The sequence below is a fragment of the Kosakonia sp. PSU_27 genome (genome assembly GCF_039409795.1).
Lineage (GTDB): Bacteria > Pseudomonadota > Gammaproteobacteria > Enterobacterales > Enterobacteriaceae > Kosakonia.
The window spans coordinates 1-230,686 of record NZ_JBCIVK010000008.1 but is presented as its reverse complement, the minus strand read 5'-3'; the positions used below and the strand labels follow the sequence as shown (position 1 = coordinate 230,686).

Annotated in this window: 212 protein-coding genes, 3 tRNA genes, 1 pseudogene, 1 riboswitch and 1 other annotated feature (1 of these 218 cut by a window edge); of the genes and pseudogenes, 98 read left to right on the top strand and 118 right to left on the bottom strand. The window is 54.3% G+C overall.

What is annotated here, in order from left to right; translation table 11 throughout:
- Positions 1 to 614 carry the 5' end (the start) of a pyruvate dehydrogenase (acetyl-transferring), homodimeric type gene (gene aceE, locus AAIG26_RS20470; protein WP_020456568.1) on the bottom strand. The gene continues 2,050 nt to the left of window position 1, outside the view, so the window shows 614 of its 2,664 coding nt (coding positions 1-614); it begins with the start codon at positions 612 to 614; its stop codon lies beyond the left edge, outside the window.
- A 179-nt stretch (positions 615 to 793) separates the two neighbouring features.
- Positions 794 to 1,558 carry a pyruvate dehydrogenase complex transcriptional repressor PdhR gene (gene pdhR, locus AAIG26_RS20465; RefSeq protein WP_017457950.1) on the bottom strand — a complete coding sequence of 255 codons (765 nt, stop codon included), beginning with the start codon at positions 1,556 to 1,558 and terminating at the stop codon, positions 794 to 796.
- Between the two features lie 534 nt (positions 1,559 to 2,092).
- Here pdhR and aroP point away from each other — a divergent pair.
- The 3 genes from aroP to AAIG26_RS20450 all read left to right on the top strand — a co-directional run bounded on the left by aroP (position 2,093) and on the right by AAIG26_RS20450 (position 5,991).
- Positions 2,093 to 3,466: an aromatic amino acid transporter AroP gene (gene aroP, locus AAIG26_RS20460; RefSeq protein ID WP_343181380.1), complete on the top strand. Its 1,374-nt coding sequence runs from the start codon at positions 2,093 to 2,095 to the stop codon at positions 3,464 to 3,466.
- Between the two features lie 171 nt (positions 3,467 to 3,637).
- Positions 3,638 to 5,041, top strand: a complete 1,404-nt coding sequence (locus AAIG26_RS20455; RefSeq protein WP_343181357.1) for an MFS transporter — start codon at positions 3,638 to 3,640, stop codon at positions 5,039 to 5,041.
- The gene (locus AAIG26_RS20450; protein WP_343181356.1) at positions 5,041 to 5,991 is read left to right on the top strand and encodes a family 43 glycosylhydrolase; all 951 of its coding nucleotides are present in this window, start codon (positions 5,041 to 5,043) and stop codon (positions 5,989 to 5,991) included. Before AAIG26_RS20455 ends, AAIG26_RS20450 begins: the two co-directional genes overlap by 1 nt.
- Positions 5,992 to 6,006: 15 nt before the next feature.
- On the opposite strand, the gene ampE is transcribed toward AAIG26_RS20450, so the two are convergent.
- Entirely contained in the window at positions 6,007 to 6,861 is an 855-nt protein-coding gene (gene ampE / locus AAIG26_RS20445) for a beta-lactamase regulator AmpE (protein WP_020456563.1), read from the bottom strand.
- The gene (ampD, locus tag AAIG26_RS20440) at positions 6,858 to 7,421 is read right to left on the bottom strand and encodes a 1,6-anhydro-N-acetylmuramyl-L-alanine amidase AmpD (protein WP_020456562.1); all 564 of its coding nucleotides are present in this window, start codon (positions 7,419 to 7,421) and stop codon (positions 6,858 to 6,860) included. The genes ampE and ampD overlap by 4 nt, the downstream gene beginning before the upstream one ends.
- 129 nt (positions 7,422 to 7,550) lie before the next feature.
- On the opposite strand from ampD, the gene nadC reads away from it, so the two are divergent.
- The 4 genes from nadC (at position 7,551) to hofC (ending at position 11,651) form a co-directional block, all read left to right on the top strand.
- Entirely contained in the window at positions 7,551 to 8,444 is an 894-nt protein-coding gene (gene nadC / locus AAIG26_RS20435) for a carboxylating nicotinate-nucleotide diphosphorylase (protein ID WP_044489563.1), read from the top strand.
- 176 nt (positions 8,445 to 8,620) lie between these two features.
- Complete coding sequence (gene ppdD, locus AAIG26_RS20430) at positions 8,621 to 9,055, top strand: prepilin peptidase-dependent pilin (RefSeq protein ID WP_020456560.1); 435 nt, start codon at positions 8,621 to 8,623, stop codon at positions 9,053 to 9,055.
- A gap of 9 nt (positions 9,056 to 9,064) precedes the next feature.
- Positions 9,065 to 10,459 carry a type II secretion system protein GspE gene (gene gspE, locus AAIG26_RS20425; protein ID WP_045511944.1) on the top strand — a complete coding sequence of 465 codons (1,395 nt, stop codon included), beginning with the start codon at positions 9,065 to 9,067 and terminating at the stop codon, positions 10,457 to 10,459.
- The gene (hofC, locus tag AAIG26_RS20420) at positions 10,449 to 11,651 is read left to right on the top strand and encodes a protein transport protein HofC (RefSeq protein WP_343181355.1); all 1,203 of its coding nucleotides are present in this window, start codon (positions 10,449 to 10,451) and stop codon (positions 11,649 to 11,651) included. Before gspE ends, hofC begins: the two co-directional genes overlap by 11 nt.
- Positions 11,652 to 11,683: 32 nt before the next feature.
- On the opposite strand, the gene AAIG26_RS20415 is transcribed toward hofC, so the two are convergent.
- Complete coding sequence (locus tag AAIG26_RS20415; protein WP_020456557.1) at positions 11,684 to 12,727, bottom strand: GMP reductase; 1,044 nt, start codon at positions 12,725 to 12,727, stop codon at positions 11,684 to 11,686.
- A gap of 319 nt (positions 12,728 to 13,046) precedes the next feature.
- Here AAIG26_RS20415 and coaE point away from each other — a divergent pair, with 319 nt between their 5' ends.
- The 3 genes from coaE to yacG are packed head-to-tail and all read left to right on the top strand — an operon-like array spanning position 13,047 to position 14,616.
- A complete protein-coding gene (gene coaE / locus AAIG26_RS20410) occupies positions 13,047 to 13,667 on the top strand; it encodes a dephospho-CoA kinase (RefSeq protein WP_269232232.1) in 621 nt (206 codons plus the stop codon).
- Positions 13,667 to 14,410 (top strand): cell division protein ZapD, encoded by a 744-nt coding sequence (zapD, locus tag AAIG26_RS20405; protein ID WP_097406981.1) that lies wholly within the window; start codon positions 13,667 to 13,669, stop codon positions 14,408 to 14,410. The genes coaE and zapD overlap by 1 nt, the downstream gene beginning before the upstream one ends.
- An 11-nt stretch (positions 14,411 to 14,421) precedes the next feature.
- Positions 14,422 to 14,616 (top strand): DNA gyrase inhibitor YacG, encoded by a 195-nt coding sequence (gene yacG, locus AAIG26_RS20400; protein ID WP_160271175.1) that lies wholly within the window; start codon positions 14,422 to 14,424, stop codon positions 14,614 to 14,616.
- A 27-nt stretch (positions 14,617 to 14,643) separates the two neighbouring features.
- On the opposite strand, the gene mutT is transcribed toward yacG, so the two are convergent.
- From mutT to leuO, 23 genes are all read right to left on the bottom strand, one after another.
- Entirely contained in the window at positions 14,644 to 15,033 is a 390-nt protein-coding gene (gene mutT / locus AAIG26_RS20395) for an 8-oxo-dGTP diphosphatase MutT (RefSeq protein ID WP_343181354.1), read from the bottom strand.
- Positions 15,034 to 15,092: 59 nt separating this feature from the next.
- Complete coding sequence (secA, locus tag AAIG26_RS20390) at positions 15,093 to 17,798, bottom strand: preprotein translocase subunit SecA (protein WP_020456553.1); 2,706 nt, start codon at positions 17,796 to 17,798, stop codon at positions 15,093 to 15,095.
- Positions 17,799 to 17,858: 60 nt separating this feature from the next.
- On the bottom strand, positions 17,859 to 18,365 hold the full coding sequence (gene secM / locus AAIG26_RS20385) for a secA translation cis-regulator SecM (protein ID WP_249880753.1): 507 nt from the start codon (positions 18,363 to 18,365) through the stop codon (positions 17,859 to 17,861).
- 278 nt (positions 18,366 to 18,643) lie between these two features.
- Positions 18,644 to 19,561 (bottom strand): UDP-3-O-acyl-N-acetylglucosamine deacetylase, encoded by a 918-nt coding sequence (gene lpxC, locus AAIG26_RS20380; protein ID WP_020456551.1) that lies wholly within the window; start codon positions 19,559 to 19,561, stop codon positions 18,644 to 18,646.
- Positions 19,562 to 19,661: 100 nt separating this feature from the next.
- The gene (ftsZ, locus tag AAIG26_RS20375; RefSeq protein ID WP_007373153.1) at positions 19,662 to 20,810 is read right to left on the bottom strand and encodes a cell division protein FtsZ; all 1,149 of its coding nucleotides are present in this window, start codon (positions 20,808 to 20,810) and stop codon (positions 19,662 to 19,664) included.
- A gap of 61 nt (positions 20,811 to 20,871) precedes the next feature.
- Entirely contained in the window at positions 20,872 to 22,128 is a 1,257-nt protein-coding gene (ftsA, locus tag AAIG26_RS20370) for a cell division protein FtsA (protein WP_017457932.1), read from the bottom strand.
- Entirely contained in the window at positions 22,125 to 22,973 is an 849-nt protein-coding gene (gene ftsQ, locus AAIG26_RS20365; RefSeq protein ID WP_045511930.1) for a cell division protein FtsQ, read from the bottom strand. Before ftsQ ends, ftsA begins: the two co-directional genes overlap by 4 nt.
- 1 nt (position 22,974) lies before the next feature.
- Positions 22,975 to 23,895 (bottom strand): D-alanine--D-alanine ligase, encoded by a 921-nt coding sequence (locus AAIG26_RS20360; RefSeq protein WP_160271178.1) that lies wholly within the window; start codon positions 23,893 to 23,895, stop codon positions 22,975 to 22,977.
- Positions 23,888 to 25,363, bottom strand: coding sequence for a UDP-N-acetylmuramate--L-alanine ligase (gene murC, locus AAIG26_RS20355; RefSeq protein ID WP_269232236.1), 1,476 nt, complete (start codon positions 25,361 to 25,363; stop codon positions 23,888 to 23,890). Before murC ends, AAIG26_RS20360 begins: the two co-directional genes overlap by 8 nt.
- Positions 25,364 to 25,419: 56 nt before the next feature.
- Positions 25,420 to 26,487 (bottom strand): undecaprenyldiphospho-muramoylpentapeptide beta-N-acetylglucosaminyltransferase, encoded by a 1,068-nt coding sequence (murG, locus tag AAIG26_RS20350; RefSeq protein ID WP_017457928.1) that lies wholly within the window; start codon positions 26,485 to 26,487, stop codon positions 25,420 to 25,422.
- Positions 26,487 to 27,728, bottom strand: a complete 1,242-nt coding sequence (ftsW, locus tag AAIG26_RS20345; protein ID WP_020456546.1) for a cell division protein FtsW — start codon at positions 27,726 to 27,728, stop codon at positions 26,487 to 26,489. Before ftsW ends, murG begins: the two co-directional genes overlap by 1 nt.
- Positions 27,728 to 29,044, bottom strand: a complete 1,317-nt coding sequence (murD, locus tag AAIG26_RS20340) for a UDP-N-acetylmuramoyl-L-alanine--D-glutamate ligase (RefSeq protein ID WP_343181352.1) — start codon at positions 29,042 to 29,044, stop codon at positions 27,728 to 27,730. The genes ftsW and murD overlap by 1 nt, the downstream gene beginning before the upstream one ends.
- Positions 29,045 to 29,046: 2 nt before the next feature.
- Positions 29,047 to 30,129, bottom strand: coding sequence for a phospho-N-acetylmuramoyl-pentapeptide-transferase (gene mraY, locus AAIG26_RS20335; RefSeq protein ID WP_020456544.1), 1,083 nt, complete (start codon positions 30,127 to 30,129; stop codon positions 29,047 to 29,049).
- On the bottom strand, positions 30,123 to 31,481 hold the full coding sequence (murF, locus tag AAIG26_RS20330) for a UDP-N-acetylmuramoyl-tripeptide--D-alanyl-D-alanine ligase (protein ID WP_343181351.1): 1,359 nt from the start codon (positions 31,479 to 31,481) through the stop codon (positions 30,123 to 30,125). Before murF ends, mraY begins: the two co-directional genes overlap by 7 nt.
- On the bottom strand, positions 31,478 to 32,965 hold the full coding sequence (gene murE, locus AAIG26_RS20325) for a UDP-N-acetylmuramoyl-L-alanyl-D-glutamate--2,6-diaminopimelate ligase (protein WP_343181350.1): 1,488 nt from the start codon (positions 32,963 to 32,965) through the stop codon (positions 31,478 to 31,480). The genes murF and murE overlap by 4 nt, the downstream gene beginning before the upstream one ends.
- On the bottom strand, positions 32,952 to 34,718 hold the full coding sequence (locus AAIG26_RS20320) for a peptidoglycan glycosyltransferase FtsI (protein ID WP_020456541.1): 1,767 nt from the start codon (positions 34,716 to 34,718) through the stop codon (positions 32,952 to 32,954). The genes murE and AAIG26_RS20320 overlap by 14 nt, the downstream gene beginning before the upstream one ends.
- Before the next feature lie 25 nt (positions 34,719 to 34,743).
- Positions 34,744 to 35,109 carry a cell division protein FtsL gene (gene ftsL, locus AAIG26_RS20315; protein ID WP_017457921.1) on the bottom strand — a complete coding sequence of 122 codons (366 nt, stop codon included), beginning with the start codon at positions 35,107 to 35,109 and terminating at the stop codon, positions 34,744 to 34,746.
- The gene (gene rsmH, locus AAIG26_RS20310; protein WP_044489787.1) at positions 35,106 to 36,047 is read right to left on the bottom strand and encodes a 16S rRNA (cytosine(1402)-N(4))-methyltransferase RsmH; all 942 of its coding nucleotides are present in this window, start codon (positions 36,045 to 36,047) and stop codon (positions 35,106 to 35,108) included. The genes ftsL and rsmH overlap by 4 nt, the downstream gene beginning before the upstream one ends.
- Positions 36,048 to 36,049: 2 nt before the next feature.
- Positions 36,050 to 36,508, bottom strand: a complete 459-nt coding sequence (gene mraZ, locus AAIG26_RS20305) for a division/cell wall cluster transcriptional repressor MraZ (protein ID WP_017457919.1) — start codon at positions 36,506 to 36,508, stop codon at positions 36,050 to 36,052.
- Between the two features lie 620 nt (positions 36,509 to 37,128).
- Positions 37,129 to 38,133 carry a catabolite repressor/activator gene (gene cra / locus AAIG26_RS20300; protein ID WP_017457918.1) on the bottom strand — a complete coding sequence of 335 codons (1,005 nt, stop codon included), beginning with the start codon at positions 38,131 to 38,133 and terminating at the stop codon, positions 37,129 to 37,131.
- A 177-nt stretch (positions 38,134 to 38,310) separates the two neighbouring features.
- Positions 38,311 to 38,802 (bottom strand): acetolactate synthase small subunit, encoded by a 492-nt coding sequence (ilvN, locus tag AAIG26_RS20295; protein WP_007373137.1) that lies wholly within the window; start codon positions 38,800 to 38,802, stop codon positions 38,311 to 38,313.
- A gap of 2 nt (positions 38,803 to 38,804) precedes the next feature.
- Positions 38,805 to 40,529: an acetolactate synthase 3 large subunit gene (gene ilvI / locus AAIG26_RS20290; RefSeq protein WP_343181348.1), complete on the bottom strand. Its 1,725-nt coding sequence runs from the start codon at positions 40,527 to 40,529 to the stop codon at positions 38,805 to 38,807.
- A 387-nt stretch (positions 40,530 to 40,916) separates the two neighbouring features.
- Positions 40,917 to 41,879, bottom strand: a complete 963-nt coding sequence (gene leuO / locus AAIG26_RS20285) for a transcriptional regulator LeuO (RefSeq protein ID WP_020456536.1) — start codon at positions 41,877 to 41,879, stop codon at positions 40,917 to 40,919.
- A gap of 653 nt (positions 41,880 to 42,532) precedes the next feature.
- Between leuO and leuA the strand changes: the two genes are divergently transcribed.
- Genes leuA through leuD form a run of 4 tightly spaced genes read left to right on the top strand, consistent with a single transcriptional unit; the run spans position 42,533 to position 47,212 of the window.
- Entirely contained in the window at positions 42,533 to 44,104 is a 1,572-nt protein-coding gene (leuA, locus tag AAIG26_RS20280) for a 2-isopropylmalate synthase (protein ID WP_343181347.1), read from the top strand.
- A complete protein-coding gene (gene leuB / locus AAIG26_RS20275) occupies positions 44,104 to 45,195 on the top strand; it encodes a 3-isopropylmalate dehydrogenase (RefSeq protein ID WP_020456534.1) in 1,092 nt (363 codons plus the stop codon). The genes leuA and leuB overlap by 1 nt, the downstream gene beginning before the upstream one ends.
- 2 nt (positions 45,196 to 45,197) lie before the next feature.
- Complete coding sequence (leuC, locus tag AAIG26_RS20270) at positions 45,198 to 46,595, top strand: 3-isopropylmalate dehydratase large subunit (protein WP_020456533.1); 1,398 nt, start codon at positions 45,198 to 45,200, stop codon at positions 46,593 to 46,595.
- Between the two features lie 11 nt (positions 46,596 to 46,606).
- A complete protein-coding gene (leuD, locus tag AAIG26_RS20265) occupies positions 46,607 to 47,212 on the top strand; it encodes a 3-isopropylmalate dehydratase small subunit (protein ID WP_020456532.1) in 606 nt (201 codons plus the stop codon).
- A 35-nt stretch (positions 47,213 to 47,247) separates the two neighbouring features.
- Here the strand turns inward: leuD and AAIG26_RS20260 are convergent, their stop codons facing one another.
- Complete coding sequence (locus AAIG26_RS20260) at positions 47,248 to 48,426, bottom strand: sugar efflux transporter (RefSeq protein ID WP_020456531.1); 1,179 nt, start codon at positions 48,424 to 48,426, stop codon at positions 47,248 to 47,250.
- A 137-nt stretch (positions 48,427 to 48,563) separates the two neighbouring features.
- Positions 48,564 to 48,716, bottom strand: a complete 153-nt coding sequence (gene sgrT / locus AAIG26_RS20255; RefSeq protein ID WP_020456530.1) for a glucose uptake inhibitor SgrT — start codon at positions 48,714 to 48,716, stop codon at positions 48,564 to 48,566.
- 87 nt (positions 48,717 to 48,803) lie between these two features.
- On the opposite strand from sgrT, the gene sgrR reads away from it, so the two are divergent.
- The 4 genes from sgrR (at position 48,804) to thiQ (ending at position 53,881) form a co-directional block, all read left to right on the top strand.
- Positions 48,804 to 50,459, top strand: coding sequence for an HTH-type transcriptional regulator SgrR (gene sgrR, locus AAIG26_RS20250; RefSeq protein WP_020456529.1), 1,656 nt, complete (start codon positions 48,804 to 48,806; stop codon positions 50,457 to 50,459).
- 36 nt (positions 50,460 to 50,495) lie between these two features.
- Positions 50,496 to 50,596, top strand: a riboswitch (TPP riboswitch).
- A 30-nt stretch (positions 50,597 to 50,626) separates the two neighbouring features.
- Entirely contained in the window at positions 50,627 to 51,610 is a 984-nt protein-coding gene (thiB, locus tag AAIG26_RS20245) for a thiamine ABC transporter substrate binding subunit (protein WP_343181346.1), read from the top strand.
- The gene (gene thiP / locus AAIG26_RS20240; protein WP_343181345.1) at positions 51,586 to 53,196 is read left to right on the top strand and encodes a thiamine/thiamine pyrophosphate ABC transporter permease ThiP; all 1,611 of its coding nucleotides are present in this window, start codon (positions 51,586 to 51,588) and stop codon (positions 53,194 to 53,196) included. The genes thiB and thiP overlap by 25 nt, the downstream gene beginning before the upstream one ends.
- The gene (gene thiQ, locus AAIG26_RS20235) at positions 53,180 to 53,881 is read left to right on the top strand and encodes a thiamine ABC transporter ATP-binding protein ThiQ (protein WP_020456526.1); all 702 of its coding nucleotides are present in this window, start codon (positions 53,180 to 53,182) and stop codon (positions 53,879 to 53,881) included. Before thiP ends, thiQ begins: the two co-directional genes overlap by 17 nt.
- On the opposite strand, the gene AAIG26_RS20230 is transcribed toward thiQ, so the two are convergent.
- Together AAIG26_RS20230 and araC are read right to left on the bottom strand one after the other, a co-directional pair.
- Positions 53,875 to 54,645: a DedA family protein gene (locus tag AAIG26_RS20230; RefSeq protein WP_343181344.1), complete on the bottom strand. Its 771-nt coding sequence runs from the start codon at positions 54,643 to 54,645 to the stop codon at positions 53,875 to 53,877. The two genes, thiQ and AAIG26_RS20230, sit on opposite strands and share 7 nt — an antisense overlap.
- Positions 54,646 to 54,772: 127 nt before the next feature.
- The gene (gene araC / locus AAIG26_RS20225) at positions 54,773 to 55,618 is read right to left on the bottom strand and encodes an arabinose operon transcriptional regulator AraC (protein ID WP_045509955.1); all 846 of its coding nucleotides are present in this window, start codon (positions 55,616 to 55,618) and stop codon (positions 54,773 to 54,775) included.
- A gap of 337 nt (positions 55,619 to 55,955) precedes the next feature.
- Between araC and araB the strand changes: the two genes are divergently transcribed.
- The 6 genes from araB (at position 55,956) to rluA (ending at position 66,138) form a co-directional block, all read left to right on the top strand.
- Complete coding sequence (gene araB / locus AAIG26_RS20220) at positions 55,956 to 57,647, top strand: ribulokinase (protein WP_045509957.1); 1,692 nt, start codon at positions 55,956 to 55,958, stop codon at positions 57,645 to 57,647.
- 10 nt (positions 57,648 to 57,657) lie between these two features.
- The gene (araA, locus tag AAIG26_RS20215; protein ID WP_045509960.1) at positions 57,658 to 59,160 is read left to right on the top strand and encodes an L-arabinose isomerase; all 1,503 of its coding nucleotides are present in this window, start codon (positions 57,658 to 57,660) and stop codon (positions 59,158 to 59,160) included.
- 49 nt (positions 59,161 to 59,209) lie between these two features.
- Positions 59,210 to 59,905: an L-ribulose-5-phosphate 4-epimerase gene (gene araD / locus AAIG26_RS20210; protein ID WP_097406964.1), complete on the top strand. Its 696-nt coding sequence runs from the start codon at positions 59,210 to 59,212 to the stop codon at positions 59,903 to 59,905.
- 73 nt (positions 59,906 to 59,978) lie between these two features.
- Entirely contained in the window at positions 59,979 to 62,336 is a 2,358-nt protein-coding gene (gene polB / locus AAIG26_RS20205) for a DNA polymerase II (RefSeq protein WP_343181343.1), read from the top strand.
- Between the two features lie 225 nt (positions 62,337 to 62,561).
- Positions 62,562 to 65,468: an RNA polymerase-associated protein RapA gene (gene rapA, locus AAIG26_RS20200; protein ID WP_343181342.1), complete on the top strand. Its 2,907-nt coding sequence runs from the start codon at positions 62,562 to 62,564 to the stop codon at positions 65,466 to 65,468.
- Positions 65,469 to 65,478: 10 nt separating this feature from the next.
- On the top strand, positions 65,479 to 66,138 hold the full coding sequence (gene rluA, locus AAIG26_RS20195; RefSeq protein ID WP_343181341.1) for a bifunctional tRNA pseudouridine(32) synthase/23S rRNA pseudouridine(746) synthase RluA: 660 nt from the start codon (positions 65,479 to 65,481) through the stop codon (positions 66,136 to 66,138).
- A 40-nt stretch (positions 66,139 to 66,178) separates the two neighbouring features.
- On the opposite strand, the gene djlA is transcribed toward rluA, so the two are convergent.
- Positions 66,179 to 67,000, bottom strand: a complete 822-nt coding sequence (gene djlA / locus AAIG26_RS20190; RefSeq protein WP_020456517.1) for a co-chaperone DjlA — start codon at positions 66,998 to 67,000, stop codon at positions 66,179 to 66,181.
- A gap of 196 nt (positions 67,001 to 67,196) precedes the next feature.
- Here djlA and lptD point away from each other — a divergent pair, with 196 nt between their 5' ends.
- Genes lptD through apaH form a run of 6 tightly spaced genes read left to right on the top strand, consistent with a single transcriptional unit; the run spans position 67,197 to position 73,971 of the window.
- A complete protein-coding gene (gene lptD, locus AAIG26_RS20185) occupies positions 67,197 to 69,593 on the top strand; it encodes an LPS assembly protein LptD (RefSeq protein ID WP_343181340.1) in 2,397 nt (798 codons plus the stop codon).
- A gap of 53 nt (positions 69,594 to 69,646) precedes the next feature.
- A complete protein-coding gene (surA, locus tag AAIG26_RS20180) occupies positions 69,647 to 70,933 on the top strand; it encodes a peptidylprolyl isomerase SurA (RefSeq protein WP_020456514.1) in 1,287 nt (428 codons plus the stop codon).
- Positions 70,933 to 71,919, top strand: a complete 987-nt coding sequence (gene pdxA, locus AAIG26_RS20175; RefSeq protein WP_269232249.1) for a 4-hydroxythreonine-4-phosphate dehydrogenase PdxA — start codon at positions 70,933 to 70,935, stop codon at positions 71,917 to 71,919. The genes surA and pdxA overlap by 1 nt, the downstream gene beginning before the upstream one ends.
- Positions 71,916 to 72,737, top strand: a complete 822-nt coding sequence (rsmA, locus tag AAIG26_RS20170; protein ID WP_020456512.1) for a 16S rRNA (adenine(1518)-N(6)/adenine(1519)-N(6))-dimethyltransferase RsmA — start codon at positions 71,916 to 71,918, stop codon at positions 72,735 to 72,737. The genes pdxA and rsmA overlap by 4 nt, the downstream gene beginning before the upstream one ends.
- Positions 72,738 to 72,740: 3 nt before the next feature.
- Positions 72,741 to 73,118 (top strand): Co2+/Mg2+ efflux protein ApaG, encoded by a 378-nt coding sequence (apaG, locus tag AAIG26_RS20165; RefSeq protein ID WP_017457892.1) that lies wholly within the window; start codon positions 72,741 to 72,743, stop codon positions 73,116 to 73,118.
- Between the two features lie 4 nt (positions 73,119 to 73,122).
- Positions 73,123 to 73,971, top strand: a complete 849-nt coding sequence (gene apaH, locus AAIG26_RS20160; protein WP_020456511.1) for a bis(5'-nucleosyl)-tetraphosphatase (symmetrical) ApaH — start codon at positions 73,123 to 73,125, stop codon at positions 73,969 to 73,971.
- 78 nt (positions 73,972 to 74,049) lie between these two features.
- Here the strand turns inward: apaH and folA are convergent, their stop codons facing one another.
- The 13 genes from folA to ribF form a co-directional block, all read right to left on the bottom strand.
- Positions 74,050 to 74,529 (bottom strand): type 3 dihydrofolate reductase, encoded by a 480-nt coding sequence (gene folA / locus AAIG26_RS20155; protein WP_020456510.1) that lies wholly within the window; start codon positions 74,527 to 74,529, stop codon positions 74,050 to 74,052.
- A gap of 179 nt (positions 74,530 to 74,708) precedes the next feature.
- A complete protein-coding gene (kefC, locus tag AAIG26_RS20150; RefSeq protein ID WP_343181339.1) occupies positions 74,709 to 76,571 on the bottom strand; it encodes a glutathione-regulated potassium-efflux system protein KefC in 1,863 nt (620 codons plus the stop codon).
- Complete coding sequence (gene kefF, locus AAIG26_RS20145) at positions 76,564 to 77,094, bottom strand: glutathione-regulated potassium-efflux system oxidoreductase KefF (RefSeq protein ID WP_343181338.1); 531 nt, start codon at positions 77,092 to 77,094, stop codon at positions 76,564 to 76,566. The genes kefC and kefF overlap by 8 nt, the downstream gene beginning before the upstream one ends.
- 132 nt (positions 77,095 to 77,226) lie before the next feature.
- Positions 77,227 to 77,460, bottom strand: coding sequence for a YgdI/YgdR family lipoprotein (locus AAIG26_RS20140; protein WP_343181337.1), 234 nt, complete (start codon positions 77,458 to 77,460; stop codon positions 77,227 to 77,229).
- Positions 77,461 to 77,601: 141 nt separating this feature from the next.
- On the bottom strand, positions 77,602 to 80,826 hold the full coding sequence (gene carB / locus AAIG26_RS20135) for a carbamoyl-phosphate synthase large subunit (protein ID WP_020456506.1): 3,225 nt from the start codon (positions 80,824 to 80,826) through the stop codon (positions 77,602 to 77,604).
- Positions 80,827 to 80,842: 16 nt separating this feature from the next.
- Entirely contained in the window at positions 80,843 to 81,991 is a 1,149-nt protein-coding gene (gene carA, locus AAIG26_RS20130; protein ID WP_343181336.1) for a glutamine-hydrolyzing carbamoyl-phosphate synthase small subunit, read from the bottom strand.
- 454 nt (positions 81,992 to 82,445) lie between these two features.
- Entirely contained in the window at positions 82,446 to 83,267 is an 822-nt protein-coding gene (gene dapB, locus AAIG26_RS20125) for a 4-hydroxy-tetrahydrodipicolinate reductase (RefSeq protein ID WP_020456503.1), read from the bottom strand.
- Positions 83,268 to 83,403: 136 nt separating this feature from the next.
- On the bottom strand, positions 83,404 to 84,318 hold the full coding sequence (gene rihC, locus AAIG26_RS20120) for a ribonucleoside hydrolase RihC (protein ID WP_343181379.1): 915 nt from the start codon (positions 84,316 to 84,318) through the stop codon (positions 83,404 to 83,406).
- Between the two features lie 73 nt (positions 84,319 to 84,391).
- A complete protein-coding gene (gene ispH, locus AAIG26_RS20115) occupies positions 84,392 to 85,342 on the bottom strand; it encodes a 4-hydroxy-3-methylbut-2-enyl diphosphate reductase (protein ID WP_045509993.1) in 951 nt (316 codons plus the stop codon).
- The gene (fkpB, locus tag AAIG26_RS20110; RefSeq protein ID WP_343181335.1) at positions 85,323 to 85,793 is read right to left on the bottom strand and encodes an FKBP-type peptidyl-prolyl cis-trans isomerase; all 471 of its coding nucleotides are present in this window, start codon (positions 85,791 to 85,793) and stop codon (positions 85,323 to 85,325) included. The genes ispH and fkpB overlap by 20 nt, the downstream gene beginning before the upstream one ends.
- Positions 85,794 to 85,866: 73 nt before the next feature.
- Entirely contained in the window at positions 85,867 to 86,367 is a 501-nt protein-coding gene (gene lspA, locus AAIG26_RS20105) for a signal peptidase II (RefSeq protein WP_020456499.1), read from the bottom strand.
- Positions 86,367 to 89,183: an isoleucine--tRNA ligase gene (gene ileS, locus AAIG26_RS20100; RefSeq protein ID WP_343181334.1), complete on the bottom strand. Its 2,817-nt coding sequence runs from the start codon at positions 89,181 to 89,183 to the stop codon at positions 86,367 to 86,369. Before ileS ends, lspA begins: the two co-directional genes overlap by 1 nt.
- 45 nt (positions 89,184 to 89,228) lie before the next feature.
- Entirely contained in the window at positions 89,229 to 90,170 is a 942-nt protein-coding gene (gene ribF / locus AAIG26_RS20095) for a bifunctional riboflavin kinase/FAD synthetase (RefSeq protein WP_020456497.1), read from the bottom strand.
- Between the two features lie 326 nt (positions 90,171 to 90,496).
- Between ribF and rpsT the strand changes: the two genes are divergently transcribed.
- A complete protein-coding gene (gene rpsT, locus AAIG26_RS20090; protein WP_003856458.1) occupies positions 90,497 to 90,760 on the top strand; it encodes a 30S ribosomal protein S20 in 264 nt (87 codons plus the stop codon).
- A 47-nt stretch (positions 90,761 to 90,807) separates the two neighbouring features.
- On the opposite strand, the gene nhaR is transcribed toward rpsT, so the two are convergent.
- The 4 genes from nhaR to dnaK form a co-directional block, all read right to left on the bottom strand.
- Positions 90,808 to 91,707: a transcriptional activator NhaR gene (nhaR, locus tag AAIG26_RS20085; protein ID WP_313627954.1), complete on the bottom strand. Its 900-nt coding sequence runs from the start codon at positions 91,705 to 91,707 to the stop codon at positions 90,808 to 90,810.
- A gap of 21 nt (positions 91,708 to 91,728) precedes the next feature.
- Positions 91,729 to 92,892, bottom strand: a complete 1,164-nt coding sequence (gene nhaA / locus AAIG26_RS20080) for a Na+/H+ antiporter NhaA (RefSeq protein WP_020456495.1) — start codon at positions 92,890 to 92,892, stop codon at positions 91,729 to 91,731.
- Positions 92,893 to 93,057: 165 nt separating this feature from the next.
- Positions 93,058 to 94,203 carry a molecular chaperone DnaJ gene (gene dnaJ, locus AAIG26_RS20075; protein ID WP_017457872.1) on the bottom strand — a complete coding sequence of 382 codons (1,146 nt, stop codon included), beginning with the start codon at positions 94,201 to 94,203 and terminating at the stop codon, positions 93,058 to 93,060.
- Positions 94,204 to 94,288: 85 nt separating this feature from the next.
- Complete coding sequence (gene dnaK, locus AAIG26_RS20070; protein ID WP_343181333.1) at positions 94,289 to 96,202, bottom strand: molecular chaperone DnaK; 1,914 nt, start codon at positions 96,200 to 96,202, stop codon at positions 94,289 to 94,291.
- 295 nt (positions 96,203 to 96,497) lie between these two features.
- Between dnaK and satP the strand changes: the two genes are divergently transcribed.
- The gene (gene satP, locus AAIG26_RS20065) at positions 96,498 to 97,064 is read left to right on the top strand and encodes an acetate uptake transporter (RefSeq protein ID WP_020456493.1); all 567 of its coding nucleotides are present in this window, start codon (positions 96,498 to 96,500) and stop codon (positions 97,062 to 97,064) included.
- Positions 97,065 to 97,107: 43 nt separating this feature from the next.
- Here satP and AAIG26_RS20060 read toward each other — a convergent pair whose 3' ends face one another.
- The 3 genes from AAIG26_RS20060 to tal form a co-directional block, all read right to left on the bottom strand.
- Positions 97,108 to 98,415 (bottom strand): MFS transporter, encoded by a 1,308-nt coding sequence (locus tag AAIG26_RS20060; protein WP_313627951.1) that lies wholly within the window; start codon positions 98,413 to 98,415, stop codon positions 97,108 to 97,110.
- A 126-nt stretch (positions 98,416 to 98,541) separates the two neighbouring features.
- Positions 98,542 to 99,129 (bottom strand): molybdopterin adenylyltransferase, encoded by a 588-nt coding sequence (mog, locus tag AAIG26_RS20055; RefSeq protein WP_097406956.1) that lies wholly within the window; start codon positions 99,127 to 99,129, stop codon positions 98,542 to 98,544.
- A 107-nt stretch (positions 99,130 to 99,236) separates the two neighbouring features.
- Positions 99,237 to 100,190, bottom strand: coding sequence for a transaldolase (gene tal / locus AAIG26_RS20050; protein WP_017457867.1), 954 nt, complete (start codon positions 100,188 to 100,190; stop codon positions 99,237 to 99,239).
- A 295-nt stretch (positions 100,191 to 100,485) separates the two neighbouring features.
- On the opposite strand from tal, the gene AAIG26_RS20045 reads away from it, so the two are divergent.
- Positions 100,486 to 101,916, top strand: coding sequence for a sodium:alanine symporter family protein (locus tag AAIG26_RS20045; protein ID WP_343181332.1), 1,431 nt, complete (start codon positions 100,486 to 100,488; stop codon positions 101,914 to 101,916).
- A gap of 80 nt (positions 101,917 to 101,996) precedes the next feature.
- Complete coding sequence (gene yaaA, locus AAIG26_RS20040; protein ID WP_343181331.1) at positions 101,997 to 102,770, top strand: peroxide stress protein YaaA; 774 nt, start codon at positions 101,997 to 101,999, stop codon at positions 102,768 to 102,770.
- 42 nt (positions 102,771 to 102,812) lie between these two features.
- Here the strand turns inward: yaaA and thrC are convergent, their stop codons facing one another.
- From thrC to yjjY, 6 genes are all read right to left on the bottom strand, one after another.
- Complete coding sequence (thrC, locus tag AAIG26_RS20035) at positions 102,813 to 104,099, bottom strand: threonine synthase (RefSeq protein ID WP_020456488.1); 1,287 nt, start codon at positions 104,097 to 104,099, stop codon at positions 102,813 to 102,815.
- A 3-nt stretch (positions 104,100 to 104,102) separates the two neighbouring features.
- Positions 104,103 to 105,032, bottom strand: a complete 930-nt coding sequence (gene thrB, locus AAIG26_RS20030) for a homoserine kinase (protein WP_343181330.1) — start codon at positions 105,030 to 105,032, stop codon at positions 104,103 to 104,105.
- 1 nt (position 105,033) lies between these two features.
- Positions 105,034 to 107,496, bottom strand: a complete 2,463-nt coding sequence (gene thrA, locus AAIG26_RS20025; RefSeq protein ID WP_020456486.1) for a bifunctional aspartate kinase/homoserine dehydrogenase I — start codon at positions 107,494 to 107,496, stop codon at positions 105,034 to 105,036.
- Positions 107,497 to 107,519: 23 nt separating this feature from the next.
- Positions 107,520 to 107,637: a sequence feature (Thr leader region), on the bottom strand.
- A complete protein-coding gene (gene thrL, locus AAIG26_RS20020; protein ID WP_110093700.1) occupies positions 107,576 to 107,644 on the bottom strand; it encodes a thr operon leader peptide in 69 nt (22 codons plus the stop codon). (Overlaps the previous feature by 62 nt.)
- 211 nt (positions 107,645 to 107,855) lie before the next feature.
- Entirely contained in the window at positions 107,856 to 108,542 is a 687-nt protein-coding gene (locus AAIG26_RS20015; protein WP_343181329.1) for a tRNA/rRNA methyltransferase, read from the bottom strand.
- Between the two features lie 398 nt (positions 108,543 to 108,940).
- Positions 108,941 to 109,081 carry a protein YjjY gene (gene yjjY / locus AAIG26_RS20010; protein WP_086870418.1) on the bottom strand — a complete coding sequence of 47 codons (141 nt, stop codon included), beginning with the start codon at positions 109,079 to 109,081 and terminating at the stop codon, positions 108,941 to 108,943.
- Positions 109,082 to 109,175: 94 nt separating this feature from the next.
- Between yjjY and arcA the strand changes: the two genes are divergently transcribed.
- Positions 109,176 to 109,892, top strand: a complete 717-nt coding sequence (arcA, locus tag AAIG26_RS20005) for a two-component system response regulator ArcA (RefSeq protein ID WP_003856501.1) — start codon at positions 109,176 to 109,178, stop codon at positions 109,890 to 109,892.
- 41 nt (positions 109,893 to 109,933) lie between these two features.
- Here arcA and creD read toward each other — a convergent pair whose 3' ends face one another.
- The 4 genes from creD to creA are packed head-to-tail and all read right to left on the bottom strand — an operon-like array spanning position 109,934 to position 113,963.
- A complete protein-coding gene (creD, locus tag AAIG26_RS20000; RefSeq protein ID WP_343181328.1) occupies positions 109,934 to 111,307 on the bottom strand; it encodes a cell envelope integrity protein CreD in 1,374 nt (457 codons plus the stop codon).
- Between the two features lie 57 nt (positions 111,308 to 111,364).
- Positions 111,365 to 112,789, bottom strand: a complete 1,425-nt coding sequence (creC, locus tag AAIG26_RS19995) for a two-component system sensor histidine kinase CreC (RefSeq protein ID WP_343181327.1) — start codon at positions 112,787 to 112,789, stop codon at positions 111,365 to 111,367.
- Positions 112,789 to 113,484 (bottom strand): two-component system response regulator CreB, encoded by a 696-nt coding sequence (gene creB / locus AAIG26_RS19990; protein WP_020456482.1) that lies wholly within the window; start codon positions 113,482 to 113,484, stop codon positions 112,789 to 112,791. Before creB ends, creC begins: the two co-directional genes overlap by 1 nt.
- Positions 113,485 to 113,489: 5 nt before the next feature.
- Positions 113,490 to 113,963 carry a protein CreA gene (creA, locus tag AAIG26_RS19985; protein WP_020456481.1) on the bottom strand — a complete coding sequence of 158 codons (474 nt, stop codon included), beginning with the start codon at positions 113,961 to 113,963 and terminating at the stop codon, positions 113,490 to 113,492.
- Positions 113,964 to 114,177: 214 nt separating this feature from the next.
- Between creA and robA the strand changes: the two genes are divergently transcribed.
- On the top strand, positions 114,178 to 115,053 hold the full coding sequence (robA, locus tag AAIG26_RS19980) for an MDR efflux pump AcrAB transcriptional activator RobA (protein ID WP_097406950.1): 876 nt from the start codon (positions 114,178 to 114,180) through the stop codon (positions 115,051 to 115,053).
- Here robA and gpmB read toward each other — a convergent pair.
- Positions 115,050 to 115,697, bottom strand: coding sequence for a 2,3-diphosphoglycerate-dependent phosphoglycerate mutase GpmB (gene gpmB / locus AAIG26_RS19975; RefSeq protein WP_020456479.1), 648 nt, complete (start codon positions 115,695 to 115,697; stop codon positions 115,050 to 115,052). The genes robA and gpmB overlap by 4 nt on opposite strands.
- Positions 115,698 to 115,795: 98 nt before the next feature.
- On the opposite strand from gpmB, the gene yjjX reads away from it, so the two are divergent.
- Positions 115,796 to 116,311, top strand: a complete 516-nt coding sequence (yjjX, locus tag AAIG26_RS19970) for an inosine/xanthosine triphosphatase (protein WP_160271202.1) — start codon at positions 115,796 to 115,798, stop codon at positions 116,309 to 116,311.
- On the opposite strand, the gene trpR is transcribed toward yjjX, so the two are convergent.
- Together trpR and sltY are read right to left on the bottom strand one after the other, a co-directional pair.
- Positions 116,302 to 116,631 (bottom strand): trp operon repressor, encoded by a 330-nt coding sequence (trpR, locus tag AAIG26_RS19965; protein WP_017457853.1) that lies wholly within the window; start codon positions 116,629 to 116,631, stop codon positions 116,302 to 116,304. The two genes, yjjX and trpR, sit on opposite strands and share 10 nt — an antisense overlap.
- A gap of 74 nt (positions 116,632 to 116,705) precedes the next feature.
- Positions 116,706 to 118,646: a murein transglycosylase gene (sltY, locus tag AAIG26_RS19960; protein WP_160271203.1), complete on the bottom strand. Its 1,941-nt coding sequence runs from the start codon at positions 118,644 to 118,646 to the stop codon at positions 116,706 to 116,708.
- A 214-nt stretch (positions 118,647 to 118,860) separates the two neighbouring features.
- On the opposite strand from sltY, the gene ettA reads away from it, so the two are divergent.
- A complete protein-coding gene (gene ettA, locus AAIG26_RS19955) occupies positions 118,861 to 120,528 on the top strand; it encodes an energy-dependent translational throttle protein EttA (RefSeq protein ID WP_071925297.1) in 1,668 nt (555 codons plus the stop codon).
- Between the two features lie 325 nt (positions 120,529 to 120,853).
- Positions 120,854 to 121,348 carry a hypothetical protein gene (locus AAIG26_RS19950; protein WP_097406946.1) on the top strand — a complete coding sequence of 165 codons (495 nt, stop codon included), beginning with the start codon at positions 120,854 to 120,856 and terminating at the stop codon, positions 121,346 to 121,348.
- A gap of 47 nt (positions 121,349 to 121,395) precedes the next feature.
- Here the strand turns inward: AAIG26_RS19950 and nadR are convergent, their stop codons facing one another.
- The 3 genes from nadR to serB are packed head-to-tail and all read right to left on the bottom strand — an operon-like array spanning position 121,396 to position 125,015.
- The gene (gene nadR, locus AAIG26_RS19945; RefSeq protein ID WP_343181326.1) at positions 121,396 to 122,622 is read right to left on the bottom strand and encodes a multifunctional transcriptional regulator/nicotinamide-nucleotide adenylyltransferase/ribosylnicotinamide kinase NadR; all 1,227 of its coding nucleotides are present in this window, start codon (positions 122,620 to 122,622) and stop codon (positions 121,396 to 121,398) included.
- 30 nt (positions 122,623 to 122,652) lie between these two features.
- On the bottom strand, positions 122,653 to 124,035 hold the full coding sequence (gene radA / locus AAIG26_RS19940) for a DNA repair protein RadA (RefSeq protein ID WP_020456473.1): 1,383 nt from the start codon (positions 124,033 to 124,035) through the stop codon (positions 122,653 to 122,655).
- 8 nt (positions 124,036 to 124,043) lie between these two features.
- Positions 124,044 to 125,015, bottom strand: a complete 972-nt coding sequence (serB, locus tag AAIG26_RS19935) for a phosphoserine phosphatase (protein ID WP_017457847.1) — start codon at positions 125,013 to 125,015, stop codon at positions 124,044 to 124,046.
- A 118-nt stretch (positions 125,016 to 125,133) separates the two neighbouring features.
- Here serB and AAIG26_RS19930 point away from each other — a divergent pair, with 118 nt between their 5' ends.
- Together AAIG26_RS19930 and lplA are read left to right on the top strand one after the other, a co-directional pair.
- Positions 125,134 to 125,784, top strand: coding sequence for a YtjB family periplasmic protein (locus tag AAIG26_RS19930; protein WP_020456472.1), 651 nt, complete (start codon positions 125,134 to 125,136; stop codon positions 125,782 to 125,784).
- A 43-nt stretch (positions 125,785 to 125,827) separates the two neighbouring features.
- The gene (lplA, locus tag AAIG26_RS19925; RefSeq protein WP_020456471.1) at positions 125,828 to 126,844 is read left to right on the top strand and encodes a lipoate--protein ligase LplA; all 1,017 of its coding nucleotides are present in this window, start codon (positions 125,828 to 125,830) and stop codon (positions 126,842 to 126,844) included.
- A gap of 29 nt (positions 126,845 to 126,873) precedes the next feature.
- On the opposite strand, the gene AAIG26_RS19920 is transcribed toward lplA, so the two are convergent.
- From AAIG26_RS19920 to deoC, 5 genes are all read right to left on the bottom strand, one after another.
- Positions 126,874 to 127,044: a hypothetical protein gene (locus AAIG26_RS19920; RefSeq protein WP_343181325.1), complete on the bottom strand. Its 171-nt coding sequence runs from the start codon at positions 127,042 to 127,044 to the stop codon at positions 126,874 to 126,876.
- Between the two features lie 573 nt (positions 127,045 to 127,617).
- Complete coding sequence (gene deoD / locus AAIG26_RS19915) at positions 127,618 to 128,337, bottom strand: purine-nucleoside phosphorylase (protein WP_017457844.1); 720 nt, start codon at positions 128,335 to 128,337, stop codon at positions 127,618 to 127,620.
- Positions 128,338 to 128,400: 63 nt separating this feature from the next.
- Positions 128,401 to 129,624, bottom strand: a complete 1,224-nt coding sequence (deoB, locus tag AAIG26_RS19910) for a phosphopentomutase (RefSeq protein ID WP_020456469.1) — start codon at positions 129,622 to 129,624, stop codon at positions 128,401 to 128,403.
- 51 nt (positions 129,625 to 129,675) lie between these two features.
- Entirely contained in the window at positions 129,676 to 130,998 is a 1,323-nt protein-coding gene (gene deoA, locus AAIG26_RS19905) for a thymidine phosphorylase (protein WP_343181323.1), read from the bottom strand.
- Between the two features lie 73 nt (positions 130,999 to 131,071).
- Complete coding sequence (gene deoC, locus AAIG26_RS19900; protein ID WP_343181322.1) at positions 131,072 to 131,851, bottom strand: deoxyribose-phosphate aldolase; 780 nt, start codon at positions 131,849 to 131,851, stop codon at positions 131,072 to 131,074.
- 255 nt (positions 131,852 to 132,106) lie between these two features.
- Here deoC and AAIG26_RS19895 point away from each other — a divergent pair, with 255 nt between their 5' ends.
- On the top strand, positions 132,107 to 133,657 hold the full coding sequence (locus AAIG26_RS19895; RefSeq protein WP_343181378.1) for a YjjI family glycine radical enzyme: 1,551 nt from the start codon (positions 132,107 to 132,109) through the stop codon (positions 133,655 to 133,657).
- On the top strand, positions 133,629 to 134,492 hold the full coding sequence (locus AAIG26_RS19890; protein WP_343181321.1) for a YjjW family glycine radical enzyme activase: 864 nt from the start codon (positions 133,629 to 133,631) through the stop codon (positions 134,490 to 134,492). Before AAIG26_RS19895 ends, AAIG26_RS19890 begins: the two co-directional genes overlap by 29 nt.
- Here the strand turns inward: AAIG26_RS19890 and AAIG26_RS19885 are convergent.
- The 8 genes from AAIG26_RS19885 to AAIG26_RS19850 form a co-directional block, all read right to left on the bottom strand.
- Positions 134,481 to 135,263 carry a TatD family hydrolase gene (locus AAIG26_RS19885; protein WP_343181320.1) on the bottom strand — a complete coding sequence of 261 codons (783 nt, stop codon included), beginning with the start codon at positions 135,261 to 135,263 and terminating at the stop codon, positions 134,481 to 134,483. The two genes, AAIG26_RS19890 and AAIG26_RS19885, sit on opposite strands and share 12 nt — an antisense overlap.
- Entirely contained in the window at positions 135,260 to 136,330 is a 1,071-nt protein-coding gene (locus AAIG26_RS19880; protein ID WP_097406938.1) for a patatin family protein, read from the bottom strand. The genes AAIG26_RS19885 and AAIG26_RS19880 overlap by 4 nt, the downstream gene beginning before the upstream one ends.
- 121 nt (positions 136,331 to 136,451) lie before the next feature.
- On the bottom strand, positions 136,452 to 136,613 hold the full coding sequence (locus AAIG26_RS19875; protein WP_007373037.1) for a DUF1328 family protein: 162 nt from the start codon (positions 136,611 to 136,613) through the stop codon (positions 136,452 to 136,454).
- Between the two features lie 130 nt (positions 136,614 to 136,743).
- A complete protein-coding gene (gene osmY / locus AAIG26_RS19870; RefSeq protein ID WP_020456462.1) occupies positions 136,744 to 137,361 on the bottom strand; it encodes a molecular chaperone OsmY in 618 nt (205 codons plus the stop codon).
- Between the two features lie 384 nt (positions 137,362 to 137,745).
- Positions 137,746 to 139,335, bottom strand: coding sequence for a peptide chain release factor 3 (gene prfC / locus AAIG26_RS19865; RefSeq protein ID WP_020456461.1), 1,590 nt, complete (start codon positions 139,333 to 139,335; stop codon positions 137,746 to 137,748).
- 91 nt (positions 139,336 to 139,426) lie between these two features.
- The gene (yjjG, locus tag AAIG26_RS19860) at positions 139,427 to 140,104 is read right to left on the bottom strand and encodes a pyrimidine 5'-nucleotidase (protein ID WP_045510062.1); all 678 of its coding nucleotides are present in this window, start codon (positions 140,102 to 140,104) and stop codon (positions 139,427 to 139,429) included.
- Positions 140,105 to 140,116: 12 nt separating this feature from the next.
- Positions 140,117 to 140,557 (bottom strand): ribosomal protein S18-alanine N-acetyltransferase, encoded by a 441-nt coding sequence (gene rimI, locus AAIG26_RS19855; RefSeq protein WP_020456459.1) that lies wholly within the window; start codon positions 140,555 to 140,557, stop codon positions 140,117 to 140,119.
- Positions 140,526 to 140,939, bottom strand: coding sequence for a DNA polymerase III subunit psi (locus AAIG26_RS19850; protein WP_343181317.1), 414 nt, complete (start codon positions 140,937 to 140,939; stop codon positions 140,526 to 140,528). Before AAIG26_RS19850 ends, rimI begins: the two co-directional genes overlap by 32 nt.
- A gap of 245 nt (positions 140,940 to 141,184) precedes the next feature.
- On the opposite strand from AAIG26_RS19850, the gene rsmC reads away from it, so the two are divergent.
- From rsmC to AAIG26_RS19830, 4 genes are all read left to right on the top strand, one after another.
- A complete protein-coding gene (gene rsmC, locus AAIG26_RS19845) occupies positions 141,185 to 142,213 on the top strand; it encodes a 16S rRNA (guanine(1207)-N(2))-methyltransferase RsmC (protein ID WP_097406935.1) in 1,029 nt (342 codons plus the stop codon).
- Between the two features lie 168 nt (positions 142,214 to 142,381).
- Positions 142,382 to 142,468: transfer RNA gene (locus tag AAIG26_RS19840), tRNA-Leu, on the top strand.
- A 28-nt stretch (positions 142,469 to 142,496) separates the two neighbouring features.
- A tRNA-Leu gene (locus AAIG26_RS19835) sits at positions 142,497 to 142,583 on the top strand.
- Positions 142,584 to 142,614: 31 nt separating this feature from the next.
- A tRNA-Leu gene (locus AAIG26_RS19830) sits at positions 142,615 to 142,701 on the top strand.
- 33 nt (positions 142,702 to 142,734) lie between these two features.
- On the opposite strand, the gene AAIG26_RS19825 is transcribed toward AAIG26_RS19830, so the two are convergent.
- On the bottom strand, positions 142,735 to 143,013 hold the full coding sequence (locus tag AAIG26_RS19825) for a DUF1435 domain-containing protein (protein WP_045510071.1): 279 nt from the start codon (positions 143,011 to 143,013) through the stop codon (positions 142,735 to 142,737).
- A gap of 217 nt (positions 143,014 to 143,230) precedes the next feature.
- Between AAIG26_RS19825 and AAIG26_RS19820 the strand changes: the two genes are divergently transcribed.
- Together AAIG26_RS19820 and fhuF are read left to right on the top strand one after the other, a co-directional pair.
- Positions 143,231 to 144,295, top strand: coding sequence for a GGDEF domain-containing protein (locus tag AAIG26_RS19820; protein WP_097407453.1), 1,065 nt, complete (start codon positions 143,231 to 143,233; stop codon positions 144,293 to 144,295).
- Between the two features lie 102 nt (positions 144,296 to 144,397).
- Positions 144,398 to 145,186 (top strand): siderophore-iron reductase FhuF, encoded by a 789-nt coding sequence (gene fhuF / locus AAIG26_RS19815; protein WP_343181316.1) that lies wholly within the window; start codon positions 144,398 to 144,400, stop codon positions 145,184 to 145,186.
- A 43-nt stretch (positions 145,187 to 145,229) separates the two neighbouring features.
- Here fhuF and AAIG26_RS19810 read toward each other — a convergent pair whose 3' ends face one another.
- The gene (locus AAIG26_RS19810; protein WP_020456453.1) at positions 145,230 to 146,570 is read right to left on the bottom strand and encodes a PTS cellobiose transporter subunit IIC; all 1,341 of its coding nucleotides are present in this window, start codon (positions 146,568 to 146,570) and stop codon (positions 145,230 to 145,232) included.
- A 339-nt stretch (positions 146,571 to 146,909) separates the two neighbouring features.
- Between AAIG26_RS19810 and AAIG26_RS19805 the strand changes: the two genes are divergently transcribed.
- A complete protein-coding gene (locus tag AAIG26_RS19805) occupies positions 146,910 to 147,368 on the top strand; it encodes a YbaK/EbsC family protein (protein ID WP_045510080.1) in 459 nt (152 codons plus the stop codon).
- Between the two features lie 50 nt (positions 147,369 to 147,418).
- Here the strand turns inward: AAIG26_RS19805 and bglJ are convergent, their stop codons facing one another.
- Complete coding sequence (bglJ, locus tag AAIG26_RS19800) at positions 147,419 to 148,039, bottom strand: DNA-binding transcriptional activator BglJ (protein WP_097407451.1); 621 nt, start codon at positions 148,037 to 148,039, stop codon at positions 147,419 to 147,421.
- Positions 148,040 to 148,050: 11 nt separating this feature from the next.
- Entirely contained in the window at positions 148,051 to 148,773 is a 723-nt protein-coding gene (locus tag AAIG26_RS19795; protein WP_020456449.1) for a response regulator transcription factor, read from the bottom strand.
- A 533-nt stretch (positions 148,774 to 149,306) separates the two neighbouring features.
- On the opposite strand from AAIG26_RS19795, the gene AAIG26_RS19790 reads away from it, so the two are divergent.
- From AAIG26_RS19790 to opgB, 8 genes are all read left to right on the top strand, one after another.
- Positions 149,307 to 150,083 (top strand): threonine/serine exporter ThrE family protein, encoded by a 777-nt coding sequence (locus AAIG26_RS19790; protein WP_020456448.1) that lies wholly within the window; start codon positions 149,307 to 149,309, stop codon positions 150,081 to 150,083.
- Positions 150,074 to 150,547 carry a threonine/serine exporter gene (locus AAIG26_RS19785; RefSeq protein ID WP_017457822.1) on the top strand — a complete coding sequence of 158 codons (474 nt, stop codon included), beginning with the start codon at positions 150,074 to 150,076 and terminating at the stop codon, positions 150,545 to 150,547. The genes AAIG26_RS19790 and AAIG26_RS19785 overlap by 10 nt, the downstream gene beginning before the upstream one ends.
- A gap of 331 nt (positions 150,548 to 150,878) precedes the next feature.
- Positions 150,879 to 151,334 carry a MarR family transcriptional regulator gene (locus AAIG26_RS19780; RefSeq protein WP_343181314.1) on the top strand — a complete coding sequence of 152 codons (456 nt, stop codon included), beginning with the start codon at positions 150,879 to 150,881 and terminating at the stop codon, positions 151,332 to 151,334.
- A gap of 82 nt (positions 151,335 to 151,416) precedes the next feature.
- The gene (locus AAIG26_RS19775; protein ID WP_020456446.1) at positions 151,417 to 151,845 is read left to right on the top strand and encodes an organic hydroperoxide resistance protein; all 429 of its coding nucleotides are present in this window, start codon (positions 151,417 to 151,419) and stop codon (positions 151,843 to 151,845) included.
- Positions 151,846 to 152,004: 159 nt separating this feature from the next.
- A complete protein-coding gene (gene dnaT, locus AAIG26_RS19770; RefSeq protein WP_097407449.1) occupies positions 152,005 to 152,544 on the top strand; it encodes a primosomal protein DnaT in 540 nt (179 codons plus the stop codon).
- A 2-nt stretch (positions 152,545 to 152,546) separates the two neighbouring features.
- On the top strand, positions 152,547 to 153,284 hold the full coding sequence (gene dnaC, locus AAIG26_RS19765; RefSeq protein ID WP_020456444.1) for a DNA replication protein DnaC: 738 nt from the start codon (positions 152,547 to 152,549) through the stop codon (positions 153,282 to 153,284).
- 75 nt (positions 153,285 to 153,359) lie between these two features.
- Positions 153,360 to 153,857: a DUF2501 domain-containing protein gene (locus tag AAIG26_RS19760; RefSeq protein WP_020456443.1), complete on the top strand. Its 498-nt coding sequence runs from the start codon at positions 153,360 to 153,362 to the stop codon at positions 153,855 to 153,857.
- A gap of 223 nt (positions 153,858 to 154,080) precedes the next feature.
- Positions 154,081 to 156,369: a phosphatidylglycerol--membrane-oligosaccharide glycerophosphotransferase gene (gene opgB / locus AAIG26_RS19755; RefSeq protein WP_343181313.1), complete on the top strand. Its 2,289-nt coding sequence runs from the start codon at positions 154,081 to 154,083 to the stop codon at positions 156,367 to 156,369.
- A 3-nt stretch (positions 156,370 to 156,372) separates the two neighbouring features.
- On the opposite strand, the gene AAIG26_RS19750 is transcribed toward opgB, so the two are convergent.
- Positions 156,373 to 157,185 carry a GNAT family N-acetyltransferase gene (locus AAIG26_RS19750; RefSeq protein ID WP_343181312.1) on the bottom strand — a complete coding sequence of 271 codons (813 nt, stop codon included), beginning with the start codon at positions 157,183 to 157,185 and terminating at the stop codon, positions 156,373 to 156,375.
- Between the two features lie 85 nt (positions 157,186 to 157,270).
- Positions 157,271 to 158,941 (bottom strand): methyl-accepting chemotaxis protein, encoded by a 1,671-nt coding sequence (tsr, locus tag AAIG26_RS19745; protein ID WP_097407445.1) that lies wholly within the window; start codon positions 158,939 to 158,941, stop codon positions 157,271 to 157,273.
- Positions 158,942 to 159,290: 349 nt separating this feature from the next.
- On the opposite strand from tsr, the gene btsT reads away from it, so the two are divergent.
- The 3 genes from btsT to yjiA all read left to right on the top strand — a co-directional run bounded on the left by btsT (position 159,291) and on the right by yjiA (position 162,794).
- Positions 159,291 to 161,444, top strand: coding sequence for a pyruvate/proton symporter BtsT (gene btsT, locus AAIG26_RS19740; protein ID WP_020456439.1), 2,154 nt, complete (start codon positions 159,291 to 159,293; stop codon positions 161,442 to 161,444).
- Positions 161,445 to 161,623: 179 nt separating this feature from the next.
- The gene (locus AAIG26_RS19735; RefSeq protein ID WP_007373011.1) at positions 161,624 to 161,827 is read left to right on the top strand and encodes a YbdD/YjiX family protein; all 204 of its coding nucleotides are present in this window, start codon (positions 161,624 to 161,626) and stop codon (positions 161,825 to 161,827) included.
- Between the two features lie 10 nt (positions 161,828 to 161,837).
- The gene (gene yjiA, locus AAIG26_RS19730) at positions 161,838 to 162,794 is read left to right on the top strand and encodes a GTPase (RefSeq protein WP_343181310.1); all 957 of its coding nucleotides are present in this window, start codon (positions 161,838 to 161,840) and stop codon (positions 162,792 to 162,794) included.
- Positions 162,795 to 162,839: 45 nt separating this feature from the next.
- Here yjiA and AAIG26_RS19725 read toward each other — a convergent pair whose 3' ends face one another.
- On the bottom strand, positions 162,840 to 164,210 hold the full coding sequence (locus AAIG26_RS19725; protein WP_343181309.1) for an NAD-dependent succinate-semialdehyde dehydrogenase: 1,371 nt from the start codon (positions 164,208 to 164,210) through the stop codon (positions 162,840 to 162,842).
- Positions 164,211 to 164,660: 450 nt separating this feature from the next.
- Between AAIG26_RS19725 and AAIG26_RS19720 the strand changes: the two genes are divergently transcribed.
- Both AAIG26_RS19720 and AAIG26_RS19715 read left to right on the top strand, forming a co-directional pair.
- Positions 164,661 to 164,762, top strand: a complete 102-nt coding sequence (locus AAIG26_RS19720) for a SymE family type I addiction module toxin (protein ID WP_160271541.1) — start codon at positions 164,661 to 164,663, stop codon at positions 164,760 to 164,762.
- Positions 164,763 to 164,983: 221 nt separating this feature from the next.
- The gene (locus AAIG26_RS19715; protein WP_343181308.1) at positions 164,984 to 165,499 is read left to right on the top strand and encodes a VOC family protein; all 516 of its coding nucleotides are present in this window, start codon (positions 164,984 to 164,986) and stop codon (positions 165,497 to 165,499) included.
- Positions 165,500 to 165,501: 2 nt separating this feature from the next.
- Here the strand turns inward: AAIG26_RS19715 and AAIG26_RS19710 are convergent, their stop codons facing one another.
- The 3 genes from AAIG26_RS19710 to AAIG26_RS19700 are packed head-to-tail and all read right to left on the bottom strand — an operon-like array spanning position 165,502 to position 167,766.
- On the bottom strand, positions 165,502 to 166,605 hold the full coding sequence (locus AAIG26_RS19710) for a M20 peptidase aminoacylase family protein (RefSeq protein ID WP_343181307.1): 1,104 nt from the start codon (positions 166,603 to 166,605) through the stop codon (positions 165,502 to 165,504).
- Positions 166,606 to 166,622: 17 nt separating this feature from the next.
- Entirely contained in the window at positions 166,623 to 167,090 is a 468-nt protein-coding gene (locus tag AAIG26_RS19705; RefSeq protein WP_020456432.1) for a YjiG family protein, read from the bottom strand.
- Complete coding sequence (locus AAIG26_RS19700; RefSeq protein ID WP_020456431.1) at positions 167,083 to 167,766, bottom strand: nucleoside recognition domain-containing protein; 684 nt, start codon at positions 167,764 to 167,766, stop codon at positions 167,083 to 167,085. Before AAIG26_RS19700 ends, AAIG26_RS19705 begins: the two co-directional genes overlap by 8 nt.
- Before the next feature lie 377 nt (positions 167,767 to 168,143).
- Here AAIG26_RS19700 and AAIG26_RS19695 point away from each other — a divergent pair, with 377 nt between their 5' ends.
- The 8 genes from AAIG26_RS19695 to AAIG26_RS19660 all read left to right on the top strand — a co-directional run bounded on the left by AAIG26_RS19695 (position 168,144) and on the right by AAIG26_RS19660 (position 174,400).
- On the top strand, positions 168,144 to 169,040 hold the full coding sequence (locus AAIG26_RS19695; RefSeq protein ID WP_343181305.1) for a LysR family transcriptional regulator: 897 nt from the start codon (positions 168,144 to 168,146) through the stop codon (positions 169,038 to 169,040).
- 42 nt (positions 169,041 to 169,082) lie between these two features.
- Positions 169,083 to 169,853 carry an AraC family transcriptional regulator gene (locus AAIG26_RS19690; RefSeq protein WP_343181304.1) on the top strand — a complete coding sequence of 257 codons (771 nt, stop codon included), beginning with the start codon at positions 169,083 to 169,085 and terminating at the stop codon, positions 169,851 to 169,853.
- 47 nt (positions 169,854 to 169,900) lie between these two features.
- Positions 169,901 to 170,542, top strand: coding sequence for a LysE family translocator (locus AAIG26_RS19685; protein ID WP_343181303.1), 642 nt, complete (start codon positions 169,901 to 169,903; stop codon positions 170,540 to 170,542).
- A 40-nt stretch (positions 170,543 to 170,582) separates the two neighbouring features.
- Positions 170,583 to 171,863 carry a DUF445 domain-containing protein gene (locus tag AAIG26_RS19680; protein ID WP_017457801.1) on the top strand — a complete coding sequence of 427 codons (1,281 nt, stop codon included), beginning with the start codon at positions 170,583 to 170,585 and terminating at the stop codon, positions 171,861 to 171,863.
- 16 nt (positions 171,864 to 171,879) lie between these two features.
- A complete protein-coding gene (locus tag AAIG26_RS19675) occupies positions 171,880 to 172,119 on the top strand; it encodes a DUF2164 domain-containing protein (protein ID WP_020456426.1) in 240 nt (79 codons plus the stop codon).
- Between the two features lie 119 nt (positions 172,120 to 172,238).
- Positions 172,239 to 173,390 carry a putative 2-hydroxyacyl-CoA dehydratase YjiM gene (locus AAIG26_RS19670; protein ID WP_343181302.1) on the top strand — a complete coding sequence of 384 codons (1,152 nt, stop codon included), beginning with the start codon at positions 172,239 to 172,241 and terminating at the stop codon, positions 173,388 to 173,390.
- Between the two features lie 9 nt (positions 173,391 to 173,399).
- Complete coding sequence (yjiL, locus tag AAIG26_RS19665) at positions 173,400 to 174,164, top strand: putative 2-hydroxyacyl-CoA dehydratase activator YjiL (protein ID WP_020456424.1); 765 nt, start codon at positions 173,400 to 173,402, stop codon at positions 174,162 to 174,164.
- A complete protein-coding gene (locus AAIG26_RS19660; protein WP_045510128.1) occupies positions 174,164 to 174,400 on the top strand; it encodes a DUF3343 domain-containing protein in 237 nt (78 codons plus the stop codon). The genes yjiL and AAIG26_RS19660 overlap by 1 nt, the downstream gene beginning before the upstream one ends.
- A gap of 87 nt (positions 174,401 to 174,487) precedes the next feature.
- Here the strand turns inward: AAIG26_RS19660 and AAIG26_RS19655 are convergent, their stop codons facing one another.
- From AAIG26_RS19655 to AAIG26_RS19625, 7 genes are all read right to left on the bottom strand, one after another.
- Entirely contained in the window at positions 174,488 to 175,555 is a 1,068-nt protein-coding gene (locus tag AAIG26_RS19655; RefSeq protein ID WP_313627612.1) for a DUF2955 domain-containing protein, read from the bottom strand.
- On the bottom strand, positions 175,545 to 176,612 hold the full coding sequence (locus tag AAIG26_RS19650; RefSeq protein WP_160271542.1) for an HlyD family secretion protein: 1,068 nt from the start codon (positions 176,610 to 176,612) through the stop codon (positions 175,545 to 175,547). Before AAIG26_RS19650 ends, AAIG26_RS19655 begins: the two co-directional genes overlap by 11 nt.
- A gap of 4 nt (positions 176,613 to 176,616) precedes the next feature.
- Positions 176,617 to 177,084 carry a MarR family transcriptional regulator gene (locus AAIG26_RS19645; RefSeq protein ID WP_020456420.1) on the bottom strand — a complete coding sequence of 156 codons (468 nt, stop codon included), beginning with the start codon at positions 177,082 to 177,084 and terminating at the stop codon, positions 176,617 to 176,619.
- A gap of 93 nt (positions 177,085 to 177,177) precedes the next feature.
- Positions 177,178 to 177,594 (bottom strand): FosA family fosfomycin resistance glutathione transferase, encoded by a 417-nt coding sequence (locus AAIG26_RS19640; RefSeq protein ID WP_343181300.1) that lies wholly within the window; start codon positions 177,592 to 177,594, stop codon positions 177,178 to 177,180.
- Positions 177,595 to 177,671: 77 nt separating this feature from the next.
- Positions 177,672 to 178,721, bottom strand: a complete 1,050-nt coding sequence (locus AAIG26_RS19635; RefSeq protein ID WP_020456417.1) for a DUF1176 domain-containing protein — start codon at positions 178,719 to 178,721, stop codon at positions 177,672 to 177,674.
- 126 nt (positions 178,722 to 178,847) lie between these two features.
- Positions 178,848 to 179,450 carry an ATP-dependent Clp protease proteolytic subunit gene (locus tag AAIG26_RS19630; RefSeq protein WP_020456416.1) on the bottom strand — a complete coding sequence of 201 codons (603 nt, stop codon included), beginning with the start codon at positions 179,448 to 179,450 and terminating at the stop codon, positions 178,848 to 178,850.
- 94 nt (positions 179,451 to 179,544) lie between these two features.
- Positions 179,545 to 179,706, bottom strand: coding sequence for a DUF1127 domain-containing protein (locus tag AAIG26_RS19625; RefSeq protein ID WP_020456415.1), 162 nt, complete (start codon positions 179,704 to 179,706; stop codon positions 179,545 to 179,547).
- 175 nt (positions 179,707 to 179,881) lie between these two features.
- Here AAIG26_RS19625 and AAIG26_RS19620 point away from each other — a divergent pair, with 175 nt between their 5' ends.
- A complete protein-coding gene (locus AAIG26_RS19620; protein WP_020456414.1) occupies positions 179,882 to 181,297 on the top strand; it encodes a PLP-dependent aminotransferase family protein in 1,416 nt (471 codons plus the stop codon).
- Positions 181,298 to 181,299: 2 nt separating this feature from the next.
- Here AAIG26_RS19620 and AAIG26_RS19615 read toward each other — a convergent pair whose 3' ends face one another.
- Both AAIG26_RS19615 and AAIG26_RS19610 read right to left on the bottom strand, forming a co-directional pair.
- A complete protein-coding gene (locus AAIG26_RS19615; protein WP_020456413.1) occupies positions 181,300 to 181,758 on the bottom strand; it encodes a C40 family peptidase in 459 nt (152 codons plus the stop codon).
- 223 nt (positions 181,759 to 181,981) lie between these two features.
- Positions 181,982 to 182,665, bottom strand: coding sequence for a FliA/WhiG family RNA polymerase sigma factor (locus AAIG26_RS19610; RefSeq protein WP_343181299.1), 684 nt, complete (start codon positions 182,663 to 182,665; stop codon positions 181,982 to 181,984).
- Between the two features lie 402 nt (positions 182,666 to 183,067).
- Here AAIG26_RS19610 and AAIG26_RS19605 point away from each other — a divergent pair, with 402 nt between their 5' ends.
- Both AAIG26_RS19605 and AAIG26_RS19600 read left to right on the top strand, forming a co-directional pair.
- Entirely contained in the window at positions 183,068 to 183,952 is an 885-nt protein-coding gene (locus tag AAIG26_RS19605; RefSeq protein WP_045510149.1) for a winged helix-turn-helix domain-containing protein, read from the top strand.
- Positions 183,900 to 184,394 carry a hypothetical protein gene (locus tag AAIG26_RS19600; protein ID WP_343182140.1) on the top strand — a complete coding sequence of 165 codons (495 nt, stop codon included), beginning with the start codon at positions 183,900 to 183,902 and terminating at the stop codon, positions 184,392 to 184,394. Before AAIG26_RS19605 ends, AAIG26_RS19600 begins: the two co-directional genes overlap by 53 nt.
- Here the strand turns inward: AAIG26_RS19600 and AAIG26_RS19595 are convergent.
- Positions 184,348 to 185,037 carry a hypothetical protein gene (locus AAIG26_RS19595; RefSeq protein WP_343181297.1) on the bottom strand — a complete coding sequence of 230 codons (690 nt, stop codon included), beginning with the start codon at positions 185,035 to 185,037 and terminating at the stop codon, positions 184,348 to 184,350. The two genes, AAIG26_RS19600 and AAIG26_RS19595, sit on opposite strands and share 47 nt — an antisense overlap.
- Positions 185,038 to 185,363: 326 nt before the next feature.
- Between AAIG26_RS19595 and murQ the strand changes: the two genes are divergently transcribed.
- Entirely contained in the window at positions 185,364 to 186,275 is a 912-nt protein-coding gene (gene murQ, locus AAIG26_RS19590; protein WP_045510249.1) for an N-acetylmuramic acid 6-phosphate etherase, read from the top strand.
- A complete protein-coding gene (murP, locus tag AAIG26_RS19585; protein WP_343181296.1) occupies positions 186,275 to 187,714 on the top strand; it encodes a PTS N-acetylmuramic acid transporter subunit IIBC in 1,440 nt (479 codons plus the stop codon). Before murQ ends, murP begins: the two co-directional genes overlap by 1 nt.
- A gap of 42 nt (positions 187,715 to 187,756) precedes the next feature.
- On the opposite strand, the gene AAIG26_RS19580 is transcribed toward murP, so the two are convergent.
- From AAIG26_RS19580 to AAIG26_RS19570, 3 genes are all read right to left on the bottom strand, one after another.
- A complete protein-coding gene (locus tag AAIG26_RS19580; protein ID WP_097407427.1) occupies positions 187,757 to 189,850 on the bottom strand; it encodes a TonB-dependent siderophore receptor in 2,094 nt (697 codons plus the stop codon).
- A gap of 143 nt (positions 189,851 to 189,993) precedes the next feature.
- Complete coding sequence (locus AAIG26_RS19575; RefSeq protein ID WP_097407426.1) at positions 189,994 to 190,944, bottom strand: helix-turn-helix domain-containing protein; 951 nt, start codon at positions 190,942 to 190,944, stop codon at positions 189,994 to 189,996.
- Between the two features lie 117 nt (positions 190,945 to 191,061).
- The gene (locus AAIG26_RS19570; protein WP_343181295.1) at positions 191,062 to 191,982 is read right to left on the bottom strand and encodes a LysR family transcriptional regulator; all 921 of its coding nucleotides are present in this window, start codon (positions 191,980 to 191,982) and stop codon (positions 191,062 to 191,064) included.
- Between the two features lie 87 nt (positions 191,983 to 192,069).
- Between AAIG26_RS19570 and AAIG26_RS19565 the strand changes: the two genes are divergently transcribed.
- The 5 genes from AAIG26_RS19565 to AAIG26_RS19545 all read left to right on the top strand — a co-directional run bounded on the left by AAIG26_RS19565 (position 192,070) and on the right by AAIG26_RS19545 (position 199,410).
- Positions 192,070 to 192,855 (top strand): NAD(P)H-dependent oxidoreductase, encoded by a 786-nt coding sequence (locus AAIG26_RS19565; RefSeq protein ID WP_343181294.1) that lies wholly within the window; start codon positions 192,070 to 192,072, stop codon positions 192,853 to 192,855.
- A gap of 266 nt (positions 192,856 to 193,121) precedes the next feature.
- Complete coding sequence (locus AAIG26_RS19560) at positions 193,122 to 193,700, top strand: helix-turn-helix domain-containing protein (protein ID WP_020456402.1); 579 nt, start codon at positions 193,122 to 193,124, stop codon at positions 193,698 to 193,700.
- A gap of 114 nt (positions 193,701 to 193,814) precedes the next feature.
- Positions 193,815 to 194,936, top strand: a complete 1,122-nt coding sequence (locus tag AAIG26_RS19555) for an efflux RND transporter periplasmic adaptor subunit (protein WP_072051637.1) — start codon at positions 193,815 to 193,817, stop codon at positions 194,934 to 194,936.
- Entirely contained in the window at positions 194,936 to 198,043 is a 3,108-nt protein-coding gene (locus tag AAIG26_RS19550; RefSeq protein ID WP_343181292.1) for an efflux RND transporter permease subunit, read from the top strand. Before AAIG26_RS19555 ends, AAIG26_RS19550 begins: the two co-directional genes overlap by 1 nt.
- A gap of 2 nt (positions 198,044 to 198,045) precedes the next feature.
- Positions 198,046 to 199,410: an efflux transporter outer membrane subunit gene (locus AAIG26_RS19545; RefSeq protein ID WP_343181290.1), complete on the top strand. Its 1,365-nt coding sequence runs from the start codon at positions 198,046 to 198,048 to the stop codon at positions 199,408 to 199,410.
- Between the two features lie 271 nt (positions 199,411 to 199,681).
- Here the strand turns inward: AAIG26_RS19545 and AAIG26_RS19540 are convergent, their stop codons facing one another.
- Genes AAIG26_RS19540 through AAIG26_RS19520 form a run of 5 tightly spaced genes read right to left on the bottom strand, consistent with a single transcriptional unit; the run spans position 199,682 to position 204,447 of the window.
- Complete coding sequence (locus AAIG26_RS19540; protein ID WP_343181289.1) at positions 199,682 to 200,575, bottom strand: MurR/RpiR family transcriptional regulator; 894 nt, start codon at positions 200,573 to 200,575, stop codon at positions 199,682 to 199,684.
- A 9-nt stretch (positions 200,576 to 200,584) separates the two neighbouring features.
- A complete protein-coding gene (locus AAIG26_RS19535; RefSeq protein WP_343181288.1) occupies positions 200,585 to 201,532 on the bottom strand; it encodes an iron-siderophore ABC transporter substrate-binding protein in 948 nt (315 codons plus the stop codon).
- 16 nt (positions 201,533 to 201,548) lie between these two features.
- Positions 201,549 to 202,601: an iron ABC transporter permease gene (locus AAIG26_RS19530; protein WP_343181287.1), complete on the bottom strand. Its 1,053-nt coding sequence runs from the start codon at positions 202,599 to 202,601 to the stop codon at positions 201,549 to 201,551.
- The gene (locus tag AAIG26_RS19525) at positions 202,598 to 203,623 is read right to left on the bottom strand and encodes an iron ABC transporter permease (RefSeq protein ID WP_343181286.1); all 1,026 of its coding nucleotides are present in this window, start codon (positions 203,621 to 203,623) and stop codon (positions 202,598 to 202,600) included. The genes AAIG26_RS19530 and AAIG26_RS19525 overlap by 4 nt, the downstream gene beginning before the upstream one ends.
- A complete protein-coding gene (locus AAIG26_RS19520; protein ID WP_343181285.1) occupies positions 203,620 to 204,447 on the bottom strand; it encodes an ABC transporter ATP-binding protein in 828 nt (275 codons plus the stop codon). The genes AAIG26_RS19525 and AAIG26_RS19520 overlap by 4 nt, the downstream gene beginning before the upstream one ends.
- A 433-nt stretch (positions 204,448 to 204,880) precedes the next feature.
- Here AAIG26_RS19520 and AAIG26_RS19515 point away from each other — a divergent pair, with 433 nt between their 5' ends.
- The 8 genes from AAIG26_RS19515 (at position 204,881) to AAIG26_RS19480 (ending at position 213,577) form a co-directional block, all read left to right on the top strand.
- Complete coding sequence (locus tag AAIG26_RS19515; RefSeq protein WP_343181284.1) at positions 204,881 to 207,040, top strand: TonB-dependent siderophore receptor; 2,160 nt, start codon at positions 204,881 to 204,883, stop codon at positions 207,038 to 207,040.
- 193 nt (positions 207,041 to 207,233) lie between these two features.
- Positions 207,234 to 208,106, top strand: coding sequence for a sugar ABC transporter permease (locus AAIG26_RS19510; protein ID WP_045510194.1), 873 nt, complete (start codon positions 207,234 to 207,236; stop codon positions 208,104 to 208,106).
- Positions 208,096 to 208,983, top strand: a complete 888-nt coding sequence (locus AAIG26_RS19505; RefSeq protein WP_343181283.1) for a carbohydrate ABC transporter permease — start codon at positions 208,096 to 208,098, stop codon at positions 208,981 to 208,983. Before AAIG26_RS19510 ends, AAIG26_RS19505 begins: the two co-directional genes overlap by 11 nt.
- A gap of 11 nt (positions 208,984 to 208,994) precedes the next feature.
- Complete coding sequence (locus AAIG26_RS19500; RefSeq protein WP_343181282.1) at positions 208,995 to 209,819, top strand: phosphodiesterase; 825 nt, start codon at positions 208,995 to 208,997, stop codon at positions 209,817 to 209,819.
- Between the two features lie 4 nt (positions 209,820 to 209,823).
- Complete coding sequence (locus AAIG26_RS19495) at positions 209,824 to 210,897, top strand: ABC transporter ATP-binding protein (protein WP_045510204.1); 1,074 nt, start codon at positions 209,824 to 209,826, stop codon at positions 210,895 to 210,897.
- Positions 210,890 to 212,212 carry an ABC transporter substrate-binding protein gene (locus AAIG26_RS19490; protein ID WP_045510207.1) on the top strand — a complete coding sequence of 441 codons (1,323 nt, stop codon included), beginning with the start codon at positions 210,890 to 210,892 and terminating at the stop codon, positions 212,210 to 212,212. Before AAIG26_RS19495 ends, AAIG26_RS19490 begins: the two co-directional genes overlap by 8 nt.
- Before the next feature lie 142 nt (positions 212,213 to 212,354).
- A complete protein-coding gene (locus AAIG26_RS19485; RefSeq protein ID WP_343181281.1) occupies positions 212,355 to 213,305 on the top strand; it encodes a hypothetical protein in 951 nt (316 codons plus the stop codon).
- Positions 213,302 to 213,577 carry a hypothetical protein gene (locus AAIG26_RS19480; protein WP_343181280.1) on the top strand — a complete coding sequence of 92 codons (276 nt, stop codon included), beginning with the start codon at positions 213,302 to 213,304 and terminating at the stop codon, positions 213,575 to 213,577. The genes AAIG26_RS19485 and AAIG26_RS19480 overlap by 4 nt, the downstream gene beginning before the upstream one ends.
- A 66-nt stretch (positions 213,578 to 213,643) precedes the next feature.
- On the opposite strand, the gene AAIG26_RS19475 is transcribed toward AAIG26_RS19480, so the two are convergent.
- Complete coding sequence (locus AAIG26_RS19475) at positions 213,644 to 214,681, bottom strand: hypothetical protein (RefSeq protein WP_343181279.1); 1,038 nt, start codon at positions 214,679 to 214,681, stop codon at positions 213,644 to 213,646.
- A gap of 150 nt (positions 214,682 to 214,831) precedes the next feature.
- Here AAIG26_RS19475 and AAIG26_RS19470 point away from each other — a divergent pair, with 150 nt between their 5' ends.
- Positions 214,832 to 215,077, top strand: coding sequence for a zinc ribbon domain-containing protein (locus AAIG26_RS19470; RefSeq protein ID WP_020456384.1), 246 nt, complete (start codon positions 214,832 to 214,834; stop codon positions 215,075 to 215,077).
- Positions 215,078 to 215,087: 10 nt separating this feature from the next.
- Here AAIG26_RS19470 and AAIG26_RS19465 read toward each other — a convergent pair whose 3' ends face one another.
- From AAIG26_RS19465 to AAIG26_RS19455, 3 genes are read right to left on the bottom strand one after another with little or no spacing between them, the layout of a single operon-like run.
- The gene (locus tag AAIG26_RS19465; RefSeq protein WP_343181278.1) at positions 215,088 to 217,802 is read right to left on the bottom strand and encodes a DEAD/DEAH box helicase; all 2,715 of its coding nucleotides are present in this window, start codon (positions 217,800 to 217,802) and stop codon (positions 215,088 to 215,090) included.
- Positions 217,792 to 219,681, bottom strand: coding sequence for a hypothetical protein (locus tag AAIG26_RS19460; protein WP_343181277.1), 1,890 nt, complete (start codon positions 219,679 to 219,681; stop codon positions 217,792 to 217,794). The genes AAIG26_RS19465 and AAIG26_RS19460 overlap by 11 nt, the downstream gene beginning before the upstream one ends.
- On the bottom strand, positions 219,678 to 221,036 hold the full coding sequence (locus tag AAIG26_RS19455; protein ID WP_343181276.1) for a hypothetical protein: 1,359 nt from the start codon (positions 221,034 to 221,036) through the stop codon (positions 219,678 to 219,680). The genes AAIG26_RS19460 and AAIG26_RS19455 overlap by 4 nt, the downstream gene beginning before the upstream one ends.
- Positions 221,037 to 221,328: 292 nt before the next feature.
- Between AAIG26_RS19455 and AAIG26_RS19450 the strand changes: the two genes are divergently transcribed.
- A complete protein-coding gene (locus tag AAIG26_RS19450) occupies positions 221,329 to 222,339 on the top strand; it encodes an alpha/beta hydrolase (protein ID WP_269232321.1) in 1,011 nt (336 codons plus the stop codon).
- 16 nt (positions 222,340 to 222,355) lie between these two features.
- Here AAIG26_RS19450 and AAIG26_RS19445 read toward each other — a convergent pair whose 3' ends face one another.
- The gene (locus AAIG26_RS19445; RefSeq protein ID WP_097407404.1) at positions 222,356 to 222,754 is read right to left on the bottom strand and encodes a helix-turn-helix domain-containing protein; all 399 of its coding nucleotides are present in this window, start codon (positions 222,752 to 222,754) and stop codon (positions 222,356 to 222,358) included.
- A gap of 167 nt (positions 222,755 to 222,921) precedes the next feature.
- On the opposite strand from AAIG26_RS19445, the gene AAIG26_RS19440 reads away from it, so the two are divergent.
- The 5 genes from AAIG26_RS19440 to AAIG26_RS19420 all read left to right on the top strand — a co-directional run bounded on the left by AAIG26_RS19440 (position 222,922) and on the right by AAIG26_RS19420 (position 226,156).
- The gene (locus tag AAIG26_RS19440) at positions 222,922 to 223,353 is read left to right on the top strand and encodes a DoxX family protein (RefSeq protein WP_020456378.1); all 432 of its coding nucleotides are present in this window, start codon (positions 222,922 to 222,924) and stop codon (positions 223,351 to 223,353) included.
- A 50-nt stretch (positions 223,354 to 223,403) separates the two neighbouring features.
- Positions 223,404 to 223,955 carry a flavodoxin family protein gene (locus AAIG26_RS19435; RefSeq protein ID WP_025263740.1) on the top strand — a complete coding sequence of 184 codons (552 nt, stop codon included), beginning with the start codon at positions 223,404 to 223,406 and terminating at the stop codon, positions 223,953 to 223,955.
- Positions 223,956 to 224,196: 241 nt separating this feature from the next.
- Positions 224,197 to 224,721 carry a hypothetical protein gene (locus tag AAIG26_RS19430; RefSeq protein WP_045510229.1) on the top strand — a complete coding sequence of 175 codons (525 nt, stop codon included), beginning with the start codon at positions 224,197 to 224,199 and terminating at the stop codon, positions 224,719 to 224,721.
- A 2-nt stretch (positions 224,722 to 224,723) separates the two neighbouring features.
- Positions 224,724 to 225,155: a putative T6SS immunity periplasmic lipoprotein gene (locus tag AAIG26_RS19425; protein ID WP_343181274.1), complete on the top strand. Its 432-nt coding sequence runs from the start codon at positions 224,724 to 224,726 to the stop codon at positions 225,153 to 225,155.
- A gap of 179 nt (positions 225,156 to 225,334) precedes the next feature.
- On the top strand, positions 225,335 to 226,156 hold the full coding sequence (locus AAIG26_RS19420; RefSeq protein WP_160271255.1) for an HNH endonuclease: 822 nt from the start codon (positions 225,335 to 225,337) through the stop codon (positions 226,154 to 226,156).
- A 43-nt stretch (positions 226,157 to 226,199) separates the two neighbouring features.
- Here AAIG26_RS19420 and AAIG26_RS19415 read toward each other — a convergent pair whose 3' ends face one another.
- The gene (locus tag AAIG26_RS19415; RefSeq protein WP_343181273.1) at positions 226,200 to 227,096 is read right to left on the bottom strand and encodes a LysR substrate-binding domain-containing protein; all 897 of its coding nucleotides are present in this window, start codon (positions 227,094 to 227,096) and stop codon (positions 226,200 to 226,202) included.
- A gap of 129 nt (positions 227,097 to 227,225) precedes the next feature.
- On the opposite strand from AAIG26_RS19415, the gene AAIG26_RS19410 reads away from it, so the two are divergent.
- A complete protein-coding gene (locus tag AAIG26_RS19410; RefSeq protein ID WP_343181272.1) occupies positions 227,226 to 228,578 on the top strand; it encodes an MFS transporter in 1,353 nt (450 codons plus the stop codon).
- 5 nt (positions 228,579 to 228,583) lie between these two features.
- Here AAIG26_RS19410 and AAIG26_RS19405 read toward each other — a convergent pair whose 3' ends face one another.
- Both AAIG26_RS19405 and AAIG26_RS19400 read right to left on the bottom strand, forming a co-directional pair.
- Entirely contained in the window at positions 228,584 to 229,204 is a 621-nt protein-coding gene (locus AAIG26_RS19405) for a DapH/DapD/GlmU-related protein (protein ID WP_343181271.1), read from the bottom strand.
- Between the two features lie 322 nt (positions 229,205 to 229,526).
- Positions 229,527 to 229,781 carry a hypothetical protein gene (locus AAIG26_RS19400; RefSeq protein WP_233500392.1) on the bottom strand — a complete coding sequence of 85 codons (255 nt, stop codon included), beginning with the start codon at positions 229,779 to 229,781 and terminating at the stop codon, positions 229,527 to 229,529.
- Positions 229,782 to 230,131: 350 nt separating this feature from the next.
- Between AAIG26_RS19400 and AAIG26_RS19395 the strand changes: the two are divergent.
- Positions 230,132 to 230,686: pseudogene (locus AAIG26_RS19395) on the top strand (transposase); the annotation flags it as partial.

Sequence of the window (230,686 nt, the reverse complement as noted above, 5' to 3'; positions counted from 1 at the left end):
TGATAGATCGCACCAATCGGGCCCAGGCCCATGGATACGGTCGGGAACTGCCAGAATTCCGGCATCAGTTTCGGGTGCGGGTAAGAGGAGAGGCCTTTACCGTGAACTTCCTGACGGAAGTTGTTCATCTGCTCTTCAGTCAGACGACCTTCCAGGAATGCACGTGCGTAGATGCCCGGAGAGATGTGGCCCTGGAAGTACACCAGGTCGCCGCCGTCTTTCTCGTTACGCGCGCGGAAGAAGTGGTTGAAGCAAACTTCATAAACGGTCGCGGAAGACTGGAAGGACGCCATGTGGCCGCCCAGCTCAAGGTCTTTTTTGGACGCGCGCAGAACCGTCATGATGGCGTTCCAGCGGATAGCTGAACGAATGCGGCGTTCCAGTTCCAGATTGCCCGGGTATTCCGGTTCATCTTCAACGGCAATAGTGTTTACATAGTTGCTCGCCCCTGTGCCAGCTGCCACTTTCACACCGCCTTTGCGGGCTTCAGAAAGGAGCTGGTCAATCAGATACTGAGCACGCTCAACACCTTCTTCACGGATGACCGATTCGATCGCCTGTTGCCAGTCGCGAGTTTCGATCGGATCCACGTCATTTTGGAAACGTTCTGACATGGGGGGTATTCCTTATCTATCTAATACGTTGATTTGTCTGGAACCTGTCCCATTGCATTCTCATGCCTTTTCGTTCAAACCACAAAAGTGCAATAAGACAGGTTCTGCGTTTAGTTGCCGCGCTCTAAAGTTTGGCGCTGGTGTTACAACTCTTCCGGTACAACCTGCACCAGAAAATCTTAATTCTTTCTCTGCTCTAACCGGCGAAGCGAGCGTTCACGACGGCTCTGCTCACGGCTACGATCCAGCAAAATCTCTTCAATAAACGCCAGGTGGCGGTGCGACGCTTCACGCGCCTCTTCCGGCTTTCCGGCCATGATCGCCGCGAAAATACTCGAGCGATGGTTGCTGACAAGCGGCAGCATTTCGCGGCGCGCGTACAGCAATTCAAAGTTCTGACGAACGTTTTGCGCCAACATGGGCTCCATGCAGCGTAGCAGATGAAGCAGCACAACATTATGTGCCGCCTCGGTTACGGCTATTTGATACTGCACAACGGCACTGGATTCCGCGTCCAAATCCCCGGACTGCTGCGCCCGCTCAATGGCCTGGTGCAGCTCGCTGATCCGCGCTTTGTCTTCATCGGTGCTGCGCAACGCCGCGTAATATGCAGCAATGCCTTCCAGCGCGTGGCGGGTTTCAAGCAGGTCAAACTGGGATTCGGGATGATCGGCCAGAAGCTCAACCAGCGGATCGCTGAAGCTTTGCCACAGACTGCTTTGGACAAAAGTACCGCCACCCTGGCGACGAAGGAGCAGGCCTTTCGCTTCGAGGCGCTGAATGGCCTCGCGCAGTGAAGGACGAGAAACATCGAACTGTTTGGCCAGTTCGCGCTCTGGAGGCAGTTTCTCGCCGGGACGCAACGTACCTTCGAGAATCAAAAACTCCAGTTGCTGCTCAATCACATCGGAAAGTTTTGGTTGGCGGATTTTGCTGTAGGCCATTGTTCCCTGTCTCTACCACTCGCCCGGAGTAAATTGGTCTTACCAATTTCATGTTCTTGACGCTAAAGTAACAAAGTATTCACCTTCTGTCCATACAGGTTTTGATTGAAATCAGGAAACCACGCACATTTTAACAATGTTACAGAAATAGCGTTTCAAAGATGTAACCTTGCACAAATGCCTCGTTTACCACGAAAGAGGCAGTTTTAACTTTCCTGAAACGCCAATTAAGGCATATGAACCGATTCAGTTCGCCAATATATGAATAAATATTCTTTTAATGCGCATAAAACAAAGAAATAAGGCCATTGAGGGAGTAGATGGGGTACGCAGAAACGGTTTCTTTTTTATCCGCTCGTCATCAGAGTTTCATAAAGCAGATGCATTCCCGCGCACTTATCACTATTCTGAGCCCTATGAAAGGGATTGACGAAAAAACACGTCGACATTTCGTAAACAAAAAAATACAAAAAACGGAATTTATTTATTACACGCAAACCGCAGCGTACAAATAACAACCACACACGAGGTTTCATAATGGAAGGTCAACAGCACGGCGATCAGCTAAAGCGCGGCCTTAAGAACCGCCACATTCAGCTTATCGCGCTGGGTGGCGCTATTGGGACTGGCCTGTTTCTGGGCAGCGCATCCGTCATTCAATCTGCCGGTCCGGGGATAATCCTGGGTTATGCCATTGCCGGTTTTATCGCGTTTCTCATCATGCGCCAGCTTGGCGAAATGGTGGTTGAAGAGCCGGTAGCAGGCTCATTCAGCCACTTCGCTTACAAATATTGGGGCAACTTTGCAGGCTTTGCTTCCGGCTGGAACTACTGGGTGCTGTACGTGCTGGTGGCGATGGCGGAGCTTACTGCCGTCGGGAAATATGTGCAGTTCTGGTGGCCAGAAATTCCAACATGGGTTTCCGCCGCCGTATTCTTTGTCATTATCAACGCCATCAACCTGACCAACGTGAAAGTGTTTGGTGAGATGGAGTTCTGGTTCGCCATTATTAAGGTTTTCGCGGTTGTCGCGATGATCGTATTTGGCGGCTGGTTGCTGTTTAGCGGCAGCGCTGGCCCCCAAGCCACCGTGCGTAACCTGTGGGAACAGGGCGGTTTCCTGCCGCACGGCATCGGTGGGCTGGTGATGATGATGGCGATCATCATGTTCTCCTTCGGTGGTCTGGAACTGGTGGGGATCACCGCCGCAGAAGCCGATAACCCGGAACAAAGCATTCCGAAAGCCACCAACCAGGTTATCTACCGCATTCTGATTTTCTATGTGGGTTCGCTGGCTGTGCTGCTCTCCCTGCTGCCGTGGACGCGTGTTACGGCTGACACCAGCCCGTTTGTGCTGATCTTCCATGAACTGGGTGACTCGTTTGTGGCCAACGCGTTGAACATTGTGGTGCTGACTGCCGCGCTCTCTGTTTATAACAGCTGCGTGTACTGCAACAGCCGTATGCTGTTCGGTCTGGCGAAACAGGGCAACGCGCCGAAAATACTGCAACACGTGGATAAACGCGGCGTGCCGGTGAACACCATCATCACCTCTGCGCTGTTTACCGCGCTGTGTGTGCTGATCAACTACTTCGCCCCGGAATCCGCGTTTGGTCTGCTGATGGCGCTGGTGGTTTCCGCTCTGGTGATCAACTGGGCAATGATTAGCCTGGCGCACATGCGTTTTCGCCGCGCCAAGCAGCAGCAAAGGGTTACGCCGCGTTTCCCGGCGCTGTTCTACCCGCTGGGGAACTGGATCTGCCTGATCTTTATGGCAGCGGTACTGGTGATCATGCTGATGACAGACGGCATGGCGATCTCCGTCTATCTGATCCCGGTGTGGATTGCCATCCTCGGCGTCGGCTACCTGCTGAAGCAGAAAAACGCCAATGCCGTGAAAGCGCATTAATCCTTACCCACTCCCCCCTCTCCCGCCCGGGAGAGGGGGTTATCACTGTGTTACCTTCCTCACACTTTCCTTCCCATAGCCATTTTGTCCATCTCTGCGGCCTGATCCTGCTACGCAAACAAAAATTTACAGACAAATACTTCATGCCATATCTCAAAGGGAGAACCGGCAATGGACAACAAACTGTCTGTTAAAGAAAAGATTGGCTATGGCATGGGCGACGCCGGATGCAACATTATCTTTGGCGCTATCATGCTGTTTGTTAACTATTTCTATACTGATATCTTCGGCCTCGCACCTGCGCTGGTTGGGGTATTACTGCTGTCGATTCGCGTGATTGATGCGGTGACTGACCCGCTAATGGGGGCGCTCGCTGACCGGACACAAAGTAAATATGGCCGTTTTCGCCCGTGGCTATTGTGGATAGCCGTACCTTACGCCGTCTTCAGCGTGCTGATGTTCACCACGCCGGAATGGTCTTATAACAGCAAAGTTATCTATGCCTTTGTCACCTATTTCCTGTTGTCGCTGACCTATACCGCAATCAATATCCCCTACTGCTCGCTGGGCGGTGTTATCACTAACGACCCGAAAGAGCGTGTTGCCTGCCAGTCGTATCGCTTTGTGATGGTCGGCATTGCCACCCTGCTGTTGTCGCTCACGCTGCTGCCGATGGCCGAGTGGTTCGGCGGTGCGGATAAAGCCAAAGGCTACCAGATGGCGATGACGGTGCTGGCGTTTATCGGCATGTGTATGTTCCTGTTCTGCTTTGCCACCGTGCGCGAACGTATCCGCCCGGCGGTGCCAACCAATGATGATCTGAAAAAAGATTTCAAAGACGTGTGGAAAAACGATCAGTGGGTGCGCATCCTCCTGCTGACGCTCTGCAATGTTTGCCCTGGTTTTATCCGCATGGCGGCCACCATGTATTACGTCACCTGGGTGATGGGGGAAAGCACCCATTTCGCGACGATGTTTATTAGCCTTGGCGTGGTCGGCATGATGCTCGGCAGTATGCTGGCAAAAGTGCTGACCGACCGCTGGTGTAAACTGAAAGTCTTCTTCTGGACCAATATCGTGCTGGCGTTCTTCTCCTGCGCCTTTTACTTCTTTGACCCGCACGCCACGGTGCTGATTGTGGTGCTCTACTTCCTGCTGAACATTCTGCATCAGATCCCTTCCCCGCTGCACTGGTCGCTGATGGCGGATGTCGATGATTACGGCGAGTGGAAAACCGGCAAACGCATTACCGGTATGAGCTTCTCCGGCAACCTGTTCTTCCTGAAAGTGGGGCTGGCAGTTGCCGGGGCGATGGTCGGTTTCCTGCTCTCCTGGTATGGCTATGACGCAGGCGCCAAACAGCAAAGCGCCAGCGCCATTAACGGCATCATGCTGCTGTTTACCATTATTCCGGGCGTCGGCTACCTGATCACCGCAGGCGTGGTGCGCTTGCTGAAAGTCGACCGTGAACTGATGAAACAGATCCAGGCGGATCTGGAAAAACGCCGCGTCAACTACCATGAACTGACCGAAAATCAGCATTTACCGGCGGGCGATAACGTAAGGAATGCATAATGAAAAACTGGCCGAACCCGTTTATTGAACAGCGCGCTGACCCGTTTATCCTGCGCCATCAAGGCGAGTACTATTTCGTTGCCTCGGTGCCGGAATATGACCGGCTGGAGATCCGCCGCGCCAGTACGCTGGAAGGCCTGCGGGATGCCGAGGGCGTGGTAGTCTGGCGCAAACCGCAAAGCGGCCCAATGAGCGAGCTTATCTGGGCACCGGAGCTGCATCACATTGATAGCAAATGGTATCTCTACTTTGCCGCGACCTGGACCAAAGCGCTGGATGCGCTGAATATGTTCCAGCACCGCATGTTCGTACTGGAGTGCGCGGATGCCGATCCGCTCAGTGGTCGCTGGGTCGAAAAAGGCCAGGTAAAAACGCCTTTCGATACCTTTGCGCTCGATGCCACGACCTTTGAGCATCAGGGGAAACGCTGGTATTTATGGGCGCAAAAAGCGCCGCATATTGCCGGGAACTCCAACCTCTACCTGGCGGAAATGGAAAACCCGTGGACGCTGAAAGGCGAACCGGTAATGTTAAGCAAACCGGAATTTGACTGGGAGTGTCGTGGTTTTCTGGTCAATGAAGGCCCGGCGGTATTGTTCCACGGCGATAAACTCTTTGTGAGTTATTCCGCCAGCGCTACTGACGAAAATTACTGTATGGGCTTGTTGTGGATCGATATCACCGCCAACCCGCAGGATCCCAAAAACTGGCATAAATCGCCGCAGCCGGTGTTTAAAACCAGTTATGAAAACCGCCAGTACGGCCCGGGGCACAACAGTTTTACGCAAACGCCGGAAGGGGAAGATGTGCTGGTCTATCACGCACGGAATTACACCGAAATTGAAGGCGATCCGCTTTACGATCCCAATCGCCATACCCGCCTGAAAACAATTCGCTGGCAAGAAAACGGGATGCCCGATTTCGGCATCCCGGCAGCGGATAATCAGTGATACTGCGGCACGCGGTTAAATCAGCGTGCCGTAAATCGTTAACAGCGCCACCACGACCACCAGCACCAGCGACGTTTTTTTCGCCATTGAGACAGCGGCTTTCGGCGTTTCGACTTTATCGGTGTGCGGCTCGCGCGCCAGCGAGAACTGCGCAAGACGCGTCAGCACCTGGTATTGTGAAGTATGGCGATCGCCCAACGACGCAAACCAGGCCGGGAGCGCTTTTTCACCGTGTCCGACCAGCGCGTAGACCACACCCGCGAGGCGCACCGGTATCCAATCCAGCAGATGCAAAATGGCGTCAATGCCAGACTGCTGACGCTCGTTTGGCGTTTTGTAACGCGCCAGCCAGTATTGCCACGCACGCAATGAGGCGTAACCGACCAGCAACACGGGTCCCCACGACGCTCCCACGATAAACCAGAACATTGGCGCGAGATAAAAACGGAAGTTGATCCATACCAGCGCGTTTTGCAGCTCGCGCAGAAACTCGCGCTCGTCGCAGCCTGGCGGCACGCCGTGGATCAGCGTCAGCTCATTCGCCATTGCCGTGTGGGCATGTGCGTCATTGCGCGCTGCCGCTTTCAGATAGGCGTGATAGTGCAGCCGCACTTTACCCGCGCCGATACACAACACGCCGAGCAAAATCCACACTACCAGCAGCGGAACATTGAAAAACAGCCCATACAATGCGCGCAAAATCAGGAAGGTGACCAGCATCGCCAGCGCGGTCATCAGCAACGTTCTGAACATCGAGTAGTGTTTTACCCGCCGGAACAGCACTTCCATCCGATGATCCAGTTGCCAGTGCTCGCCCAGTTTAAACAGCCGTTCTGCTGCTAATACCAGCAACAGGGTGAATAACGTCATGGCATCTCCTTTTCTGACATACCGGCAACCAGCGCACGAAATCTCGCCCAATCAAAAGCCGGCCCGGGATCGGTCTTGCGTTCGGGGGCGATATCGCTATGCCCGGTCATATTGTCGGCAATCGACGGGTAAAGCTCAATCACCGTTCGTGTCACTGCCGCCAGCTGGCGGTATTGCGCATCGGTATAAGGCAGATGATCGGTGCCCTCAAGCTCGATACCAATGGAAAAGTCGTTACAGCGTTCCCGCCCATGATACGAAGAGACGCCTGCATGCCAGGCGCGTTTATCAAAAGGCACATACTGCACAATCTCGCCATCACGGCGAATCAGGCAGTGTGCGGAAACGCGCAGATGAACAATCTCTTCGAAGAACGGATCGGCGCTGGCATCCAGCGTGCCGGTGAACAGCGCGTCTATCCACGGGCCGCCAAATTTACCGGGGGGCAAGCTAATATTATGTACCACCAGTAATGAAGGCTGTTCATCGTCCGGGCGGCAATCAAAATGGGGAGACGGCACATGCCGCGCCTCAACCAGCCAGCCCTTGCGTAACTGCATAAGGAACTCCTTATAGAGGATGGTGCTGAAACACGCTTCAGAGTAGCATGTTTGCACTGTGTCCCGTAATGGCGTTGCCAGCAGGACATCACCTAACTTTGTGATTCGTTACCCTTTTTGGAGTTTATCATGCCGCCTCGCCGCTATAACCCCGATCACCGACGTGACGCGCTGCTCGAACGCATCGAGCTGGATATCCCCGCCGCCGTGGCTCAGGCCCTGCGTGAAGACCTGGGTGGAGAAGTCGATGCAAATAACGACATTACCGCGCAATTGTTACCGCCAGAGAACCGCTCTCATGCGGTGATCATCACCCGTGAAGACGGTGTATTCTGCGGCAAACGCTGGGTTGAAGAGGTCTTTATTCAACTGGCGGGCGATGATGTCGCCATCACCTGGCATGTCGCGGATGGCGACGTGATTCACGCTAACCAGCCGCTATTTGAGCTTGAAGGCCCTTCGCGCGTGTTGTTGACCGGCGAGCGTACCGCGCTCAATTTTGTCCAGACACTTTCCGGTGTCGCCAGCGAAGTACGCCGCTATGTGGATCTACTCAGCGGTACTAAAACACAGCTGCTGGATACCCGCAAAACGCTGCCGGGGCTGCGCACCGCCCTGAAATACGCGGTGCTATGCGGTGGCGGCGCGAACCACCGGCTGGGTCTATCCGATGCATTCCTCATCAAAGAGAACCACATTATCGCTGCGGGTTCTGTACGTAAGGCTGTTGAGCAAGCCTTCTGGATGCATCCGGATGTGCCGGTTGAAGTCGAGGTGGAATCGCTGGAAGAGCTGGATGACGCCCTGAAAGCCGGCGCGGACATCATCATGCTGGATAACTTCGCCACTGAACAAATGCGCGAAGCCGTGAAGCGTACCCATGGTCAGGCACGGCTGGAAGTTTCCGGCAACGTGACGCAGGAAACCCTGCGCGAATACGCCGAAACCGGTGTTGATTACATCTCGGTCGGGGCACTCACCAAACATGTTCGCGCGCTCGACCTGTCAATGCGCTTTCGTTAGTCCTCACTTTTGAACGGGCCACAGGCCCGTTTATTTTGCGTGCTAACTCGCACCTTTTTTGTTGTGAACTGCAATTTCATCAACAACGCTGGAAGCCTCTTTCCCACTCTTCTTTTTGCGTCTCGCCAGCCAGTCCAGGGGCTGACAGAGTAGCGGCTCAAAACAAGGAGCCGTTTATGAACAGACAGCAAGGATTCACCTTAATTGAGCTGATGGTGGTTATTGGCATCATTGCCATTTTGAGCGCTATCGGTATACCTGCCTACCAAAACTACCTGCGTAAAGCCGCGCTAACCGACATGCTGCAAGCCTATGTTCCCTATCGCACCGCAATCGAGTTATGCGCGCTGGAGCGCGGTGGCTTAGATACCTGCGATGCCAGCAGTAATGGCATCCCCGCGCCAACAACCACGCGATATGTTTCTGCCATGAGCGTTGCAAAAGGCATCGTCACGCTGACCGGGCAAGAGAGTCTGAACGGGCTGAGTGTGGTCATGACGCCACAGTGGAATAGTGCCGAGGGTATGCAGGGTTGGACGCGCACATGCAATACGCAAGCGGATAGCGCACTGCAACAGGCTTGCGAAGATGTTTTCCGTACCGGACGCTAAGGAGCAGCGATGAAAGAGGACAAACTTATCGCGCTCTGCCAGCGCCACAATGCGGTTGTGCTCAATAACGAAATCGATGTGCTCACTATTGCCGTTGTGGATAGCCCCAGCACAGAGCTGATGGAATCGCTGCAATTCGCGGTGCAAAAACGCATCGACATCCGCTGCTGGACACCGGAACAGATGGATAAGCACCAGCAGGTAACCGCGCAGCCCCCAGTACCGGTAATACAAGAGCCCAAAGAAGAGAGCGGCTCTGCGGTAGAAATTTTAAACCACACGCTGCAACAGGCACTGATGCTACGCGCTTCCGACATCCATTTTGAGCCCGGCGAAACCCAGTATGTCATTCGCCTGCGTGTTGACGGGGTACTGCATGCTTTAACGCCGCTCCCCGGCACACTTGCCAGCACCCTGACAGCAAGGCTAAAAGTGCTCGGTAATCTTGATATCGCCGAACGACGTCTCCCGCAGGATGGACAGTTCAATGTCGAGTTGTCAGGGCAGTCTGTTTCGTTTCGTATCGCAACCCTGCCCTGCCGCCACGGCGAAAAAGTCGTCTTACGGCTTTTGCACCAGGTTAACCAGGCGCTGGAGATCGCCGCCCTTGGTATGACGGAAACGCAAATGGCGCTCTTTAATAACGCGCTGGCGCAACCACAGGGGCTATTGCTGGTCACCGGGCCTACCGGCAGTGGTAAAACAGTAACGCTATACAGCGCACTTCAGGCGCGTAACAAGCAGGAGGTCAACATCTGTAGCGTTGAAGATCCGGTCGAGATCCCGCTGAACGGTTTGAATCAGACGCAGATTAACCCGCGTGCCGGGTTGACCTTTCAAAGTGTGCTGCGCGCCTTACTGCGCCAGGATCCCGATATCATTATGGTCGGCGAAATCCGCGATGGCGAAACGGCGGAAATCGCCATCAAAGCCGCACAAACCGGCCACCTGGTGCTGTCGACATTACACACCAACTCGACCAGCGAAACGCTGGTGCGCATTCAGCAAATGGGGGTTGCGCGCTGGATGATCTCTTCCGCGCTTTCGTTGGTTGTCGCGCAGCGGCTGGTGAGAAAACTGTGCCCGCATTGCCGCAAGCTGGGAGTGGAAAATAACCATTTGCCCGACAATCTGTGGCCGCGCCCGCTGCCTCGCTGGCGCGCCGAAGGTTGTGAGCAGTGCTATCACGGTTTCTATGGACGCGTCGCGTTATTCGAAGTACTCGCCATCACCCCGGACGTTCGCCAGGCCATCGCCAGCGATCTCAGCGCGGATGAGATCGAACAGCGGGCACGCGCAGGGGGGATGACCACGCTTTTTCAGCATGGCTGCCTCGCCGTTGAACAAGGGCTGACCACGTTCGAGGAGCTGGTACGCATATTGGGTTTCCCTGATGGCAAGTAAACAACTCTGGCAATGGTCCGGGCTCGAAAAAAGCGGTGAACTGCAAAGTGGGTTGTTCTGGAGCGAAAACCGCACCAGCACACTGTTGCTGTTGAACCAACAGCAAATTCATCCGCTTGCGATAAAGCGCTGCGTCATACGGCGCGCACTCTGGAAGCCGGAACACAGCAGCCAGTTACTTCATCAACTGGCAACCTTACTGCGGGCAGGACTCACGCTGCCGGAAGGGTTACAACTTCTGGCTGAACAGCATCCTGCAAAACAGTGGCGCGCATTGTTACATCATCTGGCACAAGCGCTGGAGCAGGGTGAAACCTTCTCCGCTGCACTGCGCCAATGGCCAGAAGTGTTTCCACCGCTCTGGCTGGCAATGATTCGCACCGGTGAATTAACCGGCAAGCTGGATGAGTGCTGCTTTAAACTCGCCAGCCAGCAAAAAGCGCAGCGAGAGTTAACACTGAAAGTGAAAAAAGCGCTGCGCTATCCGTTAATCATCCTCGCACTGACTGCCGTCGTGGTGCTGGCCATGATCTATCTGGTACTACCGGAATTCACCGCCATTTACCGGACATTCAATACCCCGCTGCCGATGCTGACGCGAGGTGTCATTGCGGGTGCTGCGATCATGCAGCAAGCGGCACTGCCCTTAATGGTGTGCGCATTATTAACAAGCGGTGTTTTACGGATGCTGCGCAACCATACAGGCTGGCAACGCCATCGGCAGCGGTTACTACTGGCAAGCCCGATCATTGGCCCGCTGGTTCGGGGTCAGCGCCTGAGCCAGATATTTACCGTCCTGGCACTGACGCAGCGTGCGGGGATCGCGTTTTTGCAAGGGCTGGAGAGCGTACGGGAAACTCTCTCCTGCCCTTACTGGCAGGCGGTGCTGCAACGCGCGCATCAGGAAATTACTCAGGGTGCGGCTATTTCGGCAGCGTTACAACAGAGTGGTGAATTCCCACCATTGTGCATTCAGTTGGTTCGCACAGGGGAAGTTTCTGGCGCGCTGGACAGCATGCTGGAGAATCTGGCCCGGCATCATAGCGAACAAACCCAGCGTCAGGCTGATGGTCTGGCCGCAGTGCTGGAACCGCTCTTACTGGTGGTTACTGGGCTTATTATCGGGGTATTAGTTGTGGCAATGTATTTGCCCATCTTTCATCTGGGAGATGCGATGAGTGGTGGCGGATAATGCAGGCGCAACGCTGTGCGCCTGCAAACTCGTCAGAGGCTATTGAAAACGCGGTTTTCCTGCTCCTGAACGCGGATAAAGGTGGTGCGTTTGGTCAGCTCTTTCAGGCGGGAAGCGCCAACATAAGTACAGGCTGAACGCAAACCACCGAGGATATCGCGCGCAGTATTTTCCACCGGGCCACGCAGCGTCAGCTTCACGGTTTTGCCTTCCGCCGCGCGGTAACCTGCAACACCACCAACGTGGCGATTCATGGCGGATTCGGAGCTCATGCCATAGAAAAGCATGTATTTCTCACCGTTTTCTTCAACGATGGTGCCACCACTCTCTTCATGGCCCGCCAGCATACCGCCGAGCATAACGAAATCCGCGCCGCCGCCGAAAGCTTTCGCCACATCGCCAGGTACGGTACAGCCACCGTCACTGACAATCTGCCCCCCGAGGCCGTGAGCCGCATCGGCACACTCGATCACCGCAGACAACTGAGGGTAACCGACGCCGGTTTTTACGCGAGTGGTGCACACAGAACCCGGGCCGATACCCACTTTCACGATGTCGGCGCCGGAAAGAATCAGCTCCTCACACATTTCACCCGTGACGACGTTACCGGCACAGATAGTTTTATTCGGCCAGGCTTCACGTGCTTTAGCAACGAACTGCACGAAATGTTCTGAGTAACCGTTCGCCACATCGATGCAGACAAAATTCAGATCTGCATGTAACGCGAGGATCTGTTTGGTTTTTTCGAAATCAGCATCGGATGTGCCAGTAGAAACCATCACATGACGCAGCACATCAGCTGACTCACGCTGAATAAAGGCTTTCCAGTCTTCAACAGAGTAGTGTTTGTGTACAGCGGTAAGAATATCGAAGGACGCCAACGCTTTCGCCATCGCAAACGTGCCAACGGTATCCATATTGGCAGCGATAACGGGTACGCCGGACCAGTTCATCCCGGAATGTTTAAATGTGAATTTGCGCTCCAGCTCGACATCGGAACGGCTTTTGAGGGTTGAACGTTTAGGGCGGATAAGAACGTCTTTGAAACCTAATTTCAGATCTTCTTCAATACGCATGTGTGCAGATTCCTGGGGTTAATGGCGACATGACAAACTCACAACTCCAGTGACGCTATCATACGCGCTAATAAGGACCGTGCAAGACTGCGAAATTCTCTTTTTTTACGCTACAATCCTATAAATTTACCTGGTGAACAGGCAAGTTTGGGTTAATTGATTTCATTGTCGCTTGCTTTAATCACAACCAACTGAATAATTTAATAATTATATTAGCACTTTTGCGTTTTTCTCTTATCAGAGACGGCAAAATACCGTTACGAAAGCAGGAAAAAAGACGCAGAGTGGTGAATGGCAGGCTATTTTAGGACTAAGCGTTATGGGGTATACGGTCGCGTTAACTGGCGGCATCGGCAGCGGTAAAAGCACCGTGGCAAATGCCTTTGCTGAATTGGGTGTTAATGTTATCGACGCGGATATTATCGCACGTCAGGTTGTGGAACCCGGAACCGAAGCATTACGCGCCATTGTCGGACATTTCGGCGCTGAAATGCTGCTTAAGGACGGATCACTGAATCGTCGTTTGTTGCGCGAACATATTTTTGCATCCCCAGCCGATAAAGCATGGCTAAACGGTTTGCTCCACCCGCTTATTCAAAAACTGACCCGGCACCAGATTGCGCAAGCGACGTCACCTTATGTACTGTGGGTTGTTCCGTTGCTGGTGGAAAACCAGCTTTATGATAAAGCCGATCGCGTTTTAGTCGTCGACGTCCCGGTTGAGACACAAATTTTACGCACCATGCAGCGCGATGGCGTCAGCCGGGAACATGCAGAAAAAATTCTCACGGCTCAGGCCACGCGTGAAGCGCGACTTGCCATCGCGGATGATGTTATTGACAATAATGGCGCACCAGATGCGATAGCATCGGATGTTGCCCGCCTGCATGCAGCCTATCTACGTTATGCTTCGCAGGCCGTATCACAGGAAAAACCGTAATGCACACCCACATCCTTTTTGAACATCCGCTTAATGAAAAGATGCGTACCTGGCTGCGCGTTGAGTTTTTACTGCAACAACTTTCGGTTCATTTACCGGTGAGCGATCACGCAGGCGCGCTGCACTTTTTCCGCAACGTAGGTGAATTGCTGGATGTGTTTGAGCGGGGCGATACCCGCACTGAATTACTGAAAGAGCTGGAACGTCAGCAACGTAAACTGCGCGCCTGGAGCGAAGTGCCCGGCGTTGATCTCAATCGTATTGAGGCTATCCGCCAGCAGCTGAAAGAGAGCGGCGCTGTACTGATGACCGCACCACGCATCGGTCAGTTATTACGTGAAGATCGCCTGATTGGGCTGGTGCGACAGCGCCTGAGTATCCCCGGCGGATGTTGTAGTTTCGATTTGCCCACGTTGCATATGTGGCTGCACTTACCCCAAGAACAGCGCGATGCGCAAATCGAAATATGGCTTGCAAGCCTTGAACCGCTGCGCGCAACGCTATCGCTGATCCTTGATCTTATTCGCAACGCTGCACCATTTCGTCGCCAGACCAGCCTGAATGGTTTTTACCAGGATAATGGCGAAGATGCCGACCTGCTGCGCCTGCAATTGCCTTTGAAAGAGCGTTTATATCCACAAATTTCCGGCCATAAGAGCCGCTTTGCTATACGTTTTATGCCCCTCGACAGCGAAAACGGCCTGGTACCGGAGCGGCTAGATTTTGAACTGGCCTGCTGTTAAGGAGTTCCGTAATGACTGAAGCTACGATGGTTAACTGCCCAACCTGCGGCAAAACTGTGGTCTGGGGTGAAGAAAGCCCGTTTCGCCCCTTCTGCTCCAAACGCTGCCAGCTTATTGACTTAGGCGAATGGGCTGCAGAAGAGAAGCGTATTCCAAGTTCAGGCGATCTCTCCGACAGCGATGACTGGAGTGAAGAGCAGCCGTAATCGCCAACAAACCAGCTGGCGTGTTGCTTAGCGCTGCGCCAGCCTGGTGATAACGGGTTCATTCGCCGGCGGGAAATCTTCCGCATTCAGCTTATCCTGCGCTATCCACTCGCCTGGTTGTCCCTCTTTACCCCAGGGCAGCCCTTCCCAGCGCTCTACCAGCCAGAACCACAACGTGATATAGCGATCCGGGAACTGATATTCCAGCTTATCAAACAGTACCGCTTCAACAGGTGTTATACCCACTTCTTCCTGTAATTCGCGGATCATAGCCTGCTCAGGGGTTTCACCGGCTTCAATCTTGCCGCCGGGGAATTCCAGTTTATTTGCCATATGCGCATCGGCGGCTCGCCGGGTAATAAAGATTTCTCCTTGCGGATTACGGATGATCCCTACGGCGATGTTGAGTATTTTCATTCTGCAGATCCCATAAAAAAGGCGCAGATATCTGCGCCTTCGTAATTATTATTAACGCGTTATGCCAGACGCCCGTGGCACTGTTTGTATTTTTTACCGGAACCACACGGGCACGGATCGTTGCGCCCTACTTTGCGTTCGCCAGTTTGTGCGGCAAGTTCTGCCGCAGCGGCGGATTCGTCATCCTGGTGGCTCAGCTGCTGCATCTGCGCCAGACGTTCAGCTTCCTGACGGCGCTGCTGCTCCATCTCTTCCACTTCTTCCGGCATACGCACCTGTACCTTACTCAGCGTGCTGATGACTTCGTATTTCAGCGACTCCAGCATCGCAGCAAACATGGCGAAAGATTCACGCTTATATTCCTGCTTCGGATCTTTTTGCGCATAGCCACGCAGGTGGATACCCTGACGCAGATAATCCATCGCCGCCAGGTGCTCTTTCCACAAGGAATCAAGCGTTTGCAGCATTACGCCTTTTTCGAAGTGACGCATCATCTCTGCGCCAACAACTTCCTCTTTGCGCTGATAGGTTTCAACCGCGCTTTGCAGAATACGTTCACGCAGCGTTTCTTCATGCAGATCCGGCTCTTTATCCAGCCATTCTGCGATCGGCAGGTCGAGGTCGAAGTCGTTTTTCAGACGTTCCTGCAGACCAGGAACATCCCACATCTCTTCCAGAGACTGCGGTGGAATATGGCCATCAATAGTCGCTTTAAAGACATCTTCACGAATGCTGGTAATCGTTTCGCTAACATCAGACACGTCCAGTAATTCGTTACGCTGGGTGTAAATCGCGCGGCGCTGATCGTTGGCCACATCATCGTATTCCAGCAGTTGCTTACGAATGTCAAAGTTGCGGCTTTCCACTTTACGCTGGGCGTTGGCAATGGCTTTGGTGACCCACGGGTGTTCAATCGCTTCACCCGGCTTCATCCCCAGCTTACGCATCATGCCGGAAACACGGTCGGAGGCAAAAATACGCATCAGCGCATCTTCCATGGAGAGGTAGAAACGGGAGGAACCCGCATCACCCTGACGACCAGAACGACCACGCAACTGGTTATCGATACGGCGTGATTCGTGACGCTCAGTACCGATAATGTGCAGGCCGCCAGCCGCCAGCACCGCGTCGTGACGCACCTGCCAGTCGGCTTTCACTTTGGCGATTTGCTCAGGCGTTGGATCTTCGATCTCAGCCAGCTCAGCCTGCCAGCTCCCGCCCAGCACGATATCCGTACCACGACCGGCCATGTTCGTCGCAATGGTCACCGCACCGGTGTATCCCGCTTGCGCCACGATATCTGCTTCTTTGGCGTGGAATTTGGCGTTCAGAACGTTGTGCTTGATGCCCGCTTTTGTCAGCTCATTGGACACAACTTCTGATTTTTCGATGGAGATAGTCCCCACCAGCACTGGCTGACCTTTAGCTGTACGCTCTTTAATGTCTTCGATAATCGCCTGAATTTTTTCCGCTTCAGTCATATAGACCAGATCCGGCATATCTTTACGGATCATTGGGCGGTTAGTCGGAACGACAACGGTATCCAGTTTATAGATTGAACTGAATTCGAACGCTTCGGTATCCGCAGTACCGGTCATCCCGGCGAGTTTTTCATACAGGCGGAAATAGTTCTGGAAGGTGATCGAGGCCAGAGTCTGGTTTTCATTCTGGATTTCCACGCCTTCTTTGGCTTCAACGGCCTGGTGCAGACCATCGGACCAGCGACGCCCCTGCATGGTACGCCCGGTATGTTCATCAACGATAATGACTTCGCCATCTTTCACGATGTAGTCAACATCGCGGGTAAACAGCGCGTGGGCACGCAAAGCAGCAGTGACGTGGTGCATCAGCATGATATTCGCAGGAGAGTAGAGCGACTCGCCCTCTTCCATGATGCCTTCTTTTACCAGCAGCTCTTCAATCAGCACCAGACCACGCTCGGTCAGGGTAACCTGACGCGCTTTCTCGTCTACGGAGAAGTGGCCTTCACCCTGGAAAGTGTCAGAATCTTCTTTCTCCTGACGAATCAGATGCGGGATGATTTTGTTCACTTTTTTATACAGATCGGAGCTGTCTTCCGCCGGACCAGAGATGATCAGCGGAGTACGCGCTTCATCGATCAGGATGGAGTCGACCTCATCCACCAGTGCGTAGTGCAGTTTACGTTGCACGCGTTCTTCAGGGCTGAACGCCATGTTATCGCGCAGGTAATCGAAGCCGTATTCGTTGTTTGTACCGTAAGTAATGTCAGCGGCGTAGGCTTCGCGTTTAGCAACAGACGGCATGCCCGGCAGGTTGATGCCAACGCTCAAGCCGAGGAATTCAAACAGTGGACGGTTATTTTCGGCGTCACGTTGCGCCAGATAGTCGTTCACCGTTACGACGTGCACGCCTTTACCACTCAGGGCGTTCAGGTAGGCCGGCAATGTTGCGGTTAACGTTTTCCCTTCACCGGTACGCATCTCTGCGATACAGCGATCGTTAAGCACCATACCGCCCAGCAGCTGCACGTCGAAATGGCGCATGCCGAACACGCGTTTACTCGCTTCTCGCACGACAGCGAACGCTTCTGGTAGCAGGCTATCTACGCTTTCGCCTTTTTCCAGACGCGCGCGAAACTCAGCAGTTTTACCTTTCAGCTCGTCATCGCTGAGCTGCTCCATGGCCGGTTCCATGGCGTTAATCTGGGCAACAGTTTTACGCATGCGACGCAGCGTACGATCGTTACGACTACCGAATACTTTAGTTAACAAATTGGTAAGCATAATAAAAATCTCAAGCGCCCCGTTTTACGGAGCTAAAAAATGGATAAAAAGACTCGTTTTTTAGCTGAGACGCTGAGGCCCGGCGCGGATACCTTGTACCTGGCTTATCCAGGTGGAAACGCGAAACGCGGTATGCGGTACGAAGGTGGTTTGGGCTGCAAGACGAACAATTGCTGGCGGCTTACTTTCCAGCGTCAGCAGCGCGCTGAGCGTGTCCAGCAAAGCAAGATGGTGTGCCTGAATCGGCAACGGCTCTTCCGTTGCCACCGGCAGCGCTTGCGGTGCCATGGCGAACGAAAGGTGGCGAATAACGGTGCGAATGGCATGTTGGTGCCAGTAGTCGACGGTGAAATTCGGACGACGTTTGGCTTCCAGCAAGGCAAAGCTGCTGAAATTGACCGCGCTGGCGTTATCGTGATTGCGGGTCGTTTCGCGTGCTGGCTGAGCGGTTTCTGTATTACAGGCAAGTGCAGGCAAACCAAAACTCGCCGCGACCATCCCTAATAAGAGATGCGGCCAGAAATAGCGTCTGCCAAATTGTCGCCAGCGCGTCAGTATTCCGCTCACTTGCTCCACCCTAAAATCACACCTGTCTCAAAATGCGTCAGTGTATGTCGTTTTGCGCCCCAAATCTTACCACTAAAGCCATCACGCCACAGCAGTATTCGGGCATAGCAAGGCAGAAAACTGGACAGGAAAGCAGCAGTCGCGCTAAAAAAAGCGGGAGAAAGGTTTTGAATTTAATCCGCGCACCGGCGTTTTTGATGAAATGCCCAAATAAAAACGACTGGTTTCCCTGACCGGAGAGAGTGCCAGGTTAACCAGTCGATTTTGAAGTTATGGCGTTACGCCAGAACCATTGACGGGGCTTTGAATGCCAGCGGCAGTTCTGCTTCGTCTTCGAAAGTCACATATTCCCAGGCTTCCTGTTTCGCCAGAACAGCCTGCAACAGTTTATTATTCAGCGCATGACCAGATTTATAAGCGGTAAATGCACCAATAATATTGTGACCACACATGAACAGATCGCCAATTGCATCCAGCATTTTGTGGCGAACAAATTCATCTTCGAAACGCAGGCCGTCTTCGTTCAGTACGCGATAATCATCAACTACGATGGCACAATCGAAGCTACCGCCCAGGCACAGTCCACGAGACTGGAGGTATTCGATATCACGCATGAAACCGAAAGTACGCGCGCGACTAATCTGGCGCATAAACGCGTCGGCAGAGAAGTTCATTGCGTAACGTTGCGTACTGGCATCAATTGCCGGGTGGTTAAAGTCGATGGTGAAGTCGAGTGTGAAACCGTTATGCGGTTTGAACTCAGCCCACTTGTCACCGTCTTCAACGCGCACCGTTTCTTTGATGCGAACAAATTTTTTGGCGCTGTTCAGCTCTTCGAGCCCTGCATCCAGCAGCAGGTAAACGAATGGTGCTGCACTGCCATCCATAATCGGAATTTCCGGCGCGTCAACTTCGACAATAATGTTGTCGATGCCTAAACCCGCCAGAGCAGCATTCAAGTGCTCAACGGTTGAAATCCGCACGTCATGCTCGTTGACCAGACAAGTACAGAGCATTGTATCACGCACAGATTTAGCATCAGCCGGGAAGTCTACCGGTGGATTTAAGTCAGTGCGACGATAGATGACCCCGGTATTTGCCGGCGCAGGGCGCAACGTCAGTGTGACTTTTTTGCCGGTATGTAAACCGACACCAGTCGCCTGAACGATACGTTTAAGTGTCCTTTGTTTGATCATCGTATAATCTCGCCTAATTACCAATCCATCCAAATTGTATAACACAATCGGACGGCCAGTTTAGCACAAAGAGCGACGAAGCCCAACTTCCAGCAAATTCTTAATCTGCTTGTTTACGCAAAAACGCTGGAATATCCAGATAATCAGGCTCTTTGGTGGTCTGCGGCGTATTGTCGTTAACCACTTTCGCTGGTTTCTGCTCCTGCTGCATCGGCTGCATGCCGTGCTGCTGATAGCGATCCATTACCGGCTGCTGCGCTTGTTTATTGGTGACCAGGGTAATTTCCGGACGCTTGTCCATACCGATACCGGTCGCAACAACAGTGACACGCAGTTCATCGTTCATATCCGGGTCAAGGGAAGTACCGATAACCACGGTTGCGTTATCCGATGCAAACGCACGGATAGTGTTACCCACAGTCTCGAACTCATCCAGACGCAGGTCAAAGCCCGCCGTAATGTTAACCAGCACGCCTCGCGCACCAGACAGATCGATATCTTCCAGCAGCGGGCTGGAAATCGCCATTTCGGCCGCTTCTTCCGCGCGATCTTCGCCGCTGGCAACGCCAGAACCCATCATCGCGTAGCCCATTTCGGACATCACGGTGCGCACGTCAGCAAAGTCGACGTTCATCAGACCCGGGCGCGTAATCAGCTCGGCAATCCCCTGCACTGCGCCTTTAAGAACATCGTTAGCCGCGCCAAATGCGTCCAGCAAAGAAATACCACGACCCAGCACTTTCAGCAATTTGTCGTTAGGGATGGTAATCAGCGAGTCCACATGCTTGGACAGCTCAGTAATCCCCTGCTCCGCAAATGCCATACGCTTCTTGCCTTCAAAATTGAAAGGCTTGGTCACGACAGCAACGGTCAGGATACCCAGATCTTTTGCAACTTCAGCCACTACAGGTGCCGCACCGGTACCGGTACCGCCGCCCATTCCCGCTGCGATAAAGACCATGTCAGCACCTTCCAGCGCAGCGCGTAGCGCTTCACGATCCTCTTCCGCCGCGTTACGGCCAACTTCAGGGTTTGCCCCAGCGCCCAGACCTTTGGTGATACCACCACCGATCTGAATGGTTTGCCCCACCGCTGTTTTACGCAACGCCTGCGCGTCGGTATTCACCGCGAAGAACTCAACCCCTTCGATGCGCTCGCGCACCATATGCTCTACGGCGTTACCGCCGCCGCCGCCGACGCCGATGACTTTAATCACCGCGTCGTTGGTTAATTCCATCGGTTCAAACATAATCTCTCTCCGTTGTGCCTGTCGCCTGAAACCGCTAATTCTCTACGGTCTCTGAAAAAAATTAAAACTCTTTTCGCAGCCAGCTGTTGATTCTTTTGAACCACGAACCCACTGACACGCGTTTTTCAACTTCTGCTTCACCACTTAAATGGGTCTCTTTCCCGTAGTGCAGCAGCCCCACCGCCGTTGAATAATACGGCTCCTGGGCGTAATCCGTTAAGCCAGTAATATTGAGCGGCGCACCAATACGCACCTGCGTATGGAACACGCGCTGCGCGCAGGCCGCCAGGCCTTCCATTTGCGCAGCACCGCCAGTCAACACAATCCCCGCCGCCAGATGATGCTTCACACCTTGTTGGCGAAGCTGTTCTTGTAACTGCAAAATTTCGTCGTTCACCAGGTTGAGCAGCTCGGTGTAGCGCGGCTCGATAACGTCTGCCAGCGTCTGACGCTGCAGGCTACGCGGCGGACGGCCGCCGACACTCGGCACCTCAACGCTCTCGTCTTTGCCAACCAGCGACCCCAGCGCACAACCATGGCGAACTTTAATCGCCTCTGCATCGCTCGGCGGTGTACCAAAGGCATAGGCAATGTCGCTGGTTACCACGTTCCCGGCATAAGGGATAACTTTGGTATGACGCAGCGCACCGCCGGTATAAACCGCCATATCCATTGTACCACCGCCGATGTCGACAACGCAGACACCCAGCTCACGTTCATCTTCAGTCAGCACGGAGTAGCTGGAAGCCAGTCCGGCAAAAATAAGTTGGTCAACTTTCAAACCACATCGTTCAACGGCTTTAACGATGTTTTTCGCCATGTCGTTATGGCAAGTAATCAAATGCACTTTCGCCTGCATGCGTACGCCAGACAGACCTACCGGGTTTTTGATCCCTTCCTGGTAGTCGATAGCGTACTCCTGCGGAATCACATGTAAAACACGGTGTTCATCGCGCACGCGTACCGATTTAGCCGTATGCACCACGTTTTCCACATCTTCCTGCGTAACTTCTTCTTCCGAAATCGGCACCATACCAATTTCGTTCTGGCAGCTAATATGTTTCCCCGAGAGCGCAAGGTAGACCGATGAAATCTGGCAATCGGCCATCAATTCAGCCTGATCGATAGCGCGCTGAACGCATTTCACCACCGATTCCAGATCGTTCACTCCGCCTTTATCCATCCCACGAGACGGACAACTGCCTACGCCAATGATATTCACAATACCGTCGGGCAGAACTTCCCCTACTAAAGCGGCGACCTTCGCGGTGCCAATCTCCAGTCCTACTACCAGTTTTCTGTCCGTCGCCTTGATCATTGTTGCTCTGCCTGTGCCTGATTCTGTTGTGCCTGATTTTGCTGCTGATTCGGTTCCTGAACAGGGGCCGCTTTCCAGCCTACGGCCGCACCTGAGTCATAGCGTAAATCCACGTAGCTAATCTCTTTGCCATCCGTTTGCGCCTGTTGCTGGAGCACCGGGTAGAGTTCCACAAAGCGCGCCAGACGTTTCATCGTATCGCCACGGCCCAGATTAAGCTTGATGTCATTGCTGAGCGTTACTTGCCATGAACGCCGCGCGGTCATCGCCGCCTCTTTTAACGTGAATTTATCCTTTGCCAGCACTTGCCCCATGTCACGGTAGCCCTGTAATACTTCGCTTTCGCTCCCTTCAGGGCCGTACAACATCGGTAAAACCTGTTTACTGGTACGTTCGGCCGGCACGCTAAATGCGTTGCCGTCCACATCGACCATATGTTGATCATTCCACCGTGCAATGGGCACATATTCAACCAGATGAATCTTCAATTCGTCTGGCCACTGTTTTCTGACGCTCGCCTGCTTGATCCAGGGCAGACGTTCTATCTGGCTTTGAATGATATTAACGTCCTGCGTCATAAACGTGCCGGGCGCGCCCAACGCCAAAATAGACTGGCGAATATCATCGTTGCGGGTGTAATGGCGATCGCCTGTCAACACCAGCTTTGATAACGGCAAACGCTGCGCGTCGTCCATCCAGCCCAGTACCACCCAGCCACTCACCAACACAGTGCACAGCACCGTCAGCAGGAATACGATACCTGCAAGACGCGTTCCATTGTTGCGGCGGGAGATTTTAACAGCCTCCGCTTCGCGGTTTCGCGTGTTCAGCGCAGCCTGTGACATATCACTCCGCCAATTCCAGAATGCGAACAACTAATTGGGAGAAACTCAGCCCCGCCTGACGTGCCGCCATCGGCACCAGACTATGGCTGGTCATTCCTGGTGACGTGTTCGCTTCCAGCAAATAAAACTGTCCATCGCTGTCCAGCATGACATCAATACGGCCCCAGCCACGACAGCCTAAAATTTGCCAGGCTTCACGTGCCAGGGCTTGTAATGCTGCTTCATTGTCCGCTTCCAGACCTGATGGGCAAAAATACTTCGTCTCATCAGAGAGATATTTCGCCTCATAATCATAGAAGATTCCCGCCGGTTGAATACGAATCGACGGTAAAATTTCATTTCCAAGCAATGCGACGGTAAATTCCGGCCCACAGAGCCATTTTTCGATCAGAACTTCATCATCATGTTGAAATGCAAGCGCTAATGCTGCATGCAGTTCTTCTTTTTTATCGACCTTTGACATCCCGACGCTTGAGCCTTCGCGGCTGGGCTTGACAATAACAGGTAACCCCAGCACCTCAATCCGTTGAATATCAATAGTTTTCAGGCCTGATTCAAATTCGCCGCGCGTCAGTGCTACCCACGGCGCGACGGGCAACCCTGCCCCCTGCCACAACAGCTTGCTGCGCCATTTATCCATCGAAATCGCCGAGGCCATCACACCGCTTCCGGTGTAGGGAATATCGGTTAATTCCAGCAGCCCCTGCAGAGTACCATCTTCGCCGCCGCGGCCATGCAGGGCGATAAACGCTTTACTGAACCCCATCTCTTTCAGGCGGGTGACATCCACATCGCGCGGATCCACACCATGCGCATCAACACCGCCTTCACGCAAACCTGCCAGCACCGCTGCACCGGAATTAAGCGAAACGTCACGCTCGGCGGAGGTTCCGCCCAGCAGAACCGCTACTTTCTCAGCCACGGCGCTCTTCCTCCACAGTCTGCGGTTTCAGTTTGCTCTCGGCCAGGCTGCGCGCAATCTTCCCGACGTTACCGGCACCCTGGATCAGGATCAGATCGTTACCGGTCAGCACCGGTGCCAGCATCGCGGCAACCTGCGCCGGATCGGACACCAGGATCGGATCGATCTTGCCGCGCCCGCGAATAGTGCGGCACAGAGAACGGCTATCTGCGCCTGGGATCGCTGCTTCGCCCGCCGGATAAACTTCCAGCATCAACAGCGAATCCACCTGGGTCAGCACATTGGCAAAATCGTCATACAGATCGCGAGTACGCGTGTAACGGTGCGGCTGAAACAGCATCACCAGGTTTTTATCCGGCCAGCCTGCACGCGCCGCTTTGATAGTGGCGTCCACTTCTGTCGGATGGTGACCATAATCGTCAACCAGCATCGCGGTACCGGCTTTACCGTTTACATCTTGCAGCGGATATTCACCGAGGAAGTCGAAACGGCGGCCTGTACCCTGGAAGCTTTCCAGCGCGCGCAGGATCGCGTCATCTTCGATCCCCTCTTCCGTCGCTACCGCAACAGCCGCCGCCGCGTTTAACGCGTTATGGCGACCAGGCGCATTCAGCGTCACGCGCAGTTCCGGTTTATCCTGGCGCACCAGCGTAAAGTGCCCTTGCGGACCAACCTGGCGGTAGTTTTCCACGCGAACATCCGCATCATCGCTAAAGCCGTAGGTCGTAATCTGGCGACCTACACGCGGCAACAGCTCCCGAATCACCGGATCGTCGACGCACATCACCGCACGGCCATAGAACGGCAGGTTGTGCAGGAAGTTGATAAAGGTCGTTTTTAAATTCTCGAAGTCGCCCTGGTAGGTATCCATGTGGTCAGCTTCGATATTGGTGACGATCGCCACCATCGGTTGCAGATGCAGGAACGAGGCATCGCTCTCGTCCGCTTCAGCAATCAGGTAACGGCTGTGCCCCAGGCGCGCATGCACGCCAGCGGCTTTAACCAGGCCACCATTAACAAAAGTCGGGTCCAGCCCGGCTTCTGCATAAATACTTGCCACCATCGCGGTGGTGGTCGTTTTGCCGTGCGTACCGGCAATGGCGATGCCGTGGCGAAAACGCATTAATTCCGCCAGCATCTCTGCACGGCGAATCACCGGAATGCGCGCTTCATGTGCCGCGACGATTTCCGGGTTATCGGCAGAGATCGCGCTGGAAACTACCACTACGCTCGCATCGCTTACGTTTTCCGGGCGGTGGTTGAAATAAATCGTGGCGCCAAGCGACGTCAATTGCTGCGTAACCGGATTGGGCGCCAAATCGGAGCCGCTAATCTGGTAGCCTTCGTTGGCCAGCACTTCGGCAATACCGCCCATGCCAGCACCGCCAATGCCGACAAAGTGAATGTGCCGGACGCGACGCATCTCGGGCACGATTGAACGCAGTTTCGCCAGTTCTTGTGTATTCATTCTCTAAACGCCATCGACTACTTAAATTTGCGCGACGCAAAAGGCGTCGCCAGTATTTATGCCTGAGCTGCCAGGCTCACTTCGTTTGCCACCCGTTCGGTAGCATCCGGGATCGCTGCCGCGCGCGCGCGTTCGGCCATCTCCAGTAATGCTTCGCGGTTCCAGCCCGCGAGCGTTGCAGCCACCGCATCTACGGTAAATTGCGGTTGCTCCAGAATCTTCGCCGCGCCCGCTTTTTCCAGCGGCAAGGCATTCCAGTACTGCTGCCGGTCTTTGTGCTGGAACGGTACAAACAGCGCCGGTAAACCTGCTGCGGCGATCTCGCTAACCGTCAACGCCCCAGAACGGCACACCACCACATCCGCCCACGCATAGGCTTGTGCCATATCGTCAATAAACTCAGTAACTTTATGCTGAGGTTCGCCAGCGCTTGCATAAGCTCGCTCAACCTCCTGCTGGGCACCTTTCCCGCTCTGATGCCAGATAGTGACCGCGGCCCCTAACTTCGCCGCAACCTGCGGCATCGTCTGGTTAAGTACGCGCGCGCCTTGCGAACCACCAACAACCAACACCCGCACCGGGCCTTCGCGACCGGGCAAGCGTTGCTGCGGCAGCGGCAGCGCCAACACATCGACACGCACCGGGTTCCCCACCACTTCCGCTGTCGGGAAAGCACCCGGAAATGCCTGCATCACTTTGGTGGCGATTTTCGCCAGCCATTTGTTGGTCAAACCGGCAATGCCGTTTTGCTCATGCAGCACCACCGGAATACCAAGCGACCAGGCCGCTAGCCCGCCAGGACCGGAAACATAGCCGCCCATCCCCAGCACCACATCAGGCTTAAAGCGTTGCATAATGGCGCGCGCCTGACGCCAGGCATTGAAGATACGCACCGGCGCCAGCAACTGCGCCTTAATACCTTTGCCGCGCAGACCAGAGATGCGGATGAAATCGATCTCAATGCCGTGTTTCGGCACCAGATCAGCCTCCATGCGATCGGCGGTTCCGAGCCAGCGCACTTGCCAGCCCTGATCCATTAAATGGTGCGCGACCGCAAGACCGGGGAATACATGCCCGCCGGTACCGCCCGCCATCACCATTAACCGCTTTGGTTGACCACTCATCACACACCTCGAGTAAACGCCTGGGCTTTCTCCAGACGCGTTTCATAATCTATGCGTAGCAGCAGCGTAATCGCCACTGACATAATTAATAAACTGGAACCACCGTAACTGATAAGCGGCAGCGTTAACCCTTTGGTCGGCAACATACCCGCCGCCGCACCAACGTTAACCAGCGCCTGGAAGCTAAACCAGATACCTATTGAGCAGGCCAGAAAACCAGAAAAACGATGATCGATTTCCAGCGCTTTACGCCCGATAGACATGGCGCGGAAAGCGACGAAGAATACCATTAAAAGTGCCACTACCACACCGATATAACCGAGTTCTTCGCCGATAATGGAGAAGATAAAGTCGGTGTGCGCTTCCGGCAGATACTCAAGTTTCTGAATCGAATTACCTAAGCCCTGGCCCCACAATTCACCGCGGCCAAACGCCATTAACGACTGGGTAAGCTGATAACCGCTACCAAAGGGATCTTCCCACGGGTTCCAGAACGACGTTACGCGGCGAATACGATAAGGTTCGGCAAGGATCAGCAGTACCACTGCGGAAATACCCATCCCGATAATGGCGATAAACTGCCACAGTTTCGCCCCCGCCAGGAACAGCATCGCCAGCGTGGTGATAAACAGTACAACCACCGTACCAAGGTCCGGCTGCGCCAGCAGCAACACCGCCAGCACCAGGATCACGCCCATCGGTTTTAAGAAGCCGCGCAGGTTGTTTCGCACTTCGTCTACTTTGCGCACCAGGTAGTTCGCCAGATAGCAGAACAGCGACAACTTGGTGAACTCCGCTGGCTGGAAACGCATCAGCCCGAGGTCAATCCAGCGCGATGCCCCGTTGATCGAACTCCCCACAACCAGCACCACCAGCAGCATGATGATCGCGGCGATCAGCATTGCTGAGCTGTATTTTTGCCAGAAATCCATTGGCAGCCGCAATGTCACCATCGACATACAAAACGCCAGGAACAGATACAGCGCGTGACGCTTGGCAAAGAAGAAGGGATCGTCCGTCAGACGCTGTCCAACTGGCATCGACGCCGACGTCACCATGATAAAGCCGATTGCCGCAAGGCCCAACGTCAGCCACAGCAGCGTGCGGTCATACATGACCAGGCTATCAGTGTCCTTCTGTCGCGAGCCCATGACCCAGCCTTTTAACGCCGTAAACAACCAGGCCAGGATACTCAATCCTGGCAGGCGCGGCATTCTTGGGCGGGGGAGCGTTAAACGCATCAGCCTAACTCCTGCGCCAGACGGGTAAAGACATCACCCCGTTGTTCGAAATTTTTAAACTGATCGAGGCTGGCGCAAGCGGGTGACAACAGCACCATATCGCCCGGCTGTACACGTGTCGCGATGAGCCGCATGGCCTGATCCATTGTCTCGGTTTGATCCGCGATGTCCGGGCGCAGCGCCGCCAGCTCCGCGCCGTCACGGCCGAAGCAGTAAAGACGAATACGATCGCCGCTCAGGTAACGCTTCAACGGGGAGAAATCTGCCGATTTCCCGTCACCGCCGAGCAGCAAATGCAGCGTACCGTCGACATGCAGGCCATTCAGCGCCGCTTCGGTGCTACCGACGTTCGTTGCTTTCGAGTCGTTGATCCAGCGCACGCCGTTATGCTCCAGCGCCAGCTGGAAGCGGTGCGCCAGCCCGGTAAATGTCGTCAGCGCTTTCAGACTGCTGGCGCGCGGTAAAGCGACGGCATCCGCCAACGCCAGCGCTGCCAGCGCGTTGGTGTAGTTGTGCTGGCCGCTCAGTTTCATCTCAGCCACATTCAGCACTTTCTCACCTTTCACGCGCAGCCAGGTTTCACCCTGTTGGCGGTTTAAGTGGTAATCGCCGACATCAACGCCAAAACTGACACAACGTTCATCCGCGCCGCGTACCGGCATCGTCAATGCGTCATCAGCATTCACGACACACACTTTCGCGTTTTCATAGACGCGCAGCTTGGCAGCACGATATTGCTGCAACCCAAACGGATAGCGATCCATATGATCTTCCGTGACGTTCAGGATGGTGGCCGCCGCCGCGTGCAGGCTGGAGGTGGTTTCCAGCTGGAAGCTGGAAAGCTCCAGCACATAAAGTTCGCGCGCATCGTCGAGGAGCATCAACGCTGGCAGACCGATATTACCGCCGACCCCGACGTTCACCCCGGCAGCTTCGGCCATCTCCCCGACCAGCTTGGTCACGGTACTTTTGCCGTTGGAACCGGTAATCGCGATAACCGGTGCCTGCGCTTCACGGCAAAACAGCTCGATATCGCCAACAATCTCAACGCCAGCGTCTGCCGCCGCGCTCAAAGAAGGATGCGCCAGCGCGATGCCTGGGCTCGCAACAACCAGATCGGCGGCCAGCAACCAGTCATCGTTAAGACTACCAAGATGGCGCTCCACCGCCTCCGGCAGCTTGTCCAGCCCCGGCGGAGAAACGCGCGTATCCATCACACGCGGTGTGACACCGCGTGCGAGGAAAAAGTCCACGCAGGAAAGGCCTGTGAGACCCAAACCGATGATGACGACTTTTTTACCCTGGTAATCAGCCATGATTAACGTACCTTCAGCGTTGCCAGGCCAATCAGCACCAGCATCAGCGAAATAATCCAGAAGCGCACGATCACGCGCGGTTCCGGCCAGCCTTTCAGTTCATAGTGGTGATGAATCGGTGCCATACGGAAAATACGTTGGCCGCGCAGTTTGAATGAACCAACCTGCAAAATGACCGACAGTGTTTCCACCACAAACACCCCGCCCATGATCACCAGCAGGAACTCCTGGCGCAGCAGCACGGCAATAATGCCCAGCGCGCCGCCCAGCGCCAGTGAACCGACATCGCCCATAAAAACCTGTGCCGGATAGGTGTTAAACCACAAGAACCCTAACCCAGCGCCGACAATCGCCGTACAGACAATCACCAGTTCCCCTGCATGACGCAGATAAGGAATGTGCAGATAGTTAGCAAAGTTCATGTTGCCGGTCGCCCATGCCACCAGCGCAAAACCGCCGGCAACGAAGACCGTCGGCATAATCGCCAGGCCATCCAGGCCATCCGTCAGGTTGACCGCGTTACCGGTGCCAACAATCACGAAATAAGCCAGCAGAATGTAAAACATGCCCAGTTGCGGCATCACATCTTTAAAGAACGGCACCACCAGCTCGGTCGCGGGGGTATCTTTGCCCGCCAGATAGAGCGCAAACGCTACGCCCAGCGCGATAACCGACATCCAGAAATACTTCCAGCGTGCAATCAGGCCTTTGGTATCTTTGCGCACCACTTTGCGGTAGTCATCGACAAAGCCAATCGCACCGTAACCCACCAACACGACAAGAACACACCAGACGTAGGGGTTGGATGGGTACGCCCATAGCACAACGGAAACCACAATCGCGGTCAGGATCATGATCCCGCCCATCGTCGGCGTACCGCGTTTGCTGAAGTGCGATTCCGGGCCGTCGTTACGTACAACCTGACCAAAAGAGAGTTTTTGCAAGCGGGCAATCATGCGCGGCCCCATCCACAAGGAGATGAAGAGCGCGGTCAGCAGGCTGACAATGGCGCGAAACGTCAAATAGGAAAAGACGTTAAAGCCGGAATAATATTTGACCAAATGTTCGGCCAGCCACACTAACATGTCCCGTTCTCCTGTAATTCGCGTACCACCTCTTCCATGGCGGAGCTACGTGAACCTTTCACCAAAATAGTAATAATTTTCTGCTCAGCGATGAGCGCCTTTAAGCGCGCTGTTACTGCCGCTTTATCGTTAAAATGCTCGCCTACGCCGCTGGCTTTGCTCAACGCTTTGCTCAACGTGCCGACGCTCAGAACTTTATCAATGCCGACGGCTTTCGCCGCTTCACCGACCTGGATATGACACGCTTCGCTCTCATCACCCAGTTCGGCCATATCGCCAACCACCATCACCCGGTAACCCGGCATTTCGGACAACACATGGGCAGCCGCGGTCATAGAACCAACGTTGGCGTTATAGGTGTCATCCAGCAGCAGTTGGTTTTCACCCAACTGCACCGGGAATAAGCGCCCCGGTACGGCTTTCAGGTTTGCCAGCCCGCGTTTTACCGCGTCCAGGCTTGCGCCAACCGCCATTGCCAGCGCCGTTGCTGCCAGCGAATTGGCGATGTTGTGGCGACCCGGCAGTGGCAGAGTGACATCCACATTGCCGGTTGGGGTTTGCAGCGTGAACTCGGTGCCATGTGAAGTCACATGTACATTCGTCGCGGTAAAATCGCTGTTCGCTGCGTTGGGGGAGAAGCGCCAGACTTTGCGATCGCCAATGATGCTCTGCCAGTTCAGCCAGTCATTATTGTCGGCATTCATAATGGCGATACCGTTAGCGGGCAGACCGGTGTAGATTTCGCCTTTCGCTTTCGCCACACCGGCAAGCGAGCCAAAGCCTTCCAGATGCGCTGCCGCCAGGTTATTGACCAGCGCCGCTTCCGGGCGCGTCAAGCTAACAGTCCAGGCGATTTCGCCCTGGTGGTTCGCCCCCAGTTCAATCACCGCAAACTGGTGCTCTTTGGTCAGGCGCAACAAGGTCATTGGCACGCCGATATCATTGTTAAGATTGCCGGCGGTGTAGAGCGTATTGCCGCATTCACTCAGAATGGCAGCAGTCATCTCTTTCACTGACGTCTTGCCGGAAGAACCGGTCAGCGCCACCACGCGCGTTGGTACTTGCTGGCGAACCCAGGCAGCCAGTTCGCCAAAGGCCTGGCGGGTGTCCTGCACCACTAACTGCGGCAGGTCGATATCCAGTTTTCGGCTCACCAGCAGCGCGCCCGCGCCCCCTTCTTTCGCTTTGTCAGCGAAGTCGTGAGCATCAAAACGCTCGCCTTTCAGCGCAACAAACAGGCAGCCCGGCGTCAGTTTACGTGTGTCGCTGGTTACCGCCTCAATCACCACATCCTGGCCGTGCAGTTCTGCGTGCAGCGTGCTGGTAAGTTGACTCAGCGTTACGCTAATCATGCTACTACCCCCAGCAAACGCGCCGCGGTGACGCGGTCGGAGTAATCCAGACGGCGTGTACCCACAATCTGATAATCTTCGTGGCCTTTACCGGCCAGCAGCACGACATCGTTCTCTTTGGCTTGCATGATGGCATTGGTCACCGCTTCTGCCCGGCCTTCCACCACGCGAGCCTGACCCGCATCCAGCATGCCCGCGAGGATGTCATTAATAATGGCGCGCGGCTCCTCGGTACGCGGATTGTCGTCCGTCACCACCGGTACATCAGAGAGCTGCTCAGCAATCGCGCCCATTAACGGACGTTTGCCTTTATCGCGATCGCCGCCGCAGCCAAACACGCACCACAGCTTGCCAGTGCAGTGCAGACGCGCCGCCTGCAGCGCTTTTTCCAGCGCATCCGGCGTATGGGCATAATCCACCACCACGGTCGGTTTACCCGGCGCGCTGAACACTTCCATACGACCGCAAACTGGTTGCAGACGTGATGCGGTTTTCAGCAGTTCACTCAGCGGGTAACCCAGCGCCAGCAACGTCGCCAGCGCCAGCAGCAGGTTGCTGACGTTAAACGCCCCCATCAGGCGGCTTTCAATTTCACCTTCGCCCCATGAGGAGTCGAAATGGATCGTCGCACCGCTGTCGTGATAATCAACGCTTACGGCTTTCAACCAGCGACCATGACAGTCCGGATTGATATTGTCTTCCATCGATACCGCAACGGCGTCCGGTAATTTGGCCAGCCAGCGACGGCCAACTTCGTCGTCGGCATTAATGATCGCCTGACCATAATGATGAGAAGAGAACAACAGCCATTTCGCGGCTTCGTAGTTCGCCATATCACCGTGATAATCCAGGTGATCGCGACTTAAATTGGTGAACACGCTGGCGGCAAATTTCAGTGCCGCCACGCGATGCTGTACCAGACCATGGGAAGAGACTTCCATCGCCGCAAAGGTCGCGTTTTGCGCCGCCAGTCCGGCAATGACATGCTGAACGTCGACAGCAGATCCGGTGGTATTTTCCGTCGGTACGACGTTACCCAACAGACCGTTGCCCACTGTGCCCATCACCGCGCTGGTTTCGCCAAGCAGTTGGCTCCACTGCGCCAGTAACTGTGTGGTGGTGGTCTTACCGTTAGTACCGGTTACGCCGATAAGACGTAATTGCCCGGAAGGCTCACCATAAAAACGGCCTGCCAGCGCGGAAAGGCGCTCATTCAACTGGCTGAGGTAAATGACCGGAACGCCGTGCATTTCACGAACTTCACCGTCATTCGCTTCATCTTTCGCTTCAGCAATAATGGCAGCAACACCTTGCGCAATCGCCTGCGGGATATATCGACGCCCGTCCGCCTGATGACCGACCACTGCCACAAAAAGATCGCCCGAGGCAGCCACACGGCTGTCGAGTGTCATCTCTCGTAGCGCTCGCGCAGGTAGCATTGGCACCCACGGAGCGAGAAGGTCGCGCAAATTACGATCTGCCACCTGATCCCTCGCCTTGATTAATTACAAATTCACTTTTTTCGCCCGTGGTCAGCGCATCCGGCTCAATGTTCATGGTGCGCAGAACGCCACCCATGATGGCACCAAAGACCGGCGCGGACACGGCGCCACCGTAGTATTTACCCGCTTGCGGATCGTTGATGACCACCACCAGCGCAAAGCGCGGGCGGCTGGCAGGCGCGACGCCAGCGGTGTAAGCAATGTATTTATTGATATAGCGGCCATCGGGGCCGACTTTTTTCGCCGTACCGGTTTTAATCGCGATGCGATAACCCTTGATGGCGGCTTTCACACCGCCACCGCCTGGCAGCGCCACGCTCTCCATCATGTGCACCACGGTACGGACAATGGATTCGTTGAAGATGCGTTCGCCCGGAACTGGCGGATCAACTTTGGTGATCGACAGCGGACGGTAGATGCCGTAGCTGCCAATGGTTGCGTAGACTCGCGCTAACTGTAACGGCGTTACCATTAGCCCGTAGCCGAAAGAGAAGGTGGCCCTCTCTATGTCAGACCACCGTTGTTTTTGAGGAAATAAGCCACTGCGTTCCCCGACCATCCCCAAATTGGTCGTTTTTCCCAGGCCAAAACGTGAGTAAGTATCTACTAACGCTGAGGAGGGCATCGCTAACGCCAGCTTAGAAACACCGACGTTACTCGACTTCTGTAAGACCCCGGTGAGGGTTAATTCGCTGTATCGCGCCACGTCTTTGATTTCATGGCCGTTAATACGATAAGGCACCGTGTTCAGCACCGTATTTGGCGTCACCACGCCGCGCTGTAACGCGGTCATAACCACCATCGGTTTCACGGTGGAACCCGGCTCAAATACGTCGGTAATAGCGCGGTTACGCATCGCGTCTTTCGATGTGCCGGTGAAGTTGTTTGGGTTATAGGAAGGACTGTTGGCCATTGCCAGCACTTCGCCGGTGTTCACATCCACCAGCACGGCGCTGCCCGACTCTGCTTTGTTAAACGCTACGGCGTTATTTAGCTCACGATAGACCAGCGCCTGCAAACGTTCATCAATACTTAATGCGAGATTGTGCGCCGCCTGGCTATCGGTAGACGAAATATCTTCTATCACGCGCCCGTAGCGGTCTTTACGCACAATGCGTTCGCCCGGCTGACCGGTGAGCCATTTATCAAAGCTCTTCTCAACGCCTTCAATGCCTTGGCTGTCGACGTTGGTAAAACCGATGAGGTGAGCAGTCACTTCTCCGGATGGATAGTAACGGCGAGACTCTTCACGCAGATGAATCCCGGGTAATTTCAGCTTTTTAATGTAATCACCGAGATCCGGGTTAACCTGACGCGCAAGATAAATAAAGCGCATCTTCGGGTTGGCATTGATGCGTGAAGCAAGCTGGTCGAGCGGCATATTCAGCGCGTCAGAGAGCGCCTTCCAGCGATTATCGAGCGTCACACCCCCCGCATCGTGCAGCTCTTTCGGATCCGCCCAGATGGCTTTCACCGGGACACTCACCGCCAGCGGGCGGCCAGAACGGTCGGTTATCATCCCGCGCGACGTCGCCACTTCTTGTACACGCAGGGAACGCATATCCCCTTCACGCACCAGCATGTCCGGATTGACGACTTGCAGGTAGGCAACGCGTCCGAGCAGAAACATCAGTGCCAGCAGAATACAACCGCAAAGCAACGCAAAACGCCAACTGACAAAGTTGGCCTGTTCTTCCTGGCGTTTCGGTTTAAGCGTTTTCGCCGCTGCTTTCATGCGTTGCGTGATTCCTTATTCATCTCTATTTCTGCACCACAATATTTTCCTGTGAGGGATCGACATGCTGCATTTGCAGCTTTTCTGTGGCGATCCGTTCAACCCGGCTGTGATCGCCGAGCGCATTCTCTTCAAGGATCAGGTTGCGCCATTCGATATCCAGCGCGTCGCGCTCAATAACCAGTTGTTCACGCTGTGCGGTTAATAAACGCGTGTGATGGGCGGTAGTGACCACCGTCACTGCCGTCATAATGATGCAAATGAACAAGCAGAGTGGCAGTTTCCCAAATCGCAAAAGATCGTCGCCGATCACGCCAGGCAAAGCATGGCGCTCGTTGCTTCCTAACGATCCCTTCACTTTGCTCAGGGTCTCTGTCACTCTGCCGATCATGCGTTCGTCCTCTCTGCAATACGCAGAACTGAACTACGGGCACGTGGGTTTTCAGCCACTTCTTCTTCGCCCGGCATCAACTTTCCTAAGGCTCGCAGCTGACGGCCACCCAGTTTCCTGAGTTGCTCTTCGGTCATCGGCAACCCGGCAGGAACCTGCGGGCCACGGCTTTGCTCACGCATAAAGCGTTTCACAATGCGATCTTCCAGTGAATGGAAGCTGATAATCGAAAGCCGCCCTCCCGGGGCAAGCACGCCGAGCGAGTTTTTTAGCGCCAGCTCTATCTCCTCCAGTTCACTATTCACCCAAATGCGCACCGCCTGGAAGGTACGGGTCGCGGGATGTTTGAATTTGTCTTTCACCGGCGTTGCCGCCGCCACCACTTCCGCCAGCTCTTTGGTGCGGGTCATGGGATCGAGACGGTTGCGCTCGACGATGGCGCGGGCAATACGTTTGGCAAAGCGTTCCTCACCAAAGGTTTTTAAAACCCAGGCGATGTCGGCTTCATCAGCGGTTTGTAACCATTCGGCGGCAGACTGACCGCGAGTAGGATCCATACGCATGTCTAACGGGCCATCACGCATAAAGGAAAAGCCGCGTTCCGGATCGTCAAGCTGCGGTGAAGAGACGCCAAGATCGAGGAGAATGCCGTCGATCTTGCCAATAAGGTCGCGCTCGCTGACATAATCAGCAAGCGCAGAAAAGGGACCATGAATGATGGAGAAGCGGGGATCATCAATGGTTTGTGCTACAGCAATCGCCTGCGGATCGCGATCGATCGCCAGCAAGCGTCCTTCCGCTCCCAGTTGGGAGAGGATCAAGCGCGAGTGACCACCGCGACCAAAAGTGCCATCGATGTAAATGCCATCCGGACGAATATTCAGGCCGTTAACGGCCTCATCCAGCAGCACCGTCGTGTGTTTAAAATTTTCCATCATCATTACAGAGACAAATCCTGCAACCGATCCGAAAGCGCTTCGGAACCCGATTGCTCAGCGTCGATATCTTCCTTGACCTGTTGATACCAGGTCGTTTCGTCCCACAGCTCAAATTTATTGAACTGCCCGACCAGCATCACTTCTTTCGTTAATCCGGCGTGTTGCCGTAAAACAGGCGCAATCAAAATGCGCCCGGCGCTATCCATCTGGCACTCGCTGGCATGCCCCAGCAACAAACGTTGTACGCGCCGTTCGAGCGGGTTCATGCTCGACAGACGCGACAGTTTTTGCTCGATAATTTCCCATTCGGGCAAAGGGTAAAGCAGCAGGCATGAGTGACGGATGTCAATGGTGCAAACCATTTGACCGGAGGCATTCTCCTGCAGCAAATCCCGATATCGGGTGGGAACGGATAACCGCCCTTTGCTGTCGAGATTGACTAACGTCGCTCCACGGAACATTTCCGATTCACCCCCAGGTGACCCTTTTACACCACTTTATCCCACAAATCCCCACTGAGGGAGTTTACGGAGCGGAGGAAAAGCTTGTCAAGCCAGCGCAATGGCTAACCAGAACAAAAGATCCCTTATTCGCAGCGAATATCTGCGTCGGTGAAATAGTGCTCAGCTTACGAGGCAAATTAACGTCATGAATATTTGCAAGAAAAAAAACAGAATATGCGCACGCGCGTTTAAAACCATTCAATTTCTGCGCGCGAAATATAAAGTGTCAGTTTGCGACGCGGGCGGCATTTTAAGACATATTGAAGAGAGTTAACAGCACCAGTTACATCAACGCGCGCACAGCGCGGCGGCACTTCCACACTGATAAAACCTTAACGCGATAAATGAACGTTAATTCAATGCATGTGGCCTTTTTTAGATGTAACAATTCAATACAAAAACCGGGATAAGTTACTTCTCAATTACCCTTTAAAAATGTTTTTTAAGAAATGGGCAAAATAAATTAACAGCAGCCATTGGGAAATTAAGGATTTATCTTAGGAGAGTCTTAACAATAATTTGATTAAAGGTAAGAGATGAATAGTAAAAAGGCAGCTGTCGCTGCCTTTCACCCGAAACTATACCCGGCTAAGTATGCCGCGACGGTAAAGATTACGGCGAATGCGGCTAAGCCCCGCTTTCGGTTTGCGTGGCTCATCAAGGCTTGCCAGCACGATCTCCAGCACGCGTTCGGCCACATCGCGATGACGCTGCGCCACCGCGAGCACCGGGCATTGCAGGAAATCCAGCAATTCATGATCGCCGAAGGTGGCAATCGCCAAATCAGATGGCAGCTTGCCGTCGCGACGCAACGTCACATCCAGCACCCCCTGCAATAAGGCAAACGAGGTGATAAACATCGCTTGCGGCATCGGGTTGGTTTCCAGCCATTTCTCAAACAGCTGCGCAGCGGCTTCCCGCTCATAACTGTTGGCGTAGAGATACTGAACCTCGCGCGGATCGTCTTTCCACGCGGTGCGAAAGCCCTGCTCACGCAGGAAGCTCACCGATAACTCCGGTAAAGCGCCAAGGTAAAGCACACGCTCCGCCGGGAATTTACGCAGCTCTTCCGCCAACATTTCCGAATCATCCTGATCGGCACCGACGACACTGGTGAAGTGTTCACGATCCAGCGCACGATCGAGTGCGACGATCGGGAAGGAGTCATTCGCCCACCGTTGATAGAACGGATGCTCCGGCGGCAGAGAAGTGGATACAATGATCGCGTCCACTTGCCGTTGCAGCAAATGTTCAATACAACGCATTTCGTTGTCAGGCTGATCTTCAGAGCAGGCAATCAAAAGCTGATAGCCGCGCTGACGCGCCTGGCGCTCCAGATAGTTGGCAATACGCGTGTAGCTCGTGTTTTCAAGATCGGGGATAACCAACCCAATCGAGCGAGTTCGTCCTGCTCGCAGCCCAGCCGCCACCGCGTTCGGGTGGTAGTTATGCTCACGAACAACCGCCATCACTTTCTCGACGGTTTTGTCGCTGACACGATACTGCTTCGCCTTACCATTAATGACGTAGCTGGCCGTGGTTCGTGAGACGCCGGCTAGCCGGGCGATTTCATCCAGTTTCACAATTGCCCCTTAAAATAGTGCACTCCATAACCTTTTTAGGGATATAGGCTAATTTCCATAACATCTAAGCGCAGAATACTCACTGCGGCAACCGCTTTCGTATCGGGTTCCGTATGATTTCGCAAAAAAAAGCCCGGCGTAAGAGGCCGGGCAGATAAATGGAGAGAACGATCACGATCAACGCATGATTTTGTCGCCGCGCGACAACCCCACCACGCCAGACCGCGCGACTTCAACGATTTTTGCGACATCGCGGATCGTCGCCAGAAACGCATCCAGTTTGTCGCTGGTTCCGGCAAGCTGAACCGTATAAATAGAAGGGGTAACGTCAATGATCTGCCCACGGAAAATTTCCGCGTTGCGTTTCACCTCTTCGCGCCCGTAGCCGCTGGCCTGAATTTTCACCAGCATGATCTCGCGCTCAACGTACGCCCCCTGCCCCAATTCGTTGACGCGCAGAACATCAACCAGTTTGTGCAGTTGCTTTTCGATCTGTTCGAGCACTTTCTGATCGCCAACGGTCTGGATCGTCATTCTTGATAACGTCGGATCATCGGTTGGCGCAACAGTCAGGCTTTCAATGTTGTAACCCCGCTGAGAGAACAAACCAATCACGCGCGATAACGCGCCCGATTCATTTTCCAGTAATACAGACAATATCCGGCGCATAATCAGGTTCTCTCCGTTTTGCTTAACCACATCTCATCCATACCGCCACCGCGGATCTGCATCGGATAAACGTGTTCACTACCGTCAACGGTAACATCAACAAACACCAGGCGATTATTCTTCACCTGTTCCAGTGCTTCAGCGAGTTTCGCTTCCAGCTCATCCGGGCGCGTAATGCGGATCCCAACATGGCCATAGGCTTCCGCCAGGCGGGCGAAATCAGGTAGTGATTCCATATACGATTGCGAATGGCGGCCAGAATAAATCATGTCCTGCCACTGCTTCACCATGCCCAGGTAACGGTTGTTAAGATTGAGCACCAGCACCGGCAATTCATACTGTAAAGCGGTAGAAAGCTCCTGAATGTTCATCTGGATACTGCCATCGCCGGTCACGCAAATCACCGTCTCATCCGGCAACGCCATCTTCACGCCGAGCGCCGCAGGCAAACCGAATCCCATCGTCCCCAGCCCGCCTGAGTTGATCCAGCGGCGCGGCTTATCAAAGCGGTAGTAAAGCGCGGCGAACATCTGGTGTTGGCCGACATCTGATGTCACGTAAGCCTCGCCTTTCGTCAGGCGCCAGGCCGCTTCAATCACCGCCTGCGGTTTAATGCTCTCACTTTGGGTATCGTATTTCAGACACTGGCGGGCGCGCCATTGATCGATGCGCAGCCACCAGTCGCGAATCTCATCTAACGGCTGCGGATACGCTTCCTGATCCAGCAATTCCAGCATCTGTTCCAGCACCAGCCGCGCATCACCAACAATCGGAATATCTGCCTGCACGGTTTTGGAAATGGACGTAGGATCGATATCAATATGCAGCACCGTCGCATCCGGGCAATATTTCGCCAGATTGTTGGTGGTGCGATCGTCAAAACGCACGCCAACGGCAAAGATGACATCCGAATGGTGCATCGTCATATTGGCTTCGTAAGTCCCGTGCATGCCCAGCATGCCGAGCGCCTGTCGGTGGGAAGCAGGAAATGCCCCCAGCCCCATCAATGAAGAGACAACCGGTAAATTCAGTTTTTCAGCAAGCTGGCGTAGTTGTACTTCACAGGCTGAATTGATCGCGCCACCGCCAACATAGACTACCGGCTTTTTCGCCGCCGCCAGCGTTTGTAAGGCGCGCTTAATCTGGCCTTTATGTCCCTGCGTTGTCGGGTTATAGGAACGCATGCTGACGGATTCCGGCCAGACGTAAGGCAGCTTATTGGCCGGGTTCATAATGTCTTTCGGCAAATCCACCACTACCGGTCCAGGGCGACCACTGGAGGCAAGCCAGAAAGCTTTCTTTAATACACCGGGAATATCTTCCGTTTGTTTGACTAAAAAACTGTGTTTTACCACCGGGCGGGAGATCCCCACCATGTCGCACTCCTGGAAAGCATCATAGCCAATCAGCGACGTTGCAACCTGACCGGAGAGCACCACTAGCGGAATAGAATCCATATATGCCGTAGCGATGCCGGTAATGGCGTTGGTCGCGCCGGGGCCGGAAGTTACCAGGACCACGCCCACTTCACCTGTCGCCCGCGCCAGACCATCAGCCATATGTACCGCCGCCTGTTCGTGGCGAACCAGCACGTGTTCAATACCGCCGACGGTATGCAGGGCATCGTAGATATCAAGAACCGCGCCTCCGGGATAGCCGAATACTTTCTTTACGCCTTGATCGATAAGCGATCGAACGACCATCTCGGCTCCAGACAACATCTCCATGCTTTGCCTCCAGGCTTACGTTTGTCGACTGACGGCGAAAATCATTTCCGCGCTGTCGCTCTGTTCAGAACAGGAAATCCCTGCACTCTGATTATGAATGGCAGTTACCATAACCGCTCAAAATCTGGCAGGCAATTAGCAAGCCCTTGCGGTGAAGCCTGTACAAAAGTGAAAAAACGACGTCAGAAACGCAGAATTGGTGGAAACATCTGTGATAAGCAAAGACGATGACCATTCATCATCCGAATACGAAGTTGTCCAGTAATTGATCCATTTTTGCAACATCGTCTGTCATTGCGACAGACGTAAATCAGGACAAAATACTGCCAGAAAAAAACAGAGCAGAATAACCAAACGCTTTCACCGCTGGATGATTCTGCCCACTGGCTAATGGCTACACACCGACACCAGAAGCTCTTCCATCCATTGATGGCCCTTATCTCTGCCTGCGGCTTCATGCCAGGAGAGGTAACACGTGCGGCTCTTCAGATCTAACGGGAGCGGCAGCATCGCTAAATCCAGCCCTTCAGCAAATGTCTTCACTAACCAGCGCGGTGCAATCGCCACCAGATGAGTTTGCGAAACCACGCTTAATACGCTGGTCAGCGCCATCCCCTGATAAGCAATACAACTGCATTTATCTACGCTGTCATACCATGGCTGGCTAAATGACGCGTACCGGTCCAGCGAAACCACCGCATGCTGTTCTCTGAAGATGGCGTTTTCTGTGGTGAGCGCATTGAGGCGGGGATGCTGATGGCTGACGACCAGTACCATTTCATCATTAAATAGTGGGATACATGAAAATTCAGGCCGGCGAAACTCTTCGTAGCCAATCACAAACTCAATTTCCTGATAACGCAGCTGGTGCTCGGTGCTGTGATTAAGATCGGATTTAAATACTAAATTAATACCGGGGGCAATTTTCTCTACGCGATTGTAAATCGCTGACGTTAAAAGATTATCCAGCGGGCTACAAACACACAAATTAAATACACGTTCACTACTAAGCGGATCGAATCCGGAACCGGGCAGTTCATTTTGCACCAATTGCAGCGCCTGGCGGATAGAACCAAAAAGTTGATACGAGCGCGCCGTTGGCTGGATCCCACGCCCATAGCGAACAAAAAGTTCGTCATTAAACATGACCTTAAGCCGCGCAACAGCATTACTTACTGCGGGTTGCGACATTCCCAGAACATGTGCCGCGCGGGTGATATTTTGTTCCTGCATTACTGCATCAAAAACAGTCAGTAAATTGAGATCGACAGAACGTAACTGCGGTTTCCCCTCTTCATTAACATGCTGATTATAAACATCTTCACCAGGTATTTTGCAATCCGTCGTCATCATGAGCTCCCTCGACCTGCGTAATAATAATATTCAGGAAGATGATTTATCACGCATATAACATTATTAGAAGTACGGTGTGACAAATTAGGAATATATAAAGCTCCTGTTTTATTTTCCAGGCGAATGAAAATTAACTTTTTCATCTTAAATTAAGGGAGTTCTTCATATATTTTTACCTTACCAAACATTCTGTAATCACAATAAAAATATATCTCTATCGCTGTTTTCCTTTACACATCACTCGATTATTCACTTCGCTTTTACGGAAGACTTTAAATACTACGTAACGCCAGATACAACCGGTAATGCGTAAGCATGAAAAACGTATTTCCATCGTATAGGCAGAATTATTAACTAAAGCGCAACAAAATAATCGGCGCTCTTAAGCTACGCTTTTCAGACGAGGGGTTGACATTAACTTACGTATCCAGTACCACTAAAAGCATATCGCATTCACCTGGAGCATGATTCATGATTCGCAACGTCGGTTTCGCTGGTCTACTACTACTAAACGCATCTCTCGTGCGCGGTAGACCGGTGGGCGACATTCTGAGTTGAATCGTCCTTCCAGTTAAGACTAAGAACCCGCGCCTTGGCGCGGGTTTTTTTATGCTCGTAGCGAGGCGACCTAAGAGACAAGGACCTAAACCATGAGCCAGCAAGTCGTTATTTTCGATACCACATTACGTGATGGTGAACAGGCGTTACAGGCGAGCCTGAGCGTGAAAGAGAAGCTGCAAATCGCCCTGGCGCTGGAGCGTATGGGCGTTGATGTGATGGAAGTGGGTTTTCCGGTCTCTTCCCCGGGCGATTTTGAATCCGTACAAACCATTGCGCGCCAGATAAAAAACAGCCGCGTTTGCGCCCTCGCCCGCTGCGTCGAAAAAGATATTGATGTTGCAGCAGAGTCGTTAAAAGTTGCCGAAGCGTTCCGTATCCACACATTCATTGCCACCTCGCCAATGCATATCGCAACCAAGCTGCGCAGCACGCTGGATGAAGTGATTGAACGCGCCATTTACATGGTTAAACGCGCTCGCAACTATACCGACGACGTGGAATTCTCGTGTGAAGATGCAGGTCGCACCCCAATTGGCGATCTGGCGCGCGTCGTTGAAGCCGCCATCAATGCCGGTGCGAAAACCATCAACATCCCGGACACCGTGGGTTACACCATGCCGTTCGAGTTCGCCAATATCATCTCCGGTCTGTACGAACGCGTACCAAATATCGATAAAGCCATTATCTCTGTTCACACCCATGACGACTTAGGCTTGGCCGTGGGCAACGCCATCGCCGCAGTACACGCCGGCGCACGCCAGGTAGAAGGCGCAATGAACGGTATCGGCGAACGCGCCGGTAACTGCTCACTGGAAGAGGTGATCATGGCAATCAAAGTGCGCAAAGACATCATGAACGTGCACACCCAAATCAATCACCATGAAATCTGGCGCACCAGCCAGACCGTCAGCCAGATTTGCAATATGCCGATTCCGGCGAATAAAGCCATTGTTGGCACCGGCGCATTTGCCCACTCCTCCGGTATTCACCAGGACGGCGTGCTGAAAAACCGCGAAAACTACGAAATCATGACCCCGGAATCCATCGGTCTGAATCAGGTTCAGTTGAACCTGACCTCCCGTTCCGGGCGCGCTGCGGTGAAACACCGTATGGAAGAGATGGGCTACAAAGAAGCCGACTACAACCTGGATAATCTGTACGACGCTTTCCTGAAGCTGGCGGATAAAAAAGGCCAGGTCTTTGATTACGATCTGGAAGCGCTGGCATTCATTAATAAACAGCAGGAAGAGCCAGAACACTTCCGCCTGGACTACTTCAGCGTGCAGTCCGGCTCCAACGATATCGCCACCGCGTCTGTGAAGCTGGCGTGTGGCGAAGAGATCAAAGCCGAAGCCGCCAACGGCAACGGCCCGGTCGATGCGGTCTACCAGGCCATTAACCGCGTGACGGCCTATGACATCGAACTGGTGAAATACGATTTGAGCGCCAAAGGCCAGGGCAAAGACGCGTTGGGTCAGGTTGATATCGTGGTGAACTACAACGGTCGCCGCTTCCACGGCGTCGGTCTGGCGACCGATATTGTGGAATCCTCCGCCAAAGCCATGGTACACGTGCTGAACAACATCTGGCGCGCCGCCGAAGTCGAAAAAGAGTTGCAACGCCAGGCTCAGAACAAAGAAAACAACAAGGAAACCGTGTGATGTCGAAGAATTACCATATTGCTGTGTTGCCGGGTGACGGTATCGGTCCAGAAGTAATGGCACAAGCGCTGAAAGTTCTGGAAGCCGTACGTAACCGTTTTGGTATGCGTATTTCCACCAGCCATTATGATGTCGGCGGCATTGCCATCGATCGTCACGGTAACCCGCTGCCGCAGGCCACGGTTGAAGGCTGCGAACAAGCCGATGCGATTCTGTTCGGCTCTGTCGGCGGTCCGAAATGGGAAAATCTGCCTCCGGCGCAGCAGCCGGAACGCGGCGCGTTGCTGCCGCTGCGTAAACACTTCAAACTGTTCAGTAATTTGCGCCCGGCAAAACTGTATCAGGGGCTGGAAGCATTCTGTCCGCTGCGCGAAGACATCGCCGCCAACGGTTTCGACATTCTGTGCGTGCGCGAACTGACCGGCGGCATCTACTTCGGTCAACCGAAAGGCCGCGAAGGTAGCGGCCAGCATGAAAAAGCATTTGATACCGAGATCTATCACCGTTTTGAAATCGAGCGCATTGCGCGTATCGCGTTTGAATCAGCGCGCAAACGCCGCAAAAAAGTCCACTCGATTGATAAAGCCAACGTGCTGCAAACCTCGCTGCTGTGGCGCGAAATCGTCAACGAAATCGCGGGCGAATACCCCGACGTTGAACTGGCGCATATGTATATCGACAACGCCACCATGCAGTTGATTAAAGATCCGTCCCAGTTTGACGTGCTGCTGTGTTCCAACCTGTTCGGCGACATTCTTTCCGACGAATGCGCCATGATCACCGGTTCGATGGGCATGCTGCCTTCCGCCAGCCTGAACGAACAAGGTTTTGGTCTGTATGAACCGGCAGGCGGCTCCGCGCCGGATATCGCCGGGAAAAATATCGCCAACCCGATTGCGCAGATCCTGTCGCTGGCGCTGCTGCTGCGTTACAGCCTGAATGCAGGCGACGCGGCTGACGCCATCGAAGGCGCTATCAATCGTGCATTAGAAGAAGGTGTGCGCACCGGCGACTTAGCCCGTGGCGCCGCCGCTGTCAGTACCGATGAGATGGGCGACATCATCGCTCGTTATGTCGCTGAAGGGGTGTAATCATGGCTAAGAGTTTGTACGAAAAGTTATTTGACGCCCATGTGGTCTATGAAGCGCCAAACGAAACCCCACTGTTGTATATCGACCGCCATCTGGTGCATGAAGTGACATCACCGCAGGCGTTCGATGGGCTGCGTGCGCACCACCGTCCGGTGCGCCAGCCGGGTAAAACCTTCGCGACGATGGATCACAACGTCTCGACACAAACTAAAGACATCAACGCTTCCGGCGAGATGGCGCGCATTCAGATGCAGGAGTTAATCAAAAACTGCAACGAATTCGGCGTTGAGCTGTATGACCTGAACCACCCGTATCAGGGCATCGTCCACGTAATGGGGCCGGAACAGGGCATCACCCTGCCGGGCATGACCATCGTTTGTGGCGATTCCCACACTGCCACCCACGGCGCATTTGGCGCGCTGGCTTTCGGTATCGGTACATCGGAAGTGGAACACGTTCTGGCGACGCAAACCCTGAAGCAGGGTCGCGCCAAAACCATGAAAATTGAAGTCAAAGGCACGGCCGCACCGGGGATCACCGCGAAAGATATCGTGCTGGCGATCATTGGTAAAACCGGCAGCGCCGGCGGCACCGGGCACGTGGTTGAGTTCTGCGGTGACGCTATCCGTGCGCTGAGCATGGAAGGCCGTATGACGCTGTGCAATATGGCGATTGAGATGGGCGCAAAAGCCGGCCTGGTCGCCCCGGATGAAACCACCTTTAACTACGTGAAAGGTCGTTTGCATGCGCCGAAGGGCAAAGACTTCGATGATGCGGTGGCCTACTGGAAAACCCTGCATACCGACGAAGGTGCGGTTTTCGACACCGTAGTTACGTTGCAGGCCGAAGAGATCGCCCCGCAGGTAACCTGGGGCACCAACCCGGGTCAGGTTATTTCAGTGACCGATATCATTCCCGATCCGGCCTCGTTCGCCGATCCGGTTGAGCGCGCTTCCGCAGAAAAAGCGCTGGCCTACATGGGGCTGAAACCTGGTGTGCCGTTAACGGAAGTGGCTATCGATAAAGTCTTTATCGGCTCCTGCACCAACTCGCGCATTGAAGATCTGCGCGCAGCGGCGGAAATCGCCAAAGGGCGCAAAGTCGCGCCGGGCGTACAGGCGCTGGTTGTGCCTGGCTCCGGTCCGGTGAAAGCACAGGCGGAAGCCGAAGGTCTGGACAAAATCTTTATTGAAGCCGGTTTTGAATGGCGCTTGCCGGGCTGCTCCATGTGCCTGGCCATGAATAACGATCGCCTGAATCCGGGTGAACGTTGCGCATCGACCAGTAACCGTAACTTTGAAGGTCGCCAGGGCCGCGGCGGACGCACGCATCTGGTTAGCCCGGCGATGGCCGCCGCCGCCGCCGTGACCGGCCATTTCGCTGATATTCGCAGCTTGTAAGGAGAACAACCATGGCAGAGAAATTTACCCAACATACCGGCCTGGTCGTTCCGCTGGATGCCGCGAATGTGGATACCGACGCCATTATCCCAAAGCAGTTTTTGCAGAAGGTTACGCGCACCGGTTTTGGTGCCCATCTGTTTAACGACTGGCGTTTTCTGGATGACAAAGGCCAACAACCGAACCCGGAGTTCGTGCTGAATTTCCCGCAATACAAAGGCGCATCGATTTTGCTGGCGCGGGAAAACTTTGGCTGCGGTTCGTCACGTGAACACGCGCCATGGGCGTTGACCGATTACGGTTTCAAAGTGGTGATTGCGCCAAGTTTCGCCGACATCTTTTACGGCAACAGCTTTAACAACCAGCTGCTGCCGGTAACGTTGAGCGATCAAGAAGTGGATGAGCTCTTTACGCTGGTGCAGAACAACCCGGGCATTAGCTTTGAGGTGGATCTGCAAGCGCAAGTGGTGAATGCGGGCGGAAAGTCGTACAGCTTCTCGATTGACGCCTTCCGCCGCCACTGCATGCTGAACGGTCTGGACAGCATCGGTCTGACGTTACAGCACGACGATGCCATCGCCGCTTACGAAAACAAACAGCCCGCTTTTATGCGCTAGCCAACAACAGGCCCGGTTTCCGGGCCTTTTTTCGTTTATACGTCTTTAACGCGGCTGGTCAGCCACAGCGTCAGCACTGAAATCACCGCAATGCCGATATAAACCGCGCCGTGACCAAAGCTTTGCGCCAGCGCGCCCTGGATCACCCCGGCCAGGATCACGCCGGTCGAAATACTGTTGGTAAACAGCGTGGTCGCCGAACCTGCCCGCCCAGGCATCAGATCCTGAAACCACAACATGCCAATCCCGGCGATAATCCCGATAAACACCGCATTAAACAGTTGCAGGGAAAGTAACGCCGTCTGGCTGTGGAAAAAAATCAGGCCAATGTAGAACAGCACACCCGCCGCAACCGCGGTGAGCATCATGCGCCGTTTACCGATGCGTTTGACAAAAAAGCCCGCCAGGATCATCGCTGGGATCTCCAGCCCTGCCGCCGTACCCATTAAAATCCCGGCCAGTTTGTCGGGTAGCCCTAATTCCAGGCTAATCCACAGCGGCATATCAATGATGTACATGGTGTTGCAGGTCCACATCAGCGTGGAGGCAATAAACAGCATGCGTACATTTTTATCGCTCCAGCCGCTGACCTGCGTCACCGCCACGTCGGCGGGCTGTTCAACACGCGCCACCGAAGGCAGCCAGAACGCCACCAGCACCAGGCTGATAACGAAAATCCCGGCGGCGATGGAAAACATGGCGGTAAAGCCGTAATTAAGCGCCAGCATAAACGCCAGCGGCGGGCCAATCACCCACGCCAGCGAGAGTTGTGCGCGCATGACAGAACTGAACATCACCACTTCACGTGCAGAACTGTCCGCATACTCACGCGCCAGCGCGAAAAGCTGCGGCATGGCGGTATTTGCCAGCGAGGCCAGCAGCACACCGCAGGTGATAAGCGTCAGATAGTGGCGGTTAAAGGCGAATAACAGCGCATTGCCCACCGCCATCAGGCAACAAAAGAGGATCAGTTTGCGCCTGTCGCCCTGGTTGTCGGATCGTTTTGCCAGCCCAAGGCTGACCACAATCCCGGCTATGGCGTTGACGGTATAAAACAGCCCAACCCAGAACGGCTCAGCGCCCACTTCCCGGCTCAGGAACAAGCTGAGCGTCGGTGCCTGTAGCGCTCCGGCAACTCCCATCATAAAGGCGACGATCATAAAAGCGACGTAAACGCCATTAAGGCGGCGTCCCATCGTCATTAACCAGAGCATGAATATTTCCTTGTTAGCACGGCAAAAAGGGAAAGCGTAAAAAGCGGCTGTCAGCATAAACGAAAAAAGCCAGCAAAAAACATTTTGCTGGCGGGTGCATTCGCACTTAATACTCAGTCACACATGATTTCGGCGATTCAGTCTTTCGAGACCGGCGTTGTCACTTCCCACTGCATCAGCTCTTCCAGCATTTTCAGGCGCTGCCGTGCGCTCAGGCGGGCGAGCCAGCCCGCATCCTGCGTGGCGTGAAAATAGTCCAGATAAAACCGTCGTATGGATGATCTCAGCATATGACCTCCTCGCTTTCATCGCAGAGAAGTATTGGCTTAATATAGGGATTAATAAATTGCTGAGTTTTTATCAGGAGTTCCCCTTTTATGTCGTCCGGCCGCCTGCAACAACAGTTTATCCGTCTGTGGCAATGCTGCGATGGGAAGTCACAAGAAACGACGCTCAACGAGCTGGCGGAGCTGCTTAGCTGTTCGCGCCGCCATATGCGCACCCTGCTCAATACCATGCAGGAGCGCGGCTGGCTGACCTGGGATGCTGAAGCCGGCCGTGGCAAACGTTCGCGGCTCACCTTCCTTTATACCGGCCTTGCGCTCCAGCAACAGCGCGCCGAAGACCTACTGGAGCAGGATCGCATCGATCAACTGGTGCAACTCGTCGGCGATAAAAAGGCCGTGCGCCAGATGCTGGTTTCGCATCTCGGCCGGAGCTTTCGCCAGGGGCGACATATCCTGCGGGTCCTTTACTACCGGCCACTGCGTAACCTGCTGCCAGGTAGTGCATTACGTCGTTCCGAAACCCATATAGCACGGCAAATCTTCAGTGCGCTGACGCGCATAAATGAGGAAAACGGGGAACTGGAAGCGGATATCGCCCACCACTGGAAGCTGATTTCCCCGTTGCACTGGCGATTTTATTTACGCCCCGGCATTCATTTTCATCACGGCCGCGAACTGGAAATGAGTGATGTGATTGCATCGCTGGAGCGCGCCACGGCCCTGCCGCTCTACTCACATATCCGCGAAGTGATCTCGCCGACGCCCTGGACACTGGATATCCATCTCAGCCAGCCGGATAACTGGCTGCCGTGGTTGATGGGGCATGTGCCGGCAATGATTTTGCCGCGTGAATGGAACACGATAAGCAACTTCGCCAGCCAGCCGATTGGTACTGGCCCTTACGCCGTGACGCGCAATACCACTAATCAGTTAAAAATCCACGCCTTTGATGACTACTTCGGCTTTCGCGCCCTGATCGATGAAGTCAACGTCTGGGTGTTGCCGGATCTGAGCGATGAACCGACCAGCGGCCTGACGCTTGAGGGGCCAACCGACGGCGAAAAAGCGGTGGAAAGCCGCCTCGAAGAGGGCTGTTATTACCTGTTGTTTGATGCGCGATCCAGTCGTGGCGCGAACCCGGCGGTTAGGGAGTGGGTCAGCCATGTGCTCTCCCCCACTAATCTGCTGTGGCACGCCAATGAGCAGTACCAACGCTACTGGTTCCCGGCTTACGGTCTGCTGCCGCGCTGGCACCATGCCCGCCCCGGTAGTGGTGAAAAACCGGCGGGTCTGGAAACCCTGACGCTCACGTTCTATCGCGAACATAACGAGCACGAAGCGCTGTCACGTACCATGAGCACGCTGCTGGCCGAACACGGCGTGAAGCTGATTGTGCAGGAAGTGGATTACGAGGAGTGGCATCGGGGCGAAGCCGGGAGCGATATCTGGCTTAACAGCGCCAATTTCACGCTGCCGCTGGATTTCTCGGTGTTCGCCAACCTCTACGAAGTACCGCTGCTACAGCACTGTATTCCGCTCGACTGGCAGGCAGATGCGGCAAAATGGCGCAACGGGGAGATGAATCTTGCCGTCTGGTCGCAACAGTTGCTCGCCAGTAAAGCCATCGTACCGCTAATCCACCACTGGCTGAGGATTCAGGGACAGCGCACCATGCGCGGGCTGCGCATGAACACGCTGGGCTGGTTCGACTTTAAATCCGCCTGGTTTGCGCCACCGGATCCATAAGGCTTTCGCATTTTTTACCAAATCATTACAATAGCGGCGTTCTCAACGGGGTGCTGCGCCATGCGCGTGTGCTGAGAAAATACCCGTCGAACCTGATCCGGATAACGCCGGCGAAGGGATTTGAGGCTGCCTCTCAAAATCCTTTGCCACCCATTTTGAGGTGCAAAGTGTTAAAAAAATCACTGCCGTTCCTGCTGCTTATCGCAGCGCCTGTTTTTGCAAAACCCGTTCTGACCGTTTACACCTACGACTCCTTCTCTGCCGACTGGGGGCCAGGGCCTGCGGTAAAAAAAGCCTTTGAAAGCGACTGCAACTGCGAGCTGAAATTCGTGGCACTCGAAGATGGCGTTTCGCTGCTTAACCGCCTGCGCATGGAAGGCAAAAACAGCAAAGCCGACGTGGTGCTGGGGCTGGATAACAACCTGCTGGACGCCGCGACACAAACCAAACTGTTCGCCAAAAGCGGCGTCGCCACCGATGCGGTTAACGTGCCTGGCGGCTGGAAGAACGACACGTTTGTACCGTTCGACTACGGCTGGTTCGCGTTTGTCTACGATAAAAACAAACTGAAAAACCCGCCCAAAAGCCTGAAAGAGCTGGTCGAAAGCGATCAGAAATGGCGCGTTATCTACGAAGATCCGCGCACCAGCACGCCAGGCCTCGGCCTGCTACTGTGGATGCAGAAAGTCTATGGCGACAACGCCCCGCAAGCGTGGCAGAAACTGGCGGCCAAAACGGTCACCGTCACCAAAGGCTGGAGCGAAGCCTACGGCCTGTTCCTGAAAGGGGAAAGCGACCTGGTGCTGAGCTATACCACTTCTCCGGCTTACCACATTATTGCCGAGAAGAAAGATAACTACGCGGCGGCGAATTTCAGCGAAGGCCACTATTTGCAGGTAGAAGTTGCCGCCCGCACCGCTGCCAGTAAACAGCCGGAACTGGCGGAAAAATTCCTCAAGTTTATGGTTTCGCCCGCGTTCCAGAACACTATCCCGGGCGGTAACTGGATGTACCCGGTCACCAATGTGACGCTGCCTGCGGGCTTCGACCAACTGGTGAAACCGCAAACCTCGCTGGAATACTCTTCGCAGGAGGTCGCGACCCAGCGTGCAACCTGGATTAATGCATGGCAACGCGCCGTCAGCCGCTGATTGCTGGCTGGCTGCTGCCCGGCCTCACCGCTGCCACATTGATGGTGGCGGTGGCGCTGGCAGCCTTTCTTGCCCTGTGGCAAAACGCCCCGTCCAGTGGGCTGGCTGATTTTTTCCAGGACAGCTACCTGTGGCATGTGGTGCGCTTCTCCTTCTGGCAAGCGTTTCTCTCCGCGCTGCTCTCGGTCGTACCGGCGATATTTCTTGCCCGCGCGCTCTACCGGCGGCGTTTTCCTGGCCGTCTCGCCTTACTGCGCCTGTGCGCCATGACCCTGATCCTGCCGGTGCTGGTCGCCGTGTTCGGCATTCTCAGTGTGTATGGCCGCCAGGGCTGGCTGGCAACGCTCTGGCACGCGCTTGGTCTGGAGTGGGCATTCTCGCCATATGGCTTACAGGGCATTTTGCTGGCACACGTCTTTTTTAATTTGCCGATGGCCTCGCGCCTGCTGCTGCAAACGCTGGAGCAGATCCCCGGCGAGCAGCGCCAGCTTGCCGCACAACTGGGTATGCGCGGCTGGGCATTCTTCCGTTTTGTCGAGTGGCCGTGGTTACGCCGCCAGATCCCGCCGGTCGCCGCGCTGATTTTTATGCTCTGCTTCGCCAGTTTCGCCACCGTGCTGTCGCTGGGCGGCGGGCCTCAGGCCACCACCATTGAACTGGCCATCTACCAGGCGCTCAGCTTCGATTTTGATCCCGCCCGCGCAGCCATGCTGGCGCTGATCCAGATGATCTGCTGCCTCGGGCTGGTGCTGCTCAGCCAGCGGATGAGCAAAGCGATCGCCGTGGGCAGCCATCAGATTACTGGCTGGCGTAACCCGGAGGATCGGCTGTTCAGCAAGGTCGCGGATATCACATTGATTGTGCTGGCTCTGTTATTACTGCTGCCGCCGCTGCTGGCAGTGATTGTCGATGGCCTCAATCTGAGCCTGATGAAAGTGCTGGCGGAGCCAGTCCTGTGGCAAGCGGTGTGGACGTCGCTGCGCATCGCGCTGGGCGCGGGGCTGTTGTGCGTCGTGTTGACCATGATGCTGTTGTGGAGCAGCCGGGAGTTACGCGCGCGCCAGCAAATTATGGCCGGGCAAGCGCTGGAAATCAGCGGTATGTTGATCCTCGCGATGCCTGGGATCGTGCTGGCGACGGGCTTTTTTCTGCTGCTCAATAACAGCGTTGGCCTGCCCGCTTCCGCCGATGGCATCGTCATTTTTACCAATGCGCTGATGGCCATTCCTTATGCGCTGAAAGTGCTGGAAAACCCGATGCGCGATGTGACTTCCCGCTACAGCATGCTGTGCCAGTCGCTGGGAATGCAGGGTTTTCAGCGTCTGCGCGTGGTCGAATTACGCGCGCTGAAACGCCCGCTGGCCCAGGCGCTGGCATTTGCCTGCGTGCTGTCGATTGGCGATTTCGGCGTGGTGGCGTTATTTGGTAATGACGACTTTCGCACGCTGCCATTTTATCTCTATCAGCAGATTGGGTCGTACCGCAGCCAGGACGGCGCAGTGACCGCACTCATCCTGCTGCTGCTGTGCTTTTTCTTATTCACCGTGATTGAAAAACTTCCGGGCCGCCATGTTAAGACTGACTGATGTCACCTGGCTTTATCACCATCTGCCAATGCGCTTTTCCCTCTCTGTTACCCGGGGCGAGCAGATTGCCGTTCTCGGCCCAAGCGGCGCGGGAAAAAGCACGCTGCTGAACCTGGTAGCCGGGTTTCTTACTCCCGCCAGCGGCACGATAACCATCGCTGGCGAAGATCACACGCATACCACGCCCTCGCAGCGCCCGGTATCGATGCTGTTTCAGGAAAATAACCTCTTTACTCATCTTACTGTGCGGCAAAATATCGGACTGGGGTTAAACCCGGGTCTGAAGCTAAATAGCGACCAGCAGCATAAACTGGAGCAGATCGCCGAAACCATGGGGCTGGAATCACTGCTGGCACGCCTGCCGGAGCAGCTTTCCGGTGGTCAGCGTCAGCGCGTGGCGCTGGCGCGCTGCCTGGTGCGTGAGCAGCCGGTGTTATTGCTTGATGAACCCTTTTCCGCACTCGACCCGGCGCTGCGCCAGGAGATGCTCGCGCTGGTACAGTCAGTATGTCAGCGACAGCGGTTAACGCTGCTGATGGTGTCGCACAGTGTGGAGGATGCAGCGCGGATTGCCGAACGTTCGCTGGTGATTGCTGACGGGCGCATTGCGTGGGATGGCAACACGGACGCGTTGCTCAGCGGCAAATCATCCGCGTCTGGTTTGCTGGGGATTCGCGGTCAGTGACCGCGAACAACGTCGCCTAAAATGTTGAGGTAAATCGGCATCAGCGGGTGCTGCGCCAGCGCGATCGCCGCAGCGACAGCAACCACCAGCGTGCCCGGTGCCAGCCATAACAGGCGGCGACGTGGCAGGTAGTTTGTCAAACGGTCAACACCGGATTTCCCCGCGCGCCATAACCGCCAGCACAACCAGCAGGCCAGCCACAGCAGCAGCGCGGTCAGCAACAACAGCCATTTGAAGTTGCCGCTTTGCATATCGGCGGGAATATCAATTGCCGCACCGGCCAGAATACCGGGCAGGAAGTAGAACGGCGGCCATAGCAGGCAGCCAACAATATTCGGCGGCAAAAACTTGCGGATGGGCAGATCCAGCATGCCGGCAACCATCGGGATCAGCGGGCGCGTCGGCCCGACAAAACGCCCAACCAGAATGGTAAATACGCTGTGCTGATGCAGCGCGTGTTCGGTTTTATCGAGCAGCGCTTTGTTCTTTTTCATAAACGACCAGCGGTGCAGCGGCCCCTTAAAACGCCAGCCCAACCAGAAGGAGATCCAGTCGCCGAGCAGGCAGCCAACAATCCCCGCCAGCCACGCATGCCAGAAGTTCACTTCGCCGCTGCCGATCAGCGCGCCGAGCGCCGCCATCATTACCGTGCCGGGTAAAATCAGCCCGAATAACGCCAGCGACTCAAAAAACGCCACCAGCATAATCGCCGCCAGCGAATACATGGCGGATTGGGTAACAAAGTGTTCCAGCAGCGCTTCCATAAGGTGTCCTGTTCAGAATGAACGCTGGATTCTCCGGAGGTCATCCGCGAGCGTCAAGCTTTCAATTATCTGAAAATTTTACCGGTTATGTCACATTGCAGAACCTTTCATTGCCATTCTTTACTTTTTATTCACATCCCGCGCGGAATTCACTGGGGCTGGCACCGGTGCATTTTTTAAAAACCCGCGAGAAATAGAGCTGATCGTCAAAGCCAACATTGCGCCCGACGCTGGCAATCGGCATTCGCGTGGTGCTAAGCAGTAGTTTTGCCTGGCTGATACGCTGATCCTCGCGCCAGCTCAGCACACTCACGCCCAGTTGCTGACGAAAAAGGTGGGACAGGCGCGAAGGCGACAAGCAAACATGCTGAGCAACGCTTGCGATATCAAAATGGTTATCCGCCAGGTGATCGCTAATGTACTGGCAGGCGTCGCGCACGCGGTTATCCAGCGGCGGGTGCAGCGATTCGTTAATCGCTTCCATACGGCGCAGTAGCAGTTGCTCCAGCAGATTTATCGCCAGATGTTCCGCATAGCGCCCGACACTTTGCCCGGCGTCGATAATTTGCGCGAAAAGTTCACGAAAACGCGCCATATGCGCATCATCAGGACGGTAAAAACCGGTTTGCGCGAACAGTGTCGGCCAGTTCAGCCACTCGTGCCAGTAGGCGCGTGGACGGAAGTAAACCCACTGGTGATACCACTCGCTGGCGTCGGGGTGGCGGCCATAGTGGTGAATTTCTCCCGGCGGGAAAAGCAGGATATCGCCAGGGCGGCAAACAAACTGCTTACCGTGGTTCATCACCACCCCCTCGCCGCGCACGGTGAGATTCAGGATATAGCCCTTCATACCCAGCGGTCTGTCGATAAAAAAATCGAGATAACCGTCAGCTTCAATGGGGGTCAGCCCCGCCACCAGATGCGCATTAAACGAGTACCCTGGCAGCAGTGGATCGTTCTGTGATTCAGCCATAAACGCAATACTCCCGTGCCTGGTAAAGAAACCAATTGTCCATATTGAGAATCCCGTCATTCCTCAGCCGCCCGCAGGCAAAGGGCGTAAACACGCCAATTGTCTAATCCCGCCAGACAAAAGCGATTACGCCTTTTTAACGCCGCTGAACAGGGCAAAAAGGGATAACGGAAGTGTCTATAAAGGCGGCAGAAATGTCCACATCGAATTTTTGCACGGCGTCACACTTTGCGATCCCATAGCATTTTAATCCATAAGATTAGCGGATCCTGCCTGACGGTTTTTGCCGCCGCTCACTATCGTTTTTCTAACGGTTATTCTTCATGGAGCAAGATACATGGCAATCACAATTGGCCTCGATTTCGGCAGCGATTCAGTACGTGCGCTGGCGGTAGACTGCACATCCGGGGCGGAGATCGCCACCAGTGTCGAGTGGTATCCACGCTGGCAGGAGGGGCGTTATTGCGATGCGCCGCATAACCAATTTCGCCACCACCCGCGCGATTACATCGAGTCGATGGAAGCGGCACTGAAAAGTGTGCTGGCGGAGCTGACCGACGAGCAACGCGCCGGGATCAAAGGCATTGGCGTCGACAGCACCGGTTCAACACCGGCGCCGATTGATGCCGAAGGCCGCGTGCTGGCGCTGCGCCCGGAGTTTGCCGACAACCCGAACGCGATGTTTGTGTTGTGGAAAGATCACACCGCCGTCGAAGAGGCGGAAGCCATTACCCGCTTGTGCCACACCCCCGGCAAAACTGACTACTCGCGCTACATCGGCGGCATTTACTCCAGCGAATGGTTCTGGGCAAAAATCCTGCACGTTACCCGCGCGGATAGCGCCGTCGCGCAGGCTGCCGCCTCCTGGATCGAACTGTGTGACTGGATCCCCGCCCTGCTCTCCGGCACCACGCGTCCGGAAGCGATTCGTCGCGGGCGTTGCAGCGCCGGGCATAAATCCCTGTGGCATGAAAGCTGGGGTGGCCTGCCACCTGCCGCGTTCTTTGATGAACTCGATCCCATCATTAATAAACACCTGAACTGGCCGCTGTTTACCGACACGTATACCGCCGATATTCCCGTCGGCACGTTGACGTCCGAGTGGGCGCAGCGCCTTGGTTTGCCTGAATCCGTAGTGATTTCCGGCGGTGCCTTCGACTGCCATATGGGCGCAGTTGGCGCAGGCGCACAACCGAATACGCTGGTGAAAGTCATCGGTACATCTACCTGCGACATTCTGATTGCCGACAAACAGAGCGTTGGCGACCGGGCGGTAAAAGGCATTTGCGGCCAGGTTGATGGCAGCGTAGTGCCGGACTTTATCGGCCTCGAAGCCGGGCAGTCCGCCTTTGGCGATATCTATGCCTGGTTTGGTCGTGTGCTTGGCTGGCCGCTGGAACAACTCGCGCAGCAACATCCAGAGCTGAAAGCGCAGATCAAAGCCAGCCAGAAACAACTCTTACCTGCGCTGACCGATGCGTGGGTAAAAAATCCTTCGCTCGATCACCTGCCGGTGGTGCTGGACTGGTTTAACGGTCGCCGTACGCCAAATGCCAACCAGCGTCTGAAAGGGGTGATCACCGATTTGAATCTCGGCACCGACGCCCCGGCGCTGTTTGGCGGGTTGATTGCCGCAACCGCGTTCGGCGCGCGCGCCATTATGGAGTGCTTCACCGAACAGGGTATTGCCGTCGACAACGTGATGGCGCTCGGCGGTATCGCACGTAAAAACCTCGGCGTGATGCAGGCCTGCTGCGATGTGCTGAACCGCCCATTACAGGTGGTCGAATCTGAACAGTGCTGCGCACTGGGTGCGGCGATTTTCGCCGCCGTCGCCGCGCAAGTGCATGCCGATATCCCGGCGGCGCAGCTGAAAATGGCCAGCGCCATCGAAAAAACCCTGCAACCGACCGCGCAGGCGCAACAGTTTGAACGCCTCTATCGCCGCTATCAGCAGTGGGCGAAGAGCGCCGAGCAACACTATCTCCCTTCAGCCGCGACAGTCTCGCAGGCCGCGTTAACTCATTAAGGACAAGATCATGACTATTTTCGACAATTATGAAGTGTGGTTCGTCATTGGCAGCCAGCACCTGTACGGGCCGGAAGCCCTGAAACAAGTGACGAAGCACGCCGAGCAGGTGGTCAACGCCCTCAATGCGGAAGCGAAACTGCCTTGCAAACTGGTGCTTAAACCACTGGGTACCACGCCGGATGAGATTACCCACATCTGCCGCGATGCCAACTATGATGACAAATGCGCCGGGATGGTGGTGTGGCTGCACACCTTCTCACCGGCGAAAATGTGGATTAACGGCCTCGCTATCCTCAATAAGCCGCTGCTGCAGTTCCACACCCAGTTCAATGCATCCCTGCCGTGGGACAGCATCGATATGGACTTTATGAACCTCAACCAGACCGCGCACGGCGGCCGCGAGTTCGGCTTTATCGGCGCGCGTATGCGCCAGCAGCACAGTGTGGTGACAGGCCACTGGCAGGATCAACACGCCCATCAACGCATCGGCGCGTGGATGCGCCAGGCAGTGTCTAAACAGGATACCCGCCAGCTGAAAGTGGTGCGTTTCGGCGACAACATGCGCGAAGTGGCGGTGACGGACGGCGATAAAGTCGCAGCACAAATCAAGTTCGGTTTCTCGGTCAATACCTGGGGCGTGGGCGATCTGGTGCAAGTAGTGAACGCCGTGAGCGATGGCGATGTCAACGCGCTGGTTGATGAGTATGAAAGCAGCTATCGCCTGACGGCTGCCGCGCAGGTTCATGGTGACAAACGCCAGAACGTGCTTGACGCCGCCCGTATCGAACTGGGCCTGAAACGCTTCCTCGAAGAGGGCGGTTTCCATGCCTTCACCACCACCTTTGAAGATCTGCACGGCCTGAAACAGTTACCGGGCCTGGCGGTACAGCGTTTGATGCAGCAAGGCTACGGCTTCGCCGGTGAAGGCGACTGGAAGACCGCCGCGCTGCTACGCATCATGAAAGTGATGTCCGGCGGGCTGAACGGCGGCACCTCCTTTATGGAGGATTACACCTATCACTTTGAGCACGGCAACGATCTGGTGCTCGGCTCGCACATGCTGGAAGTCTGTCCTTCTATCGCCATCGACGAAAAACCGACGCTGGATGTGCAGTACCTCGGTATTGGCGGCAAAGCCGATCCGGCACGTCTGATTTTCTCCACCAAAACCGGCCCGGCGATTAACGCCAGCCTGATCGACTTAGGCGATCGTTTCCGTCTGTTGGTGAACTGCGTTGAGGCGGTGAAAACCCCGCACGATCTGCCGAAACTGCCGGTCGCCAACGCCCTGTGGAAAGCGCAGCCGGATCTGCCAACCGCCTCTGAAGCGTGGATCCTCGCCGGTGGCGCGCACCACACCGTCTTCAGCCAGGCGCTGACGCTCGACGATATGCGCCAGTTTAGCGAGCTGCACGATCTTGAACTGACGGTTATCGACAACGACACCCGCCTGCCTGCGTTTAAAGACGCGCTGCGCTGGAACGAAGTGTATTACGGTTCAAAACGTTAACAGGGAACACCCGGCCTGCTGCGGCAGGCCATCTTTCCTGGAGGAACGCATGTTAGAAGCATTGAAACAGCAGGTGCTGGAAGCCAACCTGGCGCTGCCGAAACATAACCTGGTCACGCTGACATGGGGCAACGTCAGTGCCGTTGATCGTACAAGCGGCCTGATGGTGATTAAACCTTCTGGCGTCGATTACAGCATCATGACCGCTAACGATATGGTGGTCGTCAACATCACCACCGGCGAAGTAGTTGAAGGCACGAAAAAACCCTCTTCCGATACGCCGACTCACCGACTGCTGTACCAGGCGTTTCCGACCATCGGCGGCATTGTACATACCCACTCTCGCCATGCCACCATCTGGTCGCAAGCTGGTCAGCCGATCCCGGCAACGGGCACCACCCATGCCGACTATTTTTATGGCGAGATCCCCTGTACCCGTAAGATGACCGACGAGGAGATCAACGGCGAATACGAGTGGGAAACCGGCAATGTGATCGTCGAGACTTTTGAGAAAAAAGGCATCGATCCGGCGCAAATGCCCGGCGTGCTGGTGCATTCTCATGGCCCGTTCGCGTGGGGCAAAAGCGCAGATGACGCGGTACATAACGCCATCGTGCTCGAAGAAGTGGCCTATATGGGTATTTTCTGCCGTCAGCTCGCGCCTGAGTTACCCGCCATGCAACAAACGCTGCTGGATAAACACTATTTACGTAAGCACGGCGCGAAGGCTTACTACGGCCAATGACTGTATAAAACCACAGCACCCAACAACAAACCAGGCTATAATCTCGCCTGGTTTTGTTTTATGAGAGACGGCTGTGGCGCAGGCGCAAGAAGGTTTTATTTTAACCCGACACTGGCGGGATACCCCCAGCGGAACCGAGGTCGAGTTCTGGCTGGCGACGGATAATGGCCCGCTGCGCGTCGTGCTGCCACCGCAAGAATCGGTCGCCTTTATTCCCGCCGCGCAGGTGGAAAAGGTTAAGTTGCTGCTGAGAACCGAAAAGCAGTGGCGTTTAACGCCGCTGAACCTGAGTGACTTTCACCGCCAGCCGGTATATGGCCTTTACTGCCGCGCCCATCGCCAACTGATGCGCATTGAAAAAATGCTGCGCGATGACGGTATCACCGTTTACGAAGCTGATATCCGCCCGCCGGAACGCTTTCTGATGGAGCGCTTTATTACCGCGCCGGTGTGGGTTGACGGTACGCCACAAGGTGCCGCGCTGGTTGACGCGCGGCTAAAACCCAGCCCGCACTATCGCCCGCCGCTGAAATGGGTGTCGCTGGATATCGAAACCAGCCGCCATGGCGAGCTTTACTGTATCGGCCTTGAGGGCTGCGGGCAGCGCACGGTCTATATGCTCGGCCCGGAAAACGGCAGCGCGCAGGGGCTGGATTTTGAGCTGGAGTATGTTGCCAGCCGCCCACAACTGCTGGAAAAACTCAACGCCTGGTTTGCCGCGCACGATCCGGATGTGATCATTGGCTGGAACGTCGTGCAATTCGATTTGCGCGTGCTGCAAAAAAGCGCCGAGCGCTACCGCGTACCGCTGACGATCGGGCGTAACGGCGGAGAGCTGGAGTGGCGCGAACACGGTTTTAAGAATGGCGTCTTCTTCGCACAGGCCACCGGCAGGCTGATTATTGACGGGATTGAAGCGCTGAAATCCGCGTTCTGGAACTTCTCCTCGTTCTCGCTGGAAGCCGTCTCCAGAGAGCTGCTTGGCGAAGGCAAAGCGATTGATAACCCGTGGGATCGCATGGATGAGATCGACCGGCGCTTCGCCGAAGATAAACCCGCGCTCGCCACCTATAACCTGAAAGATTGCGAACTGGTGACGCGCATCTTTCACAAGACGGAGATCATGCCGTTTTTGCTGGAGCGCGCTACGGTAAACGGTTTGCCCGTTGATCGCCACGGCGGCTCGGTGGCGGCCTTCAGCCACCTCTATTTTCCGCGTATGCACCGCGCAGGCTATGTCGCGCCAAATCTCGGTGCCGTGCCGCCGCAGGCCAGCCCCGGCGGTTATGTAATGGATTCGCGCCCCGGCCTGTATGACTCGGTGCTGGTACTGGATTACAAAAGCCTCTACCCCTCTATTATCCGCACTTTCCTGATCGATCCCGTCGGCCTGGTTGAGGGCATGGCGCAGCCGGATAACGCGCACAGTACCGAGGGGTTTCTTGGCGCATGGTTTTCGCGTGAAAAGCACTGCCTGCCGGGGATTGTCGGGCAGATCTGGCACGGGCGCGATGAGGCCAAACGTCACGGCAACAAGCCGCTGTCGCAAGCGCTGAAGATCATTATGAATGCGTTTTACGGCGTACTCGGCACCAGCGCCTGCCGCTTTTTCGATCCGCGGCTGGCATCGTCGATCACTATGCGTGGCCACGAGATCATGCGCCAGACCAAAGCGCTGATTGAAGCGCAGGGTTACGACGTTATCTATGGCGACACGGACTCCACCTTCGTCTGGCTAAAGAAAGCCCACAGCGAAGAGGATGCCGCGCGTATTGGCCGCGCGCTGGTTGAACACGTCAACGGCTGGTGGTCGGCGCATCTTAAAAGCCAGCAACTGGAAAGCGCGCTGGAACTGGAGTTTGAAACCCATTTCTGCCGGTTTCTGATGCCCACCATTCGCGGCACTGAACAGGGCAGCAAAAAGCGTTACGCCGGAATGATTCAGGAAGGCGAGAACCAGCGCATGGTGTTTAAGGGGCTGGAAACCGTGCGTACCGACTGGACACCACTGGCGCAGCAGTTCCAGCAAACGCTCTACCTGCGCGTGTTTCGCAATGAGCCTTATCAGGACTATGTGCGCGAAACCATTGCCAGCCTGATGGCGGGCGAACTCGACGATCAGCTTATTTATCGCAAGCGCCTGCGCAGAGCGCTTTCCGAATATGAACGTAATGTGCCGCCGCACGTGCGCGCAGCACGGCTGGCGGATGAAGAGAACCGCAAACGGGGTCGCCCGGCGCAGTACCAGAATCGCGGCACCATCAAGTATGTCTGGACCACCAGCGGGCCAGAGCCGGTGGATTACCAACACTCGCCACTCGATTACGATCACTACCTGAGTAAACAGTTACAGCCGGTTGCCGAGGGAATTCTGCCTTTCATTGACGACGACTTTGCTACACTACTTACAGGGCAGCTGGGACTCTTTTGAGATTTACTTATCGTGTTTCCCGGCTTGCAACACTACCGCTATACCCTGGCTATTTCAGGTTTGTGCCGCCATGCGGCGCGAAAGACGGCAGGTATAGGTAGTGACGAAAGGGATTGCTTCCTTTACCATAGCGCCCTTCCTTTTTCTGGCCCCAAATTTTATACGCCCGCCTGCCTTCAGGCGGTGACGAACTATTGCCTGCAATTTGAGATATAGAGTTCATTTATGCCCTTTACACTTGGTCAACGCTGGATTAGCGACACGGAAAGCGAACTCGGACTTGGCACAGTCGTCGCAATGGATGCGCGCACGGTCACCCTCCTTTTTCCGGCCACGGGTGAAAACCGTCTGTACGCTCGCAGCGACTCTCCGGTTACCCGCGTGATGTTCAACCCCGGTGATACGGTGACCAGCCATGATGGCTGGCAGCTCACAATTGAAGACGTAAAAGAGGAAAACGGGCTGCTCGCTTACACCGGCACACGCCTGGATACGCAGGAGAGCAATGTCACCCTGCGCGAAGTGTTACTCGACAGCAAACTGGTGTTCAGCAAACCGCAAGACCGCTTATTCGCCGGGCAGATCGACCGTATGGATCGCTTCGCGCTGCGTTTTCGCGCGCGTAAATACCAAAGTGAGCAGTACCGTATGCCGTGGAGTGGCTTGCGTGGCCAGCGCACTAACCTGATCCCGCACCAGCTGCACATTGCTCACGATGTGGGCCGTCGCCATGCGCCGCGCGTGCTGCTGGCAGATGAAGTGGGTCTTGGGAAAACCATTGAAGCCGGGATGATCCTGCATCAACAACTGCTTGCTGGCGCGGCTGAACGCGTGCTGATCGTGGTGCCGGAAACCCTGCAACATCAGTGGCTGGTTGAAATGCTGCGCCGCTTCAACCTGCGTTTTGCCCTGTTTGACGATGAGCGTTACGCCGAAGCGCAGCACGATGCCGACAACCCGTTCGATACCGAGCAACTGGTGATTTGCTCGCTCGATTTCGTGCGCCGCAACAAGCAACGCCTGGAGCACCTGTGCGACGCCGAATGGGATCTGCTGGTGGTCGACGAAGCGCATCACCTGGTGTGGAGCGAAAACGAAGCCAGCCGTGAATATCAGGCAATTGAACAACTGGCCGAGCGCGTACCGGGCATTCTGCTGCTGACCGCCACCCCGGAACAACTGGGGATGGAGAGCCACTTTGCCCGCCTGCGCTTGCTGGATCCGAACCGTTTCCATGATTTCGCCCAGTTCGTTGAAGAGCAGCAAAACTACCGTCCGGTCGCCGACGCCGTGGCCCTGCTGCTGGCGGGTGAACGCCTGAGCAACGATGACCTCAATATGTTGAGCGATCTGGTGGGCGAGCAAGATATCGAACCGCTGCTGCAAACCGCCAACAGCGATCGCGAAGGCGCGGCTGCCGCGCGTCAGGAACTGATTTCCATGCTGATGGATCGACACGGCACCAGCCGTGTGCTGTTCCGCAACACCCGTAATGGTGTAAAAGGTTTCCCGAAACGCGAATTGCACACCGTTAAGCTGCCGCTGCCGACGCAGTATCAGACGGCGATTAAAGTCTCCGGCATTATGGGCGCGCGTAAAAGCCAGGAAGAGCGTGCCCGCGATATGCTCTACCCGGAGCAGATTTATCAGGAATTTGAAGGCGATACCGGAACATGGTGGAACTTCGACCCGCGCGTTGAGTGGCTGATGGGCTACCTCACCAGCCATCGTTCGCAAAAAGTGCTGGTGATTTGCGCCAAAGCCGCCACCGCGCTGCAACTGGAGCAGGTACTGCGCGAACGCGAAGGTATCCGTGCGGCGGTGTTCCATGAAGGTATGTCGATCATTGAACGCGATCGCGCAGCGGCGTGGTTCGGCGAAGAGGACAGCGGCGCACAGGTTCTGTTGTGCTCGGAAATTGGCTCTGAAGGGCGTAACTTCCAGTTCGCCAGCCATTTAGTGATGTTCGATCTGCCGTTTAACCCGGATCTGCTGGAGCAGCGCATCGGTCGTCTGGATCGTATTGGTCAGGCGCACGATATTCAGATCCATGTGCCTTATCTGGAGAAAACCGCGCAGTCCGTGCTGGTGCGCTGGTATCACGAAGGGCTGGACGCCTTCGAGCACACCTGCCCGACCGGGCGCACTATTTACGATAGCGTTCACAATGAGCTGATTAACTACCTGGCGGCACCGGAAGATACTGATGGTTTTGATCAGTTGATCAAAACCTGCCGTGAGCAGCACGACGCGCTGAAAGCACAGCTGGAACAAGGCCGCGACCGCTTGCTGGAGATCCACTCTAACGGCGGTGAAAAAGCACAGGCGCTGGCGGAAAGTATTGCCGAGCAGGACGACGACACGGCACTTATCGCCTTCGCCATGAACCTGTTCGATATCATTGGTATTAACCAGGACGATCGCGGTGAAAACATGATCGTGCTGACGCCATCGGATCACATGCTGGTGCCGGACTTCCCGGGTCTGCCGGAAGATGGCTGCACCATCACTTTCGATCGCGACGTCGCACTTTCGCGCGAAGACGCGCAGTTTGTCACCTGGGAACATCCGATCATCCGTAACGGTCTGGATCTGATCCTTTCTGGTGATACCGGCAGCAGTACGATTTCGCTGCTGAAAAACAAAGCGCTGCCGGTCGGTACGCTGCTGCTGGAGCTGATCTACGTGGTGGAAGCGCAAGCACCGAAACAGCTGCAACTTAATCGCTTCCTGCCATCGACGCCGATCCGCCTGCTGGTGGATAAAAACGGCACCAACCTCGCGGCTCAGGTGGAGTTCGAGAGCTTCAACCGCCAGCTCAGCGCGGTGAACCGCCATACCGGCAGCAAGCTGGTAAGCGCAGTACAGCAGGAGGTTCACACTATTTTGCAAAAAGGCGAAACGCAGGTTGAAGCCGCCGCACGCGAGCTGATTGACGCCGCGCGCAGCGAAGCGGATGAAAAACTGTCGGCGGAACTGGCGCGCCTGGAAGCGTTAAAAGCGGTTAACCCCAATATCCGCGACGACGAACTGGCCGCTATTGAGAGCAACCGCCAGCAAGTGCTGGAAAGCCTGGCGCAGGCGAGCTGGCGGCTTGATGCGCTGCGTTTGATTGTTGTGACGCACCAATAACGGAGCCCCTATGGTGATGGAACCCTACAATCCACCGCAGGATCCCTGGCTGGTTATTCTTTATCAGGATCAACACATTATGGTCGTCAACAAGCCCAGCGGCTTGTTGTCGGTGCCAGGGCGTCTGGATGAGCACAAAGACAGCGTGATGACACGGATTCAGCGCGATTTCCCGCAGGCGGAATCCGTACATCGCCTGGATATGGCGACCAGCGGTGTGATTGTGGTGGCGCTTACCAAAGATGCCGAGCGTGAGTTAAAACGCCAGTTCCGCGAACGTGAGCCGAAAAAGCAGTATCTGGCACGCGTTTGGGGTCACCCGGAAAAAGCCGAAGGGCTGGTGGATTTACCGCTGATTTGCGACTGGCCGAACCGACCAAAGCAGAAAGTGTGTTTTGAAACCGGCAAAGCGGCGCAAACCGAGTATGAAGTGCTGGCGTTTGAGGAAGATGGTACCGCTCGCGTACGTCTGAAGCCGATTACCGGGCGCTCGCATCAACTGCGTGTACATATGTTAGCGCTAGGGCACCCGATCCTCGGGGACCGTTTTTACGCCACGCCAGAAGCGCTGGCAATGGCTCCGCGCTTGCAACTGCATGCTGAGACGCTAACCATCACCCATCCGGCGTTTGGCAACAGCATGACGTTTAAAGCACAGGTAGATTTTTAAATCACTCTCCCGGTCTGACGACCGGGAGAGTTTTATGGCGTTAGCGAAAACCCTTCTGCTCGCGAATCAACTCGTAAGCCTTCTGAATTTCCTGCGCTTTTTGTTTCGCCATCTCCATCATCTCCGGCGGCAGACCTTTCGCCACCAGTTTGTCCGGATGATGCTCGCCCATCAGCTTACGGTAGGCGCGCTTGATGGTGGTCGCATCGTCTGACGGTTTCACCCCCAGAACATTACAGGCATCTTCCAGCGTCGGGCCGCGTTGCGCCTGCTGCCAGCCGCCACCGCCCGCTTGCTGCTGGTGCTGATAACCACCGCCAAACTGCGCCCCGCCCTGCATCATGCGCAGAAACTGATCGAATTGCAGACGCGAAATCCCAAGCTCTTCAGCGATCACGTACAGCACTTCGCGTTCGCTGGGGTGCAAAGAGCCATCGGCGAAGGCTGCCTGGATTTGTATTTCCAGAAACATCCTAATCAAGTCGAAACGCCCGAAACAGACGCTGCGAAACTGACGCATCTTGTCGCGTAACGGGTAATTATCCGTTTTGCCGACGCGAAACGCCTGCTGCGCTGCGCTGCGCGACTCGCCGTGCAGGTTCATGCGATCCATAAACAGGCTGGCGACCTGGATATCCGCTTCGGTTACCCGGCCTTTCGATTTGGTTAGATGCCCCATCACCTCGAAGGTGGTGGCAAAAAAGAGCGTCTGACGTTCGCGCTGGTTGGCAAACCACGCCATTTTCCGGCTGCGCGCCTTGTCAAAAAAGTGCCCGATTAACAACCCAAGAACCGCGCCCCAAAAGCCGCCGCCCATGAAAAGAGCGATGACAACCCCAACCACTTTCCCCCAATACTGCATATACTCCCCAAATCGTCATGCCGTCGGCTAAAATTTGCTTTATCATACCCGTCATTCTATGCCATGCACAGGCGCAGTCTTCTCCCCCTGGTTCGAACGCGGGCAGGATTAAAACTAGCGTTGCAAAGGCGAGTAAGTTAGTCTCAGACCGTTTGCCAGCGTAAAGCCACAGATGACGGAACAACAAATACAACGTATGAAAAAACGTATCCCCACCCTCCTGGCCACCATGATTGGCTCCGCCCTTTACAGCCAGCAGGGGATGGCAGCCGATCTTGCCTCGCAGTGTATGCTTGGCGTTCCCAGCTACAACCGCCCCCTGGTACAGGGCGACACCAATAATTTGCCGGTGACGATCAATGCCGATCACGCAAAAGGCAACTACCCTGACGATGCCGTTTTTACCGGCAATGTCGATATTAATCAGGGAAATAGCCGTTTACAGGCCGATGAGGTGCAGCTTCATCAGCAGCAGCCGGAAGGTCAGACGGACCCGGTTCGCACAGTGGATGCACTCGGTAATGTGCACTATGACGATAACCAGGTCATCCTGAAAGGTCCTAAAGGTTGGTCAAACCTGAACACCAAAGATACCAACGTCTGGCAAGGTGATTACCAGATGGTGGGTCGTCAGGGTCGCGGTACCGCCGATCTGATGAAACAGCGTGGACAAAACCGCTACACCATTCTGGACAATGGGATGTTTACCTCCTGCCTGCCCGGGTCGAATACCTGGAGCGTTGTCGGCAGCGAAGTTATTCAGGATCGCCAGGAGCAGGTTGCGGAAATCTGGAATGCGCGTTTTAAGCTCGGCCCGGTGCCTGTGTTCTATAGCCCGTATCTGCAGTTACCTATCGGCGACAAACGCCGTTCAGGTTTCCTGATCCCTAACGCAAAGTACAGCACGACAAACTATTTCGAGTTCTATCTGCCGTACTACTGGAACATTGCGCCAAATATGGATGCGACGATCACGCCGCACTACATCCATAAACGGGGCAACATACAATGGGAAAACGAATTCCGTTATCTGACGCAGGCCGGTGCAGGCCTTATTGAGTTCGATTACCTGCCGTCAGACAAAGTGTTTCAGGATGAGTACCCTAGCGAAGGGGAGCGTCACCGCTGGCTGTTTTACTGGCAACATGCCGGGGTAATGGATCAGGTGTGGCGTTTTAACGTTGACTACACCAAAGTCAGCGACCCGCACTATTTTAATGATTTCACGTCAAAATATGGCTCCAGTACCGATGGTTACGCGACGCAAATTTTCAGCGCAGGCTATGGCATTGAGAACTTCAACGCCACGGTAACGACCAAGCAGTTTCAGGTATTTAACCGCCAGAGCAGCAACTCATACGCCGCGCTCCCGCAGTTGGATATTAACTGGTATCACAACGATCTGGGTCCGTTTGATTTCCGCGTATACGGCCAGGCAGTGAAATTTACCAATACCAATTCCAGCCTACCTGAAGCAACGCGTCTGCATTTAGAACCCACGCTCAGTCTGCCTGTATCAAACGCCTGGAGCAGTTTGAACACCGAAGTTAAGCTGCTGGGTACCCATTATCAGCAAGACAATATTGATACTTATCGCAACTACGCGCAGCAGCAGTACAACAGCAGCCAGAGTAGCTCCAACATGACCGCACTGGAAGCGGCGAATAAGTTGAAAGACAACGTTAGCCGCGTTATGCCGCAATTTAAAACGGACGGCAAGCTGGTGTTTGAACGCGATATGAACTGGGCGGAGGGCTACACCCAGACGCTGGAACCGCGCGCTCAATACTTGTATGTGCCGTATCGCGATCAGAGCCACATCAACAACTACGACTCCTCGCTGCTGCAATCCGACTATAGCGGGCTGTTCCGCGACCGTACTTATGGCGGTCTGGACCGTATCGCGTCAGCGAACCAGGTTACTACCGGTGTCACAACCCGCATTTATGATGAAGCGGCAGTTGAACGTTTTAACGTTTCTGTTGGTCAAATCTACTATTTCACCGAGTCCCGTACCGGGGATGACAACATTAACTGGGAGAAAGACAACAAAACTGGTTCGCTGGTGTGGGCAGGCGATACGTACTGGCGTATCTCCGATCGCTGGGGTCTGCGCGGCGGGGTGCAGTATGACACCCGTCTGAATAATATCGCTAACAGCAGCTCGTCGCTGGAGTATCGCCGCGATGAAGACCGTATGCTGCAATTGAGCTACCGTTACGCCAGCCCGGAATACGTACAAGCAACGCTGCCAAACTATGCAACTTCAGCGCAGTATAAAGATGGTATTTCGCAGGTAGGTGCCGCCGGAAGCTGGCCGATTGCGGACCGCTGGTCCATCGTCGGGGCGTACTATTACGATACCAATACCAGTAAACCTGCCGATCAGATGGTGGGTTTGCAATATAGCTCCTGCTGTTATGCGATTCGCTTTGGCTATGAGCGCAAAATCAACGGCTGGGAAAATAATCAAAGCAAATATGACAAGACCATCGGTTTCAACATTGAGCTGCGTGGCTTGAGCTCCAACTACGGCCTGGGGACGCAACAAATGCTGCGTTCGAACATTCTGCCGTACCGTAGCTCACTGTGATCTGTTTGATTTGCAACGTAATCCGCATTGCGGTTAATTGAAATGGAAAAGGTATGAAGAACTGGAAAACGCTGCTTCTCGGTATCGCTATGGTTGCGAATACCAGTTTTGCCGCGCCTCAGGTTGTTGATAAAGTCGCCGCCGTGGTCAATAACGGCGTGGTGCTGGAAAGTGATGTTGATGGTTTGATGCAATCCGTGAAGGCCAACGCAGGCCAGGCGGGTCAGCAATTACCGGACGACGCCACGCTGCGCCACCAGATCCTTGAACGTCTGATCATGGATCAAATCATTTTGCAGATGGGCACGAAAATGGGCGTCAAAGTCACTGACGAACAGCTCGACGCCGCCATCGCCGATATTGCCAAGCAAAACAATATGACGATGGATCAAATGCGTAGCCGTCTGGCCTATGACGGGGTGAATTTCAGCACCTACCGTAACCAGATCCGCAAAGAGATGATCATCTCCGAAGTGCGTAACAGCGAAGTGCGCCGTCGCGTTACGGTGCTGCCACAGGAAGTCGAAGCCCTGGCGCAGCAGGTGGGCAACCAGAATGATGCCAGCACCGAACTGAATCTGAGCCACATTCTGATCCCATTGCCGGAAAATCCGACCTCCGATCAAGTGAACGAAGCGGAAAGTCAGGCGCGTTCAATTGTGGAACAAGCTCGTAACGGCGGTGATTTTGGCAAATTGGCCATCACTTACTCTGCCGATCAGCAAGCACTGAAAGGCGGTCAGATGGGCTGGGGCCGAATTCAGGAGCTGCCGAGCATCTTTGCTCAGGCGCTGAGCACGGCGAAAAAAGGCGATGTGATTGGCCCAATCCGTTCGGGTGTTGGTTTCCATATCCTGAAAGTGAACGATCTGCGCGGTCAGACGCAGAGCATCTCTGTCACAGAAGTTCATGCCCGTCATATCCTGCTGAAACCGTCGCCGATCATGAGCGACGATCAAGCACGTGTAAAACTGGAACAGATCGCAGCCGATATTAAGAGTGGCAAAACTACTTTTGCTAACGCGGCGAAAGAGTTCTCTCAGGATCCGGGTTCTGCAAACCAGGGCGGCGATCTCGGCTGGGCGTCAGCAGATATTTATGATCCGGCCTTCCGCGATGCGCTGATGAAGCTGAAACGCGGCCAGATGAGCGGCCCGGTTCACTCCTCCTTTGGCTGGCACCTGATAGAAATGCTGGACAGCCGTAACGTCGACAAAACCGACGCGGCGCAAAAAGACAGAGCCTATCGCATGCTGATGAACCGTAAGTTCTCTGAAGAAGCGGCAACCTGGATGCAGGAACAGCGCGCCAGCGCCTATGTCAAAATTCTGAGCAACTAATGAAAACACAGCGTGTCGTTATCACTCCCGGCGAACCCGCCGGGATTGGCCCGGATCTGGTAGTGCAACTCGCCCAGCGCGACTGGCCGGTTGAACTGGTTATCTGTGCAGACGCAACGCTGCTGACCGACCGGGCCTCGCTGCTCGGTCTACCGCTTCAGCTGCGCGGTTACGATCCAACGGCCGCCGCAGTACCGCAACAAGCAGGCACATTAACGCTGTTGCCTGTTCCTCTGCATACGCCCGTCACCGCAGGCGTACTTAATACGCTTAACGGTTCTTACGTTGTAGAAACGCTTGCCCGCGCCTGCGACGGCTGCCTGAGTGGCGAATTTGCCGCGCTGATTACCGGCCCGGTGCATAAAGGGGTGATTAACGATTCAGGGACGCCGTTTACCGGACACACGGAGTTTTTCGAGGAACGCTCTCACGTCGCCAAAGTGGTGATGATGCTGGCAACCGAAGAGCTACGCGTGGCGCTGGCGACCACACACTTGCCTATCAAAGCCGTGGCCGACGCCATTACGCCTGATTTGCTGCGGGAAGTGATCGGCATTCTGCACACGGATCTGCAACAGAAGTTCGGTATCACCCAACCGCATATTCTGGTCTGCGGCCTGAACCCGCATGCCGGTGAAGGCGGTCATATGGGAACGGAAGAGATTGATACCATCATTCCGGTGCTCAATGAAATGCGCGCGCAGGGTATGAATTTAAGCGGTCCGCTGCCTGCCGACACGCTTTTTCAGCCCAAATACCTTGATAATGCCGACGCCGTACTGGCGATGTACCACGATCAGGGTCTGCCCGTGCTAAAATACCAGGGCTTTGGCCGCGGCGTGAACATTACCCTCGGTTTACCCTTTATTCGCACATCCGTCGACCACGGCACCGCGCTTGAACTCGCGGGCAAAGGCACAGCGGATGTCGGCAGTTTTATTACGGCGCTTAATCTCGCCATCAAAATGATTGTTAATACTCAATGAATACTCGCGTCCATCAGGGCCACTTAGCCCGCAAACGCTTCGGGCAAAACTTTCTCCACGACCAGTTCGTGATCGACAGCATTGTCTCGGCCATCAACCCGCAAAAGGGTCAGGCTATGGTCGAAATCGGCCCAGGCCTTGGCGCGCTCACCGAACCGGTGGGCGAACGTCTGGATAAATTAACGGTTATCGAGCTTGACCGCGATCTGGCTGCCCGCCTGCAAACACATCCGTTCCTTGCACCTAAACTGACTATTTATCAGCAAGATGCAATGACCATGGATTTTGGCGAGCTCTCAAAAACGATCGGTCAGCCGCTGCGTGTCTTCGGTAACCTGCCGTATAACATCTCCACGCCGTTGATGTTCCATCTGTTTAGCTATACTGATGCCATTGCCGATATGCACTTTATGCTGCAAAAAGAGGTGGTGAATCGCCTGGTTGCGGGGCCAAACAGTAAGGCGTATGGTCGATTAAGCGTGATGGCGCAGTACTACTGCCAGGTTATTCCGGTGCTGGAAGTACCGCCCACTGCGTTTGCGCCGCCGCCAAAAGTGGATTCTGCTGTGGTTCGTCTGGTGCCGCACGCTCAATTACCGCATCCGGTGAAAGAGATCCGCACGCTGAGCCGCATTACCACCGAAGCGTTTAACCAGCGTCGTAAAACCATTCGCAACAGCCTCGGCAACGTCTTTACCGTTGAAGTGCTGGCGTCGTTAGGTATCGATCCGGCGATGCGCGCGGAAAATATTTCTGTAGCGCAATATTGCCAGTTAGCGAACTACCTGACAGAGAATGCGCCGCCGAAGGAGAGTTAACGTATGATCAATTCGCCCCGAGTTTGTGTTCAGGTACAAAGCATCTACATCGAGTCTCAGTCCGCTCCCGACGATGAACGCTATGTTTTCGCTTACACCATTACCATCCGGAACCTGGGGCGAACCCCTGTCCAGTTGCTCAAGCGCTACTGGCTTATCACCAACGGAAATGGCCGCGCAACGGAAGTTCAGGGCGAAGGTGTGGTTGGCGTACAGCCGCACATTGAGCCAGGCGGCGAATATCAATATACCAGCGGCGCGGTAATTGAAACGCCGCTGGGCACTATGCAAGGCCATTACGAAATGATCGATGCGCAGGGAGAAACCTTCCGCATCGCTATCCCGGTCTTCCGACTCGCCGTCCCAACATTGATCCATTAATACAATGTCTACATACCTTATTGGTGACGTTCATGGTTGCTACGATGAACTCGTCGCGCTGTTAAAACAGGTTGAGTTTTCACCTGGGCAGGACACTTTATGGCTGACGGGCGATCTGGTCGCGCGCGGCCCTGGCTCGCTTGAGGTATTGCGCTTCGTCAAATCACTCGGTGACAGCGTTCGTCTGGTACTGGGTAACCACGATTTGCACCTGCTCGCCGTTTACGCTGGCATCAGCCGCAACAAGCCCAAAGACCGGCTTAATCCGCTACTCGAAGCGCACGACGCTGATGAGTTGATTAACTGGCTGCGCCGCCAGCCGCTGCTGCAAATCGACGAAGAGAAAAAACTGGTGATGGCGCACGCCGGGATCACCCCGCAGTGGGATATGGAAACCACCCGCCACTGCGCGCGCGATATTGAAGCGGTGCTGGCGAGCGACTCTTATCCACTCTTTCTCGACGCTATGTACGGCGATCTGCCGAACCACTGGACGCCTGAGCTCAGCGGTCTTGCCCGCCTGCGCTTTATCACCAATGCGTTTACGCGCATGCGCTATTGCTTCCCGAACGGGCAACTCGATATGTACTGCAAAGACATTCCCGAGCACGCCCCCGCGCCGCTAAAACCGTGGTTTTCGATTCCGGGACCGGTGGCGCAAGAATACAGCATTGCCTTTGGTCACTGGGCATCACTGGAAGGCGCAGGGACGCCTGAAGGCATCTACGCGCTGGATACGGGCTGCTGCTGGGGCGGCGTGCTGACCTGCCTGCGCTGGGAAGATAAACAGTACTTCACCCAGGCGTCGAATCGTCAGATGGATTTGGGCGATGGCGAGGCGATTGCCTCCTGAAAATAATTTCCCCGGCTTGGGCCGGGGAAAGAGAAGAAACATAACGTTGCCGTGCAACCACGGCCGTAGCGCAGTGAATTAACGGCGCTCGAGGATCTCGAAACAGTAACTGTGGGAATTCTGCGCGTCCGCGTCGTGGAACTCACTGAACACGGAATCCCAGTCGTCCGGATCGTAATCCGGGAAATGGGTATCACCTTCCACTTCCGCATCAATGTGTGTCAGGTACAAACGCTGCGCTTTCGGCAGAAACTGCTCGTAAACACGACCACCGCCAATCACCATGATCTCTTCAGCACCATCGCATTGTGCAATCGCTTCATCAACGGATTTCACCCACTGCACGCGATCGTCAGTGCCCGGCTGGCTACTGATCACGATATTCTTACGACCCGGCAGCGGACGACCGATGGATTCCCACGTCAGGCGACCCATCACTACCGGTTTGTTTAACGTATTGCGTTTAAACCAGGCGAGATCGGCAGGTAAGTTCCACGGCATCGCATTCTCCATGCCGATGACGCGATCCACTGCCAACGCCGCAATCAGACTGATCATTTATTCATTCCTGGAAGCCAAAAAATTGTCGCCACTATACGGAAAGCGCAATCTTTCGTCGACGGGGCGCGAGGTAAAGAATAAGAAAATTTTCTATTCTGCTGGCGGCACCGCACCCCGAATCTGCACCGCCAGCTTGCCAGCCGTGTTGAATCAGCAAGTTATCCGTAAGCGGTGATTTACGCTTGCGGTTTAACCGCCGGTTCGTCTGCGGGATCGCCAGTATGACGCCCCTCTTCCGTACCCTGCCAGCCATGGCGCTGGGTTAATGACAGATGCGCTCTGTCTTCCGAAATGATTTCCGTCAGCATCGCACTGGTGCGTTTAAACACCGCCGCACGCGCCTGCGTATCGTTTTCCACCTGCGCCATCTCTTCCACCATTGAGGTGTTGAAGCGGCGGAAATGATCGGCGCGTTCACGCGCTTCATATGAACCCAGTCCCAACCCTTCCAGCGCCAGCCTTCCCGTTTTCAGCGCCGCTTCGAAGGTTTCACGCTCCGGTTTCTCGACACCGGCCTGGCGCAAGCGAATGTAGTGATCGACGTCGCGGGCGCGGGCAATAATGCGCAGATCCGGGAAATGCTCTTTTGCCAGCTCCGTTAATTGTAGGCTGGCCTGCGGATCGTCGATGGCATTAATTAATACTTCTGCCCGTCCGGCACCGGCAGATTCCAGCAAATCAACGCGTGTCGCATCGCCATAAAACACCTTCATGCCGAATTTACGCAGCGTTTCAATATGATCGGGATCGTGATCCAGAACCACCATCTTCACGCCGCTGGAGAGCAACAAACGCCCGGCGATCTGCCCGAAACGTCCGAACCCGGCAATAATGACCCGCGCGTCTTCCTCGTCGATTTCATCCGCTTCGCGCTCCTGCTGACTACCGGATGCTTCAAGACGGGCCAACAGCACCAGTAACAGCGGCGTTGCGGCCATCGATAGCGCGACCGTCAGGGTTAGCGCTTTCGCCCATTCGCTATCCAGCACCTGTGCCGTTTGCGCGGTGCCAAACACCACAAAGGCGAACTCACTCCCTTGCCCCAGCAGAGCGGCAAACCACAACCGCTGCTTGCCAGGCACGCGTAACGGACGGGCAATCAGCCACAGCACCGCGCTTTTGATCACCAAAAAACCGACCAGCAGCAGTAAGATGCGCAGCGGATGCGTCACCAGCGTGCCGAAGTCGATCGACATTCCCACACCGATAAAAAACAGCCCGAGCAGCAGGCCTTTAAAGGGCTCAATATCGCTTTCCAGCGCATGACGATACTCGGAGCTGGCAAGCAACACACCGGCAAGAAACGCGCCCATCGCCATCGACAACCCCGCCTCTTCCAGCAATAAGCCGAAACCGAAGACCAGGAACAGCGCCACGGCGCAGAACACTTCCCGCAAACCGGATCGCGCCACGAAGCGCAGCGCCGGGCGAGCAACATAGCGCCCGATCAGCACCACCAGTGTCAGCGCGGCAACAACTTTCAGCGCCGAAAGCGCGAAGGCGCTGAGCGTCATCGCCCCACCGCTGGCAGCCAGCAAAGGGATCATCGCCACCAACGGGATGGCGGCGATATCCTGGAACAACAACACGGAAAAGGCGCTGCGCCCCATTTGCGATACCGTCAGGTTGCGCTCATTCATCGCCTGCATGGCAATCGCCGTTGATGACAATGCCAGCGTCAGACCAATTAACACCGCGATCGGCCACGGGAGCCCGAGCAGCGCGCAAAACCCGCCGAGTAACAATCCACAACTGGCCATTTGCAGCGCACCACCGCCAAACACCGATGCACGCAGTTTCCATAAACGCTGCGGATCGAGTTCAAGGCCTATCACAAACAGCATCAGTACGACGCCGATTTCTGCAAAATGGAGGATAGATTCCGCGTCGGTTACCAGCCGCAATCCCCATGGGCCAATAATGCCCCCGGCAATCAGATAGCCAAGCACCGATCCCAGCCCCAGGCGCATGGCGATCGGCACGATCAGCGCCGCCGATCCGAGATAGATCAGCGCCTGAATTAACGAATGGCTATCCATACTGCACCTCCTGCCACTCCAGTAAACGTTGTTTGTAATGGCGCGCCTGCGCCTGCAGCGTTTCATCGTCGCAAATAAACGTACAGTGCACAGCAAAAGGCGTCAGCCAGTTCATCCCGCAATAAAGCGCTGTCGCCTGCAGCGGCTGAGAAAGTACATCAAAACCGGGATGCGAGCCGATATCAAAATGGTTGTCGCCACCCCCCGTCGTCACCGCCCACAGCACACTTTTGCCGTGAAGCGCCGTGCCACCGTGGCCATACGCCCAGCCGTGCGCCAGCACTTTATCCAGCCAGAGTTTGAATAATGGCGGCACACTGTACCACTGCATCGGATGTTGCCAGATAACTAAATCGGCACGGGAAATCGCCTCCTGCTCGGCGGCGACGTCAATATTGAAGTCAGGATAGAGTTCGTACAGAGAACGTATTTCAACGTTTTCCAGCGTCCCTGCCTGCTCAATCATGCGCTTATTCGCATGCGAATGCTGCGGATAAGGATGGGCATAAATTATGAGGATCATTGATTAACCTGTTTTCACTACACGCTTTTTCTTGAAAGTGTAGTCAGTTAATCGTCTGGCTAAAAGCGGCAATCTGTGCGGGAATGAGGGAAAGGCATGCGGTAGCCGGAGCCACCGCAAATGAGGAAGGGATTAGTTATCCAGTTCGCTCATGTTTTTCACCTGATCGCGGTTAATCTGCTCGGTTTTTCCGGTTTCTGCATTTTTATAAGAAACCAGCCCGGTGTCTTTATCCACCTGCGGTTTGCCGTCGGTCACAATGGTGCGGCCATCAGTGGTGCGTACCGCCTGGTTGGAGGAACACCCGGCAACGGTAAACAGTGCTGCTGCAGTAAAAATCGAGGTTATCAGAAGTTTAGTTCGCATGGTTATCTCCCTGCTTTCCAGTGAATTTCATTCGTCTGTTTAGCCATTTTAGGCTAACTCACTGAACGGTGGGGAAAATGCAGAACACTCTGAAGGGGGAGTAGAGAACCCTCTCTCCGCAAGGGAGAGAGGGGGAGCGGATTATTTGCTAATCTGCGCGTGCATTTCCTGCACGGAAATCACTTTTTCTGTGGCATCGGCATTCAGCGCCATCGCGGTAGCAAAGCCGCCGTTCAGCGTGGTGTCGTAGTGCACTTTATACTGTAGTGCGCTGCGGCGAATCAGCTTGGAATCCTCAATCGCCTGACGCCCCGCCGTGGTGTTGATGATGTAGGTGTATTCGCCATTCTTGATACGATCCTGAATGTGCGGGCGACCTTCATGCACCTTATTCACCAGACGTGGGTTAATGCCCGCTTCACCCAGCACAATCGCCGTGCCGTGGGTCGCATCCAGTTCAAAGCCCTGTTTCAGCAGCTTCGCGGCGAGATCCACCACGCGCTCTTTATCCCCTTCGCGTACTGACAGCAGCGCGCGACCCTGTTTTTTCATGGTCGAGTTACTGCCCAGTTGCGCTTTGGCGAAGGCTTCGGCAAAGGTACGTCCCACACCCATCACCTCACCGGTAGAGCGCATTTCCGGCCCTAACAGTGGGTCAACGCCCGGGAACTTGTTAAACGGCAGCACCACTTCTTTTACCGAGTAGTACGGCGGGATAATCTCTTTGGTGTGGCCTTGCTGAGCCAGCGTTTTGCCAGTCATCACGCGCGCCGCCACTTTTGCCAGCGGCAAGCCGGTGGCTTTGGAGACGAACGGCACGGTACGCGCGGCACGCGGGTTGACCTCAATCAGATAAACTTCGTTATCTTTCACCGCAAACTGCACGTTCATCAGACCGCGAACCTGCAATTCAAACGCCAGTTTCTGCACTTGCTGGCGCATCACATCCTGGATTTCCTGGCTCAGGGTGTAAGCAGGCAGTGAACATGCGGAGTCACCGGAGTGCACGCCCGCCTGTTCGATATGCTCCATGATGCCGCCAATCAGCACGCTTTCTCCGTCGCAAATCGCATCGACATCAACTTCTACCGCGTCGTCGAGGAACTTGTCCAGCAGCACCGGCGCGTCGTTGGAAACGCTGACCGCGGTCATAAAGTAGCGGCGCAGGTCGATTTCATCGTAGACGATTTCCATGGCGCGACCGCCGAGGACGTAAGAAGGACGCACCACCAGCGGGTAAGTAATCTCTTTCGCTTTTTCAACCGCCTGCTCCAGCGCGGTAACCGTGGCGTTAGCTGGCTGTTTCAGTTTCAGGCGTTCAACGGCGTGCTGGAAGCGCTCGCGGTCTTCCGCACGGTCGATAGCGTCCGGGCTGGTGCCAATCACCGGCACACCGGCGGCTTCCAGCGCGCGCGCCAGTTTCAGCGGTGTCTGGCCGCCGTACTGCACGATAACGCCTTTCGGTTTTTCGATACGCACAATTTCCAGCACGTCTTCGAAAGTAACCGGTTCGAAATAGAGGCGGTCAGACGTGTCGTAATCAGTCGACACGGTTTCCGGGTTACAGTTGACCATGATGGTCTCGTAACCATCTTCGCGCAGCGCCAGCGACGCATGTACGCAGCAGTAGTCGAACTCAATGCCCTGGCCGATACGGTTTGGCCCACCGCCGAGCACCATGATTTTTTCGCGATCATGGTTCGGATTGGCTTCGCACTCTTCTTCGTACGTGGAGTACATGTAAGCGGTATCGGTCGCAAATTCCGCCGCACAGGTATCCACACGTTTATAGACCGGGTGCAGATTGTACTGATCGCGCAGCTTACGGATTTCCGCTTCGCGCACGCCGACCAGTTTTGCCAGACGCGCATCGGCAAAACCTTTACGCTTCAGGGTACGCAGGAAGTCAGCGTCGAGACCGTTGATCCCCACGCTTGCCACCTGCTCTTCCAGGCGCACCAGCTCTTCGATTTGCACCAGGAACCAGCGGTCGATGTTGGTCAGGTTGAACACGCCATCAACAGACAAGCCCGCACGGAACGCATCGGCGATATACCAGATACGCTCAGCGCCCGCGTCTTTCAGCTCGCGGCGGATTTTCGTCAGGGCTTCCGGGTCCTCAAGGCTCACTTTCGGGTCGAAGCCGGTCGCGCCCACTTCCAGGCCGCGCAGCGCTTTCTGCATCGATTCCTGCTGGGTACGACCAATCGCCATCACTTCACCAACAGATTTCATCTGCGTGGTCAGACGGTCATTCGCGCCCACAAATTTCTCGAAGTTGAAGCGCGGAATTTTGGTCACAACATAGTCGATAGACGGTTCGAACGAGGCCGGGGTACGCCCGCCGGTGATATCGTTCATCAGTTCATCCAGCGTGTAGCCCACCGCCAGTTTCGCCGCGACTTTCGCAATCGGGAAACCGGTCGCTTTCGACGCCAGCGCTGAAGAACGCGATACACGTGGGTTCATTTCGATAACAATCAGACGACCATTTTTCGGGTTTACCGCGAACTGTACGTTCGAACCGCCGGTTTCAACGCCGATTTCACGCAGCACCGCCATCGAGGCGTTACGCATGATTTGGTACTCTTTGTCGGTCAGCGTTTGCGCAGGAGCTACGGTGATGGAGTCACCGGTATGAATGCCCATGGCGTCGAAGTTTTCAATCGAGCAGACAATGATGCAGTTGTCGTTTTTATCGCGCACCACTTCCATCTCGTACTCTTTCCAGCCAATCAGCGACTCATCAATCAGCAGCTCATTGGTCGGCGAGAGATCCAGCCCGCGGGCGCAAATCTCTTCAAACTCTTCGCGGTTATACGCGATACCGCCACCGGTGCCGCCCATGGTAAAGGAGGGGCGAATAATGCACGGATAGCCGACATCAGCCGCCACCGCCAGCGCTTCATCCATGGTATGCGCGATACCGGAACGCGCCGTGTCGAGGCCGATTTTTTTCATCGCAATGTCGAAGCGACGGCGGTCTTCCGCTTTATCAATCGCATCGGCAGTCGCGCCAATCATGGTGACGCCGAACTCTTCCAGCACGCCCTGGCGTTCCAGTTCCAGCGCGCAGTTCAGCGCGGTCTGGCCGCCCATGGTCGGCAGAACGGCATCCGGACGCTCTTTTTCGATAATTTTGCGTACCACTTCCCAGTGGATCGGCTCGATATAGGTCGCATCGGCCATCTCCGGGTCGGTCATAATGGTCGCCGGGTTGGAGTTCACCAGAATGACGCGGTAACCCTCTTCACGCAGCGCTTTACACGCTTGTGCGCCAGAGTAGTCAAATTCACATGCCTGGCCGATAACAATCGGGCCAGCGCCAAGGATCAGGATGCTTTTTAGGTCTGTACGTTTTGGCATTGCTCTTTTCTCCTGATTATTTGGCGGTATTACGATACTGCTCGATTAACTCAATAAAGTGGTCAAACAGCGGCGCGGCGTCGTGCGGGCCAGGACTTGCTTCCGGGTGTCCCTGGAAACTAAACGCCGGTTTATCGGTGCGATGAATGCCTTGTAGCGTGCCATCGAACAGGGATTTGTGCGTTACGCGCAGATTTGCAGGCATTGACGCTTCATCAACCGCGAAACCGTGGTTCTGCGCAGTGATCATCACGGTATTGTTATCAATATCTTTTACCGGATGGTTACCGCCGTGGTGGCCAAACTTCATTTTCACCGTCTTCGCACCGCTCGCCAGCGCCAGCAGCTGATGGCCTAGGCAGATACCGAACACCGGAATATCCGTTTCAAGGAAAGTTTTAATCGCCTCGATAGCATAATCGCACGGTGCCGGGTCGCCAGGGCCGTTAGACAGGAAAATGCCGTCCGGATTGAGTTTCAGAACATCCGCCGCCGGGGTTTTCGCCGGAACCACCGTCAGTCTGCAACCTCTGTCTACCAGCATGCGCAGAATGTTGCGTTTTGCGCCGTAATCGTATGCCACAACGTGGTACGGCAACTCATTCTCGCTCTTCGCCGGCGGCAGGTCACCCGCCAGTGTCCAGCTGCCTTGCGTCCAACTGTAGGTTTCCGCCGTTGTGACTTCTTTCGCCAAGTCCATACCGTTCAGGCCCGGGAAGGCTTTCGCTTTTTCCAGCGCCAGCGCGGCATCAACATTATCACCAGCGATGATGCAGCCGTTCTGCGCGCCCTTTTCACGCAGCAGACGAGTCAACTTACGGGTATCAATATCAGCAATCGCCACAATGTTATGGCGCTTCAGATAAGAAGAGAGGTCTTCGGTACTGCGGAAGTTGCTGGCGATCAGCGGCAGGTCGCGAATGACCAGGCCTTGCGCATGTACCTGAGAGGACTCTTCGTCAGCGGAGTTGGTGCCGACATTGCCGATATGAGGATAAGTAAGAGTAACGATTTGGCGGGAATAGGAAGGATCAGTGAGGATTTCTTGATAACCGGTCATTGAAGTATTGAAAACGACTTCCCCAACCGCCGTGCCCGTTGCCCCTATGGCCCGACCGTGAAACTGGGTTCCGTCTTCCAGAACCAATAGCGCTGACTTAATCAAAACACCCTCCAGAGAATATTCACTCACTTTATTTGCATATTAATTCATATTGAGAACCTGAATCAATGCAAATTTGCTTGCCGTGGATTTTTGGCAAACGGCGGCATTCTGGAGAGATGTCGGTTAAAAGTCAACTTTTCTCCGGTATTTTTCTTATTGTTTTACGCCATTGCCTCTTATTACTGGATTTAATCGATAAAAAGGTCAGACAAACTCACAGGGAAAACGCTTGCGTGCCGAGAAAATTGCATTTTCTGGCGATGGATATCAAAAAAGTAGACCAGATGGTCAAAATTTACAATTGAGAAACATAAAAAAGAGAGATAAACAGAGATTATGGCAGGTTTGGATAAAATGAAGGATGAAAAAGGAAAAATAAAAGGGCAATAAAATATTGCCCTCTGCAATCAATTACTTATGACTGCAACAACCACATCACGATGGGTAATAAATCTTATAAATTGTTGAGATCAAGCACATCTCGCATATCAAAAAGGCCATTACTCTTTCCTTTCAGCCACAAAGCAGAACGAACCGCGCCATTGGCAAAAGTCATGCGACTGGAGGCTTTATGTGTGATTTCAACACGTTCGCCAATATCGGCGAACATCGCTGTATGTTCGCCGACGATGTCGCCTGCTCGCACCGTGGCAAAGCCAATCGTGCCGGGAACACGCTCGCCGGTATGCCCTTCACGCGCATAAACGGCACACGTTTTTAAATCTTTATTCAGTGCACCGGCAATCGCCTCGCCCATCGCCAGCGCCGTTCCCGACGGAGCATCGACTTTGTAGCGATGGTGCGCTTCGATAATTTCGATATCGGTATACTCACCCATAACTTTCGCCGCTTTCTCCAGCAGCTTCAGCATGACATTGACGCCAACGCTAAAGTTGGCAGCAAAAACAATGGCGATATCTTGTGCCGCCTCGGTAATAGCCTGCTTGCCCGCGTCATCAAAACCGGTAGTGCCAATTACCATTCCTTTACGGTGTTGCCGACAGAAAGCCAGGTGCGTCAGCGTGCCTTCCGGGCGGGTGAAATCGATAAAGACATCGAAATCCTCTTTCACCGCCTCAAGACTGCTCTGCACGGTCACACCGGTTTTCGCCGCGCCCGCCAGTTCACCTGCGTCGCTTCCCAGTAGAGAAGAACCTTCGCGCTCCAGCGCCGCGCCAAGTTCGACGCCATCCATTGCCAGTGCCGCCTGAATCAGCTGGCGGCCCATACGCCCGCCAGCGCCCGCGATGGCTACGCGGATTGGTGCATCATGCATAGTTGTGCTCTTTTGTTAAAAAAATGCGTAAGAATCGTTTCCAGATTAACCAGCCCGTGTCGGGGCCACCAGCCGAAAACGCCGATAATAAGAAATTAATGATATACAGCCGGAAATATCAGTAAAAGGCATGACGTTAAGGTGCCAGCGCCAGCACCTCGGCTACCCAATGACGAAAACCCTCTACGTCGATTTCCAGCGCCACCTGTGCATTGGGTTGTCGCCCCAGTTTGCCTTCAATATCCACCACCGTTGTTCCTGCGGTGTATTGCCCCTGAGTCTCCACGGCAACAAAACAGGGTTTCAGCGTAAACAGTTCCGGACGAGCCAGCCAGGCGATAGCGCAGAGATCGTGCATCCGCAGCCCGGTCTCCATGCTGCCGCTGCGATAGTGGCTAAACAGCGCATGTAACATTTTGCCGGTGTTGTTCAGCGCTGGCAGCGTCGCCAGATATTCCGGTGTCAACGTTGCGCGGTTGGTCACATCCAGCCCGCACATCACGATCTCCAGCCCGCTATTGAACACGCGCGCAGCGGCCTCGGGATCGATAGCGATATTAAATTCGGCATTGGGCGTAAAATTGCCGCGCCCGGCAGAGCCCCCCATCATCACCAGACGGCGAATGTTGAACTGGCACTCCGGGTAGTGCGTCAACAGTAGCGCAATGTTGGTTAACGGGCCGATAGTGACCAGCGTTACCGGTTCCGGCGAAGCCAGCAGTACGTCGCGGATTGCCTGAAAAGCAGGGACAGCCAATGGCTGGCGCTGATGCTCAATAAAATCGTAGCCATCCATGCCGGATTCGCCGTGTACGTCGGCGGCGCTGTACAACGGCCGCAGCAGAGGTGTTGCCGCGCCCTGCGCCAGCGGGATATCCGCATGCCAGAAATTCAGCAGTTGCAGCGCGTTACGGGTGGTTTTTTCCAGCGAAACATTACCGGCAACGGTGGTGATAAGTTTGAGATCGCACTGCGGCGCGAACAGCGCGGCGGCAAGGGCAACGGCATCATCGATACCGGGATCGGTGTCGAGAATCATGGGAAAACGCATCACGCCTCCAGAATTATCCATAAAAAATGCCAGACTCAGTCTGGCATCTTCGCATAAACCTTCGCGTAAAACGTTATTCGACTTCGCGAACATCCACCCGCAGCTCTTTCGGCACTTCGAAGACAATATTCTCTTCGCGCCCTTCCAGCGGGATCGCTTCGCCGCCGCCCAGTTCCTGCAAGCGGACAATAACATTTTGCACCAGGATATCCGGCGCGGAAGCCCCGGCGGTGACGCCCACGCAGTTAATGCCTTTTACCCATGCCTCCTGAATATCAGAGGCGTCGTCGATGAGATACGCCGCTTTCCCCATCCGCTGTGCCAGTTCGGCCAGACGGTTAGAGTTAGAAGAGTTTTTCGAACCGACCACCAGCACCACTTCCGCCTGCTCCGCCAGCGCACGCACAGCTTCCTGCCGGTTGGTAGTGGCGTAGCAAATATCGTCTTTGCGCGGGCCGACAATCTGCGGGAAGCGCGCGCGCAGCGCGTCAATCACATCTGACGTATCGTCCACGGAGAGCGTGGTTTGCGTCATAAACGACAGTTTACCCGCGTCTTTGATATCCAGCGTGTCAACATCTTCCGGCGATTCAACCAGGTACATTCCCCCTTTCGGGTTGCTGTACTGGCCCATGGTGCCTTCCACTTCCGGGTGACCGGCGTGACCGATCAGAATCGCTTCTTCGCCGCGGCGGCTGGCGCGTGCCACTTCCATATGCACTTTGGTGACCAGCGGGCAGGTAGCGTCAAAGACGGTCAAATCGCGGCTTTTCGCTTCGTTACGCACCGCCTGAGAGACGCCGTGGGCGGAGAAAATCAGGATCGCGCCATCCGGCACTTCGCTGATTTGCTCAATAAAGATTGCGCCACGTTCACGCAGGCTATCGACAACATAGCGGTTATGCACCACTTCATGGCGCACATAAATCGGTGCGCCGTAGAGAGCCAGCGCATTTTCAACAATGCTGATAGCGCGGTCAACGCCGGCGCAAAAACCGCGCGGGTTAGCCAACAGGATCTGCATTTGTTTCCTCCAGTGCCGGAGCAACTTCCAGCACGTCGATATCAAAATGAACGGTTCTGCCCGCCAGCGGGTGGTTGAAATCGACGGTAATCGAATCGCCGTTGACTTCACGGATCACGCCCGGCATTTCGCTGCCGTCCATTGCGGTAAAGAGCATAATTGCACCGACTTCCGGCTCACCGGCATCCATAAATTCACGGCGCGAGAAGTACTGAATCAGATCCGGGCTCGGCGTGCCGAATGCGGCGTCTGGCTCCAGAGAAAAAACTTTTTTCTCCCCGGCTTTCAGGCCAAGCAGATGTTGTTCCAGTCCTTCGGAGAGTGAACCGTCGCCAAGGCGAAACAGCGCCGGTTTGCCATTGTTGCGGGTTGACTCGGCAAGAGAGCCATCTTCGAGCTTAAGCGTGAAGTGCACCAGCACCGCGCTATCGCTCTGTACGGATTTAGACATGCAGGTTGCTCTTTATGTTTTCGGATTGTATTGCCCGGCAGCCTTAGCTTACCGGGCCTACAAAGCGGTTGGCTTATGCTTGTTTCTTCGCGACCGTTGAGGGCAGGAAACCTTCCAGCACAATCAGCGCCGCGCCAATACAAATTGCGGTATCGGCAAGGTTAAAGGTAGCAAAATGCCAGTCGCCCATATAAAAATCGATCATATCGACGACAAAGCCATGCCACAGACGATCAAACAGATTACCCAGCGCGCCGCCAATAATCAGCGCATAGGCGATATTGTTCAGTTTTTGCGAGGCTTTAGCGCGATACATCAGCACCGCCAGCACCACGCAGATACCGATAGCGATACCCGCGAAGAACCAGCGCTGCCAGCCGCCGCTGTCCGCCAGAAAACTGAATGCCGCGCCATAATTACGCGCGTAGTGCAAATTAAGCGACGGGAACAGCGACACCGTATCCCCCAGAGCAAAGTTCTGGAGGATCAGGTACTTGCTGCCCAGATCGATAATCAGCACGACCACCACCAGCCACAGCCAGCGCAGCCCTGTTGAAGAGATCGATTTACTCATCAGGCAAACTTACGTTTTTCGCCGTCACCGGCGACGTTGCTTACACAGCGTCCGCAAATATCTGCGTGTTCCGCCACCTGACCGACATCGGTGGTGTAATGCCAGCAGCGCGGGCATTTCTCACCTTCGGCTTTGCTCAATGCGACTTTCAGCCCTTTAAGCAGCTCGCTCTGCTGTGCATCCGCAGAAGCGCTGGCATAATCCGCAACTTTCGCGCCGGAGGTCAACAGGACAAATCGCAATTCCGTGCCCAGCGCCGTCAGCTTCGCTGCCAGTTCCGGCTCGGCAAACAGCGTCACCGCCGCTTCCAGCGACCCACCAACTTTCTTGTCGGCGCGCGCCTGCTCGATAACCTTGTTCACTTCGCCACGCACTTTCAGCAGCTCATCCCAGAAGGCATCGTTCATCGCTTCGCTGTCAGCCAGGCCAAACAAACCTTCATACCATTCACCGGTGAACACATATTTCTCGCGTGAACCTGGCAGATAACCCCAGATCTCATCAGCGGTGAAAGACATGATCGGCGCCATCCAGCGCACCAGTGCTTCACAGATGTGATACAGCGCGGTCTGGCAGCTACGGCGCGCCACGCTGTCCGCTTTCGCGGTGTACTGGCGGTCTTTGATGATGTCGAGATAGAACGACCCCATTTCGATAGAGCAGAATCGCATCAGGCGCTGTACTACTTCATGGAAGTCATAGGATTCGTAGGCTTTAACGATGTCTTCTTGTGCTGCTTTCGCGCAGCCAACGGCCCAGCGATCCAGCACCACCATCTCTTCCGGTTTCACCATGTCTTTTGCCGGATCGAAACCGTTCAGGTTCGCCAGCAGGAAGCGCGCGGTGTTACGGATACGGCGATAGCTGTCGGCAGCACGTTTCAGGATCTCATCGGAAACCGCCATCTCACCGGTATAGTCAGTAGAGGCCACCCACAGACGCAGAATATCCGCGCCGAGTTTGTTCATCACTTCCTGTGGTGAAACGGTGTTGCCGATGGATTTGGACATTTTGCGTCCCTGACCATCAACGGTGAAGCCGTGCGTTAATACCTGGCGGTACGGCGCTTTGCCTTTCATCGCTGTGGAGATCATCAGCGAGGACATAAACCAGCCGCGATGCTGATCCGAACCTTCCAGATACATATCTGCTGCATGGCCGGCGAATTCCGGGCGCACATCGACAACAGAGGCGTGGGTTGAGCCGGAGTCAAACCAGACGTCCAGCGTATCCGGCACTTTCACATAGTTGTCGGCATCGTCACCCATGATGTCGCGCGGGTCGAGATCCCACCATGCCTGAATACCGTCAACTTCAACGCGTTTGGCGACGGCTTCAATCAATTCCAGCGTGCGCGGGTGCAGCTCTTCGGTATCTTTATGCACGAACAGCGACATCGGCACACCCCAGGTGCGCTGGCGAGAAATACACCAGTCCGGGCGGTTAGCAACCATCGATTCGATACGCGCCTGGCCCCAGTCCGGGATCCACTGCACGCTTTTGATTTCACTCAGCGACTGCGCGCGCAGCCCTTTCTGATCCATGCTAACGAACCACTGCGGCGTCGCGCGGAAGATGATCGGCGACTTGTGACGCCAGCAGCACGGGTAGCTGTGCTGCATTTTTTCAACGTGCAGCAGCGCGCCTTTTTCAGTCAGCAGCGCCACGATGAGATCGTTCGCTTTAAAGACGTTAACGCCATCCAGCGTCGGATAAGTCCCCGGCAGATATGTACCATCCGGGCCAACCGGGTTGGCAATCTCCAGACCGTATTTCAGGCTAATGGTATAGTCATCCGGACCGTGACCACCTGCGGTATGCACCGCGCCGGTACCGGCTTCCAGCGTGACGTGATCGCCAAGGATCGCCGGAACGTCGAAGTCGAGGAACGGGTGCTTAAAGCGCATCAGTTCCAGTTCGGAACCTTTTACCGTACCCAGCACCGAATAATCAGCAACGCCGATGCGTTTCATCACGCTATCGACCAGATCTTTCGCCAGGATCAGCGCCTGACCGTCAATCTGCACCAGCGCATAGTCAAACTCCGGAGAAAGAGAAATTGCGCGGTTCGCAGGCAGCGTCCATGGCGTGGTGGTCCAGATAACCAGCGAGATTGGACCATTAACGGTAGCGGCACCAAATTTTGCTTTTAATGCGTCCTGGTCGACGGCGTGGAACGCGACATCAATAGACGGAGAGGTTTTGTCGTAGTACTCCACTTCCGCTTCCGCCAGTGCGGAACGGCAGTCGACGCACCAGTGCACCGGTTTGGCACCTTTCAGCAGATGACCGTTGCCGATGATTTTACCGAGCGCGCGAATGATATTGGCTTCGGTTTTGAAATCCATGGTCAGGTAAGGGTGCGACCAGTCGCCCAATACGCCAAGGCGGATAAAGTCTTTACGCTGGCCATCAACCTGCGTGGCGGCGTACTCGCGGCATTTAGCGCGGAATTCGGCGGCGGTAAACTTCTCACCCGGTTTGCCATATTCCTGCTCTACTTTCAGCTCGATCGGCAGACCGTGGCAATCCCACCCCGGAACATAAGGCGAGTCAAATCCTGCGAGTCCTTTGGACTTCACAATAATATCTTTGAGAATTTTGTTAACCGAGTGACCAATATGAATGCTGCCATTCGCATATGGAGGGCCATCATGCAGAATGAAGGTTTTTTTGCCTTTTTTCGCCGCACGGATGATGCCGTACAGGTCATCATCAGTCCAACGCGCCAGCATTCCCGGTTCGCGCTTGGCGAGATCGCCGCGCATCGGGAACCCTGTTTCCGGCAAATTCAGGGTAGATTTATAGTCACTCATCAGATTCTCGGTTCCGTATTTCGGTTTGATTAATACCACCAGGCCTTAAGAAGCCGGTTTAGATAGCCCAAAAAAGTCGCGGGCCGCTACCTCATCTCGGGCGATTTGCGCTTTCAGTTCGTCAAGCGAGGCAAATCGCTGTTCGTTGCGTAATTTTTTACGCAGTACTACATCTATATGGCGCCCGTAGAGGTCCATTACAACGTCAAGCAAATGCACTTCCAGCTGCTGGCGCACACCCGCGACCGTTGGGCGAGTACCAATATTGGCAACACCGGGAAGGACAGCATCGCCCAGTCCAGCCACTTCGACCGCATATACCCCTTTGACCGGGGAGACCTGACGGCGCAGCGGTAAATTCGCCGTCGGGAAACCAATGGTGCGCCCCAGTTCATCACCGTGCACAACGCGCCCGGAAATGGTAAAGGGGTGACCCAGTAAATTTGCAGCCAGTTCCAGGTTATCTTCCGCCAGCGCCTGACGCACTGCCGTGCTGCTAACACGCACGCCGCCCTGGCAGAAAGTTTGCGTGCTGGTGACGCTGAAACCGTACTTTTCACCGGCCTTCTGTAATAACAAGAAATCCCCCTGGCGACCAGCGCCAAAACGGAAATCATCGCCGACTGCGAGGAATTTCACTCCAAGGCGTTCAACCAGCAAATCGCTGACAAACGTTTGTGCGGTGAGCGCCGCAAAACGGCGATCGAAGCGCACGCAGAGTACGTAGTCCACACCGCAATCGGCCAGCAAGCGCAGCTTTTCGCGCAGGCGGGTCAGCCGCGCAGGGGCTTTTTCCCCGGCGAACAATTCCAGCGGCTGCGGCTCAAAAATCATCACTACCACCGGCAGGCCACGGGCACGCCCTTCGGCGCCAAGCCCTTGCAATAGCGCCTGATGGCCACGATGTACACCATCGAAATTACCAATAGTCAGCACACACCCATGCGGTGCCTGGCTGAGATTATGTATGCCGCGTATCAGCTTCATGTCTGGCTCAAAACAGTGAAAATCGTCGGATTATACCTTGTACAGCGGGCGACGTTAACCGACGATTGCCTTAACAACGCAGAAAGGGGAAGGATTTCATCAGGCTGTCTACCTGTGCCATGAAAATCTGCCTTAGATAACGATTTTTCTGGCGGAAAAGCTGTATTCGCGACACGCAAGCTGTTAGAATCCTGCGCCATCAATACGTAACGAGCGTTGTACTTTAACGGCGCTTATTTGCACAAATCCATTGACAAAAGAAGGCGAAAAGGGCATATTCCCCGGCCTTTGAATTGTCCATATAGATCATATTTGGGAGTTGGACCTTGGCTAATATCAAATCAGCTAAGAAGCGCGCCGTTCAGTCTGAAAAGGCTCGCAAGCACAACGCTAGCCGCCGTTCAATGATGCGTACTTTCATCAAGAAAGTATACGCAGCAATTGAAGCTGGCGACAAAGCCGCTGCGCAGAATGCATTTAACGAAATGCAACCGATCGTGGATCGTCAGGCCGCTAAAGGTCTGATCCACAAAAACAAAGCAGCGCGTCATAAGGCTAACCTGACCGCGCAGATCAACAAACTGGCTTAATCGCTACGTTGTTGGCTTTGTGAAAAAACCCGCTTCGGCGGGTTTTTTTATTTCTGCGCTGGCGTAAAAAGCGCGGCGTAATCCCGATTGCAGATGCGTTGTACCGCCGGATGCTGAATCATCCGTTCAGCAAAAATGGCGTGGTACTCCTCCATCACGTTTTCCACCCGACCGATTTCTACCATGCGATCGTCAGCATAGAAGTCATCCGCATATAACGTCGGAGCAACAAAAATGGCGTTATGCGCCGCGCCAAAGGCTTTCATCAGGGCCGCATCATCAAACTCACCCAATATTTCTACCTGCAATCCCTGCGCGTTAAACCAGTTCAGCAGCTTACGACCAAGCATTGAACGTCGCCCAGGTATTAACAGGCGTCTTTCTTCCAGGCAAGCCGGAAACGGTTTTTTGAGCGTCGAATCACTGCACCAGAAACTGACGCTGCACTCGCCAATTTTTACTGAAAACAGCCCTTCCTGCTGCGTGGAATCGATAGGACAGTCGGAGATAATCATATCAAGCTGATGCTGGCTCAACTGTTCCAGCAGCAATTCATGGGTGGATTCAAAACAGCGTAAGTGAATCTGCTCCCCTTCCTGTACAACCGCATCGAGAATACCGCTTACCAGCCTTTTCGAGAGCGCATCGGCGACGCCGACATCAAACAGCAGGTTCGACTCTTTGCGGTAGTTAATGATGTCGAGCATCTCCTGGCTCAGGGTAAACATTTTGTCGGCGTAACGGAAAACCAGCGCGCCCAGCTCTGTGGGTTCCAGTCCCCTTCCTTTACGCTTGAAAAGCTTGCCCTGTAAGCGATCTTCGAGCGCTTTGATCTGCCCGGTGATAGTTTGTGGCGTCAGGAAGAGCGCCTCCGCCGCACCAACGACGGAGCCTTCCCGATAGACATGCCAGAAGTAATAGAGATGATTGTAATTTATGTACGACATCGCCCTTTGTCCTGCTCGCCGTCAGGTACGAATAATGCGTGTACGCAGCAGACAATAACCGGTTACCGCAGAGAGAATCGAACCCGTCAGGATCCCAAGCTTGCTCCAGGCAACCATCTCCGCATGCGCGTCGCCAAAGGCCAGCGAGGAGATAAATATCGACATGGTAAAGCCGATACCGCACAGCACGCCGACCGCCATAATCTGTTTGAACACTGCGCCCTGCGGTAACCTCGCCAGCTTCAAACGCAGCGCCAGCCAGCAAAACAGCGAGATCCCAAGCGGTTTGCCAATAACAAGACCGGCAATAATGCCCAACGGCAACACATCTCCCAGCCCGGACAGCGACATTCCATGTAATGAGACACCCGCGTTCGCAAACGCGAACAACGGCAGGATCAGCCAGCCAACCCACGGGTTAATCGCGTCCACAAGTTGATGGAGAGGAGAGACACCTTTTTCTTCACGCAGTGGGACAAAGAAACCGACAACCACACCCGCGAGGGTCGCATGCACACCGGATTTCAGCACCGCTGTCCACAAGACAACGCCAACCAGCATGTAAAGGCCAATACGTCGGATATTCAACGCATTCATGATAGCAAGGACAACAATCGCGCCAGCGGCAACGCCCAGCGCCAGTGTTGAGAGGTCGCTGGTATAGAACAACGCGATAATAATAATCGCGCCCAGATCATCAATGATCGCCAGCGCCATCAAAAACACTTTTAGCACGGGCGGAACCCGGTTGCCTAATAACGCCAGCACCCCGAGAGCAAAGGCGATATCGGTTGCGGTTGGAATGGCCCAACCATGGCTCGCCAGGGGGTTATCGTGGTTAAACAGCAAAAAGATCAGCGCCGGCGCCACCATGCCGCCGAGTGCAGCAATTACCGGGAATACAGCCTGCTGGCGGCTGGCGAGCGTGCCCTGAACCAGTTCATATTTCACCTCCAGACCGACCATCAGGAAAAAGATTGCCATCAACGCATCGTTGATCCACAGCAGCATATCTTTTTTGATCTCCAGCGAGCCGACTTTTAGCTCAACAGGTGTTTGCAGAAAAGAGCTGTATAAATCCTGCGTAGCACCGAGGTTGGCGCAGAGCATCGCCAGCGCCGCCGCAATGATCAGCACAATGCCACCCGAGGCATCGCTGCTAAAGAAGCGTTGCAATAATTTCATCTTGTTCTCCGATCCCTGTAACGTCGTGGCGGCTATCTTACTCCCCTCTAATCCTCGACAAAATCAGATTATTGTTGCTGATAAACTCTCTTTTTCCGAGCAATTGAAAAGCGGATAAAAAAAGCCCGGCAGAAGCCGGGCCTGATAACGCATCATGAAGAAGGCTTAACGGGTTAAATCATCAAAGAATTTCTTCACGCCGTCGAAAAAGCTTTTGGAACGCGGGCTATTATTTTCGCCTGTCGGGCCGCCAAAGCTATCCTGCAGATCTTTCAGCAGCTGTTTCTGCTTGTCGTTCAGGCCGACCGGCGTTTCTACAACCACGCGACACAGCAAATCGCCCTGTGCGCCGCCGCGAACGGATTTCACCCCTTTGCCGCGCATACGGAACAGTTTGCCCGTCTGGGTTTCGGTCGGTACTTTCAGCTTCACACGACCATCCAGCGTCGGTACTTCGATTTCACCGCCCAGCGCCGCCATGGCAAAGTTGATCGGCACTTCGCAGTACAAGTTGTTGCCTTCACGTTCAAAGATCGGGTGCTGTTTTACTTGCACCTGAACGTACAGATCGCCTGCCGGTGCACCGTGTTCACCCGCTTCACCTTCACCACTCAGACGAATGCGATCGCCAGTATCTACGCCTGCCGGGATTTTAACGGACAGGGTTTTGGATTTTTCGACGCGGCCATGACCATGACATTTGTTGCATGGATCTTTAATCAGCGTACCCCGACCCTGACAGTGCGGACAGGTCTGCTGCACGGCAAAAAAGCCCTGGCGCATCTGTACCTGGCCAGAACCGTGACAGGTCGGACAGGTCTGCGGCTGCGTACCCGCTTTCGCGCCGCTGCCGTGGCACACGTCACACTCTTCAAGTGTAGGAATACGGATCTCTTTCGTGACGCCGCGAACGGCTTCTTCCAGCGTCAAATCCATGTTGTAGCGCAAATCCGCGCCGCGCGCCGCGCGCTGACGACCACGGCCACCGCCGAAAATATCGCCAAACACGTCGCCGAAAATATCGCTGAAGTCCGCGCCGCCGCCAAAACCGCCGCCGCCGAACCCACCACCGCCCATGCCGCCTTGTTCAAACGCCGCATGGCCGTACTGATCGTAAGCCGCACGTTTTTGGGCATCGGTCAGGACTTCGTAGGCTTCTTTAATTTCTTTGAATTTAGCTTCGGCCTCTTTATCGCCCTGGTTGCGGTCCGGGTGATATTTCATGGCCAGGCGTTTGTACGCCTTTTTGATTTCACGCTCTTCCGCTGTTTTCGGAACGCCTAAAATCTCGTAATAGTCTTGCTTCGCCATCGGTTTATCTGCCCCTTAACATACGAGCACGGGCGTGGAGAAAACCCCGACGCCCGTGCTGGTTATCTACCCTGCATCAGGGCGATTATTTTTTGTCTTTTACTTCTTCAAACTCGGCGTCAACAACATCGTCGTCTTTCGCGTTGTTCGCAGAAGCATCAGCGCCCGCCTGCTGTTGCGCGTGCTGTTGCTGTGCGATTTCCAGCAGTTTCTGGGAAGCCTGCGCCAGCGTCTGCATTTTCGCTTCGATGTCAGCCTTGTCTTCGCCTTTCAGCGCCGTTTCCAGCTCGCTCAGCGCTGCGTCGATAGCAGTTTTGTCGTCCGCCGGTAGTTTATCGCCTGCTTCTTCAACCTGCTTACGGGTGCTGTGCAGCAGATGGTCTGCCTGGTTACGGGTCTGCACCAGTTCTTCAAATTTACGGTCAGCTTCAGCGTTTGCTTCAGCATCGCGTACCATTTTCTGGATTTCATCTTCGTTCAGACCAGAAGAAGCCTTGATGGTGATCTTCTGCTCGCGGTTGGTATTTTTGTCTTTTGCAGACACGTGCAAAATACCATCGGCGTCGATGTCGAAGGTAACTTCAATCTGCGGCATACCGCGCGGTGCCGGGTTGATACCATCGAGGTTGAACTGACCCAGCGATTTGTTATCAGACGCACGTTTACGCTCACCCTGCAGCACATGGATGGTTACCGCAGACTGGTTGTCTTCCGCAGTAGAGAACACCTGGCTGTGCTTGGTCGGGATAGTGGTGTTTTTGTTGATCAGCGCAGTCATCACGCCGCCCATGGTTTCGATACCCAGCGACAGCGGGGTAACGTCCAGCAGCAGAACGTCTTTCACTTCACCAGTCAGAACACCGCCCTGCACCGCAGCACCGATAGCAACGGCTTCGTCCGGGTTAACGTCTTTACGCGGCTCTTTACCGAAGAACTCGGCCACTTTTTTCTGCACCATCGGCATACGCGTCTGGCCACCGACCAGGATCACGTCGTTGATGTCAGATACGGACAGACCCGCATCCTGCAGCGCAACTTTCAGCGGCTCGATGGAACGGTTAACCAGGTCTTCAACCAGGCTTTCCAGTTTGGCGCGAGTCACTTTGATGTTCATGTGTTTCGGACCAGTCGCATCTGCAGTGATATACGGCAGGTTCACGTCAGTCTGCTGCGCGGAAGAGAGCTCAATTTTCGCTTTTTCTGCCGCTTCTTTCAGACGCTGCATCGCCAGCGGATCGTTACGCAGATCGATACCCTGATCTTTCTTGAACTCTTCTACCAGGTAGTTGATCAGACGGCTGTCGAAGTCTTCACCACCCAGGTGGGTATCACCGTTGGTTGCCAGAACTTCGAAGGTTTTTTCGCCATCAACTTCATCGATTTCGATGATAGAGATATCGAAAGTACCGCCACCCAGGTCATATACCGCGATAGTACGGTTGCCGGTTTCTTTATCCAGACCGTACGCCAGCGCTGCCGCTGTCGGTTCGTTGATAATACGTTTAACTTCCAGACCTGCGATACGACCGGCGTCTTTGGTTGCCTGACGCTGCGCATCGTTAAAGTAAGCCGGAACGGTGATAACAGCTTCAGTTACCGGTTCACCCAGGTAATCTTCAGCGGTTTTCTTCATTTTTTTCAGCACTTCCGCAGAAATCTGCGGCGGCGCCATTTTGGTGCCTTTTACATCAATCCACGCATCGCCGTTGTCGGCTGCGATGATTTTGTACGGCATGATAGATTCGTCACGCTGGACTTCCTCGTCCTGGAAGCGACGGCCAATCAGGCGTTTGATCGCAAACAAAGTGTTTTGCGGGTTCGTCACTGCCTGACGTTTAGCCGGCTGACCTACCAGAGTTTCGCCATCCTGTGTATAAGCGATAATAGAAGGCGTGGTGCGATCGCCTTCGGCGTTCTCCAGCACACGAGCCTGAGCGCCATCCATAATGGCTACACAAGAGTTGGTTGTCCCAAGGTCGATACCAATAATTTTACCCATCTAAACGTCTCCACTAAAAATTCGTCATCATGTGGTTGTGAACCTGTAATAAGGGCGAAACGTGCGGTTTCAACTACCCTGTATTGTTTTTTTTCAGGCTCACACACTGCGGTTGACTACAAGATGGGGTCGCAAGCTCGCGCATCAAGGGGGAGCGGTAAAAAATTTTTTAATTTACACCTGTTCAGATCATAGACAGGTTCAATGGCGCTATTTATGATGCCGCGCCCCGCCTCCTCAATACCGACGCGGGGCTTTCATTTTCCCTTTTCATATTGATTTATTTTGAGGAATTATGGGCAACACTAAGTTGGCTAATCCGGCTCCGCTGGGCTTAATGGGCTTCGGCATGACCACTATTCTGCTTAACCTGCACAATATTGGTTTGTTCCCGATGGATGTCATTATCCTGGCGATGGGCATTTTCTATGGTGGTATCGCACAAATTTTTGCCGGTCTGCTTGAGTATAAAAAAGGCAACACCTTCGGTTTAACTGCGTTCACCTCCTACGGCTCTTTCTGGTTGACGCTGGTAGCGATTCTGCTGTTCCCGAAAATGGGGCTGGCAGAAGCAACCAACGGCCATTTCCTGGGCGTTTATTTAGGCATCTGGGGCGTATTCACACTGTTTATGTTCTTCGGCACGCTGAAAGGCGCACGCGCACTGCAATTCGTCTTCCTGAGCCTGACGGTGCTGTTCGCGCTGCTGGCAATTGGCCACCTGGCTGATAACGAAGGCATTGTTCACGTTGCAGGCTGGATCGGTCTGGTATGTGGTGCCAGCGCAATCTATCTGGCGATGGGCGAAGTGCTGAACGAACAGTTCGAACGCACTGTGCTGCCAATTGGCGAGAAGCACTAATTTCTATGGATAAAACAAAACGGAGCCATTTGGCTCCGTTTTTTTATGATTGCTGTACCGCGCCTTCAGTCACGTTATCCTGGTGATGAAGATCCTGACGCAGCAAAATCCCCAATCCCAGGCCAAGCAGCGACAGCGCCAGCACATACCATGCGGGAGCCATCGGCGAAACGCCCATCAGCATCGTAACGGCAATCGGCGTCAGTCCACCGAAAATGGCATACGACACGTTATACGAGAATGAAATACCGGTGAAACGCACCTCTGCCGGGAAGGCACGCACCATTACGTAGGGCACCGCGCCCACCACGCCAACGCACAGCCCCACCACGCCATACAAAAGAAACAGCTGCTCAGGGTGGCTGCCGACCAGGTGATAGAAAAACCAGCTGGAACAGGCCAGCAGAATGCTGCCAACAATAAAAGTACGACTGGCACCAAATTTGTCCACCAGCAGTCCGGCAGCAAGACAACCCAAACAGAGCATCACAGTGGCGATACTGTTCGCCTGCAACGTCAGCGCTGGCGCGAAACCATACTGTTTTTGTAACCAAACCGGCGACATCAGGATCACCACCACAATCCCGGCGGACAACAGCCAGGTCAGCAGCATCGAAACCACCACCGCTTTTTTATGTTTCATTACCACGGATTTGACCGGCAACTCCTGCGCCAACGCTTTTCGCTGCTGGAGCTCAAGGAAAATCGGCGTTTCCTGTAACCAGCGACGCAAGTACATGGCCACCAGACCAAACGCCCCGCCCAACAGGAATGGAATACGCCAGCCGCCATCGTGAATAGCCTGCTGCGTCATGCTGGTGTTTACCAGCGTGGCGACTACAGAGCCGAGCAAAATGCCTACCGTCAGCCCCGCGGTTAACGTCCCGCAGGCAATACCAATGCGGCGAGCCGGAACATGTTCGGCCACAAAAACCCAGGCGCCAGGCACTTCACCACCAATCGCCGCGCCTTGCAGCACACGCATTAACAGCAGCAGCAACGGCGCAACAATGCCCATCGAGGCATAGGTCGGCAGCAAACCAATCGCCAGCGTCGGCAGCGCCATTAGCAGGATACTGAGCGTAAACATCTTCTTGCGCCCGACCAAATCGCCAAAGTGCGCCATCACAATGCCGCCGAGCGGACGAGCCAAGTAACCTGCGGCAAAAATGCCAAAAGTCTGCACCTGGCGCAGCCATTCCGGGATATCAGCAGGGAAAAAGAGTTCACCGACAACGGCGGCAAAGAAGACGAAAATGATGAAATCATAAAACTCCAGCGCGCCACCCAGCGCGGCTAGCGTCAGCGTTTTATAGTCTTGTCTGTTCAGAGGGCGTGTATAAGTTGACATAGCAAACCGTTTGTAAAGAGGAAGTGTTAATTTAATTATTACGGATACTGTAAATTAAAAATTACTATACCGTAAATAAATTAACACTCCATAGACGGCACTGCTTATCTCAGAAAAGAATCTTTTTTAGGATAAAATTTCACGCCTCGCGCTCTTAGGCCTAAAAGATGCTACAACTTGCGGATCTGTCTCGACGTATGGCCCGTCCAGCAACTGTACACAATACGGTACACTGGCAAAAATACCTGGCACTTTCACTGTACCATCTTCATCTTTAAGCCCTTCCAGCGTCTCTTTTATGGATTTCGGCTGGCCGGGCAAATTGAGGATCAGCGCCTGCTTGCGGATCACACCGACCTGGCGGGAAAGGATCGCGGTCGGCACAAAATTGAGGCTGATTTGCCGCATCTGTTCGCCAAACCCGGGCATTTCGCGATCGGCTACCGCCAGCGTCGCATCCGGCGTTACATCGCGGCGCGCAGGCCCGGTTCCGCCAGTGGTCAGCACCAGATGGCAACTCATTTCATCCACCAGCTCGCACAGGGTTTGTTCGATAATGCTTTGCTCATCCGGGATCAGGCGAGTTTCAATCTGAAAAGGGGTTGTCAGGGCGCTCGCCAGCCACGCTTCCAGTGCGGGCAAACCTTTGTCCTGATAAACGCCGCTGGAGGCGCGATCGGAAACCGAAACTAAACCAATGCGTAGTGTGTCCATATTCATTCCGTGCAAAAAAACAATTTAACGAAATGATACACGCTGAGGGGAAAGGCAAACAGAGCAGAGAGAAGAAGCGTGACCGGGAACCCGGCCACGCCTGATGATTACAGCAGATCGCCGATCATTTTTTCCAGTTTTTCCTGGTCAACGGCAAACTTACGGATACCGTCCGCCAGTTTATCAACCGCCATCGGATCCTGGTTGTGCTGCCACAGGAATTCCGCTTCGGTGATGCGCTCAGGACGCGCTTTCACTTCGCCGGTGTAAGCGAGTTTACGTTCAATGGTGCCCGCGCTTTCAGACAGCTCTTTCAGCAGTGCCGGCGCGATGGTCAGACGGTCGCAGCCCGCCAGTTCAATAATTTCACCGGTGTTACGGAAACTTGCGCCCATTACCACGGTTTCGTAACCGTGCTGTTTGTAGTACTGGTAGATTTCCGTAACGGAAACCACACCCGGATCTTCTGCCGGTGCGTACTCTTTCTTGTCGGTATTGGCTTTGTACCAGTCGAGAATACGGCCAACGAACGGAGAGATCAGGAACACGCCCGCTTCAGCACATGCGCGCGCCTGTGCAAAGGAGAACAGCAGCGTCAGGTTACAGTTGATACCTTCTTTTTCCAGCTGTTCTGCAGCGCGGATGCCCTGCCAGGTGGACGCCAGTTTGATTAGGATACGATCGTTGCTGATACCCGCATCGTTGTACATTTTGATCAGGCGTTTTGCTTTCGCGATGGACGCGTCGGTGTCGTAAGAGAGACGCGCATCCACTTCGGTGGAGATACGGCCAGGGATCAGTTTGAGGATTTCCAGACCGATATTCACTGCCAGTCGGTCTGTTGCATCAACAACCTGCTGCGCACGATCGCTGCTCTGGCTACGCGCCCAGGTCACGGCGTCGTCAATCAGTTTGCGGTATTCAGGGATTTGGGCAGCCCCAAGAATCAGAGAAGGGTTAGTTGTTGCATCCTGCGGCTGGTACAGCTTCATTGCCGCGATATCTCCGGTATCAGCCACGACTGTGGTGTACTGACGCAGGGAGGTCAATTTATCCGTCATGATAATATTTCTCTTTAAACGATACCCTAATACTCCACGCTAAGACCGACGACGCGTTGCTGCGCCTGGCGCATTAACGCAGCCAGCGCACCTCAACGAGAAGTATGACGAGTATACTTGTTAGGGGGATGTAACCGGTCTGCCCATGATGATAACACGACGCCTTGCCAGCGCAACCGCAGACAATGCTCTGAAAATTGTATGGTAAACTCACTTAATTAGTTGCCTGCGAAGTGATGCGTACACTCCTGTAGCCACGCCCCAGGCCCCCCCGGCATCAACAAGAGGAATGTTAATGCCTGAATTTTTCTCATTCATCAGTGAAATCCTTTGGGGTTCATTGATGGTTTACCTGCTGGCTGCGGCAGGTATCTGGTTTGCGTTCCGCAGCCGGTTTGTCCCCTTCCGTTTCATTCGCGATTTTGGCCAAAGTCTGAAAAGCAGCCGAGTTGCACAGCCTGGTGCGCTCTCGTCGTATCAGGCGTTATGCCTGAGCCTTGCGACAAGGCTCGGCAGCGGTAACCTGGCGGGCGTGGCGTTTGCACTGACCACCGGCGGCCCTGGAGCGATTTTCTGGATGTGGATTTCCGCCATCATTGGCATGGTCATTAGCTTTGCCGAATGTTCGCTGGCGCAATTGTACAAAGAGCGTGATGACAATCAGCAACTACGCGGCGGCCCGGCATGGTATATGGAACGCGGGCTGGGCATGCGCTGGATGGGCGTGCTGTTCTCCATCTTTTTGTTGCTCGCCTACGGTCTGGTGTTTAACACCATTCAATCCACGGCGATGGCACAAGCCGCGCGTTATGCGTGGAACGTGCCCGGGTTTATCAGTGGGATCGTGCTTGCTGCGTGTGCTTTTCTGTTCATGCTCAAAGGGCTTAACAACGTTGCGCGCTTGATGCAGTGGATGGTGCCGGTAATGGCACTGGCCTGGATTGTCGTGAGTTTTGGCGTAAGCCTGTGGCATGCCAATCTGCTGCCTGCGGTTCTTGTGAACATTGTCAAAAGCGCTTTTGGCTGGCAGGAAGCGGCAAGCGGAACCATGGCTTACACCCTGAGCCAGGCCATCACCAGCGGTTTTCAACGTAGCATGCTCGCTAATGAAGCGGGTATGGGATCGTCCCCCAACGCCGCCGCCACTGCCGCATCATGGCCACCACACCCTGTCGCCCAGGGTTTTGTGCAGATGATTGGCGTCGTGACAGATACTTTTCTGGTCTGTACCGCCAGCGCGTTTATTCTGCTGCTCGCGGGAAATGCGCCAGCTACAGGCGCGATCGGCGGAACGCAATTGATGCAGCAGGCGATGGTGTCACTGACAGGAAGCTGGGGCGCGGGGTTCGTTGCCGCCATCGTGGCGCTGTTTGCATTTACGTCGATTGTGGCGAACTACACCTACGCGGAAAACAACCTGATCTTTTTGCGCCGTAATAGCGCAAGGAATATCTGGTTACTGCGCACAGCTGTTTTGCTGATGGTGCTAATGGGCTCGTTTTTCAGCCTGCCGCTAATCTGGCACGTCGCCGACGTGATGATGGCGTTGATGGCTATTACCAACCTGACCGCGATCCTGTTGCTTTCGCCAGTGGTGAGACTGCTGGCGCGTGATTACCAGCGCCAGCGTAAACTTGGCGTCATGCCGGTCTTTGATCCGAAGCGCTACCCGGAGATCAAACGCCAGCTGGCGCCGGGGTGCTGGGATGACATTCCCCGTTCGTAGCGCTAATCGCAACTATCGATCAAGTCTGTTGGTTTTTTTGCTAAAGTCAGCGGAAATTTCTCGCACAGCAAGGACTGAGTATGCTGATTTTGATTTCACCTGCTAAAACGCTCGATTACCAAAGCCCGCTGGCGACCACGCGCTTCACCCAGCCGGAACTGCTGGATCACGCCCAGCAATTGATTAAGACCGCCCGCAAACTCTCTGCGCCGCAAATCAAAGCGCTGATGGGCATCAGCGATAAGCTCGCCGATCTTAACGCGACCCGCTTTCACGACTGGCAGCCTGATTTCACCCCGGAAAATGCGCGCCAGGCGATTCTGGCCTTCAAAGGCGACGTCTACACCGGTCTGCAGGCGGAAACCTTCAGCGGGGCGGATTTCGACTTTGCGCAGCAGCATCTGCGCATGCTTTCCGGGTTATACGGCGTGCTGCGCCCGCTGGATCTGATGCAACCTTACCGGCTGGAGATGGGCATCCGGCTGGAGAACGCCAAAGGTAAGGATCTGTATCAATTCTGGGGCGATATCATTACCCACAAACTCAACGACGCCATTGCCGCCCAGGGCGACGATATTGTTATCAACCTGGCCTCTGACGAATATTTCCGCTCGGTCAAAACCCAGAAACTGAAAGCCAGGGTAATTAAACCTGTGTTCCTTGATGAGAAGAATGGCAAGTTTAAGGTCATAAGCTTCTACGCCAAAAAAGCGCGTGGGTTGATGAGCCGCTACATCATTGAGCAGCGTTTGACGAAACCGGAGCAGTTAGCGGGGTTTGATAGCGAAGGGTATTTTTTTGATGAAGAAGCGTCCGCGCAGGACGAAATGGTGTTTAAGCGTCACGAGCAGTAAGCGTTATGTTTCCCCTGCCAGCAGGCAGGGGAAACAGAGACATTACGCTTTGCTCATCATCAACTGACGCAGGGCGGAGAAATCCGCAGGCAACTGATGCGAAAGCAGTGGTAAGTCAGCGCGATCGGCCAGCTCTTTTGGCAGCGGCAAGGTTTCTCCCAGAATCTCCTCAACACTTTCTTTGAACTTCGCCGGATGCGCGGTACCGAGGAACAGGCCGTACTCGCCCGGTTGCAGTTGATCGCGCAGCGCACGGTAAGCGATGGCAGCATGCGGTTCAGAAATATAGCCCTTGCCTTTCAGCTCGCGGATCGTGGCTTTCGTGGTTTCGTCATCCACCGCTGCATAACCCAGCTCGTTTAAGCGCCAGATCTTACGACGGAACAACTCTTCGACACGCGGCCAGTTATTCGGCTGGCTCACATCCATCGCATTCGACAATGTCGCCTGCGTCGCTTTAGGCTGCCATTGCCCCTCTTTCAGGAAGCGCGGAACCGTGTCATTGGCGTTGGTGGCGGCGATAAAACGCTTGATCGGCAGCCCCAGAGATTTCGCCAGCAAACCGGCGGTCAGATCACCGAAGTTACCGCTCGGCACGGAAACCACCAGTTGATTGCGTGCTTCCTGCGGCAGTTGTGCAACCGCTTCAAAGTAATAACAAATCTGTGCCAGCAGACGGCTGATGTTGATCGAGTTTGCCGAGTTCAAGCCCAGTGCCGTTTTCAGCTCTTCATCATCGAATGCCTGTTTAACCAGTGCCTGGCAGGCATCGAAATCCGCATCGATAGCGACAGTTTCGATATTGCCGCCCAATGTACAGAACAGTTTTTCCTGCAGCGGGCTGATTTTGCCCTGCGGATAGAGGATCACCACACGCACGTTCTTCATTCCGTAGAAGGCATGTGCCACCGCAGCGCCCGTATCGCCAGACGTCGCCGTGAGAATGGTCACCGGTTTGTCGCCGCTGATAGCACTCAGCATCTGCGCCATAAAACGCCCGCCGAAATCTTTAAATGCCAGCGTAGGTCCGTGGAAAAGCTCCAGGCAGCCAACGTCGCTCTCCACCGGTTTTACCGGCGCAGGGAAAGCAAACGCGGCACGCACGCGGGCTTCCAGCGCATCCTCAGGAATTTCATCGCCAATAAACGCCGCAAGGATTTTCGCACTGCGGGTGACGAAATCCTGCGCCAGCATCTCATCGACCTCGGTCAGGTTAAATTCCGGCAGATCGTGCGGGAAGAACAGCCCCTGATTTTTGCCAAGCCCCTGGGTGACGGCCTGCGCAAAGCTGACCTGTTCGTTATGATCTTTTAAGTTGTAAAGTTTCATTGGTTATCCCACTACGCGAGCGCCCGCCGTGTCCAGCCGGCAAATATGAACGAAGCCTTCCTGATTTTGCAGATAGTGCTTGCCGAGCCAGTCGGCAACGCGCTGAGCGGTATCCTGCTTGTCGCACAAGGCAAACAGCGTTGGTCCGGAACCCGAGATCCCGCAGGCCAGCGCGCCAATATCCGCCACTGCTTTACGTGCTTCCGCAAACCCCGGCAGCAATTTCATGCGGTACGGTTCGGCAATCACATCTTTCATTAATTTTGCTGCCAGCGCAGGCTGACGGCTGTAGCAAGCATGGATAAAGCCCGCCAGGTGGCGACCATGAGCAATGCAATCCTGGCGGCGATATTGCGCTGGCAGGATCGCGCGCGCTTCGGCTGTCGAGACTTTAATGCCTGGATACGCCAAAATCCACAGCCACTCATCAAAGCCTGGCACCTGCTGGCTGATAATGCCGCTTTCCTCGATCATCAATTGCATGCCGCCGAGGTAGCAAGGCGCGACGTTATCGTAATGCACGCTACCGGAAATACGCCCTTCCAGCTCGCCCATCAGCGCCAGCATGCGTGTTTCGTTCAGCGGCTTACCGCAGAACTCATTCATGGCGACCAGCGCCGCGACCACCGAACAAGCGCTGGAGCCGAGCCCCGAGCCTATCGGCATGTTTTTTTCCAGCGTCATCGCGACGGGAACCTGCTTGCCGATCTCCTGACAAAACAGTTCCCAGCACTGATAAACGATATTTTCTTTCGGCTCAGTCGGTAATTTACTGGCGAAGCGGCCCACATTCTTCAGGCTGAAATGATCGGCTGCTTCCACACTGACATTATCGCCCAACAATGTGCCATCCACAGGCGTAACCGCCGCGCCAAGCACATCAAAACCCACGCTCATATTGGCACTGGAGGCCGGAGCATACACCTTCACCATCTCAGACTCCTAACTTCCAGGACAGGGTGCGCAGCAGGTCGGCGAACACGCCCGCTGCCGTCACATCATTACCCGCGCCATATCCGCGCAGCACCAGCGGTAACGGCTGGTAATAATGGCTGTAGAACGCCAGCGCGTTCTCGCCGTTTTTCACTTTGAACAGCGGATCGTTGCCATCAACAGCCGCGATTTTCACCCGGCAAGTGCCATCTTCTTCAATGTTGCCGACATAACGCAGCACCTTACCTTCATCGCGCGCTTTTGCGACTCGCGCGGCAAAATCATCATCCAGCTCCGGCAGACGCGCCATGAAACTCTCAACATCGCCTGAATCGTCAAAACTCGCCGGCAACACCGGTTCGATGACGATATCCGACAACTCCAGTTCACGACCGGTTTCGCGCGCCAGAATCAGCAGCTTACGCGCCACATCCATACCGGAGAGATCATCCCGCGGATCCGGCTCGGTGTAGCCCATTTCACGGGCAAGATGCGTTGCCGCCGACAGGCTCACCCCTTCATCGAGCTTGCCGAAAATAAACGACAAGGAACCGGAAAGAATACCGGAGAAATGCTGCAGCTCGTCCCCGGCGTTCAGCAGGTTTTGCAGGTTTTCAATCACCGGCAAGCCCGCACCAACGTTAGTGTCGTACAGGAATTTACGCCGCGATTTTTCCGCCGCGCGACGCAACTGGTGGTAATAATCCAGCGATGAGGTGTTGGCTTTTTTATTCGGCGTCACAACGTGGAAACCTTCTCGCAGGAAATCCGCATACTGGTCAGCCACCGCCTGGCTGGAAGTACAGTCAACAATTACCGGGTTCAGCAGGTGATACTCTTTCACCAGGCGAATCAGGCGGCCCAGGTTAAACGGCTCTTTGGCTTGTGCCATTTCCGCTTGCCAGTTATCCAGATTCAGGCCGTGAACATTAGTTAGCAGCGCTTTCGAGTTCGCCACACCACAAACACGCAGGTCAATATGTTTGTTTTTCAGCCATGTTTGCTGGCGCTTAAGCTGTTCCAGCAGCGCACCGCCGACACCGCCGACGCCAATCACAAACACCTCGATCACCTGGTCGGTGTTAAACAGCATCTGGTGCGTGACGCGCACGCCAGTGGTGGCATCATCGTTGCTAACGACTACGGAGATTGAGCGTTCGGAGGAGCCCTGAGCAATCGCCACAATATTAATATTTGCGCGCGCCAGCGCCGCAAAAAACTTCGCCGAAATCCCGCGCAATGTGCGCATACCGTCGCCGACAACAGAGATGATCGCCAGACGTTCCATTACCGCCAGCGGTTCCAGCAGGCCTTCTTTCAATTCCAGATAGAACTCTTCGCTCATCGCACGCTGGGCACGGGCGCAATCGGATTGCGGCACACAGAAGCTGATGCTGTATTCCGAGGACGACTGGGTGATCAACACAACGGAAATGCCGTTGCGCGACATCGCGGCAAACACACGTGCCGCCATGCCGACCATGCCCTTCATCCCCGGACCGGAGACGCTGAACATCGCCATGTTATTCAGATTCGAAATGCCTTTTACCGGCAGACCATCTTCATCAGAGGTTGCGCCAATCAGCGTACCCGGTGCTTGCGGGTTTCCGGTGTTTTTGATCAGGCAAGGAATTTGAAACTGTGCGATGGGGGTGATGGTACGGGGGTGAAGAACTTTGGCGCCGAAGTAGGAAAGCTCCATGGCTTCCTGGTACGACATCGACTTGAGCAACCTGGCGTCTGGCACCTGGCGCGGGTCGCAAGTATAAACGCCGTCGACATCGGTCCAGATCTCACAACAATCTGCGCGCAGACAGGCCGCGAGTACGGCAGCAGAATAGTCGGAACCGTTACGCCCAAGCACCACCAGTTCACCCTTTTCATTCCCGGCGGTGAAACCAGCCATCAGCACCATATGATCCGCAGGAATACGGCTGGCGGCGATACGGCGAGTAGATTCAGCGATATCGACCGTTGATTCAAGGTAATGGCCGACCGCGAGCAATTTCTCAACCGGATCGATAACGCTGACTTTATGACCGCGCGCTTCCAGTAACCCCGCCATGATGGCGATGGAGAGTTTCTCACCACGGCAAATTAACGCCGCGTTAATGCTGTCCGGGCACTGGCCGAGCAGGCTGATACCATGCAGAACGTGTTTGATCTGCGCGAACTCTTGTTCAACAAAAGCTTTTAATTGTGCGAGGGGAAAGCCCGGTTGCGCATCCGCCAGCCCTTGCAGCAGGTCGGCGAAGATACGCTCGGCGTCGCTAATGTTCGGAATCGCATCCTGGCCGCCGATCGTTTTTTCGATCATTGCCACCAGATGGTTAGTAATTTTCGCCGGGGCAGAAAGCACGGTGGCCACCTGCCCCTGCCTGGCATTACTTTCCAGGATATCGGCAACACGCAGAAAACGCTCCGCATTTGCCACTGATGTACCGCCGAACTTCAACACTCGCATGGTTTACCCCTTAATCTCCGGTCGAAAAAAAAGCCCGCACTGTTCAGGTGCGGGCTTTTTTCTGTGTTTCCTGTACGCGTCAGCCCGCACCGTTACCTGTGGTAATGGTGATGGTTGTAATTGTGGTAATGGTGCTGATGCGTTTCATGGATGTTGTGTGCTCTGTAATCATTATCTGTCTGTGCTGTATGCCTATATTGGTTAAAGTATCTGCCTGCTCAAGTCAATTTATTTTTATTTTTCGCCCTTTTGCCGTTATTCCCGGCTGCGCTGGAACAGACGTCACTTTCAACCTATTAGGATCATTCTCGTCATATATCGCAGTGACTTTAACTATAAAAAAACGTTATGTCAGCGATTTACTCGGCGAGTTTTTTTTCGATATCGTGCAGCAAACGATGCAACATTGCAGTGTCACGTTGTTCCAGCAGACCAAGACGCTGATCGAGCCAGTCGGCCATTTTAATGTCATCCGCCACGCCTAATTTTTCCAGTAATCCGCGAGTTCGCAAACGCAGCGCCTGCAACTGATTACCGTCAACCGGGGCTGCCTCTTTCGGAGTATGTTGCATTAAAGATGCTAATTGATAGCAGAAAACCATCACCGCCTGGCCGAGATTAAGTGAAGGATAATCCGCTACCATCGAAACACCCGTTAAAATATCTGCCAACGCCAGCTCTTCATTGGTAAGCCCGGAATCCTCACGGCCAAACACCAGCGCAGCGCTACTCAACCACGTGCTTTTCTCTTGTAACAAGGGAACCAGTTCCGCTGGTGTCGCGTAGTAATGGAATTTCGCCCGGCTGCGCGCCGTGGTGGCGATGGTAAAGGGAATATCCACCAGCGCATCGGCAAGGGTTGCATAAGTTTTAATATTATCAAGGATATCGCCCGAGCCGTGCGCCACGCGGCGCGCGCCTTCTTGCAAGTGCGCCTCGCTATCAACGATACGCAAATCACTAAACCCCATGGTCTTCATAGCGCGGGCAGCGGCACCGACATTTTCCGCTCGCGCGGGGGACACAAGAACAACAGCCAATTGCATTTTACTTTCTCTTCTTCCTGAGACCACGGGGAAATGTGACCTTTGTCATCATACTACGCGGTGCGAATTTACAATTATGTAACACAAATCACTGATTTAGCCCTTGTCTACGGTTAAAAAAAGCTAAACTATTTATCAGCGATATTACCTGCTAAGATGTTAACAGAAGGGACTTATCCCTATGTTTATTCATGGCATTTTAATACAGAATTTCCCACTTGTATTGGATTCGCCCTGTTTATCAATTAATATGCGCAACTAGTTGGTTTATTGAAAAATTGTAAGAAACGCTAGCATTTGGCTATCAAGATTTCTCCAAACTGTTAACGTGCTACAATTGAACTTGATATATGTCAACGAAGCGTAGTTTTATTGGGTGTCATTTACGTCTTAGCCTGTTATGTTGCTGTTAAAATGGTTAGGATGACAGCCGTTTTTGACACTGTCGGGTTCAGAGGGAAAGTGCCCACGACCAAGCTAATGATGTTGTTGACGTTGATGGAAAGTGCATCAAGAACGCAATTACGTACTTTAGTCATGTTACGCCGTCATGTTAATTTTCGACATGCACCAGGCTGGTCAGGGACTTTTGTACTTCCTGTTTCGATTTAGTTGGCAATTTAGGTAGCAAACATGCAGACCCCGCACATTCTTATTGTTGAAGACGAGTTGGTAACACGCAACACGTTAAAAAGCATTTTCGAAGCAGAAGGCTACGATGTCTTTGAAGCGACAGATGGCGCTGAAATGCATCAAATTCTTTCTGAAAATGATATCAACCTGGTGATCATGGATATCAATCTGCCGGGTAAAAACGGTCTTTTGCTGGCGCGTGAATTACGTGAGCAGGCGAATGTCGCGCTGATGTTCCTGACGGGCCGTGATAACGAAGTCGATAAGATTCTGGGCCTTGAAATTGGTGCCGACGACTACATCACCAAACCGTTTAACCCACGCGAACTGACTATTCGCGCGCGCAACCTGCTGTCCCGTACCATGAATCTGGGCACGGTCAGCGAAGAACGCCGCAGCGTTGACAGCTACAAATTCAACGGCTGGGAACTGGATATCAATAGCCGTTCACTGATTAGCCCGAACGGCGAGCAGTATAAGCTGCCGCGCAGCGAATTCCGCGCGATGCTGCACTTCTGCGAAAATCCAGGCAAAATCCAGTCTCGTGCGGAGTTGCTGAAAAAAATGACCGGCCGTGAACTGAAGCCACACGATCGTACGGTCGACGTGACTATCCGCCGTATTCGTAAACATTTCGAATCGACGCCGGATACCCCGGAAATCATCGCCACCATTCACGGTGAAGGTTACCGCTTCTGCGGTGATTTGCAGGAATAAGACAGAATAATGATAAAAAAGCGGCGCAAAGCGCCGCTTTTTTATTTCCAGATGCGTAATTCTTCGTCACGCACTGATTGCGGTATTTTCTTCACCGAACCAGAAAGCGCATACCAGTCGATCTTGCGCGTCAGCATCATCACAGCGCTCAAGGCGATAAACAGAACACCGGTGCCGAGCAACAGCGCATTATCTTCGGAGTTCAACAGGCTCCACATCACCGCATCAAGCACTAACAGCGCGATACTAAACGACAAACCCGCACGCCAGCTTTTCAATACGCCCTGTAAATAGACACCGTTCAGCAGTGCACCGAGCAGGCTGGCAACCCCCCAGGCAATGGTGAAACCGGTATGTTCAGAAAGCGCCAGCAGCACCAGGTAGAACATCACCAGCGATAACCCCACCAGCAAATATTGCATCGGATGCATCTGCCGCGCAGTTAAACTCTCAAAAACGAAAAACGCCAGATAAGTCAATACGATCAGCAAAATCGCGTATTTAACCGCTCTGTCGGTCAACTGGTACTGATCGGCAGGTGTGGCGATGTTGACGCTGAAAGCAGGCAATTCCCAACTTTTGCTGGCAGACAGCACCCCGGCAGTACGCATTTTGCTGTCCAGATTGTTGGCAAACCAGCTACTTTGCCAGTGCGCCTGAAAACCACTGGCACTCACCGTGCGTTTTTCCGGCAGAAAATCGCCCATAAAACCCGGATGCGGCCAGTCGCCATTCAGTGTCATCTCGCTATTTCGCCCCAGCGGCACCACGGAAAAATCACCGGTTCCGCTCAAACTAAACGCCATAGTCAGCTTCAGCGATTGCTGCAAATTCGCCGTCGACAACGGCATATGCACACCCTGCAGATCGCTTGCCAGCCCGGTTCCTGGTTCAACGCTGAGTGTCTCGCCATTCAACCTGGTGGTACGCAACTGGCCAATACCGCGCGAATCACTCAACGCTAAAACTAGAAATGGCTCGCCAAGGGAGGTATTTTCATCGGCTTTGATATCCAGCCGCTTTGGGTCGAATTCCGCGTTGATCTCAATGTCGTTGTGCCAGATTTGTCCATCATAAATGCCAATCTTGCGGGTTTCGACCTGCTGTTTGCCGTTAACCATCAGCGATTCTGGCAACCAAAAACGAAGATAACTTTGTTTACGCCGCACCTCTTTGGGGGCCTCGTTGTCGTTAGCTTTTTCCAGGGAAACCACCGTTTCAGTCACGGGGATGGCGATCAACGGCCCGACCAATTTTTGACGGCCAGCGCTGCTCTGGCGCAGCGTATCCGTCACATCGTTACGATAATTCGCACGTTCGCCAATTAAGCCGCTCAGCAGCGTCAGCGGGATAAGCAGAACACAAAGACAACCTGGCAGCGTTACCATTTTCCAGAACAGGGGGGATTTCAACATAGCCTTCTCCTTAGTGATACGCGCAGAGTAGTGAGACTATGTGTGAAGGATTTGAAATTATGTGAAGTGTGGGTGAAGTGTCAGCCGGGCTTCGCAACCCCCTTGCGGACGGTTCAGAACGCGAATATCACCATGATGCAGCCGCGCGACTTCCTGGACAAACGCCAGCCCCAGCCCACTGCTTTTTTGCCCGTCGGCTCGCGGCAGCGAGTAGAAGCGTTCAAAAACGCGCTGCAGTGCATAATCCGGGATACCTGAACCGCTGTCGCTGACCGTTAACACCAGCGCGTCAGCTTCCTGGCTGGCGCGTAACGCCACCACACCGCCAGGCGGCGTAAAATCAATGGCGTTATCGAGTAAATTACCCAACGCCTGGGCCAGCAGTTCGCTATCCCCTGCTGCCACAGCATCAGCAGCGTCAATCTGCAGAGTTAAGCCTTTCGCCGACAACACCACACTGCGTTGTTCCTGTAGCTGGCGAAAAAGCATACCGACATCCACTGCCGCAAACGCAATTTCCAGCCGGTTTTCCAGTTTCGCCTGGTGTAACAACTTCTCAACCAGGTTCTGCATGCGGCTATTTTGCGTAAGAATGTTGTCGGTAAAACGCGCCACGACGTCTGGCGGCGGCCCTTCGCGCAGGATCTCCGCCGCGCCGCGAATGGCTGCCAGCGGGCTTTTCAGTTCATGCGTCAGGGTGTAAACATACTGTTCGATATAATTTTTGCCTTCCAGTTTCACACGCATACTTTCCAGCGCCTGCGCCAGTTTACGCAGCTCACTGCTTCCTAAATCGGGTAAAGGAACCGGACGGTTTTCGGTAACGGAATCAGCGTAGCGCGCCAGCTTGCCAATAGAGCGATTGATCCACCAGACCATGACTGCACCAATGAGCAACGCAATGCCCAGCAGCGCGCCGCCGGCCCATAAGATGCGTCGCTCGCTGCGTTTAATCACCGGATCCATCGCGCTGTTTGGCTTACCCACGCTGATTACACCGATAATGCGGCCTTGATCGGTCACCGGGGCGGCAACATACATCACCGTACTCTGCGGGTTACTGGCATCCGCCAGCGAGCTACGTGCACCGTAATTCCCGCGCAGCGTCAGCCAGACATCATTCCAGCGTGAGTAATCCTGACCCAGCGCCTTTCCTGACGAATCAAACACCACGCGCCCGGTGCTGTCGGTCATGTAGACGTGATACTCATTGCGAACTTTATGGATCCCGCTGATATGCGCATTGATTGGCTGGTGATTTAACGTCGAGAAAGCCTGCGCCAGGCGCCCATCCTGCGCGTGACCAGAGCGTAAATCTTCGCGAGCCAGCTCCGCCAGCAGCGTCGCGGTATCAATAAGCGTACCTTCAGTGGCGCGTCGTACACCGGGTTTGATCTCTTGAACAAAGATCGACAGCACGAACCATGCGGCAACTGCCACGATCAGGAAATACCCCAGCAACAGGCGCATGCCAATGCGCATCAGCGGATCCCCAGGCTGTAGCCCATACCGCGATGCGTATTGATAGGAGTAAGTTCAGCATTGATGGCGCGTAGCTTGGCGCGCAAGGTCTTGATATGAGTATCGACGGTGCGGTCGAAACTCTCCTGAGCATCGCTCCAGACTTGATCCATCAATTGCTGGCGAGAAAAAACACGTCCTGGTGCCAACAGTAAGGTTTTCAACAACAGAAATTCGTAGCGGGTCAGCAGCAGCGTTTCGCCGCACCAGCGAATAATCGCGGCATCCTCGTCCAACTCAAACTGGCCGATTCGCCGCATTTCGTTGTGAAGAGATGCCTTTTGCAACCTGCGCAACACCGTGCGCACCCTGGCGCATACTTCACGCGGTGAGAAGGGCTTGGCAATGTAATCATCCGCCCCCATCTCCAGCCCCAGCAGCTTGTCGACCTCATCGCTGCGCGCGGTAAGAAACAGCACCGGCAACGCGGGCGCGCGCGCCAGTAGCCGACGACAAAGTTCAAAACCGCTGATATCCGGCAGGCCGACGTCCAGAATCGCCAGCTCAGGCAGACGATGCTGCGCCGCATCCAGCACCGGCAACCCCCGCTCAAACGCGGTGACGGCAAAACCGTCCTGCTGCAACATGTAAATCAACGTTTCAGCGATGCTGGCTTCATCCTCTACCAGCCAGATCTGCGGTTGCGGCGTAGACATTGGGCTTATTTACTCCAGGGAATAATGGGTACCGCGCTTAAGGCGTTTTTCGGCGATCCTTCGACTACTTTATCGGAATAAGCTAAATATGCCAGTGTGTTACGTTTCGCGTCATAGAAACGCACCACCTGCAATTTCTTGAAGACTAACGATGTTCGTTTCTGGAAAACCACATCGCCCTGCGCCTTACCGTTTTTGATTTTATCGCTCAACTCAACCGGACCAACCTGCTGGCAAGAGATAGCCGCGTCAGACGTATCTTCCGCCAGCCCCAGCCCCCCCTTGATACCACCGGTTTTCGCCCGGCTGATGTAACAGGTGACATTTTTCACATCAGGATCATCAAACGCTTCGACCACAATTTTGTGATCCGGCCCAAACATTTTAAACACGGTATCTACGGAACCAATTTGTTCTGCATGTGCAGAGCCCAGCGTGGCCAACACTAATGCAGGAAGGATTAACTTTGTATATTTCATATTGTTACCATTTTTGAATATTACGTTGAGCAACTATTCAGCTTTTAAATGAGAAACTGTTTGCAGATCACTAATTTACAAAATTTATGATGAAAATCAGTCACAATGCGTATTTGTGCACAAAAAAAACACCGAATGCTAAACACCTCAAAACCCGTTATTATCCGTTGCCTGGTATCAGGCGTTAATGCTGTTTTAAGGAAGAGGATATTGTATGGATCAGGCTGGGATCATTCGCGACTTACTTTCCTGGCTGGAAAGCCATCTGGATCAGCCGCTCGCTTTGGATAATGTGGCGGCAAAAGCGGGCTATTCCAAGTGGCACCTGCAAAGGATGTTTAAAGACGTGACCGGTCATGCCATCGGCGCTTACATTCGCGCGCGTCGTCTGTCAAAATCCGCCGTTGCTCTGCGCCTGACTGCCCGCCCCATTCTGGATATTGCACTGCAATACCGCTTTGATTCGCAACAGACCTTCACCCGCGCTTTCAAAAAACAGTTTGCTGTCACCCCTGCGCTCTATCGCCGTTCACCAGACTGGAGCGCGTTTGGCATTCGCCCGCCGATGCGTCTTGGCGAATTTACCATGCCAAAACATGATTTTGTCACCCTGCCACCAATGCATCTTATTGGCACCACCCAGAGCTACACCTGCGCGCTGGAGGAGATCTCCGATTTCCGTAATCAAATGCGCATTCAGTTCTGGCGGGAATTTTTGAGCAATTCACCGAAAATTCCACCGGAAATGTATGGCCTGCACGAGCCGCGCCCGAGTCTGGAAAAAGATGACGAACAGGAAGTGTTTTACACCACAGCGCTAACGCCGGAGATGGCGAACGGCTATCTGAGCAACGCGCAGCCGGTGTTGCTGGAAGGCGGCGACTACATCTCCTTCGCCTATGAAGGTTCACCGCACGGTTTTCAGGATTTCATCCTGACCGTTTACGGAACGTGCATGCCGATGCTTAATCTCACGCGCCGTAAAGGCCAGGATATTGAGCATTTTTACCCGCAGCATGAAGAGCCGCGCGAAGACGGCGAGCCGCCAGCGCACATCCGCTGCGAGTATCTGGTGCCCATTCGCCGTTAACGCTGCAACTCATCCAGCGCTGGGGCGTCCAGATGCGAGACGTCTCCTGCGGTTTCCACCACCCAGCCGGAAGCCAGCCACGGACTTTGTTGATAATCAATACGGGAAATGGAGCAGTTGCGCAGGCGCAGGCGGCGTTCTGCATAAGCCGGCAGCCCAAGGATCGTGCTCACCAGGCAGCCCAGCGCCATACCGTGGCTAACCAGCAACGGGCGGCTTCCTTCGGGAAGCTCCAGGCAGGTTGCCAGCGCCGCGTGCATACGGTCGCTTAACTCCTGCATCGATTCACCATCGGGAATGCGGCCATCGGCCGTGCCATTCACCAGTTGGCGACGCCAGCTCTCTTCTTCTTCGGTCAGGGAATCGATATGACGGCGTTCCAGCACGCCCATGTCCAGCTCGCGTAAACGCGGCTCAAAGGTGATATCGCAACCGCAGACTTCAGCGATGATCTCAGCCGTCCGGCGGGTTCGGCCCAGGTCGCTGGCAATAACGTGGGTAATGCCCAGCGCTTTTGCGCGCTCAGCCACCTGCCACGCCTGCTTCTCCCCTTTTTCGGTTAACGGACTGTCTGACTGGCCTTGAATACGACGCTCGGCGTTCCACTGCGTTTCACCGTGGCGAACAAGGTATACCTGTAACATGCTTTTTTATCCATTATACTGCGATGAATTTATTATCTGAGGAAGGTCTCTGTCCGGGGTAAAGAACGCGTCTCATTCCGAACATACCGTTATTGATTATGCACCATGTTGTCTCAGCTACCACCAATCCCGCGAAAATTCGGGCGATTCTGCACGCTTTTAACGAGATCTTCGGCGAAGGATCCTGCCATATAGACGCCGTTTCCGTCGATAGCGGCGTACCGGAACAGCCGTTTGGCAGTGAAGAAACGCGTACTGGCGCACGAAATCGCGTGGCCAATGCCCGCCATGTGCGCCCCGAAGCGGATTTCTGGGTAGCTATCGAAGCCGGGATCGACGAGGGCAGTACGTTTAGTTGGGTGGTTATTGAAAGCAATCATCAGAAAGGTGAAGCCCGCTCGGCAACGCTGCCGCTACCGGAGATCATTTTGCAGAAAGTGCGCGCTGGTGAAGCGCTCGGGCCAGTAATGTCGCGTTATAGCGGAATTGATGAGATCGGCCGCAAAGAGGGTGCCATCGGCGTTTTCACTGCCGGTAAACTCACGCGCGAAAGCGTTTACCACCAGGCGGTGATTCTGGCGCTCAGCCCCTTTCACAACGCGGTTTATCGCTGAGTGTTCAGCAGCGTCTGCTCCAGCCATAAACGTAAATCAGCAGGCGCGGCTTTCAGGCTGTTTGAACCACGAGTAATGGTCGCGATACCTGCCCCCAGCTCGCTTTTCAGCTCACGCTGGCTCATCTCGCCACGCAACAGTTCTTCAATGATCCGCACTCTTGTGCCCAACGACTCGCGCTCATCTGGCGTAAGCATCAGATTAAGCAATGGAATGTGCAGATCCTTTTCATAAGATTGCCGAACCAGATCAACGAAGCGTTGCCACTCCTGATCGCGCTGTTCGGCCATCGCTGCGGAATAGGGTGATTGCTGAGTCATAATTTGCCGCCATGTTAAAGGTTTACTGATGTGTACTCTTTAGCGAGTACACATCATAGCATAAACCACGGAAATCAATAACGGCGCTGCCATTCAGCATCATTAAAGACAACCGGCTTATCTCCGCTCAGGAAATAGCGGTAATAGGCATCATAAGCCAGCACGTTTTTCACATAGCTGCGCGTTTCCGAGAACGGGATGCTCTCAATAAACGCCACCGCATCCAGTTTGCCGCCGCTGTTGTTCAGCCAGCTGCGCACCCTTCCCGGCCCGGCGTTATAGGCTGCCGACGAGAAAATACGGTTATTGCCAAACTGCTGATAAACATATTGCAGATAGCTGGTACCAATGTTGATATTCGTTTCCGGATCAAACAATTGGCCCGAGTTGCTGTAGCCGGGAATATTAAACATCTTCACCGTGTGCGTGGCGGTACCCGGCATAATCTGCATTAAACCTGCCGCGCCAACCGGGGAGCGCGCCGTTGGGTTCCAGGCACTTTCCTGGCGCGATATCGCCATCGCATAGCTTTGCGAAATTCCTTTTCCACTGGTGTAGCGGGCATAAAGATCGCTATACGCCAGCGGGAAACGCTCTTCAAGTTGATCCCATAGCTTGCCGGCAATCGTGGCCTGCACACTCAGATCCCACCAGTGTTGATCGAAAGCATAACGCGCCAGCTGTGCCTGCTCTTGCTGAGTGCGGCTGGTCACCAGATTCGCCCACTCACTGCGCGCGGTGTTATCAAGCCCCCAGTACATCAGCTCACGAACGCGCGCCATTTCTGCACCCTGCGTTAGCGTTGGGGAGACATTTCCCTGCGCTTTGTCTATCTGCATCGAGTAATCTTCCCCCAACCGCTGGGCGGCGGCCATCGGGTAAAAACCGCGCTGCTTCATCAGGGCGTGGAGGATCTCTTTAGCTTCATCCTCACGTCCGCGCTCCAGCAACAAATCCGCCTGCCAGTAGCGCCACTCGTCTTTCTCTTTTGCGTCCATCGGCAAACGCGAAAGCCAGGTGTTCAGCCCACGACGATCGCCGTTACCAATCGCCATACGCACCCGGCGCTCCAGCAAAGAGACCGATTGCGAGCGCATAATTGCATCATCACGCCAGCGCGCCTGATCGCTGGTGACGTCATTGCCCATCAATCGCCATGCGACAATATCGCGCAACGTCTGGGTTTGTTCCTCATTCAACTGTTGTGCTTGCACCAGCGACGGGATCATTAAGCGAGCATTTTCGACATCCTGACGCGCAACGCTTTCAAAGGCTTCCGCGGCCATCTGACGGGTAAAATCCGTTGCGCCGGTGGTGGTGGCAAAGGACATTACGCTCAATGGATTATTGGCAAGGTTAATGATAGCCGCCGAAATGGTTTGATAATCAGGCGGCATCTGCCCGGCCAGCAGTGTCACCAGTTTGGTATTACCCGCTTTCATCGCCAGGCGAATACGCTCCAGAAACGCCAGCGGATCCTGTTTCCCGGAAGCGCGCCATGCGCCAAACAGCTGATCGCACGCGTTGGGCTGGCTTTTACCGCTTAACCACAGCTCTTTCGCACCTGCCCAGGCTTCGTCTGCCTGACCGGTATTCCACTTGGCAAAGTAGTAGTTACATTGTGCTTCGGTAGTCGCAGGTTTCTCCGGGCTGAACGCCAGCAGCCCGCGCCAGTCTTGCCGCCGGGCCAGTTCATTAACAAAGCGAGATTTCAGCGTGCGCGCCGCCGGAAGCGTCGGGTTGGCCTGCACAAAGTTGGTCACCGTAATTGCGGGTTGATTCATCAGATCGTCGGTAATCTGACGATATTGCAGATACGGGTAAAGCGGATACGTTTGTAGCGTGGGCAGTAATTGCTGCACCACGTCCATCTGTTTGTTGTCCCATGCGGTTTTTATCTGCGCGTAACGGTTACGTTGTTCATCCAGTGAATCTGCTCGCGCCACATTGCTGAGGGACAGCAAACAAACGCAGGCCGCCGCGAATCGCCAGGCGACATGTTTAGCTCTCTGCACAGCTCTTTCCTCTTATCTGTCACGTTTTTGCAGCGTCATGCCGCGTAATGCGTTAATGCTAACCGCGCAACTCGTAACGCGCCACGTTGCGCACACTTTTTTACCTTTCTGGCGTGATTTAACACACCTGGCGCGGCTGGCTGGGATTAAGCAACGAAAACGGCTACACTCCGCTGTTGAATACCACTCTCATTACAAAGAGGCGAAGTCCAACGTGGCTCAATTCGTATATACCATGCATCGTGTCGGCAAAGTTGTCCCGCCGAAACGTCATATTCTGAAAAATATCTCGCTAAGCTTCTTCCCGGGCGCAAAAATCGGCGTGCTGGGTCTTAACGGTGCCGGTAAGTCTACCCTGCTGCGCATCATGGCCGGCATCGATAAAGACATCGAAGGTGAAGCCCGCCCACAGCCTGGCATTAAGATCGGTTACCTGCCGCAGGAACCACAGTTGAACCCGGAGCAGACCGTACGTGAATCGGTTGAAGAAGCCGTATCCGAAGTGGTCGGGGCCCTGAAACGTCTGGATGAAGTGTATGCGCTGTATGCCGATCCAGAAGCGGATTTCGACAAGCTGGCGGCAGAACAAGGCAAGCTGGAAGAGATTATCCAGGCGCATGACGGTCATAACCTGAATGTGCAACTGGAACGCGCCGCCGACGCGCTGCGCCTGCCAGACTGGGACGCGAAGATTGCCAATCTTTCTGGTGGTGAACGCCGCCGCGTCGCGCTGTGCCGTCTGCTGCTGGAAAAGCCAGATATGCTGCTGCTCGACGAACCGACTAACCACCTGGACGCCGAATCCGTTGCCTGGCTGGAGCGCTTCCTGCACGACTTCGAAGGCACCGTGGTGGCGATTACCCACGACCGTTACTTCCTCGATAACGTCGCCGGTTGGATCCTCGAACTTGACCGCGGTGAAGGTATTCCGTGGGAAGGTAACTACTCTTCCTGGCTGGAACAGAAAGATCAGCGTCTGGCGCAGGAAGCCTCTCAGGAAGCGGCGCGTCGTAAATCCATTGAGAAAGAGCTGGAGTGGGTGCGTCAGGGCGCGAAAGGCCGTCAATCTAAGGGCAAAGCCCGTCTGGCGCGCTTTGAAGAGCTCAACAGCACTGAATACCAGAAACGTAACGAAACCAACGAACTGTTTATTCCACCGGGACCTCGCCTGGGCGATAAAGTGGTTGAAGTCAGCAACCTCAGCAAGTCTTACGGCGATCGCCAGCTGATTGATGGCCTGTCCTTCTCCGTGCCGAAAGGCGCGATTGTCGGCATTATCGGGCCGAACGGCGCCGGTAAATCGACGCTGTTCCGCATGATGTCTGGTCAGGAGCAGCCTGATGGCGGCACCATTACACTGGGTGAAACCGTCAAACTGGCCTCGGTTGATCAGTTCCGCGACGCGATGGATAACAGCAAAACCGTGTGGGAAGAAGTTTCCGGCGGGCTGGACATTATGCGCATCGGTAACACCGAAATGCCGAGCCGCGCGTACGTTGGCCGCTTCAACTTTAAAGGCACCGACCAGGGTAAACGCGTGGGCGAGTTGTCCGGCGGTGAGCGCGGTCGTCTGCATCTGGCAAAACTGTTACAGGTTGGCGGCAACATGCTGCTGCTTGATGAACCGACCAACGACCTGGATATCGAGACCCTGCGCGCGCTGGAAAACGCCCTGCTTGAATTCCCGGGCTGCGCGATGGTTATCTCGCACGACCGCTGGTTCCTTGACCGTATCGCCACCCATATTCTGGATTACCAGGATGAGGGCAAAGTGGAGTTTTTCGAAGGCAACTTCACCGAATACGAAGAGTATAAGAAACGCACGCTGGGCGCAGATGCGCTGGAGCCGAAGCGTATTAAGTACAAACGTATCGCCAAATAAGCCGACACAAAAGCGAATGGGGAAACCCATTCGCTTCACTCCCAAATGCTCAGTGAATTCCTCTACAATAAACGCATAAAATAGTTTTTTTGTTTTTATACTATCTTTGCCGCGATTCAGAGGCAGATGCATTCATTGCAGAAATAATCTAAAACTAAAATCCTGAATAAAAGTCACATCAAAGAATAAATCTCCAGCAATCTCATCGCCATAGATTAATGCTTTTAGCATTCGCCATTTTGTCCCTGGATTGCTTAACGCTAAGACCAGACGCTAACATGATACGCACTACCTTAGTTAATAAATGAACGCATGGTTATAATTAATGCATATCATCACGGAAGATGTTTTTCTTAAAAACGGATTACAAACATTTATTAAGCAAAAAGAAATAACACTGGATAATAACGACGTTATTTTAGACTTTGATAACAACTTTATTATCATCACGACATTATCGACACTAAACAGAATAATAAAAAGCGACAATCCATTTGAATGTTACTTATTACATTCATTTTTAAAAATTAAGAAAAACACAAAACTAACCGAAATATTCCGCATATTAAATTATAAATCCTGGCGGAAGAAGCAAGACCACGAGTGCAGAATAACGCTAACGCGAAAAGAGAGACTGCTGCTTAGCCATATCATTAGCGCAGGTAAAAAGAAAAGTATGCTAATCCACAGCGGGCTGGATATAAAAACGGTCAGTACGCATAAATATAATATGTTGAGAAAGGTGAATCAGCCATCAATCGCTACGCTGACGCAGGTACATAATCGCTGGAAAAATTTTCGCAATCAACCTGCAAACTAACCGATATACAGGCCGCGGAATATACCAGACCGGCCTGCCATTTCAGACTACGGCCCCATTAACTGTTTAACCAGTTCGACGCACTGTAAAAAACGCGAGTCATAATCTGCGGCTTCAACACGTACATACTCGATATTATTTTCCCGCAGCATCGACACCAATAAATCCTGAAACTCCTTGCGATCGACTGAACTGCCGAGGCTTCTCAGGCCATCACTCACCCACGGCGTATTATTTTCCAGCAGGATCACCAGATCAAAACGATATTCATCAATTAAAGCCTGAACAAAAGGGTGCTCGCGGCCTTCATATTTTTTGCAGAACGCCTGCGTGGTGACAAAATCCGTATCGATAAACGCCACTTTATTGGCGTACTTCACGGCAAAATCGATGTACTGCGCATGTCCGAGGGCAATTTTGTCATAATCAGAATATTGCAGCGCAATTTCGTCACCACCAAGATGAGAAAAGACGTAATCGCGGCCATATTCCCATGCGCTGGTGGTATTGAAGATATTGGCGAGCTTATTTACCAATGTTGATTTACCGCTGGATTCTCCGCCCAGAATCGCCACCGTGCGCACAAAAAAGGGCTTTACCTCAGTCGGAATATAATCCCAGTAACGGAAGGGGTTCTCGCGGATTTGCGAACCGCTGATATTCATAAAGGTGCGCTTTGGATCGACCAGCACCGCTTCAATTCCCAGATGTTGCCGATACTGCGGCGCATCAGCCTCTTCGGAGGTGTAAATCCAGTTTGGCGTGATGCCTTTTTCGGTCATAAACGCTTTGATGCCTTTACTCCAGACATCCCAGCCGTGCGGATACGGCTCCATCCCCTCTTCGTTAAAGGCATGAATACGGATATTTTTCTGGTACTTAAAGGTCTGTAGCAGCCAACGCAAGCGATCACTTACCGTCGGCTGTTGGGACATCGCGCTGTCTTCAAACAACTCACGATCGCGGGTTTCGTCATAACCAAGAATGATATGCAGTTCATCCACCTGGCTACAGGCGCGCTGGATCAAGTAGATATGACCAGTGTGCAGCGGGTAAAACTTACCGAAGACTACGCCAATGCTTTTCTGCCGACGGGGAAACTCAAGATCGAGAAAGCGGTGCAGAGCCTCAAGTTTTTGCGCGCTGGGGCTCTTAATTTTGGCATTCAGCAGCTGGCTCAAATAGCCTTTGGTCATACCGCTGGCATCGGCTACCTGCTGTAACGTGCAGCCTTTCTGGCGAATCGCGGTTTTTAAGTAGTCGAATGACGACATTGTTGCCTCCTGCAAAAAAACATTAGCCAATTATAAGTCGTCAAAGACACTTAGCGCATCCGCGAGCTTCTTCACGCCGAAAATTTGCATTCCTTCAGGCACTTTTTTCGGCACATTCGCTGCCGGAACTATCGCGCGACGGAAGCCATGCTTCGCGGCCTCCGAAATGCGCTCCTGGCCGCTGGGCACCGGGCGAATTTCGCCTGCCAGCCCGACTTCGCCAAACACCACTAAATCCTGCGGTAACGGCCGGTCACGCAGGCTGGAAACCATCGCCAGCAACAGCGCTAAATCGGCGCTGGTTTCGGTCACTTTGACCCCGCCGACCACGTTGACGAACACATCCTGATCCGCCATCTGCAAGCCGCCGTGGCGATGCAGCACCGCCAACAGAATCGCCAGACGGTTTTGCTCCAGTCCCACCGCCACACGGCGCGGGTTTGACATCATCGAATGATCCACCAGCGCCTGAATTTCAACTAACAGCGGGCGTGTGCCTTCCCACACCACCATCACCGAACTGCCGGAGGTGACTTCATCGCCGCGACTTAAGAAAATCGCCGAGGGGTTGCTGACTTCACGCAGCCCCTGCTCGGTCATGGCGAATACGCCGAGTTCGTTAACCGCGCCGAAACGGTTTTTATGGCTGCGCAAGGTGCGAAAACGCGAATCCGCATCACCGTCGAGCAGCACCGAGCAGTCAATACAGTGTTCAAGCACCTTTGGTCCCGCCAGCGAGCCATCTTTGGTGACGTGGCCGACCATCACAATCGCCACACCGCGCGTTTTCGCAAAGCGCGTCAGATAGGCCGCCGTTTCACGCACCTGCGCCACACTGCCGGGCGACGACTGAATGTCGGCCATGTGCATGACCTGAATCGAGTCGATCACCATCAGCTTCGGTTGTTCCTCTTCGGCGATCATGCAGATTTGTTCGATGCTGGTTTCCGACAGCATATTGAGATTGCCGGTCGGCAGCCCCAGACGGTGCGCGCGCATCGCCACCTGCTGTAATGACTCTTCCCCGGTGACATACAACGTTTTCATCTGCTCGGCGAGCTTACACAACGTCTGCAACAGCAATGTGGATTTCCCCGCACCGGGGTTGCCGCCAATCAGAATCGCGCTACCGGGCACAACACCGCCACCGAGCACGCGGTCAAACTCTTTAAAACCGGTGGAAAAACGCGGTAGCTCTTCGAGGCTGATATCCGCCAGCTTCTGCACTTTTGATACGCCAGCGCTCCCCGCATAGCCGGAAAGACGCTCATTACGCGCCACGGTGGGCGAAGCGGCAACACGCACTTCCGTAATGGTGTTCCATGCGTGACAGGCGCTGCACTGCCCCTGCCAGCGCGGATAATCCGCACCGCATTCATTACAGACAAACGCGCGTTTGGGAGCTTTCGCCACAATAACCTCTACTTCTTATTAATGCTGCCGGAAAGAATACAAAATACGCCCATCAGATCGGCGTGGCGAATGGTGACTTCCGCCTTCTCATTCACTTTGGGTTTGGCATGAAACGCGATGCCAAGCCCGGCGGCTTTGATCATCGGCAAATCGTTCGCGCCATCGCCAATCGCCACCGTTTGCTCCGGCGCGATTTCATATTTTTCAGCCAGTTGCTTCAGCGTGTTGGCTTTGAACTGCGCATCCACGATATCGCCCAATACCTGGCCGGTGAATTTACCGTCCATGATCTCAAGTTCGTTGGCAACTGCCGCCGTCAAATGCAGCTTGTCGCGCAGATAATCGGCAAAGAAAGTAAAGCCGCCCGAGGCGATGGCTACTTTCCAGCCCAATGTTTCCAGCTTCAACACCAGTTGCACAAGGCCTGGCATTAACGGCAGTTTTTCGCGTACTTGCAGCAGAATATTGGCGTCCGCGCCTTTCAGCGTCGCCACACGGCTGCGCAGGCTGGCGGCAAAATCGAGTTCGCCGCGCATCGCCCGCTCGGTCACTTCCGCCACCATTTCGCCGGTGCCGGCAAGTTTAGCGATTTCATCAATGCACTCGATTTGAATGGCGGTGGAGTCCATGTCCATCACCAGCAGCCCTGGCGAGCGCAGATGCGGGATTTTCCCCAGCGGGGCGACGTCCATACCTTCGTCGTGCGCCAGGCGCGTCGCGCGCGGCGTCAACGAACCCGCCAGACGAAGAACCTGATAATCGTCAACGCTCCACGCGGCAACAATCACCATTGCTGCCCCCAATTTGCGCTGATAGGTCGTCAGACGTTGCTTATCCAGATTACGTGCGTACAGTAGCCAGCCGCTGCGACCAGCGTGATAGTCCAGAGGCATTACCTCATCACCACTTAAAGAGAGCGGCAATCCCGGCCACTGAGAAACATCATCGGGCAGATCGCACCAGGTCAAACTATTAGGCATTAAAGCTCCTGTAAAAACGTTCGCGCCAGAAAGCATCGGAGGGGAAAATAACGCATGAGGCTACCTTGTAACCAGCGCTTCTGGCAACATTAAGCCTCAAATTTTCAACAGGTGGAATATGGCTCGCGCAAAACTTAAATTTCGGCTGCATCGCGCCGTAATCGTCCTCATCTGTCTGGCACTGCTGGTCGCGCTGATGCAGGGCGCATCCTGGTTCAGCCAAAGCCATCAGCGTCAGCGCAATCCGCAGTTTGAAGAGCTGGCGAGAACGCTGGCGCGCCAGGTAACGCTGAATCTCACGCCGCTGATGCGCACAGAAACCCCGGACGAAAAACGGATCAACGTCGTGCTGCGCCAGCTCACCGAAGAGAGCCGCATTCTGGATGCAGGGGTGTACGATGCGCAAGGGGATCTGATCGCGCGCTCCGGCGAAAGTATTGATGTGCGCGACAGGCTGGCGCTGGACGGCAAAAAAGCAGGCGGCTATTTCAACCAGCAAATTGTTGAGCCGATTCAGGGAAAGAGCGGTCCGTTGGGCTACCTGCGCCTTACGCTGGATACGCACACGCTGGCGACAGAAGCCAAACAGGTGGATAACACCACCAATATTCTGCGCCTGATGTTGCTGCTGTCGCTGGCCATTGGCGTAGTGCTGACGCGCACCCTGTTGCAGGGCAAACGCACGCGCTGGCAGCAGTCGCCGTTTTTGCTGACGGCCAACAAATCCGTACCGGAAGAAGAAGAGCAGCAAAAGAAAGAGTCGCTCTAACCGCTACCGGTAAAAATTACAGGTTACAGAAAGGAAATCTGCTATGTCGACGCTCCGTCTGCTTATCTCTGACTCGTACGATCCCTGGTTCAACCTGGCGGTGGAAGAGTGCATTTTCCGCCAGATGCCCGCCACGCAACGCGTACTGTTCTTATGGCGCAACGCGGACACGGTGGTGATTGGGCGGGCGCAAAACCCGTGGAAAGAGTGCAATACCCGCCGCATGGAAGAAGATAACGTGCGGCTGGCAAGGCGCAGTAGCGGCGGCGGTGCGGTGTTCCACGACCTCGGCAATACCTGTTTCACTTTCATGGCGGGAAAGCCGGAATACGACAAAACCATCTCCACGTCGATTGTGCTTAATGCTCTGAATTCACTAGGCGTTACCGCAGAAGCTTCCGGGCGCAACGACCTGGTAGTGAAAACGGCGGAAGGCGATCGTAAGGTGTCCGGTTCTGCCTACCGTGAAACCAAAGATCGTGGATTCCACCATGGCACGTTGCTGCTGAATGCCGATCTCAGCCGCCTGGCCAATTACCTCAATCCGGACAAGAAAAAGCTGCAAGCCAAAGGCATTACGTCGGTGCGTGGGCGCGTGGCGAATCTGGTGGAGTTGCTGCCGGGCATTACCCATCAGCAAATCTGTGAAGCGATCACCGAAGCCTTCTTCGCTCACTATGGCGAACGGGTTACGGCGGAGGTTATCTCGCCGGATAAAACCCCGGACTTGCCCAATTTTGCCGAAACCTTTGCCCGCCAGAGCAGCTGGGAGTGGAATTTCGGCCAGGCCCCGGCGTTCAGCCATCTGTTGGATGAACGGTTTACCTGGGGCGGCGTGGAGCTCCATTTTGATGTGGAAAAAGGGCACATCACCCGCACGCAGGTGTTTACCGACAGCCTGAACCCCGCGCCGTTAGAAGCGCTGGCGGCACGTTTGCAGGGCTGCCTCTACCGCGCGGATATGCTGGCGCAGGAGTGTGATGCACTGTTAGTCGATTTTCCGGAGCAGGAACAAGAACTTCGCGAGCTTTCCGCATGGATTGCAAGCGCAGTACGTTAGCCTCTCTGAGTGGCCGACTACGCCATCCGTTACGCTATCTGTTCCAGTTGGGCGACTTTATCACCCATTTGTCGGGCGATATGGCGAAACGCCTCACTGATGCGATCATCTGCCGCCACTGTCTGCCTGAATGTTTGCGCCGGTGGGATGGCGAAATTCCACGCTGCCTTGCTGACCGAGGTATCCAGCGCCAGTTCCATAGCGTTGCTCCCGAACTGACGGGGGCAAATGCCATCGGCAACATATCGTATGCAAGCCAAACTGACGCGCGATATTTCGTCCCCATAACCGTCCTAAAAATCCTGAGGTCGCAGATCGATGAGATACCATGGCAGACAGTCAAACCACTGCCAGCCCCCTTCTTCTAATGTGACCAGACAGCGGCCCAGGGGCCAACATGTGTGTAATTCGCCCCACTTGTAAACATGACGTTGTTCATTAATTCGGCGTAATGCAAACCGTTCAACACTGCGTACAGGGCGTAACAAGGCATAGCATGCAGCACGTGCTTTACCAAATTGCAGCACCTGTGGCTCGGTGGCAACCAGCCGTGAAAACGTGGCCTGACTAATCTTTAATGCCTTACGCAACGCCATCGCGGCTGGGGCCCTTACAGAAGATCGGTAAGCGAACTCATCAGTGAATAGATTTATGAATAGATACTTGAATAAATTTATAGGTCTATTTTTCTGAATTAAAAGGGAATAATAAAAACTATGGGCATTAAAATGAATTGATAAAAAGGGCAGAGAACCTGCCCTTAGAAAAGATACTTACGCTTTATCGCCCAGCAGGACAGATTCCAGCGCAATTTTGATCATGTCGTTGAACGTGGTCTGACGCTCAGCGGAAGTGGTCTGCTCGTGGGTACGAATATGGTCGGAAACGGTGCAGATGGTCAGCGCTTTCGCACCGAATTCCGCCGCTACGCCGTAAATGCCTGCCGCTTCCATTTCCACGCCCAGGATGCCGTATTTTTCCATCACGTCGAACATTTCACCGTCCGGGGAGTAGAACAGATCGGCGGAAAACAGATTACCCACGCGCGCGTCTACGCCCAGTGCTTTTGCCGCATCAACCGCGTTACGCACCATATCGAAATCCGCAATCGCTGCGAAATCGTGATCTTTGAAACGCATACGGTTCACTTTGGAGTCGGTGCAGGCACCCATCCCAATCACGATGTCACGCAGTTGCACGTCCATACGCACCGCGCCGCAGGAGCCGACACGAATGATTTTTTTCACGCCGAAATCGGTGATCAGCTCTTTGGTGTAGATGGAGCAGGACGGGATCCCCATACCGTGGCCCATAACAGAAATTTTGCGGCCTTTGTAGGTGCCGGTGTAACCCAGCATGCCGCGCACGTTGTTCACTTCGCGGTAGTCTTCGAGGAAAGTTTCCGCAATATGTTTTGCACGCAGCGGGTCGCCCGGCATCAACACTACGTCAGCGAAATCGCCCATTTCGGCATTAATATGTGGGGTAGCCATCGTCAATTCCTTTATGTCGTTGTCGTTGAAACAGAAAGGGCGGGAAGCTCCCGCCCAAAATCATCAGAACATGGCCTTGCCATATTCCATATCAGAGACGCCGAAGTACTTCGCAATCGTCTGACCAATATCCGCAAAGGTGTCACGGTGACCCAGCGAGCCCGGTTTCACTTTCGGGCCGTAGACCAGCACCGGAATATGCTCGCGGGTGTGGTCAGTGCCTTTCCAGGTCGGATCGCAGCCGTGATCGGCGGTAAGGATCAGGATGTCGTCTTCGCCAACCAATTCCATCAGTTCCGGCAGGCGACGGTCAAACAACTCAAGCCCGGCCGCATAACCCGCCACGTCGCGACGATGGCCCCATGATGAGTCAAAATCGACGAAGTTAGTAAAGACGATGGTCTTATCACCGGCTTCTTTCATCTCTTTGATGGTGGCGTCAAACAGCGCATCCAGGCCGGTGGCTTTCACTTTTTTGGTGATGCCGCAGTTGGCATAGATATCGGCAATTTTACCGACCGAAACCACGTGGCCATCTTTCTCTTCGACCAGCTTTTGCAGCACGGTGGCTGACGGTGGTTCAACGGCCAGGTCATGGCGGTTACCGGTACGCTGGAAATTACCTGCTTTATCGCCAACAAATGGACGCGCAATCACGCGGCCAATGTTGTAGCCGCCTTCGGTCAGCTCTTCACGCGCGATTTCGCACAGCTCATACAGCTTATCCAGACCAAAGGTCTCTTCGTGGCAGGCAATCTGGAACACCGAATCGGCAGAGGTGTAGAAAATCGGTTTGCCGGTTTTCATGTGCTCTTCGCCGAGCTGATCAAGGATCACCGTACCGGACGAGTGGCAGTTGCCAAGATAACCCGGCAGATTAGCGCGTTTCACCAGCTTATCCAGCAGTTCCTGCGGGAAGCTGTTCTCGGTGTCGCTAAAGTAGCCCCAGTCGAACAGCACCGGCACACCGGCGATTTCCCAGTGTCCTGACGGCGTATCTTTCCCGGAAGAGAGCTCATGCGCCCATGCGTAAGCACCGGTGATTTCCGCGTTAGCGTCCATCCCGGCAGGAATAAAACCTGTTGCGCCTTCGTGCGCCTTCGCCAGACCCAGACGGGTCAGATTGGGTAAATTCAGCGGGCCTTTGCGCCCGGTGTCGGCTTCACCTTTCGCGCAAACTTCAGCGATGTGACCGAGGGTATCGGAACCCACGTCGCCAAAGCGCTCCGCGTCTTCGGTCGCGCCGATGCCGAAAGAGTCCAGCACCATAATAAATGCACGTTTCATATGTTCTCCGTACCTTGTGCTTTGTAAAAAAGCGATCAGATCAGTATACCGCTATTCAGTAATGCGGCGATAGACCGTCGGTGTCTCTTTTGGTGCGCTGTCGCCCATCGCAATGGCCGCTTTCACCGCCTGCGCAGCCTCTTGCCAGCTGGCTTCGTCTTTAGCGTGGATAACCGCCAGCGGGCGCTGACCATCAACGCGTTCGCCCAGACGCACCATCTCGGTAAAGCCCACGCTGTAATCAATAGTGTCCGACGCCTGGCGACGACCACCGCCCATCGACACCACCGCCATGCCCAGCGCGCGCGTATCCATCGCCGTGATAAAGCCTTCATCATCGGCGTACACCGCTTTACTCAGCGTCGCGGTAGGCAGGTATTTGGCGTAATTTTCCACAAAATCGTGCGGCCCTTTTTGCGCCGCAACCATACGACCAAAAACCTCAGCCGCTTTACCGTTATCCAGCACCGCTTGCAGCTTCACCCGTGCGTCGGCGTCATCTTTCGCCAGTTTGCCGGAGATCAGCATCTCCACGCACAGCGCCATAGTGACGTCAAACAAGCGCGGATTGCGGTATTCACCGGTCAGGAACTGCACCGCTTCGCGCACTTCCACTGCGTTGCCCGCGCTGGAAGCCAGCACCTGGTTCATATCGGTCAGCAGCGCGGTAGTCCGCACGCCCGCGCCGTTGGCAACACCAACAATCGCTTCCGCCAGTTGTTCAGAGAGGGCGTAAGTCGGCATAAATGCCCCGCTACCCACTTTGACGTCCATCACCAGCGCATCAAGCCCCTCGGCCAGTTTTTTGGCGAGGATAGAAGCGGTGATTAACGGAATAGAGTCCACCGTCGCGGTGATATCGCGGGTGGCGTAGAAACGTTTATCCGCCGGAGCCAGCGAATTGGTCTGGCCGATAATCGCCACACCAACATCCTTAATAATCTCGCGAAAACGGTTATCTTCCGGGAAGATATCAAACCCCGGGATCGCTTCCAGTTTGTCGAGCGTGCCGCCAGTATGGCCAAGGCCACGCCCGGAAATCATCGGAATATAGCCGCCGCAGGCCGCCACCATCGGGCCAAGCATCAACGAGGTGACATCGCCCACGCCGCCGGTCGAGTGTTTGTCCACCACCGGGCCGTTAAGATCGAGCGGTTTCCAGTCCAGAACGGTGCCTGAATCTCGCATCGCCATGGTCAGCGAAACACGCTCCGGCATCGTCATGTCGTGGAAGAAAATGGTCATTGCCAGAGCAGCAATCTGCCCTTCAGAAACGGTGTTATCGCGTATTCCGTTGATAAAGAAACGGATTTCTTCATCACTCAGCGCGAGACCATCGCGTTTTTTTCGAATAATTTCTTGAGCGAGAAACAAGGTAACCCCCTGAGGAATAAAGCCGGAAAATCCATTGAGGCCGGGTAACAATACGCTACCCGGCAATGACAAATTAATAGCTGCTTGCGCTCTTACCGTCGCCGTGGCCCAGCGCTTTCAGCAGGCTTGCCAGCAGGCTGGAGGCGCCAAAACGGTAATGACGGGCATCGGCCCAATCGGCACCAAACAGGTCGTCAGCAATGGCGAGATACTGCTGCGCATCTTCCGCGCTACGTACGCCACCAGCCGGTTTAAAACCAACGGTTTTCTCAACGCCCATATCGCGAATCACTTCCATCATGATACGTGCGCTTTCCGGGGTCGCGTTTACCGGCACTTTACCGGTCGACGTTTTAATGAAATCTGCACCGGCTTTAATGGCGATTTCAGACGCTTTACGGATCAATGCTTCCGTTTTCAGCTCACCGGTTTCAATAATCACTTTCAGCAGCACGTTCGCCGCCGCGCAAGCCTCTTTACAGGCTTTCACCAGATCGAAACCTACCTGCTCGTTACCGGCGATCAGCGCACGGTACGGGAACACCACATCAACTTCATCAGCACCGTAAGCAATGGCGGCGCGCGTTTCAGCCAGCGCGATGTCGATATCGTCGTTACCATGCGGGAAGTTGGTCACTGTTGCGATACGCACATCCGGCGTACCTTGCGCGTGCAGGGTTTTGCGCGCAATCGGGATAAAACGCGGATAGATACAGATGGCGGCGGTGTTGCCCACCGGGGTTTTTGCCTGATGACACAGGGCGATGACTTTCTCGTTGGTATCATCATCATTCAGGGTGGTCAGGTCCATCAGTTTCAGCGCACGCAGGCTGCTTGCCGTTAAATCACTCATAATTCTCTCCGACGGCGTAATGCCGGTTTTCTGTTCGGGTTTGTTAGTATTTTAACATCAACCCACATTCACACTTCGACACCCATCACAGTTAATGAAAGTTAAATTCACGTTTGCAAAACCATAATGGGACATTGATCAAACTTTTAAATTCACATCAGTAATGATTGCGCTGACAGGGGACGGGATCAAAAGCGACAAACAGCTGGCTCCGTACACTCATCGCCATCACTCAAGGAAATAAGAGGAACGATGATGTCCCCGTCTGTTGATCCTTTATTGCTGTCACGCTGCCAGCAGATTGTTACCAGCCCAACACTCACACCGGAACAAAAACGCCACTTCCTGGCGCTGGAAGCGGAAAACGCCCTGCCCTATCCGGCGTTGCCGCAAGCGGCACGCGCAGCACTTGATGAGGGCGCCATCTGCGATATGTTTGAAGGCCACGCCCCTTACAAACCGCGTTATGTGCTACCGGATTACGCTAAATTTCTTGCTAACGGTTCCGCCTGGCTGGAGCTGGAAGGGGCAAAAGATCTTGATGACGCCCTCTCGTTGCTGACGATCCTCTACCACCATGTTCCATCAGTGACATCAATGCCTGTTTATCTCGGCCAGCTTGATGCCCTGCTACAACCATATGTGAGAATTCTAACACAACAGGAGATCGATATCCGCATAAAACGTTTCTGGCGCTACCTCGACAGAACGCTGCCAGACGCTTTTATGCATGCCAATATTGGCCCATTCGACACTCCGGTTACGCGTGCTATTTTACGCGCCGATGCAGAACTGAAGCAGGTTGCGCCAAACTTAACCTTTATCTATGACCCGGATATTACGCCGGATGATCTGCTACTGGAGGTGGCGCGTAATATCTGCGAGTGCAGCAAACCGCACATCGCCAACGGCCCGGTGCATGATAATATTTTCACAAAAGGCGGTTATGGCATTGTGAGTTGCTATAACTCTCTGCCGCTGGGCGGCGGCGGCAGTACGCTGGTACGCCTCAATCTGAAAGCGATCGCGGAACGCAGCGCGTCGCTGGAGGATTTCTTCACCCATCAATTGCCACACTATTGCCAGCAGCAAATGGCAATTATTGATGCCCGCTGCGATTTTCTGTATCAGCAATCCGGCTTCTTTGAGCATAGCTTCCTTGTGCAGGAAGGGCTGATTTCTGCCGACCGTTTTGTGCCCATGTTTGGTATGTATGGGCTGGCCGAAGCGGTCAATACGCTTTGTGAAAAAGCCGGTCTCGCCGCGCGCTACGGCAAAGATGAACAAGCCAACGCACTTGGTTATCGCATCAGTGAACAACTGGCGAGCTTTGTGGCAAACACGCCGGTAAAATACGGCTGGCGGCAGCGCGCCATGCTCCATGCGCAATCGGGTATTAGCTCCGACACCGACACCACGCCAGGCGCGCGGCTGCCTTATGGCAACGAGCCGGATCCGATTACCCATCTGCTCGCCGTCGCACCGCATCATGCGTGGTATCAGGCCGGGATCAGCGATATTTTGACCCTCGATGAAACGGTGAAACGCAACCCGCAAGCCGTTGTCCAGCTCTGCCTTGGTGCGTTTAAAGCCGGCATGCGCGAGTTCACCGCTAACGTAGCCGGTAACGATCTGGTTCGCGTCACCGGTTACATGGTGCGCCTGTCAGATCTCAGGAAATTCCGGGTCGAAGGCTCACGCACCAATACCACCTGGCTGGGTGAAGAGGCAGCGCGTAACACGCATATTCTGGAACGACAACCCCGCGTGGTCAGCCATGAACAGCAGATGCGCTTTCGTCAGTAAAATCCTCCCTTTCTCCTGCGTGGACGGACCAGGCAGCCGGCTGGCACTGTTTTTACAGGGCTGCAATATGCGCTGTAAAAACTGCCATAACCCGTGGACCATTGGCCACTGCAACCACTGCGGCGATTGTGTCGCTGGTTGCCCGCAGCACGCGCTCTCCATTAATGGAGGGCAAGTGGAATGGAACGCTGCGCGTTGCGAGCAGTGCGACACTTGCCTGCGCATGTGCCCGCAGCACGCCACGCCGACGGCGCAGAGCATGACGGTTGAACAGGTTGTGGCGCAGATTCGCAAAGTGGCGCTGTTTATTGAAGGCATCACCGTCAGCGGCGGCGAAGCAACGCTGCAACTGCCCTTTTTGCATGCGCTGTTCTCCGCATTACGCCATGACGCACAATTGCGCCATCTGAATTGTCTGGTGGACAGTAACGGGTTGCTCAGCGAAACCGGCTGGCGCAAGCTGTTGCCGGTCTGCGACGGCGCGATGATCGATCTCAAAGCCTGGGGCAATGCGCGGCACCGTTTTCTCACCGGACGGGATAACGTGCAGGTGAAAGCCAGCCTGCGGTTACTGGCAGCAGAGAAGAAATTAGCGGAGCTGCGCCTGCTGGTGATCCCGGAACAGAGCGATTATCTGGTACATATCGATGCGCTGGCCGCCTTTATTCATCAACTCGGCGAGGTGCCAGTGCGGCTTAATGCCTTTCATGCGCATGGCGTGTACGGTGAGGCGCAGACCTGGCGCAGCGCCACGCCGGAGGATGTGGAACCGCTGGCGCAGGCGCTACTGGAGCGCGGTGTGAAAAGCGTGCTGCGCCCGGCGCTATATCTGTAGTGCAAAGAGCCGCTGCGTGTTTTCCAGCAGTGCGTGTGCGATGACATCCGGCGCTTCGCGGCGTAGCTCGCACAACGTATCGAACACCTGCGCGGCACGCTCTGGCCGATTGGGCTGGCCCTGAAAACCATTGAGCGGCATATCCGGCGCATCCGTTTCCAGCAGTAATGCAGAAAGCGGCAACTGCGCCATTACGTCACGGGTTTTACTGGCGCGCGGGTAGGTAATGGTGCCGCCCACGCCGATGCAATAGCCCAGTTCAACAAAGCGCTGCGCCTGTTGCAGGCTACCGGCGAAACCATGCACTACGCCACGGCGAGGTAAATCATGTTTTTTTAAATGCATCGCCAGCTTGTCATGCGTGCGGCGTGAATGGAGGATCACCGGCAGATCAAAGCGTTTTGCCAATTTTAGTTGCGCGTCTAACACCTGCTGCTGGCGCTCAAACTGCGGATCGTCGCGGTAAAGATCGAGGCCAATTTCCCCTATCGCCACCACTTTCTCGGGCTTTGCCGCGAGCATCTGTTCAAGCCGTTGCAGGCTTTCCTCGCTGTGCTCTTCAATCACAATCGGGTGTAGCCCCAGCGCGGCATACAGCGCGGTATGCTGGCGTGCTAAGTGGCAAACGCGATCAAAATAACGGGCGGCGATCGCCGGAACAATAATGCGCTCCACGCCGGCGTCGCCCGCACGGGCGATACTCGCTGTTTCATCGCCGGCAAACGGCGGGAAATCGAAATGACAGTGGGTATCGGTAAAGCGGAAACTCACGCCGTATCCTCTTTATTGATGGGTAAATCGTTGGCCTGCACGACGCTGACCAGCGGCGTATCCAGCGCGTCGTTGGCCACCGCAGCCGGTGGAACAACACGCGTCGCAGGCGCGATAACTGGCGAGTGGCGCACCAGCGGCGGGGTTTCCGCCAGCAATTTGCCCACCGTCGCCAGGAAATAGCGCCCGCATAAACGCCCGATTTTATAATCCTCGCGCAGCGCCGGTAAACGGCTACCCAGCGCCATGCTCTTCAACAACTTAGGCGGATAGATTTCAAAAATACGCAGTTTACCCGGCGGTGCTTCGATAAAGCGTTGGATCGCCAGGTAACTTTTCTCATGGTGCTGCACCAGATTAATTAAGGATTGCAGGCTGCTCTCTCCCAGCCAGCGTTCCATCCGTTTGAACCACTGGGGCGTATAGTACATCTGTGACGGTACGGTACGGATCACCACAATCGTGTTCGCGCCGCGTTTTGCCGCCTCCTGCACCGGAATGGCATCGCTGACACCGCCGTCGAGATAATTAATGCCATCAAGCATCACGCCCGGACGATAAAAGCCGGGGATCGCGCTGGAAGCACGAATCAAATCAAGCCATGTCTGATGAGTAGGGGAGAAATAGGCTGCGGAGTAATCATCCTGACGACAGGCGCACATGTAAAACTCTTTGCCCGCATCGAAAATCCGCGCGGCGTAGTCCATGGCCAGCGGCATCTGGCTTGAGGTCGATTCAACCAGCCAGTCGAGATCGATAAGGTTGCCGCCGCGCACAAAGCGCACCGGATTGAAAAATTCCCGCGACGTGGTGTAGCGCATGATCACTTTGCGTGCGTAGCCAGGTTGATTGCAGACATAAGCGGAAAGGTTTTGCGCACCGGCAGAGCTGCCAAAATAGAGATCGAAAGGATTAAATTCCGCACGCATAAACTCATCCAGAACGCCAGCGGTAAAAATACCTCGCTGCCCACCGCCCTCGCATACGAGAGCGAGCCGACCCGGACGAAAGGGTTTTAACGCCAGCGGCGCGATGTTGCCGAGCGTAACGGGAATATGCTGGCCCACTCTGCTTTCCTTAATTGATGCGCTGAATATCTCAAAGTAGCGCACTTTTCCCGCAGCCGAAACAGCAAAGCCAGTCACAAGGACTGGCTTTAATGTAACCGAAATTTAAGCGTGTAATACGCTATGGACGCCGACGACCCATAAACAGGCTGACGAGGAACAGGATAATACCGACGATAAAGACAATTTTCGCGGCCCCTGCTGCCGTACCCGCAAGACCACCAAAGCCCAGTGCGGCGGCAATTAACGCGATAACCAGAAATATAATGCCCCAACGAAACATAAAACTCTCCTTTACCATAGTTAATTTCAACCGCTTAAGATGAGCGCTCAGGATGCCCACCGGCGATGTTTTTCCTGGTACGTGCTTGTCATACCCGGCTTGCGCCGGGTAGTGACGTTTTCAGGATTAGTTACTTCACTTTGAGATCGTTCTTCACGCTTTTAACGCCGTCGATTGCTTTGGCGATACTTTCAGCGCGTTCACTTTGTGCCTGTGAATCTACGGTACCGGACAACTGCACCACGCCATCGGTGGTTTCAACCTTCACCTTACGGGAAGGGACAACATCGTCGGCCAGCAGTTTTGCTTTGATTTCACTGGTGGTAGCGGTATCACCCGCATAACCTTTCATGGTCTTGTTTTTGCCGTCACGCACATGCAGCTTATCGCTCACAGAAGCCACGCCCTCGACGCCTTTTGCGACGGAGACGGCTTTTTCTGCCTGCGCCTGGCTTTCAACGAAGCCGCTCAGCGTGACCACTTTTTTGTCCGTTTTAACGGAGATGTCCGTACTTTTAATGTCTTCATGATCCACCAGCGCCGCTTTGACTTTCGCGGTGATGGTGCTGTCATCCATGAAACCACCGACTTTATTCATTGAGCTATCGATTGATTCCCCTGCACTGGAAGCAGCATTTTGCGCTTTGTCGGTGGTAGTCTCCGCAGCGAATGCGGAACCACTTGCCAGAACAGAGCCCAGCATTACGGCCAGCAGAGTTTTGGAAATAGTCAGTTTTTTCATAGTCATCGATGTTCTTCCTGTTGGTTTGCCCACTATTTGGGCCACAAGCAGCAACGTGTGCCGCTCTACTGCTGTGGTGAAAACCACCCAATTCAGCAACTGATGGCGCGTTTACAATCCTGTCGCACATCGTGCTAAAGCAGTTGTTAATATTCCTTTGTGAAGAAATGAGTGGATAAAAGACTCTACTTCACGCATTGAACAGGACTTTTATCCACCCGATTTGTCATCACTTTGTTAAATATAGATCACAATCGACAAAAATCATGGCCGGGTGGGTAAAAAACGAACAAATGGAGGCGAAATGACGGGTTTTAAGAACAATCCGCAAGGGGCTAATTAGACAGGAGAAGTGACAGAGCACGGCGTCTACCGTGCTCTGCAGAAGGATTAATGCTCGCGAGTTTTGTGGAAAGTCACTTCCGGATAGCGTTCCTGTGTCAGATTCAGGTTTACCATCGTTGGGGCGATGTAGGTCAGGTTATCACCGCCATCGAGCGCAAGCTGGATTTCGTTCTTGCGTTTGAATTCCTCGAATTTCTTCACGTCAGTGCTTTCAACCCAGCGCGCTGTCGCCACGTTCACAGACTCGTACACCGCTTCCACGTTGTATTCGCTCTTCAGACGGGAAACCACCACGTCAAACTGCAGCACACCCACTGCGCCGACAATCAGATCGTTGTTGGCGATAGGACGGAACACCTGCACCGCGCCCTCTTCTGAAAGCTGAACCAGACCTTTGAGTAACTGTTTCTGCTTCAGCGGGTCACGCAGGCGAATACGGCGGAACAGCTCCGGTGCGAAGTTCGGAATACCGGTGAACTTCATCATTTCGCCCTGGGTGAAGGTGTCACCAATCTGGATCGTCCCGTGGTTATGCAGACCAATAATGTCACCCGGGTAGGCTTCTTCTACATGCGAGCGATCGCCAGCCATAAAGGTCAGAGCATCCGAGATAATCACATCTTTGCCGGTGCGCACCTGGCGCAGCTTCATGCCCTTTTCATAACGGCCAGAAACCACGCGCATAAACGCCACGCGGTCGCGGTGTTTCGGGTCCATGTTGGCCTGAATTTTAAAGACAAAGCCAGTGAATTTGTCATCATCTGCTTTCACTTCGCGGGTGTCGGTTTTACGTGGCATTGGCGCAGGCGCCCATTCCACCAGACCATCCAGCATATGATCGACGCCGAAGTTACCCAGTGCGGTACCAAAGAAGACCGGCGTGATTTCGCCGCTCAGGAACAGCTCTTTATCGAACTCGTTCGATGCGCCCTGCACCAGCTCCAGCTCATCGCGCAGCTGCTGTGCCAGATCTTCGCCCACGGCTTTATCCAGATCCGGGTTGTTCAGGCCTTTAACGATGCGCACTTCCTGGATGGTGTGGCCCTGCCCTGTCTGATACAGGTAGGTTTCATCTTTATAAAGGTGATAAACGCCCTTGAACAACTTACCGCAGCCAATCGGCCAGGTAATCGGCGCACAGGCGATCTTCAGCTCGTTTTCCACTTCATCCAGCAGTTCCATCGGATCGCGGATGTCACGGTCGAGTTTGTTCATAAAGGTCAGGATCGGCGTATCGCGCAGACGGGTGACTTCCATCAGCTTACGGGTCCGATCTTCAACCCCTTTTGCCGCATCGATAACCATCAGGCAGCAGTCCACCGCCGTCAGTGTGCGGTAAGTATCTTCGGAGAAGTCTTCATGCCCCGGGGTATCCAGCAGATTGACCAGGCTGGTTTTATACGGGAACTGCATCACGGAGGTGGTAATAGAGATACCACGCTGCTTTTCCATCTCCATCCAGTCGGATTTTGCGTGCTGGCTGGAGCCGCGGCCTTTTACCGTGCCGGCGGTTTGAATCGCCTGTCCGAACAGCAACACCTTTTCAGTGATGGTGGTTTTACCGGCATCGGGGTGCGAGATGATAGCGAACGTGCGGCGCTTTGCTACCTCTTGTAAATAAGGAGACAACGTCATAATGAAATCTTCTGTGTAATTGCGCGGCCTGAGGCCTCGCGATGAAATACGAAAAATGCGGCTATTGTACTCAACGGCGGAGTGCAGACAATCAATGTTTACACAGGAGTTGCTCCAGTTCGTTCAGGGACGTGACGGTCCAGGTCGGGTTGATACCTTCAGGAAGCGCGCGATCGTGCGCATTCAACCAGCAGGTCGAAAGCCCGGCGTTAATGCCGCCGAGGATGTCGGATTCCGCCGTATCGCCAACCATCAACACGCGGGCGCGATCCGGATTACCCGCTTTTTGCAGCGCGTAATCAAAAATCTTCGCATCGGGCTTCGCCACACCGACTTCTTCTGAAATCACTAATAAATCAAAATAGTCGCGAAGACCGGTACGTTCCAGGCGAATTTGCTGCAAGGCGGTGAAACCGTTAGTGATGATGCCGAGTTTCGCTTTGCCTTTCAGGCTGTTCAGTAATGATACTGCGCCTGGCAGTGGTGCGCAGATTTCGGCCATCGCATTCAGAAATGCGTCGTTAAGCGAACCAGCAGGGACGTTCAGGCGTTCAGACCAGCTCTGAAAGCGCTGGGTCTGCAACTGCAATGCGCTGATAGCACCGTTCTGGTAATCCACCCATAGCGGTTTGTTAACAGCCTGATATTCTGCAAAATCCTGATCGGTGAATGTCACGCTATAGTCAAGAAACATCCGTTGTAAGCCGCCAAACGCATCAAAGGTAAACAGCGTTTCGTCAGCATCAAAGAGTATCCAGTCCCATTTCATTACATCACCTTTTTAAATTGCTAAAGCCATCACTATCGCGTCTTCACGCCCATTGGCAGTGGGGTAATAGTTACGGCGAATGGTCGCTTCGTTAAAACCTAAACTTTCGTACAGTGCGATAGCGCCAACGTTAGAGGCGCGGACTTCCAGCCACAGCGTCAGCACGTCGCGAGCTTCCAGTTCATGAATCAGATGTTCCAGCAACTGACGCCCCAACCCTTTACGCTGCCAGGCCGGATCAACGGCGATGTTAAACAGCGTGGCTTCATCAAGCACCACCTGGGTAATGGCAAATGCGGCCATTTCATTCCCGACCATCAACCGGTAGTTGAGATAGCGTTCGCCCTGATTACTGGCCAGCGTTTTTTCGCTCCAGGGGAAGGCATGCGCCCGTGTTTCTATTTGGTATGCGCGGGCTAAATCAGCCGTGCTGAGGGAAGAAATCGTGTTCATGTTCGCAGATTTGTTGCCATAACGCGGCGCGAGCCGCAGGATTTGTGCGTAGCTCATCAACCGACGGCGTCGCAACCTGAGCACCCGCCAGCGCCTGCTGCGCTTCAACACCCAACCACCAGCTGTTGCACTGGCTTTCGGGCGGTAGCATGGCGACACGATCGGGCGTCAACTGGAGGACTTGATCTTCTGTCACGGTTAGCGCGCGCAGCACATCGCTGACCAACGGATCGCTCAGCATCGGCAAAGTTGGTGAAACCATCACCAACCGGATATGCGCGGGCAGCGAAATAGCAATTTCCCCCTGCAGCGCCGCCGGGCGTCGCAAGGTCCACTGGGTAATACCCAGTTGCTGTAATTGCCAGTCGCGTCGGGAAGTCATGGTGAAACACTCCTGTATCAGGCGCGCAAATATAACAAACTCGACGAAATTGCGCCATCAACACGCAGCCAGTAAAGACGCAACGCGTAAGATAACGGGCATACACAAAATCATTCATACTACGCCGAGGCGGCAAGAATGAGGCTCCCGTGGAGATTAACCGGGGGATGAAGACGCAGCCAACAAAGAGGCAGTTTGAAGGATAACGTGTATAATCGCCGCCTGAATTTAAAGAGGAACCATTCATGTCTGCTTATACCCCGGCAAGTGAAGTCTTGCTGCGCCACAGTGATGATTTCGAACCAAGCCGTATTTTATTTGCCGGCGATTTGCAGGATGACCTGCCCGCTCGCCTGGACACCGCTGAAAGCCGTGCCTGGACGCAACAATTCCATCAGTGGCAGACCTTAAGCCCGCAGATGGGTGAACACGCCCGTTATAGCCTGGTCGCCGATAGCGAGACCGTCGGTAACAGCGACACGCTTATTTACTACTGGCCGAAAAATAAACCGGAAGCCCTGTTTCAGTTGATGAACCTGCTGTCGCTACTGCCAGTGGGCAGCGACATTTTTGTGGTGGGCGAAAACCGTAGCGGTGTGCGCAGTGCCGAACAGATGCTGGCTGAGTTTTGTCCGCTGAATAAAGTCGATAGCGCCCGTCGCTGTGGGCTGTACCACGGTCGTCTTGAGAAGCAGCCGCAGTTCGATGCGAACAGTTTCTGGGGCGAATACATGCTGGATAACCTGACGATTAAAACCCTGCCGGGCGTATTCAGTCGCGACGGTCTGGATGTCGGTAGCCAGCTTCTGCTGTCGACGCTTACGCCGCATACCAAGGGGAAAGTGTTGGATGTGGGCTGTGGCGCGGGTGTGCTCGCAACGGTCCTGGCCAGCCATTCGCCGAAAGTGCGCCTGACGCTGTGCGATGTTTCCGCCCCGGCGGTAGAAGCCAGCCGCGCAACGCTTGCGGCGAACGGTTTTGAAGGTGACGTTTTCGCCAGCAATGTCTTCTCGGAAGTCACGGGTCGCTTTGACATGATCATCTCCAATCCGCCATTCCATGATGGTTTGCAAACCAGCCAGGAAGCCGCACAAACGCTGATTCGCGGTGCGGTACGCCATCTGAACAGCGGTGGCGAGCTGCGAATTGTTGCAAACGCCTTCCTGCCTTACCCGGATGTGTTGGATCAAACGTTCGGTTTCCATGAAGTCATTGCGCAGACAGGCCGATTCAAAGTGTACCGTACGGTAATGACGCGCCAGGCGTTAAAATAACCCGCAGGCCCGGTGGAATCCTTCATCGGGCAAATTTCACCACCTCGTCACGACGCGCCCATTTTTACAGCGATCAGCCTCAGTCTGTGCAATTAACTATTGACGAAAAGTTGAAAACATCTAGAATGCGCCTCCGTGGTAACGATACTTCAAGAGTATCGATGGTATGCGAAGGTGGCGGAATTGGTAGACGCGCTAGCTTCAGGTGTTAGTGTCCTTACGGACGTGGGGGTTCAAGTCCCCCCCCTCGCACCATAAACCACGTTGATATCGCTCGCACTGTGCGAAGGTGGCGGAATTGGTAGACGCGCTAGCTTCAGGTGTTAGTGTTCTTACGGACGTGGGGGTTCAAGTCCCCCCCCTCGCACCAACGAGGCGATATCAAAAAGTAAGATGACTGTGCGAAGGTGGCGGAATTGGTAGACGCGCTAGCTTCAGGTGTTAGTGTCCTTACGGACGTGGGGGTTCAAGTCCCCCCCCTCGCACCAGATATCTTATTCTCTCCCTGTATTGCTCCCCTGTTACATCATCATCTTTAGATTCAATAGCATCAGCATCATTGCGCCAACCAGAGCAACGCCTGAAGGCAATAAAATAAAATGGCGTAAACGCTTATGGTAAAGCATGGCGGGTGTCAGTAATAAGCCCAGAACAATCACCATTCGCCACGCATTGGCTGATAAATCCGCCAGCATCAGCACAGCAACAATCACTCCAGGCACCACAATTCCCCAGCCACTTCCCAGCGCTCGCTGCAACATGGTTTCATCTCTCAAATCGATAATGATAACCAATATCATATGATATCTTTTCTCAATTGTCAGCCTGCGGTCATACGGTCGTATGAAGATTACTCATCATCTAATGACAGTCATTCAGGAAGGTGATAAATTAAGCGCTGCTTAAATCTAAATCCAAATCACTAATTTTTCGCAATGACAGTTTCATTGCGTTACTTCTTTTTTCCTTTGACTCATAGCGCAGTAGTATATTACGGATAAATAACGATTTTTAGGTATGACATTACAAACCTGGCAATCTCTATGTAATAAGAGATATCGATTGTCCCTACGACTCTTTTTACTGCTCAACGCAATCTCAGCTTTGTTCTCTATTGCTCTGCCGCTCTACAATCAGCGCGCGTTCACGTTTCCCGTGTGCGCTATCTTTGCGGCGAGCATTGTGCTGCCCGTCTGGCAAAAGTGTTATCCAAAAACAAAAATCAATATCACATTCATCTCACTTATATTTGGCTGCCTGTGGGCATGGCATGTGATAACCAAAGTCAGGTTACTTAATGACAACGCCTCTACCTACCTGCTTATAGCCTTGTTGAGCGTGCTTTTTATCGGCTCAATCGCTTTTTCAAATAACATTGTCGCCTTTTTGCTGCACTCTTTGCCGGTCTTCGTGACATGTCTGTGGTTTAGCGAAGGGGAAAGCGCAATCAGGCTTATTTACACCTTTGCGCTGCCAGTGTTGGGGATCTCTATCCAGCATGCGATCCAAAAACGTAACGATAGTTTTGCCCTTGCGCTGATGAACCGCCTGATGCAGGAGCGCAAAACGCTAAACGATCTGAGCATGCTTGACCCACTAACCGGCCTGTACAACCGTCGTGGTTTGCAACACAAACTAGATAACTTGCTGGCCGTTGATGAGAGTTCGCGTTTCGTACTGCTGCTCGATATTGACCACTTCAAAGCCTACAACGACCACTACGGACACATGATGGGTGATCAGGCGCTTATCCGTGTTTCCGCTGCTTTACGCGACGCCGTGCGTTCCCGTGATATCGTCGCGCGCTTTGGCGGCGAAGAGTTTATGATCCTGCTGAATAACGTTGATGTTGAGCAGGCTCGCCTTACCGGAGAGCGCATCCGCCAGAAAGTGTACGATTTAAAAATCCCGCATATGTTTAACGAAAGCGTCGCCACAAACGTCACGATCAGTATCGGGATCGCGCCACTTGTCGATCACGATATTGATGCGGCGCTTTCGCTCGCCGATAAAGCGTTATATGAAGCCAAACATTTAGGCCGTAATAACATTCTGGTGAGTGGCGAGCTGCGAGTCGCCTGAGGCGCGCTCAGCGCTAACTTTTCGATAAAAATGTTGCTATCGATTTTACCTCTGGCTAGGATTGGCAATCATTATCATTTAGATTTGCTATCGGCTGGCGCTATGACCTATCGCACCGCATCGATCACCGAAAACATTATCTGGCGAAGCCGACTCACCGATGAGCGTGATTCGCTGGCAAATGCCATGCGGGAAACCATCGCCAGCACCCGTGAGTATTTGCTCGATTTTATTCGTCTGAATGAACCCGCGCCGTACCAAGCAATGACACTGGCTGAGTGGGCGCGCCCTGCCGCATTACAGTCACTTATCGCCACCTACTCCGATCATATTTACCGCAACCAGTTGACGCAGCAACGTGAAAACAAACCGTTGCTATCGTTATGGGCGCAGTGGTATCTCGGGCTGCTGGTACCGCCACTATTATTGACGTTGCTGACGCAAAAAAGCGCCACTAGTCTCTCCCCGGAACATTTTCATGCCGAGTTCCATGAAACCGGCCGCGCCGCGTGTTTCTGGATTGATGTGCAACGGGATAATAAGTTGTCGTCATGCGACGACGCGCAGCGTATATGTGCATTAACGACGCAGGCGATCCTCCCGGTAGTTCAGGCGCTGGAAGCCACCGGCGATATCAACGGTAAACTTATCTGGAGCAATACCGGCTATCTGATTAACTGGTGCCTGGGGGAACTCATCCCAAAACTAGGTGAAACGCGTGTTGCCGCACTTCGCCAGCTTTGCTTTTTCGAAAAGCAGCTCGCTGACGGCAGTGATAACCCTTTGTGGCGCACAGTTGTTCTGCGCGACGGCGCTCTGGTGCGTCGCACTTGCTGCCAGCGCTATCGCCTGCCCGATGTTCAGCAGTGCGGTGACTGTACGCTGAAATAAGCAGAGGGCGATAAATCGCCCTCTTCGTTTTTATTCGACACCATCACGCAACCTGCTTATCTTCCTCTGCGCGTTGTGCCTCTTCAGCTTCCTGTTCCAGCAACTGTTTCTCATACACTTTGAAGAACGGGTAGTAAATTATCGCAGACACACAGGCCAGCAGAACGACAAGGATCGCCGCGCGGAAATCCCAACCTAACGCCCATGCACCGCCAATCGGCGCTGGCGCTGTCCAGGGTACGACCGAGATGACGCGGCCAATCAGATCCAGTTTCATTGCCGCCCAGGCAATAATTGCATTAAGAGTCGGAGCCAGCAGGAATGGGATAAAGAACACAGGGTTCATTACGATGGGGGTACCGAAAATAACCGGCTCGTTGATGTTGAACAAACTCGGTACCACGCTCAAACGCCCGATCGAACGCAAATGCACCGAGCGGCTACGCAAGTAGCAGAACACCAGTCCCATGGTCGCCCCGGATCCGCCAATCACAATAAAGAATGTCCAGAACGCTTCCATAAAGATATGCGGTAACGGCGCACCTTGCGCCAGCGCACTCTGGTTAAGCCCGAGGTTCGTTAACCAGAACATCTGCAGCATCCCGGAAACAATCGCCGCACCATGAATACCCGCAAACCACAATAAATGGCCGATGATCACCGCCAGCAAAATCGCAGGTAGCGAGTCCGCCGCCGCCACCAGTGGTTTGAATAGCGCCATAATGGCTTGCGGAATTAACATGTTGAACTGCGTCTGGATAAGCAGGCTCAGCGGATAAAGGGTAAGCACCACGACCAAAACCGGGATCAGCAAATCAAAAGAGTTTTTGATCATTGGCGGTACCTGGTCTGGCAAACGGATGCCTATATTGTGCGCTTTCAGAAAACGCATCATTTCAACGCAGTAAACAGCCACCAGGATCGCGGTAAAAATACCGGTACCGCCCAGACTATCAACTGGTAATGTGCCGTTGGTTTTCGGTGCTGCGACCAGTAAAAAAGCCATCAGCGACAACATCGCGCACATAAACGGATCCAGCTGATGCGACTTCACATAATGTTTACCGAGATTGTAAGCAATCGCCGCACAGATATAGATAGACATAATGCCCATCGTCATATCAAAAGGCGTAAGGATCCGCCCTTCATACTGCTTCGCCAGATCCAGCCATGTCCGGGCAAAACCCCAGGTCGTATCTGGCGAAAATGGAGGGTATGCAAATACCAGCAAGAATGAGCCCACTATCATAAACGGCATCGCGGAGATAAAACCGTCGCGAATCGCCATAACATGACGCTGGGAAGAGATGCGTCCGGCTACCGGACTGACATAATTTTCTATAAACCGGAAAATAAGATTAAACGCAGCATGGTTGGCAGACATAGTAGATCTCCTATCAGGCTAACAAAGTAAGCGCATCAGCAACCGTTCTGCCGTGCAGCGATCCATGTTTTTGACGTGAAACCATGCAGGTTTTCGAACCAGCATTACAGCAAAGTTGAGTAGGTTTCATAGACGGCTCTTTTTTAATTTTATGAACAGAGGGAAATGACAAAATGAGTATTAACCCGGCTTGTTAACACTGCAACCGGTTACTGTAACCGGTTTCCGCGATTGTGAAGAGGATCGAGAATCTGGCAGTAAGATGTTTGTTATGCCCGGTTATTTACACGCACAACAGGCTTATGACAGATTAATGGCGGTCATTTGCTGGAGAACATCATGAGCTTGCAGTCCGTACGGCAGTTCTTTGCCGATAACGCCCCCGACATCGATATTATTGAACTTAACCAAAGTACAGCGACCGTGGCACTCGCCGCCGCCGCGCATAATGTCGAACCAGGGCAAATCGCAAAGACACTGTCGTTAAAAGTGAAAAACGAAGTGATATTGGTCGTCGCGAAAGGTGATGCACGCCTTGATAATAAAAAACTAAAAAATACCTTTGGCGCGAAAGCCCGAATGCTAAGCAGTGATGAGGTCGTCACCATTACCGGACATCCAGTCGGTGGCGTCTGCCCGTTTGGGCTGGAAAACCCGTTGCAGGTATATTGTGACGTGTCGTTAAAACGCTATCAGGAAGTGTTACCGGCCGCGGGAGCAATTCACAGCGCAATTCGTATTTCTCCCGACAGAATGGCGGAATTAACACACGCGAAATGGATTGATGTGTGTCTGTAGTTGCCTAACAAAGCGCCAGGGATAGCCTGGCGCAGTTCCCAAAAAAACGTTTACATTAACTCCGATGCGGCCCGCGCGCAGGGCGGCTTCCATGTCAGAATATCCGCCGCATCAAGCAAACCGACATCTGATGTGACCCCCAGCTTTGCCATTGCGTTGAATTTATGCGCCCGAATAGTTTTCACATTACGATCCAGCTGTGATGCAATTTCGGCAACAGAAAACCCGCGCGTCATGTAGTCCAGAATTTCCCTTTCTGTCGGGCTGAGCATACGACACTGGCTCACATACCAATGGTTAATCATGTTTTCGTTAATGCGCCGCGTTTCCCCAAACAACGTGACCAACTCCTCCAGTAGCACAGCAAGGGGGGATGATTTACTTAATATCCCGTGCAACCGTGAGGGTGAGAGATGCCCAACCAGCCGCGCTTCACGGTTATCTCCTGCTAATACAATGCGTTGCATTCCTGGATGAGAAAGGGAGAGTAAATGCAGACACATCAGGCATTCCAGCCGTTCTTTCCGTTGACCAAAAAGGGAATAGATGACGGAAAAAAACGAAGTCTGTTTCAGCGCCTGCCGAAACGCCGAATGATCTTTAAAAAAATAAAATTGATAGTGATTAATAGCAGATTCATCAAATAAATGTCGTAGGCCCTCCCCGCTCATTATGCATTTTTCTATGATGGCAACATTTCCCTTCTTCCTGGTATTTTCCATTCATTATGCTCTCCGTCCGCCGTACCAAAATCCAGCTGTTTCATTCCCTGACTGCTATTAATCCATGTATATAAATCTGCATTACTACGTAGTGATAACCGCCGCATTGCGCTATTTTTTTGCGCACTGACTGTTTTATTACTTTTTTTAAGCAGCGTGGCAATTTGATTAATCCCCCATCCTTTTCCAAGGAGGCGTAACACTTTGCGCTCAGACAACGTTAACATTGCGTTCGAAAAAGAATTGTCGGTGTGTTTATGCCATCCTGAAGTCAATAAGGTTTGGCTTATATTCTCAACATTCTTATGCCCATTACGAATGGCGTCAATTACGCCCTCTATCGGTTCGACATCGGCCAGCAAGGTCGTTTGGGGCTGCATAAGAAGCTCAGCAGCCACAGGGTAGAGGCTGCGCGAAACGAAGAATAGCCAGCGTGCGTTATCGCATTGAGGAAACAGTGAATAATATTGCTGACAGCTTTTTCTTGCATAACGCTGCTCCCCTGATAAGTCAGTGATTATCAATCTGGCGCATTTTAATTTAAGCAGTGCAACCTCTTCCACTGATGAATAATAATTGAGTGCATATTCCGGGAAATGTCGCTCAAGAATGCCGCCAATCCCGACCCTAAGTATCGGTGTTTTGCTGATGATAATCCCCTGATTGCCGTCTCTCGATAGCATAAAACCTCCGCTTCCATTTGCGCGTTCTATCAACCTTATTTATAAGTATTTACTCAGTTAATACTCATATTGCGTAAAGTAGCAGCACCGTTTTGATGCGGCCGCCATAAAATTGGCACAATTTATGAATGGGAATAAATATAATGTACTGAATTATAATATCCACAAGTAGCGTGTCAACATTACACAATGCGCATTAAAACATCCGATACATTATTAATAATAAAATAAGAAATTTAAAACAGTCGGCACATATTGAGATAAGATAAAAGCAATCATCTTAAATAATATATAAGATCTTATTAACGCTAACTTCATCATTATTCTCAGCTAAACAGAAAAAAATCTGCTGTTTCTTTTCTGTTATTACTTCATTCTTAACATGCGATAAGCTCTCCTTTTGAACATGAACAAGCGTGATTTAATGCACAATTCTTGATCTTTCTTAGCGCCATCCAGCCGGTGTCCTGTGCTAAAAATAGGCTTTCCGCTCCACCCTTCGTGAGCGCCAGTGCAACAATACCAGGGTAATCATGCAAACAGACCAGTCATCACAGCGTGCCATTACGCGGCTGTGCATTCAGTGTGGCCTTTTTTTGTTACAGCACGGCGCAGAGAGCGCGCTAGTTGAGGAGCTTTCAACGCGTCTGGGACTGGCGCTGGGTATGGACAGTGTTGAAAGCTCGATTTCTTCCAATGCCATTGTTCTTACCACGATTAAAGACGGAATGTGCCTGACATCAACCCGTAAAAATAGCGATCGCGGCATTAATATGCACGTGGTGACGGAAGTTCAGCATATTGTCATTCTCACTGAACATAAGTTATTGGATTGCAAAGACGTCGAGAAGCGCTTCGCTCAGGTCAAACCCTTACGCTACCCGCGCTGGCTGGTCACGCTGATGGTGGGTCTCTCTTGTGCCTGCTTTTGCAAGCTCAATAACGGCGGCTGGGATGGTGCTTTTATAACTTTTTGCGCCAGTAGTGTCGCGATGTATGTCCGCCTTGTGCTGGCAGGTCGCCACTTACACCCGCAAATCAACTTTTGTATCACCGCTTTTGTTGCCACTACGGTTTCCGGCTTGATGCTGACGCTGCCCGTTTTTCTGCAATCATCCACCGTTGCGATGGCCGCCAGCGTTTTACTTCTGGTACCGGGGTTTCCGCTGATTAATTCGGTTGCCGATATGTTTAAAGGACATATCAATACGGGCCTTGCACGCTGGGCTATCGCCAGCTTATTAACGCTTGCCACCTGTATTGGTGTGGTAATGGCAATGACATTGTGGGGATTACGCGGATGGATGTGATTTTGTTCATCCTGGCGCTGGCGCAGGATATGTTACTGGCGGCCATCCCTGCCGTTGGCTTTGCCATGGTATTTAACGTGCCGCACCGCGCTCTACCGTGGTGCGCACTGCTTGGCGCGATTGGCCATGGTTCGCGCTTCGCTATGGTGCACTGGGGATTCAATATCGAATGGTCGACTTTTGCCGCCTCAATGCTGGTCGGCTCGATTGGCATCCACTGGTCACGCTGGTATCTGGCGCATCCGAAAGTCTTTACCGTGGCGGCGGTGATCCCTATGTTTCCGGGCATTTCCGCCTATACTGCAATGATTTCGGCGGTCAAGATCGGCCATTTTGGCTACAGCGAAGAATTGATGATTTTGCTGTTAACGAACTTCCTGAAAGCATCATCGATTGTCGGCGCACTCTCTATTGGCCTGTCGATTCCTGGGCTGTGGATTTATCGCAAACGCCCTCGCGTATAAGGTCAGTTCTTCCGCCACGAATTCCGCCTCTAATGAAGCGCGAATTCCGTGGTGGCAATGTTGCCACAGGGCTTACTGCTATTGCGTAACGTGCTGCGTAATTCCATGAAGCAGCTGGGATTCTTCCTCAAAACAGCGATTTACCAAACACACTAAACAATGTTCATTTTCACGTGATCGACAACATTTGCGCCTTCGCAATTTTTTGCAAAGTCCCGGCTCTGGTCGCGAAGCGCCATTATGATGCTGATACGGCAGGCAAATTTTTGTGCGCATACTTTTTCGAAAAAATAACTTGCAATAAAATCGCGTGCTATCTATATTCAATCTCATGAAGAAGACATCGACTCCAACCGTGAATGCGCAGCTCGCGTTAGATAACCAGTTTTGTTTTGCACTGTACTCAACAAATCTGGCGCTGCATAAGCTCTACCGGCAGCTCCTCGCGCCGATGAATCTCACCTACCCGCAATATCTGGTGATGCTGGTGCTGTGGGAGAAAGATGACATCACGGTGTCGGAAATCGGCGAGCGCCTGTTTCTCGACTCCGCCACGCTGACGCCGTTGCTGAAGCGTCTGGAAAGCGCCGGGCTGATTCGTCGTCAACGTTCGCGCCAGGATGAACGCCAGGTGGTGATCACCCTAAGCGAAAGCGGGCGTGACTTGCAGCAACAAGCGACGTCGATTCCAGAAGCAATCGGCTGTGCAATGGCTTGTGATAGCGCAACGCTTGCCGATATCAAGCAGCAACTGGAAAGGCTTCGCCAACAATTTCAACGGGCATAATCTCCCTTTATAGGGAGTTTATTCCCAGTAAAATATAGCACACTATTTTATAGCAAACACTTCAGATAATAAGGAACCTGCCATGTCTTTAGAAAAAGTTGTTTACACCGCCAAAGCCAAAGCAACCGGAGGCCGTGATGGTCGCGCAACCTCTTCCGACGGCGTACTGGATGTCAAACTGGGCGTGCCGAAAGAAATGGGCGGCGCTGGCGGTGAAGTTACTAACCCGGAACAGCTGTTTGCTGCGGGTTACTCTGCCTGCTTCCTCGGAGCGATGAAATTTGTCGCCGGTCGCGACAAAATCGCCATGCCGAAAGATGCGTTTATCGAAGGCGAAGTGGGTATCGGCCCTTTGCCGACCGGCTTTGGTATTGAAGCAAAACTGAATATCCATCTGCCGGGGATGGATGCCGCTGAAGCCAAAAAACTGGTCGATGCAGCACACATTGTTTGCCCCTATTCCAACGCCACGCGTGGCAACATCGACGTTACGCTGAATATCATTGCGTAACGCAAAAAAGCCAACGTTTTGGGAAAATCACAAGCCGGGGAAACCCGGCTTTTTCACGCTGTTCTGCCCTTGGCGCTCCCTGTGTTACTATGTGTGATTATGCCTGTGCGAAAAAACACAGTGCGCCGTATCCGTAGTAATCCTGTTTGAGAACGCGTTATGTCTTCCAGAATCCTGACGCCGAATGTCATTGGTATTGATGAATTTGTGCGCGATCCTGCCTGCGTGCTGGCACGCACGGAAGGCGGCGCCATCGCCGTTTTTGCCAATAATAGCCCCGCGTTTTACGCTATTACGCCGCAGCGCCTTGAACAACTTCTGGCGCTCGAAGCACAGCTTGCGCGCCCGATGAGCGACATTTCGCTCGATGCACAATTCTATGAAGAACCAGCCGCCGCGCCGGTAAATGTGCCAATGGGCAAATTCGCCATGTATGCGGGCTGGCAGCCGGATGCTGACTTTCAGCGCCTGGCGGCGATGTGGGGCATTGCGCTGGCGCATCCCGCCACGCCGGAAGAGCTGGCCTCGTTCGTGGCTTACTGGCAGGCCGAAGGCAAAGTTTTCCATCACGTCCAGTGGCAGCAAAAACTGGCGCGCAGCCTGCAAATAGGCCGTAGCAACCAGAACGGCGCGGCAAAGCGGGATATTAACGCCCTGTCCGAACCGGATAATCAAATCCCACCAGGTTTTAGAGGATAACGATGAAAAACGTCGGCGAATTGATGAAGCGACTGCAAAAAATGATGCCAGCCAACACCAAGCCTGCTTTTAAAACCGGCGAAGAGTTGATGGCGTGGCAGAAGCAACAAGGCGAAATCCGTTCGGCGGCGCTGGAGCGCGAAAATCGCGCCATGAAAATGCAGCGCACCTTCAACCGTTCCGGCATTCGTCCCCTGCACCAGAACTGCTCTTTCGATAACTATCGTGTTGAGACGGAAGGCCAGATGCGGGCGCTGAGCCAGGCACGGCAATATGTAGAAGAGTTCGACGGTAACATCGCCAGTTTTATCTTTTCAGGCAAACCCGGAACCGGCAAAAACCATCTGGCAGCGGCTATCTGTAATGAACTGCTGTTACGGGGTAAATCGGTGCTGATTATTACCGTTGCCGACATTATGTCGGCCATGAAAGAAACTTTTGGCAACAAGGAAAACAGTGAAGAGCAGTTGCTCAATGACTTAAGCAGCGTTGACCTGCTGGTGATTGATGAAATCGGTATGCAGACGGAATCCCGCTACGAAAAAGTGATTATCAACCAGATTGTCGATCGCCGCTCTTCGTCCAAACGCCCGACAGGCATGCTGACCAACAGCAACCTGGAAGAGATGAATAAGCTGTTGGGCGAACGCGTGATGGACAGGATGCGTCTCGGCAACAGCCTGTGGGTGATCTTCAACTGGGAAAGTTACCGCAGCCGCGTCACCGGTAAAGAGTATTGAGAGTTTTCCCATCCGTGGCGCGCCCGCGCCCGGGTGTATACTGGCCGCCTTTGTTGATACCAGGATCTGCTCTCGATGAAATTCCTCCAACACCTCCTTTGCAGCGCCGCACTCGGTAGCGCGCTGCTTACCGGCTTCGCACAAGCCGCCTCCTGGCAGGATACGCTTTCCAGCGCCGCCAGCGAACTCAGCCAGAAATCGACTACATCTCAATCCCAGCAAGGGGGTCTTTCACTCTCCTCCCTGACGGGTCTGCTTAATGGCGGTAACCAGGCGCTCAGCGCTGACACCATGAACAATGCGGCGGGCGTGATGAGCTGGTGTGCGAAAAATAAGCTCTCCAGCCTGACCAACACCGAAAATGTGAAAAACCAGGTGCTGGATAAACTGGGTCTGGGTGCCGCTCAGCAGAAACAGGACACCAATTATCTGGAAGGGATCCAGGGCATGCTGAACACCAAAAACGGGGAACAGCTGAATCTGAGCAACATCGGTAGTACGCCGCTGGCGGAAAAAGTGAAATCCAAAGCCTGCGATATTGTCCTCAAGCAGGGCGTTAACTTCCTCTCCTGATATCCCGCCGCGTTCAGTCAGAGCGCGGCGTTATCCTTCCCCGCTTTACCGAAACGCCGCCAGTGCGACGGCTATCACTATTACGCCTTTCTAAACCAATTCTGAATAAGTACGCCACAGAGTGACACTACAATTGCAGATATGTGACATGAACATTAAATTATACGCCCTGTTACAAAAATTAATGGCCAGCAATATGCCTGGCGTTGATGAGGAATAACGGTTGTCCGAGTTGCTCTCTATCGCGCTGTTTCTTGCCTCTGTGGCTATCTATGCCTGGAAAGCGGGCCGTAATACCTGGTGGTTTAGCGCCACCCTGCTGGTGCTGGGTCTTTTTGTCATCCTGAATATCACCCTTTACGCCAGCAATTATTTTACCGGCGACGGCATCAACGACGCGGTGTTATACACCCTGACCAACAGCCTGACAGGCGCGGGGGTCGGCAAATATATGCTTCCCGGCGCGGGGTTAGTATTAGCGCTGGTAGCGGTGTTTTGCGCGCTCGGCTGGGTGCTGCGCCGTCGTCGCCATCTGCCACACCATTTCGGCTATAGCTTACTGGCACTCGCACTGGCGCTCGGTTCGGTGGACGCCAGCCCGGCGTTCCGCCAGATAACCGAGCTGGTAAAATCCCAGACGCGTGAAGGCGACCCTGACTTCGCCACTTTTTATAAAGTACCGGCAAAACAGATCGCCAACCCCAAACTGAACCTCGTCTACATCTACGGTGAAAGTCTTGAGCGCACCTATTTTAACGAGGAGGCGTTTCCCGGCCTGACGCCGGAACTGGGCGCGCTAAAAGAAGAAGGCATTGATTTTAGCCATACCGAACAGCTACCCGGCACCGATTACACCATCGCCGGCATGGTCTCTTCGCAGTGCGGCATCCCGCTGTTCGCGCCGTTCGAAGGCAACGCGTCGGCCTCCGTTTCCAGCTTCTTTCCGCAGAATCTTTGCCTTGGCGACATCCTGAAAAATTCCGGCTACGAAAACCACTTTATTCAGGGCGCTAACCTGCGTTTCGCCGGGAAAGATGTGTTTTTAAAATCCCACGGCTTTGATTACCTGACCGGTGCAGAAGAGCTGAAAAACGAGGTCGCGGACCCGCATTACCGTAACGACTGGGGTTTTTATGACGATACGGTGCTGGATACCGTGTGGAAACAGTACGAGGAACTCTCTCGTTCCGATAAACGCTTTTCGCTGTTTGCGCTGACGGTGGATACCCACCACCCGGACGGTTTTATCTCGCGCGGCTGCGAACGTAAAAGTTATGCCTACGATGGCAAGCCGAACCAGTCATTTAGCGCGGTAACCTGCAGCCAGCAAAATATCGCCGCGCTTATCAACAAAATCAAAGCGTCGCCGTGGTTTAAAGACACGGTGATCGTGGTGTCATCGGATCATCTGGCGATGAATAACACCGCGTGGAAATACCTCAACAAGCACGATCGCAGCAACCTGTTCTTTGTACTGCGCGGCGATGAACCGCAGCAGGATATCTCCGGTATTAAGCGCAGCACCCTCGATAACGGCGCAACCGTGCTGGATATTCTCGGCGGCGATAATTTCCTCGGCCTTGGTCGCAGCAGCCTCTCCGGGCAGTCGCTGTCGGGTATTTTCCTCAATATGAAAGCGAAAATGCTGGCGTGGAAACCGGATATTATCCGGCTGTGGAATTTCCCGAAAGAGATGAAAGACTTCACCATCGATACGGATAAACAGATGGTGGCGTTCTCTGGCAGCCAGTTCCGTTTGCCGTTGCTGGTGCGGGTATCGGATAAAGTTGAACCGCTGCCGGAAAGTGAGTATTCCGCACCGCTGCGCTTCCAGCTGGCGGATTTCGCCCCGCGCGATAACTTCGTCTGGATCGACCAATGCTACAAAATGGCGCGTTTATGGTCGCCGGAACTGGCGCTTTCTACCGACTGGTGCGTCTCGCAGGGGCAACTGGGCGGCGAACAGCAGGTCCAGCGTGTCGACAACGCGCAGTGGAAAGGGAAAACCGCGTTTAAACAAACGGTGATCAGTAGCGATCGCTACCAGAAAAACGTCGATACCCTGAAGATCCTCGACGATAGCATTCGTTACAAGGCCGACAGTTTTGTCTTTAACGTGGCGGGCGCGCCGGAGGAGATAAAACAGTTCAGCGGCCTCTCTCGTCCGGAAAGCTGGGGGCGCTGGTCGAATGCCAATCTGGGCGAAGAAGTGGCGATCGAATATAACCAACCGCTGCCGGAACAGTTCGAGCTGGTGATCACCGCCAAAGCCTTTGGCCCGAATGCCAACCGGCCGATTCCGGTGCGCGTTGGCGATCAACAACAAACGCTGACGCTGGGTAATGAGCTCAGCACCACCACGCTGCACTTTAGCAATCCGTCTCACAGCAACCGGCTGGTCATTGTGCCGCCGGAACCGCAATCGACCAATGAAGGCAATATTCTTGGTCATTCGCCGCGTAAACTGGGTATTGGTCTGGTGGAAATCAAAGTGGTGAACCGTGAAGGCTGACCGCTACAGTTCCGCTTTCATCTCGTACTGGCTGATGGCCATAGTGGCGTAGCCCGCGCGCTGGAACAGGGATGAAAAACGCTCTGGCACCGCCACGGTGGTGCCAAGCGCCGAAAAGTGCTGGTTCAACGCCTGCAGCAACTCGCAGGCAAACCCTTTGCGCCGGTACTCTGACTCCACATAAATAAACCGCAGCAGGGGTTTACCACCGAGGGTGGAAACCAGCGCATAAGCATGTTTGCGGTACTCGAACGCCCGCGCCGGCAGCGATACCGCAGTGAGCGGATCCACCTGCCACGGCAGCCGGTCATGGCATTCACTTATGGAGCTGCGCACCACTTCCAGCGGATCGCGCGCCTGTAACGTGCAGTTCTCTTCAGCTACATCCTCACGGCCCTGGTAGCCAAACAGCGGCTGAACGGTGGCAAACCCCAGCGCATGATAAAGGGCGATACCGGCATGATTATCGCTCATAACTTCCAGCCACATCTGGCGAACACCTTTCGCACGCAGCCCCGCCATCAACGACGGCAATATTTGTCTGCCCACGCCCTGGCCGCGAAATGGCGGGCAAATCGCAAAGGCCGCCAGTCGGGCACAATCACCACGCCGGGCGATCAAAGCCACAGCGGCAGGCGTATCGCCCGCCAGCCAGACGCAGGAATCGACGAGGCTTAAACCTTCGGCAAGAAAGCGTTGTGCAAAAACATCGGGCGGCAGAGAAAACGGAACGCGATAGCCTTCAAAACAGGCACCGGTGATAGTGGTCAGCGCTTCGCAACTATAGTGGATGGCAGGAACAGCGACGAGGTTCATAAGGCTTCTCCGCGACATGATGCAATGAGCATAGCATGGTGAAGCGGGAGAAAATGCGCCCTGTGTGACAGGGCGCGAATAACGATTAGAAGGTTTCCCAGTTCTCGCCCGCGTCGGTCGCGGCTTTACGCGGCAGCGCGGTTGCAGGTTCCGCTTTCACAAAACTGGTTGGCGTTGCGCCAGCGTTTTTACGCTGGTCCTGCATGATGCGGAACACAGAAACGGCCTGCGTCAGGCGGCTGGCTTGTTCTTCCAGCGCTGCCGCAGCGGCGGCAGACTCTTCCACCAGCGAGGCGTTCTGCTGGGTAACGCGATCCATTTCAGCAACGGCCAGACCAACCTGGTCAATGCCGCGGCTCTGCTCATCGGAGGCAGAGGCAATTTCGCCCATGATGTCGGTAACACGCGTAACGGCGTTAACGATCTCATCCATGGTTTCACCGGCGCTTTCCACCAGCGTGGACCCCACTTCAACGCGGCCCACAGAGTCCTCAATCAGGCTCTTAATTTCGCGGGCAGCCTGGGCGCTGCGCTGTGCAAGGTTACGTACTTCACCCGCAACTACCGCAAAGCCGCGACCCTGTTCACCCGCACGCGCCGCTTCGACCGCAGCGTTAAGCGCCAGAATGTTAGTCTGGAAGGCAATGCCGTCGATAACGCTGATAATATCTGCGATTTTCTGCGAACTGGCGGTAATATCGCGCATTGTCTGCACCACGTTATCCACCACTTTACCGCCTTTTTGCGCGGTCTCGGACGCGCTCAGCGCCAGGTGGCTTGCCTGACGGGCGTTTTCGGCGTTCTGTTTCACCGTGGCGGTCAGCTCTTCCATGCTGGCTGCAGTCTCTTCCAGAGAAGCGGCCTGCTGTTCCGTACGGGACGAAAGGTCGTTGTTACCTACGGAAATTTCGCTGGCACCGCTGTAAATGGCGTTGGCACCGTTACGGACATCGCTAACGGTACGCACCAGTTCGCTTTGCATATGGCGCAGGCTGTCTGCCAGCACGCCCATTTCGTTGGAGCCGTGCACTTCAATGCGCTGCACCAGATCGCCACCGGCAATATGGCGGATATTGTCGATCAAGTGGTTGAGCGGCTTAATCAGCGCCCCTTTAATCCCCACCCAGACACAGACGATCACCGCCAGTACCACGATCAATACGGTGATAATCACCCACACCGCAGAACCGTAGGAGCTTTCGCTGTCGCGAACCGCTTGTTCATACAGGCTGTCGTTCTGCTTCAAGTAGTTAACGTATTGTTTCTCAAAACCATCCTGATAACTCTGGGTCGGCTGGTCAAAGAAGTCATTGATCTTACCGGCACCCAGCAACTGGATCAGCTCCGCCAGGGCGTTGTGGTAGATATCGTAGTTACGTTTGATCTCTGCTGCGGCTTCTTCGCTCTGGCGCGGATCGCGCGGCAGCGCCTGGTAAGCATTCCAGTTCGCTTCCGCCTGTTTCAGTGAGGTGCTGGCAATCTGCATCAGATCCGACACGGTTGCGCCGCTGCCGATATTGCTCTGATCCATCATGTAGCGGATACCCGCGCGGTTAAGGGTGTTACGGGTTTGCAGCAGCGCAACCCAGCTACCGTTCAGTGTGGATTGCTGCTGGCGAATGGTTTGTAAGACGGTGAAGTTTTCTTTGTCCTGTTTCAGCGCGTTGAAGAACAAGCCGCCGGAAGTGAGTTGTAACAAGCCAAATAAAGCCAATACCAGCAACAAACTGGTCACAAGTTTAATACGAGTCAACATGTTTTCTCTTTCCCTATAAACAGATACCAGGTTTTCGGCCTGGCATAGGAAAACTTTATGGTTTAACGTGCTATTTTTTCGCCAGTTATACATGGATTACAACCCGGCAGAATTCGCTCCCTTCCTTGCAAGACAACGACTTAGCGTGACATACATCACAGTTCAGCCAGCGTTTTCCCGCCCTCAAAACCGCTTATGACGCATCCGTTACCGCTCACCGCCTTTTTCTAACCACTCAGTCAAATCGCTGCCGATTCGCGCGCGTAATTTGCCATCATGAATGCCAGCATTTCAGCCAATTCAACATTTCAAATCCCATTCACTGTTTCTGTTAAAAACCAGGTCTGATATGGATACTAAAAAATTACTCAAGCACATACCCTGGGTCATCCTCGGGATAATCGGTGCTTTTTGTTTATCCGTTGTCGCATTACGCCGTGGCGAGCATGTCAGCGCGCTGTGGATCGTGGTTGCGTCCGTTTCCGTTTACCTTGTGGCCTACCGCTACTACAGCCTTTACATCGCCCAGAAGGTGATGAAACTCGATCCAACCCGTTCCACGCCGGCGGTAATCAATAACGACGGCCTCAACTATGTGCCGACCAACCGCTACGTGCTGTTTGGTCACCACTTTGCCGCTATCGCCGGCGCAGGCCCGCTGGTAGGTCCGGTACTGGCCGCGCAAATGGGCTACCTGCCGGGTACATTGTGGCTGCTGGCGGGCGTGGTGCTGGCCGGTGCGGTGCAGGACTTTATGGTGCTGTTTATCTCTTCACGCCGTAACGGCGCGTCTCTTGGTGAGATGGTGAAAGAAGAGATGGGCCGCGTGCCGGGCACCATCGCGCTGTTTGGCTGCTTCCTGATTATGATCATCATCCTCGCGGTACTGGCGCTGATTGTGGTGAAAGCGCTGGCGGAAAGCCCGTGGGGTGTCTTCACTGTCTGCTCCACCGTGCCGATTGCCCTGTTTATGGGTATTTATATGCGCTTCCTGCGCCCGGGACGCGTTGGTGAAGTCTCGGTTATCGGTATTGTGCTGCTGGTGGCCTCCATCTGGTTTGGCGGCGTTATCGCGCACGATCCTTACTGGGGCCCGGCGCTGACCTTTAAAGACACCACCATCACCTTTGCGCTGGTGGGTTACGCCTTTGTCTCTGCACTTTTACCGGTGTGGCTGATCCTCGCCCCGCGCGACTACCTGGCGACCTTCCTGAAAATCGGCGTGATCGTCGGTCTGGCGCTGGGCATCGTGATCCTCAACCCGGAACTGAAAATGCCTGCGGTGACGCAGTACATCGACGGTACTGGGCCACTGTGGAAAGGTGCGCTGTTCCCGTTCCTGTTTATTACCATCGCCTGCGGCGCGGTATCTGGCTTCCATGCCCTGATCGCGTCCGGTACCACGCCGAAACTGCTGGCTAACGAAACCGACGCACGCTTTATCGGTTACGGCGCAATGCTGATGGAATCCTTCGTTGCAGTGATGGCGCTGGTTGCCGCCTCCATTATCGAACCAGGCCTCTACTTCGCCATGAACACACCGCCAGCAGGGCTGGGCATTACTATGCCGAACCTGCATGAGCTGGGCGGTGATAACGCGCCGATGATTCTGGCGCAGCTGAAAGATGTCACCGCGCACGCAGCGGCGACCGTCAGCTCCTGGGGCTTTGTGATTTCGCCGGAGCAGATCCTGCAAACCGCGAAAGATATCGGCGAGCCGTCCGTACTGAACCGCGCTGGTGGCGCACCGACGCTGGCCGTTGGTATCGCGCACGTGTTCCACAAAATCATCCCGATGGCGGACATGGGCTTCTGGTACCACTTCGGTATTCTGTTTGAAGCGCTGTTCATCCTCACCGCACTGGATGCCGGTACGCGTGCGGGCCGCTTTATGCTGCAGGATCTGCTGGGTAACTTCGTGCCGTTCCTGAAAAAAACCGACTCGCTGGTAGCCGGCGTCATTGGTACTGCGGGCTGCGTGGGTCTGTGGGGTTATCTGTTGTACCAGGGCGTGGTTGATCCGCTGGGCGGCGTGAAAAGCCTGTGGCCGCTGTTCGGTATCTCTAACCAGATGCTCGCGGCCGTCGCGCTGATGCTGGGCACCGTGGTGCTGGTAAAAATGCAGCGTACCAAATACATCTGGGTCACCGTGGTTCCTGCCATGTGGCTGCTGCTGTGCACCACCTGGGCGCTGGGTCTGAAACTGTTCAGCACCAACCCACAACTGGAAGGCTTCCTGTATATGGCTAACCAGTACAAAGAGAAGATTGCCGCCGGTGGCGGAGATCTGACCGCGCAGCAGATTGCCAACATGAACCATATCGTGGTGAACAACTACACCAACGCCGGGTTGAGTATTCTGTTCCTGGTGGTGGTGTACAGCATCATCTTCTATGGCATCAAAACCTGGTTGCAGGTGCGTAACAACACCGTGCGTACCGACAAAGAAACGCCGTATGTACCGGTGCCGGAAGGCGGTGTGAAAACCTCTTCACACCACTAAACCAGTTGCCGGATGACGCTACGCATCCGGCATATAACGCGTGATGATGTAACCACTTTTGAGGGTGGTTACATCTGTTTCGCAGGCGTCATTGGCGCAGCCAGGTTGAACACTGCCCGTTCAAAATGGCAAGCAAAATAGCCTGCCTCTGCGGGCTTCACATATATCTGAGAAGAATGATGTTTGGTAACTTAGGCGAAGCCAAAAAATACCTCGGTCAGGCGGCAAAGATGCTGATTGGCATCCCGGACTATGACAACTACGTTGATCATATGAAAACCAACCATCCGGATAAGCCGTACATGACTTACGAAGAGTTCTTCCGCGAACGCCAGCAGGCGCGTTACGGTGGAGACGGTAAGGGCGGTGTCCGCTGTTGCTAAAGGAGAATCTATGACCCCGATTGCAGTAACGTTGTTGACCGGTTTTCTCGGCGCCGGCAAAACCACCCTCTTACGCCATATCCTCAATGAGCAACACGGCTACAAAATTGCCGTTATCGAAAATGAATTCGGCGAAGTGTCTGTTGACGATCAACTGATTGGCGATCGCGCCACGCAAATAAAAACCCTGACCAATGGCTGTATCTGCTGTAGCCGATCCAATGAGCTGGAAGATGCGCTGCTGGATCTGCTCGACAGCCTCGATCGTGGCGATATCGCCTTTGATCGGCTGGTAATTGAGTGCACCGGCATGGCCGATCCGGGGCCGATCATTCAAACCTTTTTCGCCCATGAGATCCTTTGCCAGCGATATCTGCTGGATGGCGTCATTGCGCTGGTCGATGCGGTACATGCCGATGAGCAGATGAATCAGTTCACGCTGGCACAGTCGCAAGTGGGTTATGCCGACCGTATTCTGCTGACCAAAACGGATGTCGCAGGCGAGTGTGAAAAACTGCGCGAACGCTTAAGCCGCATCAACGCCCGCGCCCCGATTTATACCGTGACGCATGGCGATATCGAGCTGGCGCAACTGTTTAATACCAATGGTTTTATGCTGGAAGAGAACGTGGTGGTGGCAAAACCACGCTTTCACTTTATCGCCGACAAGCAAAACGACATCAACTCAATAGTGGTCGAGCTGGATTACCCGGTGGATATCAGCGACGTCTCCCGCGTAATGGAAAACCTGTTACTGAGCTTTGCCGAAAAATTGCTGCGCTATAAAGGCATGTTGTGGATCGATGGCGAGCCAAACCGCTTACTGTTCCAGGGCGTACAGCGCCTTTACAGCGCAGACTGGGATCGCCCGTGGGGCGACGAAGCGCCGCACAGCACGCTAGTGTTTATTGGCGTACAGCTGCCGGAAGACGAGATCAGAGCAGCATTTGCAGGTTTGAAGAAATAACGCCTGCGGCTTCCCCCTCCGGCGAGGGGGAAGAAAGATTAAACATTACTGGCGTACCACCACCAGCTTCTGATTCACAAACTCTTTGATACCTAAATCAGACAGCTCGCGACCAAACCCGGAGCGTTTCACCCCGCCGAATGGCAACTCTGCAGCGGTATCCGTCAGCCAGTTGATATAGACCATGCCGGTTTCAATGCGTGACGCCATCTGTTTGGCACGCTGAATGTTGCGGCTGAAGATGGCTCCGCCAAGGCCATAGTGTGAATCGTTAGCCAGGCGTACCGCTTCTTCATCATTATTCACCACATAAATTTGCGCCACCGGGCCAAAGAACTCGTCAAAATAGGCCGGGTTGTCGCGCGTAATGTGCGTCAAAATGGTGGGTTCGAAGAAGTTGCCTTCGCTGTTCGCTGGTTTGCCGCCAAAGTGCAGTTTTGCCCCGTTTTGTACCGCTTCACTCACCTGTTTGCTCAATGTATTGAGCGCCTCTTTCGAGGAGAGCGGACCAAGTGTGGTGCTTTCATCCAGCGGGTCGCCCATTTTCACCTGCTGGAAAGCCTCGGTGAACTTACGCAGGAACTGATCGGCAATATCCTGATGAATAATAAAGCGTTTCGCGGCGGTACAGACCTGCCCGGCGTTCGCCAGACGCGCTTGCACACCAGTCTCAACCGCTTTTTCCAGATCCGCATCGTCCAGCACGATAAATACGTCGTTACCGCCAAGCTCCAGCGTCGATTTCTTGATGTGTTTCGCCGCTTGCGCCGCCACCGCGCTACCGGCTTTTTCCGATCCGGTCAACGCTGCACCTTGCACACGCGGGTCGGCAATGATTGCCGAAACCTGATCGGACGAGATAAACAGGTTCGTCCACGCACCTTCCGGTGCGCCCGCTTCGCGCACCAGCTGCGCAAAGGTTTCTGCGCACTGCGGCACGATGCTGGCATGTTTACAGATAACCGAGTTACCGGCAGCCAGATTTGGTGCCAGTACACGCATCAACTGATAGTAAGGGAAGTTCCACGGTTCCACCGCCATGATCACGCCGATCGGATGATGCTCCACCCACGCCTCTCCCAGCGCCGTTTCATACTTAACGGGCGCCAGGAATTGTTTCGCGTTATCCGCGTAGTAACGGGCTATCTGCGCGCAAATCTTCACTTCGCTGCGGCTCTGCTCAATTAACTTGCCCATCTCCCGGCTGGCGATTTTCGCCAGGTCTTCCTGCTGGTTTTCCAACAGATCGGCAAGTTTATGCAGTATCGGCAACCGCTGTTCAATATTTCCCTTAGACCAGGACGAGTGATACAGCGCATCGGCCTGGCGCAGCGCGACCTCGATATCGGCATCGCTATGATTGGGATACTCTTTAATGAGCTGGTTGTTAAAAGGATTCACTGTCTGGTAAGCCATATTTGTCTCCTTATTTACCGCTTAGGGTAATAAGGGTAGTAAAAACGACCGGGCCTGAAAGTAAAGTTGGGTATATACAGACGTTTCTGATGCAGAAAATAAAAAGTAAATAGTGCTTTTATAAATGGCACTAACATTAAAGCTGCAGAAGCATTAGTTATAATAAAAAATAAACATCCTCACTTTATTTTTCCGGACTTCATTGCATTACTTTTCAGTCTATTTACATGTGGATTTTGACTTTATTTCCTGGTGTTTGGTACCTGTTTTGAGTGTGAATGCGTTGGCGCACATCCGCACCGCTAATCACAATCTCTATTGACAAGGAATAGTGGTCATGACTGTTTTGCAATCTCTATGGTTTATGTTGAATCAGCCCTCTTTAAAAAAAATAAATTTAACAGTCGGTTAAGTGACAACTCATCCAAAAAAACATTGTAATCTCCGGCAATTCGTTTAGTGGGTGACTGGCTGGAGAAAGCGGGTTTTAAAATCGATGCGAAGGTAGGTATTAAGGTTACGAACGGCTGTATTACTATCGCCGCAAAATAATTCCCCCCGAGCATCTAATCGGGGCCCTGATTATATTGAGCAATATTATTCAAACAATCCAGTATCAGTGTCGATATCGGTAAATACCGCGACTCTCTATCTTTATTGATGCAATAAATTAAAAAAAATAACTACCACCGAAATGTTTTTCACGACTAACCAGCAAAAACACTCCACACATCTGTTCTATGCTTTAAAAAGAGCCATTAACAGGAGGGAACATGAGCATTCGCGGCATCGATCATATTGGTATCACCGTCCCGGATATTGAAGAGGCGACCCGTTTTCTGATTGACGCGCTGGGCGCGGAGCTGATTTATCAATCCGTCGCGCCAGAAGATAAGAATCTTGATAACGAGGCGCAGCAAAAAACGTTACGCCTGGTGCCGGGTACGACGATCACATCCATACGCATGCTCAAACTTCAGCATGGCCCCGGCATCGAACTCTTCGAAATGCACGGGCCAGACCAGCGCGAGCCGCTGCGGGCCAGCGATTTTGGTCTGCAACATTTTGCGGTCTACAGCGATAATATCGACGCTGCGCTGCAACGCTTTAATACAGCGGGCGGCGAGGTATTTACCACGCCGCAGCCGCTAGGTTTTCCCATGGAGGAAGGTGCAGGCAATTGTTTTTGCTATGGCCGTACGCCCTGGGGCAGCATCGTCGAGTTTATTACCTGGCCCACGCCGATGCCCTATGAACAGGAGACCACGCTGCGCCGCTGGAAGCCATAAAATCAGCCCAGCACATCCTGCACGCAGGCTTTAAACACTTTCACACCGAGCGCCAGCGCGTCGCGGTCAAAGTGCATGTCCGGGTGATGCAGACCCGGCATCAGGTTGGCACCGAGCCCCCAGAAACCGCCTTTCACCTGTGGGCGCAGGCGCAGGTAGTGGAAAAAGTCCTCGCTGCCGGGTGTCGATTTTGGCGCGGTCAGCCCGGTATCGCCAAACACGCTGCGGATGGCGCGGGAAAGCACCCCGGTTGCCTCGTCATCAATGATCGCCGCAGGCATCTCTTTCAGAATGCGGATCTCAGCCCGTGCGCCGTATGCCGCCGCACTGCTTTCAATCGCGCGCAATACCTGCGGTTTTAACGCAGTCATGGCTTCATTTTCCGCCGCACGCAAATCCCAGCACACCAGTGCTTTATCAGGAATTGAGTTGGTCACCCCGGCGTCACAGAGAAAGCGCGTCGCTTTCGCGCTCCAGGTGAGCGATGGCGCAAGATGAATGCCGTTTACCGCTTGCACTGCGTGGGCGGCGGCGTCCAGCGCGTTCACACCTAAGTGGGGCCGCGCCGCGTGCGCCGCTTTGCCGTGGAACACCACTTCCACCGTGGCAGACGCCGAGTAATACATGGCTGGCACCGCCTGGCCCATCGGGCACTCTTCCAGCGGACGCAGGTGGAAACCAAGCAGCATGTCGACATCGTCCAGCACGCCAGCCTCCGTCAGCGCAATCGCCCCGGTACCCAGTTCCTCCGCGGGCTGGAAGATGAACTTCAGCTTGCCTTTTTTTACTACTCCTTCGGCGATCACTTCCTGCGCGGTGGTCAACACCACCGTGGAATGCCCATCGTGCCCACAGGTGTGGCGCGCGACATGCTCACCGTCAATGATATGCCCGAGCGCATCCATATCGGCGCGTAGCGCCAGCACTGGCCCCGGTTTACCGCTGTCCAGCACCGCGACAATGCCGGTCGTGTTATTGACCTGGCGCATGACCTGATAGCCCGCCGCCTCCAGTACCCCGGCGATATAAGCAGAGGTTTTATACTCTTCGAACCCGAGTTCCGGGATCTGATGCAGGTAATTAAAATGCTCAAGTGTGCGTGACATGTCTTACTCCTTGGTACTCAGGCAATAACGCGCATAATCAGCATGGCGATTACGGCATTAAGAATGCTGACCGCCATCAGTAACGGCCAGTACTTCTTCGGCACATCGGCAACGCCCAACAGGCGGCCCATATACTGTAGTTGCGAACCCATTAAAAAGATGGCGGGCGCGAGAATGGTGATTTGCCCCATATCAAGCTGGCCTTTGCTCAGCAGGCTGACCGCCACGCCGGTTCCCGCAGAAGACGAAAGCCAGGCGGTGAGCAACACGGTAATCGCTTCTCCCGGCAGGCCGAACAGCCCCATTAACGGCGCGCAAAGATGGCCAATAATCTGCATCACGCCGAGTAAATTGAGCATTTCGGCGATTACGTAGGCCATTAATACATTCGGCATCAGATTATTAATGGCGATATTAAAACCTTTACGCGCACCAATAACGAAAATATCGAACGGATTACCAGAGACTTTTGCGGAATTATTCATTGTCGAAATCTCGCTTATAAACAGTATTTAATGCCAGACGAACCACGGCTGCGCCCACGAATTTAAGGACAAACATTAAAACCAGCGGAACAATAATCGGGATGGTTAATGACGCGAACATCGCTGAGCCAATCGAAAAATAGTTATTGATTAAGCCCGCGCCGGAATATTGCCACGACCCCATAATCACCACGTCTTTACGGGTAATTTTATCGCTGTCATATAACTCTTTGGTTAATGCCGCCCCGGCATCGGTACTTTGCAGGTCGGTAATCAGCGCCAGCCCCGTATAGCCCGGAATACCCAGCAGCGGTTTAAGCAAGGGTGTCAGCAATTTATGCGCCGCGCGGATCGCGCCGTAATGGGTAAAAATCTCCAGCAACCCCAGCGCCAGCATGACCGTTGGCACCAGCGACAGCGCGAACAGGAAACCGGCCTTCGCGCTGATGCCGCCGCTGCCGATAAAGGTGTTAGTTTCCGGTGTCTTCATCGTGCCGAACGTGCCGCCCAGCGTGGTGAAGTCAAACGCGCCCAGCCACGCCATCCCCTCGACTTTGAAAAAGAAGCCGGAAAAAACCAGCAGAACAATCACTAACGAAATCCAGGCGCCAGGCCCGACTTTCCACTCTTCCGCGTGCTCTTTCGCGGGTTGCTCCAGCGTTTTCGATTCACTCATAACATCTCTCTTTGAAATAATCAGATGACAATGACTTATTACTAAGCAGGATCCGTGCCTGAATAGCCCGACGCTAAAATAAAAACCTTTTACTGCGAATTATTACGCAACAAAAAACCTTCCCGTGAAATACCGAGAATTAAAAGAAAAGTAACTAAAAAATTATTTAATTAAGCATTAAGAACATCCTAATAAAATAATTTCTCACCGTTATCGGGCACCCTTTTGGTGCAAAAATGCAGATTCAGTTTTTCACTTTCTTTCACTCACAAAACAGGGCGGTTAATTTGATTATCACTATTCAATCTGGATGATAAATATCCGCTTATTGATGTTATTGTTGCTTTCAGGTCAACAGTTGAGAAGGAATGTGGCGAATGTTCCAGGACAAGCAGGTGGGTTATTTATATGAAGTGGGTAACCAGGGCGGGATCCGTCGCGCGGCGGATATCCTGGGTGTTAACCCGTCCGTGGTCAGCCGCCAGATCGCGCAACTGGAGCGTGCGCTACAACTTCCGTTGCTGGAGCGGCGCGGGCGTAACGTAGTATTAACCGAAGCGGGACGCCTGCTAGCGGAAGACTACTTTGCCAGCCGCCAGCGACGCGAAAAGCTGGAAAGCCAGTTAAAAGATCTGCGCCATATGCGCGGCGGCACCATCTCGGTGCGCATTGGCGGTGGGTTGATCACCGCCTTTATCGAAGGGGTGATGCGTGAATTTGCCAAGTCGTACCCGCAGGTTTTTGTCGATATTGTGGTGGGCAGCATGCAGGAGATGCTCAATGACATCGTCAGCGGCGAAGCGGATATGGCGCTGGCCTTTGGCCCAATCGGTTCGCCGGAACTCAAGCGCCACAGCTTTCAGTGGGGGCCGATTTGCGCCGTGGTCTCGCCACAGCACCCTATCGCGCAGCGGCAAAGCATCACCATTGAAGAGCTGGTCGACTATCCATTAATAGCCCTGACGGAAAATTTCGGCCTGCAACGCCATATGAATGCCATGTTCAAAAGCCTGGGTTTGCAATTCCACCCAGCGTATCGCTGCAACCAGTTCTCCACCGCGATGGGACTAAGCCAGGCGGGACTGGGCATCTCGTTTATGACCGCTTATGCCGCCGCCGATCCCATTCGCCTTGGTGCGCTGGTCGCTGTACCGCTCGATCATCCTGTCGCCAGTAGCGCTCAGTGCCACCTGTTGCGCAGCTCCGACCGGCGTTTTACGCCAGCCGCCCACCATATGTGGCGGCTATTGCATAATGCCTTTCGCGATAAATAAAGGGGTGTGGTATACCAGAAAGCCGACCAGACGAGGCAAAACATGTCGATGACGCGCGATATACAGCAATCATTTTGCCGCCCGCAGGCATTACCCGGCGTTGAGCTGCGCAGCACCTGGCGTAGCCGGCAAGCCTATAAGCGCCATCGCCATGCTGAGCTTTCAATCGGAGCAATTGTTGAGGGGCAAACCTGCTGCCTCTGTAACGGGCAGGAATACCTGCTCCTGCCGGGCGATCTGATGGTCATTCCACCGCACGCGCCTCACAGTTGTAACCCCTTCGCCGGGCAACCACGCAGCTACCATATGCTCTACCTGCCGCATGAAAACAGCCAGCAGCAGGTCATTCGCGACCCTGTGTTATTCCAGTTGTACATGCGTATCGTGACGTTGATTGAGCGTGACGACTCGCTGCCATTGCCCGCCGCACTCGATGCCCTGCTCAGCGCCTTACCTCGCGGTTCGCATCACTGTGCGCCGCTGCGACCCGTAAGCCAGCAGGTGCTGGCGGCGTTAACCCACGATTTGCAGCAACCACCCACGCTTGATGCGCTGGCCAGTGCTTTTTCCCTGCGCAAAGAGACGCTCATCCGCACCTTCAGGCAGGACACCGGCCTGACGCCGGGCAGCTTTTTGAATATCGCGCGCGTTGAGTTTGCCAAAAGCCGCCTGCGCGCGGGCGATACGCTGGCGGATGTCGGTTACCAGAGCGGGTTTGCCGATCAGAGCCATTTCCACCGAACCTTTGTGAACTACACCGCTGCCACACCGCGCCAGTACGCGTTTGGCCGATCAATATCCGACAATAAATAGCGCCGACGCACCGCTAAGGTGAACTTCATTTTTTTGTGGAGGTCACTATGGCGTTGTTTCCCACCGCGTTTCCGGCACTGGCACTGGCGCACTTTGTCGCCCTGCTCAGCCCCGGCCCGGATTTCTTTCTGTTAATGGGGTTTGCGATCCGTTATCACCTGCGCGGCAGCGCCGGGCTGTGCGCGGGCATCGCCGCAGGTAATGCGTTTTATATCCTGATAGTGATTATCGGGGCGAGCGCGCTGCGCCAGTTCACGGGGCTCTTTAGCGCCATTGAACTGCTGGGCGCGATCTATTTGCTGTGGATTGGCTGGCACCTGCTGCGCAGCCGCGCGCAGACGCTTAGCGTCAATGAAACCCGTCAGCTGTGTCCGAGCCTGCGGAAACAGTTTTTACTCGGGCTTGGCTCCGCACTGCTCAATCCCAAAAACGCGCTGTTTTACCTTGCGCTGATGACCGCCCTGCTCGGCCCGGACGTCACGCTGCTCCAGCAGTCGGTGAGCGGCCTGTGGATGGTGATGGTCGTATTAGTGTGGGATCTGGCCGTGGTATCGCTGATTGGCCAGCCCGCTGTGCAAAAGCGGCTGAGGCAAAATGTGTGGTGGATCGAGCGCGTCGCAGGCACGGTGTTAATGGTGTTCGGGATGTCGATTTTGTGGAGCATGCTGCGTAATCTGCTTAGGATTTAACCTTTTGCAAGAACCCGGCGTTGGGTTATATGCTTAAACCATGAATAAATTCGCAGAACTTAAGCGCGCCAAGCGTCTGGCGCTGTCGTTGTTGCTGGTTGCGGCCGCGACGTTTATCACCACACTGTTCCTGCCGCCCAACTTCTGGGTAAGCGGGGTGAAAGCCATTGCCGAAGCGGCGATGGTCGGCGCGCTGGCGGACTGGTTCGCGGTGGTCGCGCTGTTTCACCGCGTGCCGTTCCCGTTTATTGCCCGCCATACGGCGATTATCCCGCGTAATAAAGAGCGGATCGGCGACAATCTTGGCCAGTTCGTGCAGGAAAAATTTCTGGACACGCAATCGCTGGTGGCGTTAATTCATCGCCACCAGCCTGCGCAGATGATTGGCGTCTGGTTCAGCCAGCCCGAAAACGCCCAGCGCGTGGGCGTGCATCTGTTGCAGGTGATGAGCGGCTTTCTGGAGATGGCTGACGATAGCCGCATCCAGCGTCTGTTACGCCGCGCGGTGCACAAAGCCATCGACAAAGTGGATCTCACCGAAACCAGCGCGCTGCTACTGGAAAGCCTGACCCGCAATAATCGTCACCAGAAATTACTGGATACCGTCATTGCGCAATTGATCGCCCTGCTGCAACGGCAAAGTAGCCGCGATTTTATTGCCCGCCAGATTGTGCGCTGGCTGAAAACCGATCACCCGATGAAAGCGAAGATCCTGCCTACTGAATGGCTGGGCGAGCAGAGTGCCGACTGGGTTTCCGAGGCGGTCAATTCGCTGCTCGATGATGTCAATGCCGACAGCACGCATCAGATCCGCCAGGCTTTCGATCGTGCGACGATGAAGCTGATCGCCAGTCTGAAAAGCGATCCGGAAATGGCCGAGCGCGCAGAAAACATCAAAGAGTATTTGAAAAACGATGAGACGTTTAACCGCTATGTTGGTGAAATGTGGGCGGATCTGCGTAACTGGATGAAAGCGGATATGCAGTCTGACGATTCGCGTATGCAAAAACGCATCACCGACGCGGGCCTGTGGTTCGGCGAAACGCTGCTGGCGGATGGCGCGCTGCGCGCCTCGTTAAATGAACATCTGGAACAAGCCGCGCACCGCGTGGCGCCGGAGTTCGCCGCGTTTCTCACCCGCCATATCAGCGACACGGTGAAAAGCTGGGACGCGCGGGATATGTCGCAGCAAATCGAGCTGAATATCGGCAAAGATCTGCAATTTATCCGCATCAACGGCACGCTCGTCGGCGGAACGATCGGCCTTATTCTCTATTTACTGTCGCAGTTGCCCGCGCTGCTGCACGTTAGCGCTTTCTAATTTGCCAGGAGAAACGATGGCCGACATTACCCTCACCACCAGCGAACGCGAGCAGTTACGCAAAAAATTGCAGACCTATTGTGAGCAGAATTTTGAGCTGGAACTGGAGCAGTTTGACGCCGAATTCTTTATCGATTTCATTGCCGAACAGATTGGCCCGGCTTTTTATAACGCAGGCATCGACGAAGCGATTCGCACACATGCGCTCTACAGCGAGCGCATTCAGGAAGAGATGGATCTCAAAAAAATAATCTGACCTTGCTGAAAATAGTTTTTTCCCCTTTTCATCCGCCGGAGATCAATATTTCCACACTTTTTGCATGCCTATAATGCGGCCTCTTTTCAAACTCTCCCGTGTCACGGGGAAGGAAAATCATGTCGCTTATCACCGCCCTGCCAGATGTTTTTGAACAGTTTTCTGAAGCCCGCCAGAAAGGTTTTCTCACCGTGATGGATCTCAAAGAGCAAGGGATCCCGCTGGTTGGCACCTACTGCACCTTTATGCCACAAGAGATTGCCATGGCCGCCGGCGCGGTAGTGGTTTCCCTCTGTTCCACCAATGATGAAACCATTGAAGAGGCGGAAAAAGACCTGCCGCGCAACCTCTGTCCGCTGATCAAAAGCAGCTACGGCTTTGGCAAAACCGACAAATGCCCCTACTTCTACTTTTCCGATCTGGTGGTGGGTGAAACCACCTGCGACGGCAAAAAGAAAATGTATGAATACATGGCGGAATTCAAAGCCGTCCATGTCATGCAGTTGCCGAACAGCGCAGCAGACGCCGCTTCCCGCGCGTTGTGGAAAGCCGAGATCCTGCGTTTACAGCAGGCGATTGAGCAACGTTTTGGTCAGCCGATTAGCGAAGCAGCGCTGCGCGAGGCTATCGCGCTGAAAAACCGCGAGCGCCAGGCGCTGGCGAATTTCTACCGCGTCGGGCAGCTCAATCCGCCGGCGATCAGCGGCGCGGATATTCTGAAAGTGGTGTATGGCGCGACCTTCCGCTTTGATAAATCGGCGCTGATCGATGAACTGAACACCACAGCGGCGCGGATCCGCGAGGAGTGGCAAGCAGGTAAACGGCTGGATCCTCGCCCGCGTATTTTAATCACCGGTTGCCCGATTGGCGGCGCGGCGGAAAAAGTGGTGCGCGCCATTGAAGAGAGCGGCGGCTGGGTGGTGGGCTACGAAAACTGTACCGGCGCAAAAGCCACCGAGCGCTGCGTCGAGGAGAGCGGCGATGTTTACGACGCGCTGACCGACAAATATCTGGCAATCGGCTGCTCCTGTATCTCCCCTAATAATGAGCGCCTAAAACTGCTCAGCCAGATGGTCGACGAATACCAGGCCGATGGCGTTATCGATGTGATTTTGCAGGCCTGCCACACCTACGCGGTGGAGTCGCTGGCGATCAAACGCCATGTCCGCCAGCAGCACAACATTCCCTATATGGCCATTGAAACGGATTATTCGACAGCGGATATCGGGCAGCTCAGCACCCGCGTCGCCGCGTTTATCGAGATGTTATAAGGAGCGGGCGTGACGTTTACCGTTGGTATTGATTCCGGCTCGACCACCACCAAAGGCATTTTGCTCCAGGGCGAGACGATTGTGCGGCGCTTCCTGTGCCCGACCTCGTTTCGCCCGGCGACATCAATTGTCGAGGCATGGGAAACCCTGTGCGAAGGGCTGGGTGAAAAACCCTTTCTGACGCTGACCGGTTACGGGCGGCAACTGGTCGATTTCGCCGATAAACAGGTTACCGAAATCTCCTGCCACGGCCTCGGCGCACGTTTGTTGCTCGCGCAAACACGTACGGTGATCGACATCGGCGGGCAGGACAGCAAAGTGATCGCGCTGGATGAACAGGGCAATCTCACCGATTTTCTGATGAATGACAAATGCGCCGCCGGAACCGGGCGTTTTCTGGACGTTATCTCGCGCACGCTGGGTACGCAGGTGGAGCACCTGGACGCCATCACCGACGGCGTGGAGCCGCATCCGCTAACCAGCATGTGTACGGTGTTTGCCGAATCCGAAGTGATCAGCCTGCGTTCGGCAGGTATCGCACCGGAAGCGATTCTCGCCGGGGTGATCAATGCCATGGCGCGCCGCAGTGCGCATTTCATCTCGCGGCTTTCCACGCAAGGGCCATTGCTGTTTACCGGCGGCGTCAGCCACTGCGCCACTTTCCGCCGCATGCTGGCCGGGCATCTGGCCAGCGATGTTTTTACGCATAACGACGCCCAGTACGCGGGCGCGCTGGGCGCGGCGTTAATCGGCCAGCGGCAGAGGAAACGCTAATGGCGGAATACCTATTGCTGTTCCACACCACACCCGGCGTGCTGCAAACGCGCAAAGCGATGCAGTCGGCGGGGATCGCTTTTCGCGTGCAGGATATTCCGCGCCAGCTCAAAGGCGGCTGCGGATTATGCATCCGTTTTCACAGCGAAGCGGATGTGGTCAATCAGTGGCTGATACCGAATGTCACCGAGGCGGTTTACCGCTGTGACGGTGACGAATTCACGCGAGTGGGATAACGAGCGGGCGCTGCAGACGACCTGTAAAACCGAGTCTGCACAGTGCCTTAGGCCCGATAACCACCGTGTTTTCGGGCGCATTCCCGCTTACTGTTCCTCAATCACAAACCGTGTGGCGTCGAAGCGATTCAGGATCAGGTGTACCAGATAGATCATCGTTAGTGTCGCCAGCAGCGCCACCGTCACGGAAACGATGCGATAGAGATCGCTGAACACTAAATCCGTGTCCGGGTGCAGGTTCTGCCCAAACATGATGCCGATGGTGGTTACACTGGCAAAACCAACGCCCGCGCCAACTTTCTCCATCACATGCAGCCGCGCGCTGAACGCCAGCCCGAGGCCAATCAACGGCATCATCAGCAGCATATGGCTACTGTGGTTGTAGAGGATCAACTGCACCAGCAGGATATAGAGACAGGCGAGCACCACACCAACCACGCGCCACACAGAACTCATTACCGCGCCGCGATAATGCATCGGGAACAGGATCAAGATCCCGGCCATCAGCGCGGATAACGAATCGCTGAGATCGCTCAGTTGAAAAACCACAAAGATCATCGTCGCCACAGTGCCGGAAAGCAGCGATTCGTGGCGCACTCGCGCGGCGTTTTTCTCGATCATCGGCGGACGGGTGCGCGGCTCGACATCCGGGATCAGATAGTTCATCAGCGCACTCAGCGCCACCGCCATGATGCTGGCTTCAACATTGGAAAACAGCAGCGTGTGCCAGTCGCTTGAGGGGTAGCTCATAAAGTTGAGCATCGTACTCTGACAAACCACGCCCGCCGAGCCAAACAGAAACAGCGCACCTTTGCTCATAAAGCGAAAACGCATCACGTACAGCGCAAACACCACCAGTGTCATGATCACCGGCCAACGTGACAAATAGCCGATGATAAACACCATTTCGATACAATTAATCACTGCGCTGAAGATGAACTGTTTCGCCACATGCCGATTAAATACTGGCACCAGTGACAGCAACATCACCGGGTATACCACGTAAAACACGCCGTACTGGGTGTTATAAAAACTCGATACGCTGAGCGCTATCATTCCGGCAAAAACGATGCGCAGCGTCTGGCGAAAGTCATTCGCCGTGTAAACGATATTGCCGTGGGGCGTGAAAACCCGCGCCAGCGTATTAATAGACATAGTGCAACAGGCTCACGAGATGGATTTGCAGGCCCGAGAAGAAGCGCGCAAACACCCCTTCGCTGTTATACAACTGCACCGTGGCACGCGCACCGGTCGGGAGTTCTTTCGGCAACGATTCATCCAGCGCGACGTGGATGCGCATACGCTGTGCGTCACGTACCCAGCGGTTAGAGGTTTGCGGCTCTGAAAGCTCGCCGTTCACCGCCTGTTGTCCGGCCAGTACCCCGGCATCGCTGCTGGTGACATGCGCTTTGAATACATGGCCCGGCAGCGCATCAAACACCACCGCCGCATCGGTGCCAACGCGCGTATGACGCAGGCTCTTCTCACGAAAATCCGCCACGATATCGGTTTTATCATGCACCAGTGCCAGTGCGGCATTTCCGGTCGCGGCATAAAATCCGGGGCTTAATTGCAGGTTACTTACGGTGCCATCGGCTTCGGCGCGAACCTGCGTCCAGCCCTGATTCAGTTGTGCCTGTTGCAGGGCATTGCGGTATTTTTGCAGCGTCACGTTGCGGGCGTCATCGCGATCGCCGCGTTCAATATTTAGTGCATTAATCGAGGCATTCAGATTGTTCACCGACTGCACGCTGCTCTGCCAGGTGGTGCGCACTTTATCAAGATCAGACTGCGAAACATTGTGAGTAGCACTCAGGTTCTGATAGCGCTCAAAGGTCATCCGATCGTTTTGCGCGGTAAGCTGCGCCGTCTTCAGGCTGGCCTGCGCGGCAACGATTTGCGCATCCAGTTGTTGATTGGTGAGCTTTGCTTGTGCCAGCGCGATTTGCGCGGCTTCCACCTGGTTGTTAAACGGCGTGGCATCCAGTTCGAACAGCAGATCGCCCTTCTTCACCTGGCTGTTATTTTGTACGTACACTTGCGCGACATAGCCGGAAACGCGGGCGGAAACCGGCGTGACCACGCGCATCACGGTGGAATCCGGGGTCAGCGGGATCCAGATATCGGCAACGATAAAATAGACAAACATCAGCAGGAAAGAGGCAATACTCACCCTTACCCAGCGGGCAAATTTTTGTTCTGGCGTCATGATTTTCTTATTCGGTTTGGTTGTCTTCTTCGCGCATCGTACGCAAATTACAGGCGATTTGATTCAATGTGTCGCTAAAGGCGAGCAGCTCTGCTGGCGGAATATTTTCCGCAGCCCGCAACTGGCAGGCTTCGATCACTTGCGTGATTTTACCCAGCATATGCGTCCCCCCGGCGGTGAGCGCCAGCAGGCGAATGCGTTTGTCGTACGGCGATGTCGTACGCACAATCAGCCCCTGTTTTTCCAGCTGTGTCAGCGTGCGCATCAGCGGCGGCAGCTCAATGCCCTGCACTTCCGCCAGTTCGCTGACGGAGACGTTATCCCCTAACTGGTGAAGCTGCATCAGTACCGTCCAGCCCGACTGTGTGATGCCCGTGTCGCTCAATGCGTGATCGATAGTGGCACGCCACTGACGCACAACCATCGCCATGCGCATACCCAGCGGTCGGCGGGCGAACAGTTCATCTTCAGTCATCGCGATCCCCTCGTTTCACAGGCCGGGTACGATAATAGTTATCAGGGTAAGTATCAAGAAACGAGGGTGGCAAAGAGCATGGATTGCGAAAGCCTAATCAAAAAACACCATCCCCTTGTACGGTTTCTCACGGCACGCCTTCAACCGTCGGGCAAGGTTGCCGACATGTGCTTCGAGCTTGTGCCCGTCGGGATCGAGGAAATACCAGGAGTCTCCTTCGCTTTTGTTCACTTTCCAGCTCACCACGCCAGCCTGCTCAAGGCGAGTGACAAAGCGGGCGAAATCGCGCTCATCAACGCCGAACGCATAATGGGTGTAGTCACTTTGTGTTGGCGATACATACTGACGCTGCGCGTCGACAGATAAGCAAAGCCACAACTCGCCACAGGTGAGATAAGCGCCGTTATCCCAGCGCGCATGGAGTTTCAGACCAAGAAGTTGATGATAAAAATCGACGCTGCGGGCAAGGTCGCTAACCGCCAGGGTCAGGTGGTTAAGGCTGTTTAACATGCTTTGCACTCCGGCCTGAAAAAGAAAAACGCTGCACCTGGCAAAAGTGCTGAATGCAGCGTTTATCGGACTGCGAATTACTTCGCCTCTTTCACTTCCGAAACAAATTCCGGCAGATCCCATGTGCCGCCCGCACGCACATAGCGGCACATGCCGGAGGTGGATTCGCTGCTCTTGCGGAAGGTTTCACCGTCCCAGACCCACTCTGCCGAAGCCCAGCAGTCGCCAATGCCGCGACCACGCTGGCCCAACGAGATCACGCCATCGCTGTAGTCAGACGCGGAGTTAGTTATAAATTGCGGCGTTCCCTTCAGCGCTTTATCCACCACCCAGTAGCCATAACCTTCGTTGTACGCCCCGCGCCAGCAAAGAGTGGAGATCAGCACCTGTTTGCCATCCAGCGGTGTCAGGGTAATGTCGTTATCACCGTCGATAACCGGTTCCTGCGGGGAGACAAGGCGGTCACACTCGTTACCGCTGGTGAGCGCCGCCAGCAAACGCGGTTTCAGCGCTGCGGTTTCGGCTTTGGTGAGCGTGCGATCTTCGCCGCCTTTCACTTCCACCGCCTGGATCACCGGTGCAGCAACCGCAGGCGTCACCGAACTCTCCGCTTTATCGCCCTTTTTACTCAGCGCGCCAGGTGTGCCCACGCGCCCTTGCACGTCATCAAATTTCAGCAACACGGCGTATGCGCCGTCGCCGGAGAGCACAAACGGTTTCGCGCCGCCTTTGAATTCAACTTTACCGCTACCTTTCACGGCATCGATCATGCTGCGCGCCTGTGCATCAGATAAACGCCAACTATCGTTATCCTCGGTAGCGATCTCGCCCTGTGATTTACCATCGATCCACAGGCTGAGCGTTGCCTGTTGCGTGGTTTCATCGGCGTCCATTTCTGCCAGCACCACATCAACGGTCACCGGCGTGTCTGGACCGGCTTTTCGCGTAATCAACACCGAACCGCTGGACTCTTCTTCCGCGCTGTAACCTGCGGCACGGCAGGTCAGGGTGTTATCGCACACTACTTCCCAGTCTTTATGGTCAAACGAGACGCCGCTTTGCTCCGCCAGCACGGGCGCACTTAGCGTTGCTGTCATCACCAGCGCCGCTTTGATACTGCTTTTCATGCCATCACTCCGTAATGAGAAATGCGCACAGTGTGCAGAAATTATGTGTCAGGGAGAAGTGTATTTTGGCGGGCGTGAAGAGAAAAAAGGCGAGAAAAAATTCTCGCCTCAAGGTCGCTAACAAATTTAATCCAGATCCAGTTCGCCGTAGGATTTCACCACGCGGGAAACGATGCCGTAATCAATGGCTTCTTTGGTGTTCATCCAGTAGTTACGGTCGGTATCCTGCTTCACTTTGTCCACCGGCTGGCCGGTCGCTTCAGCGATCATGCGGTTAACGCGCTCCAGCGTGCGGATGATCTCCTTCGCTTCGATTTCAATGTCGCTTGCCTGACCGCGAACGCCGCCCAGCGGTTGATGGATCATAAAGCGGGTGTTCGGCAGCGAATAACGGTGCTCTTTTTTCGCCGCCAGCAGGATGGTGATCCCGGCGCTTGCCACCCAACCGGTGCCGATGATGTGCACTTCCGGGGTGATGAATTTAATCATGTCATGAATGGTATCTGCCGCTTCAACATGACCGCCCTGGCTGTTGAGATAGATCTTAATCGGCGCATCGCTGATACCCTGCAACAGCAGTAACTGAGTGACTACTTTTTCTGTCAGCGCCTGGTTGATCTCGCCAGAGATAATGATTGAGCGGGCATCCAGCAGTTTTTGCTGCATCAGCTGCGAGACGTTACCGGTCTCTTTCTCTTTTTTCTCGTCGTCTTCGTTCATAAAGTGCATGCGCTTTCTCCCCTTCAGGTTATGGAGCTAAGCATAGCCCAACGCCGGTTGGGCGGAAATAACAAGATGTTATCTCCGCGCGTTATCGCACTTATCACAGTTCACTGCGGCGTAACCCCAGGTCTTTTAGCTGCTCGTCACTTAATGCGCGCAGTAGCCGCCGCGTTTTTACGCGCTCACGCAGCCGTTGCAGTTTGCGCCAGAGTAAAACAAACCCTAAAAACGGGCGGTTGGGTCGATTTTCAAAAAATTCCATGATGCTCTCCTCGCCTGAAAAGAGCTCTATCTTCGCCGTTCTCGCCCATTACAATACAGATTCAGAAATCACTTTTCTTTAACATACAGATCGCTTAAAACAAGGTCTGAATCGCAAATTTCACCCCAATCTGTACTGGTTCTTAAATCTGTATGGTGAATTTTAAGGATACAGCATGACACGCTACCAACATCTGGCCACGCTGCTGGCAGAACGCATTGAACAGGGATTGTATCGCCACGGCGAGAAACTGCCGTCAGTGCGCAGCCTGAGTCAGGAGCACGGCGTGAGTATCAGCACCGTGCAGCAGGCTTACCAGGTGCTGGAAAGCCTGCAACTGATAACGCCTCAGCCGCGTTCCGGCTACTTTGTTGCGCCGCGAAAGGCAAAACCGCCGGTGCCCGCGATGTCGCGCCCGGTACAGCGGCCGGTGGAAGTCACGCAGTGGGATGAAGTGCTGACGCTGCTCGACGCGCGCACCGATAAAGCGATTGCTGCGTTTGGTGGCGGCGCGCCGGATATCACCCAGCCCACGCTTAAACCGCTGTGGCGCGAGATGAGCCGTATCGCCCAGCACCAGGTGATGGAGGCGTTAAGCTACGACACGCTGCCGGGTCGCCTTGAACTGCGTGAACAAATCGCCCGGCTGATGCTGGACGGCGGCGCATCGGTCAGCGCCGACGATATTGTCATCGCCAGCGGTTGCCATCCGGCGCTGGCGCTCGCCTTGCTGGCGGTGTGTCAGCCGGGGGATATTGTCGCCGTTGAATCCCCCTCGTATTACGGCACGATGCAGTTGCTGCGTGGTTTGGATATTAAAGCCATTGAAATTCCGACCGATCCCGAAACCGGCATCAGCGTGGAAGCCCTGGAGCTGGCGCTGGAACAGTGGCCCATTAAGGGCGTGATTCTGGTGCCGAACTGCAATAACCCGCTCGGCTTTATCATGCCGGACGCGCGGAAAAAGGCCGTGCTGGCGCTGGCGCAGCGCCACGACATCGTGATTTTTGAAGACGATATTTACGGCGAGCTGGCAGCCGAATACCCGCGTCCCAGCACGATAAAATCCTATGATATTGATGGCCGCGTGCTGCTGTGCAGCTCTATCACCAAAACCGTGGCGCCGGGACTGCGCGTCGGCTGGATTGCGCCAGGGCGTTATCTGGATCGGGTGCTGCATAAAAAATATGCCGCCATCGGCACCAATGTGCCGGGAACACAACTGGCGGTTGCGGCGTTTATTCGCGACGGTCATTACCATCGGCATGTGCGGCGTATGCGCCAGGTCTATCAGCAGCAACTGGAAACTTACACCTGCTGGGTGCGCCAGTATTTTCCCTGCGGTATCTGCGTGACACGCCCGCAAGGCGGTTATTTACTGTGGGTCGAGTTGCCGGAAACCGTCGATATGGTCTGTGTTTCCCGCGCGCTGTGCCGCCTGAAAATCCAGATTGCGCCCGGCTCGTTATTTTCCGCGTCTGGCAAGTACCGTAACTGCCTGCGTCTGAATTGCGCCCTGCCGCTGACCGACGCCAATCGCGAGGTGATCAAACAGTTGGGCGAGGCAATTCATAACGCGCTGGAGGCGTGAATTCAGAGCACGCGTTTGCCTGTCAGGATACGGCGCGCGCCGAGGTAGTGATCCTGCCAGTAGTCATCAAGAAAATGGCTGATACGGATATTCAATCCGCGGCGCGGCGCTTCGATAAAGCGGTTATGCCCCAGATAGACACCGACATGATCGACCGGACCGCGTAATTTGCTGCGAAAGAACAGCAAATCGCCCTGGCGCAAGTTCGCGGTTTTTACCCGCATCAAGCGCTTGTCATGGAACATGGCTTTAGTGGTGCGGGGTAATTTATTACTCAGCACTTTGTTGTAGGCATAGAACACCAGCCCACTACAGTCGAAACCGCGCGCTGGCGAGACACCGCCATAGACATAAGGTTTACCCAACTGTTTTTTAAGGTGCTGCACAACCTTGTCAACTTTTGACTTACGCGTTGCCGCCAGTGTCTCTTCATGGGTGATCTTGCGCTGTTCGGCAAGCATTGTTGGCCCCTGTGTACGGCTAACCGGTTTAGACTGCGCGCAACCGGTCAGGAACACAGAAAGCAAAATAAGAAAAAAAAGCCCCAAAAACCCGCGGAGCACGCTCTGCCTGGGGGCAACGATGGATGATACAATTAAATATTTCACAATATTAATACTAATAAAAATAAAGGGTTAAAATCTTAAATACATTTTTCATTCCTTAGCGGAAGGAGAAACGTACTTATTCGTCAAAAAACGCCCGTAACTTTTGCACTATTACTTTATTAAGCTGACAAATACGGGCTTCTGTCAGTCCAAACATTGAGGCAATCTCTTTCAGACTTAATTCATGGTGGTAATACAACCCCAGAATCGTCTGTTCACGCCGGGTCAGGCTTGCTATCGCGCTTTTTAGTGCACGGCTATTCACGACTTCCGCTTCAAGCGGGCGGCTTTCTAGCGCGTGGGAATGGAGATCGTTATCCAGGCTCTCCAGCTCACTGGCGGAGTCGAGTAATAAATAGTGCTGATACTCCTCTGGTGTAATAGAAAGCCGTTCGCTTAATTCATTAAAATTCGGCACATAGCCAAGTTCACGCGCCAGCTCACGAATGGCGTCGTTGAGCTTGTACATCTTTTGGCGCAGCCGCCGTGGACGCCAGTCCTGCTGGCGTAGCTCGTCAAGAATTGCCCCACGAATGCGCTGGATGGCGTAACCGGCAAATTGCGCATCAGGTTGTCCATAACGACGCAATGAAAAGAGCAAACCCGTCAGGGCGACTTGCCGCATATCGTCTTTATCCATGACGCTGCTGGTCTGCCAGGCGAATTGTTTCACCACTTTATGCACCAGCGGCAAATAATCGCGGACATAGCGCGCTTCATCGGGAAACGTTATCGTTTCAGAGGAAATTACACTCATCATTATTAAATGGCGCAGACTAGATTTATTACATAAAAACAGACGGATGCTGCTTTTGCATTCTTTAGGCTGACGTTTCTCATTAGTTCAATGGGTAAAAAGATTAATTAAATAAACAACAATAAATTAACATCACACAATCACAATAAGCGGGACTGCACGGCTTCCCACCTTAACTGGTGTAAAAAGATACATCACATCCCCTATTCTTAATTCCCCGAAAAGCGGCAATTAATGAATTTGCGTGTAATTCATCTATCGCACAGTAGTATTATTAATATCTCATATGGAATGATTACTGGGGCCAGAAGATTTGCTCACGCGCCTTCACGTTAATTAATTCTCAATTACAGTACATAACCTTAATAATCACTTGTTCCATGATGGAGCTACTTGAAATTCGTTATGAAAAAACATTGTTGTGCCATTAACAATTGGATAATTGATTTGCCTTCCGGCTCAATTATTCATTTAGTCACCGGAGAACATAAGCGGCTGGGCGCGTATCAGCTTAAACTGCTGGATCTGTTGCAACAGAACCCGGGTAAGGTTTTTACACGGGAAGAGCTGACCAACCAGGTCTGGGAGGGGCGGGTTATCGGTAATAACAGCCTGCCAAACGCAATTCACGCCCTGCGCGCGGCGCTGGAAGATGACGGCAAACAGCAACGCATTATTCGCACCGTGCCTAAACGGGGCTATGTACTGGATGCAGAATATTGCCAGCAGGTTGAAAGCCCACAAGAAGATATTTCATTAAATAATGAGAAATCTCTCACAGAAGTGAGCACCGCCAATACGCAGCCGCTCTCTTCTGACGTGGTTTATGAAACGCCTGAGCAATCAACACGCTATCCCCGGGGAGCCTTCGTATCGCTATTGCTGGTGGCAGTACTTTTTATCGCCTTTATCGGTTATTTGACAATCGATCGCGGTCAGACGATGAAAGCTGAAGAACTGGCAAAAAACGCGTATAGCAATATTCGTCTGTATACGCTTGTTGAACCTGGCGAACGTCTGCAGGATCAAGCCACGGTCTACAACCGGCTCAAAGACACCTATCACCTTTTAAATGAGCAGATAAAAAAGAAATCCATCAACCTGAGCATCTATTCACGAAGTAATAACCAAACGCTGAACTTTACCCTGCGCTTACACAGCACCTGTGGGCAGAATATTCTGGCGATGCAGATCTACCAGTGGCGGGCCAATTTAGCTTCGCTTAATGAATTGATACTTGAAGAAACGCGGAGAAAACTCGATGAAATGGTGCCTTGCAAGACCGCATAAGTACGGCGTAATGCTGTTGCTCACGACGCTGATTGTCGCTGCCTGTGGCTATTTTTGGCATCGTTCGCAGCCGGCATTAAAACCGGGCAGCAACATAACGCAGCAATTCGGTTTTTACGATTTGCCGCAGCAGCAAAAAGAGCTCTATGACGTCCAGTTGTCCACCGTTGGAGAGACGATCGTAAGCCATGTCAGCAGTCCGAATAACCCTCAGTTCAGGCTCAAAGGGAGTTTCGTGCAGAAAAAACAGGCGGGTGAGAAACGCTTTTTTACCTACACACCTGTTCATTTCTCCCCCTCTCCAGACACCCCGTTGCTTGCCAGCAACATTGATTTACTGATGCATTCGCAAGTGCGTATGCAGCAACTTTGGCCAGATGGCGTGCCGCTGGTCACTATGCAAAACGGAATGATCTTTCTCTACCCGCTGGACGACAAGTAGGGAAAGGCTTAGGGTTGTTATCACGCCAGCTTACCAGACCAGGATTCACCGCCAGCCAGCAATGTTTTCCCATTAGTAATGGCCAAATATCATTAAGGCTGGCGGCATGCTCTATCGCACGATGGTAAGCATTTAATAACACAGGGTAATAGCTGGCGTTAACCGCATAGGCTGCAGCGCTCACGGCGTGATGTACACGAGCGATACCAGGTAGCGTCAGCAGCGGCGATGAATGCTGATAATGCCCCCCCAACAGCAATGCATGCCAGTCCAGTCGATTAAGGCTCGCAAAGATACGATTCGCCTGCGCGAACACCCTTTCATCCTGCACCAGTTGAAAGCCGGCATCGAACAGCAGGACATTGTTCCACCCTTGCCGTTGCGCTTCGCTCAATACCATGCACTGTGTCTGTAATTCAGCCAGTCTGCCATCCCTGCCCGACGCTCTGGCAACGGGCCAGAGTTGTTCCGCGCTTATACCTGCCTGGCTTAACGCTGCACATTGCGCACCGAGCAATGCCTTATCCTGCGCATTAAAGAGCACCGCTACCTTTGCAAAACTGCGCCACTGTAAATTGCAACGCAACGACAGTTGCGGGCTCTGCCAGAGAGGGAAATTAGCGGCGTAATTCACTTTATGCATAGCATCATCCTTGCAGATAACAGGCGTCATAATGGTATTTGTGACTGACCACAGATTGATAAAGCCGGAGGGTCTTTTAACGCAGACAGGTTGAAAAGTCCCATCAATCAATGACATTAAATAATTAAGTCTTAAAAAACATACCAGTAAGTAAAATCTGTCTGCACTATTGCCGTATGAACGGCGTCACATTTCTGGCGTAATAAGCAAATAAGAATAAATTATTCTTATTAAACATTTTATGAGTAATATATTATTCCATAACAGGTGCCTGAGCCACAGTGCAGCAGGCAAATAACAGCAAAACCGAGTTGAGCGAAACGTTGATGAACATTGATCTCTCCAGACTGACTACCGAAGGCCGCAATACCGCCAGCGCTGACATTGACATGCTTGATACCGAAGCGATGTTGAGGGTTATCAACCGTGAAGATCAAAAAGTGGCGTTGGCGGTGGAAAAAACGATCCCGGCGATCGCCCAGGCGGTGGACGCGATTGTGGCGGCTTTCCAGAAAGGTGGACGCTTGATTTACTGCGGTGCCGGCACCTCCGGGCGCCTTGGGATCCTTGATGCCAGCGAATGCCCGCCGACCTATGGCACCCCGCGCGAGCAGGTGGTTGGTCTGATAGCTGGCGGCCATCGCGCCATTTTGCAGGCGGTAGAAAACGCCGAAGACAGCCTGACGCTTGGCGTTGACGATCTTAAAGCGCTTAATTTTAACGCTAACGACATCCTGGTCGGCATCGCCGCCAGCGGTCGTACGCCGTATGTCATTGCGGCGATGCAGTATGCACAAAAACTCGGTGCGACCACCGTGGCGCTGACCTGTAATGCAGGCAGTGAGATGGCGCAAATCGCCGATATCGCCATCGTTCCGGTGGTAGGTGCGGAAGTCGTTACCGGCTCGTCGCGAATGAAAGCCGGAACAGCGCAGAAACTGGTGCTGAATATGCTAACGACCGGCGCGATGATCCGCAGCGGCAAAGTCTACGGCAACTTAATGGTCGATGTGGAAGCCACCAACCAGAAGCTGGTGCAGCGGCAAATCAATATCGTGATGGAAGCGACTGATTGCGACAGCGAAACCGCAACTCAGGCGCTGAAAGCCTGCGACGGGCACTGTAAAACCGCCATCGTCATGGTGTTAGGCGGGCTGAGCGCTGATCAGGCAGCACGCCTGTTAGCCGACAACGGTGGGTTTATTCGCCAGGCGCTGGCTCACACGGGAGTCAACTAATGGCCAAAATCAGCGAGCAGTTTATTGCCACAGTCCTGCAATTGGTGGGTGGCAAAGAGAATATTAAAACCTGCGGCAACTGCATGACGCGGCTGCGTCTGACGTTAAACAACGATGCTCTCGTTGATAACGCCGGACTTAAAGCGCTGCCTGGCGTTCTTGGCGTGGTCAATAGTGAGGATCAGTTGCAAATCATCGTTGGCCCTGGCAAAGCGCAAACGGCGGCAGAAATGATGAGCGCGATGACAGGCGGTGTCAGCGCGCCTGTGGAAGCGGCGTCGCTGAAAAGTATCGCCAGCGATACCAAACAACAGATGAAAGCGAAACAGACCAGCGGCGTGCATCAGTTTCTGGCGAAGTTTTCGACCATTTTCACCCCGTTAATCCCTGGCTTTATCGCCGCCGGGATGCTGCTCGGCTTCGCTACCCTGATTGAGCAAAGCCTGATTATCAATGCCGCCGAAAAAAATGCCACGCTCGTCCATATCGTTGGTTATATGAAAGTTTTCGGCAAAGGACTGTTCACCTTCCTGCCGATTTTGATTGGCTACAACGCACAGAAAGCCTTTGGCGGCAGCGGCGTGAATGGCGCCATTATCGCCGCGCTCTTTGTGCTCGGTTACGATCCGAAAGCGACAGTGGGCTATTTTTCCGGCATCGATAACTTTTTCGGTATGGGTATTGATCCGCGCGGCAACATTATTGGCGTGCTGATCGCAGCGATCATGGGTGCCTGGATCGAGCGGCAGATCCGTAAATTCATGCCGGATAACCTCGACATGATCCTCACCTCGTTGCTCACGCTCCTGATTACCGGCGCATTAACCTTCACGGTGATCATGCCGATCGGCGTTGAGCTGTTTAAAGGCATGTCGTGGCTATTCCTGCACCTTAACGGCAACCCGTTCGGCTGCGCGGTGCTGGCCGGGCTGTTCCTGATTGCCGTCGTGTTTGGCGTGCATCAGGGTTTTATTCCGGTCTATTTCGCGCTGATGGATGCGCAGGGCTTTAACTCGCTGTTCCCGATCCTGGCGATGGCGGGCGGCGGCCAGGTGGGCGCGGCGCTGGCGCTTTATTTCCGCTCGGCGCGCGAGTCGATTCTGCGTAATCAGATCCGTGGTGCGATCATTCCCGGCCTGCTCGGGGTGGGCGAACCGTTGATTTACGCCGTCACGCTGCCGCGTGTAAAACCGTTTGTCACAGCCTGTATCGGCGGGGCCTGCGGCGGTTTCTTTATTGGCACTTTTGCCTGGTTCGGTTTGCCGGTTGGGCTCAACACCGTGTTTGGCCCTTCAGGCCTAGTGGCGCTGCCGTTAATGACCTCCGGACAGGGGATCTACACGGGAATGGCGGTCTATGCAGCAGGTGTGGTCGTCGCTTACGTGTGCGGTTTTCTCGCGACCTGGTTCTTTGGTCACAAAAACGTGGATTTGAGCTAACATCCGTTTTCACCCGGCGTAACGCCGGGTGAAATCAGGACATCAGAAGCGGTATGAGAGGCTGCCGACGATGCTGCGTTCCGCACCGAAGTAGCAGTAAGAGAGGGAGTTACACGCTGCGACATAGCGTTTGTCGGTCAGGTTGTTAACGTTAACCTGCGCACTCAGCCCTTTCAGACCCACATGGCTCAGGTCATAACCCACCGCCAGATCGACCAGCGTGTAAGACGGCAGCGTGTGCGTGTTCTGACGATCGGAGGTGATGCCATTAACATAACGCACGCCGGAACCGACGGTCAGCCCGTTCAGTACACCGTCTTTCACGTCATAGCTAAGCCACGCACTGGCCTGATTACGCGGCGCGTACACCGCGCGGTTGCCCTGCTCTTGCGCACTGCTCTTCTTGTAGCGGATGTCGTTGTAGGTGTAGGCCGCCTGCAAACGCAGGTTGTCCGTCAGTTGCCCCACAGCTTCCAGTTCCACACCTTCGGATTCGATCTCGCCAATGGAACGGTAGGGATCGGTCGGCTCCACTTTGGTGGCGATGTTCTCCTGGTTGATGCGATACACCGACGCGCTATACATGGTTTGCGAGCCTTCCGGCTGGAACTTCAGCCCCGCTTCCCACTGCTTGCCTTTCATCGGTTGCAGAATCTTGCCGTACTCGTCGGTGAAGCTGGTCGGCGTGAACGCGGTCGAGTAGCTGACATACGGCGCAAAACCGCTATCAAACAGATACATCAGCGCCGCGCGGCTGCTGAAATGGTTCTGATCCAGCGTATCGCTGGTGTCGTTGATCTTATTGACGTTCGTGATCTTCACCTGATCGTGACGACCGCCCAACGTCAGACGCCATCTGTCCAGTGACATCTGATCCTGGGCGTAGATCCCGGTCTGCTCCAGTTTGTGTTTTTCACGGCTATAGACGCTGATTGACAGCGGATCGGCACCATACACCGGGTGGAAAGCGTCGATCGCCGGGAAGCTGCCATAAGAGGCGGTGACGTTATTGCTGCGCCGCTGATAATCCACGCCAAACAACAAGCGATGGTTGATAATGCCGGTATCGATGCTGCCATCGATCTGGTTATCCAGCGTCACCGCCGAAAGCGATTCATCCGAGCCGGAGTACCCCCGGTTCAGTTCGGTATCATTCAGCCATCCGGCAGCGTACACCTGGTTAAGATCGACGGTGGTATGCAGGTAGCGCAGTTTCTGGCGCACCGACCAGCCGCTGTCAAAGGCGTGTTCAACGTTATAACCGACCATATTTTCGCGGCGATCATAGTTGTCGTAATCGTCTTCGCCTTCAAAGAAGGTATTGGAAATTTTCTTGCCCGCGTGCGGCACCACGGTGCCTTCATACGGCAAACCGGAGTGGCTGCCACCTTCGGGATCGCGATGCAGGTAAGCCATCAGCTCCAGGCGCGTGTGATCGGTAATACGCCAGGTCAGGCTCGGCGCAATGGCGTAACGCTGCTCTTTCAGGTGGTCAAACTGCGAATCGGCATAGCGCGTCATACCAGTTAAACGCACCGCCACCCGGTCGTTATCATCCACCGGGCCGGTGACATCAAACGCCGCGCCGCGCTGGTTGTTATTTCCGGCAAACAGCTTCACTTCGCCGCCGGGATCAAACGATGGTTTGCGCGAATTCAGCGCCACAATACCGCCTGGCGATGAGCGCCCGTACAGCACCGATGCCGGGCCGCGCACCACTTCCACGCTATCCAGGAACCACGGATCGATAACTAACGAGCTGTGAGAGTTGGTGTCACCCATCATTTTCAGCCCGTCGAGATAGACGTTATCCAGGCTACCGTCAGAAAAACCGCGCAGCACGATATAGTCAAAACGGTTGGATGCGCCAATCTGGTTGCTGTAGACACCCGGCGTGTAGCTCACCGCCTGGCGCACGCTGATTGCCCCCTGCTCTTCATACTGCTGGCGGGTGACAATCGATACCGCCTGCGGTGTTTCGATATCCGGCGTCTCCAGCTTGGTCGCGCCGCTTTGCATTTGTGAAGTCACCACCACGGTATCGTTGCCGGGGGGTGTCTCTTGTGCCAGCACCGTTACGCTCATCCCGCCGGTTATGCAGCCAATCATCAGCGCCAGTCGCGTTTTTGCGAACATGAAAATCTCCAGAAGCCATTATTATTGTAAATAAGAATTATTACCCTTTTGAATTCGCCAATAGCTATGCGCAGTGATGATTCACGTATGCGCGATGATAAAATCGCGCACGCATCGGCAACGCTGGTCTACACAGGAGAAAATCAGGAGGCGCGGATTTCGCTGGGTGCCATACCGTAGCGGCGGCGAAACGCGGTGGAAAAGTTGGTGGCGTGCTGATAACCGGACATCCACGCGGCCTGCTGTACGCTGTAGCCTTCCGCCAGATAGCGACGCGCCAGTTCAAGACGGCAGTCACGCAGATAATCAAACACAGAGTGGCCGTACGCCTGGCGGAACTTCACGCGCAGGCTGCTGGCGCTCATCGCCGCCAGCTGCGCCAGTGCTGCCAGGGTGTACTCTTTTTCGGGGTGCTGTTCCAGCAAACGGCGTACGTTTTCCAGCCGCTGCTGTGCACCACACTGAACCGGGCGGCGTCTCTCCTGCCCCTGCATGCGCTGCGACAGCGCGTTGCCCAGCAGTTGCAGCATCACGCCTTCCAGCATCAGTTGGCGGGAGAGCGCAGGCAGTGAGGCTTGCTGCGTTTGCTGTAAACCTGACAATAAAAAGCCCGGCACCTGCCATAAAAAGGTCGGGGCACCATGCGCTTCCCACTGTTGTAAAAGTGCGCTGAGGAGCGGTGATTGCCAGCAGCTTGCCGGATCGACGCCAAGTGATAATGTGCGCAGATGGCAATCCGCCAGATGGCTGGCGTTCATCACCTGGTGCTCGCTCAGGCGCGAGGTGAACGCCATGCCGGCGCGCACGACAAACTCTTCCCCGTTCAGGCGCAGCATCACGCTGCCTTCCAGCACCACCAGCATGTAGAGCGGGCAACTGTGCAGCGAGGTCGTTTCATAAGGTTGCAGAACGCGAATGTCAGAACGGGTAAGGTTGATACCAGAAGAGAGCGTCATCTCTTCAACGTCGCCCTGAATCACAATGCGCTGCGCCTGACTGAAAAGACCGGTTGTCAGCGACGGGAAGCGGTAATCAATCCCATAACGCTCGCCAAAACCGATAAAGTCTTCAACTGAAAAGTGTCTTTTTTGCATAGACGGCAGCCATCGCTATCTGTCGAACCCTCACCCCACGCGCGGGTGAAACGGCCTACACCTTACCATTCGCCCTGATGCGCTTCAATAATGTTGAGAATTATTCTCACATACGCATTAACGAGGGTTAATACGGTCGGCGTTTGCCAACGCAGCGAGAACCTGCTGGCGCAACCATTTATGTCCGGGATCGCGGTGCAGCCGCTCATGCCAGAGCATCAGCATGTCGAAGCCCGGCAGATCAAGAGGTGGATCAACCACCTGCAACGCGCCAGTGGTGGCGACAAGCCGCTCCGGCAGCACGGCGACCAAATCCGTGCGCGCCAGCGCATCCAGCATAAACAGGAAGTGCGGCACCGAAAGCACCACATTGCGCGTTAACCCGCGGGCCGCCAGCGCGTCGTCCGTTGCCGCCTGAAAACCACCGCCCTCCGGCGAGACAATCACATGCTCCAGCTTGCAGAACTGTTTGAGCGACGGGCGGCGTTTTAGCGCCGGATGACCTAAACGGCCGGCCAGCACATAGCGCTCAGTGAACAATAACCGCTGGTGCAGCGACGCCGGCGCGCCTTCACGCAAATGGAAGAACAGATCGATATCGCTCTGCTCGGCCTGGCGCTTAATCTGGCCAGGGTTAAGCTCAAACACTGCGAGGCGGCTGGCGGGCGCGTCGCGACGCAAAGTGCCAAGCAGCGGCAGCAGCACCGCCGATTCAGTGTAATCCGTCGCCGCAATACGCCAGGTCACACTGGCGCGGGCGGGGTCAAACGCGTTGACTGGCGACACCGCGCGCTCCAGCGCTTCCAGCGCCTGGCGTAACGGTTCGCGCAACTCGTCCGCCCGTACTGTCGGCTGCATACCGCGCGGGCCGGGCAGCAGCAGCGGATCGTCAAAGATCTCACGCAACCGCGCCAGTTGCACACTCACCGAAGGCTGGGAAAGATTCAGCCGCTGCGCCGCGCGCGTGACATTGTGTTCACGGAGCAGGACATCAAGCGTCAGCAGTAGGTTCAGATCCAGGCGGTTGAGATTAATCATGGCTATACCTGTGATATCAGCAATTAATTTCTACTATATCTGCGCTTCACCTACCCTGCAGCTTCAATCTTATTGCCGGGAGTTGTTATGAATGTCTTGATTGTTTATGCCCATCCGCAGCCGCATTCCTTGAATGGCGCGCTGAAAGAATTCGCCGTGCAGCATCTTGAAAAAGCAGGTCACCACGTCGAGGTTTCCGACCTGTACGCCATGCAGTGGAAAGCGCCGCTCGACGCAAACGACAGCCTCGATGCGCCCGTTGGCGACGTTTTCAATCCGTCGGCAGATTCGAAACACGCCTTCGAGCAGGGCCGACAATCTGCGGATATCGCCGCCGAACAGGCCAAACTGCTGTGGGCCGATGCAGTGATTTTCCAGTTTCCACTGTGGTGGTTTTCCATGCCCGCCATCATGAAAGGCTGGTTCGACCGCGTTTACGCCTGCGGTTTTGCCTACGGCGTCGGCGAGCACAGCGACACGCACTGGGGCGATCGCTACGGTGAAGGCAGCCTGGCCGGTAAGCGCGCCATGCTGCTGGTCACCGCTGGCGGTTGGGAATCGCACTACAGCCCGCGCGGCATCAACGGTCCTATCGACGACATTCTGTTTCCGATCCAGCACGGCATGCTGTTTTATCCGGGTTTCGAGGTGTTGCCGCCGCTGGTGATTTATCGCACCAGCCGCGTTGATGACGCGCGATTCGCCGCCCACCGTGAAGAACTGGCACAGCGGCTGGATACGTTATGGCAGACGCCACCGCTGCCGTTCCGTCAGCAAAACGGCGGGGATTACACCATTCCGGCGTTAACCTTGCGCCCGGAGATTGCGCCGGGCGAAAGTGGGCTGGCCATTCATCAGCAAAGAAAAGATTAAACGCATAAAAATAACCGGCGTCGATAAATGGCGCCGGTTTTCTCTATTTGCAATCCATCACAATCTCTTCAAATTAATAGCAACATTCTTCGCTATTATTTTCTGGCGCATTTCTCCATTGTTTTTCATTATTTCTTCATAATATCAAGTTTTGTAAATTCCAATAATTTGCGCAGGAAATGTTTACGCGAAAAATATAACTTCGTTTAATCTATTTGATAGTTGAGAACGATCACTCTCAAAAATCAATCAATCAAGGGTTCCCGATGCCGCCGAAAACCACGCAGGAACAACGCCATCAGCAGCGTAAAGATGAGATTATCGCCGCCGCCCGTCGGCGTTTTCGCGTGAGCGGCTTTCACGCCGCCAGCATGTCGCAAATCGCCCTTGAAGCCCAGCTGAGCGTCGGGCAGATCTACCGCTATTTCAGCAGTAAAGACGCCATTATTGAGGAGATTGTTCGCCGAATCATCGACTACCGCATCGCCGAAATGGAAAACAAAGCCGAAACCACGCACCTGCCGGAGGTGCTGGCCTGGCGGCAAACGCTCAGCCCGGATGACGACGCGTTAATGCTGGAGATGTCTGCCGAAGCGACGCGTAATCCGCAGGTTCAGGCGATGATGGTCGAAGCCGACGCCCGCATGTTTAACAATGCCTGCAACCATATGCAGAGCCGACATCCGCAGTTAAGCGCCGAACAGGTGCGCTGCTGCGTTGAACTGCTGGCTGGCCTGATGGAAGGTGCGACATTGCGTCGTTTAACGCCGCAAAAATGCGACCCGGCGCAGTTAAAAGAGCTGTATCAGGAAATTATCACCATGATATTTCTGCCAAAGAAATAATCCGACAAATATAAATCCGCGCTTATTTCCAGACCGTCGAAAATAAGCCCAACTCGCCTGCTTATTATCCCGTTTTAATAACGGGCAGGCTTCGCTTATGCCAGGAAAATAGTCATGAAGTTAATAACTACAACGTTGATGGCCGCATTCGCGCTGGTTGGATGCGATAACGCCACACCACCTGCACAACACCCCACTCAGGAAGTCGGCGTCGTCACCCTGAAAAGCCAGCCGCTCGCCGTGACCAGCCTGTTAACCGGGCGTACCACAGCGTCACTCTCCGCAGAGGTACGGCCGCAAGTTGGCGGCATTATTCAAAAACGCCTGTTTACGGAAGGCGATACGGTAAAGGCCGGGCAGGCGCTTTACCAGATCGATCCTTCCAGCTACCGCGCCACGTTTGATGAAGCTGACGCCGCGCTGAAACAGGCGCAGGCGCTGGTGACGTCCGATTGCCAGAAAGCCACCCGCTATGCGCAACTGGTGAAAGAGGATGGCGTCTCGCGCCAGGACGCTGACGATGCGCAGTCCACCTGCGCGCAGGACAAAGCCAGCGTGAGCGCGAAGAAAGCGGCGCTGGAAAGCGCGCGCATCAACCTGAACTGGACCACCGTCACTTCGCCGATCAGCGGGCGCATTGGCATCTCATCCGTCACACCTGGCGCGCTGGTCACGGCGGAACAAACCACGGCTTTGGCGACCGTGCGTGGGCTCGACACCATGTATGTCGATCTCACCCGCTCAAGCGTCGATCTGCTGCGCCTGCGCCAGCAAGCGCTGGCCAGCGACAGCAACACGCTCGCCGTCACGCTGACGCTGGAAGATGGCAGCACCTACAGCGAAAAAGGCCGCCTGGCGCTGACCGAAGTCGCCGTCGATGAATCCACCGGCTCCGTCACGCTGCGCGCGGTGTTCCCAAACCCACATCAGCAACTGCTGCCGGGGATGTTTGTGCGCGCCCGTGTGGAAGAAGGGGTGATGGCAAACGCGATCCTCGCGCCGCAGCAAGGCGTCACGCGTGATGCGAAAGGCAATGCCACTGCGCTGGTGGTCAATGCGCAGAATCAGGTTGAGCAGCGCAACATCGAAACCGGCGATACCTATGGCGATAAATGGTTAGTCCTGAAAGGTCTGGAAAATGGCGACAAGCTGATCGTCGAAGGCACCGATAAAGTCGCTGCGGGATCGACTGTGAAAGCCGTTGAGATCCCGCAAGACAATGGAGGAAAGGCCTGATGTTCTCCAGCTTCTTTGTGCGCCGCCCGGTTTTCGCCTGGGTGATCGCCATCCTTATCATGATGGCCGGTATTCTGGCGATCCGCACCTTGCCGATCGCGCAGTATCCGGATGTTGCGCCGCCTGCAATCAAAATTAGCGCCACCTATACCGGCGCATCGGCACAGACGCTGGAAAACAGCGTCACCCAGGTTATCGAACAACAGCTTACCGGGCTGGATAACCTGCTCTATTTCACCTCTACCAGCAGCTCCGATGGTCAGGTGGATATTACCGTCACCTTTGAGCAGGGCACCGACCCGGATACCGCGCAGGTGCAGGTGCAAAACAAAGTGCAGCAGGCGGAATCCCGCTTACCGACGGAAGTCACCCAATCCGGCGTGACGGTGGTGAAATCCCAGAGCAACTTCCTGTTGATCATGGGGCTGTACGATAAAACCGACCGCGCCACCAGCTCCGACATTGCCGACTGGCTGGTGAGTAACATGCAGGATCCGCTGGCGCGCGTGAACGGTGTCGGTAGCTTACAGGTGTTCGGCGCGGAATACGCGATGCGAATCTGGCTGGATCCTGACAAACTCGCCTCGTACTCGCTGATGCCATCCGATGTACAGAGCGCGATTGAAGCGCAAAACGTACAGGTTTCTGCCGGTAAAATCGGTGCGCTACCCTCTTCCGGTCAGCAGCAGCTCACCGCCACGGTGCGCGCCCAGTCGCGCCTGCAAACTGTGGCGCAGTTCCAGGACATTATCATCAAAAGCGAGAGCAGCGGCGCTGTCGTGCGGGTGAAAGATGTCGCGCGTGTTGAAATGGGCAGCGAAGATTATGTCGCTTCAGCGAAGCTGAACGGCCACCCGGCTGCCGGTCTGGCGGTAATGCTGGCGCCCGGCGCGAACGCGCTGGATACCGCGACACGCGTGAAAGATAAAATCGCCGAATACCGCCACAGCATGCCGCAGGGTTACGATGTGGCGTACCCGAAAGACAGCACCGAATTTATTAAGATCTCGATTGAAGACGTGGTGCAAACGCTGATTGAAGCCATCATTCTGGTGGTCTGCGTGATGTACCTGTTTTTGCAAAATATCCGCGCCACGCTTATTCCTGCGCTGGCAGTGCCGGTGGTGTTGCTGGGGACGTTTGGCGTGCTGGCGCTGTTTGGCTACTCGATCAACACCCTGACGCTGTTCGCTATGGTGCTGGCAATCGGCCTGCTGGTGGATGACGCCATTGTGGTGGTGGAGAACGTCGAGCGCATCATGCGCGACGAAGGCCTGCCCGCCCGCGAAGCCACCATCAAATCGATGGGTGAAATCTCCGGGGCGCTGATCGCGATTGCGCTGGTGCTCTCCGCCGTCTTCCTGCCGATGGCTTTCTTTGGGGGTTCCACCGGGGTAATTTACCGCCAGTTCTCCGTCACCATTATCTCGGCAATGACGCTGTCGGTCATCGTTGCGCTGACCTTAACGCCAGCGCTCTGCGGCTCGATAATGCAACACAGCACGCCGCATAAAAAAGGGTTCTTCGGCGCGTTTAACCGCTTCTACAACAACACTGAGCGCAAGTATCAACACGGTGTGTTACGCGTGCTGCGCCGCACGGTTACCGTGGTCGGCACGTACGCCGTGCTTTGCGCAGCCATGACCTTCGTGATGTGGCGTCTGCCTGGCAGTTTCCTGCCGACAGAAGACCAGGGCGAAATCATGGTGCAGTTCACCCTGCCCGCCGGGGCGACTGCCACGCGTACCGACGCGGTGGCCAGCAAAGTGACCGACTGGTTCCTCAACACGGAGAAAGCCAACACCGAAGCCATCTTCACCGTGACCGGTTTTAGCTTTAGCGGCAGCGGGCAAAATGCCGGGATGGCCTTCGTTTCACTGAAAAACTGGTCGCAACGTAAAGGGGCGGAAAATACCGCACAGGCGATAGCCCAACGCGCCAGCCGCGAGTTAAGCAGCATCCGCGACGCCAGAATCTTCGCCATGACGCCGCCTTCGGTGGACGGCCTCGGTCAAAGCAACGGTTTCACCTTTGAATTGCTCGCCAGCGGCAGCACCGATCGCGACCAGTTGCTGAAACTGCGCAATCAGTTGCTGGCGAACGCTAATCAGAGCAGCGAACTTACCGCCGTGCGCGCCAACGCGCTGCCGGAAACGCCGCAGTTACAGGTCGATATCGACAGCAACAAAGCGGTGGCGCTGGGACTGTCACTGAGCGATGTCAGCAACACACTCTCCAGCGCCTGGGGTGGCACGTATGTGAATGACTTTATCGATCGCGGACGCGTGAAAAAGGTCTATATCCAGGGGGAAAGCGATTCCCGCGCCTCACCTTCGGATTTGGATAAATGGTTTGTGCGCGGCAGCAATAACGACATGACCCCGTTTTCAGCCTTCGCCACCACGCACTGGGAATATGGCCCGGAAACGCTGGTGCGTTACAACGGTTCCGCCGCGTATGAGATTCAGGGCGAGAATGCCAGTGGCTTCAGCTCCGGCGTGGCGATGACCAAAATGGAAAACCTCGCTAATGCCTTACCCGCCGGGACAACCTGGGCATGGAGCGGCTTGTCATTGCAGGAAAAACTCGCCAGCGGCCAGGCCATGAGCCTGTACGCCATCTCAATTATGGTGGTGTTCCTGTGCCTTGCGGCGCTGTATGAGAGCTGGTCCGTACCGCTTTCGGTGATCCTCGTTATCCCGCTGGGCTTGCTGGGCGCGGCGCTGGCGGCGTGGATGCGCGGGTTAAGTAATGACGTTTACTTCCAGGTCGCACTGCTGACCACTATTGGCCTGTCGTCGAAAAACGCCATCCTGATTGTTGAATTCGCCGAAGCGGCAGTACACCAGGGCAACTCTTTGTCACGCGCGGCGCTGCGTGCCGCGCGAACTCGCCTGCGCCCGATCATGATGACGTCACTGGCGTTTATCGCCGGGGTCACACCGTTGGCCATCGCCACCGGGGCAGGCGCGAACAGCCGCATCGCTATTGGCACCGGCATCATCGGCGGGACGCTCACCGCGACGCTGCTGGCTGTCTTCTTTGTCCCTCTGTTCTTTGTACTGGTGAAAAAATTGTTCACCGGTAAACGCGCACGTCAGGAGTAATCATGTTGCGTATCAGTGTTCTTTTCTTCGCCCTGCTGAGTGCCGGTTGTGTCTCTCTCGACCCGACTTACCAGCGCCCGCAGGCCCCCGTTCCCGCGACGTTACCGGGCGCGCAAGGCCAGGCAAAAGCCGTGGCCGCCGACTGGCAGCAGATCGTTAACGACAGCCGACTGAAACAGGTCGTCAGCAATGCGCTGACCCATAACCGCGATGTGCAAAAAGCGATTGCCGACATCGATGCCGCGCGCGCGTTGTATGCTGAAGACCGCGCCGCGCTGTTCCCGACGCTAAACGCTGAGCTCAGCAGCACCCGCAGCCGCACCGTTGCCACAGGCTTAAGCAGCAGCGCCGAAGCCGATGGCGCGGTTTCCAGCTTCGAACTGGATCTGTTTGGCCGTAACCAGAGTCTGACCCGCGCAGAGCGTGAAACCTGGCTTGCCAGCGAGTACACCGCGCAAAACACGCGCCTGAGCATGGTGGCGGAAATCACCACCGCCTGGGTGACGCTGGCGGCGGATAACAGCAATCTTGAACTTGCGAAGCAGACGATGGAGAGCGCGCAAAACTCGCTGAACATTGTTAAACGCAAACAGCAGATCGGCGTGGCCGCCGCCGGTGATACCGCCGATGCCATGGCGGTGTTCCAGCAGGCGCGCGCCAGCGTCGCCAGCTATCAAACGCAGGTGGCACAGGATAAAAACGCGCTCAATTTACTGGCGGGCGACACGGTACCGGAGTCGCTGCTGCCGGGTACGCTGGAGAGTCTTGCCGACAACAGCATTACGCTGACACCGGCGGGCGTGTCTTCTTCCGTGCTGCTGCGCCGCCCGGATATTCAGGAAGCGGAGCATAACCTGAAAAGCGCGAACGCTAACATCGGCGCGGCGCGGGCGAACTTCTTCCCGACCATTTCGCTGACCGCCAGCGCCGGGGTAGGCAGCGATTCGCTCTCCTCTTTGTTTAGCCACGGTCTGCAAGTGTGGTCTTTCGCGCCGTCCATTTCGCTGCCGCTGTTTGCCGGGGGTAAAAATGTTGCGCAGTTGCGTTACGCCGAAGCAGAGAAAAAAGGGCTGATCGCGACCTATGAGAAAACCATTCAGAGCGCGTTTAAAGATGTTGCCGATGCGCTGGCGCGGCGCGAAACACTCAACGAACAACTCGACGCGCAGCGTGAATATGTCGCCGCCGAGCAGAAAGCGCTGGATATCGCCCAGCGCCAGTACAGCGCCGGAACCGGCGATTACTTGTCGGTGCTGACCGCGCAGCGCGCGCTGTGGACGGCGAAATCGTCGCTGATTTCGCTGCAACAAACCGATCTGCAAAACCGCGTCACGCTCTGGCAATCGCTGGGCGGCGGCGTCAGTTAACCCTTTTGCGCCGGGCTGACCGGCGCGTTTTTTGGAGCGGTTAAGCCACGGATTTCTCCCGCCGTTGCTATCGTGTTGGGTATGCTGATGTTTGTCTTTGACGGCATCGGCGATGAAGCGATGTGGAAAATGAGCCTCGCGATTGTGATGGCTTCCAGCGCCGCGCTGGTTATTGATCGGTATGGGCGTCGCCAGGGTTGAAGAAAAGCAAAACAATGCAACTAGATCGCCCGCCGGATGACTGGGCTGCACTGCTAAAAGCCTGCCAGGCTTAACCCTTCTTCCCGCCCGGTTTTAACCCACGGTGAAACTCATTAATGCGTTTCACCGTTTTAATTGCCCGCTGCGACGTGGCGGACGCCACCGACAAGATGATCATCTCCAGACACAGCAGCACGGTGCCGTGTAGCGGGATTTTGCCCTTCTCGCCGCCGCGCGGAACGTGGATCACCACATCGGCTTGCTGGCTAAAACGTGAATCAACAGCGTTGGTCAACAAAATCACCGGGATCCCCAGCCGCCGCGTCTCTTTCAGCGTGGTCAGCCCTTCCCGGTGCGCCGATTTCTGCGCCATCATCACCAGCACATCGCCGCGCTGCAAATTGATAAGCTGCTCCGACAGGGCAATGCCAGTGCGGTTAAGCGGGGATGTGGGTAACCCGATGCGGCTGAACAACCGCGCGGCGTACTCGGCGAGGATCCCCGATGCGCCGATGCCGAAAATCGCCACCTGCCGCGCCTCGACCAGCAGCGCCACCGCCTGAGCAATCGCGTAGCGGTTATCCGGCGCGGAGAGGATTTCGCAGGTATGCTGGTGCCCTTCGATCACGAAATCGATGCCGGAATTGACGTCGCACGAGAGCGCATTCACCGTGGTGCTCATCTTTTCCGCCGAGGAGACCGACGGGCCGAACCAGTGCTCAAGCGTCTGCTTCAAATCGCGAAGCCCGGCGAAACCGAGCGCCTGAATCGCACGCACTACCGTGGCATCGGAGGTTTGCGTCGCGGCGGCGATCTCCATTGCCGTTTGCTCCAGCACCCCTTCGCGGTTTTCATTGATATACCGCGCCACCGCCTGCAAACGCGGCGACAGCGTATGCGCCCGCGCCCGAAAGCGTTCCCCATACACATCCACACGAGTTTTCGCTTTTTTGGTGTTCAGCATCGTGCGCCCTTATCTGGCCGCCGGTAACGGTCGACCGGCAATGTGTGACTGCACCTGGGCCACCATCAGGCTCAGTGAGGCAAACGAGTTGGAGATCGCCTCTTCGCGCGAAATCAGCACGTAATGCCCGCGGCGACAGGCAGTGAGGAAATCACACCAGCCCGGCATCACCGCATCCATGGCCGCCATTTCATCCTGTGGTTTACCGCCGGTATCGCCGCGCCAGGTGGCAAAAACGAAATCGGCATCCAGTTCCGGCAACCGCTCGGCGCTGACGTCGATGCGCCCGCCGTCAGGGATGCTGTCGATAAGCGGCGGAAAACGAAAACCGGCATCACGCAGCACGCGACCCAGCGAGTGATAACTGTGCAGTGCGTTGATTTTCCCGTTGTTAGCCTGAATAACCGACACGGTTATCTTGCTGGTATCAATGGTTTTTTTCAGCGCAGCGATCTGCTCATGATAACGGCGCTCAAGGATCGCAAAGCGCGCCTGCGTACCGGTCAATTTCGCCAGCTTGCGATAGATCTCCGGCGCACCGCCTTCCAGATGATCGATGCTGACGGTGGGCGCGATTTTCGCTAACTGCTCAACCGGCGTGTTGCGACTGGGCTCGGTGATGATCAAATCCGGTTTTGCCGCCGCTACCGCTTCAATGTCGATATCCGCTGAACCAATAAATGTCATCGCCGAATTGTCAAAATCGACACCGGTCAACATGCCGCTGGAGCGCAGCACATGCGTGCCGTCCGGGCGCGTCCGTCCGTGGCTGGCGACCGGCGGTACGCCAAGCTCAATCAGCGGAATAGTGATATCGAGATCGTGTAACGACACAATGCGTTTCGGGTGCAATGGTACCGTCACCACGCGCCCGAGATCGTCCGTGAAAACCTGTGTCGGTTCCGCGGCGCTGGCACTCAGACCAACCAGCACTAGCAGCGAAAAAAGTAAGCGCATACAAGACCTTTAAGCGTTATAAACGATCGCGCCGCTGCCACAGCAGCAGCAAGAAAAACGGCCCGCCAATCAGCGAGATAACAATTCCGGCGGGGATTTGCAGCGGCGCAAAAGCTAGCCGTCCGAGCGAATCCGCCAGCAACACCAGTAACCCGCCCAGCATTGCGCTTCCCCACAGCAGCGCACGTTGGCCGCCGCGCAGCAGAAAGCGCGCCATATGCGGGGCAATCAGGCCAACAAAACCGATACTGCCCACGCAAGAAACGCTGGCGGCGGTGAGCAACACCGGCGCGATAAAGCGCAGCAGTTGAAGGTGCGCAAGACGCACACCCAGACCGGTCGCCGCCTGATTACCGAGCAACGCCACATCCGCCGCGCGCGCGGTTACCAGTAAAATCAATGTTGCCGGAACCGCCCAGCACAGCGCCACCATCAACAACGGCCAGGTGGCAGCATGCAGACTGCCCGCCAGCCACATCATCGCGGTTTGCACATCGCGCACATCGGCGGTGGTCATAAACGCGCCAATGCCGGCGGCGAAGGTCCAGGAAACGCCAATGCCGAGCAGCACAAAGCGCGGACGGGAAACATCGCGCGCCAGCGCCATCACCAGCCCGGCAGCGAGCAGTCCCCCCGCCATGCCGGCCAGCGGTCGCCAGACTACACCAACGGCCGGAAAGCACAGCACCAGCGTGAGCACGACTACGCTCGCCCCCTCTTTCACGCCAATCAAGCCAGGATCCGCCAGCCCGTTACGGGTGATCGACTGCATCGCCGCCCCCGCCATGCCGAGCATCGCCCCGCACATTAGCGCCATCAGCACGCGCGGCAGTCGAATGTCCCACACCACGTATTGCTGCTCGCCGCTCAGCGCCTGAGGGAAAAATAACGCACGGCCAATGGAAGATGCCGGAACCGGCAACGAACCTTGTGTCACGCCCGTCAGCAGTAACGCCAGCGCCACGATGGCGAGCCCCAAAAGCCACATCAGCGCATGCGGGCGCAGCAGGCGCGAAAAAGCACCAACCCGCAAGCTGCGCAATCCGGCGCGCTGCAACAGGCTGCTCATTTGAAAAACCTCGCCGCCAGCGCGATAAACAGCGGCGCCCCTACCAGCGCGGTCATCACGCCGGTTGCCAGTTCCTGCGGCGCCAGCAGCGTGCGGGCGGCGATATCTGCCACCAGTAACAACAGCGCGCCGCCCAGCGCCGAAAGTGGCACAACCACACGTAAATCATCCCCGGCGAGACGGCGCACCATATGCGGCACCACCAGGCCAATAAAACCAATCGGCCCGGCGACCGACACCGCCGCACCGCACAGCAGCGCAATCGCCACCAGCGCCAATGCACGCGTTCGCATCAGCGACACACCTAAACCCCGCGCCATGTTGTCGCCCAGCGCCAGCATGTTCAGTGCCGGAGCCAGCCATAACGCCATCGTAAAACCGATAACAGCGGCCATTGCCGCATGCTGGATCTGTGCCCAATTCAACCCGGCGAGATCGCCCGCCAGCCAGGTGCGCATAGTGAGCAGCGTTTGCTCATCAAGGATCAGGATCGCGGCGGTAATTGAGGAGGCAAACGCCGACAGCGCCACGCCGCACAGCGTCACCTTCATCGGCGTAAAACCCGAACGCCCGGCAGCCGAAAGCGCCATCACCAGCGAAAAGAGCAATGCAGCGCCGCCTGCGGCAATCAACGGTCGGCTGAATGCGGCATCGCCGGAGCTAATGCCCAGCGCCGTGCAGGCCACAACCGCCAGCGCGGCACCGGAATTCAGCCCCAGAATATGCGGCTCGCCTAAAGGGTTGCGGATGACCGATTGCAGCAGCGCCCCGGCCACGCCAAGCGCGGCACCGATGAACAGTGCCGCCACCAGGCGCAGCAAACGCAGGCTGATAATGACGCGATGATCAAAGTTGCGCGGATCGAAATCCAGCAGCGCCTGGATGACCGTCGGCGGCGCGATATAGCGCGCGCCAAGGCCAAGATGCGCGACCGATGCCGCCAGCACTACCAGTGTCAGCAGCAGTGAGGCCACACCCACGCGCCCGGCACGACGGCGGGCAGAAAACGCGACGCTACTCATGCGCTTGTTCCGTCCGGTTTACGAAACGGCATAAAAAAGGGCTTACCGGTCAGCGGGTTAATCGACATCTGCACATCAACATCAAATACGCGTTTGATCAGCTCAGGGGGACAGGCATCGCCTTCGTGAATCACCCCTTGTAAGCGCCCCTGTTTCAGGAACACCAGCGTGTCGGCGTAGTTGACCGCAAAATTGAGATCGTGCAATACCGCAACCACGGTGCGTCCATGATCGCGGGTCAGGGAATGCAGCAGTTCGAGGATCTCCACCTGGTAGCGCAGATCGAGAAACGTTGTCGGCTCATCGAGCAGGATCACCGGCGTTTGCTGCGCCAGCGCCATTGCTATCCAGCAGCGCTGACGCTGCCCGCCGGAGAGGCTGTCTACCCTTTGATGGGCGAATTCTGCAGTGCCGGTCAGATTTAGTGCGTCAACGACTGCCTGTTCGTCTTCTTCAGACCACTGGCGCATAAAGCTCTGCCACGGAAAACGCCCGCGCGACACCAGTTCAAAGACGGTGAGCCCTTCCGGCACAATCGGCGATTGCGGCAAAATACCTAACTGGCGGGAAACGGCTTTAGTGGGTTGGTGATGAATGGCTTTGCCATCAAGCAGCACGCTGCCGCCGAGCGGTTTGAGCATCCGGGCGATGGTGCCGAGCAGTGTGGATTTGCCGGAGCCGTTCGCGCCGACCAGCACGGTCATTTTCCCCGTAGGGATCGAAAGCGTAATGTCGTTGACAATCACCTTGCTGTGGTAGCCCGCCGACAGGCTTTCCAGCACGATCCCTTGCCCCGCGGCTTGATTTTCCACTTGCTGTGGCATGTTGACTCCTGCGCCGCAAGCTCTTGAAAATAGCCGCGCACTAAACCATCAAACAAAAATAAATCTCATTCTCTTTTCGATATTGCCGTTTGCCGCTGTAGTAGTCAAGTGCCGTAGAAAGCGAAACCAACACCCCTTTATTTTGTGTTACTACAGAAAAACCGCCCCACAAGAATTAAAAATAATTATTTTATTTTCAATAAATTAATAAAAATTCATCACAACTTATCGAGTTGCATTTCACGCCTGAAACCGCTGTAGCAAATTTCTTTCATTTTACGTTTACTACTACAAAGCCTCATGATTGAATGATTCTCAATTACATATCCGACGCTGTAGATTGCAGCAAACGGGTAGATTCGCGCAATCGGGCAATAAAGATAAAAACGTTCACTCCTGCGTTGTTCAGGGTTTTTCGGGAAAAGTAGAATAAATGGCTGAGTTAACTCGTTGTATTTCCGCGCTGAAAGGGCGCGCGCTGTTTTCAGCGCTCTTTTTAGGGTCGGCTTTCACTCCTTTGACACATGCGGCAGATAAGCCGGAACAAAGCAAAGACGGCGATACCATTACCGTGCTGGCGGGCGCCTCTTCCGCCGATAAACAGGCGACTTCCGGCTACCAGCCGCTCAGCTCGTCCGCCGCCACGCTGACGTCCATGCCGCTGCTGGATATTCCGCAGGTGGTCAACACTGTGAGCGATAAAGTGCTGGAAGATCAACACGCCACCAGCCTTGACGAAGCGCTGTACAACGTCAGCAATGTGGTACAAACCAACACGCTCGGCGGCACACAGGATGCGTTTGTGCGCCGGGGATTTGGTGCCAACCGTGATGGTTCAATCATGACCAACGGCCTGCGCACCGTGGTGCCGCGCAGTTTTAATGCCGACGTATCTCGCGTTGAAGTGCTGAAAGGCCCGGCGTCCACGCTGTACGGCATTCTCGATCCCGGCGGGCTTATCAATGTGGTCACGAAACGCCCGGAAACCCAATTCGGCGGCTCCGTTTCCGCCACTTCTTCAAGTTTTGGCGGCGGAACCGGCCAGTTTGATGTTACCGGGCCGATTGAGGGCACGCGGCTGGCGTATCGCCTGATTGGCGAGTATCAAAATGAAGATTACTGGCGCAATTTTGGTAAAGAGAAAAGCACCTTTATTTCGCCCTCGCTGACGTGGTTTGGCGATAACGCCACCGTCAACGTGCTCTACTCGCACCGCGATTACCAGACACCGTTCGATCGCGGCACGATCTTCGATCTCTCCACCAAACAGGCGGTGAACGTCGACAGAAAAACCCGTTTCGATGAGCCGTTTAACATCACCGACGGTGAATCCGACATCGCACAGTTGAACGCCGAGTACCGCTTTAACAGCGAATGGACCGGGAAAGTGGAGTACGGCTTCAGCCAGGATAAATACAGCGATAATCAGTCACGCGTGATGGCTTACGATGCCGCCACCGGTAATCTGACGCGCCGTGTAGATGCCACGCAAGGATCCACGCAGCGTATGCACACCACACGGGCTGACCTGCAGGGTAATGTGAACATTGGCGGTTTTTATAATGAGATCCTCACCGGCGTTTCGTATGAATATTACGATCTGCTGCGTACCGACATGATCCGCTGTAAAAACGTCAAAGATTTCAATATTTACAACCCAGACTATGGCAATGCCCGCAAGTGTACGTCCGTTTCCGCATCCGACAGCGATCAAACTATCAAGCAGGAGAGCTACTCGGTTTATGCGCAGGATGCGTTATACCTGACCGACAAATGGATCGCCGTCGCCGGGATGCGCTACCAGTATTACACCCAGTACGCCGGGAAAGGCCGTCCGTTTAACGTCAATACCGACAGCAGCGACGAAAAATGGACACCGAAATTTGGCCTGGTCTACAAACTCACGCCATCGGTTTCGCTGTTCGGTAACGTAGCGAAAGCCTTTATGCCGCAGTCGTCCATCGCCAGCTATATCGGTGACTTACCGCCAGAAACCTCCACCTCTTACGAAGTGGGTGCAAAATTCGATCTGTTCGACGGCGTTACCGCCAATATTACGGCGTTTGATATCCATAAGCGTAACGTGCTGTACAACGAGATCATCGCCGGTGATACCGTGGCGAAAACCGCCGGTCGCGTGCGCTCGCAAGGTGTGGAAATGGATCTCGCCGGTGCATTGACGCCGAACATGAATGTCATTGCCAGCTACAGCTACACGGCGGCGAAAGTGCTGGAAGATCCCGATTACGCCGGTAAACCATTGCCGAACGTGCCGCGCCACACCGGTTCACTGTTCCTGACCTATGACATTCATAATGTCTTTGCCGGAAATACGCTGACTCTCGGCGGCGGCGGTCATGGCGTTAGCCGCCGATCTGCTACCAACGGCGCAGATTACTATCTGCCGGGCTACGCGGTTGCCGATGCGTTTGCCGCATACAAAATGAAACTGCAATACCCGGTAACGTTGCAGGTCAACCTGAAAAATATCTTCGACAAGACGTACTACACCTCGTCAATTGCCACCAACAACCTGGGCAACCAGATTGGCAATCCACGCGAAGTGCAGTTCACCGTCAAAATGGATTTCTGATCTCCTCCCGTGAACCGGTGAGAAAGATGCCCCGCAGGATGCGGGGCTTTTTTGCCCATAACACTCACCTTCCCGCCAGCGCCTCACAGTGAACACCTGTTCACTAAACAGTCATTTGCGCGCCATCCTATTGCAGCATTTTTTTCACAGACTCTCTGGCTTTCGAACCCCGTAAATTCGTTTTCAGAAACTTATGAGAAAATACTGGCTTCCCTGGCTGATCCTGTCGCCGTCACTGCTGTTTCTGGCGCTGTTTACCTACTTTCCGCTATTTCGCTCGGTGTACGACAGCCTGTTCGATACCCGCATGGCAACGCAGGATGCGCCGTATGTCGGGCTGGGAAATTTCGCCCGCCTGCTGGATGACAGTGTGTTCTGGCAATCGCTGTTCAATAACCTGATTTATCTGCTGCTGACGGTGATCCCGGGCGTCGCGCTGGCGCTGCTACTGGCGGTGGCCTTGTGGGAAAACCACCGCATCAACCGCTGGCTGCGCACCGCCTTCTTCTTCCCGATGATTATCCCGATGGTCAGCGCCGCCGCGCTGTGGCTGTTTATCTTTATGCCCGGCCTCGGCATGCTCGATCATTACCTGGCGCAACTGTTTGGCCCGATGAACAACAACTGGCTGGGGCGCAGCAACAGCGCGCTGTTTGCGCTGGCGCTGATTGGCGTCTGGAAGTTTGCCGGTTATTACATGCTGTTCTTTCTGGCCGGGTTACAGGGCATTCCCGCGTCCACGCGTGAAGCGGCAGTTATGGAAGGGGCAACCTCAACGCAGGTGTTCTTCAGGGTGACGCTACCGCTGCTGCGCCCGACTATCAGCTTTGTTGTTACCACCGCACTCATCTATTCGATTACTCAGATCGATCACGTCGCGGTGATGACGCGCGGCGGGCCGGACAACGCCACCACCGTGCTGCTCTATTACATCCAAAACCTCGCCTGGGATACCCACGATCTGGGCAAAGCCTCCGCCGCCACGTTTTTGACGCTGGTCGGACTGTTCATCTTCTCGCTGGTTAATCTGAAACTGCTGGAAAGAGGAGCGCATTATGAGCGTTGAAATCACGCCTGCCATCAATCGCAGCACGACCGTAGCGCGACCGTTGTGGCTGCGCCTGCGCTACTCCCGTCCGGTAACGCTTGCGGTGCTGATGGTGTGCCTGGCGCTGTTGTGGGTGAGCCCCTTTATCTGGATGCTTTCGTCTGCTTTCAGCGCCACCACCTTTGGTGAAGGAATGGCGTCGATTCTGCCGCGCTTTCCGCTCACGCTGGATAACTTCCGCGACGCGTGGAACAGCGCCAACTGGCTGAGCCTCTACGCCAATACGCTGATTTTCGCCTTCGGCACCTTCTTCGTGCAGCTATTCACCATCACCACCGCCGGTTACGTCTTTGCCTGCCACGAATTTCGCGGCAAGAAAACACTGTTCATTCTGTTTCTGGTGCAACTGATGATCATGCCGGTGGTGATGATGATCCCCAACATGCTGACACTCAAAACCTTCGGCCTGCTCAACACCCTGACCGGCGTGATGATGCCCTATTTCACCTCGGCGTTTGGCGTGTTCCTGATGCGCCAGGCGTTTCTCGCTATCCCGAAAGAGATCGAAGAAGCGGCACTGATGGAGGGCTGCCGCTGGTGGCAGGTGCTGTTCCGCGTGATGTTGCCAATGTCGTGGCCGTCGGTGATGGCCTTCGCCACCGTCAGCATTACCTACCACTGGAACGAGTATTTATGGCCGCTGATGATGCTCAACGATCCTGACAAACAGGTGCTGACGGTCGGCCTGGTGTCATTCGCCATGGGCGCGGAGTCCGGCGGCCAGTGGGGGATGATCAGCGCCGGGACGCTGATGGTCTGCCTGCCGCTGATGGTCGCGTTTATCGCTTTTCAAAAGCAGTTTCTCCGGAGCTTTGGCTTTTCCGGGATTAAATAAGGAGTTGAGTGATGTTTTTAGCGCAAATTTCAGATACCCACTTCCGCAGCCAGAACGAGAAGCTGTACGGCTTTATTGATATCAACGCCGGAAATGCCGATGTGGTATGCCAGCTTAACGCGCTGCGCGAACGCCCGGATGCGGTCGTGGTCAGCGGCGATATTGTTAACTGCGGCCGTCCGGAAGAGTACCGCGTGGCGCGCCAGATCCTCGGTAGCCTCGATTATCCGCTGTTTGTTATTCCTGGCAACCACGATGACAAAGCCCACTTTCTCGAATATCTGCATCCGCTGTGCCCGCATCTGGGCAGCGATCCGCAAAACATGCGCTATGTGATTGATGATTTCGCTACCCGCCTGCTGTTCATTGATTCAAGCCTCGCCGGGGAATCGAAAGGCTGGCTGACCAATGAAACATTGAACTGGCTGGAAGCGCAGCTTAGCCAAAGTCAGGACAAACCCACCGCTATCTTTATGCACCACCCGCCTCTGCCGCTCGGTAACGCGCAGATGGATCGCATCGCCTGCGAAAATGGCCATCAATTACTGAAATTAGTGGAGCGCTTCCCGGTGCTGACGCGCATTTTCTGCGGCCACAACCACAGCCTGACCATGACTCAGTATCGCCAGGCGACGATTGCCACCATCCCGGCCACGGTGCACCAGGTGCCGTACTGCCACGAAGACACGCGCCCGTATTACGACATGTCGCCGCCGTCGTGCCTGATGCACCGCCAGATTGGCGAACAGTGGGTCAGCTACCTGCATCCGTTGTCGCATTACGCTGGCCCGTGGTTATACAACGAAAGCATCAGCTGCCCGGTGGATGAGCGTTAAGCCCATGTTAAGACTGCAAAACATCAGTAAACAGTTCGATGGCAAAGCAGCGCTCAGCGCGCTGACGCTGGATATACACGACGGTGAATTCGTGGTGCTGGTTGGCCCTTCCGGCTGTGGGAAAAGTACGTTGCTGCGGCTGATTGCCGGGCTGGAGAGCGTCAGCGACGGCGCGATCCTGCTCGACAATGACGACATCACCACGCGTTCACCGCGCGAGCGCAACTTCGCGATGATCTTCCAGAACTACGCGCTGTTTCCACACCTTTCCGTGCGCGACAACATCACCTTCGGCATGAAAGTGCGCAAGGAAGAGAAAGCGAGCTGGCAACCGCGCCTCGATCGCGTGGCGCAGATGCTGCAGCTCGACACGCTGCTGGACAGAAAACCGGCCAAACTCTCCGGCGGCCAGCGCCAGCGCGTGGCGATGGCACGCGCAATTGTGCGTAACCCAAAGCTGTTTTTGATGGACGAGCCGCTCTCCAACCTTGATGCGCGCCTGCGCACCGAGGTTCGCGACAGCATAATGGCGATGCACCAGCAGCTCAAAACCAGCACCATTTATGTCACGCATGATCAGACCGAAGCCATGTCGATGGCCGATCGCATTGTGGTAATGAATGGCGGCCACGTGCAGCAAGTAGGTCGCCCGGAGCACCTGTATGCGCACCCGGCAAACCTGTTTGTCGCCGGGTTTATCGGCTCACCGGCGATGAATCTGCTCTCGCTGCCGTGCGCCAGTGGCAACGTGCTGCTGGACGAGCAACACCTGCCGTTACCGCCTCACGCGCGCGATGCCGCCGATGTGTGGCTGGGCATTCGCCCGGAACACATTACCGATACGCCGGAAGCGGGCCAGTTGGTGCTGCCCGCCACGGTGATTCAGCGGGAACTGATGGGAGCCGATTATCAGCTCCACGTCAGCACGCCAATTGGCACCCTGCGCTATATCCGCCGTCACAGAGGCGATGTGCCCAATAAAGGGGACACACTCCGCGTCGGTTTTTCACCCCTTGATAGCCATCTTTTTGATGCGCAAACCTTGCTTAACTTACACCAGGAGAAAGACCATGCCTAAGCCTCTGCCAAAGACACTGCGAGTGCTTACTTACGCTATTACCCTTGCCATTAGTGGCACTGCTATCGCGCAGGAGAAGATTGATTTCATGTTTCCGGCCCCGGTGGACGGCAAACTGACGATGGAGATGACGCGCATCATCAAGGCGTTTAACGATTCGCAAAAAGACGTGGAAGTACGCGGGATTTTCACCGGCAATTACGACACCACCAAAATGAAAGCCGAATCCGCGCAGAAAGCGGGCCAGCCCCCTGCGCTGGTGATCATGTCCGCCAACTTCACCACCGATCTGGCGCTGAAAGATGAAATTCTGCCGATGGACGAACTGTTCAAATACGGCGACAAAAAAGCGGGCGATTTCCTGCAAAATGCGTTCTGGCCAGCCATGCACAAAAACGCGCAGGTAATGGGCGTGACCTACGCCATCCCGTTCCACAACTCGACGCCGATTCTGTACTACAACAAAACGATGTTTGACCAGGCGGGCATCAAACAGCCGCCGCAGAACTGGAAGGAACTGCTGGACGACGCGAAGAAACTCACCGACCAGAGCAAAGGCCAGTGGGGCATTATGCTGCCCTCCACCAACGACGATTACGGCGGCTGGATTTTCTCCTCGCTGGTGCGCGCCAACGGCGGTAACTACTTCAACGAAAACTATCCTGGCGAAGTCTATTACAACGCACCGACCACCATTGGCGCGCTGCGCTTCTGGCAGGATCTGATCTACAAAGACAAAGTAATGCCCTCCGGCGTGCTGAACTCCAAGCAGATCAGCGCTGCGTTTTTCTCCGGCAAGCTGGGAATGGCAATGCTGAGCACTGGTGCGCTGGGCTTTATGCGTGAGAACACCAAAGATTTCGAGCTGGGTGTGGCGATGATGCCCGCGCAGGAGCAGCGCGCGGTGCCGATTGGCGGCGCCAGCCTGGTGAGCTTTAAGGGCATTAATGACGCGCAGAAAAAAGCGGCTTATCAGTTCCTGACCTACCTCGTCAGCCCGGAAGTCAACGGGGCCTGGAGCCGTTTCACTGGTTACTTCTCACCACTGAAAGCCTCTTACGACACCGCCGAGATGAAGGAGTATCTGAAGCAGGATCCGCGTGCGGCGATTGCGCTGGAGCAGTTGCAATATGCGCATCCGTGGTACTCCACTTACGAGACGGTCGCGGTGCGTAAAGCGATGGAAAACCAGCTCGCCGCCGTGGTGAACGACGAGAAAGTTACCCCGGAAGCCGCCGCCGAAGCTGCGCAGAAAGAAGCCGATACCTTGATGAAGCCATACGTCGAGAAAACGGCACTGCAAGCCGTGAAATAAGCCATTCAACCCCGCAAGGACGCGGGGTAAATATCCTGATACGTTATTCTTCCGCCCCTTTTGAGAATTATCTGAACACAACTAATAGACCTCGTATTTTTTACGGGTATATGATTACCGCAAAAAAAGCGGAGTTTAAAAAATGGATGTTGTTCGATTAGATTTACAGGCAAGGCTTAAGATTGTCCTCACCAAAGCAGCGTCATTATTACCCACAGACGTGGGGCAGCAGCTATTAGCATTAGTTACACCGCAAGCGCTAGCGACCATGGCCGGAATTGTTGTTTTATGGGCCGGGGCGCACTTCTTTGGCATTGGCGAAATTGCGGATGTCATATTGCTGGTGGTGGGTTGGGCGGCCATTGGTGGCGTAGCGGTTGAGGCGGGGAAAAAGCTCTATGACTTTGCCGTCAAAACCAATAACGCTCAGACAGAATCCGATCTGGAGCAGGCAGCCAGCGACCTCGCCGAAGCGATTACCTTAATTGGCGTTAATACGGTCTTTGCACTTCTTTTGCGTAAAAAACCGGATGATGTTTTTAATACTCATCTAAATGGTGCAAGGCTTCCGAGATATACCAAAAAATTGGCAGCCCGCTTAAATATGCCAAGAAATAGTGAATCCAGATGGCGTTACAGACCTAAAATCAAGTTTACAAAGAGAATGGGGATAGGGAATGGAGAAACTTCCATATATGGCGATATCACTATTGGGCGAAACTTTGATCGCACAAAAATGACAGCAGAAGAGGCTGCTCATGCAGTTCTGGAAACCATTTATCATGAAAGAGTCCATCAATTTATAGCCGCCAAATTCTATTTATTTAGGGAATTACGGGCGTATATCCATCATAGTGGCTACTACAAGTCTTATATTCTTCGTTATCTTGAAGAGGCTCTCGCAGAAACTATTGCCCAGTTAAGAGCCAACGGAGTTTCCGCACAATATATTTTGCAAGGTTTCCGATTTCCTCTCGGTAATGGCTACCAAATAACCTATACCGCACTGCGCCACGAAACCGCAGGTATTTTACTTGGTCCGGTCACTGTAGGTGGGGCGATGTATAACGTTTACTATGGTGTTCAACAATGATTGATGAGAAACAAGCAATAGAAGCCGCCAAAGCCTACGCACTTAAAAAATTCAAAAATTGCTGGGACTATAACTTTCATTTAGCAGAACTTGTGGAAATAGAGGGGGCGCAATATTGGCAAATTAGCACCAACCATGCTCCTTCTCCGGATGCTCCATTCCATGAATTATTTCTCCCGACGCCGGTTCAGTACTATGTCGATCCTGAAACTGGCAAGTGCGTGGGTTTTAAAAATCATCGTAGTAAGTGTATTCAAAACCCGGGGGGCTAATGCCCCCAGTAAGCATTTACTCACACGCCAGCCCCTGTGAATACTAAAACGGCTGGCGTTTCCGCCTTACTCTTCCCGCACCAGAATTTTGTCTAAATATGCCGCTAACTGGTGACGCTGCAAATAGCTGGTGACGTCGCGTTCCCAGCCTTTGCCATCGCCGAGTACCGCGCGGCTGTGTGTCGGAGCGTAAAGATAACGGGTGTCATACAGGTTCAGCAGCGACTGGTTCATTGCATCAATATTGGCACCGGTTTTTTTGCACTTCTCCTGCTGGATAGCCAGCGCGCGCAGCACCCGCTCCCGCGTCTCTTCATCGGGCGTATAACGCTGTTCGCTGAGTTCACTGAGCACCAGAAACTGCGGCTGAATGCCTTCTGCCAGCGCCGCCTGCAAACGATCGTGCCCATCGAGAATGACAAACGACGCCAGCCCGGCGATAAACCACACCAGAATCGGCGGCAGCTCGCCTTCGCGGCATTTCTTGCGCCACCACTTCACGCGCCCGCTGTCTGGCTCCACCGGGTAACGCGCCAGCAGCAGATGGCCGTTCCACCACCAGTCGACAAACGTCACCTTTTCCAGGTTTTGCAGATCGGGGAAATCCTCACTCCACAGCGACCAGTTGACGCTGATTTGCGCGCTGCTGGCAGGCGTATGAAACCGCCACTGCGCAAACGGTAGCGGCTTATTCAGCACATACGGTGCTGTCGGTTTGACTTGTTCCATTGGGCGCAGCAACCAGCGGCGCGGTGCCAGCAGCGGTGTGGGTGCCTCCATCAACTGGCGGGCAAAATAACGACACCAGTGGCTTGTCCAGTTCGTTTCGCCTGCGCGTTTGGCACTTTCCACATCGGCAGAAGAGATGGCAGGCAACAGCAGTTGCTGAGCCGGATGATCGGCATTAAACACCAGCCAGACACCGGAGTGATCGTTGAGCATGGTGGCCCAGAACAGCGTCTTGCCGTTGACCTGTAACGCCATGCGCCCGTTGTGCCCGCTTTGCATCTCCATTGCCTGACCGTCGCCTTCACGCACCATCAGTTCCAGCCCCTGCCAGCTCTCATTGCGATCGCGAAGATCCTTCCACCAGTAATCTGTCATGCCATTCTCCCTGCCAAGTGAACGAAAAGTGTAAAACACCATGCCGTCCACCATAACCCTAAAAATAATCTGCCTTTATGAGCAGTTGAACAGTTTCTCGCCACCCGTTTCTGTATCTTTATCGCTCAACTCACTGACAAGGAGCACACCATGTCTCACACCGAATCTCACTGCCACTCCTGCGGAATGCCGCTATCCGCACCGGAAGCCCGTGGCCCCAGCGATAAATATTGTGTCTGGTGTACCGACAGCGAAGGCCAGCTGAAATCCTGGGAAGAGGCCGTTTCCGGCCTTGCGCAGTACCTGGATTCCTGGCAGCACGTCGGCAACGAAGAAGCACGTAAACGCGCCGTTCGTTACCTGACGTCAATGCCCGCCTGGGCTGACAGGGCCTGATAACTCTCCCTTACTTTGCCGGGTCTGTTGCCCCGGCAAATGCCGCCGGATAAGGATCGACCGGTTTCAGGTCGGCCTGCGGTTTGCGCAGCGCCGCCTCCCAACCGCCGGTTTCGTCGTTGAGATTGATCTCGCGGCTGAACTGATCAAAGTCGCAGGCATCGAGCTTCGCTTCAAAGTTACGTTTGTGCTGGATGAATGCAGCGAGCTGATCCTGATCCAGCGACTGTGCGAGATAAGGGTAGTGAATGCGCAGTTCGGTGGTGCCGTGCTCTTTTAGCAGATGGTTGACGCGGCCAAACAGCCGATCGACGCGCCCTACGCGCTGCTCGTTGTCGCCGGGTGTCCAGGCAATCCCGTAATGATGTACCTGGTTGCACTGCAAATGCAGGTTCACCCCTTCCTGGAACACGGACGTTGCCACCAGCACGTTGGGATAAAAGGGGCTGTTGAACCCGAGGATCAAGCGTTGCCGGTTATCGGTTTGACCGCTGGCGTACCACGCCGGGCTTGAGAGGCTGGTCAGTTCCCGCCACGGTGTCTTCCAGTCGGCCAGCGGGTGATCGGTGATTTTTTCACACATCGCCTCGAAGGTTTCAATGCCATTGGTGAAATAGCGCAGCAGTAACGATCCCGGCAGTTTATCGGCAATGCTGGCGGTAAAATCACGGTAACGCTTTTGCACATCCGACGTGGTGCTCTGGCGACTAAAGCGGATAAACCAGCAGTAGAGTTCAATGATTACCGGGCTGGCGAAGATGTAGCCCGTTTTAAGATAGTTGGCGAGGTTTTCCACGATCGCCGGATTGCTTGCCTGCCAGTGGCGAAGCTGCTGCTGACAATGCGCGGGTAACAACGGAAACATCATCCCCCAGGCCGTTTGCAGCGGTTGCTCATAACGGTTTTCTTGCACCTTTTCGCTACGCGCAAGGGGCTGCGCGGTGGGCCACGTTTGCAGGCGAACATCGCGCGCCGCATCGCCAAAGTTATCGCGCTGGCGATCGGTAAGCCGGTAATAGGTGGCATATTGCGCACAGCAATAATCCGCCGCAGGCTCCAGAAACAGGGAGAACAGGCTTTCGGCCCGGCGAAAACGCTGGCTCACGTTGGTGCAATCGGTTCGTTTCTCACCGCTTTTTTTCACGACAAACAGATCGGCGATTTTCGATGAGAGCTTCAGCTCATTTTGCTTGCGCTCGTTGAGCTCCTCGTCGTCGTCACTACTTTCCGCATCGTCATCAAGGAATTCTGACGCCTCCTGCAGCACGTGCGCCGCCTGCGTTAAGCGATTGAAATATTTACGTGACCAGCCGCTTTTGCGCCATGCTTTTAGCGTCTCATCCGGCGATTCAACGCCCCAGGCAGCGATTATCTCCTGCGCCATCAGCTCGTCATATTCGGCATTAACGCGCTGGGTGATTTCACGCACCGAGGGGATGCGGCGCACAAACACCAGGTGTTTATCGCGATACAGCGGGCGTGGTGCAGTAAACAACTGTTCAGGCACGCACTGTTTAACCAGCGCGCCATATTTCGGGTGATCCGGAAAGCGGTGGTAGATATCCTGAAACGCTTGCGTCAGCTCTGCCAGCAAGCGTGAGTCCGGTGCCTGGTGAAAGGCGTCTTTCGCCATATCGTCCGAATTCTCTTCACCACTTTCGCTGTCCTCTTTTGCCACAATGCCCGTCGACTCAAACCCTTCGAGATAGCCATACTGGAACTGGCGGCGCTCACCTTTTGCGCCCAGCGTCTTTACCAGTTCGCGCTGGTAGAGGGCGAAAAAGAGCTCCGCATCCGGGTTGTCGGTAAAATCCGCCGCCGTCGCCTGTTCATGGCGATAGTTATATTTGTTGTTGGTTACGCCCTTTCCCTGCATTTGTCGCAGGCGGCGAATGGCAAAGGTTTTTAACAGCGTTTTGGCGTCGCCGTCGGGGCTAATCGCGTCCGGATCGACGAAGTAACGCAAAATATCGGCGACATTACGCGATGAAGAGTGATTCGGCGTCGCGGTGAGTAACAATGTTCGCTGCCCTAAGCGGTTATCGTCCTCGCCAAAAAAGCGCTTCGCCGCCGCCGCGCGCTGGGATTTGCCATCGCGGTTACGAAAGTAGTGCGCCTCATCAATGATGATGAGATCAAATCCCTGTTCGCCCAGCGTGGCTTTAATCTGCGCATGGATTTTCCCGGCCTGGCGCGCGGCGCGCTCCTGCACGTTCTGCTCTTTTTTCTCCCACTCCGGCACCAGCCCGCTGAGCGAGTGAATGGTGGTCAGGTAAAAATTGCCCCGTGATTCGCGGATATCCTGCTCCAGCTCGGGCAACCTTGTGAAAATACGCGCCTCGTGCACCGGCTCCCTTTGGGCATTACAAATTTTCGAATTTTTAGCGCGATAGTGATGCAGCAAAAAGGTTTTGTATTCCCGTTTCCAGTGCAGGCAAATGTCTTTATTGGGCGCGAGGATGAGGATTTTCGCATCGGGCTTTTTATGCCAGAGCTGGAGCATCACACCAATCGCCTGAAAGGTTTTGCCCATCCCCACTTCATCTGCCAGCAACGCCAGCTTGCGTTTCGCCAGAATGTTCCACAGCCCGGCGACACCTTCAGCCTGACGCGCGGCCATTGAAGACTCCTGCGCATCGTATTGCCAGTTGTCCTGCGAGGCGTCAAAACTCATCTTTTCCGCCACCGCCTGCGGCGTGATGGCTTTCCAGTTATCAGACTTCATATCCACACCTTTGCTTTATTGCGTCAAGGTACTGCTGGCGCTGTTTTCCTTTCACCGGTAATGGCGGAATGTCGATGACAAGCTTCGGCCACGCGTGGGCGGCGAGGCTCTTTTTGCGGTAGCGCTTTTTCGCCAGCTGACAGAGGCTCTGCACCTCGTTGGCCATAAACCAACCAAACAGCGTTCCCGGTTGCGCGGCGAGATGTTCGCGGACTTTCTCCACCAGCTCGAGCAAACAGCCAGGACAGGTAAACAGCCAGTAGTGCAGCGAGGCATCATCGTTCAGGGTTTCGAGTTGTTCGCGGCGTTTTTCCAGAGCATAGAAAAGACGGAAATAGCTGGTGGCGCTGGTCTGCACCTGCGGCTTTTCCTCCGGTGGCGCATCCTCTGCCGAATCACCATCGCGCAGCGATTCCCGCAGGTGCACCGCGTCGTTGTCCTGCGGATCGACATCGCTGATATAGCTGTTCAGAAGATCGTGCAGCGTGTCAAAACCGTTCACCCGGCGAAACGCCTGCCCCACTTCATGAATAATGCCCTGCCAGTCCGCCTCGCCGGGGCGGATGACGGTATAAAAATGCTGGGTTAACACCTCATCCGGCTGATCGGCGACAAGATCGCGCAGCGCAATCAGCGATTTACCGCGCCAGCCCAGCGGAATCACCTGCGCGATACCCGGCAAGCGAAGCGCATACTGCGCGATGGGTTTGCCGTCAAACCATGCGCCGGATACGGTGTACTTGCCCGATCGCCAGTCAAATTGCACCTGCAAATCAAAGGGTAACTGATCGGGAATTTGCAAAGCCTCGGCTTCCAGCAACTCGGCACTGGCGAAATCGAACGCCTTTTCAGCCAGTACATCACCGACGATGCTTGTTTTCGGCGAGACGCGATGCACAATGCCCGCTTCAATGTTCCGGTGCGCCTCGTCTGTACTGATGCTGCTACAGCCCGGCGCGGTGAAATTCCACGAACCGATCGCCAGTCTTGCTGAGCTTTTCCCCGTCGCCAGCCAGATTTTGGCGTGAGTGAGTTCTGAGCGCTCGTCACGCGCGATCGGGTTTTCGCAAAGAAGTAGCCGTTTCGACGCTCGTAATGCCTCAACGTTTTCGCCGCCTGGCGTGCGCAAAAACCGCCCGTGCGCCAGGTCGGGTACCAGATCGACGCTCAGCGCCGGGTTACCAAAAGCATGGGATAAAGAGCCGATAAAACCCGCTAAATCTGCGGCCAGGTAAGGCGACCAGACGGAGAGTTTTTTAATGGTGTCGCCATTTGCCAACGCTTTTAGCAACGAGGGACCGGAGAGGGAATGAATAAAATCCCAGTCAGGATCGTCATGGGAAAATTTCCGCCGCACCGGGAACGCGTCGTCGACAACAATATTCGGGTCTACCAGCGTAAAAAAGGACTTAATCTGCTGGTACTGCTTGTTGGTACTGACACGGCGAAAATCGACCGCTTCCTGATTGCGCCCCCAACCACTGAGTGTCAGGTTCGCGCTGCCCGCCCCGAGGATAATATCGCCGTGGATATCCTCGATATAGAGCACTTTGGGGTGAAAGAGGCTGTTGCGGGCATCCAGATGCGGCGCAATCTGTCGCACGGACACTGGCAGCACCGCGATGGAGGTGCGCTTATGCTGCTCCTGGGTTATCAGACGCTTATCGCAATAGATGCGAAAATCGATCTTTTTACGGGTGAGATCGAATTGCAGACGTTCAAACTCGCTGCGGTTTTTCGGTGGCTCTTCCAGGCCCAGCACCGCCGGCAGCAGGTGCGTTTCAATAAAACTGATATTGATATTAAAGCTGGTCAGCCAAACCCGTTTGATCTCGCCAAGCGTCGCCAGTTGCGCTTTCAGTTCGTTGATTAATTTCACTTTTCTTCTCCACGCAACCCTTTCAGCATATAGCGGAACTGCGGGATGTAATACCCATTCACCCAGTCATCATTCTTGCGATCCTCATGCATCGGACGCGCAGGAACCTGCAACGTTAGCGTTTCGCCAGTAAGCGTTATCCATGGTAGCTGGCCGCGGCTTTGCATCACATACTCATGATATTTGAGTAATTCAATGGTTTGCGCAGCAACAGAAGGTGCCTGCGCAACATGCAACAAACGTTCAAGGCGGGTATGCGCCGTGCCGGAAAGTGCGGGCAGCAGCGTCTTATCGTTTATCACCTGTTCAGCTCGTTTCGGTAACGTATGATCATCCAGCCCCATTGCCACCCAGAGCTGGCTAATCTCCGCGAGCGTCTGTTTTTTTTGCCGTAACATCCCGGAAAATAACAGATCAATGCCAGCCAAAAGGGGCTCGACATGTATGATATGGCGCAACAGTTGGCGATCGGCTTCATCCTTGCTAAGACGTAGCGCCCGCTGATAAATATCTGCCGCAGGCAGTTTTTCCGACGCCTGTTCAAGGGCGTGATACAGCGCACCGCTAGCGCCTTCGCGTAAGCGTGTCATCTCAAACCAGAAATCCCTGGCGTAGTTACCCACATATTCCGACGAGCGAAAAGCCTGGACATACGCCTGAGTAAGTTTTTTATCAATATCGGCAAAGTGAAACGTCAGATCCCGTTTGAGGCGCACGCCAAGCTGCATTTGCAATGCATCGCATAACAGGCGAAAAAGCGTTTTTAGCTGCGGTGTTTGCAAAATAAATTGCCCGGCCTGTTCCCATGCGGATATGCCTTCTGCCAACTGATAATGATATTTTTGATCGAAGAAGTGCATATTCATCATCGGCGTTTTATAACGCCCGTTGGTGCCGAGAAATAATTGCTGGGTCAGCAGTTGGCTATCCGATCCGTGGCCGAAAATAAGCGGGGGATTATTAAAATCTGCGAATAGTTTGCGGGCTTTAACGATGCCCAGCACGCCGGTGGTGACAACACCTTTTTTGCTCTGGCTATCGCACATCGCCAAGGTGTAAATATTCTCTAAGGAAATCAAACAGGCGTGCGTCAGTTTTACATCGTTTTTGCCGCCATAGATTTTTTGTAATGCGTCGCCGAGCTGCGTTTTATCGTCGCCGAGAACGCTGCGAATAACATAATGGTGAAGCAGATTGAGTGTGTAGTGACGAACATCATTGGCGACTGAACTAATACGGTTGCGAAAAATCTGCTGCCCGAAAGAGGACCAGACAATCAATTGACCAAGAGGATCAATATTCAATTCACCGCTGAGTGATTCGTCATATTCCGTAATAAAACGCTGAAGATTCATTAAAATTTTATTTAAGGAAAAACAGGCAGTTATTATCCTCTTTTTACCTGCTCCATGACATCCTCATCTTTGGTACTTTACAGGCAGGCGGGCGATCTACAGCTTCTTACGCCGATCTTCCTGCAAATTTAATCTTTTAAAAATCAATCAGTAAAACGTTGTCGCGTATTAATTTTATAAATTTAGCTTGCAATCAAATAGCGCACTATTTAAATTGCACTCCACAGCCGGACACAACGGCACCTAACACAACCAACTAAATAGCACGCGATACAATCGCAAGGGAGATAAGATGTCACGTTCATTACTGATTGCCATGAGTTTAGTTGCCTCCAGCGTTTCCACCGCCTGGGCCGCCGATGCGCCAACACCGACCGCGGGGGTGGCGAAATTTCTTTCCGCGCTGAACAGCAGCGGCGGCAAACCGATTGAACAACTTTCCCCGCACGATGCCCGCCAGGTGCTGATTGGCGCCCAGCAGGGCGCGAAACTGCCGCCAGCCGATGTCTCGGAGAAAACCATCACCGTTAACGGCCAACCGCTTAAACTGACCATCGTTAAACCACAAGGCGCAACCGGAACCTTGCCGGTGTTTATGTTCTTCCACGGCGGTGGCTGGGTACTGGGCGACTATCCAACTCATGAACGTTTAGTTCGCGATCTGGTGACTGAATCCGGCGCGGCGGCAGTGTTTGTTAACTACACACCATCACCGGAAGCGCACTTCCCGGTAGCGATTAATCAGGCGTATGAAGCGACCCGCTGGGTTGCCGAGCATGGCAAAGAGATTGGCGTTGATGGTTCACGCCTGGCGCTGGCTGGTAACAGCGTGGGCGGCAATATGGTCGCTGCCGTTGCTTTGCAGGCCAAAGAACATCACACACCAGCGATTCGTTACCAGGTGATGTTCTGGCCGGTTACCGACGCGCGCTTTGAAACCGGCTCCTATAACCAGTTTTCCAGCGGCTATTTCCTTAGCAAAAACATGATGAAATGGTTCTGGGATAACTACACCACCAAAGAGAGCGACCGCCGCAACATCCTCGCTTCCCCGCTGGAAGCCAGCAGCGCGCAGTTGAAAGGCCTGCCGCCGACGCTGATTCAGACCGCCGAACTGGACGTGCTGCGTGATGAAGGTGAAGCATTTGGTCGTAAGCTGGATGCCGCAGGCGTGCCGGTGACGGTCACCCGCTATAACGGCATGATCCACGACTACGGCTTGCTGAACGCACTCAGCGAAGAACCCACCGTGCGCACCGCCTTATCACAGGCCGCACACGAACTGCGCACCCACCTGCAATAAGCCCCACGAACCCACTTTACGCGGTGGGTTCTTTTATTTTGGCCGGGTTCGCCTCGTCATACGCCGCCTGCGCGGCCAGCACCGCATCCATATTGTGCTCCACCCAGTGCGCCAGCACGGAGACGGTTTCCGTCAGCGTGCGGCCTAGTGGCGTCAGGCTGTACTCCACCGACACCGGCACGGTGTAAAACACCTGGCGGGCGATAATGCCATCGCGCTCAAGTTTCCGCAGCGTCTGGGTTAGCACCTTTTGGGTGATCATGCGGATATCCCGCTTCAGGCGGTTAAAACGCATCGGGCCATTTTCCAGCCGCGCCAGCACCAGTAGCGCCCATTTATCCGCCAGGCGTGCCAGCATATCGCGCGTCGGGCAGCGGTTATCGTAGATATCGTAAGGAATGGACGGCTTAATCATAACGACAAACTCTCGTAGTAGGTTTCCTCGAGGAAACGTAGTGCCCCTGGAGTGCCTTCTTCCGCAACCGGAACCGGATGTGTATAACTCAAAGCCTAAGTTTCTATTTGATACTAAGGTGCCAGAAATGGCAAAAGTTCTCCTGCGCAATAGTGAGGAATAAAAGGATGATTACCCGGCTGAACAAGGCGTTTCTCAGTCTCACCACGCACCCGGAATTTGGCAAGCTGCTGTTGCGTCTGACATTTGGTGTGTTGATGCTGTTCCACGGCGTGGCCAAAGTGCAACATGGCATCGGCTGGATTTCCGACATGCTGGTGGCGCAGGGCTTGCCGGGTTTTATTGCTTACGGCGTATTTATTGGCGAAATCATTACGCCAGTGCTGATTATTATTGGTCTGTTTACTCGCCAGGCGGCGTTTATTTACGCCTTCAATATTCTGGTCGCCACATTACTGGTCGGCATGGGGAAATTCTTTACCCTGACCAATGTTGGCGCATGGGGTCTGGAAAGCGAGGCGCTCTATTTCCTGGGTGGTTTAAGCATTATGTTTTTGGGCGCGGGGAAATACACCCTGTTTGCCGGGAAAGAAAAATGATGGTGGTCGTGCAAACTGGTTTGTACGACATCTCTCTTCGATAGGGGAAAATTATGTCTACGGTTGTGATCTATTATTCCGGCTACGGCCACACCAAAGCAGTGGCGGAGAAAGTGGCAGAAGGCGCCAACGCACAGCTTATTGTTATTGATAATAACGGCGATATTCAGGAAAGCGACTGGCAATTGCTGAATGACGCAAAAGCGATCATTTTCGGCGCGCCAACCTATATGGGCGGCGTACCGTGGCAATTTAAAAAATTCGCCGACGCCAGTTCAAAAGCATGGTTCACCCGCGCCTGGCAGGATAAAGTTTTCGCCGGTTTTAGCAACAGCGCCAGCCTGAACGGCGACAAACAAGTGTCGTTGCAATACCTGCAAACGCTGGCCTCACAGCATGGCGGCATCTGGGTAAGCCTGGGCTTGCTGCCCGCGAATACGCTGGCCGCAACACGCCAGGACATCAACAACCTCGGCGGCTCCGTTGGCTTGCTGGTGCAGTCTCCCTCCGATGCCGGCGCAGACCAAATCGCCTCCGGCGATCTGGATACCGCAGTGAAATTCGGCCAACGCGTCGCGGATATCGCTCGCCGGTTTAACTGAGTTTTCGGTAATTAATAAGAGAAAGCCAGGGAAACCTGGCTTTTTTGTAGTTTGGCAAAACACTGGGTTTAAGAAAAATCTTATTTCACAAAGATAACTATGCAGTAAGCATCTACGTGCTCTTCTCAATATCGGTTATTTTGCTTTTGGAAAATTTCACCGATATTAAAGAGTGGAAAACATTTAATGCGATGGGTTGCAGGATCGCGAATTCTCTTACTTGAATGCAGGGATATATTTAATGGAAAAAGAAGGGAAACTACGTTTACTGACATCAGGCGAAGTAAGAATGGCCAGAGCTGTATTCGGTGACTCAATCGAATATCACAAAGTCTGGGTACACCATGACAGCTATTTTCCATTCGGCCTTCAGCCCGAAAATGCGGGGATGGCACCGAATGGAGAACTCTACTTCCGCGCATGGTACACAAATGATTTTTCAGTATCTGACCTTCCTCATCGGCACATCTTTATCCATGAAATGTGTCATGTATGGCAACGAGGCAGAGGCATGAACGTGCGATTGAATGGATTAATAAGCAAACTGGTCAGTTATCACTATACGCTTAATGGCCGCCCGTTAAGAAGGTATCCGATGGAACAACAAGCGCAAATAATTACCGACTGGCACATACTACATACTTACGGCTATATCGCGTGGTGCACACTGAGAGAACGGGGCGATATCACACTTGATGGTGATATTTCAGAAAATGTCATTCGTCCTCAATATCAAAAAACGCTACAAAACTTCCCATGGTGCTGATCATGAAAAAAAGTATCCTTTTTATACTCCTGTTCCCTTGTGCGTTTATATTGACAGGCTGTCCCGGTCAAGGAGATAGGCTGCAACCAGATGAAATAACAACAGTACAAAAATCAGGAAATAATATTTGTTTTCTGGTCCCTGATGCGGAGGGGTATCAACCTACCATAGTGACGATTGGTCCACGCGATCAGCCAGCAGAAAAAATGTGGCGTGGTGATAACCCAGCCTTGAAAGTACAAAATGGTCAGCTATGTGTGCCCCCGGCACTTTATACTTTTGTTGAGAATGGCCAGTATGTTGTCCGTTATGTCCTCAAATCCAGCCAGCAAAATAAACCAGTCAGAAGCGTCGTTGCCGCCATTGAAGTATCAAAAACCGGTGTTCGTAACCTTCCCCTTCAAAGCAATGAAGGCGTGAGATCTTATCAATAGCATGATTACAGGGCTCGCCCAATTTTGGTGAGCTCTGAGCTGAACACTTGTATTCCATTCATCAACCTTTCAAGTGTCTTCTTTTATCAATATTAATAATATTTATAGTGAAATCATTTCCACCATAAATGGCTTCGTGTAACGATAGCGCATAATGCCAGCGATTTATTGGAGAGAGTATGAGTACGCCAGCAGAGCAGCTACTGGAGGTTGCATGGTATATGTCGAAGTATGGTCTGGACAATCCACCGCCAGTATTTGGTGTTGATCAATGGAACGAAGCCTACGCTCTTTTCTATCCTCGCTTTGGTGCCGGAAAAACTTCAGAAGAGTTTTATAACAGCCTTAAAAACTGCCGAGACCGCTTTGATTCATGGATGCCAAACCCACGCAGAGGCTGGCGTAATAGTGATGGCACGCCGAAAAAGTTACCTGCCGCTTCACAACGCGTTATGGAGCGAATGAATGCACTAGCAGAGCACATCGCAAAACAACACGTTTTGTCGTTAATTGCAGCGAATCCCTTTGAGCAAGCACAGCAGGATGTACAACATATCTGGAAGGATAAAAATCTCGACGAAACCACACGGGAGCGGTTGGTTGCAGCCCGCCTGGGCCAGGGGGATTTCAGGAAGGAGTGTTTAATACTTTACCCTGTATGCCCGATAACCGGGATCGCTTTTCTGCCCATGTTAAGGGCCAGCCACATAAAACCCTGGTCAGCGTGTAGTACCGGAAAAGAGCGTCTCGATCCTTATAACGGACTCATGCTGGCAGCACATATTGATGTGCTTTTCGACCAGGGTTGGATGTCATTCGAAGACGACGGCCGGCTCTTATTTAGCAAGGAACTGAGCAATGAGGTAATTAAACAACTCCAGCTTCCTTCAAAAATCCCTCCCTTTACAGAACAGTCAAAAATTTATCTCAAATGGCATCGCGAAAATGTACTGAGAGTTGCTGGTAAAAAGAGAGCAAAAAAAGCTGCAGCGCTATCATGAAAATAATGAATGAGATTATCGAGATAGCCAGGTTGCCAGTAAGTTATTCCGCCACTGCCTCAAACTCCCCCTGTACCCACTGTTTAAACTGCTGCACATCTTGCCGCTGCGCTTTCTCGCGGCTGGTCACAAAGTAATAATTCCCGCCGGGTAATTTGCCGGGCAACGCGATGCGCAGCAGCTTTTGTGTCAGCGCATTCTGGATCAGTAACTCGCTGGCGAGCAGCACGCCCTGCCCGGCGATGGCCGCCTGAATCGCGTGCGTCTCATCATCAAATCGAATGCCGGACTGCACCGGTAAATCTGCCGGACCAAACGCCGCTTGCCAGTGTTGCCAGTCCGGCTCCGGCGTCGGGACATGGCGGTTTTCGATATGAAACAGCGTTAAGCCCACCAGATCTTGCGGGCGCTTGAGCGCCAGTTGCGGGCTGGCGACCAGCACAAAGCGATCGCGATATAACAATGTATTATCCAGCGTCTCGTCGGCCTGCATACTGTATCGGATCGCGCAGTCAGCCATTGCGCCGCGCACATCCACCAGATCGGTGCTGCTGTGCAGACGCAGCTCCAGTTCAGGGTGTCGCTGATGCAGCGAAGGAAGTCGCGGCACCAGCCAGTTGGTCAGGAAGTTGGAGGTGGTGCTTAGCGTTAACGCCCCCGGCAGACTGGCACTGTCGATGGCATCAACCGCTTCGCGCAGCGTGGCAAACATATTCCCTGAAGCACGAAACAGGATCTCTCCGGCAGCCGTTAAGGTGACAGCGCGCGCCGAACGGTTAAAAAGCCGTTGGTTCAGAGACGCCTCCAGCACGCGGATCTGATGGCTAATTGCCGTTGGCGTCACGCCAATCTCCTCCGCCGCCGCTTTAAAACTGGCATGGCGGGCAACGGCATCAAAAGCGCGTATAGCGGAAAGCGGCGGTAAACGGCGTGTGCGCATAGCTGAATTTAACTCATCTTTTGCTGAGAAATATGACTTTGCCTTGCCCGCAAAGCAAGGCGTAGCCTGTTATGCATCTGAAGTAATCATGAAGATTACTCACCCTTTGCAGATTAACAGGAAAAACCCATGACGCAACTCAACGCACTGGCTGCGCCCACCTCAACACGCTATTTTGCGCTGCTGGCTCCCGGCATCGCCCAGGCGCTGATCGCGCTGGATTACGCCATCGTCTACGTTGCGCTGCCAACGCTGGCGCACGATTTACAGCTCTCGCTTAGCGCTATGCAGTGGGTGGTGTTGCTCTACGGCCTGACCTTCGCCGCGCTGCTGTTGCTCGGCGGAAATTTGTGCGATCGCTTTGGCGCTCGGCGCATTTACAGCGCCGGCATGGCGCTGTTTTTACTGGCGTCCGCCCTCGGCGGACTGGCATACAGTAGCGAACTGTTGCTGGTTGCCCGCGCCGGGCAAGGCATCGCCGCCGCGCTACTACAACCAGCGGTTCTGGCGCTGATCGGGCAACGCTTTCACGGAGAGTCGCACCGCCGCGCACTGGCAATCTGGAGTGCGATTGGCGCACTCGGGCTGGTGGCGGGCGTGGTGCTCGGCGGCGTACTGACAACGCTAAGCTGGCGGGCGATCTTTTTTATCAACCTGCCGCCAGGCTTGCTGGCGCTGTGGCGGGTGAAGCGCGATTTTCAACACCTGATCCCACAACGTGAAACGCCACGCTCCGGCGTTGGTGCGCTGGTTGGCTGCGCGGCCGCTGGCGCGCTGGTATGGGCGTTAATGCGCTATGGCGAAACGGGCGCGGCAGATTTTCTCGCCAACCGGCTGGCGGCAGCGATGTTGTTGCTGTTTATTTTGCATGAACGCTTTGCCCCGAAGCCGCTGTTATCACGTACCTTGCGTAATCTGCCAGGCTTACAAAGTGGCTGGCTGAGCAGCGCCTGTTATATGGCGAGCGTCGGTAGCCAGTTCTACGCCATGACACTGTTGTGGCAACAGACATTACAGCTCGATGCCGTCACCACCGGTCTGCTGTTTACGCCACTGGCGCTGCTGATTGTGGCGGGCAACGCGCTTTACACCCGGCTAACGGCGCGTTATGCCAGCGCAAAAGTGCTAATGGCAGGATTTGCCAGTGCCGCGCTCGGCCTGTGGCTGCTGGCCATTTCGCTGCAAGCCCCCCTCTCACCCGCGTTTATGCTCGGCATTGCGCTGAGTGGTATTGGCCACGGATTGGTTTACCCGGCAATGTTCGCCGTGGGGTTAACGGCAGTGCCAGCGCACCAGCAGGGTCGCGCCAGTGCGCTGATGATTACCAGCCAGTACATCGCCGGAGCGATGATGCTCGCGATCATTTCCGTGCTGCTGGGCGCGAAGCCGGATTTAACCGCGTGGTCGACCGTGTTTCATCTGCTGTGCGGCACAGCAGTGGCGGGAATGGTGATCGCACTCTGCGCACGAGAGCACCACTAGCGCGGTTACGACTTATTCCACTTATCGCAAAACGCGTCGATACGTTCATCCTGAAAATCAGCCAGCCGCTCAATGATGGTCTCCAGCGGCCAGTCCCACCAGGCAATCTGCTGCAACTGATGGCCGATGTGCGGCGCGAAGCGTAAGCGGATCGTTTTTGCCGGGACACCGCCGACGATGGTGTAAGGGGCGACATTTTTACTCACTACCGCACCGGCGGCGATCACTGCGCCGTCACCCACGGTGACGCCAGGCAACACAATGGCCGCATGGCCGATCCAAACATCATTGCCGATGGTGACGCTGTCGCCACGGCGACGCGCAAAAAAGTCGTGATCGCGCGTGGCGCTGGCAGAGTAGTACTCGGGGCAGTAGGTGATGCGATGCTGCGACGGGCGTTCCATCGGATGATTGGGCGCACCGATACGCACGTTGTTGGCGATCGCCACAAATTTACCGATCTGCGCATCGGCGACGGTGCAGTATTCCCCCAGGTAGGAGAAATCCCCCAGCGTGGCGTATTCCATCAGGCTGTTGGCCAGCACTTCACACTGCTGACCAATTTTGCATTCGCGTATGCGCACGCTGGGGTCTATCCAGGTTTCAGCGAGTTTTACGTGCTTCATTGGTGGTTTCCCTCATGACAGATCGCGCTACTGTACGCCGGTTCTGTGTAGGGAAAATGACGGGGGAGAACCGGGTGCATTTAACGGTGTTGGTGATGTGGTGGTAGTTAAGTGGTGTGAGGAAAGCCGACACAGAATGCCTGTTATAGAATGCCTTTACTGGACATTCCGGACGGAAATACTGGATTTAGCTCTGTTCAGATATCGTTGAATGTCGTTGGGCCATTTATCCTTCAGAAGCCTGTAACGATGCGGCTGAGAGCCAAAAGACTCAGACCGTTCAAATTAACTGTCTGAGTCTATTTTTTATTTAAACAAGAGGTTAACCATTTTTCTTATATTTATCAGGCAAATACTCAGGCCTTTCAACCATCTTAATCAATTTAACCAGTTCATCCTTGTAAAAAGTCAACTCGTCTTTATCACAACAGCCAGTAATACGAAAAATCTCTTCATCTGAACAATGCCTAAGGATGTGATCGATACATCCTTCATACACCATTAATTCTCCTTCAGAAGCTCTGACATGAAATAACGTAACACTGGCAATGCATTCTTTCTGTAACAAGTCCATCATCTTACCACCTGATGTAATCAGAGAATTTCTGCCTAAACTGCTCTAATTGATCATTTGAGGGATAATTCCATTCTCCCCGATTTACACGGGAATCTGTGTTAGCTTTTGGATTATAGAAAGAAGTAACAACCTCTCCATTTGGCTCAATAATATGGATCTTTCCTCCGTTACCTTTTATAACCCAATGCCCATCATCCTGCACCAGTATATCTGCTTGTCTGGATTTCTGGACATCGTTAATGACGGCTCCTACAGGACGGCCTTCTTTATTTCGGATTGTGACCTGCTCCCCGTTGATTAATACACCGCGATGTTAGTAATGTCTTCATAAGTCACATGAGGACATCCCCATGAAGAAGCGTTTTTCCGACGAACAGATCATCAGTATTCCCCGCGAGGCTGAAGCCGGGGTTTCTGCCCGTGAGCTCTGCCGTAAGCACGCCATTTCCGACGCCACCTTTTACACCTGGCGTAAGAAGTATGGCGGTATGGAGGTGCCCGAGGTTAAGCGCCTGAAGTCGCTTGAGGAAGAGAACGCCAGGCTCAGGAAGCTGCCTGCCGAAGCCATGCTGGATAAGGAGGCGCTTCAGGTGGCTCTGGGGCGAAAGTACTGACGACAGGCCAGGAGCGGGAAGCCGTGGTGTTGATGTGTGATGCGACCGGTCTGTCGCAACGTCGTGCCTGCCGGCTTACAGGTTTGTCCCTGTCGACCTGCCGTTATGATGCTCAGCGTCCGGTTGCTGATGCACATTTATCAGGGCGTATTACTGAGCTGGCGCCTGAACGCAGACGTTTTGGTTATCGGCGCATCTGGCAGTTGCTGCGTAGGGAGGGCCTTCACGTCAATCACAAGCGGGTATACCGTATTTACCACCTCAATGGACTGAGCGTAAAACGCAGACGGC

Bases quoted from the DNA above. Each gene is read 5' to 3' on its own strand.
- pdhR (WP_017457950.1), bottom strand. From the start codon at position 1,558: ATGGCCTACAGCAAAATCCGCCAACCAAAACTTTCCGATGTGATTGAG.
- AAIG26_RS20455 (WP_343181357.1), top strand. From the start codon at position 3,638: ATGGACAACAAACTGTCTGTTAAAGAAAAGATTGGCTATGGCATGGGC.
- AAIG26_RS20450 (WP_343181356.1), top strand. From the start codon at position 5,041: ATGAAAAACTGGCCGAACCCGTTTATTGAACAGCGCGCTGACCCGTTT.
- ampE (WP_020456563.1), bottom strand. From the start codon at position 6,861: ATGACGTTATTCACCCTGTTGCTGGTATTAGCAGCAGAACGGCTGTTT.
- ampD (WP_020456562.1), bottom strand. From the start codon at position 7,421: ATGCAGTTACGCAAGGGCTGGCTGGTTGAGGCGCGGCATGTGCCGTCT.
- nadC (WP_044489563.1), top strand. From the start codon at position 7,551: ATGCCGCCTCGCCGCTATAACCCCGATCACCGACGTGACGCGCTGCTC.
- ppdD (WP_020456560.1), top strand. From the start codon at position 8,621: ATGAACAGACAGCAAGGATTCACCTTAATTGAGCTGATGGTGGTTATT.
- gspE (WP_045511944.1), top strand. From the start codon at position 9,065: ATGAAAGAGGACAAACTTATCGCGCTCTGCCAGCGCCACAATGCGGTT.
- hofC (WP_343181355.1), top strand. From the start codon at position 10,449: ATGGCAAGTAAACAACTCTGGCAATGGTCCGGGCTCGAAAAAAGCGGT.
- AAIG26_RS20415 (WP_020456557.1), bottom strand. From the start codon at position 12,727: ATGCGTATTGAAGAAGATCTGAAATTAGGTTTCAAAGACGTTCTTATC.
- coaE (WP_269232232.1), top strand. From the start codon at position 13,047: ATGGGGTATACGGTCGCGTTAACTGGCGGCATCGGCAGCGGTAAAAGC.
- zapD (WP_097406981.1), top strand. From the start codon at position 13,667: ATGCACACCCACATCCTTTTTGAACATCCGCTTAATGAAAAGATGCGT.
- yacG (WP_160271175.1), top strand. From the start codon at position 14,422: ATGACTGAAGCTACGATGGTTAACTGCCCAACCTGCGGCAAAACTGTG.
- mutT (WP_343181354.1), bottom strand. From the start codon at position 15,033: ATGAAAATACTCAACATCGCCGTAGGGATCATCCGTAATCCGCAAGGA.
- secA (WP_020456553.1), bottom strand. From the start codon at position 17,798: ATGCTTACCAATTTGTTAACTAAAGTATTCGGTAGTCGTAACGATCGT.
- lpxC (WP_020456551.1), bottom strand. From the start codon at position 19,561: ATGATCAAACAAAGGACACTTAAACGTATCGTTCAGGCGACTGGTGTC.
- ftsZ (WP_007373153.1), bottom strand. From the start codon at position 20,810: ATGTTTGAACCGATGGAATTAACCAACGACGCGGTGATTAAAGTCATC.
- ftsA (WP_017457932.1), bottom strand. From the start codon at position 22,128: ATGATCAAGGCGACGGACAGAAAACTGGTAGTAGGACTGGAGATTGGC.
- ftsQ (WP_045511930.1), bottom strand. From the start codon at position 22,973: ATGTCACAGGCTGCGCTGAACACGCGAAACCGCGAAGCGGAGGCTGTT.
- murC (WP_269232236.1), bottom strand. From the start codon at position 25,363: ATGAATACACAAGAACTGGCGAAACTGCGTTCAATCGTGCCCGAGATG.
- murG (WP_017457928.1), bottom strand. From the start codon at position 26,487: ATGAGTGGTCAACCAAAGCGGTTAATGGTGATGGCGGGCGGTACCGGC.
- ftsW (WP_020456546.1), bottom strand. From the start codon at position 27,728: ATGCGTTTAACGCTCCCCCGCCCAAGAATGCCGCGCCTGCCAGGATTG.
- murD (WP_343181352.1), bottom strand. From the start codon at position 29,044: ATGGCTGATTACCAGGGTAAAAAAGTCGTCATCATCGGTTTGGGTCTC.
- mraY (WP_020456544.1), bottom strand. From the start codon at position 30,129: ATGTTAGTGTGGCTGGCCGAACATTTGGTCAAATATTATTCCGGCTTT.
- murF (WP_343181351.1), bottom strand. From the start codon at position 31,481: ATGATTAGCGTAACGCTGAGTCAACTTACCAGCACGCTGCACGCAGAA.
- AAIG26_RS20320 (WP_020456541.1), bottom strand. From the start codon at position 34,718: ATGAAAGCAGCGGCGAAAACGCTTAAACCGAAACGCCAGGAAGAACAG.
- ftsL (WP_017457921.1), bottom strand. From the start codon at position 35,109: ATGATCGGCAGAGTGACAGAGACCCTGAGCAAAGTGAAGGGATCGTTA.
- rsmH (WP_044489787.1), bottom strand. From the start codon at position 36,047: ATGATGGAAAATTTTAAACACACGACGGTGCTGCTGGATGAGGCCGTT.
- mraZ (WP_017457919.1), bottom strand. From the start codon at position 36,508: ATGTTCCGTGGAGCGACGTTAGTCAATCTCGACAGCAAAGGGCGGTTA.
- ilvN (WP_007373137.1), bottom strand. From the start codon at position 38,802: ATGCGCCGGATATTGTCTGTATTACTGGAAAATGAATCGGGCGCGTTA.
- ilvI (WP_343181348.1), bottom strand. From the start codon at position 40,529: ATGGAGATGTTGTCTGGAGCCGAGATGGTCGTTCGATCGCTTATCGAT.
- leuO (WP_020456536.1), bottom strand. From the start codon at position 41,879: ATGACGACGGATTGCAAAATACCTGGTGAAGATGTTTATAATCAGCAT.
- leuA (WP_343181347.1), top strand. From the start codon at position 42,533: ATGAGCCAGCAAGTCGTTATTTTCGATACCACATTACGTGATGGTGAA.
- leuB (WP_020456534.1), top strand. From the start codon at position 44,104: ATGTCGAAGAATTACCATATTGCTGTGTTGCCGGGTGACGGTATCGGT.
- leuC (WP_020456533.1), top strand. From the start codon at position 45,198: ATGGCTAAGAGTTTGTACGAAAAGTTATTTGACGCCCATGTGGTCTAT.
- leuD (WP_020456532.1), top strand. From the start codon at position 46,607: ATGGCAGAGAAATTTACCCAACATACCGGCCTGGTCGTTCCGCTGGAT.
- AAIG26_RS20260 (WP_020456531.1), bottom strand. From the start codon at position 48,426: ATGCTCTGGTTAATGACGATGGGACGCCGCCTTAATGGCGTTTACGTC.
- sgrT (WP_020456530.1), bottom strand. From the start codon at position 48,716: ATGCTGAGATCATCCATACGACGGTTTTATCTGGACTATTTTCACGCC.
- sgrR (WP_020456529.1), top strand. From the start codon at position 48,804: ATGTCGTCCGGCCGCCTGCAACAACAGTTTATCCGTCTGTGGCAATGC.
- thiP (WP_343181345.1), top strand. From the start codon at position 51,586: ATGGCAACGCGCCGTCAGCCGCTGATTGCTGGCTGGCTGCTGCCCGGC.
- thiQ (WP_020456526.1), top strand. From the start codon at position 53,180: ATGTTAAGACTGACTGATGTCACCTGGCTTTATCACCATCTGCCAATG.
- AAIG26_RS20230 (WP_343181344.1), bottom strand. From the start codon at position 54,645: ATGGAAGCGCTGCTGGAACACTTTGTTACCCAATCCGCCATGTATTCG.
- araC (WP_045509955.1), bottom strand. From the start codon at position 55,618: ATGGCTGAATCACAGAACGATCCACTGCTGCCAGGGTACTCGTTTAAT.
- araB (WP_045509957.1), top strand. From the start codon at position 55,956: ATGGCAATCACAATTGGCCTCGATTTCGGCAGCGATTCAGTACGTGCG.
- araA (WP_045509960.1), top strand. From the start codon at position 57,658: ATGACTATTTTCGACAATTATGAAGTGTGGTTCGTCATTGGCAGCCAG.
- araD (WP_097406964.1), top strand. From the start codon at position 59,210: ATGTTAGAAGCATTGAAACAGCAGGTGCTGGAAGCCAACCTGGCGCTG.
- rapA (WP_343181342.1), top strand. From the start codon at position 62,562: ATGCCCTTTACACTTGGTCAACGCTGGATTAGCGACACGGAAAGCGAA.
- rluA (WP_343181341.1), top strand. From the start codon at position 65,479: ATGGTGATGGAACCCTACAATCCACCGCAGGATCCCTGGCTGGTTATT.
- djlA (WP_020456517.1), bottom strand. From the start codon at position 67,000: ATGCAGTATTGGGGGAAAGTGGTTGGGGTTGTCATCGCTCTTTTCATG.
- lptD (WP_343181340.1), top strand. From the start codon at position 67,197: ATGAAAAAACGTATCCCCACCCTCCTGGCCACCATGATTGGCTCCGCC.
- surA (WP_020456514.1), top strand. From the start codon at position 69,647: ATGAAGAACTGGAAAACGCTGCTTCTCGGTATCGCTATGGTTGCGAAT.
- pdxA (WP_269232249.1), top strand. From the start codon at position 70,933: ATGAAAACACAGCGTGTCGTTATCACTCCCGGCGAACCCGCCGGGATT.
- rsmA (WP_020456512.1), top strand. From the start codon at position 71,916: ATGAATACTCGCGTCCATCAGGGCCACTTAGCCCGCAAACGCTTCGGG.
- apaG (WP_017457892.1), top strand. From the start codon at position 72,741: ATGATCAATTCGCCCCGAGTTTGTGTTCAGGTACAAAGCATCTACATC.
- apaH (WP_020456511.1), top strand. From the start codon at position 73,123: ATGTCTACATACCTTATTGGTGACGTTCATGGTTGCTACGATGAACTC.
- folA (WP_020456510.1), bottom strand. From the start codon at position 74,529: ATGATCAGTCTGATTGCGGCGTTGGCAGTGGATCGCGTCATCGGCATG.
- kefC (WP_343181339.1), bottom strand. From the start codon at position 76,571: ATGGATAGCCATTCGTTAATTCAGGCGCTGATCTATCTCGGATCGGCG.
- kefF (WP_343181338.1), bottom strand. From the start codon at position 77,094: ATGATCCTCATAATTTATGCCCATCCTTATCCGCAGCATTCGCATGCG.
- AAIG26_RS20140 (WP_343181337.1), bottom strand. From the start codon at position 77,460: ATGCGAACTAAACTTCTGATAACCTCGATTTTTACTGCAGCAGCACTG.
- carB (WP_020456506.1), bottom strand. From the start codon at position 80,826: ATGCCAAAACGTACAGACCTAAAAAGCATCCTGATCCTTGGCGCTGGC.
- dapB (WP_020456503.1), bottom strand. From the start codon at position 83,267: ATGCATGATGCACCAATCCGCGTAGCCATCGCGGGCGCTGGCGGGCGT.
- rihC (WP_343181379.1), bottom strand. From the start codon at position 84,318: ATGCGTTTTCCCATGATTCTCGACACCGATCCCGGTATCGATGATGCC.
- ispH (WP_045509993.1), bottom strand. From the start codon at position 85,342: ATGCAGATCCTGTTGGCTAACCCGCGCGGTTTTTGCGCCGGCGTTGAC.
- fkpB (WP_343181335.1), bottom strand. From the start codon at position 85,793: ATGTCTAAATCCGTACAGAGCGATAGCGCGGTGCTGGTGCACTTCACG.
- lspA (WP_020456499.1), bottom strand. From the start codon at position 86,367: ATGAGTAAATCGATCTCTTCAACAGGGCTGCGCTGGCTGTGGCTGGTG.
- ileS (WP_343181334.1), bottom strand. From the start codon at position 89,183: ATGAGTGACTATAAATCTACCCTGAATTTGCCGGAAACAGGGTTCCCG.
- ribF (WP_020456497.1), bottom strand. From the start codon at position 90,170: ATGAAGCTGATACGCGGCATACATAATCTCAGCCAGGCACCGCATGGG.
- nhaR (WP_313627954.1), bottom strand. From the start codon at position 91,707: ATGTCGTACATAAATTACAATCATCTCTATTACTTCTGGCATGTCTAT.
- nhaA (WP_020456495.1), bottom strand. From the start codon at position 92,892: ATGAAATTATTGCAACGCTTCTTTAGCAGCGATGCCTCGGGTGGCATT.
- dnaJ (WP_017457872.1), bottom strand. From the start codon at position 94,203: ATGGCGAAGCAAGACTATTACGAGATTTTAGGCGTTCCGAAAACAGCG.
- dnaK (WP_343181333.1), bottom strand. From the start codon at position 96,202: ATGGGTAAAATTATTGGTATCGACCTTGGGACAACCAACTCTTGTGTA.
- satP (WP_020456493.1), top strand. From the start codon at position 96,498: ATGGGCAACACTAAGTTGGCTAATCCGGCTCCGCTGGGCTTAATGGGC.
- AAIG26_RS20060 (WP_313627951.1), bottom strand. From the start codon at position 98,415: ATGTCAACTTATACACGCCCTCTGAACAGACAAGACTATAAAACGCTG.
- mog (WP_097406956.1), bottom strand. From the start codon at position 99,129: ATGGACACACTACGCATTGGTTTAGTTTCGGTTTCCGATCGCGCCTCC.
- tal (WP_017457867.1), bottom strand. From the start codon at position 100,190: ATGACGGATAAATTGACCTCCCTGCGTCAGTACACCACAGTCGTGGCT.
- AAIG26_RS20045 (WP_343181332.1), top strand. From the start codon at position 100,486: ATGCCTGAATTTTTCTCATTCATCAGTGAAATCCTTTGGGGTTCATTG.
- yaaA (WP_343181331.1), top strand. From the start codon at position 101,997: ATGCTGATTTTGATTTCACCTGCTAAAACGCTCGATTACCAAAGCCCG.
- thrC (WP_020456488.1), bottom strand. From the start codon at position 104,099: ATGAAACTTTACAACTTAAAAGATCATAACGAACAGGTCAGCTTTGCG.
- thrB (WP_343181330.1), bottom strand. From the start codon at position 105,032: ATGGTGAAGGTGTATGCTCCGGCCTCCAGTGCCAATATGAGCGTGGGT.
- thrA (WP_020456486.1), bottom strand. From the start codon at position 107,496: ATGCGAGTGTTGAAGTTCGGCGGTACATCAGTGGCAAATGCGGAGCGT.
- AAIG26_RS20015 (WP_343181329.1), bottom strand. From the start codon at position 108,542: ATGCAATTGGCTGTTGTTCTTGTGTCCCCCGCGCGAGCGGAAAATGTC.
- yjjY (WP_086870418.1), bottom strand. From the start codon at position 109,081: ATGACTAAAGTACGTAATTGCGTTCTTGATGCACTTTCCATCAACGTC.
- arcA (WP_003856501.1), top strand. From the start codon at position 109,176: ATGCAGACCCCGCACATTCTTATTGTTGAAGACGAGTTGGTAACACGC.
- creD (WP_343181328.1), bottom strand. From the start codon at position 111,307: ATGTTGAAATCCCCCCTGTTCTGGAAAATGGTAACGCTGCCAGGTTGT.
- creC (WP_343181327.1), bottom strand. From the start codon at position 112,789: ATGCGCATTGGCATGCGCCTGTTGCTGGGGTATTTCCTGATCGTGGCA.
- creB (WP_020456482.1), bottom strand. From the start codon at position 113,484: ATGTCTACGCCGCAACCGCAGATCTGGCTGGTAGAGGATGAAGCCAGC.
- creA (WP_020456481.1), bottom strand. From the start codon at position 113,963: ATGAAATATACAAAGTTAATCCTTCCTGCATTAGTGTTGGCCACGCTG.
- robA (WP_097406950.1), top strand. From the start codon at position 114,178: ATGGATCAGGCTGGGATCATTCGCGACTTACTTTCCTGGCTGGAAAGC.
- gpmB (WP_020456479.1), bottom strand. From the start codon at position 115,697: ATGTTACAGGTATACCTTGTTCGCCACGGTGAAACGCAGTGGAACGCC.
- yjjX (WP_160271202.1), top strand. From the start codon at position 115,796: ATGCACCATGTTGTCTCAGCTACCACCAATCCCGCGAAAATTCGGGCG.
- trpR (WP_017457853.1), bottom strand. From the start codon at position 116,631: ATGACTCAGCAATCACCCTATTCCGCAGCGATGGCCGAACAGCGCGAT.
- AAIG26_RS19950 (WP_097406946.1), top strand. From the start codon at position 120,854: ATGCATATCATCACGGAAGATGTTTTTCTTAAAAACGGATTACAAACA.
- nadR (WP_343181326.1), bottom strand. From the start codon at position 122,622: ATGTCGTCATTCGACTACTTAAAAACCGCGATTCGCCAGAAAGGCTGC.
- serB (WP_017457847.1), bottom strand. From the start codon at position 125,015: ATGCCTAATAGTTTGACCTGGTGCGATCTGCCCGATGATGTTTCTCAG.
- AAIG26_RS19930 (WP_020456472.1), top strand. From the start codon at position 125,134: ATGGCTCGCGCAAAACTTAAATTTCGGCTGCATCGCGCCGTAATCGTC.
- lplA (WP_020456471.1), top strand. From the start codon at position 125,828: ATGTCGACGCTCCGTCTGCTTATCTCTGACTCGTACGATCCCTGGTTC.
- AAIG26_RS19920 (WP_343181325.1), bottom strand. From the start codon at position 127,044: ATGGAACTGGCGCTGGATACCTCGGTCAGCAAGGCAGCGTGGAATTTC.
- deoD (WP_017457844.1), bottom strand. From the start codon at position 128,337: ATGGCTACCCCACATATTAATGCCGAAATGGGCGATTTCGCTGACGTA.
- deoB (WP_020456469.1), bottom strand. From the start codon at position 129,624: ATGAAACGTGCATTTATTATGGTGCTGGACTCTTTCGGCATCGGCGCG.
- deoC (WP_343181322.1), bottom strand. From the start codon at position 131,851: ATGAGTGATTTAACGGCAAGCAGCCTGCGTGCGCTGAAACTGATGGAC.
- AAIG26_RS19895 (WP_343181378.1), top strand. From the start codon at position 132,107: ATGTCCCCGTCTGTTGATCCTTTATTGCTGTCACGCTGCCAGCAGATT.
- AAIG26_RS19890 (WP_343181321.1), top strand. From the start codon at position 133,629: ATGAACAGCAGATGCGCTTTCGTCAGTAAAATCCTCCCTTTCTCCTGC.
- AAIG26_RS19875 (WP_007373037.1), bottom strand. From the start codon at position 136,613: ATGTTTCGTTGGGGCATTATATTTCTGGTTATCGCGTTAATTGCCGCC.
- osmY (WP_020456462.1), bottom strand. From the start codon at position 137,361: ATGACTATGAAAAAACTGACTATTTCCAAAACTCTGCTGGCCGTAATG.
- prfC (WP_020456461.1), bottom strand. From the start codon at position 139,335: ATGACGTTGTCTCCTTATTTACAAGAGGTAGCAAAGCGCCGCACGTTC.
- yjjG (WP_045510062.1), bottom strand. From the start codon at position 140,104: ATGAAATGGGACTGGATACTCTTTGATGCTGACGAAACGCTGTTTACC.
- rimI (WP_020456459.1), bottom strand. From the start codon at position 140,557: ATGAACACGATTTCTTCCCTCAGCACGGCTGATTTAGCCCGCGCATAC.
- AAIG26_RS19850 (WP_343181317.1), bottom strand. From the start codon at position 140,939: ATGACTTCCCGACGCGACTGGCAATTACAGCAACTGGGTATTACCCAG.
- rsmC (WP_097406935.1), top strand. From the start codon at position 141,185: ATGTCTGCTTATACCCCGGCAAGTGAAGTCTTGCTGCGCCACAGTGAT.
- AAIG26_RS19825 (WP_045510071.1), bottom strand. From the start codon at position 143,013: ATGATATTGGTTATCATTATCGATTTGAGAGATGAAACCATGTTGCAG.
- AAIG26_RS19820 (WP_097407453.1), top strand. From the start codon at position 143,231: ATGACATTACAAACCTGGCAATCTCTATGTAATAAGAGATATCGATTG.
- fhuF (WP_343181316.1), top strand. From the start codon at position 144,398: ATGACCTATCGCACCGCATCGATCACCGAAAACATTATCTGGCGAAGC.
- AAIG26_RS19810 (WP_020456453.1), bottom strand. From the start codon at position 146,570: ATGTCTGCCAACCATGCTGCGTTTAATCTTATTTTCCGGTTTATAGAA.
- AAIG26_RS19805 (WP_045510080.1), top strand. From the start codon at position 146,910: ATGAGCTTGCAGTCCGTACGGCAGTTCTTTGCCGATAACGCCCCCGAC.
- bglJ (WP_097407451.1), bottom strand. From the start codon at position 148,039: ATGAGCGGGGAGGGCCTACGACATTTATTTGATGAATCTGCTATTAAT.
- AAIG26_RS19795 (WP_020456449.1), bottom strand. From the start codon at position 148,773: ATGCTATCGAGAGACGGCAATCAGGGGATTATCATCAGCAAAACACCG.
- AAIG26_RS19790 (WP_020456448.1), top strand. From the start codon at position 149,307: ATGCAAACAGACCAGTCATCACAGCGTGCCATTACGCGGCTGTGCATT.
- AAIG26_RS19785 (WP_017457822.1), top strand. From the start codon at position 150,074: ATGGATGTGATTTTGTTCATCCTGGCGCTGGCGCAGGATATGTTACTG.
- AAIG26_RS19780 (WP_343181314.1), top strand. From the start codon at position 150,879: ATGAAGAAGACATCGACTCCAACCGTGAATGCGCAGCTCGCGTTAGAT.
- AAIG26_RS19775 (WP_020456446.1), top strand. From the start codon at position 151,417: ATGTCTTTAGAAAAAGTTGTTTACACCGCCAAAGCCAAAGCAACCGGA.
- dnaT (WP_097407449.1), top strand. From the start codon at position 152,005: ATGTCTTCCAGAATCCTGACGCCGAATGTCATTGGTATTGATGAATTT.
- dnaC (WP_020456444.1), top strand. From the start codon at position 152,547: ATGAAAAACGTCGGCGAATTGATGAAGCGACTGCAAAAAATGATGCCA.
- AAIG26_RS19760 (WP_020456443.1), top strand. From the start codon at position 153,360: ATGAAATTCCTCCAACACCTCCTTTGCAGCGCCGCACTCGGTAGCGCG.
- AAIG26_RS19750 (WP_343181312.1), bottom strand. From the start codon at position 157,185: ATGAACCTCGTCGCTGTTCCTGCCATCCACTATAGTTGCGAAGCGCTG.
- tsr (WP_097407445.1), bottom strand. From the start codon at position 158,941: ATGTTGACTCGTATTAAACTTGTGACCAGTTTGTTGCTGGTATTGGCT.
- btsT (WP_020456439.1), top strand. From the start codon at position 159,291: ATGGATACTAAAAAATTACTCAAGCACATACCCTGGGTCATCCTCGGG.
- AAIG26_RS19735 (WP_007373011.1), top strand. From the start codon at position 161,624: ATGTTTGGTAACTTAGGCGAAGCCAAAAAATACCTCGGTCAGGCGGCA.
- yjiA (WP_343181310.1), top strand. From the start codon at position 161,838: ATGACCCCGATTGCAGTAACGTTGTTGACCGGTTTTCTCGGCGCCGGC.
- AAIG26_RS19725 (WP_343181309.1), bottom strand. From the start codon at position 164,210: ATGGCTTACCAGACAGTGAATCCTTTTAACAACCAGCTCATTAAAGAG.
- AAIG26_RS19715 (WP_343181308.1), top strand. From the start codon at position 164,984: ATGAGCATTCGCGGCATCGATCATATTGGTATCACCGTCCCGGATATT.
- AAIG26_RS19710 (WP_343181307.1), bottom strand. From the start codon at position 166,605: ATGTCACGCACACTTGAGCATTTTAATTACCTGCATCAGATCCCGGAA.
- AAIG26_RS19705 (WP_020456432.1), bottom strand. From the start codon at position 167,090: ATGAATAATTCCGCAAAAGTCTCTGGTAATCCGTTCGATATTTTCGTT.
- AAIG26_RS19700 (WP_020456431.1), bottom strand. From the start codon at position 167,766: ATGAGTGAATCGAAAACGCTGGAGCAACCCGCGAAAGAGCACGCGGAA.
- AAIG26_RS19695 (WP_343181305.1), top strand. From the start codon at position 168,144: ATGTTCCAGGACAAGCAGGTGGGTTATTTATATGAAGTGGGTAACCAG.
- AAIG26_RS19690 (WP_343181304.1), top strand. From the start codon at position 169,083: ATGTCGATGACGCGCGATATACAGCAATCATTTTGCCGCCCGCAGGCA.
- AAIG26_RS19685 (WP_343181303.1), top strand. From the start codon at position 169,901: ATGGCGTTGTTTCCCACCGCGTTTCCGGCACTGGCACTGGCGCACTTT.
- AAIG26_RS19680 (WP_017457801.1), top strand. From the start codon at position 170,583: ATGAATAAATTCGCAGAACTTAAGCGCGCCAAGCGTCTGGCGCTGTCG.
- AAIG26_RS19675 (WP_020456426.1), top strand. From the start codon at position 171,880: ATGGCCGACATTACCCTCACCACCAGCGAACGCGAGCAGTTACGCAAA.
- AAIG26_RS19670 (WP_343181302.1), top strand. From the start codon at position 172,239: ATGTCGCTTATCACCGCCCTGCCAGATGTTTTTGAACAGTTTTCTGAA.
- AAIG26_RS19660 (WP_045510128.1), top strand. From the start codon at position 174,164: ATGGCGGAATACCTATTGCTGTTCCACACCACACCCGGCGTGCTGCAA.
- AAIG26_RS19655 (WP_313627612.1), bottom strand. From the start codon at position 175,555: ATGTCTATTAATACGCTGGCGCGGGTTTTCACGCCCCACGGCAATATC.
- AAIG26_RS19645 (WP_020456420.1), bottom strand. From the start codon at position 177,084: ATGACTGAAGATGAACTGTTCGCCCGCCGACCGCTGGGTATGCGCATG.
- AAIG26_RS19640 (WP_343181300.1), bottom strand. From the start codon at position 177,594: ATGTTAAACAGCCTTAACCACCTGACCCTGGCGGTTAGCGACCTTGCC.
- AAIG26_RS19635 (WP_020456417.1), bottom strand. From the start codon at position 178,721: ATGAAAAGCAGTATCAAAGCGGCGCTGGTGATGACAGCAACGCTAAGT.
- AAIG26_RS19630 (WP_020456416.1), bottom strand. From the start codon at position 179,450: ATGCACTTTATGAACGAAGACGACGAGAAAAAAGAGAAAGAGACCGGT.
- AAIG26_RS19625 (WP_020456415.1), bottom strand. From the start codon at position 179,706: ATGGAATTTTTTGAAAATCGACCCAACCGCCCGTTTTTAGGGTTTGTT.
- AAIG26_RS19620 (WP_020456414.1), top strand. From the start codon at position 179,882: ATGACACGCTACCAACATCTGGCCACGCTGCTGGCAGAACGCATTGAA.
- AAIG26_RS19615 (WP_020456413.1), bottom strand. From the start codon at position 181,758: ATGCTTGCCGAACAGCGCAAGATCACCCATGAAGAGACACTGGCGGCA.
- AAIG26_RS19610 (WP_343181299.1), bottom strand. From the start codon at position 182,665: ATGATGAGTGTAATTTCCTCTGAAACGATAACGTTTCCCGATGAAGCG.
- AAIG26_RS19605 (WP_045510149.1), top strand. From the start codon at position 183,068: ATGAAAAAACATTGTTGTGCCATTAACAATTGGATAATTGATTTGCCT.
- AAIG26_RS19595 (WP_343181297.1), bottom strand. From the start codon at position 185,037: ATGCATAAAGTGAATTACGCCGCTAATTTCCCTCTCTGGCAGAGCCCG.
- murQ (WP_045510249.1), top strand. From the start codon at position 185,364: ATGAACATTGATCTCTCCAGACTGACTACCGAAGGCCGCAATACCGCC.
- murP (WP_343181296.1), top strand. From the start codon at position 186,275: ATGGCCAAAATCAGCGAGCAGTTTATTGCCACAGTCCTGCAATTGGTG.
- AAIG26_RS19580 (WP_097407427.1), bottom strand. From the start codon at position 189,850: ATGTTCGCAAAAACGCGACTGGCGCTGATGATTGGCTGCATAACCGGC.
- AAIG26_RS19575 (WP_097407426.1), bottom strand. From the start codon at position 190,944: ATGCAAAAAAGACACTTTTCAGTTGAAGACTTTATCGGTTTTGGCGAG.
- AAIG26_RS19570 (WP_343181295.1), bottom strand. From the start codon at position 191,982: ATGATTAATCTCAACCGCCTGGATCTGAACCTACTGCTGACGCTTGAT.
- AAIG26_RS19565 (WP_343181294.1), top strand. From the start codon at position 192,070: ATGAATGTCTTGATTGTTTATGCCCATCCGCAGCCGCATTCCTTGAAT.
- AAIG26_RS19560 (WP_020456402.1), top strand. From the start codon at position 193,122: ATGCCGCCGAAAACCACGCAGGAACAACGCCATCAGCAGCGTAAAGAT.
- AAIG26_RS19555 (WP_072051637.1), top strand. From the start codon at position 193,815: ATGAAGTTAATAACTACAACGTTGATGGCCGCATTCGCGCTGGTTGGA.
- AAIG26_RS19550 (WP_343181292.1), top strand. From the start codon at position 194,936: ATGTTCTCCAGCTTCTTTGTGCGCCGCCCGGTTTTCGCCTGGGTGATC.
- AAIG26_RS19545 (WP_343181290.1), top strand. From the start codon at position 198,046: ATGTTGCGTATCAGTGTTCTTTTCTTCGCCCTGCTGAGTGCCGGTTGT.
- AAIG26_RS19540 (WP_343181289.1), bottom strand. From the start codon at position 200,575: ATGCTGAACACCAAAAAAGCGAAAACTCGTGTGGATGTGTATGGGGAA.
- AAIG26_RS19535 (WP_343181288.1), bottom strand. From the start codon at position 201,532: ATGCGCTTACTTTTTTCGCTGCTAGTGCTGGTTGGTCTGAGTGCCAGC.
- AAIG26_RS19530 (WP_343181287.1), bottom strand. From the start codon at position 202,601: ATGAGCAGCCTGTTGCAGCGCGCCGGATTGCGCAGCTTGCGGGTTGGT.
- AAIG26_RS19525 (WP_343181286.1), bottom strand. From the start codon at position 203,623: ATGAGTAGCGTCGCGTTTTCTGCCCGCCGTCGTGCCGGGCGCGTGGGT.
- AAIG26_RS19520 (WP_343181285.1), bottom strand. From the start codon at position 204,447: ATGCCACAGCAAGTGGAAAATCAAGCCGCGGGGCAAGGGATCGTGCTG.
- AAIG26_RS19515 (WP_343181284.1), top strand. From the start codon at position 204,881: ATGGCTGAGTTAACTCGTTGTATTTCCGCGCTGAAAGGGCGCGCGCTG.
- AAIG26_RS19510 (WP_045510194.1), top strand. From the start codon at position 207,234: ATGAGAAAATACTGGCTTCCCTGGCTGATCCTGTCGCCGTCACTGCTG.
- AAIG26_RS19505 (WP_343181283.1), top strand. From the start codon at position 208,096: ATGAGCGTTGAAATCACGCCTGCCATCAATCGCAGCACGACCGTAGCG.
- AAIG26_RS19500 (WP_343181282.1), top strand. From the start codon at position 208,995: ATGTTTTTAGCGCAAATTTCAGATACCCACTTCCGCAGCCAGAACGAG.
- AAIG26_RS19495 (WP_045510204.1), top strand. From the start codon at position 209,824: ATGTTAAGACTGCAAAACATCAGTAAACAGTTCGATGGCAAAGCAGCG.
- AAIG26_RS19490 (WP_045510207.1), top strand. From the start codon at position 210,890: ATGCCTAAGCCTCTGCCAAAGACACTGCGAGTGCTTACTTACGCTATT.
- AAIG26_RS19485 (WP_343181281.1), top strand. From the start codon at position 212,355: ATGGATGTTGTTCGATTAGATTTACAGGCAAGGCTTAAGATTGTCCTC.
- AAIG26_RS19480 (WP_343181280.1), top strand. From the start codon at position 213,302: ATGATTGATGAGAAACAAGCAATAGAAGCCGCCAAAGCCTACGCACTT.
- AAIG26_RS19475 (WP_343181279.1), bottom strand. From the start codon at position 214,681: ATGACAGATTACTGGTGGAAGGATCTTCGCGATCGCAATGAGAGCTGG.
- AAIG26_RS19470 (WP_020456384.1), top strand. From the start codon at position 214,832: ATGTCTCACACCGAATCTCACTGCCACTCCTGCGGAATGCCGCTATCC.
- AAIG26_RS19465 (WP_343181278.1), bottom strand. From the start codon at position 217,802: ATGAAGTCTGATAACTGGAAAGCCATCACGCCGCAGGCGGTGGCGGAA.
- AAIG26_RS19455 (WP_343181276.1), bottom strand. From the start codon at position 221,036: ATGAATCTTCAGCGTTTTATTACGGAATATGACGAATCACTCAGCGGT.
- AAIG26_RS19450 (WP_269232321.1), top strand. From the start codon at position 221,329: ATGTCACGTTCATTACTGATTGCCATGAGTTTAGTTGCCTCCAGCGTT.
- AAIG26_RS19445 (WP_097407404.1), bottom strand. From the start codon at position 222,754: ATGATTAAGCCGTCCATTCCTTACGATATCTACGATAACCGCTGCCCG.
- AAIG26_RS19440 (WP_020456378.1), top strand. From the start codon at position 222,922: ATGATTACCCGGCTGAACAAGGCGTTTCTCAGTCTCACCACGCACCCG.
- AAIG26_RS19430 (WP_045510229.1), top strand. From the start codon at position 224,197: ATGGAAAAAGAAGGGAAACTACGTTTACTGACATCAGGCGAAGTAAGA.
- AAIG26_RS19425 (WP_343181274.1), top strand. From the start codon at position 224,724: ATGAAAAAAAGTATCCTTTTTATACTCCTGTTCCCTTGTGCGTTTATA.
- AAIG26_RS19420 (WP_160271255.1), top strand. From the start codon at position 225,335: ATGAGTACGCCAGCAGAGCAGCTACTGGAGGTTGCATGGTATATGTCG.
- AAIG26_RS19415 (WP_343181273.1), bottom strand. From the start codon at position 227,096: ATGCGCACACGCCGTTTACCGCCGCTTTCCGCTATACGCGCTTTTGAT.
- AAIG26_RS19410 (WP_343181272.1), top strand. From the start codon at position 227,226: ATGACGCAACTCAACGCACTGGCTGCGCCCACCTCAACACGCTATTTT.
- AAIG26_RS19405 (WP_343181271.1), bottom strand. From the start codon at position 229,204: ATGAAGCACGTAAAACTCGCTGAAACCTGGATAGACCCCAGCGTGCGC.
- AAIG26_RS19400 (WP_233500392.1), bottom strand. From the start codon at position 229,781: ATGATGGACTTGTTACAGAAAGAATGCATTGCCAGTGTTACGTTATTT.